The organism is Pseudomonas anuradhapurensis, assembly GCF_014269225.2.
Classification (GTDB): domain Bacteria; phylum Pseudomonadota; class Gammaproteobacteria; order Pseudomonadales; family Pseudomonadaceae; genus Aquipseudomonas; species Aquipseudomonas anuradhapurensis.
In genome coordinates, this window is the sequence record NZ_CP077097.1 from 130,001 (window position 1) to 360,686 (window position 230,686).

Consider the following 230,686-nt stretch of genomic DNA (forward strand, 5'->3'; position numbering starts at 1 on the left):
CTACGGGTGTCATCTTTGATGACGCGGTAGAGGAGCGTTCTGTAAGCCTGTGAAGGTGAGTTGAGAAGCTTGCTGGAGGTATCAGAAGTGCGAATGCTGACATGAGTAACGACAATGCGAGTGAAAAACTCGCACGCCGAAAGACCAAGGTTTCCTGCGCAACGTTAATCGACGCAGGGTTAGTCGGTCCCTAAGGCGAGGCTGAAAAGCGTAGTCGATGGAAAACAGGTTAATATTCCTGTACTTCCAGTTATTGCGATGGAGGGACGGAGAAGGTTAGGCCAGCCTGGCGTTGGTTGTCCAGGTTTAAGGTGGTAGGCTGAAATCTTAGGCAAATCCGGGATTTCAAGGCCGAGAGCTGATGACGAGTTGCCTTTAGGCGACGAAGTGGTTGATACCATGCTTCCAAGAAAAGCTCCTAAGCTTCAGATAACTGGGAACCGTACCCCAAACCGACACAGGTGGTTAGGTAGAGAATACCAAGGCGCTTGAGAGAACTCGGGTGAAGGAACTAGGCAAAATGGCACCGTAACTTCGGGAGAAGGTGCGCCGGCGAGGGTGAAGGACTTGCTCCGTAAGCCCATGCCGGTCGAAGATACCAGGCCGCTGCGACTGTTTATTAAAAACACAGCACTCTGCAAACACGAAAGTGGACGTATAGGGTGTGACGCCTGCCCGGTGCCGGAAGGTTAATTGATGGGGTTAGCGCAAGCGAAGCTCTTGATCGAAGCCCCGGTAAACGGCGGCCGTAACTATAACGGTCCTAAGGTAGCGAAATTCCTTGTCGGGTAAGTTCCGACCTGCACGAATGGCGTAACGATGGCGGCGCTGTCTCCACCCGAGACTCAGTGAAATTGAAATCGCTGTGAAGATGCAGTGTATCCGCGGCTAGACGGAAAGACCCCGTGAACCTTTACTATAGCTTTGCACTGGACTTTGAATTTGCTTGTGTAGGATAGGTGGGAGGCTTTGAAGTGGGGACGCCAGTTCTCATGGAGCCATCCTTGAAATACCACCCTGGCAACTTTGAGGTTCTAACTCAGGTCCGTTATCCGGATCGAGGACAGTGTATGGTGGGTAGTTTGACTGGGGCGGTCTCCTCCCAAAGAGTAACGGAGGAGTACGAAGGTGCGCTCAGACCGGTCGGAAATCGGTCGTAGAGTATAAAGGCAAAAGCGCGCTTGACTGCGAGACAAACACGTCGAGCAGGTACGAAAGTAGGTCTTAGTGATCCGGTGGTTCTGTATGGAAGGGCCATCGCTCAACGGATAAAAGGTACTCCGGGGATAACAGGCTGATACCGCCCAAGAGTTCATATCGACGGCGGTGTTTGGCACCTCGATGTCGGCTCATCACATCCTGGGGCTGAAGCCGGTCCCAAGGGTATGGCTGTTCGCCATTTAAAGTGGTACGCGAGCTGGGTTTAGAACGTCGTGAGACAGTTCGGTCCCTATCTGCCGTGGACGTTTGAGATTTGAGAGGGGCTGCTCCTAGTACGAGAGGACCGGAGTGGACGAACCTCTGGTGTTCCGGTTGTCACGCCAGTGGCATTGCCGGGTAGCTATGTTCGGAAGAGATAACCGCTGAAAGCATCTAAGCGGGAAACTTGCCTCAAGATGAGATCTCACTGGAACCTTGAGTTCCCTGAAGGGCCGTCGAAGACTACGACGTTGATAGGTTGGGTGTGTAAGCGCTGTGAGGCGTTGAGCTAACCAATACTAATTGCCCGTGAGGCTTGACCATATAACACCCAAGCAATTTGCTGACGCAGATTGCGGTGGTGAAGATGACACGAACCGAAAGTTCGCAACGAACCACGAACATCACATATCCGAATTCGCTGGAGTGTCTACCAAGACCTTCTGGCAACAGAATTTCTTGACGACCATAGAGCATTGGAACCACCTGATCCCATCCCGAACTCAGCAGTGAAACGATGCATCGCCGATGGTAGTGTGGGGCTTCCCCATGTGAGAGTAGGTCATCGTCAAGATTAATTTCGCAAAACCCCTATCTGCACATGCAGGTAGGGGTTTTGTCTTTAAGTAGAAGCTATCGCTTCTCCTGGTTGGCTGAACGGCCGGTCGGTGGCAAAAAAGGTGGTTGACAGCGTTTTTGAATGCTGTATTATTCACCTCCCGCGACGAGAGATCGAAGCGAGTTAAGTGTCTGAAGTTAAACGGGTTTTTCTCAAAAACTTCAAAATAAACGCTTGACAGACCTTGAGGAAAGCGTAGAATGCGCGCCTCGGTTGAGACGAAAAGCTCTTAGCCAAACGCTCTTTAACAAATCGAATCAAGCAATTCGTGTGGGTGCTTGTGAGTACGGACTGATAGTCACAAAGATTATCAGCATCACAAGTGGCCATGCGAGAAATCACATAGTCATTTGAGATTGCTGAGCCAAGTTTAGGGTTTCTTAAAAACCCAAGCAGTATTGAACTGAAGAGTTTGATCATGGCTCAGATTGAACGCTGGCGGCAGGCCTAACACATGCAAGTCGAGCGGATGACGGGAGCTTGCTCCTTGATTCAGCGGCGGACGGGTGAGTAATGCCTAGGAATCTGCCTGGTAGTGGGGGACAACGTTTCGAAAGGAACGCTAATACCGCATACGTCCTACGGGAGAAAGTGGGGGATCTTCGGACCTCACGCTATCAGATGAGCCTAGGTCGGATTAGCTAGTTGGTGAGGTAATGGCTCACCAAGGCGACGATCCGTAACTGGTCTGAGAGGATGATCAGTCACACTGGAACTGAGACACGGTCCAGACTCCTACGGGAGGCAGCAGTGGGGAATATTGGACAATGGGCGAAAGCCTGATCCAGCCATGCCGCGTGTGTGAAGAAGGTCTTCGGATTGTAAAGCACTTTAAGTTGGGAGGAAGGGCAGTAAGTTAATACCTTGCTGTTTTGACGTTACCGACAGAATAAGCACCGGCTAACTCTGTGCCAGCAGCCGCGGTAATACAGAGGGTGCAAGCGTTAATCGGAATTACTGGGCGTAAAGCGCGCGTAGGTGGTTCGTTAAGTTGGATGTGAAAGCCCCGGGCTCAACCTGGGAACTGCATCCAAAACTGGCGAGCTAGAGTACGGTAGAGGGTGGTGGAATTTCCTGTGTAGCGGTGAAATGCGTAGATATAGGAAGGAACACCAGTGGCGAAGGCGACCACCTGGACTGATACTGACACTGAGGTGCGAAAGCGTGGGGAGCAAACAGGATTAGATACCCTGGTAGTCCACGCCGTAAACGATGTCAACTAGCCGTTGGAATCCTTGAGATTTTAGTGGCGCAGCTAACGCATTAAGTTGACCGCCTGGGGAGTACGGCCGCAAGGTTAAAACTCAAATGAATTGACGGGGGCCCGCACAAGCGGTGGAGCATGTGGTTTAATTCGAAGCAACGCGAAGAACCTTACCAGGCCTTGACATGCAGAGAACTTTCCAGAGATGGATTGGTGCCTTCGGGAACTCTGACACAGGTGCTGCATGGCTGTCGTCAGCTCGTGTCGTGAGATGTTGGGTTAAGTCCCGTAACGAGCGCAACCCTTGTCCTTAGTTACCAGCACGTTATGGTGGGCACTCTAAGGAGACTGCCGGTGACAAACCGGAGGAAGGTGGGGATGACGTCAAGTCATCATGGCCCTTACGGCCTGGGCTACACACGTGCTACAATGGTCGGTACAGAGGGTTGCCAAGCCGCGAGGTGGAGCTAATCTCACAAAACCGATCGTAGTCCGGATCGCAGTCTGCAACTCGACTGCGTGAAGTCGGAATCGCTAGTAATCGCGAATCAGAATGTCGCGGTGAATACGTTCCCGGGCCTTGTACACACCGCCCGTCACACCATGGGAGTGGGTTGCACCAGAAGTAGCTAGTCTAACCTTCGGGAGGACGGTTACCACGGTGTGATTCATGACTGGGGTGAAGTCGTAACAAGGTAGCCGTAGGGGAACCTGCGGCTGGATCACCTCCTTAATCGACGACATCAGCCTGCTGATGAGCTCCCACACGAATTGCTTGATTCATTGTAAAAGACGATGCTGTAACGCGACCCTGTTATAGGTCTGTAGCTCAGTTGGTTAGAGCGCACCCCTGATAAGGGTGAGGTCGGCAGTTCAAATCTGCCCAGACCTACCATTACATGGTTCAGCCGTAGAATACGGGGCCATAGCTCAGCTGGGAGAGCGCCTGCCTTGCACGCAGGAGGTCAGCGGTTCGATCCCGCTTGGCTCCACCACTTTCTGCTGTTGTGAAGTGTTGCACTTGATCAAACTCAGAAATGAGCATTCGCCTCGAATGTTGATTTCTGGCTTTTGTCAGATCGTTCTTTAAAAATTCGGATATGTGATAGATATAGACTGATGACCAGTTTCACTGCTGGTTAATCAGGCTAAGGTAAAATTTGTGAGTTCTGCTCGAAAGAGCAACATGCGAATTTTCGGCGAATGTCGTCTTCACAGTATAACCAGATTGCTTGGGGTTATATGGTCAAGTGAAGAAGCGCATACGGTGGATGCCTTGGCAGTCAGAGGCGATGAAAGACGTGGTAGCCTGCGATAAGCTTTGGGGAGTCGGCAAACAGACTGTGATCCAGAGATCTCTGAATGGGGGAACCCACTCAGCACAAGCTGAGTATCTTGTACTGAATACATAGGTGCAAGAGGCGAACCAGGGGAACTGAAACATCTAAGTACCCTGAGGAAAAGAAATCAACCGAGATTCCCTTAGTAGTGGCGAGCGAACGGGGACCAGCCCTTAAGTTGATTTGAGATTAGTGGAACGCTCTGGAAAGTGCGGCCATAGTGGGTGATAGCCCCGTACACGAAAATCTCTTGTCAATGAAATCGAGTAGGACGGAGCACGAGAAACTTTGTCTGAACATGGGGGGACCATCCTCCAAGGCTAAATACTACTGACTGACCGATAGTGAACCAGTACCGTGAGGGAAAGGCGAAAAGAACCCCGGAGAGGGGAGTGAAATAGAACCTGAAACCGTATGCGTACAAGCAGTGGGAGCCTACTTTGTTAGGTGACTGCGTACCTTTTGTATAATGGGTCAGCGACTTATATTCAGTGGCGAGCTTAACCGAATAGGGGAGGCGTAGCGAAAGCGAGTCTTAATAGGGCGTTTAGTCGCTGGGTATAGACCCGAAACCGGGCGATCTATCCATGGGCAGGTTGAAGGTTAGGTAACACTGACTGGAGGACCGAACCGACTACCGTTGAAAAGTTAGCGGATGACCTGTGGATCGGAGTGAAAGGCTAATCAAGCTCGGAGATAGCTGGTTCTCCTCGAAAGCTATTTAGGTAGCGCCTCATGTATCACTCCAGGGGGTAGAGCACTGTTTCGGCTAGGGGGTCATCCCGACTTACCAAACCGATGCAAACTCCGAATACCTGGAAGTGCCGAGCATGGGAGACACACGGCGGGTGCTAACGTCCGTCGTGAAAAGGGAAACAACCCAGACCGTCAGCTAAGGTCCCAAAGTCATGGTTAAGTGGGAAACGATGTGGGAAGGCTTAGACAGCTAGGAGGTTGGCTTAGAAGCAGCCACCCTTTAAAGAAAGCGTAATAGCTCACTAGTCGAGTCGGCCTGCGCGGAAGATGTAACGGGGCTCAAACCATGCACCGAAGCTACGGGTGTCATCTTTGATGACGCGGTAGAGGAGCGTTCTGTAAGCCTGTGAAGGTGAGTTGAGAAGCTTGCTGGAGGTATCAGAAGTGCGAATGCTGACATGAGTAACGACAATGCGAGTGAAAAACTCGCACGCCGAAAGACCAAGGTTTCCTGCGCAACGTTAATCGACGCAGGGTTAGTCGGTCCCTAAGGCGAGGCTGAAAAGCGTAGTCGATGGAAAACAGGTTAATATTCCTGTACTTCCAGTTATTGCGATGGAGGGACGGAGAAGGTTAGGCCAGCCTGGCGTTGGTTGTCCAGGTTTAAGGTGGTAGGCTGAAATCTTAGGCAAATCCGGGATTTCAAGGCCGAGAGCTGATGACGAGTTGCCTTTAGGCGACGAAGTGGTTGATACCATGCTTCCAAGAAAAGCTCCTAAGCTTCAGATAACTGGGAACCGTACCCCAAACCGACACAGGTGGTTAGGTAGAGAATACCAAGGCGCTTGAGAGAACTCGGGTGAAGGAACTAGGCAAAATGGCACCGTAACTTCGGGAGAAGGTGCGCCGGCGAGGGTGAAGGACTTGCTCCGTAAGCCCATGCCGGTCGAAGATACCAGGCCGCTGCGACTGTTTATTAAAAACACAGCACTCTGCAAACACGAAAGTGGACGTATAGGGTGTGACGCCTGCCCGGTGCCGGAAGGTTAATTGATGGGGTTAGCGCAAGCGAAGCTCTTGATCGAAGCCCCGGTAAACGGCGGCCGTAACTATAACGGTCCTAAGGTAGCGAAATTCCTTGTCGGGTAAGTTCCGACCTGCACGAATGGCGTAACGATGGCGGCGCTGTCTCCACCCGAGACTCAGTGAAATTGAAATCGCTGTGAAGATGCAGTGTATCCGCGGCTAGACGGAAAGACCCCGTGAACCTTTACTATAGCTTTGCACTGGACTTTGAATTTGCTTGTGTAGGATAGGTGGGAGGCTTTGAAGTGGGGACGCCAGTTCTCATGGAGCCATCCTTGAAATACCACCCTGGCAACTTTGAGGTTCTAACTCAGGTCCGTTATCCGGATCGAGGACAGTGTATGGTGGGTAGTTTGACTGGGGCGGTCTCCTCCCAAAGAGTAACGGAGGAGTACGAAGGTGCGCTCAGACCGGTCGGAAATCGGTCGTAGAGTATAAAGGCAAAAGCGCGCTTGACTGCGAGACAAACACGTCGAGCAGGTACGAAAGTAGGTCTTAGTGATCCGGTGGTTCTGTATGGAAGGGCCATCGCTCAACGGATAAAAGGTACTCCGGGGATAACAGGCTGATACCGCCCAAGAGTTCATATCGACGGCGGTGTTTGGCACCTCGATGTCGGCTCATCACATCCTGGGGCTGAAGCCGGTCCCAAGGGTATGGCTGTTCGCCATTTAAAGTGGTACGCGAGCTGGGTTTAGAACGTCGTGAGACAGTTCGGTCCCTATCTGCCGTGGACGTTTGAGATTTGAGAGGGGCTGCTCCTAGTACGAGAGGACCGGAGTGGACGAACCTCTGGTGTTCCGGTTGTCACGCCAGTGGCATTGCCGGGTAGCTATGTTCGGAAGAGATAACCGCTGAAAGCATCTAAGCGGGAAACTTGCCTCAAGATGAGATCTCACTGGAACCTTGAGTTCCCTGAAGGGCCGTCGAAGACTACGACGTTGATAGGTTGGGTGTGTAAGCGCTGTGAGGCGTTGAGCTAACCAATACTAATTGCCCGTGAGGCTTGACCATATAACACCCAAGCAATTTGCTGACGCAGATTGCGGTGGTGAAGATGATACGAACCGAAAGTTCGCAACGAACCACACATATCACATATCCGAATTCGCTGGAGTGTCTACCAAGACCTTCTGGCAACAGAATTTCTTGACGACCATAGAGCATTGGAACCACCTGATCCCATCCCGAACTCAGCAGTGAAACGATGCATCGCCGATGGTAGTGTGGGGCTTCCCCATGTGAGAGTAGGTCATCGTCAAGATTCAAATCCAAAGCCCCTGTCTGCGCTGCAGACAGGGGCTTTGTCTTTTCCGGGCCATGACTCCCAAGCCAGGGCGATAGCGGTATAGGAATGTGCAGCTACGGCTACCGCGGGTTCAGAACTGATAGGTGACGGTAGCACTCACGTTGCGTTCCTCTCCCATGTAGCAGTAGTCCAAGCTGGCACACGAGCTGATGTAGCTTTCATTGGTCAGGTTGTTGGCGTTCAGGCGGACATCCACACCCCGAAGGCCGATCTTGCTCAGGTCATAGCCGATCGAGGCGTCGAACAAGGTGTAGGCGGGCACTTTCATGCTGTTTTCCGCATCGACCCAGCTGTACCCCACATATCGCACGCCACCGCCCAGCCGCAGGCCATCCAGCGCCCCTTGCCGGAAGTTGTAATCCGCCCACAGGGAGAACATCTGTTTTGGCGCCTGGGTTGGTGAATTGCCCTTGTTGTCCAAGGTGGCCGACACCAGGCTGGGCATGGACTTGGCGTACTCGATATCGGTGAAGGTATAGCCGCCCAGCACCTTCAAGCTGTCGGTCAGCTGCACATGGGCCTCCAACTCGAGCCCTTGCGAGCGCACTTGGCCTACAGGGCGATAGAAGTCTTCGTCAGGCTGCTTGGAGGCCAGGTTCTCCTGTTCTATTCGGAATAACGATGCAGTGAACAGGTTGTCGCTCCCGGGCGGTTGATACTTGATGCCGGCCTCCCATTGAGTGCCCTCGGTTGGTGCCAATGGGCGACCAGCCTGGTCGGAAACCGTATTGGGGTTGAATGACTCCGAGTAGCTGACATAAGGCGCAATGCCATTTTCGAACAGGTAGAGCACCCCAGCGCGGGTAGTAAACCTGGAGCGCTGATCATTGACCTTGGTGTTGCTATCGCGGTTCTCCTCGGACACCTTCACCCAATCCTGGCGCAGCCCCAAGGACAAACGCCACTGGTCCAGTTCCACAAGGTCCTGCAAGTACACACCCGTTTGTTGTAAACGCCGCTGGTAGCGGTTTTCGCCCAGCACCCGCAGGTTGCCATTGCCGTACTGCGGGTTGCCGGCATCCAGCGGGTCGACTGTGCCATAACGCCATGCCACATCGGCCTTGCGTCGTTGATAATCGGTACCCAGCAGCAAGGTATGTTTGGCGGCCCCCGTGAAGAATTCGGCCTGCAGCATGTTGTCGATGATGTACGAATGCAGGCGCTCGTCGCCGCCGGTGTAGGCGCGGTTGAGGATATTGCTGTCGGCATCCGCCCAACCGGCGGAATACACCTGGTCCATCGACACGTCCGAATCCTGGTAGCGGAAGTTCTGTCGCGCGGTGAGTACATCGTTGAAGCGATGCTCGAACTGGTAGCTGAAGGACTGCTGGGTACGCTCGTAGTTGTCGATACCCGGCTCACCCTCGAAGAAATGGTCCGACAGGCGCAAGCCGTTGCGCTTGTGCAGCATGCCGTTTGCGGGGTTGCCGCCGTGGTACCCGCCGTTGGGGTCGTGTTGCAGGTAGGCCTGCAGGGTAAGCGAGGTGTCCTCGCTGAAGTCGATGCTGATGGCCGGCGCGATGGCGTAGCGTTCTTCCTTGTTGTGGTCGAACTGCGTGTCGGAAGCATCCGCAAGGCCTGTCAGGCGGTACGCAATGCGCTTGTCGTCATCCACAGGGCCGCTGAAGTCGAAACCCATGCCTCGCTGGCCTTGGGTACCGACCGTGGCCTGAACTTGGCGGTAGCGGGTGAACAACGGCTTCTTGGTGGTCAGTGCTACCAGGCCTCCTGGGGAGCTACGGCCATAGAGTACCGAAGAAGGCCCCTTGAGGATGTCTATCCGTTCCAGGAAGTAAGGGTCCACCTGCATGGTGCTGTAGGTACCGTTGTCCCCCATCGACTTGAGCCCATCGACGTAGATGTTGTCCACCGAGCCGTCATTGAAACCACGCATGGCCACATAATCGTAGCGGTGGGTAGCACCGTAGGGGTTGGTCAGTACCCCGGGTGTGTAGCGCATGGCCTGGGCAACCGTCTGTGAGCCCTGGTCGTCCATCTGCTGCCGGGTGACCACCGAGACCGATTGGGATGTTTCGACCAACGCCATACTGGTCTTGGTCGCCACCTGGCTGTGCGTGGCGTTGTACCCGTCCATGCTACCCAGCGCATTGCCTAGGGTGAAACCATGGATATCGGTGTCTGGCAGCGACAACGCCGCACCTTGCGGTTGGGCTTGCAGCACGTAGCTACGCCCGTCCTGGCTGACTGCTTCCAGGCCGCTGCCGTTAAGCAGCTGCCGCAGTGCCTTGTCGGTAGGGTATTGCCCCTGCAACCCGTTGGACTGCAAGCCTTGGGTGAGCTGCGGTGTGGCTGACAGGGTGATGCCGGCCTGGCGGGCGAACTGGTTGAGCACATCATCCAACTGGCCGGCCGAAATTGTATAGTGTTGGCTAAGCTCGGCAGGTTCAGCTGCCATGGACATCGATGTGACAGCTGTCAGGCCCAATGCGGTACCGAACAAGGCGGCCCGGATCGCTTTGTGAAGTTTTGTTGAGTCTAAGACAGGTCGAAAATCATTCGCGTTGGCTGGGTGCGCGGAGGCGGTAGGCATGAAGGGTCCGTTAACGTGAGGGCAGGGGAAGGTTTACTGTCCTAGCCGAACTGGCATTCGAAACCCGCCAAAAAAGCTGTTGGAGCGCTTCGCAGCGCCCAAGGCAAGCGTCGTCACCCGTCAGGCCAGCCCCTCGACACGCACCCACCAGCGGGTGACTTGCCGGAGCTTTACCGGCAGCGTCCGTGGCAGCACCAGCAACAATTGCTCCGGGTCTTCGAGGCGGAATACACCAGACAGGCGCAAATCGGCGGTGTCATCGCTGCAGCCCAGATAACCATGACGATAACGGCTGACCTGCGTGAGAAAGTCGACCAGGCGAATGTCCCGGGTGACGAGCAACCCTTCAGTCCAGGCCATCGCATCCATGTCCACCTGCTCAAGCCGATAGGCCCCTTGTGCATCCAGGCGCCAGTTCTGGCCGCTTTCAATCCACTGCATCGCGCCTTTGCCGGGCCGGTGTATCGCTACCCTGCCATGGCTGACACTGACCCTGGTGCAGTCGCTGTCCTGCCGCGCCACGAAGCGTCCTTCGAGCCCTTCCAGCAGTGCGTCGCGTGTTTGTACAAGAATCGGCCGCTGCGGGCCGCAGGTAATCAGCATTTCCCCTTGCTTCAGGCGGATCAGGTTTTGCCCGTCTTTGAAAGCCAGGTCGACTGCGCTGCGCGTATTCAGTTGTATCGACGTTCCGTCGGGAAGCCGGAAGCTGCGTCGTTCTCCCGTGGCGGTGGCATAGTCCGATGTCCAGCTATTGATGCCATCAAGGCCTGTGCCTAGCCATGCCGCCGAGCCAACCATCGCAACCCCGCCAAGCAGTTTCAGGGCCTGCCGACGCTGCAAGCGGCGCTGGCTGCTTTCCAGGGTTTGCATGGCCAGCCCAGCTCCGGGGATTGCGCGCATGTCGAGTTCCTGGTGGAGGTGTACCAGCCGTTGCCAAGCCTGTTCGTGTTCGTGGCGGGCTTCCCGCCATTGCGCGCACTGTCGCTGCAGGGCAGGATCGTGCCCGCTTTCGCGTAGCCTCAGCATCCACTGGATGGCCTGCTTGACCGTCGTTGCATCAGGCTGTGCGGTGCTCATGGCATCAGTACTCGTCTGCGTAGCGCAGCAGGTAGCAGTGGTAGAGCGCATCGGCTATGTAGCGCTCCACGGTACGCACCGAGATTCCCATCTGGTCGGCAATGGCCTGATGCTTCAGCCCCTCGCATTGGGCCAGCAGGAAGGCGCGGCGTACCTTGGGTTTGAGGCCGTCGAGCATGCGCGCGATGCGCTCCAGCAACTCCAGCAGCAATTCCTGGGTTTCGGCCGAGGGGGTGTGTGCTTGCGGCAGGTGTGCCAGCGCCTCGAGATAGGCCCTGTGCAGTTCCTCGCGCCGCCAGTGATCAATTACCAGCCCACGCGCGACCGTCCGCAGGAAGGCACGTGGCGTATTCAGTTGCAGGTGTTCGCGACGCTGCAGCAAGCGCACGAAGGTATCCTGGGCCAGGTCTGCGGCATCGGCGGCATTGCCCAGCTTGCTGCGCAGCCAGGCATGCAACCAGCTGTGGTGGTCACTGTAGAGCGTTTGCAAGGAGTCGTTGCTGGACATGGATGAGGGCGCTGCCATCAATGGACATGAATGATAATTAGTCTCATTGTTGGCGGAGGCCGATCGATTTGCAACCCATGCCTGATCCGTGCCCGGGTGTCATTGCACGGCTAGCGCCCCAACTGGCTATCGAGGTACCTGCGGATCACCCCTGCTGCGGTATTCAGGTGTTTTTCCAGCACCGTTATCGCTTCGTCTACCTGCTTGGCGCTGGCCGCATCGACCAGTGCGTTGTGATCGTCCTGGGTAAGCTTGCCCAGGCCCATGGATGAGAGATGAAAGCGCAGGAAGCGTTCTTCCTGGTTCAGCTCATCTTCGATCAGGCGCAGCAATTTCTTGTTGGGTGCCTTGTTGTACAACGACATGTGCAACAGGCGATTGAGACGGCCGATTTCGGCATGCCGGGTTTCGTTCTCCAGTTGCTGGATATATCCGCGAGCGCTGGCGATGTCGCTGGCATCGAGCAGCGGAATGGACTGCCGCAGCGCCTCGGTTTCGAGCAGTACGCGCAGGGCATAGGTATCCACTGCGTCCTCGCCAATCAACGGTGCAACCACTGCACCCTTGTGCATTTCCACCTTCAGCAACGATTGAGCCTCGAGCTGGCGCAGCGCCTCGCGCACGGGCATGCGGCTGACACCGAACAAGGTAGCGAGTTCCTGTTGCCGCACAGCAGTACCCGGAGGCAGGCGGCCATCCAGAATGGCACTGCGCAGGCGTTCTTCGATAACGCCACGGGCCTGGTGCGGCAACAGCTGTTCACTGGCCAGCACATTGCTCAATTTGAATTTCTGGGCCACGCGACGTCTGCCTCAACGATGACTAAAGTTGGATCCAATGACACTAGTAAAGCTCATGGGAGCGTCCAGCTTGCCCCCGCAGTGGAACGGGCGCCCCAAAAGCGCGGCTATGGTGGATGAAGTCGCCTGTCAAAGGAAGCGGCCCAACGAAGGTTATAAGCCTAAAGTGTAGGTCGGCTGACAAGCGGATGCATGATTGCAGGGTGCCATTGTCTTTTGCCGCTGCAAGCCGCACCATCGCTGCTTTCGACAGGCCTGAACAGGGCTTCGCAGTGGCGCTAACCTGGATGCTCAAAACCGTTGTGCAACGTGTCAGCCTCGCTGCGCTGCTGGGCAGCATGCTGCTGGGCGGCCTGCACGCGGATTGGGACTTTTCCCAGATCAGCCGCAAGTCGCAGGCGCTGTATGGCTCGTTGGGGAGCGGGCAGGGTCGCATCGATGCCTGGCAGAACCTGATGGCTACCCAGAAGCAGGGTACGGAGCTTGAGCGACTGCAGGCGGTCAACCGCTTCTTCAACCAGCAGTTGCGCTATGTCGAGGATATCGACCTGTGGCACGAGGTCGATTACTGGGCCACGCCGATCCAGGCGCTGATCAAGGGCGCAGGGGACTGTGAGGACTATGCCATCGCCAAGTATTTCAGCCTGCGGCGCATGGGTATCCCTAGCGAGAAGCTGCGTATCACCTACGTCAAGGCGCTGCGGCAGAACCGGGCGCACATGGTCCTGACCTATTATTCAAGCCCACAGGCACAGCCATTGGTGCTGGACAGCCTGATGGACGCCATCAAGCCGGCCAGCCAGCGCACAGACCTGCTGCCGGTTTACGCTTTCAATGGTGAAGGGCTGTGGCTGACGGGCGCCGCAGGCAACAAGAAGGTCGGCGATACCAAGCGGCTTTCACGCTGGCAGGATCTGCTGAAGAAAATGCAGGCCGAAGGGTTCCCGGCCGAGCCGGTTTACTGAAGGAGCACAGATGTCACTGTTCAAACAATTGCTGTTGGCCATTTGCCTGTTCCTGGTGGTCGCCTTCAGTGGCAGTTTCATGGTCAGCCTGGAGAGTTCGCGCAGCCAATACGTCAACCAGTTGCGCTCGCACGCCCAGGATGCGGCGACTGCGCTGGCGCTGTCGCTGACACCGAATATCGACGACCCGGCGATGGTCGAACTGATGGTCAGTTCAATCTTCGACAGCGGTTACTATTCGAGCATCAAGGTCGTCGACCTGGGTTCCAATGCGGTGCTGGTGGAACGCCATGCCGAACCGGACCCTGGCGGTGTGCCGCGCTGGTTCGTACGCCTGATCGGCCTGGAAGCCGCCGGGGGCGATGCCATCGTCAGCCGCGGCTGGCAGCAGGCCGCGCGCGTTGAAGTGATCAGCCACCCAATGTTCGCCGTCGCCAAGCTCTGGCAAAGCGCCCTGGGCAGCCTGGGCTGGTTGCTGCTGTGTGGCGCGGCCAGCGCGGTGCTCGGCGCGTTGCTGCTGCGCCGCCAATTGCGCCCGCTGGATTATATGGTCGAGCAGTCCCACGCTATCGCCCGCCGGGAATTCCTCAGCCTGCCAGAGTTGCCGCGTACGCCGGAACTGCGCCGCGTGGTGCAGGCGATGAACCAGATGGTCGAGAAGCTCAAGGCCCTGTTCACCGAACAGGCCGAGCGCAGCGAACGGCTGCGGGCCGAGTCCTACCAGGACAGCCTGACCGGGTTGTCCAACCGGCGTTATTTCGAGATGCAACTGAACACCCGTGTGAGCAACCTGGAAGAAGCGCGCTCCGGCTACCTGCTGTTGCTGCGGGTCCAGGGGCTGGCGGGGTTGAACGCCCGCCTTGGTGGTCAGCGTACCGACCAGTTGCTGCAGGCTGTGGGCGAGCAGTTGCGCCGCACCTGTGCCAGCTACCCGGAAACCAACGACCTGATTTCCCGCAGCCGCGGTGGCGAGTTCGCGGTGCTTGCGCCAGGCATGGTGCATGAAGAGGCGGTGCAGCTTGCCCAGGCCCTGGAAGCGACCTTGCACAGCCTGCATGAGACTGGCGCCAGTGATATCGACCCAGTGGCGTGCATCGGCCTGGCGCCCTACAGCCCAGGCGACTCACCACAGGCGCTGCTGAAGCTCGCCGATGAGGCCCTGGCGCGTGCCGAGAACCAACCGACGCCGGGCTGGGTATGCCTCGAGCAGGGTGTGGCCGCCGTTGCCGCCGACAGCCAGCATGCCTGGCATGAGCGGCTGGACCAGGCGTTCAACAATGGGCATTTCGAGCTGTTCTTCCAACCGGTGGTGGATTGCGACACCGCGCAACGAGTACTGCACCACAAGGTGATTTCACGTTTGCAGGATGGCCAGGGCGAGGCACTGCCGGCGGGCCGCTTCCTGCCCTGGCTGGAGCGTTTTGGCTGGATGCCACGGCTGGATGTGCTGGTGCTGGAAAAGGTGCTCGCACACCTGCGCGGGCATGACCAGGTGCTGGCGCTGAACCTCTCTGCAGCCACCTTGGCCGATGCCAAGGCCCTGCAGCGTATCTTCGAATTGCTGAGCCAGCATGTGGCGCTGGGGCCGCGTCTGATTTTCGAGATTGGCGAAGAGCAACTGCCCGAACAAGCTGCCCTGGAGCAGCTGACCCGGCGCCTGCATGCGCTTGGCTTCGGCCTGGCGCTGCAACGCTTTGGCGGGCGCTTCAGCATGATCGGCAACCTGGCGCACCTGGGCCTGGCGTACCTGAAGATCGACGGTAGCTACATCCGCAACATCGATCATGAACAGCACAAACGGCTGTTCATCGAAGCGATCCAGCGCGCGGCACACAGCATCGACTTGCCGCTGATTGCCGAGCGGGTCGAGACCGAAGGGGAGCGGCTGGTGTTGCGCGAGATGGGCGTGGGCGGGATTCAGGGGCAGTTGGTTGGCGAGCCTGCGCCTTGGCGCTGACAGCCTACAGGTATCGCTGAGGAACAATGCGGTAACTTGTAGGAGCGGCCTTGTGTCGCGAAAGGGCTGCACAGCAGCCCCAGCGTTTCACGCATCGCTGCTGAATTCCGGGGCCGCTGTGCGGCCCTTTCGCGACACAAGGCCGCTCCTACAGCGATCAACGCTCGCGCAGCGCCTCCGAACGCGCCTTCATGATCGGCTTGAGCAGGTAGCTCATGATGGTTTTCTTGCCGGTCATGATGTCTACCGTTGCCACCATCCCCGGAATGATGAGCAACGGCTTCTCGTCAGTCCCCAGGTGGCTGCGATCGGTGCGCAGCTTGATCAGGTAGTAGGTGGTCTTCTTGTCTTCATCGGTGATGGTGTCAGCGCCGATCTGTTCCAGTTTGGCCTTGAGCCCGCCGTAGATGGTGTAGTCATACGCGGTGAACTTGACCGTCGCCTCCTGCCCCGGGTGCAGGAAGGCGATGTCCTTGGGCAGGATCTTCGCCTCGATGACCAGCGTATCGTCCAGGGGTACCACTTCGAGGATATCGCTGCCAGGCTGGATGACCCCACCAATGGTGTTGACCAGCAACTGTTTGACGATACCGCGTACCGGCGAGGTGACCATGGTGCGGTTGACCCGATCGTCCAGGGCCTTGCTGGTTGCGGTGGCCTTGTTCAACTCGGTGCGCGCTTCGTTCAGTTGGGTCAGCGCCTCGCTGCGGAATTTGCCGCGGGTCTCTTCGATCTTGCTTTGCACCTCACGGATCGCCGCTTCGGCCCGGGGGATGGCCAGCGCGGTGGAATCCAGCTGGCCGCGGTTTTCCACTTCGGCACGGCGCAGGCGCAGTACTTCGACCTGGGAGATCGCGCCGGTGGCCACCAACGGCTCGGACATGCTGATTTCTTTGCGCAGCAGTTCCAGGCTGTTGGCGTACTGGGCGCGTTTGGAGCTGTACTCGCGCAGCTCCTGCTGGCGCTGTACCAGCTGTTGTTGCAGGCCGCCAATCTCGTCCTGCAGTTGCTGGCGCCGGCTCTGGTACAGCGACTCTTCACTGGCGGCCTGGCTTGGTGCAGCCTTGCGCAGCGCCTCGTCGATCTTCAGCGGGCGATCTTCGACCTCGGCACTCAGGCGCTCGACCCGCAGGGCCATGGACAGGCGGTCTGCCTCGGTCTCACCAACGTTGGAGGCGAAGCGGGTTTCATCCAGGCGCAACAACGGCTGGCCCACTTCGACGATCTGCCCTTCCTTGGCGAAGATTTCGGCGACGATGCCGCCTTCCAGGTTCTGGATCTTCTGTACTTTGGACGATGGGATGGCCTTGCCTTCGCCCCGTGTGACTTCATCAATGGGGGCAACGCTGGCCCATACGATGAGGAACACGAAGAACAGGATCACGCCCCAGATGGTCAGCCGCACGACCCGCGGGGCATCCTCGATCAGGGCCTTGTTGACCTCGGGCAGCGGCTGGCCGCCCAGTGAGTCGGAACCTTTGAAATAGCGCCGCAGGCCATCCTTGAATTGCCCCATATCCAGCTTATGCAACACTGATCTGCCCCTTCTTCAACGCATCCATGACCGCGGCTTTCGGGCCGTCGGCGACAATCTGCCCGCGATCGATCACGATCAGCCGGTCTACCAGCGACAGCAGCGAGGCACGGTGCGTGACGAGCAGCACGGTCTTGCCTTCCACCACCGCTTGCAGGCGTTGCTTGAGGCGTTCTTCACCGGTGTTGTCCATGGCGCTGGTCGGCTCGTCCAGCAGAAGGATCTGCGGGTTGAGCAGCAGTGCACGGCCAAGCGCGACGTTCTGCCGCTGGCCGCCGGACAGGTTCTGGCCACGTTCACCTACTTGCAGCTCGTAGCCGTCCGGGTGCAGCCGAGCGAACTCATGGACGCCCGCCAGTTCGGCGGCTTGCAGGATCAACTCGTCTTCGATGTAGCGCGCGCCGCTGACCAGGTTGTCGCGCAGGGTGCCCGCCAACAACTGGATGTCCTGCGGTACGTAGCCAATGTTGTGGCGCAGTTCGCTGACGTCGATCTGGCGAATGTCCACGCCATCGACCAGCAGCGACCCGGCATCGGCCTCGTAGAGGCCGACGATAAGCTTGGCCAGCGAGCTTTTACCCGAGCCGCTGCGGCCGATGATGCCCACCTTTTCGCCGGGGCGGATGGTCAGGTTGATGTTCTTCAGGGCCTGGTTCTGCTGGTTCGGGTAAGTGAAATCGACCCCGCGGAATTCGACGCTGCCCTGCAGCACCTTGCGGCTCAGCGGGCGCTCTTCGAAATTGCGCTCTTGCGGCAGCTCCATCATGTGGTCGGTGGAGACCATGGTTACCTTGGCCTGCTGGTAGCGGGCGAGCAGGCCGTTGAGCTGGCCCAGCGGGCCGAGGGCACGGCCGCTGAGCATGTAGCAGGCAACCAGGCCGCCCATGCTGAGGTTGCCGTCGATGATCAGGTACACGCCGACGCAGATCATCGCCACGCCCGCCAGTTGCTGGATCAGCAGGGTGATGTTCATCGCCAGGCTCGACAGTAACTTCACTCGCAGTTCCAGGCGGCTGAGGGTGCCCAGGGTCTGCTCCCAGAGGTACTGGCGTTCACTTTCGGCATTGTTGACCTTGACCGCGTCCAGGCCAGCCAGTGTTTCGATCAGGCTGGACTGGCGCTCCGAGGCCAGGGCCATGGTTCGCTCCATGGTCGCCATCAATGGCCGCTGCAGGGCATAACCGATGCCCAGGGCCAATGGGAAGGCGATGATCGGAATCCATACCAGGTGCCCGCCAATGACCGCGATGACAATCAGGATGAGAATGGTGAACGGCAGGTCGATCAGGCTGGTGAGGGTCAGCGAGGCGAGAAAATCGCGCAGGCCCTGGAACTCGTGAATGTTCTGGGCAAAGCTGCCGACCCTGGCCGGGCGGTACTTCATCGACATGCCGACGATGCGTTCGAACAGGGTTGCCGAGATGATCAGGTCGGTCTTCTTGCCGGCCAGGTCCAGGCACAAGCCTCGCAGGCCCTTGAGGATAAGGTCGAAGATGTAGGCGCCGGCGATACCGATCGCCAATACCCAAAGGGTCGAAGTGGCCTGGTTGGGCACCACCCGGTCATACACGTTCATCACGAACAAGGGGGCGGCCAGGGCGATCAGGTTGATCACCAGGCTGGCGGCGATGGCATCGATGTATAGCCACTTGCTGCGCAGCAAGGTGTCACGGAACCACGACTTCGCCCGCGGGATGAGGTTGCCGTGGTTGACGTCGAACTTGTGCTGCGGCTGGGCGAAGAACACCCGGCCGCTGTAATCGCTCTGCAGGGCTTCGCGGCTGACATGCACCTCGCCACCATCGCTCTCGCTCAGTAGCAGACGCGCAGTGTCTTCGTTTTCCCAGCCCAACAGGACGGCGCTGCGGCCTTCCTTGAGCAGCAGCATGGCCGGCATGGCGATGCTCGGGATCTGCTCCAGCTTGCGCTGGAGCAGGCGCCCTTGCAGCCCGGCTCTGGCAGCTGCGCGCGGCAGCAGTTCGGGGCTCAGGCGCTGGGCAGGCAACGGCAGGCCGGTGGTCAGCATGACCCGGCTGGCTGGTTTCTGGTGCAGGACACACAGGCTCAACAGACTATCCAGCAGAGGATCGTCATGCTGACTGCGTGGATCGTGGCTGAGTTGGACTCGACTGACTTCGGATTCCACGCGGCGCTCTCTTCATCCTTGTGGTGGGTAGGGGGTGAGCCGCCGTTCGAGTTGGTTGGCTCACCTTGGCGTTCAAATGCTGCTGCCAGGCAGTGGGCCTGGGGGCTACGGCATCTGACGCTTGGGCAACCGGCCAATGGTCGCCTTGAATCGATATTGAGTAAACAATTCTTCGGTCTTCATTCTTACCAGGCGATGCCTGGTTGTGGTTGCTTCAGTTTTGTACCAGTCGGCTTGCACGCCGAAGCTCATTTGCAGCATAGCCTGCCATCTCATTGCCGACAGATTGCAATCAGTACCGACTTATCCAGGCGTCAGGAATCAGGCGCTGGCGCGTTGACGTTTTTTGGCGGGTTATTAGTCAAAATTCATATATTGAAAAATGGGCTTCCGTCAGGTTTGGTTGCGCAGGTTCGCAATGCTTTTTGATTGACGGGGTTACAAGTATTCGCGCAGTTCTTCGTTATCTCTTTGATCCAAGGCAAATCGTTCTCACGGGCTAGGCAGCGCTGCGAGCTGCTGCCAATCGGATTGGCTTGCAACCCCGCTCCGGCCGGCCTTTCGGGCGCTGCAGGCCGCATGTTGGGCAAGGTTTGTGCTTGTAGTCATTGTGAGCGCCTGGGTGACGGAAATTAACCCTGAATATTGATTCGGCCTCTATGCCAGCTGCCGATGGACGGTGGCGCTGACGCCAAATATGTGACTGTGACCGCATGGAAAATCGCACGTTATTCAAACCATGGACACGCTTTTGATGATGTGCGGCAGTTGTTCCCAGGAAACGTTTGGCTAGGGTTCAAATATCAATGTGACATTACATTGCCGATTGTTTAGGATGGCATGTATAAGGTCAATAGTTTGGCAGTTATACAATCCTCAATCGTTATAGACGGAATATTGACGCCAAAAAGCGTCAACAGATCATCGACATAGTTCCGCCTGAAGTGGCTTGTGAGTGCCGCTCTGGCAGGGAAGTACCCATCGGGTCACACGGAGAGTCCAATGAGCAGCGTTGTAGCCATCGTCAAAAGTATTGTCGGCCAGGTTATTGCGGTATCCCCAGAGGGCATCCGGCGTGTACTGATTGAAGGAGATCGTCTGCTGGCCGGTGAGGAAGTGCTCACCGGCCCGGGCGGCGCAGTTACTCTGGAGCTGGCCGATGGCCGTCTGCTCGACCTGGGCCGCGATAGCCAATGGAGCGCTGATGCACCTGACAGCGGCGCCGACCTGAGCCAGGCGACTGCCCAGGCCGCACCGTCGGTGGAGGAACTGCAACAGGCGATCGCTGCCGGTGTCGACCCGACTACCGAACTGGAAGCGACTGCGGCTGGCCCATCGGCGGCGGGCGGTGGTGGTGCGCTGGGCGGTGGCCACAGCTTTGTCATGCTCGAAGAAACGGCAGGCCGGGTTGATCCTACCGTCGGCTTCCAGACTGAAGGGCTGGGTTTTGCCGCGGCGCCTGGTGACGAAGAGGTTGGCGTGCTGGACACAACCAGCAACAACCTGGTGACCACGCCGCCGACTGAAACCAATGTCATTACCGACCTGGTTCTGGGTGCTACACCCTCAATCAGCGAAGCGGGCGGCGTAATTGTTTATACCGCCACGGTTGGTCAGGCTCCGACCAGCAATCTGATCGTCACCCTGTCCAATGGTGCCGTCATCGTCATTCCCGCCGGGCAGACCAGCGGTAGCATCAACGTGGTAGTCCCGGCGAACGATACCCCGTATATCGATGGTGGTCAGATTTCGACGACCGTGACGGGTACCAGCGGAGGCAATGGTTTGACGGTGACAGTGCCGCAAACGCCAGCGGTTACCCAGGTTACCGATACCATCGACACCACGACTGCCACCCTGACGGCTACCCCGTCCGTGAGCGAGGGTGGTGTTATCACTTACACCGTGACCCTGAGCAATCCGGCCCAGACTCCGGTGACCGTGACCCTGTCCAACGGCCAGACCATCACTGTTGAAGCGGGCAAGACCCAGGGCAGTGTTGACTTCGAGACTCCGGCGAACGACGTCTACAACAATGGCTCGACCGTCAGCACCACGATTACCGGCGCGACCGGTGGCAACTTCGAGCAACTGACCCCGAACCCGACTCCGGCCCAGACCACTATCAATGACACGGTCGACACCACTACCGCGACTCTGACAGCCACGCCTTCGGTAACCGAAGGTGGCGTCATCACTTACACCGTGACCCTGAGCAATCCAGCCCAGACTCCGGTGACCGTGACTCTGTCCAACGGTCAGACCATCACCGTTGAAGCCGGCAAGACCCAGGGCAGCGTCGACTTCGAGACCCCAGCGAACGACGTCTACAACAACGGCTCGACCGTCAGCACCACGATTACCGGCGCAACCGGTGGCAACTTCGAGCAGTTGACCCCGAACCCGGCTCCGGCTCAGACCACGATCAATGACTCGGTCGACATTACTACCGCGACTCTGACAGCCACTCCTTCGGTGACTGAAGGTGGCGTCATCACCTACACCGTGACCCTGAGCAACCCTGCTCAGACCCCGGTAACCGTGACCCTGTCCAACGGGCAGACCATCACCGTGGAAGCCGGCAAGACCCAGGGCAGCGTCGACTTCGAGACCCCGGCGAACGACGTCTACAACAATGGCTCGACCGTCAGCACCACGATTACCGGCGCAACCGGTGGCAACTTCGAGCAGCTGACCCCGAACCCGGCCCCGGCTCAGACCACGATCAACGACTCGGTCGACACCACCACTGCGACCCTGACGGCTACCCCGTCGGTAACCGAAGGCGGCGTCATCACCTACACCGTGACCCTGAGCAATCCGGCCCAGACTCCGGTGACCGTGACCCTGTCCAACGGTCAGACCATCACCGTTGAAGCGGGCAAGACCCAAGGCAGCGTTGACTTCGCGACTCCGGCGAACGACGTCTACAACAATGGTTCGACTGTCAGTACCACGATTACCGGTGCGACCGGTGGCAACTTCGAGCAGCTGACCCCGAACCCGACTCCGGCCCAGACCACGATCAATGACTCGGTCGACACCACTACCGCGACTCTGACAGCCACGCCTTCGGTAACCGAAGGTGGCGTCATCACCTACACCGTGACGCTGAGCAACCCTGCTCAGACTCCGGTGACTGTGACCCTGTCCAACGGGCAGACCATCACCGTTGAGGCCGGCAAGACTCAGGGCAGCGTTGATTTCGCGACTCCGGCGAACGACGTCTACAACAACGGTTCGACCGTCAGTACCACGATTACCGGTGCCACTGGCGGCAACTTCGAGCAGCTGACCCCGAACCCGACTCCGGCCCAGACCACGATCAACGATTCGGTCGACATTACTACCGCGACCCTGACAGCCACGCCTTCGGTAACCGAAGGTGGCGTCATCACCTACACCGTGACCCTGAGCAATCCGGCCCAGACTCCGGTGACCGTGACCTTGTCCAACGGCCAGACTATCACCGTGGAAGCGGGCAAGACCCAGGGTAGCGTTGACTTCGAGACTCCGGCGAACGACGTCTACAACAACGGTTCGACCGTCAGCACAACGATTACCGGTGCGACCGGTGGCAACTTCGAGCAACTGACCCCGAACCCGACTCCGGCCCAGACCACGATCAACGATTCGGTCGACATTACTACCGCGACCCTGACAGCCACTCCTTCGGTGACTGAGGGTGGTGTCATCACCTACACCGTGACCCTGAGCAATCCGGCCCAGACTCCGGTGACCGTGACCTTGTCCAACGGCCAGACTATCACCGTGGAAGCGGGCAAGACCCAGGGTAGCGTCGACTTCGAGACCCCAGCGAACGACGTCTACAACAACGGCTCGACCGTCAGCACCACGATTACCGGCGCAACTGGTGGCAACTTCGAGCAGTTGACCCCGAACCCGGCTCCGGCTCAGACCACGATCAATGACTCGGTCGACATTACCACTGCGACCCTGACAGCCACTCCTTCGGTAACCGAGGGTGGTGTCATCACTTACACCGTGACCCTGAGCAATCCAGCCCAGACTCCGGTGACCGTGACTCTGTCCAACGGTCAGACCATCACCGTTGAAGCTGGCAAGACCCAGGGCAGCGTCGACTTCGAGACTCCGGCGAACGATGTCTATAACAACGGCTCGACCGTCAGCACCACGATTACCGGCGCAACCGGTGGCAACTTCGAGCAGCTGACCCCGAACCCGGCTCCGGCTCAGACCACGATCAATGACTCGGTCGACATTACTACCGCGACTCTGACAGCCACTCCTTCGGTGACTGAAGGTGGCGTCATCACCTACACCGTGACCCTGAGCAACCCTGCTCAGACCCCGGTAACCGTGACCCTGTCCAACGGGCAGACCATCACCGTGGAAGCCGGCAAGACCCAGGGCAGCGTCGACTTCGAGACCCCGGCGAACGATGTCTATAACAACGGCTCGACCGTCAGCACCACGATTACCGGCGCAACCGGTGGCAACTTCGAGCAGCTGACCCCGAACCCGGCTCCGGCTCAGACCACGATCAATGACTCGGTCGACACCACCACTGCGACCCTGACGGCTACCCCATCGGTGACCGAAGGTGGTGTTATCACTTACACCGTGACCCTGAGCAATCCAGCCCAGACTCCGGTGAACGTGACCCTGTCCAACGGGCAGACCATCACGGTTGAAGCGGGCAAGACCCAGGGCAGTGTCGATTTCGAGACCCCGGCGAACGACGTCTACAACAACGGTTCGACCGTCAGCACCACGATTACCGGCGCGACCGGTGGCAACTTCGAGCAGCTGGTTCCGAACCCGGCTCCGGCCCAGACCACGATCAATGACTCGGTCGACATTACCACTGCGACCCTGACAGCCACTCCTTCGGTAACCGAGGGTGGTGTCATCACTTACACCGTGACCCTGAGCAATCCAGCCCAGACTCCGGTGAACGTGACCCTGTCCAACGGGCAGACCATCACTGTTGAAGCGGGCAAGACCCAGGGCAGCGTTGACTTCGAGACTCCGGCGAACGATGTCTATAACAACGGTTCGACCGTCAGCACCACGATTACCGGCGCAACCGGTGGTAACTTCGAGCAGCTGACCCCGAACCCGGCCCCGGCACAGACCACGATCAACGACTCGGTCGACACCACCACTGCGACCCTGACGGCTACCCCATCGGTAACCGAAGGCGGCGTCATCACCTACACCGTGACCCTGAGCAATCCAGCCCAGACTCCGGTGACGGTGACCCTGTCCAACGGCCAGACCATCACGGTCGAGGCCGGCAAGACCCAGGGCAGCGTCGATTTCGCGACTCCGGCGAACGATGTCTACAACAACGGCTCGACCGTCAGCACCACGATTACCGGTGCAACCGGTGGCAACTTCGAGCAGTTGGTCCCGAACCCGACTCCGGCTTCTACCGTCATCAATGACAGCATTGATACCGTCACGGTAAGTATCGTCAGCAATGGCAATGTGACTGAAGATCAGCAGCCGTCCTTTACCGTGAAGGTAAGCCAGGCGCTGGATCGACCATTGACCGTAACCCTGTCTAACGGCGAGACCGTGACCATCGAGGCAGGTAAAACCGAAGTCGAATACAAAACGCCAGCCCAGGGCGATGACGTCATCAAGGACGCCGGCTCTATTACCCTGAGCGTTACTGACGCCACTGTTCCGGGTGCCACTTTCGAGAAGCTGGCCTTGGGTGGCCCAGCTACCGTTGAGATCTCGGATACTATCAGTGAGGTCGTGGCCAAGCTGACCGCCACCCCTTCGGTTACCGAAGGTGGCCAAATCACCTATACCGTGACCTTGACCAACCAAGACGGCCTGCCAATCGACAAGCACGGCGCGCTGACCTTCACGCTGAACGATGGCACCACCATCACCGTGCCGGCGAACAGCACTACCGGCAGCACCACTGTCACTGCGCCGGACAACGTCTACGTCGGTGCCAACGACCCTGTGATCAAGTCGATCGCCTCGGTCAGCGGCAACGATGTCGGCAAGTTCGAGCAACTGACTTTGGACAAGACCCCAGTCAGCACCACTGTCACTGACGAACCGGGTACTCCGGGCAACGAAGGCGACCTGGTCAAGGTCACCATCACCGCCGACCAGCCTTCGGTGGCCGAGAACGTCAAGCCGACCTTCACCGTGCACATCAACCAGGCCCTGGCCCACGACCTGGTCGTGACCCTGAGCAATAATGCCCAGGTCACCATCAAGGCGGGTGAGACCAGCGCAGCGTACGAACACGCGGCCCAAGGCGATGATGTCTACAAGGACTCGGGTGAACTCAGCCTGGGCATCAAGTCCGCCGTGGACGTCGATGGTCGTACCTTCGAAAACCTGCAACTGGGCGATGCCGCCAAGGTTCAGGTCACCGACACCACTGACGAAGTGGTGGCCAAGCTGACTGCGACGCCGTCGGTTACCGAAGGTGGCGTAATCACCTACACCGTGACCCTGACCAACAAAGACGGCCTGCCGATCGACAAGCACGGTGCGCTGACCTTTACGCTGAACGATGGCACTACCATCACCGTTCCGGCGAACAGCACTACCGGCAGCATAAATGTCACTGCGCCGGACAATGTCTACGCAGGTGCCAATGATCCGGTTGTTAAGTCCATCGCCACCGTTGATGGCGTTGACGCCGGCAAGTTCGAGCAACTGACTCTGGACAAGACCCCGGTCAGCACCACGGTCACCGACGAGCCAGGTACGCCGGGCAACCCAGGCGGCAACAACGAAGGCGACCTGGTCATGGTCACTATCACTGCCGACCAGTCTTCGGTGGCCGAGAACGTCAAACCGACCTTCACCGTGCACATCAACCAAGCCCTGGCCCACGACCTGGTCGTGACCCTGAGCAACAATGCCCAGGTCACCATCAAGGCGGGTGAAACCAGCGCAGCGTACGAGCACGCGGCCCAAGGCGATGACGTGTACAAGGATGCGGGCGAAGTCAGCCTGGGTATCAAGTCCGCGGTGGACGCCGATGGCCGTACCTTCGAGAACCTGCAACTGGGCGATGCCGCCAAGGTTCAGGTCACCGACACCACTGACGAAGTGGTGGCCAAACTGACCGCAACGCCGTCGGTTACCGAAGGCGGCGAGATCACCTACACCATCACGCTGACCAATAAAGACGGCTTGCCGATCAACAACCACTCGGAGCTGTACTTCAAGCTGACCGATGGTACAACCGTCGTTGTGGCAGCCAACAGCACCACCGGTTCGGCTACTGCAGCCGCGCCTGACAACGTCTACGTCGGTGCCAACCAACCGGTGGTCAATGCCATCGAGGCGGTCAGTGGTGCGGATGTCTGGAAATTCGAAAATCTGAATCTGGACAAGACTCCGGTCAGCACTTCCGTCACCGACGAGCCGGGTACCCCGGGCAACGAAGGCGACCTGGTCAAAGTAACCATCACCGCCGACCAGCCTTCGGTGGCTGAAAACGTCAAACCGACCTTCACGGTGCACATCAACCAGGCCCTGGCCCATGACCTGGTCGTGACCCTGAGCAACAATGCCCAGGTCACCATCAAGGCGGGTGAGACCAGTGCAGCATACGAGCATGCTGCGCAGGGAGATGACGTCTACAAGGACTCGGGTGAACTCAGCCTGGGCATCAAGTCCGCTGTGGACGTCGATGGTCGTACCTTCGAGAACCTGCAACTGGGCGATGCGGCCAAGGTTCAGGTCACCGATACCACTGACGAAGTGGTGGCCAAGCTGACCGCAACGCCGTCGGTTACCGAAGGCGGCGAGATCACCTACACCATCACGCTGACCAATAAAGACGGTCTGCCGATCGACAACCACTCGGAGTTGTACTTCAAGCTGAGTGATGGCACCACAGTCGTCGTGGCAGCCAACAGCACTACCGGTTCGGCTACTGCAGCCGCGCCAGACAACGTCTACGTCGGTGCCAACCAACCGGTGGTCAATGCCATCGAGGCAGTCAGCGGTGCAGATGTCTGGAAGTTCGAAAATCTCAATCTGGACAAGACCCCCGTCAGCACCACTGTCACTGACGAACCGGGCACCCCAGGCAACGAAGGCGATCTGGTCAAGGTGACTATCACTGCCGACCAGCCTTCGGTGGCCGAGAACGTCAAGCCGACCTTCACCGTGCACATCAACCAGGCACTTGCCCACGATCTGGTCGTGACCCTGAGCAACAATGCCCAGGTCACCATCAAGGCGGGTGAAACCAGCGCAGCGTACGAGCACGCGGCACAAGGCGATGATGTGTACAAGGATGCGGGCGAAGTCAGCCTGGGCATCAAGTCCGCCGTGGACGTCGATGGTCGTACCTTCGAAAACCTGCAGCTGGGCGATGCGGCCAAGGTTCAGGTCACTGACACTACCGACGAAGTCGTGGCCAAGCTGACCGCCACCCCTTCGGTTACCGAAGGCGGTGACATCACCTACACCGTAACCCTGACCAACAAAGACGGCCTGCCGATCGACAAGCACGGTGCGCTGACCTTCACGCTGAACGATGGCACCACCATCACCGTGCCAGCTAATAGCACGACCGGTTCGGCCACTGTCACCGCTCCGGACAACGTCTATGTCGGCGCTAACGACCCTGTGGTCAAATCGATCGCCTCGGTCAGCGGCACCGACGTCGGCAAGTTCGAGCAACTGACTCTGGACAAGACGCCCGTCAGCACCACCGTCACCGACGAGCCGGGTACTCCAGGCAACGAAGGCGATCTGGTCAAGGTGACTATCACTGCCGACCAGCCTTCGGTGGCCGAGAACGTCAAACCGACCTTCACCGTGCACATCAACCAAGCCCTGGCCCACGACCTGGTCGTGACCCTGAGCAACAATGCCCAGGTCACCATCAAGGCGGGTGAAACCAGCGCAGCGTACGAGCACGCGGCACAAGGCGATGACGTGTACAAGGATGCGGGCGAAGTCAGCCTGGGCATCAAATCCGCCGTGGACGTCGATGGTCGTACCTTCGAAAACCTGCAACTGGGCGATGCGGCCAAGGTCCAGGTCACCGACACCACTGACGAAGTGGTGGCCAAGCTGACCGCTACCCCTTCGGTTACCGAAGGCGGCGTAATCACTTACACCGTGACCCTGACCAACAAAGACGGCCTGCCGATCGACAAGCATGGCGCGCTGACTTTCACGCTGAACGATGGCACCACCATCACCGTGCCGGCTAATGGCACGACCGGTTCGGTCACGGTCACCGCTCCGGACAACGTATACGTAGGCGCCAACGACCCCGTGATCAAGTCGATCGCGTCGGTCAGCGGCACCGACGCCGGCAAGTTCGAGCAACTGACCCTCGACAAGACGCCGGTCAGCACCACGGTCACCGACGAGCCGGGTACTCCAGGCAACGAAGGCGACCTGGTCAAGGTCACCATCACTGCCGACCAGCCTTCGGTGGCCGAGAACGTCAAACCGACCTTCACGGTAAACATCAACCAGGCACTGGCCCACGATCTCGTCGTGACCCTGAGCAACAACGCCCAGGTCACCATCAAAGCCGGCCAGACCAGCGCAGCGTACGAGCACGCAGCACAAGGCGATGACGTCTACAAGGACGCAGGCGAAGTAAGCCTGGGTATCAAGTCGGCTGTGGACGTCGATGGCCGTACCTTCGAGAACCTGCAACTGGGTGATGCGGCCAAGGTTCAGGTCACTGACACCACTGACGAAGTGGTGGCCAAGCTGACCGCTACCCCTTCGGTTACCGAAGGCGGCGTAATCACTTACACCGTGACCCTGACCAACAAAGACGGCCTGCCGATCGACAAGCATGGCGCGCTGACTTTCACGCTGAACGATGGCACCACCATCACCGTGCCGGCTAATGGCACGACCGGTTCGGTCACTGTCACCGCTCCGGACAACGTCTATGTCGGCGCTAACGACCCTGTGGTCAAATCGATCGCTTCGGTGAGCGGCACCGACGTCGGTAAGTTCGAACAGCTGACCCTGGACAAGACCCCCGTCAGCACCACTGTCACTGACGAGCCAGGTACGCCGGGCAATCCAGGTGGCAACAACGAAGGTGACTTGGTCAAAGTCACCATCACCGCCGACCAACCTTCGGTGGCCGAGAACGTCAAACCGACCTTCACCGTGCACATCAACCAGGCACTTGCCCACGATCTGGTCGTGACCCTGAGCAACAATGCCCAGGTCACCATCAAGGCGGGTGAGACCAGCGCAGCGTACGAGCACGCGGCCCAAGGCGATGACGTGTACAAGGATGCGGGCGAAGTCAGCCTGGGCATCAAATCCGCCGTGGACGTCGATGGTCGTACCTTCGAAAACCTGCAACTGGGCGATGCGGCCAAGGTTCAGGTCACTGACACCACTGACGAAGTGGTGGCCAAACTGACCGCCACCCCTTCGGTTACCGAAGGTGGTGACATCACCTACACCATCACCCTGACCAACAAAGATGGCCTGCCGATCGACAAGCATGGCGTGCTGACCTTTACGCTGAACGATGGCACCACCATCACTGTTCCGGCGAACAGCACTACCGGCAGCACTACTGTCGCTGCGCCGGACAACGTCTACACCGGTGCCAACGATCCGGTTGTGAAGTCCATCGCTACCGTTGATGGGGTTGATGCCGGCAAGTTCGAGCAACTGACCCTGGACAAGACGCCCGTCAGCACCACCGTCACCGACGAGCCGGGTACTCCAGGCAACGAAGGCGATCTGGTCAAGGTGACTATCACCGCCGACCAGCCTTCGGTGGCCGAAAACGTCAAACCGACCTTCACCGTGCACATTAACCAGGCACTCGCCCACGATCTGGTCGTGACCCTGAGCAACAATGCCCAGGTCACCATCAAGGCGGGTGAGACCAGCGCAGCCTACGAACACGCGGCCCAAGGCGATGACGTCTACAAGGACTCGGGTGAACTCAGCCTGGGCATCAAGTCCGCCGTGGACGTCGATGGCCGTACCTTCGAGAACCTGCAACTGGGTGATGCGGCCAAGGTTCAGGTCACTGACACCACTGACGAAGTGGTGGCCAAGCTGACCGCTACCCCTTCGGTTACCGAAGGCGGCGTAATCACTTACACCGTGACCCTGACCAACAAAGACGGCCTGCCGATCGACAAGCATGGCGCGCTGACTTTCACGCTGAACGATGGCACCACCATCACCGTGCCGGCTAATGGCACGACCGGTTCGGTCACTGTCACCGCTCCGGACAACGTCTATGTCGGCGCTAACGACCCTGTGGTCAAATCGATCGCTTCGGTGAGCGGCACCGACGTCGGTAAGTTCGAACAGCTGACCCTGGACAAGACCCCCGTCAGCACCACTGTCACTGACGAGCCAGGTACGCCGGGCAATCCAGGTGGCAACAACGAAGGTGACTTGGTCAAAGTCACCATCACCGCCGACCAACCTTCGGTGGCCGAGAACGTCAAACCGACCTTCACCGTGCACATCAACCAGGCACTTGCCCACGATCTGGTCGTGACCCTGAGCAACAATGTCCAGGTCACCATCAAGGCGGGTGAGACCAGCGCAGCGTACGAGCACGCGGCCCAAGGCGATGACGTGTACAAGGATGCGGGCGAAGTCAGCCTGGGCATCAAATCCGCCGTGGACGTTGATGGTCGTACCTTCGAAAACCTGCAACTGGGCGATGCGGCCAAGGTTCAGGTCACTGACACCACCGACGAAGTCGTGGCCAAGCTGACCGCCACCCCTTCGGTTACCGAAGGCGGTGACATCACCTACACCGTAACCCTGACCAACAAAGACGGCCTGCCGATCGACAAGCATGGCGCGCTGACTTTCACGCTGAACGATGGCACCACCATCACCGTGCCAGCTAATAGCACGACCGGTTCGGCCACTGTCACCGCTCCGGACAACGTCTATGTCGGCGCTAACGACCCTGTGGTCAAATCGATCGCCTCGGTCAGCGGCACCGACGTCGGCAAGTTCGAGCAACTGACTCTGGACAAGACGCCCGTCAGCACCACCGTCACCGACGAGCCGGGTACTCCAGGCAACGAAGGCGATCTGGTCAAGGTGACTATCACTGCCGACCAGCCTTCGGTGGCCGAGAACGTCAAACCGACCTTCACCGTGCACATCAACCAAGCCCTGGCCCACGACCTGGTCGTGACCCTGAGCAACAATGCCCAGGTCACCATCAAGGCGGGTGAAACCAGCGCAGCGTACGAGCACGCGGCACAAGGCGATGACGTGTACAAGGATGCGGGCGAAGTCAGCCTGGGCATCAAATCCGCCGTGGACGTCGATGGTCGTACCTTCGAAAACCTGCAACTGGGCGATGCGGCCAAGGTCCAGGTCACCGACACCACTGACGAAGTGGTGGCCAAGCTGACCGCTACCCCTTCGGTTACCGAAGGCGGCGTAATCACTTACACCGTGACCCTGACCAACAAAGACGGCCTGCCGATCGACAAGCATGGCGCGCTGACTTTCACGCTGAACGATGGCACCACCATCACCGTGCCGGCTAATGGCACGACCGGTTCGGTCACGGTCACCGCTCCGGACAACGTATACGTAGGCGCCAACGACCCCGTGATCAAGTCGATCGCGTCGGTCAGCGGCACCGACGCCGGCAAGTTCGAGCAACTGACCCTCGACAAGACGCCGGTCAGCACCACGGTCACCGACGAGCCGGGTACTCCAGGCAACGAAGGCGACCTGGTCAAGGTCACCATCACTGCCGACCAGCCTTCGGTGGCCGAGAACGTCAAACCGACCTTCACGGTAAACATCAACCAGGCACTGGCCCACGATCTCGTCGTGACCCTGAGCAACAACGCCCAGGTCACCATCAAAGCCGGCCAGACCAGCGCAGCGTACGAGCACGCAGCACAAGGCGATGACGTCTACAAGGACGCAGGCGAAGTAAGCCTGGGTATCAAGTCGGCTGTGGACGTCGATGGCCGTACCTTCGAAAACCTGCAACTTGGCGATGCGGCCAAGGTTCAGGTCACCGACACCACTGACGAAGTGGTGGCCAAACTGACCGCAACACCGTCGGTTACCGAAGGCGGGGTAATCACCTACACCGTGACCCTGACCAACAAAGACGGCTTGCCGATCGACAAGCACAACGCGCTGACCTTCACCCTGAACGACGGCACCACCATCACCGTGCCGGCGAACAGTACTACGGGCAGCACCACTGTCACTGCGCCAGACAACGTTTACGCAGGTGCCAACGACCCCGTGATCAAGTCGATCGCGTCGGTCAGCGGCAGCGACGTCGGCAAGTTCGAACAGCTGACCCTGGACAAGACCCCGGTAAGCACCACCGTGACCGATGAGCCAGGCAGCGGGCAGGGCGATGTCACCACGGTTGGCATCAGCGGTAGTACGTCGCTGACCGAAGGCGAAACCGGCCACTACACGCTGGCCCTGAGCAACCCATCGAAGTCTGAGGTAAACATTACCCTCAGCTACAGCGGCACTGCCAAGAATGGCGAGGACTTCACCGGTGTCACCACTGTGAAGATCCCGGCCAACAGCACTGGCACCACCTTCGACATCGCGACCATTGACGACAAGCTTGTCGAGGGTACCGAGAACTTCACCGTGAAGATCGAAAGTGCCACCGGTGGCAGCTTCGAGAACCTGAAGGTCGACAGCAGCAATGCCAGCGTGACCACGGCCATCCTCGACAATGACCACTTGCCGGTTTCTCCTGGCGGTGCAGTGTTTGGCGTGGAAGACACCGACTACGTGTTTGCCTGGGGCGATTTCAAAGTCACCGATGCCGATACCAACACCGGCTTGTCCGTGACCATTACCTCGCTACCGGCTGCGGGTAGCCTGCAGTTCTTCAACGGTACAACGTGGGTGAACGTGACCGTTGGCCAGGTGGTCAGCCAGGCTGATATTACGGCCAACAACCTCAAGTTCGTTCCGGCTCCCAACCAGTCAGGTACGGACAACTACGGAGGGAATGGCGTAGGTAACCAGCAGGCCGACTACGCGCAGTTCAAGTTCAAGCCGAACGATGGCACCAACCTGGGCAGTGAAGTGACCATGAAGGTCGACATCAGCCCGGTTGCCGACAAGCCGACCCTGAGCTTCGGCAGCGCCGAGATCGAGTCCAAAGGCCTGACCAAGGAAGTTTGGACCAGCCTCAAAGGCCTGGGTACCGACGGTAGTGGCATTACCGGCGACGCCCTGAAGACGGTCTTTGCCAACTCCGGCAATGCCAACGCCAGCAGCACCACCACCAATGTGCAGTCCGATGGCAGCGTCAGTGCTGGTACCGGCTCGAAAACCTCCGGCCTGATCTATCTGGAAGCCGGCAAGACCTACAACTTCAGCGGCACCGCCGACGACAGCTTCGTGGTCACCATCGGTGGCAAGACTGTGGTCACCGCCACCTGGGGCGCGGGTGGCCAGGTTTCGGGCAGCTTCACCCCGAACACCAGTGGCTACTACCCGATCGAGGTCTACCATGCCAACCAGACTGGGCCAGGCAGCTACGACCTTAACATCCAGGTCGGCTCGGGTGCTGTCACCGACCTGAGCAGCTCGAACATCAAGATGTACCAGAACGTGACCGAGATGGCCAACGCAGGCCTGGGCGTGTCCGACCTGCACACCGTCAATGGCCAGAGCTACTACGACGGCTACAAGCTCAATGAAGGGCCGGAAGGTGGTTCGGTGAAACTGGTCGGTATCTCGACCGCGCTGACCGATACCGACGGTTCCGAGAGCCTGAGCGTATCCCTCAGCGGTATTCCGAAAGGCACCGTGCTGAGCGATGGCGCAGGCCACACTGTCACGGTCGGTACGGGCCCCGTAGACGTGACCGGCTGGAAACTCAGCAGCCTGACGCTGACTCCGCCGGCCTACTTCAAAGGTTCGTTCGACATCACGGTCACTTCGGTCGCGACCGAAAGCGTGGGCGGTTCGGCTGTCACCACCGGCAATATTCCGGTGACCGTATACGCTGCCACCTATAAAGCCAACGTTGGTACTTCGGGCAACGATACGATGACCGGCGGCGAAGGCAACGACATCATGGTCGCCGACGTATCCGGGCTGAACGTGGTTCAGGGCAAGAACTACAACATTGCCTTTATCGTCGACAGCTCCGGCAGTATGAGCGACAAGTCGATTTCGGACGCGAAGACTCAGCTGGCCTCGGTGTTCAATACGCTCAAGGCCAGCCTGGGTTCGGATACTTCGGGCACGGTCAACATCTTCCTGGTCGACTTCGATACCCAGGTCAAGCAGAACGTGGCGGTGAACCTTGCCGACCCGAATGCCCTGAGCAAGCTGCAGTCCGTGTTGAACTCCATGGCGAGCGGTGGTGGTACCAACTATGAAGACGTGTTCAAGGCTACGGCCAACTTCTTCAAGAGCACCATGGCCAGCAGTAACACCAATGCCGAGAACCTGACCTACTTCATCACCGACGGCAAGCCGACCTACTACCAGAGCGGGGAGAGCACCAACCCGCGGCTGTGGACCAACGGCAAGTATCTGGATGACGTGGTCAACGTCAACAACTACAAACTCGGCGACACTTTCAGCGTTTGGGCCGACGCCACTCACAAAGTCGAGATCAGCAGCAGTGGCTCGGTCAAGGTTCTGACCTACGGCGAGAACAAGAAAGGGGAGTTGGTGCTGCAGTCCACCAACACCGTCGGCACCTTGCATGCCCAGGGCGATGGCACCTATGAGTTCTCCAGCCTGGACGGTTCGGGCTACGGTGAGTACTGGAACTACCAGGAGTCGGCAGCAGGCACTACCGCCAGCTTCAACCTGCTCGGTGGCACCAACGGCGTGAGTAAAGTGCAGGCGATTGGCTTGAACAGCGATGTCACGCTGAACGACCTGAAACCGTACGACTCTGCTGGCAAACCCCAGGCAGGCATTGACCCGTCCGATCTGGCCAAGGCGATTCTCGGCCATTCCGAGGCGACCTTGCCGGGCGCCGACAGCCTTGATGGCGGCAATGGCAACGACATCATCTTCGGCGACCTGATCACCCTCGACGGTGTCGTCAGCGAAGGCTACCAAGCGCTGCAGACCTATGTGGCACAGAAGAGCGGCGTCGAAGCCAGTGCCATTACCACCAGCAACGTCCACCAGTACATTACCGAGCACTACAACGAGTTCGATATTTCCGGTGCCAACGACGGCCACGACTTCCTGTCGGGCGGCAATGGCAATGACATCCTCTTTGGTCAGGGGGGTAACGACACGCTGGATGGTGGCAAAGGTAACGACATCCTGCTGGGCGGTACCGGCAACGACACCCTCATCGGCGGCCAGGGTAACGATATCCTGATCGGCGGAAGCGGTGCCGACACCTTCGTGTGGAAGGCTGGTGACATCGGCAACGATGTGATCAAGGACTTCAAGGTGGCCGAGGGCGACCGGATCGACCTGAAGGACCTGCTCCAGGGCGAGAAGGGCAGCACCATCGACAACTACCTGAAGCTCACCACGGTGGAAGGCACGACGACACTGCAGGTGAGCAGCGAAGGCAAGCTGAACGCCGAAGGTGGTATCGCCAATGCTGATGTGACCATCAAGCTGGAAGGGGTGAACTGGTCCAACACCACGATCAACTCGTTGATCAGCGGTGCTGACCCGACCATCATCATCCACAACAAGGACAGCTGATAGCTGGTGCGCTATTGGGCTGCCCTGCAGCCCAATAGCCAGCTGGCACGCTCCCTCAGATCTTTCCCGCAACCCTGCGACAGCGCATACTCTGGCGCCGTGCCTGCGCGCCCGGCAATCTTTGCCTATGCTGCTGCCTACCAACAAGGAACCAATGTGACGAGGGACGCCATGTTCTATGTGCAACGCGATGCTGCCGGCCAGTTGCGGCGGGTAGAGGCAGCCGCTTTCGACGAGTTCACAGAAATGCTCCCTGCCGACCATGCCGATATCCAGGCCTGGTTCGCCGACGACATTGTGGAAAACAGCCTCAACCAGCTCAAGCAAAGCGACCTCGACATGATCCGGGTGCTCGAGGACCTGATCGACGTGCTGACTGCCAAGGGGGTCTTCAAGATCACCGACCTGCCTCCCGGGGCGCAGGCCAAGCTGCTTAATCGCTCCACGGCGCGCAAGGCGCTCAGCAGCCTGAACAACCTTATCGAAGAAGAAGAGCAGGGCGGCCTGATCTGATCGGGGAATAGGCAAACGCCAGTGCTATGGTTATTCATTAAAGATATTTAAATTATAGGTTTTATGCCTTTATAGTCGCTTCCACTGCGTACCCGTCGACCAATCGGCGCGCCGCACGACTTGAATCCACACGGGAAATCCCCGTGCGTTTCTGATCGTTGCGCGCCATTGACGTCGCGCACTGCGTGGGAGTTAAAAATGTCAGCCGCCTCGAACGCCTTGTCGATCATCGACAGCGCCCAGCCGCAACGCTTCGAAATCCGCCCGTTCTCCGCTGCCACAGGCGCCGAAGTCATCGGCCTGGACCTGGCTCAACCGGTCAACACCGAAGATTTCGCCCGTATCCACCGCGCCCACCTCGACCATCATGTGCTGGTGTTTCGCGACCAGCGCATCAGCCCCGAGCAGCAGATCGCCTTCAGCCGCCGTTTCGGCGAGTTGCAGATCCACGTGCTCAAGCAGTTCCTGCTAGCCGGCCACCCCGAAATCCTGATCGTTTCCAACATCATCGAGGATGGTCGCAACATTGGCCTGGGGGATGCCGGCAAATTCTGGCATTCGGACCTGTCGTACAAGGAACTGCCAAGCCTCGGCTCCATGCTGCATGCCCAGGAGCTGCCCATCGAGGGCGGCGATACCCTGTTCGCCGACATGCACAAGGCCTGGGACGCCGTCCCCGAAGCCTTGCGCAAGGTGGTCGAGGGGCGCAGTGCCGCGCACTCCTACACGGCCCGTTACGCCGAGAACAAGTTCGAAGGCAACTGGCGCCCGACCCTGACCGCAGAGCAGTTGGCGCAAGTTCAGGAAGTCATCCATCCGATCGTCCGTACCCACCCGGAAAACGGCCGCAAGGCGCTGTTCGTCAGTGAAGGCTTCACCACCCGCATCGTCGGCATGCCAGACGACGAAAGCCGCGAGGTGCTGCTACAGCTGTATGCCCTCAGCGTGCTGGAACAGAACATCTACCGCCACCAGTGGCAGCCCCACGACCTGGTGTTCTGGGACAACCGCTCGTTGATCCACCTGGCCACCGGCTGCCCAGCAAACCTGCGCCGCAAGCTGTACCGCACCACTATCCAGGGCGATGCCCCGTTCTGACCACTGAGGAACCCAACATGCGCAAATCCATCAGCCGCCTGGCGGCAAGCATCGGCCTGGGTGCGAGCCTGGTTGTCGGCAGCCTGGCCGCTCCTGCTGCGGCGCAGGCAGAAGGCAAGATCCGCATTGCCGAACAGTTCGGTATCGTCTACCTGCTACTTAACGTGGTGCGGGACCAGCACCTGATTGAAAAGCACGGCAAGGCGCAGGGCATCGACATCGAAGTCGACTGGGCCCAGCTATCCGGTGGTTCGGCCATCAATGACGCTTTGCTGTCCGGCTCGGTGGATATCGCCGGCGCTGGCGTCGGCCCGTTGCTGACGGTTTGGGACCGTACCCAGGGCCGGCAGAACGTCAAGGCTGTGGCCTCGCTGGGCAACTTCCCGTATTACCTGGTCAGCAGCAACCCCAACGTCAAGACCATCGCCGACATCTCCGACAAGGACCGCATCGCCGTGCCGGCGGTAGGCGTTTCGGTGCAGTCGCGCTTCCTGCAGTACGCTGCCGCCCAGCAATGGGGTGACAAGCAATACGACCGCCTCGACAAGTACACCCTGGCCGTGCCGCACCCGGATGCCACTGCCGCGCTGCTGGCCGGCGGCACCGAGCTCAACGGGCATTTCTCCAACCCGCCGTTCCAGGACCAGGTGCTGGCCAACAAGGCCGTGCACGTGGTGCTCAACAGCTACGACCTGCTCGGCCCCAATTCGCCGACCTTGCTGTTTGCCACCGAGAAATTCCGCAAGGACAACCCCAAGACCTACAAGGCCTTCGTCGATGCGCTGGCCGAGGCTGCCGACTTCGCCCAGAACGACAAGGCAGCGGCTGCCGACACCTATATCCGCGTGACCAAAGCCAAGATCGACCGCGACACGCTGATCAAGCTGATCGACAACCCGCAGTACGAATTCACCATCACGCCAAAAAACACCTACAAGCTGGCCGACTTCCTCTATCGGGTGGGCGCCATCAAGCACAAGCCGGAATCGTGGAAGGACTATTTCTTCCAGGATGAACGCCCGCTGCAGGGGAGCTGACCGATCATGACCGCCCCTTTGCCAGGCCGCACGGCCAGCAACCTGAGCCATGTCGCTACGCCGCCTTTGCTCAAGGTGGACAACCTCAGCCTCGAATACCGTACCGCGCAACGCGTGGTGCGGGCCACCCACCAGGTCAGCTTCGAAGTCGACCGTGCCGACCGGTTCGTGCTGCTCGGCCCCTCTGGTTGTGGCAAGTCCACCTTGCTCAAGGCGGTGGCTGGCTTCATTTCGCCCCAGGAAGGGCAGGTGCTGTTGCAGGGCCGGGCGGTCAATGGCCCGGGCCCCGATCGCATCGTGGTGTTCCAGGAATTCGACCAGTTGCCGCCCTGGAAGACGGTGAAGCAGAACGTCACGTTCCCGCTGCTGGTATCGGGCCAACTCAAGCGCGCGGAGGCCGAGGAGCGGGCGCTGCATTATCTGGACAAGGTCGGCCTGGCCGCCTTCGTCGATGCCTACCCGCACACCCTGTCGGGCGGCATGAAGGCCCGCGTGGCCATCGCCCGGGCCTTGGCCACGCAGCCGAAGATCCTGCTGATGGATGAGCCGTTTGCCGCACTCGATGCGCTGACCCGACGCAAGATGCAGGAAGAACTGTTGCTGTTGTGGGAGGAGGTGCGCTTCACCTTGCTGTTCGTCACCCACTCCATCGAAGAAGCGCTGGTGGTCGGCAACCGCATCCTGCTGTTGTCGCCACACCCTGGGCGGGTACGGGCCGAAGTGCACAGCCACCAGTACGACCTGGACAGCCTGGGCGGCAACGACTTCCAGGCCAGTGCCCGGCGCATCCACCGTTTGCTGTTTGACGAAGCGGGCGCGCCGGAACCGGCTGGTGAGCTTGGCTTCAACGATATCCGCATCGCCTACTGACAGGAGCTTCAGCCATGACCACTACACCTGTACGCCAGGAATACGAGGTGCAACTACAGCCCCTACTCAGTGTGCCCGTGCAACGTCAACTGCCGTTGCTGCAGCGCCTGTGGCAGCAAGGCTGGTTGCGCAAGGCGGTCATCCTGCTGGTGATCGTCGTGCTCTGGGAGGCCGTGGCCCGCTACCAGGCCAACGACCTGTTGCTGCCAAGCTTCGTGCAAACCGCCGTCGCCTTGTGGGATGGCCTGTTCAGCGGTGAACTGCCAGCCAAGGTCGGCGTCTCGCTGGTGATTTTGCTCAAGGGTTATGTGCTGGGCATCGTCCTGGCCTTTGGCCTGACCAGCCTGGCAGTGTCGACCCAGTTGGGCCGTGACCTGCTGGGCACATTGACCTCGATGTTCAACCCGCTGCCGGCAATTGCCCTGCTGCCATTGGCCTTGCTCTGGTTCGGGCTGGGTGACAACAGCCTGATCTTCGTGCTGGTGCACTCGGTGCTATGGGCGTTGGCGCTCAATACCTATGCCGGCTTCCTCGGCGTGTCGGAGACGCTGCGCATGGCCGGTCGCAATTATGGCCTGAAGGGGCTGCGGCTGGTGCTGCACATCCTGGTGCCGGCGGCGCTGCCGTCGATCCTGTCGGGGTTGAAGATCGGCTGGGCATTTGCCTGGCGCACCTTGATCGCCGCCGAGCTGGTGTTCGGTGCCAGCAGCGGCAAAGGTGGGCTGGGCTGGTACATCTTCCAGAACCGCAACGAGCTTTACACCGACAAGGTATTCGCCGGGTTGGCGGTGGTGATCCTGATTGGTCTGCTGGTGGAAGGGCTGGTGTTCAATACCCTGGAGCGGCTGACCGTGCGGCGGTGGGGGTTGCAGCGCTAACGGTAAGCCGGTACCGGTGCCTCGCGGCTTCACCCGCGAGAGGCCGGTACCGGCTATGAATTCTGGTACTGCGCAGCCGCATTGTTGAGTATTCTGCCAATCTCTTCCCGCAGGCCGGTAGGCTGCTCGACCACCACCCCATCGCCATGGCTCAACAGCCACCAGCGCAGCGGCCAGCCATCACTCACCGTGGCCCGCATCCGATGCCCGTGTTCCAGCGCCGTCAGTTGCATGTCACTACTCAGCGGCGCATCGCGCAATTGCCGCGCCAGTGCATCGCTGATCCGTGCCACCAACTCGACCCCCTCACCCCGTGCCGGTTGCAGCGCGTCGCCGCGCAGGTGCGTCAGCAGATCGAAATTGCCGCGCAATTCGCCCACCGCGCTCGCCGACCAGTGCCAGCCAAACGGGATGCTCTTGTCATTGCGCTCCAGCGGGAATATCAGCGACAGCTCATTGAGGTCGCGTTCGACGGTACGTTTGCTGACAGTGAAGCCTACGTCACGCAGGCGCCAGACCAGCTCGGCGCTGGTAATGCCTGGAGAGCGGCTGGGCAGCTGGCGCAGCAGCGCCCACTGACGGCTGAGGGTGGCGCGGGTAGTGGCGAACGGCAAAAGGTAACGTCCTTGTCTAGGCTTGCCGCAATAGGATGGCGGCAGGCGTGGGGCATGGCAATTGGCCACAGCCTGCTCAGATCAAGGAAGTCGCATTTGGTTGCCAGGTGCCGATTCGTTCGCGACAGGTTTTGACGTGTCGTCACGCAGAATCACGCCTCATCACAGCCGAAGGTTGGGGTTGTGCGTCGTTCAATGAGGATGAACATGTCTGCTGCCAGCAATATCCATTCGCTGCTTGCCCGTCTCCTGCCCGAGCGGGTCATCGCCCCACCGATTGCTGTCGGGAGGCGACAGCGGTTGTTTGCCGGGGTAGGGCTGCCCAGCCAGCGCTCGCTACTGATCAGCCGCCTGGACGAGGCCAGCGACGTGCAGGCGGTATATGCCGACCTGCGCCGCCAGGCGCTGCAAGGCAACGTGGCGGCGCTCAATGACCTTGGCTGGATCTGGCTCAACGGCAAGTACTGGCGTGCCGATACCGTGCTGGCCGGCCACCTGTTGCGCATGGCCGCCCTGCAGGGCAGTGCCGCGGCCTGGTTCAACCTCGGCCAGCAGCATTACTTCGGCAAAGGTATCGAACCCTCCTATGTACAGGCGGCAGAGTGCTACCGCCAGGCGTTCGAGCGCGGCCTGTTGCATGCCGCCGCTGCGCTGGGCGACCTGTACGAGGAAGAAGTGTGCGACGGCGACCTGCAGTGGCAGGTCGACCTGGTGCAGGCCTACCAATGGTTCCTGCGCGGTGCCGAGCGGGGCGAGGCACGTTGCCGTTTCGAGGTGGGATACCGGTTGATGCACGGGCTGTACGTGGAAGCCGATATCAAGGCGGCGCTGTACTGGCTGGAGCTGGCGGCAGCGGCGGGCGTGGTGCAGGCCGCCGAAGAGCTGGCAGTGCACTTCAGCAACCGTGACGAGGTGCGGTACCAGGAGTGGCGCGACCGGGCAGTACAGATGGGCAGCACATTGGCCTTGACCATGAAGCTGGAAGACCAGATTCAGCCCTGAGTCGTTCTGCTCAGGCCGGTACTGACAACAGGCATGAACAACATTTCACCCAGGCTATCCGTCACCGCTGGTTGACGACAGGGGGAGGGCCAAGCGTATATTGATAGTTAGCAAACTATGAATATCCTTGGTTTCTTCAATGTCCCTTGATCTCCTGCGCCTGCAAGTCAGCAGCGGCATGGTGGTCGCCGCCCGGCATTGGCGGCGCATCTGCCACACCGCCCTGACCGGCTACGGCATCTCCGAAGCCTGCGCCACGCCCCTGCTGATGATCGTGCGTCTGGGCGACGGTGTGCACCAGGTTGCCGTGGCCCAGGCTGCGGGCCTGGAAAGCCCGTCGTTGGTGCGCCTGCTCGACCAGTTGTGCAAGGCTGGCCTGGTATGCCGCAGCGAAGACCCGCTGGACCGCCGTGCAAAGGGCCTGAGCCTGACCGCCGAAGGCCGCGCCCTGGCCGAGTCCATCGAAGCCGAACTGGTGCGCCTGCGCCGTGAGGTGCTGCAGCATATCGACCAAGCTGACCTGGAAGCCGCCTTGCGCGTGTTGCGTGCCTTCGAAGCTGCCGGCCTGGGCAGCACAGGCGAGGCCGCATGAACGGTTTCTTCAGCTCGGTGCCGCCGGCGCGCGACTGGTTCTATGGCGTGCGTACCTTCGCCGCCTCCATGATCGCCCTGTACATCGCCCTGCTCATGCAGCTGCCGCGCCCCTATTGGGCCATGGCCACGGTGTACATCGTCTCCAGCCCCTTCCTCGGGCCAACCAGCTCCAAGGCCCTGTACCGTGCCCTGGGCACCCTGCTTGGTGCCGGTGGCGCGATCTTCCTGGTGCCGCCGCTGGTACAGTCGCCATTGCTGCTGAGTATCGCCATCGCCTTGTGGACCGGCACCTTGCTGTTCCTTTCGCTGAATCTGCGCACCGCCAACAACTACGTGCTGATGCTGGCGGGCTACACCTTGCCGATGATCGCCCTGGCGGTGGTCGACAACCCATTGGCAGTGTTCGACGTGGCGTCTTCCCGTGCCCAGGAAATCTGCCTGGGTATCGTTTGCGCGGCAGTGGTCGGGGCCATCTTCTGGCCGCGTCGGCTGGCGCCAGTGGTGGTCGGTGCCACCACTACCTGGTTCAGCGAGGCGATCCGTTACAGCGATACCTACCTCGCCCGCCAAGCCAGCGCCGACCAGGTGGGTGGCCTGCGCGGCACGATGGTCACCACCTTCAACTCGCTGGAACTGATGATCGGCCAGCTCGGCCATGAAGGTGCCGGCCCGCACACCCTGAAGAATGCTCGCGAATTGCGCGGGCGCATGATCCACCTGCTGCCGTTGATCGACGCCCTCGACGACGCCCTGGTCGCCCTCGAAGGCCGTGCTCCGGAGAAATTCGCCCAGATGCGACCGCTGCTGGAGGCCGCCCGCGAATGGCTCAGGGGCACCGCCGACAGCGCTTCGCCCGCCCGCTGGGCCGCCCTGCACGAGCAGATCGAGCGCCTGCAGCCCGGCGCCGCAGCCCTCGACCAACGTGCCGAGCTGCTGCTGTCCAACGCCCTGTATCGCCTTACGGAATGGGCCGACCTCTGGCAGGACTGCTGCAGCCTGCAGCACGCCTTGCGCAGCGACGATGCCAAACCCTGGCGCGCGGTGTACCGCCACTGGCGGCTGGGCCGCCTGACAGCGTTCTTCGACCGCGGGTTGATGCTGTATTCGGTAGCCTCTACCGTGCTTGCGATCATTGTCGCCTGCGGCCTGTGGATCGGCCTGGGCTGGAACGACGGGGCCAGCGCGGTGATCCTTGCTGCCGTGTCGTGCAGCTTCTTCGCTGCGATGGACGACCCGGCGCCGCAGATCTACAGGTTCTTCTTCTGGACGCTGATGTCGGTGATCTTCTCCAGCCTGTACCTGTTCCTGGTGCTGCCCAACCTGCACGACTTCCCGATGCTGGTGCTGGCGTTTGCCGTGCCGTTCATCTGCGTCGGCACCCTGACCGTGCAACCGCGCTTTTACCTCGGCACCTTGCTGACCATCGTCAACACCTCGACCTTCATCAGCATCCAGGGTGCCTACGACGCGGATTTCTTCACCTTCCTCAACTCCAACCTGGCCGGCCCCGTCGGCTTGCTGTTCGCCTTCATCTGGACCCTGGTGATGCGCCCGTTCGGTGTGGAGCTGGCGGCCAAGCGCATGACCCGCTTCGCCTGGCGCGACATCGTCGAAATGACCGAACCGGCCACCCTTGCCGAACACCGCCACGTGGGTGTGCAGATGCTCGACCGCCTGATGCAGCACCTGCCGCGCCTGTCGCAGACCGGCCAGGACAGTGGCGTGGCACTGCGCGACCTGCGCGTAGGGCTCAACCTGCTGGACCTGCTGGCCTACATGCCGCGTGCCGGCCAGCAGGCCCGTGAGCGCCTGGGCACCGTGATCGAGGAAGTCGGCGCGCATTACGCCGCCTGCCTGCGCGCTGGTGAACGCCTGCATGCGCCTGCCGCGCTACTGCGCAACATGGAGCGCGCGCGCCTGGCGCTGAACCTCGATGAGCTGTACGAGCGCGGCGATGCCCGCACCCACCTGCTGCATGCCTTGAGCGGCCTGCGCCTGGCGCTGTTGCCGGGTGTCGAGGTGATGCTCGAACCCGCCGAACAGCCGCAATTGCCCCCCGGACTCGACGGAGCGCCCCTGTGATTGGTGAACTGGATATCAGCGGGGTATTCCTGCCCACGCTGCTGGTGATGATGTTTGGCACCTACCTGCTGTTCCTCGGGGTGCACGCGGTGCTGGTGCGCGTGCATTTCTACCGCCTGGTCTGGCACCGGGCGTTGTTCAACGTTGCCTTGTATGCCGTGCTGCTTGGCGCGGTGGACCACTTTTGCCGAAACCTGATGCTGCCATGAAAAAACCTTTGCTGACCCTGGGCCGTGTGGTCCTGACCTTGCTGGTAGTGAGCTTCGCCGCCGTGCTCGTGTGGCAGATGGTGGTGTACTACATGTTCGCCCCGTGGACCCGCGACGGCCACATCCGCGCCGACGTGATCCAGATCGCCCCGGACGTTTCCGGGCTGATCCAGAAGGTCGAGGTGCGCGACAACCAGACCGTCAAGCGCGGCGATGTGCTGTTCACCATCGATCAGGACCGCTTCACCCTGGCCCTGCGCCAGGCCAAGGCGACCCTGGCCGAGCGCCAGGAAACCCTGGCCCAGGCTACCCGCGAGGCGCAGCGCAACCGCAAGCTGGGCAACCTGGTGGCGGCCGAGCAGCTGGAAGAGAGCCAGTCTCGCGAAGCCCGTGCCCGCTCGGCGGTCAGCGAAGCGCAAGTGGCAGTCGACAGCGCCCAGCTCAACCTCGACCGTTCGGTGGTGCGCAGCCCGGTGGACGGCTATCTCAACGACCGTGCGCCGCGTAACCATGAATTTGTCACTGCTGGCCGGCCGGTGCTGTCGGTGGTCGATAGCGCCTCGTACCACGTCGACGGTTACTTCGAAGAAACCAAGCTGGGCGGCATTCACATTGGCGATGCCGTGGATATCCGGGTCATGGGCGACAACACCCGCCTGAGCGGCCATGTGCAAAGCTTTGCTGCCGGTATCGAAGACCGCGACCGCAGCAGCGGGGCCAACCTGCTGCCCAACGTCAACCCAGCGTTCAGCTGGGTGCGCCTGGCCCAGCGTATTCCGGTACGCATCGCCTTCGACGAGGTACCAGAGGACTTCCGCATGATCGCCGGGCGAACCGCCACGGTGTCGATCATCGAGGGCCAGCGGCCATGAAACAGCTGATGCTGGCTGGCCTGTGCCTGTCGCTGGGGGCCTGCATGATGGTTGGCCCCGACTACCAGGTACCGAAGGATGCCGCGGTGCAGCGCAGCGACCTCAATGGCCCGTTGCGCCAGGATGCTGACAGCGTGGTGTCGACGCCGGTGCCTGAGGACTGGTGGCAGTTGTATCAGGACCCGCGGTTGAACGAGCTGGTGCGCCAGGCCCTGAGTGCCAACAGCGAACTGCGTGTGGCCGCTGCCAACATTGCCAAGGCCCGCGCGCAGGTCGAAGTGGCTGAGTCGCAAGGCGGCTTCAACGGCGGCGTCAAACTGGGTGCCCAGCGCCTGCAGGAGTCTGGCGAAGCCTTCCTGCTGCCCGAGAAAGTACCGGTGGCGAATATTGGTGAGGCGATCATCAGCGCCTCGTACCAGTTCGACCTGTGGGGTACCTTCAAGCGCGGCACCGAGGCCGCCAAGGCCAATGCCGATGCTGTGCAGGCCGCAGCCGATACCGCCCGCATCACCTTGGTGGCAGACGTGGTCAAGGCCTATACCCAGGTTTGCTCGGCCAACGAGGAATACCATATCGCCCGCGAGTCGCTCGACCTGCAGGAACAAAGCGTCAAGCTCACCCAGCGCTTGCGTGATGCCGGCCGTGGCGATGAGACCCAGGTCACCCGCTCGCAGACCCAGTTCAAGTCCTTGCGCGCGGAGCTGCCACGCTTCAAGGCCGAGCGCGAGGCCGGCCTGTACACCCTGGCGGCGTTGTTGGCCAAGCCGGTGGAGCAACTGCCTGCCGGCACTGCCGATTGTGCCGAACTGCCGCACCTGAGCCAGCTGCTGCCCGTCGGCGATGGCGCAGCCCTGCTCAAGCGCCGCCCCGACGTACGCCAGGCCGAACGCCAGTTGGCTGCGGCCACTGCCAACATCGGTGTGGCCACCGGCGCGTTGTACCCGGATATCAGCATCGGCGCCCAGGTCGGCACCATCGGTATCCTCGAGAACCTTGGCGAGCCCTCGACCAACCGCTGGGGTTTTGGCCCGCAGGTCAGCTGGAGCATCCCCACCAATGGCACCCGTGCTCGCATCCGCATGGCCGAAGCCTCGACCCAGGCGGCCTTGGCTAACTTCGATGGGGTGGTGCTGAACGCCATCCGCGAAACCCAGACTCGCCTGGCGCAGTACAGTGCCTTGCTGGACCGGCGCGATGCGCTGGCCGAGGCGGAGCGGTCGGCCAAGGACGCGGCCGACCAGACCCACCGCTATTACCAGGCGGGGCGTGAATCGTTCCTGGCGGACTTGCAGGCAACGCGGACTTATACCGACATGCGCGCGCAGTTGGCGGCGGCCAATAGCCAGGTGGCGTTGGGGCAGATTGGTGTGTTCCTGGCGTTGGGTGGGGGGTGGAAGGAGGCTGGGAGGCGCTGAAGTTGCGGGGTGTTTGACGGGAGATCGGGGGAGGGCAGGCATCCGTCAGGCCCACCCAATCCCCCGCCAGGCACCTCAAGATCCACGGCATTGCCCAGCCGTCATGCCTTTCCCTCACTTCGTCTGATTTGTAGCAAGATTTTTCATGAAATCCGTCCGACACCCTTGAGAGAAGCAAAGTGGAAGTGAACAATGTTCTCTTTCGCATTTCCCTCGAGACTGGCCATGAATACCCGTTCCCGTCTGCTTGCCTGGCTGCCTGCTTTGGTGCTGGGCCCGGTGCTGGCGCTGTGCAGTACCCTGGCGCTGGCCGAAGCCCCCGCCGAGGCTACCAAGGCGCTGCACCTGCTCGACTATATAGGCGCCGACTACCCGCCGACCGTGGAAAACGGCAAGGTCATCGACGACGGCGAATATCGCGAACAGCAGGAATTCAGCACTGTGCTGGCCGACCTGATCAAAGGCCTGCCTGCGCACGCCGAGCAAGCGGCCCTGGAGCAGGGCGTGCAGGCGTTGCGCCAAGCCATCGACCAGCGCCAGGATGGTGCAGCGGTAGCCAAGCAGGCCCGTCAGCTGGGCGCACGTCTGGCAGTGGCCTACGAGGTCAGCCAAGCCCCGGTGATCACCCCGGACCCGGCCCGTGGCGCGGCGCTGTATGCGCAAAACTGCTCGATCTGTCACGGCGACACCGGTGCCGGCGACGGCCCGGCTGGCGTGGGCCTGGAGCCGGCACCCGCCAACCTGCGCGATGTCGCGCGCCTCGACCAGTTGAGCTTGTTCGACCTCTACAACACCTTGGCCCTGGGTATCGACGGCACCGAGATGCCGTCCTTCGCCGACCAGCTGGATGATCGCCAGCGCTGGGACGTGGCCGCCTATATCGCCGGCTTTACCGCCAAGCCGGAAGCCGGCAAAGGCGACAAGACCTGGAACATTGCCGACCTGGCCCGCCAGACCCCGGCCGAAGTCGCCGCCAAAGAGGGCGATGCCGTCGTCGAGGCGTTCCGCGCCCAGCGCGCGCAGCCACCCCAGGTCAAGCGTGGCCCGGCGCAATTGCTCGAATACACCGCCAGTACCCTGGACAAGAGCCTGGCTGCCTACCGTGCAGGCGACCATGACCAGGCCTACGACCTGTCGGTGGCGGCCTACCTGGAAGGCTTCGAACTGGTGGAAAGCTCACTGGACAACATCGATACCCTGGCGCGCAAGGACACTGAAAAATCCCTGATGGCCTACCGCCAGGCGCTGCAGGACGGTTTGCCCGTCGCCCAAGCCGAGCAACGCCTGGGCGAAGCCAAGGCCAAGCTCGAGCAGGCAGCCAAGCTGCTGGGCAGCAATGGCTTGAGCTGGTCGTTGAGCTTTGTGTCCGGTTTGCTGATCCTGCTGCGCGAAGGCCTCGAGGCGATCCTGGTACTGGCGGCGATCCTGGCCTTCCTGCGCAACACCGGCCAGCAGTCGGCGGTGCGCAGCGTCAACATGGGCTGGGGCCTGGCGCTGGTGGCCGGCTTCGCCACCTGGGCCTTGGCGGCCTATGTGATCGACGTGGGCGGCGCCCAGCGTGAGCTGCTGGAAGGCTGTACGGCGCTGTTCGCCGCGGTGATGGTGCTGTGGCTTGGTGTATGGATGCACGATCGCCGCCACGCCGCCGCCTGGCAGGATTACATCAAGAGCAGCCTGGTCAGTGGCGGTGGGCGTTTCGGCTTTGCCGTGCTGGCGTTCTTCTCGGTGTACCGCGAACTGTTCGAGGTGATCCTGTTCTACGAGACCCTGTGGCTGCAGGCAGGCCCAGGCGGGCACCAGGCGGTGCTGGCGGGTGGTGCTACGGCGCTGGTGCTGCTGGTGGGGTTGGCCTGGGTGATCCTGCGGGGCTCGGCCAAACTGCCGTTGTCGCTGTTTTTCAGTATCAACGCCGGGTTGCTGTGCGCCTTGTCGGTGGTATTCGCCGGGCATGGCGTGAAGGCACTGCAAGAGGCCGGGGTGCTCGGTACGCGGCCAGTGGCGTTCTTCGAGTTCGATTGGCTGGGGATCCACGCCGATGCCTACTCGCTGTCGGCGCAGGCTGTGGCCTTGCTGGCCATCGTATTCCTGTACGGGCGCTCGCGCCTGGCGGAAAAGCGCCGGGCAGTAGCACACTGAAGGCATATACGGACCGCCTGTAGGAGCGGCCTTGGATCGCGATCGGGCCGCCAGGCGGCCCCCGGATTTCAGCCACGCTGCACTCATTGCCGGGGCCGCCTTGCGGCCCGATCGCGACACAAAGCCGCTCCTACAGGCATTGCTGCAATCTGTCAGGCCGGCTGTGGCGCCTTGAGGATGTTCTGCAACAGCTGGACACTTTCGACGGCGTCATGACCCAGGCTGGTCAGGTAGCCGCCATCAGGTTGATCGGTCAGCCCCTTTTCATGCAGGCGCTGCGCGGCGGCAACCAGGGCAGGCGAGGCGTTCTTGTGAATCTTGATGCCTTCCTGGCTGCTGTCGTGTTTGAACAGCGCGAGCACTTCCAGTTCAGCGATCAGATCGGGGGTGAAGGACATGGCGACTCCTGACTTCCAGACAAGGATGGCGGCACCAGTGGCGGTGCCTGATCCTGGAGTGTAGACGGGTTATTCGTCGTCGCCTTGATCCATCTCAGGCGGCAACTCCGGCAGCGCTCGCAGCGCGCTTTCATACCACTCGCTGTCGAACGCGCGGTCTTCCACCAGCATGTTGTCGATCTCGAAGGCCAGCACATGGGCCATCAGGTTGAGAATGTCTTCGCGCGCATAGCCGACCAGGGTCAGCTTGTTGAAGGTGGCCTTGGCCGCAGGCGGCTCGCCGCTTTCGATCTGGTTTTCGATGGCCTGGGTCAGCGTCGCCTCGGCGAAGGCTTCGTCGTCGTCATTGTCGATGTCGGTGGGCTCGCTCATGGCGGTACTCCTGTGATGGGATGCACAGTGTGCCACGCCTGCGACGGCAATGCCCGGGCATTGACGGGGCGCATGACACTGGTCAAGGGGCTGGCGATCGGTCTATAAAAGCCAGGCCAACCCCTTACGGCCTGGAGGCTGTTACCTCATGCTCAAGCTTCACGGATTCGCGGTCAGCAACTACTACAACATGGTCAAGCTGGCCCTGCTGGAAAAAGGCCTGCCCTTCGAGGAGGTCACCTTCTATGGCGGCCAGGCGCCGCAGGCGCTGGATGTGAGCCCACGAGGCAAGGTGCCGGTGTTGCAGACCGAACATGGCTTCCTCAGCGAAACCAGCGTGATCCTCGACTATATCGAGCAAACCCAGGGCGGCAAGGCGCTGCTGCCGGCCGACCCGTTCGGGCAGGCCAAGGTGCGTGAGCTGCTCAAGGAAATCGAGCTGTACATCGAGCTGCCGGCGCGTACCTGCTACGCCGAATCGTTCTTTGGCATGGCGGTGGAGCCGCTGATCAAGGAAAGGGCGCGTGCCGACCTGCTGGCCGGGTTTGCCACGCTCAAGCGCAACGGCCGCTTCGCACCCTATGTGGCGGGTGAGCAACTGACGCTGGCAGACCTGATGTTCTGCTTCTCGGTCGACTTGGCCTGCGCCGTGGGCAAGAAAGTGCTGAACGTCGACTTCCTGGAAGATTTCCCCCAGGCCAAGACCTTGCTCGGGCTGATGGGCGACAACCCGCACATGGCGCGGATCGTGGCGGACAAGGCGGCGGCGATGCCAGCCTTCATGGAGATGATTCGCAGCGGCAAGCGCTAGAAGCCAGAAGCTGCTTCACAGCCCAAAGCGACACAAGGCCGCTCCAGCAGCGGGTACCCGAACCCCTGTAGAAGCGGCCTTGTGTCGCGATGGGCCGCACAGCGGCCCCAAGTCCAGGGCTTAACGCGAAGCCAGCAGCGCCTTGCCGCGAGCCACTGCCGCACGCACCTGCGCCGGTGCGGTGCCGCCAATGTGGTTGCGAGCATTCACCGAGCCTTCCAGGGTCAGCACGGCAAACACGTCCTGCTCGATCTGGTCGCTGAACTGGCGCAGTTCATCCAGGCTCATCTCGGCCAGGTCCTTGCCGGTGTCCACACCATATTTCACCGCATGCCCGACGATCTCGTGGCAGTCACGGAACGGCAGGCCACGGCGTACCAGGTAGTCGGCCAGGTCGGTGGCGGTGGAGAAGCCGCGTAGGGCCGCTTCACGCATGATGGAGTGCTTGGGCTTGATTGCCGGAATCATGTCGGCAAAAGCACGCAGCGAGTCGCGCAGGGTATCGGCGGCGTCGAACAGCGGCTCCTTGTCTTCCTGGTTGTCCTTGTTGTAGGCCAGCGGCTGGCCTTTCATCAGGGTCAGCAGGCCGGTCAGGGCGCCGAATACACGGCCGCTCTTGCCACGTACCAGTTCTGGCACGTCGGGGTTCTTTTTCTGCGGCATGATCGAGCTGCCAGTGCAGAAGCGGTCTGGCAGGTCGATGAACTGGAACTGCGCACTGGTCCACAGCACCAGCTCTTCGGAGAAGCGCGACAGGTGCATCATCGCCACGCTGGCTGCAGCGCAGAATTCGATGGCGAAGTCACGGTCCGACACGCCGTCCAGCGAGTTGCCGGCCACGGCTTCGAAGCCCAGCAGCTTGCAGGTCAGTTCACGGTCGATCGGGTAGGTGGTACCGGCCAGGGCGGCGCTGCCCAAAGGCATGCGGTTGGCACGCTTGCGGCAGTCGACCAGGCGCTCGTAGTCGCGGCTGAGCATTTCGAACCAGGCCAGCAGGTGGTGGCCGAAGGTAACCGGTTGCGCCGTCTGCAGGTGGGTGAACCCGGGCATGATGGTTTCGGCTTCACGCTCGGCCTGTTCCAGCAGGCCCTGCTGCAGGCGGGTGATCTCGGCCAGGATCAGGTCGATCTCGTCACGCAGCCACAGGCGGATGTCGGTGGCCACCTGGTCGTTGCGGCTACGGCCGGTGTGCAGCTTCTTGCCGGTGATGCCGATGCGGTCGGTCAGGCGTGCCTCGATGTTCATGTGCACGTCTTCGAGGTCGACGCGCCAGTCGAAGGTGCCGGCCTCGATCTCACCCTGGATGGTCTTCAGGCCATCGATGATGGTGTCACGCTCGGCGTCGCTGAGCACGCCGACCTGCGCCAGCATGGTGGCGTGGGCGATCGAACCCATGATGTCGTGGCGGTACAGGCGCTTGTCGAAATCGACCGAGGCGGTGAAACGGGCGACGAAGGCGTCGACGGGCTCACTGAAGCGGCCGCCCCAGGACTGATTGGTCTTGTCGGTGCTCATGGATTCACTCATTGCAGGCGTGAACGAAAGAAGTGGCGCGGATGATAGCAGGGTTGTGCGGGGCGCCGCAGGGCGCTGGTCGAGAGAAATGCAAGGGAAAACGCCGAACAACGATTTCATGGAATGAACGGCAGTGTTCCACGGACCGTCTACAGTTGGACAGAGGACTGGCAGTGAATCTGCCTGCCGAGTGAATCTTTGGCCATCGCACCGGTCTAGAGCCTGACCGCAGTGTCGCTCGAACCATACCTGTCTACGCTATACCTGTGCGAGACTCATTCAGGAATCCAGCGCAATTATGAATGTCCTGATCGTTGATGACGAACCCCAAGGCCGTGAGCGCCTCAGCCGCCTGCTCGGCGAGCTGGAGGGATACACCGTGCTGGAGCCTAGCGCCACCAACGGCGAGGAGGCCCTGGCGCTGATCGAAAGCCTGAAGCCCGATGTGGTCCTGCTGGACATCGGCATGCCAGGCCTGGACGGCTTGCAGGTCGCTGCTCGCCTGTGCGAGCGCGAGGCGCCGCCGGCGGTGGTGTTTTGCACCGGGGACGATGAATATGGTGCCGAGGCGTTCAAGGACAGTGCCCTCAGCCATGTGACCAAGCCTTTCCAGGCGCAGGCCTTGCGCGATGCCTTGCGCAAGGCCGAAAAACCCAATCGCGCGCAGTTGGCCGCGCTCACCCGGCCGGGCAGTGAAGGTGGCGGCCCGCGCAGCCACATCAGTGCCCGCACCCGCAAAGGCATCGAGCTGATCCCTTTGCCCCAGGTTATCTATTTCATTGCCGACCACAAGTACGTGACCTTGCGCCACGAGGCCGGCGAAGTGCTGCTCGACGAGCCGCTGAAGGCCCTGGAAGACGAGTTTGGTGAACGTTTCGTGCGTATCCACCGCAACGCACTGGTTGCCCGTGAACGTATCGAACGCCTGCAGCGCACCCCGCTGGGGCATTTCCAGCTGTACCTGAAGGGCCTGGACGGCGATGCCCTTACCGTCAGCCGACGCCATGTCGCCGGCGTGCGCAAGATGATGCAAACCCTCTGATACGGCACCCGCATGGCAAGGGCTGCGCCCTTGTTCGCGGCTGAAGCCGCTCCCACAGGTCCGGCATTGCCCCGTCGAGCGGCACTGTAGCTTGTGAGAGCGGCTTAAGCCGCGAAGAGGCCCTCAACTGATCCACATCTGCTAGCGATAGCGGCGATGCTGTTATCATCGGCAGCATTTCTCTGGATCGGGGCGTTTCATGTCCACTCGCGAAATCCGCATCGCCACCCGTAAAAGTGCCTTGGCCCTGTGGCAGGCCGAATACGTCAAAGCCCGCCTCGAGCAGGCCCACCCCGGTCTGCTGGTGACCCTGGTGCCCATGGTCAGCCGCGGTGACAAGCTGCTCGACGCGCCCCTGGCGAAAATCGGCGGCAAGGGCCTGTTCGTCAAGGAACTGGAAACCGCCCTGCTGGACAATGAAGCCGACATCGCCGTGCATTCGATGAAGGATGTGCCCATGGACTTCCCCGAAGGCCTGGGCCTGTACTGCATCTGCGAGCGCGAAGACCCGCGTGATGCCTTCGTCTCCAACCGCTTTGCCAGCCTCGAAGCACTGCCGGCCGGCAGCATCGTCGGCACCTCCAGCCTGCGCCGCCAGGCCCAGCTGCTGGCGCGCCGCCCCGACTTGCAGATCCGGTTCCTGCGCGGCAACGTCAACACCCGCCTGGCCAAGCTGGATGCCGGTGAGTACGACGCCATCATCCTCGCCGCTGCCGGCCTGATCCGCCTGGGCTTCGAAGACCGCATCACCTCCACCATCAGCGTCGAGGATAGCCTGCCGGCGGGTGGCCAGGGGGCGGTGGGCATCGAATGCCGCAGCGCCGACCGCGAGATCCACGCATTGCTGGCACCGCTGCACCACGTCGATACCGCCGACCGGGTGGTGGCCGAGCGCGCCCTGAACAAACGCCTGAACGGCGGCTGCCAGGTGCCGATCGCCTGCTACGCGGTGCTGGAAGGTGACCAATTGTGGCTGCGCGGCCTGGTCGGCCAGCCCAGCGGCGGCACCCTGCTGGTGGCGGAAGCCCGCGCACCCCGTGGCAACGCCGAGACGCTTGGCGTGCAGGTCGCCGAAGAGCTGCTGGGGCAGGGCGCCGAGGCCATCCTCAAGGAAGTCTACGGCGAGGCCGGCCACCCGTGAGCCCCTGGCGCCTGTTGCTGACCCGGCCTGTCGAAGACTGCGCAGCGCTGGCGCAAAGCCTGGCGGCGGCGGGGGTGGGCAGTAGCTGCCTGCCGTTGCTGGCGATCGAACCGGTTGCCGTGGATAACCGCCAACGCCAATTGCTGGAAGGCCTGTCGGGCTTCCAGGCGATCATCGTGGTCAGCAAGCCGGCCGCCAGGTTATTGCTCGAACAACTGGCCGAGGCCGGCCTGCAGCCGCCACGGCAAGGCTGGTTCACCGTGGGCGAGGCGACTGCGGCGGTGTTGCAGGCGGCGGGCCTGGAAGTGAACGTCCCATCGGCCGGCGATGACAGCGAAGCCTTGCTGGCGCTGCCAGCCCTGCGCCGGGCTGTGGCCGTGCCGACGCCGCGCATCTTGATCGTGCGCGGGGTCGGAGGTCGCGAACTGCTGGCAGAGCGTCTTGCAGAGCAAGGTGCTAGTGTCGATTATCTGGAACTGTATCGTCGTTGCCTGCCGGTTTACCCGCCGGGCACCTTGATGCGCCGCATCGAAGCGGAACGCCTCAATGGCCTGGTGGTCAGCAGTGGGCAGGGTTTTGAACACTTGCAGCAGATGGCCGGCGCCGATTGGCCGCAGCTGGCGCGCCTGCCGCTGTTCGTGCCCAGCCCGCGGGTCGCCGAACAGGCCAGGGCCGCCGGGGCCCAACAGGTTGTGGATTGCCGTGGCGCCAGTGCCACGGCCTTGCTGGCAGCCGTGCAGCGCAGCGCTGCACCTGCCTCCTAAGGCGCTAAGCTGAACGCGGTGCGCCCCCATGCAAAGGATGGATACGTGAGCGAGACTGTCTTGTCCAAAAACGATCAGCCGTCGGCACAGGCGCCGACGGAACCCGTCACCCCCCCACCTGCCAAGCGCTCCGGCAGTGGCCTGGCAGCCCTGGCCCTGCTGCTGGGGGCGGCCGGGGTCGCGGTAGGTGGCTGGGGTGTCTGGCAGGTGCGTCAACTGCAAGGCAGCGAATTCAACCAGGGCCAGCACATCGAGGCGCTGAACCAACGCGCCGAAGCCCTGCAGCAGCGTGAACAGCAGATCAGCGCGCAACTGGCCAGCCTGCCGCCTGCCAGCGAGCTGGAAGACCGCCGCCGCCTGGTGGCGCAACTGCAAGGCGACCAGCAACGCCTCAGCCAGCGCCTGGAAACCGTGCTGGGTGAAAGCCGCAAGGAATGGCGCCTGGCCGAAGCCGAGCACTTGCTGCGCCTGGCCACCCTGCGCCTGTCGGCGCTGCAGGACATCACCAGTGCCAAGGCGCTGGTCGAGGGTGCCGACGAGATCCTGCGTGAACAGAGCGACCCGGGCGTCTTCGCCGCTCGCGAGCAGCTGGCGCGTAGCCTGGCCACGCTCAACAGCACGCAGCAACCGGACCGTACCGGCCTGTTTCTGAAACTGGCCGCGCAGCGCGAGCTGGTGCAGCAACTCAGCGCTCAGTCGCCAGAGTTCGCCAGCAATGCCGATGCGCTCGGTGCCCTGACCTCCGACGGCGATGGCGCCAGCCGCCTGTCGCAGTGGTGGGCCGAGATCTCCAAGTATTTCCAGATCGACTTCAACGCCGATGACAACGTGCGCCCACTGCTGGCCGGGCAGCAGCTGAACCAGCTGCGCCTGGCCCTGAGCCTGACCATCGAGCAGGCCCAGTGGGCGGCGCTCAATGGCGATGCCAAGGTCTACACCCAGGCCCTGGACGATGCCCGTAGCGTGCTGCTGGCCAATTTCAATGCCGACAACCCGCAGAGCAAGGCCATGCTCGACAGCCTCAATGCCTTGGCCGAACAACCCGTCTCGGTGGTCACCCCCGACCTGAGCGAAAGCCTGGCCGCAGTACAGGCGTATATCCAGCGCCGTCACCTGCCGGCCGAGGCGGAAGGGGGCAAGCCATGAAGCGCGTCTACCTGCTGGCCGTGCTGGCGATCGTGATCGCCGCAGCGCTGGGTATCGCGGTCGCCAAGCACAGCGGCTATGTGCTGATTTCCTATGGCAGTTTCCGCTACCAGTCGGGGTTGTGGGCCGCCCTGGCCGGCTTGTTGGCCGTGATCGTGCTGCTGTGGCTGCTGCGCTACCTGGTCGGTTTGGTGCTGACTTCCAGCGGCGTGGTCAACCCATGGTCGCGACGCAACCGCAGCCGACGCATCCGCTTGTCCATCGAACAGGGCCAGCTGGACCTTGCCGAGGGCCGCTGGGCCAGCGCCCAACGCCACCTGCACCGGGCCGCCGAGGCCGAGCGCCAGCCGCTGCTGTTCTACCTCGGTGCGGCGCGCGCCGCCAACGAGCAAGGCCGCACCGAAGACAGCGACAACCTGCTGGAGCGTGCCCTGGAGCGTCAGCCGCAAGCGGAACTGGCCATCGCCCTGACCCATGCGCAGCTGCAGATGGACCGTGGCGAAAGCGACGGCGCCCTGGAAACCCTGCTGGCCATGCAGGACCGCCACCCGCATAACAGCCAGGTGCTGCGCCTGCTGCAGCGCCTGTACCAGGCGCGCGGCGACTGGTCGGCCCTGATCCGCCTGCTGCCCGAGCTGCGCAAAGGCAAGGTGCTGCCGGCTGCCGAGCTGGCCGCCCTGGAGCAGCGCGCCTGGGGGCAGAACCTGAGCCTGGCCTCGACCCGGGGCGAGGATGCGCAAAGTGCGCGTCAGGCATTGGAGCGTGCCTGGCAGCAACTGACCGCGGCGCAGCGCCAGGAACCACAGCTGGTGCTGGCCTACGCCGAACAGTTGCGCCAGGTCGGCGCCCAGAGCGAAGCCGAGCAAGTGCTGCGCGCCGCCCTCAAGCGTGACTACGAAAGCCACCTGGCCCGCCTGTACGGCCTGGTGCGCGGCGAAGACCCGGCGCGCCAGCTGCAAACCGCCGAAGGCTGGCTCAAGGCACACCCGGACGACGCCAGCCTGCTGCTGACCCTGGGCCGCCTGAGCTTGCAGAACCGCCTGTGGGGCAAGGCGCGCGACTACCTGGAAAGCAGCCTGCGCATGGAACGCAACCCCGAGGCCTGCGCCGAGTTGGCCCGGTTGCTCGCCAGCCTTGGCGAGACCGAGCGCAGCAACCAGTTGTTCCAGGAGGGCCTCGGCCTGCTGGACGAGCGCCTGCTGGCCCTGCCATTGCCAGAAGGCGTGCGCGCCTGACCTTACCCATGGCCCGCGCCAAGGTGCGGGCCATGGGGCCGGGTAACTTATCCGCTGATGCAAGCTGGATCTGCAGTCCCTGTCTTCAGACGTTTCCTACTCGTCTGCTAGAAATTTCCCTCGCGATTCAGCGACTTGTCGCTGCTGTCGCGCCTTGAAACAAAGCGTGTCTTTCCTCTACCGTTTCAAGCCACTTCATCATCTCGGGACCTTGACCGCCCATGCTGCCGGCCCGTTTACGCACCTTTTTCCTACCCGCCTGCTTGGCCGCACTGGCGGTGCTGGCGGCATCCTTTCAGCTGGAAAAGGTTCTGGGGTTGGTGCCGTGTCCATTGTGTTTCAGCCAGCGCGTGCTGCTTGGCCTATACGCGCTGCTGTGCCTCGCGGCGGTGCTGCAGGCACCGCGTTCGCAGGGTGTCCGCCGTTATGCGCGGGCGACGCTGGGTTGTGCGCTGGCGGGGGCGTTGCTGGCGGCACGGCACGTCTGGTTGCAGGGCGCGGACGATGCCCTGCCTCTCTGCCCGCTGCCGATCGCATGGGTATTGGAACAATCCTGGAGCGAAGCGGCGCGGCAATTGTTGCTCGGCGGCCCTGACTGCAACGCGCTGACCTGGAGTTTTCTCGACCTGACGCTGCCCGAGTGGAGCCTGCTGGCCTTCCTGCTGTTGGCGGTACCACCCGCGAGCTGCCTGCTGGCGTATCGTTTCCGCACCCTGGCCGGAAGTTGACCTGGCGCAAGGCTTGGCCAGTAGCGCGACCAATGGCGGTGTAACAGGGTATTAAACGCTTGTATGAACTTTGTCCGCTGCGTACCTTGATGGGCAGCACGCGCGGGAATAATCTCGCAACACGCATACCGAAAACACAACTGCTCGATGCCGTCCTGCTGATGTCACCTTTGTGCTGCACGGTCGTAGTGCGAGGTGCAGCGGCATCTACCCAGAAGGGAAGAGATCGCCATGCTCGATAGTTGTCAGAACGCTCAGGAACGCTGGGGTGGGGTTCACAAGCTGATCGATCGCTGGCTGGAGGAGCGCCAGGAACTGGTGCAGGCTTTCCGCGCATTGCGCGACGCCAAGCCGGCCTTTGCCGACAAGGAAAAAAACCGCGATTTCTGCGCGGTTCTGGTCGACTACGTTTCAGCGTGGCATTTCGAAGTCTGCGAGCAACTGGTCAGTGAGGCCAAGGCTTTCGACGACGAAAAGGCGCTGAAGCTGGCCGAAGAAATCAATCCCCGGATCAACGACATCACCCAGATCGCGCTGGCGTTCAATGACCATTGCGAAAAGGGTGAATGCAAGGACACCGAACGCTTCGCCGAGAAGCTGTCCAAGCTGGGAGCCCTGCTGCACGAACGCTTCGAGCTGGAAGACTGCCTGATCGAGGTACTGCACAACGCGCACAAGGAAGAGGGCGCGGTCGAGGCCTGACGGCCGAGATCAGTCAGCAACCGACAGCAGTTCGATCTCGAACACCAGCGGGGTGTAGGGTGCGATCAGGTCACCCGCACCGTCGGCGCCATAAGCTTGCGCCGACGGAATCACCAGGCGCCATTTGGCGCCGGTGCGCATCTGCGGCAACGCCACCTGCCACCCTTCGATTACCGAATCCAGGCTGAACCACTGGGGTGTCTGGTTCTGATCGAATATCGAGCCATCGGGCAGCCTGCCCACATAGCGCACCTGCACCTTGCCGCCGGCTTTGGGCTGCGCGCCAGAGCCTGCCTGCAGCTCGCTGTAGAGCAGGCCCCCTGGTAGTTCGTGTACACCATAACGACCGCGCTCGTTGGCCATGAAGCGTGTCTCGGCAGCCTGCTGTTTCTGCGCGGCGGCATCGTCTTCCTGCGCTTCATGTTGCTGCAGCACGGCCTGCATGCGTGCCTTGTCGAGCTTCAGCGGTTGCCCTTGGTAAGACGCACGCAGGCCTTCGACCAATGTGTCCAGTTGCAGGCCCGGCATCTCCTGGCGCAGCCGCTCGCCCAGGCTGGCGCCAAGGCTGTAGGCCAGGTCGTGTTCGTCGCTGTTGGCCAGGGCGAGAGGGGCCAGCAGGCATAAACCTAAAACTAGATATCGAGGCATGATCAGTTCCTGCGCCAATGAGCGGGGAATTATGCCAGTGTTCAGTTTTGTATTGTGCGTGCTTGCAGGCCCTTGTAGGAGCGGCCTTGTGTCGCGATGGGGTGCGAAGCAGCCCCAGGATTTGTGCATCGGGTTGATAATGCCGGGGCTGCTTCGCACCCCATCGCGACACAAGGCCGCTCCTACAAGGGCACCGCGCAGTTCAGATAGTTGCCGAATATCTGCAATCATTTATTCAGCAACTACACTTGCTCGGAGCTGCAAGATAACAACTTTGCCCAGGCATGCAACGCGGCGTAAACAATACTGTCAACATGCCCTAGCGGCGGTAGCAGCAGAAGCATAGTATGAGCCGCAATCTCATCAGCCAGGAGGTAAACCATGTCGGCCAAGAAGAAGCCAGTAAGTACGCCGTTACACCTGCTCCAGCAACTTTCGGGCAGCCTGCTCGAACACTTGGAGGATGCCTGCTCGCAAGCGCTGGCTGATGCGGAAAAACTGCTGGCCAAGTTGGAAAAGCAGCGTGTCAAGGCGCAGGAAAAACTGCACGGTGGACGTCAGAAACTGCAAGACGCAGCCAAGGCAGGTAAAGCCAAGGCGCAGGCCAAGGCACATAAAGCCATTGGTGAACTGGAAGAATTGCTCGATTCTCTCAAGGAACGTCAAAGCCAGACCCGTTCTTATATTCAACAACTCAAGCGCGATGCACAGGACAGCCTCAAGCTGGCTCAAGGTGTAGGCAAGGTTCGAGAAGCAGCAGCCAAAGCCCTTGACCAACGCGCAGCTGCCAAGCCAGCAACCAAAGCCACTGCAACTGCCAAACCGGCGGCCAAGCCAGCAGCCAAAACCACTGCAGCTGCCAAATCGGCGGCCAAGCCAGCAGCCAAAGCTACCGCAGCTGCCAAACCGGCAGCCAAGCCAGCAGCCAAAGCTACCGCAGCTGCCAAACCGGCAGCCAAGCCAGCAGCCAAAGCTACCGCAGCTGCCAAACCGGCAGCCAAGCCAGCAGCCAAAGCTACCGCAGCTGCCAAACCGACAGCCAAGCCAGCGGCCAAAGCCACCGCAGCGGCCAAAGCTACCGCAGCTGCCAAACCGGCGGCCAAGCCAGCAGCCAAGACTACTGCTGCCGCCAAACCGGCAGCCAAGCCTGCGGCCAAGACCACTGCAACTGCCAAACCGGCGGCCAAACCTGCAGCCAAGGCTACCGCTGCTGCCAAACCAGCGCCAGCCAAAACCACTGCTGCCAAGCCGGCCGCGAAACCCGCCGCAGCCAAAGCACCAACCCGTGCAGCGACCAAGCCTGCTGCCGCCAAGCCTGCTGCCAGCAAGCCAGCCGAAACCAAACCGGCAACACCTGCCGCCAGCAGTACGGCTGCTGGGACCAACTCGGCCACGCCTGCTGCTTCGGTAGCCCCTTCGGCACCTGCCAGTACCTCGGTTCAGGCGCCTTCGGCGTCCTGAAGCGCGGTCGCCGCGACGCGCAACTGGTCCAGCGCGTCGTGGTGGCGGGCCGGGTCCGGCGCCAGCCGGGCCAGCCAGTCGCCCGCGGGCACGTCAGCGTCCGTGGGCCACTGTTGTGCACACGCTTGCAAGCGTTCCAGCAAGGCTTTCTCGGCCTGCAGTTCCAACTGCTTGACCTGATCACGCAACGCTGCCAGCCGCGCATCGCCCTGCGCTGCCGCGCGCCACTGTTGGCGCAGGCTGCGTAACGGCGCAACCACTTCACGCTGCCAGGGCTCGGCAACCCCGTGCAATAACTGCACGCGCTCATCCAGCACGGCCACGCCACGTGCTTGCAGCCAGGTTGCGCACAGCAACAGGCAGACATCGCCACCCTGCGCCTGCAAGGCGAGGCAGGCCGCTTCCACGCCGGGCCTGGCGTACAAGGCCAGGGCGTGATTCCACAGGTCGGTGTGCATGGTTCCACTCGCGCTATGGGCCGAGGAAGCTGGTAGACTCCGCGACCATCATGATCAGACTATCCAACCTCACTTTACAGCGTGGTCCGCAGCGCTTGCTAGAAGGCGCCGAGATGACCCTGCACGCCGGTCACAAGGCCGGCCTGATCGGCGCCAACGGTGCCGGAAAATCCAGCCTGTTCGCCTTGCTGCGTGGTGAGCTGTCGCCCGATGCCGGCGATTGCCAACTGCCCGGCGACTGGCGCATCGCTCACATGCGCCAGGAAGTAGACACGCTCGACCGCCTGGCCGTGGATTATGTGCTCGACGGCGACGCGCGCCTGCGCAAGGTTCAGGCCGAGCTGGCTGCGGCAGAGCAGGCCCACGATGGCACCGCCCTGGCACGCCTGCACAGTGAGCTGGAAAGCGCCGACGGTTATACCGCCGATGCCCGCGCCCGCAAGTTGCTGGCCGGTCTGGGCTTCACCAACGAGCAGATGGATCGCCGCGTCGGCGACTTCTCCGGGGGCTGGCGGATGCGCCTGAACCTGGCCCAGGCGCTGATGTGCCCGTCCGACCTGCTGCTGCTCGACGAGCCCACCAACCACCTGGACCTGGACGCGATCCTGTGGCTCGAGGACTGGCTCAAGGGCTACCCAGGCACGCTGTTGCTGATCTCCCACGACCGCGACTTCCTCGACGCCGTGGTCGACCATGTGCTGCACGTCGAGCAACGCAAGCTGAACCTGTACAAGGGCGGCTACACCGCCTTCGAGCGCACCCGTGCCGAGCGCCTGGCGCAGCAGCAGCAGGCCTACGAGAAGCAGCAAGCGCAGCGCGCGCACATGGAAAAGTACATTGCCCGCTTCAAGGCCCAGGCCACCAAGGCCCGCCAGGCCCAGAGCCGAATCAAGGCCCTGGAGCGCATGGAAGAGCTGTCGGCGGCGCACGTCGATTCGCCGTTCGACTTTGTCTTCCGCGAGTCGCAAAAAATTTCCAGCCCGCTGCTGAGCCTGTCCGAAGGCCGCCTGGGCTACGGTGACAAGGCCATTCTCGACAAGGTCAAGCTGCAGCTCACCCCGGGCGCACGGATTGGCCTGCTCGGCCCCAACGGTGCCGGCAAATCGACCTTGATCAAGAACCTGGCCGGCGAGCTTGAGCCGCTGTCGGGTCGCCTGGTACGTGGCGAGAACCTGGCCGTGGGTTACTTCGCCCAGCATCAGCTGGACTCGCTGGACAACAAGGCCAGCCCGCTGCTGCACTTGCAGCGCATTGCGCCTGCCGAGCGTGAGCAGACCCTGCGCGATTTCCTCGGTGGCTTCGACTTCCATGGCGACCGTGTCGACGAGCCGGTAGTGAACTTCTCCGGTGGCGAAAAGGCCCGCCTGGCGCTGGCGCTGATTGCCTGGGAGCGGCCGAACCTGCTGCTGCTTGACGAACCGACCAACCACCTCGACCTGGAAATGCGCCTGGCTCTGACCATGGCCCTGCAGGAGTTCGCCGGTGCTGTAGTGGTGGTGTCCCACGACCGTCACCTGCTCAAGAGCACCACCGACGACTTCCTGTTGGTGGCCGACGGCAAGGTCGATACCTTCGATGGCGACCTGGACGACTACAGCCGCTGGCTGGTCGAGTATCGCCAGCGCAGTGCGCCGGCCAGTAGCACCCCGGCCAACCCGGACAAGACCGACAAGAAGGCCCAGCGCCAGGCTGCCGCAGCCTTGCGCCAGCAACTGGCTCCGCACAAGAAGGCCGCCGACAAGCTCGAGACCGAGCTCAACCAGGTGCACGCGCAGCTGGCTGAAATCGAAACCGCGCTAGGTGATGGTGGCCTCTACGACGCGGCGCGCAAGGATGAACTGCGTGAATTGCTGGCGCGGCAGACCAAGCTCAAGCAGCGCGAGGGCGAACTGGAAGAGGCCTGGATGGAAGCACTGGAAACCCTCGAAAGCATGCAGGCCGAACTCGAGGCGCTGTCCTGATGGAGGAACTGCGTTCGCTGCTGCCAGGGCAATGGATGGACACCTTCTGGGTGGGCTTGCAGATTCTGTTGATCCTGATCGTGGCGTTCGTCCTGCAACGCATTATTGCCCGTGGGCTGAGCCGCCTGGGCCAGCGTTATCCTCTGCCGCCGGAGTTGCTGGTGCCGGTGCGCGGAGGCCTGCGTTGGCTGATCATGGGCAGCGCGCTGTTGTTCGTGCTGGAGCGCCTGGGTGTATCGGCAACCGTGCTGTGGACAGCATTGTCCGGTTTCGTCGCGGTAGCGGCGGTGGCCTTCTTCGCCATCTGGAGCGTGCTGTCCAACCTGCTGTGTGCGGTGCTGATCTTCACGGTCGGGCCGTTTCGCATCGGTGACGTGGTCGAACTGGTCGACACCCTCGACAAGCCGGGCGTAAAGGGCCGGGTCATCGCCATCAACCTGCTGTTCACCACCCTGCTGGAAATGCCCGAGGCGGGAGGGGCGCTGGTGCAGGTGCCGAACAGCCAGTTTTTCCAGAAGTCGGTGCGGCGCTGGCGCGGCGCTGAAGTGCAGTCGCTGCAACAAGAGGCGCCGGCCGAGGCTGACTGAACCTGTACTGCCCTCTTCGCGGGTACAGCCAATGCAAACCCTGCAAAATCTGCTGGTTATTTTTTCATCAACGCCTTAGCTTAACGTTTTGCGACAAATGTTCGAGCGAGGTGTGTGATGTCGATGGAAGTATGGCTGGGCTTCTTTGCCGCCTGTTGGGTGATCAGCCTTTCACCCGGCGCCGGGGCAATTGCCTCGATGTCCAGCGGCCTGCAATACGGTTTCTGGCGTGGCTACTGGAACGCCCTGGGCCTGCAGCTGGGCCTGATTGTGCAAATCGCCATCATCGCCGCCGGCGTCGGTGCCATCCTGGCCGCTTCGGCCACGGCTTTCCACATCATCAAATGGTTCGGTGTCGGCTACCTCGTGTACCTGGCCTACAAGCAGTGGCGCGCCCTGCCGATGGACATGAGCGATGAGTCCGGCGTGCGCCCGATCGGCAAGCCACTGAGCCTGGTGTTCCGCGGTTTCCTGGTCAACGTCAGCAACCCCAAGGCGCTGGTGTTCATGCTGGCGGTGCTGCCACAGTTCATCAACCCGCATGCCCCCCTGCTGCCGCAGTACGTGGCCATCACCGTGACCATGGTCGCCGTCGACATGCTGGTGATGGCCGGCTACACCGGCCTGGCTGCACGGGTACTGCGGCTGCTGCGTACGCCCAGGCAGCAGAAACGCCTGAACCGGACCTTTGCCGGGTTGTTCATTGGTGCGGCTACCTTCCTTGCGACCCTGCGCCGCGCGCCCATCTGAGCGACCCAGGGCTCCTGCAGGCGTTAAACGACCCTTGTAGGAGCGGCCTTGCGTCGCGAAAGGGGCGCAAGGCGCCCCCCGCTATTCCTGCTTGCCCACCACCCCCTTGAGCAACTCCACCGGCAGTGGAAAGACGATGGTCGAGCTCTTGTCCCCGGCAATCGCCCCCAGTGTCTGCATATAGCGCAGTTGCATCGCGCCCGGCTCCTTGCTCAGCATCTGCGCCGCCTGCATCAGCTTCTCCGATGCCTGCAACTCACCTTCTGCATGGATTACCTTGGCGCGCCGTTCGCGCTCGGCCTCGGCCTGGCGGGCAATGGCGCGCACCATCGACTCGTTGAGGTCGACGTGCTTGATCTCGACGTTGGCCACCTTGATGCCCCAGGCATCGGTCTGCGCGTCCAGCACCTGGCGGATGTCCGCGTTCAGCTGTTCGCGTTCGGCCAGCAGTTCATCCAGTTCGTGCTTGCCCAGCACCGCGCGCAACGTGGTCTGCGCCAGTTGGCTGGTCGCCACCAGGAAATCCTCGACCTGGATGATCGCCTTCTGCGGGTCAAGCACGCGAAAGTAGACCACGGCATTGACCTTGACCGAGACGTTGTCACGGGTGATCACGTCCTGCGGCGGCACATCCAGCACCACCGTGCGCAGGTCGACCCGCACCATTTGCTGCACCACCGGAATCAACAGGATCAGCCCCGGCCCCTTCACCTGCCAGAAGCGCCCCAACTGGAACACCACTGCGCGCTCGTATTCGCGCAGGATGCGGAACGCCGACAGCAACAGCATCAGCAGCACGACCAGCACCGCGCCGAAACCCAGTTGCATGAACATGGTCACTCTCCTTGCGCCGCAGGAGCGGCGGCGCTCACTTGCAGCATGACGCCATGGCGGGCTGTCACCCGCACGCTCTGGCCTGGTTGCAGCGGCGTTGCACACTGCACCTGCCATTGTTCGCCCTGGGCCAGGACCACGCCGCAGAACGGGTTGCCGGCCATTACCGCGGTGACCGTGACCAGGCTGCCGAGCAGCCCGGCATCGCCGCTGACCAACGCCCGTCGGCGGGCCTTGAGGGCCATGCCCATCACCCCACCGATCAGCAACGCCGAGAGCAGCGCCAGGGTGCCGATCAGGGTCAGTGGAATGCCGAAGCCGGGGGCGTCGGTGTCGATCAGGATCAATGCACCGACCACGAAAGCGACGATGCCGCCAAAGCCGACCACGCCGAAACTGGGCAGGAACGCCTCACCGATCATGAAGGCGATGCCGAGCAGGATCAGCGCCACTCCGGCAAAGCTCACCGGCAACAGTTGCAGCGCATACAAGGCCAGCAGCAGGCAGATGCCGCCAACCACGCCACCGACCGTCGAGCCAGGGTTCATGAACTCGAACAGCAGGCCGTACACGCCGACCATGATCAGGATCAGCGCCACGCTGGGGTTGGTGATTACCGCCAGTACCCGTGTACGCCAGTCCGGCAGGTGCTCGACCAGGCTCGCGCCGGCGGTCTGCAACTGGCGGGTCTGGCCCGCGACGGTGAGGGTTTGGCCATCGAGCTTGCGCAGCAGCCCGGGCAGGTCATCGGCTACCTGGTCGATCACGTTCAGCCGCAAGGCCTCGCTGGCGGACAGGCTCACTGCCTCGCGCACGGCCTTCTCCGCCCAATCGGCGTTGCGCCCGCGCAGCTGCGCCAGGCCACGCATGTAGGCCGCCGCATCATTGACCTGCTTGCGCGCGAGGGTTTCGTCATCGCTGCCTTTGGCCTTGTCCTCCCTGGCAGGGCCGGGTGGGCCGCCGATCTGTACTGGCGTGGCGGCCCCCAGGTTGGTCCCTGGTGCCATGGCAGCGATGTGGCTGGCGTAGAGAATGTAGGTGCCGGCGCTGGCGGCGCGGGCCCCGCTTGGGGCAACGAAGGTGGCGACCGGCACCGGGCTGGCGAGAATCGCCTTGATCATCTGGCGCATGGCGCTGTCCAGCCCGCCCGGCGTATCCATGCGGATCACCACCAGTTGCGCCCCCTGTTGCTGGGCCTGGCCAAGGCTACGCACCAGGTAGTCGGCGCTGGCCGGGCCGATGGCATCATCGATGCCCAGCACCCACACTGCACCGGGCGCGGCCTGGCCGCCCGGCGTGATGCCAAGCAGCAACAGCAGCAACAGCCAGCGCCAGCAGCGGGCGATCACCTGTCGTCACCTCGTGTGTTCTATTGCACAAGTTTAGCCCTGCCAGTCGGTACCCGGCCTAGAATTGGACATGGGGGGCGAAACCGGAGGTGCATCATGCGTATGGCAAAGACCCTGCAGGACCGCCTGAACAAGGCCAACTGCGACTACGACATCATTTCCCATCCCCATTCGGCCACCAGCCTGGAATCGGCCCGCACGGCCGGCGTACCCGCCGAGCGGGTCGCCAAGTCGGTGGTGCTCGATGATCGTCATGGCAACTACATCATGGCCGTGTTGCCGGCCAACCGGCACCTGGACATGAGCAAGGTGCGCATGTCCGGGGCCTGGCAACTGACCCGTGAGAGCGGCCTGCCGAGCCTGTTCGGCGACTGCGAACGCGGTGCCGTACCGGCGCTTGGCGATGCCTACCAGATAAAGATGCTGCTTGATTCGAGTCTTACCCGCCAAGGCGATGTCTACCTGGAGGCGGGTGATCACGATCATCTGATCCACATGAGCATGGAGCAATATCTGAAGCTGGTGCCGCGCGCCGAAGTGTGCGAGCTCAGTTGATGCTCTCAACCCATGCCAGGCCGGCATCGTCGACGACCGGCCCGGCGCCGAGGAGGAACCATGGACAAGCCGATTCATCCGTTGTCGGAGATTTTCAAGCAGCTGGGGCTGTCTGACGATCCGGTCGAAATCGACCGGTTCATCAGCACCCATTCGCCGCTGGATGATGATGTAAAGCTGGTTGATGCGCCTTTCTGGAGTGATTCACAGCGCGATTTCCTGAAAGAGAAATACCTCGCGGATGACGACTGGATTCCGATGATCGACCAACTCAACGAGGCGCTGCACCCAAGCAAGAAATAAAGCGCCGAGTGGTGCCTGACGAGTGATTGGTCGTTGCTATGCTCAGGAAAACAACAAGGGGATAGCGCGATGAAAGATCCCTACGCACCGGGTTTCTGGTGCTCCGTGACGATCCTGGGCACCCTGACGGCCAGTTACTTCTATGGCATCAGGCAGACGCAACAGATGAACCAGGCCGTGCATTTTCTGTATGCCGCTGCCGCGGTCACCGTGGCGGTGGCCCTGGTGGCCCTGGCCTGGATCGCCTGGCAGCAATTGCACCTGAACAAACGCGAAGTGGTGCAGGGGCGAACGTTGCTGACCATCTGGAACACCAAGGTCGCGCTGCGCCGCGTCGAAACGGTGTTCGATCGCTATTTCTGGGGCAGCTACTGGCATTCCGGGCGCACTTTCGAAGAAGTCATGGGCGAGCTGAAGGGTACCCCGCTGGAGCAGAGCCTGGATGCCCTGAAACGTCAGTGCAGGGCGCTCGATCGCGAAATTCATGACCATCATCACCATTGGCTGGCCAATGCCCGCGACTTGTCCAGCGTTGCCCAGGCGATGGCCCGTGAGCGCTACCAGCTGGACCTGGGCGAGCCCACCCGCAGCGGCCACGGCAACACCGCCGTGCTCAATCGTGACCTGGAGGTGCTGGTGTATACCTGGTCGGCGCGCCTGCGCAGCTTCGACCATCAGCTGGACGAGCTGGAGCGCGCCTACCATTGAGGCGGATCATTCGCCGCGGATGTACTGTTCCAGTTGCAGGATCAGGTGGGCCTGTTCGGCAATGGTTTCCTTGACCAGGTCGCCGATCGACAGCAGGCCGAGCAACTCGCCATTGCTGACCACCGGCAGGTGGCGCAGGTGGCGGTTGGTCATCAGGTTCATGCAGTACTCGAGGTTCTGCTTCGGCTCCACGGTCACCACCGGCGCGCTCATGATCTCGCGCACCGGCGTGGCGGCGGAGGAGCGGCCCTTGAGCACCAGTTTGCGCGCATAGTCCCGTTCGCTGACGATGCCCACCACCTGGTTGCCCTCGACCACGGGCAGCGCACCGACGTTTTTCTCCGCCAGCAGTTTCAGGGCGTCGAGTACCGAGTCATCTGGGCCGATGGTGTAAACGGTGTGGTGCTGGGACTTGGTCTTGAGGATTTGTTCGACGGTCTTCATACGAGCCTCTGCGGGTGGAAAAGCCATGTCTCGGAGTAAATAAAGCATCCGGCACGGCGCTCTGCACGGCAATGCAGGAAACGGCATCGAGTCGATTGAAAAACGTCATGAGTGGTCGCCCGTGCTGGCCTCTTCGCGGGCATGCCCGCTCCCACTGGTATCGCACCGACTTCGCGCAATTCCTGTGGGAGCGGGCGTGCCCGCGAAGAGGCCGGTACAGTCAATCAGAGTTTCGGCATCTGCCCGATCCGCGCCACCATCTCGCTCACCACCTGCAGGTCCAGCATGAACTGTTCCACGGTCTTGAACTCGTTGTCGTTGTGCCCGGTGTATTTCACGTCCGGCATGGCCAGGCCAAACTGCACGCCGTTAGGCAGGTCATGTACCGAGGTCGCCCCTGCCGAGGTTCCGAACTCATGCTTCATGCCCAGGTTCTCGGTAGCCACGTCAAGCAGGGCCTTGACCCATTCGCCTTCGGGGTTGCGGTACATCGGCTCGTCCAGGCTGTAGTCGAAGGCCACCGAGGTGTGGCTTTGGCGGGTCCACTTGCCCAGTTTGTCGGCCAGTTCGTCCTTGATCGTGGCGATTGGCTTGCCTTTGGGAATGCGCAGGTTCACGGCCAGTTTCAGGCCTTTGTCATCAACCCCGACAAAGGTCAGCGATGCCGTCAGCGGGCCCATGAACGAGTCCTTGAAGGCCACGCCAAGCTTGTTGCCCAGGTAGTCCAGGCCCCAGTTGTCGGCGGCGTAGCGGGCGGCATCGGTGAAGTGGTTGTGCTTGATCGGCACCTGCTGGCCGAGGCCATTGATGAAATCAAGCATGCGCGCCACCGGGTTGACCCCGGATTCCGGTTCCGAAGAGTGGGCGGAAACGCCGGTTACCGTCAGCAGCACGTTGTTGCCTTGAGGCTTGGCGTCGATGCTGAAATCGCCGCCATGCTGCTTCACGTACTTGGCGCCGGCTTGCTGCAGGCGCTTGGCAAGCGCTGCCGGGTTATCGGAGACCAGTGTCGCCACGGACGTGGTCGGGATCTGGTTGGTGGCCAGGCCGCCGGTCAGGTTGACGATCTCCGCGCCCTTGCCAGTGGCCGGGCGCTTGCTGAAGCTGGCCATGATCGTGCCGTAGCCTTTCTCGGCGATGACCACCGGGTAGCCGCCATCGAGCGCCAGGTTATAGTCGGGGGTGGGGTTGCGTTCGAAGTAGTACGGGATGGCATCGCCGCTGGTTTCTTCGGTGGTATCGATCAGCAGCTTGAACTGCCGGGCCAGCGGCAGGTTCTCGTCCTTGGCCACTTTCAGTGCGTACATCGCCACGACAATACCGTTCTTGTCGTCTTCGGTGCCGCGCCCATACATGCGGTCGCCGACCAGGGTCACCTTGAACGGGTCCAGGCGCGTGCCATCGGCCAGTTTCCAGTTGTCCGGATTGACCGGCACCACGTCGGCGTGGGCGTGGATGCCTACCACTTCCTTGCCGCTGCCCAGCGAAATCTCGTAAACCCGGTTGTCGATGTTGCGGAATGCCAGGCCGAAGCTTTCGGCAAGGGCCTTGATCTTGTCCGCGATCTTGAGGAACTCGGGGTTTTCGTGCTGCGGCGTGCCTTCGACGTTGAAGGTCGGGATAGCCACCAGTTCACGCAGGGTTTCGCTGGCGGCCTTGCCGTACTTGATGCGGGTGTACAGGCCGAGCAGGCGGTTGATCTCATTCTGCTGCTCGGCTGCCAGTGGCTTGCCGGCCAGGTAGGCATCGAGCGTTGCCTCGAGGTTGTCGGCCTTGGCCAGGTCGCTGCCTTTGAGCTTGCCGATGAACTGCTTGAAGTCGCTTGGATCGCTGCCGTCGAAGGCCTTGACGATGGCAGCCGACTGCTGCTGGGTGAGGTTGGCCTGGGCCGGTTGGGTGAAAAGACCGATGCTGGCCAGCAGCAAGGCGGTGGCGGTAAGTTTTTTCAGGTGCATGGTTGTGCGCATTCCTTCGCCAATCATTGTGTGGGTTACCCGTCCGCAAACGGGAAGACGCCCACGCTAACACCAATGACCCTTGGCACGGGAGTGCCAGAAGCGCGACATGTCGCACAAACGAAAAAGCCCCGGGCGCGTTGCCGGGTCCCGTTCAGTGCTTCTGTCCCGTTCCGAACAGGGTTTACACCACCCGGGGCGTAGGGCAGCGCGCGGGATTCGCGTGTACCCTGTGCCTGCGCTTTTTCAGAAGTGACCCCGTGAGAATGGAAGCAGACAACAACACCAAGTCCCACTACACCTACCAGGCCGTATACCGGTACCTGCTCGACTGGATCGAGGCCTCACCGTCGGATGTTGAACAGCGCCTGCCGTCGTTGCGCCAGCTGGCCCAGCGCCTGAACGTGTCGGTGTCCTCTACCAAGTACGCCTATTCGCTGCTCGAAGACGAGGGCCGGGTGTACGCGAGGCCCAGGCACGGTTACTTCACCCGGGCCAGCAAGGCACCGCTGCACGGCGAATGTTCACCCAGCCTGCTCGACACGGTGTTCTCCAGCGCCCGCCAGCCCGGCATGCTGGCCCTGAGCAGCGACGCGCCGGCCATGCTGCTGTCGCTGGAAAAACCGCTGCTGATGATCGAGCGTGAACTGGCGCGCCAGTACCCACGTTCCCATGCACCGCTGTACCAGCCGTTCGGCGAGCCGGAGCTGCGCGGAGTGCTGGCCGACCGCTACACGCGCTCGCCACAGCGCTACTGGCATGCCGAGCATGTGTTCATCGGCTCGGACCTGCGCAGCATCCTCGAGCTGTCGCTGCGTGCCCTGAGCCTGGAAGGCCAGGTAGCGCTGGTCGAGTCGCCTTGTTCCTGGGCGGTGCTGCGCCAGTTGCTGGCGGCGCGCATGACCATCGTCGAGGTGCCGTTGCGCGCCGACGGCCGTTTCGACCTGGAGCAGTTCCGCCAGTTGCTGCATGCCCAGCCTGTGCGCCTGGCGGTGCTGTCGTCGGCCACCAACGTACCCCAGGGCGGGCTGATGCCGGCTGAGGACAAGCAGCAGATTTGCCGCTGGCTGGCCGAGCAGGATGTGTGGCTGTTCGAGAACGATGGCTATGGTGAGTTCTGCTTCGAGGCCTCGCCGGCCCGCTATCGCGACTTCGCCGACCCCAATCGTTTGCTGGTGTTTTCCACCCTCGACAAGGTCATCGGCTCCGAGGCGCCCTATGGTTACCTGCTGTGCCGGCGCCATATCGAGCAATTGCAGCAACTGTTTCTGGAGCGCGCCTTCCGCCTCTCGCCGATACGCCAGAAGGCCATCGCCAAGCTGTACGCCTCACGCCGGGTCGACCAGCACGTGCAGTTGCTACGCGCCATGCTGCGCGAGCGCATGCAGCACATGCATGGCCTGCTGGAGCTTCACGGCCAGGGTTACCTGCGCTGGGGCGTGCCCCAGGGTGGGGCGAGCCTGTGGCTGGAAGCGACCCGGCCGGTAGAAATGCGCCGGGTCTTCCAGTGCCTGTTGAACCAGCGCATCGTCATCGCACCCGGGGAAATCTTCAGCCAGCAAGGCTTGTGGCGCAGCCACCTGCGGCTGTGCTACACGCTGGACTGGAGCAAGGACATTCCCCAGGCGCTGCAGCGCCTGGTCAAGGCGATCCAGGACGAGGCTCAGACCCCATAGCAGTGGTCAAGCGTCGGGAAGGTGCCGTCACGCACCTCGTCGCCGAAGCGTGCGCAGGCCTCGCGGATCACCCCGGCTACATCGGCGTACTGCTTGACGAACCGTGGCACGTGCTCGCCCCCCAGGCCCAGCAGGTCCTCGGTGACCAGCACCTGGCCATCGCAAGCCGGGGAGGCGCCGATACCGATGGTCGGCTTGTCGCTGGCCTCGGTGATGGCCCTGGCCACCGGCTCGGCGACGCCTTCGAGCAGCAGGGCGAAGGCGCCGGCTTGCAGGTTGGCGCGGGCGTCGGCCAACAGTGCTGCACCGCCTTCCGGGCTCAGGCCCTGGGCCTTGTAGCCGCCCATGACGTTGACGAACTGCGGCATCAGGCCAATGTGCGCCATCACCGGTACGCCGCGCTCAACCAGAAATGCCACGGTGCTGGCCAGCACCTGGTTGACTTCCAGTTTCACTGCGGCGCAGCCGGTGCGGGCCAGCACCTCGGCACAGTTGCGAAATGCCTGCTCGGGGCTTTCCTGGTAGCTGCCGAACGGCATGTCGGCGATCACGCAGGCCAGGCGCGTGCTGTCGACTACCGCGCGGGTATGGGCGATGGTCTCGTCCAGGCGCATGCCCAGGGTGGAACTGCGGCCGTAGCCGACCATCGCGGTGGAGTCACCGACCAGGATGAAGTCGACCAGAGGGTCGATTACCTGGGCAATCGCGCTGGAGTATGCCGTCAGTGAGACGATCTTCTGGCGGCCCTTCATGGCCACCAGTTGCGGGACAGTCATGCGTCCGTTACGGATTTGCGTGCTCATCAGTGTCTCCTTAGTGGTGAAACGGCCCCGGTAGGTGGGGCTCCCGGTTACAGCCAGTCTTGCTCCCACGTCCGCCAGGCGAGTTGGTCCTGGCGGATGCGGTCAGGTTGCGGATGGACCATGAACACGGCCCCCGGCGAACTGTTGAGGTCGACGGTCGGCGCCAGGGCGCGGCCGTCGCTGAAACGCCAGCGGGCGCTGTGGTACGAGGCCAGCTGGTCGAGGTGCGAGGTTACCCGGCCCAGGTCGAAGCGACCCTGGCCACGGGCGATCAGGTTGAGGGTGCAGGCCGCCTGCAACTGGCGATAGCGCCGAGGGCGCTGCAGCAAGCGGGCTGGGGTCAGGCAGGCCTCGACGGTCAGGCTGACCTGGTCGGCGCCGGTGGCAGCCTGCAGGGCGGGCGGGTTGGCCAGGCCGGACAGGCGTGCGCCGGTTTCCAGCAGGCGTGGCCCGGCGGCGGTGAGGATGACCTCGGTGTGCGCCGGGCCCTCGGCGATGGCCAGGGCGTCGAGCACCCCCTCGACATAGCCGACCAAGGTCTCCAGGCACGGGTCGTCGGGAGCCAGCAGGTATTCGCTGTCGTAGATCTTGCGGCCATCCTCGCTCAGGGTCTTGGTGCAGCGCCAGGCATCGCTGAGCCAGTGCTGGCCCTGATGGCTGACGGTATTGATCACGTATTCGTCGCCTTCGAGGTACTCCTGCACCAACACTTCATGGTTGTCGCGCATCATCAGGTTGGTGCCGCCGAGGATGGCATTGGCGGCATCGCGGACCTGGCTGGCGTCGCGGCAGATGAACACCTGGTCGGAGCCGGCGCTGTCCAGCGGCTTGACCACCACCGGCCGTGCGCCCTGGGCCTGGAACCAGGCGCAGGCCTGTTCGGCGCTGCCGGTGCGCAACTGTGCTGCCACCGGCAAGCCAGCAGCGGCGACTTGCTCGGCCATCAGCGCCTTGTCGCGGCGCGCTACCGACAGCGCCGGGTCGTTGCCCGGCAGGCCAAGGGCGGCGGCCAGGCGGTCGGCCAGCTCAACGCCGAACTCGCTGCCAGTCAGCACGGCCTCGGGGTGCTGGGCTGCCAGTACCTGGCACAGCGGCTCGAAGCCGACCTCGTGCAGTTGGTAGTGCTGGGTGAACAGGGCCTGCGGGCAGCTGGCGGCGAAGGCCGCCGGCATGTCGCGTCGTGAGCTTACATGCAGCAGCGGGCGGTGCTCGGCCAGCGCGCGAGCGAGAAAGGCGCCGGTGGAATAGGCGTCTACCAGCACCAGCGGGCGCTGCCCGGGTTCAATGCAAGGGTTGGTCATAACGGTTCACCATGTAGTGCAGCATCTGGAACAGTTGGTCGGCGCGCACGCCGTGGTCGGCGTTGCCTGCGGCGTGGCTACGCGCCAGCGGCAGGCCGCCGAGGCTGGCCCAGCGCAGCGCACCGTGGTCATCGATCAGGGTGGTGGCGCGGCCGGGGTTGTCCGAATGCAGGCAGTAGGGGATATCCAGCAAGCCCCGGGCGAAGGCTTGCAGCAGCGCAGTGCCCAGGTCGGCGTGCAGCTCGAGCACGGCGTCGACCAGTTGCCGGGTTTCCAGCAGGATCTCTTCGTAATAGCCCTGGCTGGCTGGGTCGAGCGCCGCCGGCGCCTGCGCCGCGCTGCTGCTGGCCATGTCCAGCGCCTGGAGATTGTCGCGCACCGAAGGGATCTGCCGGGCCTCGGCTACGGTCTTGACGATCAGCCGTTCGCAACCGGTGGCCTGGGCCAGGCGGGCGCTGTCGACGATCAACCGGCGGGCGCCATGCTCGGTGCAGGGGAACACGCCCATGTAGGTGTACACCACCACGTGCCAGTGGATGTCGCTCAGGTAGTGCGCCGCCAGCTCGCGCAAGGCGCGCAGCGCGCCCTGGTCCTGGACCATGCTGGTACCCTGGGCGTAGCTCAGCGACACGCTGCGAATACCGTACTGGCGGAAGAACATGGCTTCGAGAAGGCCCACCGCCAGCAACATCGAGGGCGGACATAACTGACCCAGCAGGCAGCCGCCGAAGCTCTCGATGTGGCCGTGTGCGGTGCCCTCGGCCAGCGCCCGGCAGCTTTGCCCCCAAGCGTCCACCGCATGCAGCAGCGGCAAGCGGCTGTAGGGCATGCAATAGGACACTGGGCCGCCTTCGGTGGCGTCCAGGCCGACTGCGGCCATGCGCTTGAAGATGTTCTGTGGCTGGGCCGTGCCATGGCGTACCTGGATCGGGAAGTCCGCGCCGTAAAGGCCGTCGAGCATGCCGCGCAGGGCTTCCAGCGGATGGCTGACGATAGGGAAGCCGTTGAGCGGGCTGCCGTCATTGAGGCAGCGCAGGGCGCTCTGGTAATCGCCGACACGGGTGTAACTGTCGAGCGTGATGGTACCCAGGGCGCCCGGCTGGCGGGCCACTGCTTCCAGGCCAGCACGCATGCTGGGGATGTCGGCGAAGCCCATGCGCGGTTGCACCACGAGCTGCCCGCGCTCGCGGGCCCGTTCGATGAAACGCTGGAAGTGGCTGGTATCGGTGCTGGCCATGGTCAGCGTCCCGACACCAGTTCGACTACCTGTACACCGGTGGCCGGGTCGTGGCGCACGATACGGCCCTTGTGCGGGTCGCCGGCGCGCACTCGGGCGATCAGTGAGGCGTCGCTGTCGAAGTCGATGGGCGCGTGCCGGTAAAGGCTGCGCAATGCCGCCAGCGGCAGGCCGCTGACCTCGCCGAGCCAGTGGCCGAGCACCTCGTCCTCGGCCTGGCCGCCGAGCAGCGCGTGCAGGTCTTGCAGGCGCCCGACCAGCTGCGGGTGACGCAGGCTCAGGTACAGCGCCAGGTCGCGGCCCTGGCTGACGAAGGGCGAGAACTGCATGCAGATCAGCTGCTCTTCGTCGAGGTCGAAGGCCGAGCGGGCGAAGCCGTCGGCCAGCGCGCGCCGGTTGGCCTTGCCGGCGGCGTCGGCGTAGGGCGCCAGGGCCAGCTCGATGAGGCGGTCTGGCATTTCTTTCTTGCGCATCAGCGCCTGGGCCAGCTCCAGGTATTCGGCCAGTCCTTGGTCATAACTGCGCCCCTGCACCTGTTCGGCCTTGAGCCCGCGCAGGTGCGCCATCAGCATCGGGTTGGCGCAGTCCGACTCGGTGAAGCTGAACGCCAGCTCCTCGAAGCGGAAGCCGAGAAATTCGGTAATCAGCTCCCAGTGGTCGTCGACGCGGTAGCTCACCAGGTCGTAGATGCTGATGAACGCAGGCTCGCCGCTGGCGTTACCGGTGCTGACCCGACGCTCGTCGAGGGCAGCGTCGAAGCCGTCGCCGAGCAGTTCGATGAAGTAGGCCTGGGCAATACCGTCCAGCGCCTGCAACAGCCCGCGAAAGCCCTGGCGACGGCAGTCCTCGACGTCCAGCCCGAGGCGTTCGGCCAGGCGCATGATCCAGGTGAAGTAGTGCTTCTGTTCCTTGCGCGAGTCGCCGGTGACCACTGCGTCGACGCCACCCTGCCACCAGGCGGCGCGGCCGAAGAAGTCGGCAACTGCAAGGTTGCAGCTGTTGCAGAAGGTCGGGCGGCCGTCACCGGCGGTACGGTGGCCGTTCATCAGCACGTCGAAGCGGTTCATCGCCTTCACCTCGCTGGGGAAGGGCAGGTGGCGTTCGAACGGGCGGATCTGCCGGTGGTCGACCACCAGCATCTCGACCCGCGGGTCGCCGTACAACGCCAGGGCGTGGTAGGCCCGGTCGATGTTGGCCATCACTGCATCAGCCACCCCAGCATGGCGCATGTTGGCGATGCGCAGGTGAAAGGTGCAGCCATGGGTGATGGCCAGGTGCAGCTGTGTCGCGCGCAGCAGTGACACGGTGTAGGAGCTGTCCTTGCCACCGCCGTAGGCGACCATCAGGCGGTAGTTGGCCAGGCCTGCCAGGCCGCCGGCGGCTTCAATCAGACGTTCGCCGAACACGCGTACGGCATGCTGGTCGTTGTCGCTCAGGTAAGGGATGAGCCGGGCCAGCAGCGCGGCGTCGTCGTGTTCGGTACGGGCGGCGTGGTTCATGCCGGTTGCGCCTCCAGGCGGTAGTGTTCAATGACGTGGCGGATGTCTCGCTCGATGCCAGCCTGGTCGCTGCCGGTGAAGATGAAACGCCCACCCTGCAATGCGTCATAGCCGCCGCCGGCCTCCAGCACCTCGCCGGGCTGGGGCAGCAGTTCGCGCCACAGCGAGGCGACCTGGGTGCGCTGCGACGGCGCCTCAAGCACCCTGCACGGCAGTTGTTGCGGCTTGGGGATGATCAACCAGCCGCCGCTGGGATCGCCGTCCTGGTCGGGCAGGGCGGCGGGCTCGCCGAGCAGGTTCTTCAGCCAATGTTCGTAGAGGTTGACGCCGAACACCCGGTTGATCAGGTGCGGCACCTCGCTGCCGCCGACCCGCGCGCCCACCTCCAGAAACACCAGGCTGCCGTCCTCGCACACGAACAGTTCCAGGTGGAAGGCGGTGTCGCGCAGCCCCAACGCCTGCAGGCATTGGCGGCTGAAGTCGGCGATGCGCGTACGCAACGGCGAGGCTTGCAGCAGCACCGAGCCCAACGGCTGGCGCCGGGCGAAGTCCAGGCAGCTGTTGAGGTAGCGCGACACTGCCTGGAACGGCACCTGGCCGGTGGCGTCGGTGTAGCCATCGACGTGGTACACCTGGCCCTCGACAAAGGCTTCCACTTCGTGGCGCGCCAGGTCGACACCGTCGAGTGCGGCCAGCAGCTGGCGCTCGTCATCGACCCGCACCACGCCGATACTGGCGGCGCCGTCCACCGGCTTGACGATCAGCGGGTAGCCGGTTTTGGCGGCGAAAGTCAGGGTGTGGGCCAGGCTCTCGCAGCGGGTGAAGGCCGGTACGGCCAGGCCATGCTCTTGCAGCACCTGTTTCATCCGCGCCTTGTCGCGGTACACGGCCACTTCGTCCGGGCCATGGCCTGGGATGTTCAGCGCCTGGCGCACCTGGGCGGCGATCTCGAGGGTGAATTCGGACAAGGCGATCAGCAGGTCGACCGGGCCGACCCGTTCGCTTACCTCGGTCACCGCGGCCAGCAATTGCGAGTACTGGTTGACGTCCTCGACCTGCACCAGGTGGGCGATCTGCTCGCGCGGCGCCAGCACGCCGAGCGCGCCGGGGCCGTCGACCACATAACTGATGCGGTGGGCCTGGTGGTCGAAGAAGGCTTCGTAGCGGGTCAGTTCATTGTCCCAACGCTGGCCGTCGTGAAAGCGCGGCCAGCGGTTGACGATCACGATATGCATGGGTTCGTTCCTTGTTCGGGCAACAGACGGGGGCTCAGGTCCAGTGCGCGACGTCACCGGTGCCGAGCACCAGCGAATAACGGGCCTGGGCCAGGCGTTCGAGGTGGTGCTGGAAGGCGTCGAGGGCGTCGGCCTCGGTGAACACCGCGTTGTACCCGGCGCCCAGCAGTTCCTCGCGCACCGCTCGGGTCTGCTCCTCGGAGGTGGTCAGCTTGCCGCCGATCACCACGTGCAGGTGCGGGTACTGCTGGCGCAGCGCGTGGATCAGCGTCAGGCCTTGGGAGTAGCCGTGGCCGTTGACGCTGCTGATCACCAGCAAACGCGCGTGGCGGTGCTGCTCGACGGCGTCGAGCACGGCCTGCACTGGTGTGCAGCTGCCCAGGTTCTTTACCTCCAGGCCGCGTTCGCCCAGCCACATCTGCAAGTACACCAGGTTCCACATGTGCGAGTCGGATTCGACCGTGGCCAGCAGGCACAGGGGTTGGCTGTTCATCGGGATGCCTCCATGGCGGGGTTTTCAGTGCCTAGTGCGGCGTTCAGGCGCCGCGTGGTCAGGTGAAACAGCAGGGCGCCCGGCACGCACAGCAGCAGGCCCAGGGCGAGGATCAGGCCCTGGATGCCGTAGCGCTGGCCGATGCTGGCGCTGAGCAGGCCGCCCAGCGGGAAGGACGCCAGGTTGAGCAGGTAGAACGGGCCCATCACCTTGCCCAGGTGCTCACGCGGGATCACCTTGATTCGCTGGGTGCGGTTGAACACGTTGAACAGGGTGCAGCCAGCCATGGCCAGGACGAAGCTGGCACCGTAGGCGAGCACACCGTTGGCCAGCCCCATGGCCAGGATTCCGCCGCACAGCACGGCGAAACCCAACGCGCCCAGCTGGTGGATCGACAGCCGCGTCAGCAGCCACGGCACCAGCAAAAAGTTCAGCAGGCCCAGGGCGCCGGCGGCGCTGTTGATCAGGCCGAAGGCACCGTCGGCGGCCTGGAATACGCCGCTTACGACGAAGGCATTGGCGCTGAGTACGCAGGCAAAGGCCAGGTTGATGCTGAAGTTCAGCAGCGCCAGGCTGACGATTGGCGGGTTGCCCAGCAGCAGCTGCCAGCCTTGGCGTAGGGCGTCGAGCACCGGTTGCCGAGCACTGTTGGCGTGGGCGTCGGGCAGGCCGCGCCAGCACAGTGCTGCCAGCAGCAGTGCGGCGGCGGCCAGGCCCAGCAGGGACAGCTTGCCGCTGTACAGCACCAGCGCGGCGGCGCTGGCTGGGCCCAGCACCTGCGCCAGCAGCTCCATGTTCTGCACCAGCGACTGGGTATGCGCCAGGCGCTCGGCCGGCGCCACCTGCGGCACGGTGCGTTCCACGGCCATGCGTACCGGTGCCATCAGCAGCGACAGCAGCACCCCGTTGGCCGCCAGCACCCAGACCGTCAGGGCCGGCGCCAGGCTGCAGCAGAGCACGGTCAGCGCCAGGCTGGCGGCGCGCAGCACGTTGGCCCACTGCAGCAGGGTGCGCCCGCCGACACGGTCGGCCAGCACCCCGGCAAACGGGTAGGCGAGCAGCGCCGGTAGCCACTCCAGGGCGAACACCAGCCCCGAATAGCGCAGGCTACCGGTGGCCTGGTAGACCATCAGCGGCACGGCAAACAGCACCGTCTGTTCGGCCATCAGGCCCAGCAGCAGGCCGGCGCCGAAGCGGCGCAGGGGCGCGTGCTCAGCCATGCTGGCGGTCCAGGTCGGCTTCCAGTTCGCGCAGGCGCGGCAGTACGTGCTGGCAGAAGCGGCGCATCTCGTCGCGGGTTGGCCAGCCGGAAAAAATGAACTCGCTCACCCCGACCTTCTTGTACTCCAGCAGGTAGGCCGCCACCTCCTCGTAGCTGCCCACCACGCACAGCGCCGGGCCGCCTCGGTAGGCCACGGCGCCCGACCAGAGCATCGGCGACAACCAGTCGTGGCGCGCGCCCTCGGCCAGGCGGAACGAGGTCTTGACCGCCTCGGAGTCGCAGCGGGCGACAAACTGGCGTACCCATTCGCGGTGCTGCTGGTCGGGGTTTTCCATCATCGCCTCGACTTCGGCCAGGGCCTCTTCGCGAGTTTCCCGCGCCAGCACGTGCATGCGTATGCCTACCGAGCGGCCGGCTGCAAGTACCTCGCGCGCGGCTTCGGCGATGCCTTCGGGGGTGTCGCCGTAGCGCAGCCAGCAGTCACTGTGCGATACCGCCACCTGCTGGGCGATGCCCGAGGCGCCGCTCAGATACAGGCGTGGCCGCTCGTGGTCCTTGAACGGGAGGCCGAGCTGCGCCTTGTCCAACTGGTAGAAGTCGCCGTGGTGGCTGAGCGGGGTTTCCCCGGCCCAGAAGCGCCTGAGGATATCGATGAACTCGCAGGTGCGCGCGTAGCGGCCATCGTGGGCGACGTAGTCACCGTAGTACGCCTGCTCGTCCGGCGAAATGCCGGCCACCAGGTTCAGCGCGATGCGCTTGTCGGACATCCACGACAGGGTGTTGACCACCTGGGTGAACAGGGTCGGGTGCAACAGCCCGGGGCGGTAGGCGAGGATGAACTTTACGTTGCGGGTTTCGCGCACCAGCGCGCCGATCATCGGCAGCGGGTCGGGCATGTGATAGCTGATACCCATCAGCAGCGAGTCGATGCCCAGTTCGTCGGCTTCCTGGGCGAAATCGATGATACCGGCGAAGTCCAGGCGTCCGGTGTCGTACTTGTCGGTGGCTTTCTGCTGGCCGCTGTCGAGCGGCGAGCACCAGTGAATGCGCAAGGGGTTCATGCGGATATCTCCGGAAAGGGCCTGCCGTCAGGGCAGGCCGAACGAGGGCGGTGGGGCTCAGAACAGGAAGTCGCTACCGACGCTGCGGTCGAACAGGGCGACATCGCGGATATGGCGCTTGCCGCAGATGAAGCGCAGCAGTCGCTCGATGCCCAGCCCGCCGCCGGCGCTGGGGTGCAGCAGGCCTTGGCGGGCGACTTCGAGGAAGTTGCCGAACGGGGTCAGGTCCATGTCCAGCTCGTTCATGCGATAGAGGATCTGGCTATGCTCGTATTCGCGTTCGGCGCCCGACAGGGCCTCGCCATAACCCTCGGGCCAGATCAGGTCATAGTTGTTGTAGTGGCCGCGCTGGCCAGGCGTCTCGCGGTCGTAGAACTCGCGGCGGTGGTTGGTGATGAAGAACGGCGTATGGGCCTTTTCCGACATCAGGCGCTCGAAGTCGTCGCCCAGCTCGGCCTGCAGTTCGTTGGTGCTGTACACCGGGAAGGCGGTTTCGTAGCGCGGTAGCTCACGGCCCAGCTGGGCCAGCTGCGCAGCGCAGTGCTCACGCACCTCGTCCAGGGTGTGCTTGACCATCTGCTCGATCAGCTGCATGGCTTGCTGCATGGTGCCGCCGCGGATTTCGAAGTCGAACTGGGAAAACTCCAGCAGGTGGCGCTGGGAGTCCTTGATCTCCGGCTTTTCCAGGCGGATGTTCGGCGCGACGATGAAGATGCGCTCGTGGCCGCGGGCGGTCAGGGCCAGTTGCTTGTGGAAGATCATGCTGGCGGTGAGTTTCAGGCGGCGCTGCTGGTACTGGATCTCGGCCGGGTACACCGCGTGGTTCAGTGGGTCGGTGATCGGCGACATCAGGATGGGCAGCAGCTGGCGGAAGTCCCGGTCGAGCAAGAAGGTCTGCAAGGCGTGCAGCACACGGCCACGGATAATGGCCACAGCTTCGACGTCTGGGTGGTCAAATGCGGCGATCTGGCTTTGAACATCTTCCATGATGGGGTCATCTTGTGAGGAAAGGTGGCCCGATTATTGGCTTTCGCGATCAAAACTCAATGTACAGATTCAGGTGAAAAAGCGACCCAGATGCGCTTTTTGATTGTCCCGCCTGCCTGCCACGGTGACCATTCGCCCGACCGGTGCTGCCGGCGTCTCCGTTACCCGACTAAAGGACAGCCATGCCAATGACGGCCCATCCTCTACCCGTTCCCACGCGCTTCGGCCGCGCCGACTACAAGACCTTGGGCCTCGCCGCGCTGGGCGGTGCGTTGGAAATCTACGACTTCATCATCTTCGTGTTCTTTGCGCTGATCCTCAGCGAGCTGTTCTTCCCGCCGCAGATGCCCGAATGGCTGCGCCTGCTGCAGAGCTTCGGCATTTTTGTCACCGGTTACCTGGCGCGACCGCTGGGCGGCATCCTGCTGGCGCACTTCGCCGACCGCCTGGGGCGCAAGCGCGTGTTCAGCCTGAGCATCCTGATGATGGCCTTGCCGTGCCTGGTGATCGGCCTGATGCCGACCTACGCGCAGATCGGATACTGGGCGCCATTGTTGCTGCTGGCCCTGCGCATCCTGCAGGGCGCCGCAGTGGGCGGCGAAGTGCCCAGCGCCTGGGCGTTCGTCGCCGAGCACGCGCCGGCCGGGCACCGCGGCTTCGCCCTGGGCATGCTGCAGGCCGGGCTGACCTTCGGCTACCTGCTGGGCGCGGTTACCGCGGCGGTGCTGGCGCGGGTCTACACCCCACAGGAGATGCTCGATCACGGCTGGCGGCTACCGTTCATTCTCGGCGGCGTGTTCGGCCTGGTCGGTGTGTGGTTGCGCCGCTGGCTCAGCGAAACGCCGGTGTTCGTCGCCCTGCAGGCGCGCCGTGCCGCCGACCCGGAGCTGCCGCTGCGCACCGTGCTGCGCGAACACCGGGCAGCCATCGCCCCGGCGCTGCTGTTGACCTGCCTGCTGACCTCGGCGGTGGTGGTGCTGGTGGTGATAACCCCGACGGTGATGCAGAAGCGTTTCGGTCTGCCGGCGGACCAGACCTTCGCCCTGAGCAGCGTGGGCATTGTCTTCCTCAATATCGGCTGCGTGCTCGCCGGGCGCATGGCCGACCGCCTCGGCCCCTGGCGCGCCTTGGCGATTCACAGCGCACTGCTGCCGGCCGGCGTGGCGGCGTTGTATGCCAGCCTGATTTTCGAACTGCCGCTGATCGCCGCGGCCTACGCGCTGGCCGGCCTGTGCTGCGGTGTGGTCGGGGTGGTGCCGTCGCTCATGGTCGAGCTGTTCCCGGCGGCGATTCGTGTGTCGGGAATTTCCGTCACCTACAACATCGCCTACGCCTTGTGGGCCAGCGTCACGCCGTTGTTGCTGATTGCCCTGATGCCCTGGAACCCGTGGGTGGCGGTGGGCTTCAGCGTGCTGATGGGCGCAGTGGGGCTGTGCTGCGTGCGCCTGTTCGGCCAGCGCGTGCCGGCCGCAGAAAATGCCGGTGTGCCGGCAGGTGTCAAATGAGCGGCGGGTCTTTACAGTGGCTGTCGGCGGGCGAACTGACGGCGCTTTATGCTCGCCGCGAGCTGTCACCACTGGAGTACCACCAGTATCTGATCGACCATGTGCAGCGCCGCGAGCCAGCCCTGAACGCGCTGTGCCAGTTCGCCCCTGAGCGGGTACTGGAGCAGGCTGCTGCGTCCACTCAACGTTGGGCCAAGGGTGCGCCGCTCGGGCCGCTGGATGGCGTGCCGGTGACCTTGAAGTCGTTGATCGCTACCCGTGGCCAGATGCTCGACCAGGGCTGCGCAGGCCTGGAGCCGCGCCTGGCTGTAGCCGACGCGCCACCGGCGGCACGCTTGCGCGAGGCGGGCGCAGTATTGCTGGGCAAGACCAGCGTGCCAGACTTCGGCATGTTGTCCTCGGGCTTGTCGAGCCTGCACGGTATCACCCGTAACCCGTGGAACACGGCGCTCAACCCCGGCGGTTCCAGCGCCGGGGCGGCTGCGGCTGCGGCGGCAGGCTACGGCCCCCTTCACGTAGGCACCGACATCGGTGGTTCGGTGCGCTTGCCGGCCGGTTGGTGCGCGCTGGTGGGCTTCAAGCCGACCCTCGGGCGCATTCCTATCGACCCGTACTACACCGGCCGCTGCGCCGGGCCGATGACCCGCACGGTGGACGACTGCGCGGCGATGATGGCGGTGCTGGCGCGTCCGGATGTACGCGACGCCACCAGCCTGCCGCCAGCCGAGCTTGACTGGGGCCTGGCCCCGGTGAGTGTGCGTGGATTGCGGGTGGGGCTGCTACTTGAGCCCGGTTGCGGCCTGCAGCCCGACGCGCAGACCTGCGCCGCGGTGCGCGCCGCCGCCGGGTTGTTCGAGGCGCAGGGTGCCAGGCTGGTGGAAGTGGCGCCCTTGATGGAGCGTCGCCTGCTTGACGGCCTCGACCACTTCTGGCGTGCGCGCCAGTGGAGCGAACTCAGCCAGTTGGCGCCCGAGCGGCTGGCCCAGGTGCTTCCGTACATCCGCCAGTGGGCCGAGCCGGCCCGCCACATGACGGCGGTAGAAGCGGTGGAAGGCTTCAACCAGACCTTCGAGATGCGCCGGCGCGCCGCACGGTTGTTCGAGCAATGCGACCTGCTGCTGTCACCAACCAACCAGGTGCAGGCCTATCCCGCCGAACTGGCCTCGCCCGGCAACGACCCGCAACGGCCATTCGAACACATTGTGTTCACCGTGCCTTGGAACATGGGCGAGCAACCGGCGCTGTCGATCAACTGCGGCTTCAGCGACCAAGGCATGCCCATCGGCTTGCAGATGGTCGCCCCGCGTTTCGCCGACACCTGGCTGCTGCGCCTGGCCAAGGCCTTCGAGACCTGGCGCGGGCCGATCCGCCACTGGCCCGAGTGACTCCCACGCCGTGCCAGGCAGGCGCGGCCCGACCTTTGTTCACGGACAGGAACACCACTTGCACATGCTACGACGCACGCTTCTGTGCTGCGCCCTGGTCACGCCCTGCGTGGCTGCGGGCCAGCCCGGCTTCATCGACGGCAGCCGTCTGGACCTCAACCTGCGGCACTACTACTCAAACCAGCACACCCAGGGCGACACCTACCTGGCGATCCGCAAGGATGGCCGCCTGCCCCCCACGCGGGTGCGCGAGACCTGGGTGCAGGCGGCGATGCTCGACTATGCATCGGGCTACACCGAAGGCCTGCTCGGCATCGGTGTGGATGCCTCGCTATACAGCGCGGTCAACCTGCAGCGCGGCCATGGCCGGGTGGCCAATGGCGGTGACCGGGTACTGGTGGACAGCGACGGCGACGCTATCCCGACCTGGAGCCGCCTGGCGGTCGGTGCGCTGCGCCTGCGCCTGGCCGGCAGTACTTTGCGGGTCGGCCGGCAACGCCTGGACAACCCGATGTTGCGCTACAAGGACAACCGGGCGTTGCCGTCGAGCTTCCAGGGCGTGGCGTTGAGCGATCAGAGCATTGATGGCCTGCAGTTGGATGCCGGGCGCTTCGACCGGGCGATCCCGCGCACCGGCACCGGCAGCGAACGGCTGACCAGCACCTTCGGCGATCGGGCGGTGAAGGCCGATTCGATCAGCTATGTGGGTGCCCGCTACAGCGGTGCGCTGTCCGCCAGTTTGTACGGCTCGCACCTGGCAGATACCTGGCAGCAGCTGTACCTGGGGCTGGGTGGCACGCTGGGTGATCGGGCCGAGCTGGCTGTGCGCCCGGCCTTTCATTACTACCGCACCCGCGACAGCGGCCAGCAGCAACTGGGCTACATCGACAACCAGGCCTGGAGCCTGGCCACCACGCTGATGCACCAGGCCCACGGGCTGACGCTGGCCTGGCAGCAGATCGAGGGTGACGAGTACTTCGACTATGTGTGGGAGTCGACCGGCAACTACATGGCCAACTCGCTGTATTCGGACTACAACGGCCCGAACGAACGCTCCTGGCAGTTGCGCTACGACTTGGATGCCAGCGCCTACGGCGTGCCGGGCCTGAGCCTGGGGGTGTGGCACGCCAAGGGCTGGGGCATCGATGGCAGTCATTACCAGGGCGATCGCAATGGCCGCCATGCCGGCTACAACGTGCGTGGCCTACGTGGCGCACGGCATGAGGAGAATGGCCTGGTGCTCGGCTACGTGCTGCAGGGCGGCTCCTGGCGCGACACCAGTGTGCGCACCATCGTCTACAACCATCGGGCCCATGGCGGGCAGATCGATGGCAGCTACGACGAAGTGCGCCTGGTGGTCAACATGCCGCTGCGGTTGTTCTGAAATGCCTCAACCCAAGACCGGTCGATTTCGCTTGCGATCGTACGCGCCACAGGCTTGAGCGTCGGTTTTGGTCTAGAAGGTTTTTGCGCTGGGCTGGCTAGCCTTTACGGCGAATTGAATCAGGACGGGCTTCTGTCGGAAGCGCTGACCCTTGCGACGCAAGGGAAAGAAGATGGCGCACTCGGCGGGATTCGAACCCACGACCCCTGCCTTCGGAGGGCAGTACTCTATCCAGCTGAGCTACGAGTGCAACGCGCACGCATGATACCCATCTGTGCCGATGGCGTCCATCGCCTTGATCTGTAGGTTTTTTCTCTCTGTCGTCGAGGAGGTACTGGTCGAGCTGAAATTGCACTGCCGCCAGTCGGGCTCGGCCGGCTACCGGGTGCTGGTGATCGTTCTGCCCAAGGCATTCTGATCAATCCCTTCCGGGAGGCCGTCGGTCCTCCCATCACATTTCCTTCAGCCCGCTCGTCTAACCTGTACTGGCCTTGTCGCGGGTCAGCCCGCGAAAAGGCCGGGTCCATTGTGCAAAATCGTGAATTTTGCCCCGGGTGTTCAACCATTCGTTCTTTTTTTCGAACAGCCTATTGTCCAACACCCCAGCAGCCGCTTAGCATTCGTTTGAGATTTCAAACGCTCGATGCCCTGCCTTGGGCGCTTTTCAACAATCAACAATTCGGGAAGCCGACATGCAGCTCAAAGACGCTCAGTTGTTCCGCCAGCAAGCCTACATCAACGGTGAGTGGCTGGATGCGGACAACGGCCAGACCATCAAGGTGACCAACCCGGCCACCGGTGAAGTCATCGGTACCGTGCCGAAGATGGGCACTGCGGAAACCCGCCGCGCCATCGAGGCCGCCGACAAGGCCCTGCCGGCCTGGCGTGCCCTGACCGCCAAAGAGCGCTCGGCCAAGCTGCGTCGCTGGTTCGAACTGATGATCGAGAACCAGGACGACCTGGCCCGCCTGATGACCACCGAACAAGGCAAGCCGCTGGCCGAAGCCAAGGGCGAAATCGCCTACGCTGCCTCGTTCATCGAGTGGTTCGCCGAAGAAGCCAAGCGCGTCTACGGCGACACCATCCCTGGCCACCAGCCAGACAAGCGCCTGATCGTCATCAAGCAGCCAATCGGTGTTACTGCGGCCATCACCCCGTGGAACTTCCCGGCCGCCATGATCACCCGTAAAGCCGGCCCGGCCCTGGCCGCTGGCTGCACCATGGTGCTCAAGCCTGCCTCGCAGACCCCGTACTCCGCCCTGGCCCTGGTCGAACTGGCCCACCGTGCCGGCATCCCGGCTGGCGTGCTGAGCGTGGTTACCGGCAGCGCCGGCGAAGTTGGCGGCGAGCTGACCAGCAACTCCCTGGTACGCAAGCTGTCCTTCACCGGTTCGACCGAAATCGGTCGCCAGCTGATGGAAGAATGCGCCAAGGACATCAAGAAGGTTTCCCTGGAGCTGGGTGGCAACGCCCCGTTCATCGTGTTCGACGACGCCGACCTGGACAAGGCGGTCGAGGGCGCGATCATCTCCAAGTACCGCAACAACGGCCAGACCTGCGTTTGCGCCAACCGTATCTACGTGCAGGACGGCGTCTACGACGCGTTCGCCCAGAAGCTGGCCGCCGCTGTTGCCAAGCTGAAGATCGGTAACGGCCTGGAAGAAGGCACCACCACCGGCCCGCTGATCGACGGCAAGGCTGTGGCCAAGGTTCAGGAACACATCGAAGACGCCGTTGGCAAAGGCGCCAAGGTGCTGGCCGGTGGCAAGATCATCGAAGGCAACTTCTTCGAGCCGACCATCCTCGTCGACGTACCGAAGACTGCCGCCGTCGCCAAGGAAGAAACCTTCGGCCCGCTGGCGCCGCTGTTCCGCTTCAAGGACGAGGCCGAAGTCATCGCCATGTCCAACGACACCGAGTTCGGCCTGGCCTCGTACTTCTATGCGCGCGACATGAGCCGTGTGTTCCGTGTTGCCGAAGCGCTGGAATACGGCATGGTGGGTATCAACACCGGCCTGATCTCCAACGAAGTGGCACCGTTCGGTGGCATCAAGGCCTCCGGCCTGGGCCGCGAAGGTTCCAAATACGGTATCGAGGACTACCTCGAAATCAAATACCTGTGCATCAGCATCTGATCGCAAGGTAACGGTTTTACCTCTGCCAGCGGGGCGCGAGAGCGACGTCTCGCTGGCCTTTTTGACATCGCAGTACCTGGTGGCCCGGGTGTTCACGGCAGTCGATCAACGAATACTGTTCGCGAGCACATCCAGCCACCCCCGAATAAAAGCGCCATTCAGAACGGCGCAAATGAGGGCATTATGAGCAAGACCAACGAATCCTTGATGCAACGTCGTGTCGCCGCCGTCCCACGTGGTGTTGGCCAGATCCACCCGATCTTCGTCGATACTGCGAAGAACGCTACCGTAATCGACGTTGAAGGCCGCGAACTGATCGACTTCGCCGGCGGCATCGCAGTACTGAACACCGGCCACCTGCACCCGAAAGTGGTTGCGGCCGTGCAAGAGCAGCTGACCAAGGTCAGCCACACCTGCTTCCAGGTCCTGGCCTACGAACCTTACGTAGAGCTGTGCGAGAAGATCAACAAGCTGGTCCCGGGCGATTTCGCCAAGAAGACCCTGCTGGTCACCACTGGCTCCGAAGCCGTTGAAAACGCCGTCAAGATCGCCCGTGCCGCTACCGGCCGTGCTGGCGTCATCGCCTTCACCGGCGGCTACCACGGCCGTACCATGATGACCCTGGGCCTGACCGGCAAGGTCGTGCCGTACTCCGCCGGCATGGGCCTGATGCCAGGCGGCATCTTCCGCGCCCTGTTCCCGAGCGAACTGCACGGTATCAGCGTTGACGACGCCATCGCCTCGGTCGAGCGCATCTTCAAGAACGACGCCGAGCCGCGCGACATCGCCGCGATCATCCTCGAGCCGGTTCAAGGCGAAGGCGGCTTCCTGCCGGCGCCGAAAGAGCTGATGCAGCGCCTGCGCGCCCTGTGCGACCAGCACGGCATCCTGCTGATCGCCGACGAAGTACAGACCGGTGCTGGCCGTACTGGCACCTTCTTCGCCATGGAGCAGATGGGTGTTGCGCCTGACCTGACCACCTTCGCCAAATCCATCGCTGGTGGCTTCCCGCTGGCCGGTGTGTGCGGCAAGGCCGAGTACATGGACGCCATCGCCCCGGGTGGCCTGGGTGGTACCTATGCCGGTTCGCCGATCGCTTGTGCTGCGGCCCTGGCCGTCATCGAAGTGTTCGAAGAAGAGAAACTGCTGGACCGCAGCAAGGCTGTCGGTGAGCGCCTGACCGCTGGCCTGCGCGAAATCCAGAAGAAGTACCCGATCATCGGCGACGTGCGTGGTCTGGGCTCGATGATCGCTGTCGAAGTCTTCGAGAAAGGCACTCACACGCCGAACGCTGCTGCTGTTGGCCAGGTTGTGGCCAAGGCGCGCGAGAAGGGCCTGATCCTGCTGTCCTGCGGTACCTACGGCAACGTCCTGCGGATTCTGGTTCCGCTGACCGCCGAAGACGCACTGCTCGACAAGGGCCTGGCGATCATCGAAGAGTGCTTCGCTGAAATCGCCTGATGTGACCTGCTGCAGAAAAAACCCGCTTCGGCGGGTTTTTTTATGCCCATATACCGCTGCTGGCGCTATCGTTGTGGCAGGACTCGCTTGGCAAGCTGCGACGGATTGTGTGTCAGGGATTTTCAGGAGTTTTGGCGATGAACGCTGCGCACCCCTCCCCACCCAGTGTACTGATCGTCGAAGGTGACCCTTGGGTACGTGACATGCTCAGCGAAATGTTGCTCAGCGTGCGCTGCGATGCCCGCCTGCAGGTGTGCGCCGATGGCGAGCAGGCGCTGAGCGCGCTGTCCAGCCAGCCCGACCTGATCATCGCCGCGCGTGAACTGGCCGGTGTCGATGGCCTCGACCTGTTGCGCAAGGTCCGCGCCAGAGGGCCGGGGTTGCCGTTCATCCTCATGAGCAACCGCAGTGACAGTGCCAGTGTGCATGAGGTATTGCCCCTGCATCCCACCGCCTACCTGAGCAAACCCTTGAACCTGGACAACCTGCGCAAGCGCCTGGAAGAGCTGTTGCTGGCCGTTGGCGAAGCGATCGCCTGCCCGGCGCCCGCGTTGCAGGCGGGTGCCAGCCTGCCGGCTTATCTCGAGCAGCGCCGTGCGAGTGCCGATGGCGGGCCGCTGATGGCTGATGTACAGGCGGCGCTCAAGCGCGCGCTCAACCCCCAGGGCCTGAACCTGAAGGTGCTCGAAGAGGAGCTGCACGACGACCCGCAGATCACCGCCGTCCTGATCGCTGCGGCCAACAGCGCTGCGCTGCACCGGGAAGCACCGGTGCAGACGTTGCTGCAGGCCTTGAACAAGCTTGGCAGCACCCAGAGCATGAACTTGGTCCTTGGCATGACTCTGAAACGCAGTGCACGCCTCAGCGACCCGTTGCTGACCAAGCATGCTGCCCGTTATTGGGGCCTTTCGCTGCATGCTGCCGAATATGGCCGTACCTTGGCACGCATGCTCGAACTGGACGAAGGGCGTTGCTACTGCGCAGGTTTGCTGCATTGCTTGGGCGACCTGGCAGTGCTGCGTTGCCTGCAGGAGTGGCGGCTGGCCGGCGGCGAGCTGGATGAGGGCCAGGTGCAGCGGTCGCTCGACGAGTTCGGTGCTGCGTTCGGCTCGGCGCTACGCACCCGCTGGCGGTTGCCGTTGGCATTGCGCGAGCTGATTGCGGCCATCTACCAGCTGGGTGGCGGGGTGTATTCCCGAGAAATTCTGGCCATGAACCTGGCTGGGCAGTTGTCGCGGCTGCCGGCCGGGCTGGAGCTGGGGCTGGAGCGGGTGGCCAGCAGCAAGACGGCACGCTTGCTGAAAATTGGCCTGCCGGAGCTGAGCCGGCTGCGCAAGGTGCAGAGCCCGGAGGTAAAGCCGGAAGAAGAACCGCCTGTGGCTGGGGCTGAGGTTTCCGGCTGAGCTTCGGGGGCCGCTTTGCGGCCCATCGCGACGCAAGGCCGCTCCTACACCGGGTGCGGCGCCTTGGCGGCCTTGGGGCGCGATCGGGGTGCGAAGCAGCCCCAGGCCTCAGCCGCAGACGATCTGGTTCTTGCCTTGGCGCTTGGCCCGGTACATGGCCGCGTCGGCCCGCGCATACAGGCTGTCCAGCGTCATATCGTCGTCGGTCAACGCGGTCACCCCTTGGCTCACCGTCACCCCATAGCTCTGCTCGCCATGGCTGAAACTCAGGCGCTGGATGTGCCGCTGCAAGCGTTCGGCAATCTGCTCGGCTACCTGCGCATTGCAGCCGGGGAACACCGCCGCGAATTCCTCACCACCAATGCGCCCGAACAGGTCACCACGGCGTAGCACGGCCTTGCCGCTGTCGGCGATGCGCTGCAGCACCTGGTCGCCTTCCTGGTGGCCATAGCTGTCGTTGATGCGCTTGAAGTCGTCGATGTCCAGCAGCAGGAAGGCCAGTGGCGTGCCGTCTTCGCGGGCGCTATCGAAGGCCTGCTGGGCGCATTCGAAGAAATGCCGGCGGTTGCTGCTCTGGGTCAATACGTCGGTGGTGGCCAGCCGCTGCAGTTCGCCTTCGAGCTGTTTCTTTTCGGTAATGTCCTCGGCGATGCCGACGATGATCACCCGGTCGCTATCGCGTTGCTGGTTGATGTAGCACTTGTCACTGAGCCAGCGGACCTGGCCGTCGGCATTGAGAATGCGGTACTCGCGGTCTTCCACCGAACCCTTGAGCAACACCTGTGCCAGGCTGCGCTCGGCGAACTCCAGGTCGTCGGGGTAGATGCTGTCGCGCCACTCGTTGTAGTCGGCCAGCACCAGGCTGACGGGGCGGCCGAAGATGCGCTCGTAGGCCGGGCTGACGTACAGCACCTGACGGGTTTCCCAGTCGAAGGCCCAGAGCACGGCGTTGACGCTGTCGAGCAGGGAGCTGAACAGCTGCTCGCGCTCGCTCAGGCGGGCAACTTCGCCTTGCGCGTGAAGCAGGGCAAGCAAGGTCTGGGCGGCCTCGGGAGGTGGTGTGCCGGGCAATGTCGTTGGAATGTTCTTGGCCATGTGCACGAAGCAGGTCTCGACGTGAAAGCGTGCGGCCAGCATCCGGCCCGCCACGCGGGGCGATGTGCCAGATTCGAGTAGGAGCGATGGGGCGAAGTTCCGGGCGGCACGCCCTGCCAGAAGGGCGTGCCGATCAACGGTGGTCAGGCGCTGGTGGGGCGCAGGGAATAAGTCTTGAGTTGTGCCGCGAAGTCGCGCAGGGCGTGGATACCGCTGCTTTCGGCCTCGTGTACCCAGTCCTTCATGGCGGCCAGCATGTCGTGGCCGTTGGCGCTGGTGCGCGCCCAGATCTGTTGCAGGGCCAGGCGCTTTTCGTAGATGGTCTTCAGCGCCTGGCTGTGTGCCAGCATCGACTCGATGCGCACATGGTGGCGGTCCTGCAGCAGGCTGGTTTCACGCGACAGCAGGCGTTTGGCCCGGCGGAAGTGGTGGCGCACCGAGGCATCGACGCGGGCCAGTTCCTGCTTGACCAGCGGGCCGATCACCAGCTTGCGGTACTGGGCCATGATCTGGAAGCGGTTGTTGAGGATCGCCATGGCGGTATCCATGTCCAGGCTGGCCTTGCCGGCCACCCGGTGGGCGATGGGCGCCACGCGTTGTACCTTGGCCAGGCGCAGCAGGCAGAACAGGCGGATCCACGCCCAGCCCATGTCGAACTCCCAGCGCTTGACCGAAAGCTTGGCCGAGTTGGGGTAGGTGTGGTGGTTGTTGTGCAGCTCCTCGCCACCGATGACGATGCCCCACGGCACCAGGTTGGTGGCGGCGTCGCGGCATTCGAAGTTGCGGTAGCCAAGGGCATGGCCCAGGCCGTTGACCACACCCGCAGCCCAGAACGGGATCCACATCATCTGCACTGCCCAGATGGTGATGCCGATGGTGCCGAACAGCAGCAGGTCGATCACCGCCATCAGCGCGATGCCGCCCAGCTTGTAGCGCGAGTAGAGCTTGCGCTCGATCCAGTCGTCCGGGCAGTTCTTGCCATAGATGCGCAGGGTGTCGGGGTTGCGTGCTTCTTCCCGGTACAGCTCGGCGCCTTTGCGCAGCACCGTGCCCAGGCCCTTGTATACCGGACTGTGCGGGTCTTCGGGGGTTTCACACTTGGCGTGGTGCTTGCGGTGCACGGCGGTCCATTCGCGGGTGTTCTGGGCGGTGGTCAACCACAGCCAGAAACGGAAGAAGTGCTTGAGCGCGCCATTGAGCTCCAGCGCCCGGTGCGCGGAGTAGCGGTGCAGGTAGACCGTGACGCTGACAATGGTCACATGGGTCATCAACAAGGTGATGCCGACCAGTTGCCAGGCCGACAAGTCGAGCAGGCCGTTGTACCACATAGGTGCAGATACCCTCGAAATGCAGGGGGAAGGGGTGATTATCCCTTGGTGGGGAAATAAAACCAGTCAACCGTTCAGATAGGAAGTCACGACATGTTTCAGCCTTTATAATGCCCCTTCCTTTCTGATGGGCTATCGCACCCGACATGTCTGTTTCCGTTCGCGACGCCTTGCGCATGGCTGCGCTGTATGTGGTGCTATCCGTCCTGTGGCTGATACTGGCCGAGGTGGTACTGCAGAGCATGACCGATGATCCCCTGGCACAGACCGTGGGGCGGCAGATCAACGTGGTGGTCTGGGTACTGTTCAGTGCCTTGCTGATTTACGTGTCGCGGGTGCGCCTGCTCAACTTCATCGGCCGTGGCGCGCGCTTGCGCTGCGAAGACCGCGAGCGGCTGCGCATGGCGGCTGCCGTGTTCGACAGTACCCTCGAAGGCGTGCTGGTGACCGACCGCCAGGGCCTGATCGTGCACGTAAACCGGGCTTTCATGCGCATTACCGGCTACCAGCAGGACGAAGTCATTGGCCAGCGCCCGAACAAGTTCAAGTCGGGCCGCCATGGCCTGGCGTTCTACCAGCAGATTTTTACCACCCTGGCGGAGAAGGGCGAGTGGAGCGGCGAAATCTGGAACCGACGCAAGAGTGGCGAAATCTACCCGCAATGGCAGACCATTTGCGCCATTCACGATGACGAAGGTGAACTCAGCCACTATGTGGCGGTGTTCAGCGATATCAGCGCGATCAAGCATTCAGAGCAGGAACTGGCCTACCTGGCCCACCATGACCCGCTGACCGGCCTGCCCAACCGCCTGCTGTTCACCGACCGGGTCGGGCAGGCCCTGACCGCAGCCCAGGCCAACAAGCGCGGCTGTGCCCTGCTGTTGCTGGACCTCGACCACTTCCAGAGCATCAACGACGGCCTTGGCCACACCATTGGCGACCAGCTGCTCAAGCTGGTGGGCGAGCGCCTCGGCGAGGTGGTGGGCAGCGGCGTGACTTTAGCGCGCCTGGGTGGCGACGAGTTCGGTGTGCTGGCAGAGAACTGCCAGCAGGTCGGCCAGGCGGGCAAGCTGGCGCAGGGCATCATCGAGCGCATGCGCGAGCCGTTCCAGTTCGATGGTCATCGCCTGTTCATCAGTGTGAGTGCGGGCATCAGCCTGTTCCCCAGCGATGCCTTGAGCGCCGAGCAGTTGCTGCGCAATGCCGACTCGGCCCTGTACAAGGCCAAGAGCAACGGGCGGGCCTGCTATGCGCTTTATACCGAAGAGCTGACCGCTCACGCCCAGCATCGGGTCGAAACCGCCGGCGAGCTGCGCCGGGCGCTGGAGCAGGATGAGCTGCGAGTGTTCTACCAGCCGGTGCACGACCTGGCGACCGGTCGACCGGTCGGGGTCGAAGCGCTGGTGCGCTGGCAGCACCCGCAGCGCGGCCTGGTGCCGCCGGGCGAGTTCATCCCGATTGCCGAGCGCACCGGGCTGATTGCCGAGATCGACGCCTGGGTGCTGCACCAGGCATGTCGGCAGATGGTGCAATGGCAAGGTCAGGGCCAACAGCTGGAATTCGTCGCGGTGAATATCTCCAGCCGCTTGTTTGGCCAGCATGAGTTGTACCAGCAAGTGGCCGAAGTGCTGCACGAAACCGGCCTGGCCCCGGCCTTGCTGGAGCTGGAGGTTACCGAGAGCGCGGTGATGGAAGACCCGGAAGTGGCGTTGGAGCAATTGCATCGCCTGCGTGAGCTGGGCGTGACCTTGGCCATCGACGACTTCGGCACTGGGTATTCATCATTGCTGCGGCTGAAGCGCCTGCCGGTGCAGAAGCTGAAGATCGACCAGGGCTTTGTCGCCGGGTTGCCGCTGGACGAGGACGATATCGCGATCGTCCGGGTGATCATCGCCCTGGCCCGCAGCATGGGGATGCAGGTGCATGCCGAGGGTATCGAGCAGGCCGAGCAGGCCAGCTTCCTGCTGCAGGAGCTGTGTCAGCTGGGGCAGGGATACTGGTTCGGGCGGCCGGTACCACCTGCGGATTTGCACTGGGGTTGAGGGCCTTTTCGCGGGCACGCCCGCTCCCACAGGGACTGCACAGGGCCTGAGAGATGTGGGGACCTGTGGGAGCGGGCAAGCTCGCGAAGAACTCACCGCTTGTTCAAGCCTTTCGCCAACCGGTCGCCACCCAGCTGGATCAACCCCACCAGCGCCACCAGCATGGCGATCACGGTCAGCATGATCTGGCTGTCGAAGCGCTGGTAGCCATAACGGTAGGCAATATCCCCCAGGCCTCCGGCGCCAATCGCCCCGGCCATGGCCGAGGAGTTGATCAGCGTTACCAGGGTAATGGTGAATCCCCCCACGATCCCCGGCAGCGCCTCGGGCAGCAACACGTGCCAGACGATGTGCCAGCGCCGGCAACCCATGGCCTGTGCCGCTTCCACCAGGCCGTGGTCGACCTCGCGCAGGCTGACCTCGGCAATCCGCGCGAAGAACGGCGTGGCGGCAATGGTCAGCGGCACCACTGCCGCCCACACACCGTAGGTGGTGCCTACCACCAGGCGGGTGAAGGGGATCAGCGCGACCATCAGGATCAGGAACGGGATCGAGCGGAACAGGTTGACGAAGGCGCCCAGCGCCCGGTTCAGCACGGGGGCCTGGAAGATCCCGCCCTTGTCACTGGTGACCAGCAATACCGCCATCGGCACCCCGGCCAACAGGGCAATTAGCGACGACACGCCGACCATCAACAAGGTATCGAGCAAGCCTTCGAGCAGGCGATCAAACCACATGGCCTAGTACCTCCACGTCCTCGGCCCAGCGGCGGGCGCGCTCCAGCAAATGATGAGGGTCGTGCGGCGAGTGCTGCACCGACAGGATCAGCTGCCCCAGGGCATGCTCGCCAATGGTTTCCACGCCGCCCTGCAGCAGGCGCACGCGGCCACCCAGGTCGTTGAACAGGGCCGACAGCTCCGGCTCGCCGAGCACGGTCAGCTTCAGCACCACGGCACTGTCATGGCTCGCCGGGGTCGCCTGCAGGCTGGCTTGCAAGGCGGCAGGCAGCCTGGCCTGCAAGGGCGCGAGCAGGGTCCGGGTAACCGTGTGGCGCGGTGCGCCGAATACCCGCCAGACCTCGCCCTGCTCGACCACTTCACCGCGCTCGAGTACTACCACCCGGTGGCAGATGTCGCGGATCACTGCCATCTCGTGGGTGATCAGCACGATGGTAAGGCCCAGGCGCTGGTTGATATCGCGCAGCAATTCAAGGATCGACGTGGTGGTTTCCGGGTCCAGCGCCGAGGTGGCCTCGTCGCACAGCAGGATCTCGGGGTCATGCACCAGCGCCCGGGCAATGCCGACCCGCTGCTTCTGCCCGCCGGATAGCTGCGCCGGGTACACATGGTGCTTTTCCTGCAGGCCGACCAGCTCCAACAGTTCGCGCACCTTGCGCTGACGCTCGGCCCTGGCCACGCCGGCGACCTTCAGCGGCAGCTCGACGTTCTGCCACACGGTCTTGGCTGACATCAGGTTGAAATGCTGGAAGATCATGCCGATGCGCCGACGCAGAGTTACCAGCTGGTCCTCGTGAAAGGCTGCGATGTCCACCTGGTCGATCAACACCCGGCCCTGGCTGGGCTGCTCCAGGCGGTTGATGGTACGCAGTAGCGATGACTTGCCGGCGCCACTGCGACCGATGATGCCGAATATCTCGCCATGGCGGATGTTCAGGTCGATCCCTTGCAAGGCCGGTTGCGCCTGGCCCGGGTAGGTCTTGCCCAGGCCGATGAAGCGCACATGAGCCTGATTGACCTCGGGGCGCAGGGCCTGCTCCCTGGCCGTCGGTGCCAGTGATTTTGCGGTGGGCGCCCGGAGCGCGCTGGCCTGGCTCATGTCAGCCCTCCCAACCGACCTGGTAAAGCTTGCCGTGGGCCTTGTCGAGCGCCGCGCGCACTGCTGGCGAATGCTGGTAGATATCGACGAACCTGGCCAGGCGCGGGTCGTCCTTGCTTTGTGGGCGAATGACGAACTGGATCACGTACTCCTTGTTCTCCAGGCCGTCGAACAGCAGCGCCGAACCGGCGTCGAAGCTGTTGGCCAGGCGGATGTACGCCGGGTAGCCCTGCACCAGGTCGGCGTCGTCATAGGCACGTACCAGTTGTACCGCCTCGACCTGGAGGATCTTCAGCTTTTTCGGGTTGGCGACGATGTCGGCCTCGGTGGCCTTGTAGCCGACCCCCGGCTTGAGGCTGATCAAGCCTGCCTTGGCCAGCAGCTGCAGGCCGCGGCCGCTGTTGATCGGGTCGTTGGCGATGGCCACGCTGGCGCCTTTGGGCAGGTCGGCGAAGCTTTGGTATTTTTTCGAGTACAGGCCGACGTTGTTGATGATGCCGGGTGCGTAGGGCACCAGGTTGAAACCTGCGGCAGCCTTGGCGTTTTCCAGGAACGGGATGTGCTGGAAGTAGTTCACGTCGATGTCGCCACTGTTGAGGCTGACATTCGGCGCGATCCAGTCGCTGAACTCGATCAGCTTCACTTCCAGGCCTTGTTTGTGCGCTTCTTCCACAGCCGCTTCCAGCGGGATGGCAAAGGCGGCAGTGGTACCGATCTTCAGCGGTTCGGCAGCCAGGGTGCTGGCGCTGAGGCCGAGGGTGAGGGCAATGGCCGCGACGGGCCGGAACAGTTTCTCAAGCATGGTGCAGGGCTCCAGTCGGGGTAGGGGCAGAGGCAAAGCGGTAAGTCGAGCCAGGGTGGTCGGCGGGCAGGTACGGGTGGTCGGCCTGGAACAGCTTTTCGCGCAATGTGCCTTCGGCGTAGGCGGTCTTGTAGCGGCCACGTTGCTGCAGCTGCGGGATGACCAGGTCGATGAAGGCCTCGAAGCTTTCCGGGGTGACGGTGCGGGTCAGGTTGAAGCCGTCCAGGCCGGTTTCATCGATCCAGGCGATCAGCTGCTCGGCCACTTGCTCCGGCGCGCCGACCAGGGTCACGTAGCGGCCACCCAGGGCGTGCTGTTGCAACAGGCGCCGCCGCGTCCAGGCGTTGTCCTGCAACTGGCGCGTGGCGGACTGGATGGCATTGCCCTGGCGGAAGGCGATCGGTTCGTCCAGCTCGAAGGCGGCAAAGTCGATACCGGTGGAGGCCGCGAAATGCGCCACCCCCGCCTCGGCACTGGCATGCTGGAGGTACTCGGCGTGCCTGGCCTGGGCCTGTTGCTCGGTGGCCGCGACGATCACCGTGATGCCCATGAACACCTTGACCGCCTGCGCGTCGCGCCCAGCGGCCTGGGCAGCGGCCCGCACCTTGTCTACCTGGGCGCGGGTGGCGGCCTTGTCCTGGCCACTGATGAACACGCATTCGGCATGGTTGCCGGCGAAGGCCAGGCCACGCGCGGAACTGCCGGCCTGGAACAGCACCGGCGTGCGCTGCGGCGACGGCTCGCTCAGGTGATAGCCCTCGACCTGGTAGAACTCACCTTGGTGGCGGACCTTGCGTACCCTGTCGGGCCGCGCATAGACGCGCTGCTGGCGGTCGGCGACCACCGCATCGTCGGCCCAGCTGCCTTCCAGCAGCTTGTACAGCACCTGCAGGTATTCGTCGGCCTGGTCGTAGCGGCGGTCATGCTCAGGTTGCTGCGCCAGGCCCATGGCCCGGGCGGCACTGTCGAGGTAGCCGGTAACGATGTTCCAGCCCACCCGGCCATTGCTCAGGTGGTCCAGGGTGGAAAGACGCCGGGCGAACAGGTACGGCGCCTCGTAGGTGAGGTTGGCGGTAAGGCCGAAGCCCAGGTGGCGGGTGACGGCAGCCATGGCCGAGACCAGCAGCAGCGGGTCGTTGACCGGCAGCTGGATCGACTCCTTGAGGGTGACGTCAAGCGACTGGCCATAGATGTCGTAGGTACCGACGATATCGGCGAGGAACAGCCCGTCGAACAGGCCGCGTTCCAGCAGCCGCGCCAGGTTGGTCCAGTAGTCGAGAGTCTTGTACTGGGTCGAGGTATCCCGCGGGTGAGTCCACAGGCCGTGGTTGATGTGCCCGATGCAGTTCATGTTGAAGGCATTGAGCAGGATCTGCTTGGCCATCAGATGGTCCCCCGGCGTGGCGGGTTGGCATCGTTGAGGTAGTAATTGCCGATGGCGTGGTACTTCCAGCGCACCGGGTCATGCAGGGTGTGCACGCGGGCGTTGCGCCAGTGGCGATCGAGGTTGTGTTCGGCGAGAGTGGCCTGGCTGCCGCTCAGCTCGAACAGCGTCGTGCCGGCTGCCAGGGATATCTCGGTGCTGATCGCGCGGGCTTCGGCCACGGCAATGGAGGCAGCGGCAACCTTGTCGGCGCTGCTGTCGTCGCGGGCGCGGTCCAGGTATTCGCCGGCACGCTCCAGCAGGGCTTCGGCGGCGTGCAGACGGATCGCCAGCTGGCCGAAGCTCTTCAGCGTCAACGGGTCGTCGGTGGCCTTGTCCAGGCCGGAGTCGACCCACGGGCGGCTACGGCTGCGCACGAAGTGCAAGGCGTCTTCATAGGCGGCGCGGGCGATGCCGGTGTCGATCGCGGCATGAAGAATCTGCGCCAGCGGGCCGACCGGGGTAGGGCGCTCGAAGGCGCTCTGGAACGGCACCACGTCGGCGGCGCTGACATGGACATTGTCGAACACCACCGAGCCGCTGCCGGTGGTGCGCTGGCCGAAACCGCTCCAGTCGTCGATCACCTGCAGGCCCTGGCTGTCGGCCGGGACGAACGCCAGGTGTTGCACGCCGTGCTCGTCGACTACCGAGGTGGGAATGCGCTGGGCGTAGATGGCCCCGGTGGCGTAGAACTTGCGGCCATTGATGCGGAAACCGTCGCCATCGCGGCTCAGGCGGGTGGTGCGGTCGTTGGCAGTCCTGGTGCCCAGTTCGGCCAGGGCGTTGCCGAAGCGACGGCCAGCCAATACTTCGCCATACAGGCGCTTTTGCTGTTCGGGCGAACCATTCACCCGCAGCACTTCCAGGGCGTAGAAGTGGTTCTGCGGGATCTGCCCGAGCGAGCCGTCGGCCTGGGCGATGCGGGCGATGACCTTGGCCAGGGTGACATTGGACACCCCGGCACCGCCGAAGGCCTTGGGCACGCTGATGGCCCACAGGCCGGAGCGGGTGAACAGCTCCAGTTCGGCGTGCGGCAGGCGGCGTTCGCGGTCGCGCTGAGCGCTGTCGCGGCGCAGTTGCTGGGTGATGTCTTCGGCGACGGCCAGTGCTTGGGTGTCGTTGGTAATGATGGTTGTAGTCATGGTGTTCTCCGGGGGCCGCTGTGCGGCCCTTCGCGGGCTCGCCCGCTCCCACGGGTAAAGTGATACCCGTTCAGGCGGTGGGAAGCCTGTGGGAGCGGGCGAGCCCGCGAAGGGCTGCGCAGCAGCCCCAAAGGCAGCAAATCAGATCCAGGAATGCCGCGCAGGCAGCGTGCCGTTGAGGTGGTAAGCGCCCACCGCGTGGTACTTCCAGCGCACCGGGTCATGCAGGGTGTGCACCCGGGCGTTGCGCCAGTGGCGGTCGAGGTTGAATTCGGCAAGGGTGGCGCGGCTGCCGGCCAGCTCGAACAGCTTCTCGCTGGCCTGCAGGGCGATCTCGGTAGTCAGCACCTTGGCCTCGGCCACCGCGATCGAGGCGCGCGCCGCGCTTGCGGCGTCGATCGGCGCCGCATTGACTTCGTCGAGGACCCGCGCCGCCTTGCGCAGCATCGCTTCGGCGGCGTGCAGTTCGAGCTTCAGGCGGCCGACGTCGGCAATCACATACGGATCGTCACTGGCACGTTCGACATTGGCGTCGACCCATGGGCGCGACTTCTCGCGGACGAATGTGATCGCATCCTCGATCGCCGCTTCGGCAATGCCTGCATCGATGGCCGCCTGGATCAGTTGCGAAGCTGCACCCTGGGTATTGGCGATGTCGCGCTGGCGCCAGTTGTCGATCACCAGCTCGGCCTCCACTGGCACCTGGTCGAGCAGCACGGTGCCGCTGGCGGTAGTGCGCTGGCCGAACCCGGACCAGTCATCGACGATGCGCAGCCCCGGGCTGCCGCGGCGGACGAACGCCAGGCGCTGGCGGCCTTCGTCGTCCAGCGCCTTGACCGCCACCCAATGGGCGAACAGTGCACCCGTGGAATAGAACTTCTCACCGCTGATGCAATAGCCGTCGCCGGCCCGGGTAAGCCTGGCCTTGAGTGTGAGGGTATCTTTGGTGCCGCGCTCGGGCCCGGCATTGCCGATGCGCCAGCCGTCAAGCACGCTGCGGTAGATCGCTGCCTGCTGCGCTTCGGTACCGGTCAGGCGCAGCAGTTGCAGGATGCCGAACTGGTTCTGCGGGATCTGCCCCAGGGCCGGGTCGGCGGCGCTGATCAGGCGGAACACTTCGGCGATGGTCTCGAACGACACTTCGGGGCCGCCAAAGGCTTTGGGGACGCTGATGCTGCCCAGGCCGCTGCGGGTGAACAGCTCGATCTCGGCCCATGGCAGTTTGCGTTGCTGGTCGCGGCGGGCGGCCTGCTCGCGGGCGACCTCGGCCAGTTCGCGGGCCGCTTGCAAGGCTTCGGCGTCGTTGCGCAGCACCTTGGCTGGCAGCAGCACCGGCGAGCTGTCCAGGTCGCTGTGGAATCGGGTATTGGCTTGGCTGGACATCAGTGCCGCTCCTTGGCTGCACTCAATGCCCTGGCGTTGCGCACTGGGGTGATTGTGATCCTGACCATTCCTGACCTCACAAATTGGTTATGTCGCTGTAGCGGGTCGCGACGGATGTGTGCTGGTCCGGTGGTCCGGTGGATATACCCTAATGCTTTATAAAAACTTTATGAACTAACTCTTTGGAATATGTATAGAAGGAGGGATTTGTTGCGGATGCGCCGGCTCCTTCGCAGGCGCGCCCGCGAAGAGGCCGGCTAAGGTTCACTCGGAAGCGGCTGTCCCGAGGAACTTGCGCAGGAATTGCCGGGTACGTTCTTCCTTCGGTGCCGCGAACAGCGCCTTGGCCTCGCCTTGTTCCACGATCACCCCCTTGTCGAAGAAGATCACCCGGTTCGCCACGTCCCGGGCAAAGCTCATCTCGTGGGTCACGATGATCATGGTGCGTCGCTCCTCGGCCAGGCCGCGGATGGTCGCCAGCACTTCACCCACCAGCTCCGGGTCGAGCGCCGAAGTCGGTTCGTCGAACAGGATCACCTCCGGTTCCATGGCCAGGGCCCGGGCGATGGCTACCCGTTGCTGCTGGCCACCGGACAGGCGCCGCGGGTAGGCATCTTCCTTGCCCGCCAGGCCGACCTTGGCCAACAGGCGCCGGCCCAGCTCGATGGCCTGCTCGCGGGGCGTCTTCTTGACGATCACCGGGCCCTCGATGACGTTCTCCAGGGCGGTGCGGTGCGGGAACAGGTTGAAGTTCTGGAAGACGAACCCGGCCTGCTGGCGCAGGCGGCGGATCGCGCTTTGCTGGCCACCCAGCGGGCGGTTGGCGTCGATGCTGATGTCACCGATCTGGATCTGCCCGGCATCGGGGGTTTCCAGCAGGTTCAGGCAACGCAGGAAGGTGGTTTTGCCAGACCCGCTCGGGCCGATGATCGCCACCACCTCGCCCGGCTGCACGGTCAGGTCGATACCGTTGAGCACGGTCTGGCCCTTGAACCGCTTGGTCAGGCCTTTGACTTCAATCATGCTCAATGCTCCTGGTCATGCTGGTTGACGCGGGCTTCCATGCGGTTCTGGAAGTGCGCGAGGATGCTGCACAGCACCCAGTAGATGACTGCGACCGCCACGTACATGGTGAACACCTCGAAGGTGCGCGCGGTAATCAGCTGGGCCTGGCGGAACAGCTCGGGCACCTGGATGGTCGCCGCCAGGGCGGTGTCCTTGACCAGCGAGATGAAGCTGTTGCCCAACGGTGGCAGGGCGGTGCGCAAGGCTTGTGGCAGGATGGCCCGGCGCATGGCCTGGACACGGGTCATGCCGATGCTGGCAGCGGCTTCCCACTGGCCGCGGTCGATCGAGGAGATCGCCGCGCGGAGGATTTCGCAGATGTAGGCGGCCATGTTCAGCGACAGGCCGATCAGCGAGGCCGGGATCGGGTCCAGCTCGATGCCGATCTGCGGCATGCCGAAATAGATCACGAACAGCTGTACCAGCAGCGGTGTGCCGCGGAAAAACGACACGTAAACCCGGGCCAGCCAGTTCAGTGGCATGATCTTCGACAGCCGCATCAGCGCCAGGGCAAACCCCAGCAGCAGGCCGAAGAACATGCCGCCAACGCTGAGCAGCACGGTATAACCCGCGCCCTTCAGCAGGAAGGGCGCAGAATCGACAACGAGTTGCAGGCTTTCAGCGATCATTTGGTGACATCGGCACCGAAGTACTTCTCGGACAGCTTGGCCAGCGTGCCGTCAGCCTTGAGCTTGTCCAGTGCCTTGTTGATCGCGGCCAGCAGTTCCGGCTCGCCTTTGCGCAGGGCCACGCCGCTTTCCAGGCGCGAGAAGGCATCGCCGGCCAGCTGGGTGTCCTTGGCTTTCTGTGCATATTCCAGCGCGGCCAGGCGATCGATCAGGATGGCGTCGATACGGCCGTTGCGCAGGTCGGCAAACTTGCTCGGGTCGTCTTCATAGGTGCGCACATCGGCTTGCGGCACATCCTGTTTCACCCACTGCTCGTAGTTGGTACCCAGGCCCACGCCAACCTTCTTGCCGGCCAGGTCGGCGGCCTTGTGGATGTTCAGCTGCTCGGCCTTCTTCTTCAGGATCAGCGCCTGGATACCGGAGATGGTGTAGGGCTCGGAGAAGTCGTACTTCTTCTTGCGCTCCTCGGAAATGGTCACCTGGTTGATCACCACGTCCAGGCGCTTGGACTCCAGTGCGGCGAGGATGCCGTCCCACTTGGTCGGCTGCACCTTGGCCTTGACGCCGAGTTCCTTGGCCAGCAGTTCCGACAGCTCGACTTCGAAGCCGGTCAGCTTGCCGTTCTCGTCCTGGAAGCTGAACGGTGGGTAGGTGCCTTCCAGGCCGACGTTGATCACGCCTTTTTCCTGGATGGTCTTCAGCTGTTCGCCGGCAAAGGCCTGGCTGAGCAGGCCGGCACCCAGCAGGAGAGCCAGGCTGGCGTTGAGTAGCGGTTTGGCGAATTTCGACATGTGGAAGCCCCGCGCTTGTTGTCAGTGGTGGGTGGCGACTATAGGGTTGGCCGGTTAGGCCAGGAAATAATAAAAAATTATTTTATTATTCCCTTTCGTGTTTTTGTCAGTGCCGGCTGCATTCAGGGTAGGCGAGTATCTGTTCCCCGTCATCGCTGCTTATGCCTGACATAGTGCAGGATGGAATAAAGCGTTGTTTTTTCCAAGGTAAGGATTTGCCGTAGAGTGGATTGCATGTATGCAGGCCCGACCTTTGGCGGGTAAACCCGCTGCCACAGCTACTGTGCGTTCGCTGTGGAGCGGGTTTGCCGGCGAAGGGCCGGACCTGCCAATAAAAAATGAGTCTGGCCTACTCAGGCAGGAGAAAACCGTGAGCGAACAACCTTCATCCGGGCACTGGCAGTTGCAGAGCATCGTCGCCGGTCTGCGCGGCGCCCGTGAACAATGGCGTACGCGCAATGGCCGCAGCAGTGGCGAGCAAGGCGGGCGTGAGTTGCCTTCGCGCGAGGCGATGCGGCAGATTCTCGAGCAACTGTGCGGCGCGCTGTTCCCCATGCGCCTTGGCCCGGTCGACCTGCGTGAAGAAAGTGAAGACTTCTACGTAGGCCATACCCTGGATGCCGCGCTGACCGCCTTGCTGGCCCAGGCCCGCCTGGAGCTGCGCTACGCCGCGCGGCAAAACAAGGCCGAACTGGCCGACGTCGACGCCCATGCGCTGCGCCTGGTCCAGGGCTTTGCCGCCGCTCTGCCGGGCCTGCGCGTGCTGCTCGATACCGACGTGCTGGCCGCCTACCACGGTGACCCGGCGGCGCGCAGCGTCGATGAAGTGCTGCTGTGCTACCCCGGCATCCTGGCGATCATCCACCACCGCCTGGCGCACCACTTGTACCAGGCCGGCTTGCCGCTGCTGGCGCGGATCAGCTCGGAGCTGGCGCATTCGGCCACGGGCATCGACATCCACCCCGGGGCACAGATCGGCCCAAGCTTCTTCATCGACCATGGTACCGGTGTGGTGATCGGCGAAACCGCGATCATCGGTCAGCGCGTGCGCATCTACCAGGCCGTGACCCTGGGAGCCAAGCGCTTCCCCAGCGACGAGTCGGGGACCCTGCACAAAGGCCTGCCGCGTCACCCGATCGTCGAAGACGATGTGGTCATCTATGCCGGCGCCACGGTCCTGGGGCGGATCACCATCGGCAAAGGCTCGACCATCGGCGGCAATGTGTGGCTGACCCGTAGCGTGCCGGCCGACAGCAACATTACCCAGGCCAACCTGCAGCTGGATTGCCAGGACAAGAATTGATCGAGCATCTCTTTAGCCTGTACTGGCCTCTTCGCGGGCTTGCCCGCTCTCACAGGGACCGCACAAATATTGAATCTTGTGCATTACCTGTGGGAGCGGGCAAGCCCGCGAAGAGGTCAGTGCAGGAGGGCACCAACCAGCGCCCTGATTCGCATTGACATCCGATCCATGTTTAACTTGAACGCTTGTTCAATGAAAAACGCTGGTCCGCTGCCGGTGTTCAACAGGAGGATTCCTTTGCTGAACCCGTTCATTCCGAACCTTACGTCATTCGACGAGGTGCGCCGCCCATGAGTGCACCGATCCCATCCCTTGCCACTGGCAAGATCCGCATGAACCCCCCAGTGTTCTATTTCGCGGCGAGTTTCATCCTGCTCTTCGGCCTCGTGGTCATTGCCAACCCGCGCAGTGCCGGCGACTGGTTGCTGGCAGCGCAGAACTGGGCGGCCAACACGGTCGGCTGGTACTACATGCTGGCGATGACGCTGTACCTGGTCTTCGTGGTGGTCACCGCCTTGTCCGGCTACGGCAAGATCAAGCTCGGTGCCGACCACGACGAACCCGAGTTCAGCTACCTGTCGTGGGCTGGCATGCTGTTCGCCGCTGGTATCAGCATCACCCTGTTTTTCTTCTGCGTTTCCGAGCCGCTGACCCACATGCTGCAGCCGCCCCAGGGTGAGGCGGGCACGGCCGAGGCCGGGCGCCAGGCCATGCAGATCCTGTTCCTGCACTGGGGCCTGCATGGCTGGGGCGTGTTCGCCTTCGTCGGCATGGCCCTGGCCTACTTCGCCTACCGGCACAACCTGCCGCTGGCCTTGCGGTCGGCGCTGTACCCGCTGATCGGCAAGCGCATCAACGGGCCGATCGGCTACGCGGTGGACGGCTTTGGCATCATTGCCACGGTGTTCGGCCTGGGTGCCGACATGGGCTTTGGCGTGCTGCACCTGAATGCCGGCCTCGATTACCTGTTCGGCATCAGCCATAGCCAGTGGGTGCAAGTGCTGCTGATCGTCCTGATGATGGGCGCGGCGGTCGCCGTGGCCGTCGCCGGGGTGGAGAAGGGCGTGCGGGTGATGAGCGACATCAACCTGTTCCTGGCCTGCGCGCTGTTGCTGTTCGTGCTGTTCGCCGGGCCTACCCAGCACCTGTTCAACACCTTGATCCAGAACCTTGGCGATTATCTCGGGGCCCTGCCGCGCAAGAGCTTCGATGTGTATGCCTACGGCGAGAACAGCGGCTGGCTGGGCGGCTGGACGGTGTTCTACTGGGCCTGGTGGATTGCCTGGGCGCCGTTCGTGGGGCTGTTCATCGCCCGTATCTCCCGCGGCCGTACCATTCGCGAGTTTGTCTTCGGCGTACTGCTGATTCCGCTGGGCTTCACCCTGGCGTGGATGTCGATCTTCGGCAACAGCGCCCTGGACCAGGTCATCAACCACGGCATGACCGCGCTGGGCCAGTCGGCGCTGGATAACCCGGCGATGAGCCTGTACTTGTTGCTGGAAACCTACCCCTGGAGCAAGACGGTGATCGCCGTGACGGTGTTCATCAGCTTCGTGTTCTTCGTCACTTCTGCCGACTCGGGCACCGTGGTGCTGTCGACCTTGTCGGCAACCGGGGGTGATGCCGACGAGGACGGGCCGAACTGGCTGCGGATCTTCTGGGGCGCGATGACGGCGCTGATCACCAGCGCGCTGCTGTTCGCCGGCAGCATCGATTCGCTGAAGTCGGCAGTGGTGCTGACTTCGCTGCCGTTCTCGCTGATCTTGCTGTGCATGATGTGGGGGCTGCACAAGGCGTTCTACCTGGAGTCGCAACGGCAGATCGCGCAGATGCACTCGCTGGCCCCGTTCGCGCAGTCTCGTCGCGGGCGCGGCGGCTGGCGTCAGCGCCTGAGCCAGGCGGTGCATTTCCCGTCGCGCGACGAGGTGTACCGCTTCATGGACGACGTGGTGCGCCCGGCAATCGCCGATGTGCGCGATGTGTTCGAGCAGAAGGGCCTGGTGCTGATTACCCAGGACGACCCGAGCCATGACAACGTCAGCCTGAAGATTGGCCATGGCGAAGAACAGCCGTTCATCTACCAGGTGCAGATGCGTGGCTACTTCACGCCATCGTTCGCCCTCGGTGGGCTGGGCACCCAGGAGTTGAAGAACCGTCGTTACTACCGGGCAGAGGTGCACCTGAGCGAAGGCAGCCAGAACTATGACCTGGTGGGCTATAGCAGGGAGCAGATCATCAACGACATCCTCGACCAGTACGAACGGCACATGCAGTTCCTGCACCTGGTCAGGTAACCCGCTGGGGGCCGCGTTGCGGCCCATCGCGACACAAGGCCGCTCCTGCAGCAAATCGCGTTCCCCTGTAGGAGCGGCCTTGTGTCGCGAAAGGAGGCCGAAGGCCTCCCCAGGGCCCTGTCAGAGGGGCGCATCCCCCAGAATGGTCGCCCGATGCATGACCCGCCGGTTCGGCCGGTAATCATCCACGGCAAAATGCTGGGTCACGCGGTTGTCCCAGAACGCCACATCATGCTCCTGCCAGCGCCAGCGGATACTGAACTCCGGCCGCGTGGCATGGGCGAACAGCAGCTTCAGCAGCGCTTCGCTTTCCAGCTCGCTCAGTTCATTGATACGTGTGGTGAAGCCTTCATTGACGAACAACGCCTTGCGCCCGCTCACCGGATGCGTACGCACCACCGGGTGCGACAAAGGCGGGTTGTTGCGCCGCGTGGCTTCCCAGCGCGCCAGGTCCTCTGGCGTGGTACCAAAGCGCTCCAGTGGGAACGACTTGGTGAAGTCATGGGTGGCACTGAGCCCGTCGAGCAGCTCGCGCAGGGGCGCCGACAACGCTTCGAAGGCCGCGATCCCGCTGGCCCACAGGGTATCGCCACCGTAGGCCGGCAGCTGCTTGGCGCTGAGTACCGCACCCAGTGCCGGGGTCGGCAGGAAGGTCACATCGGTGTGCCACACGGCATTGTCGCGCACATCGGTGACCGCCGTATCGAGGATCAGCACCTGCGGGGTTTCCGGCACGTTGGGGTAGATCGGGTGGATATGCAGGTCGCCGAAGCGGGCAGCAAAGCGTGCCTGCTGTTGTGGGGTTATCGGTTGGTCGCGGAAGAACAGCACCTGGTGCTGCAGCAACGCCTGTTCGATGGCGTCGCGCTGCGCGGTGCTGATGTCGCGGCTGAGGTCCACGCCGCTGATCTGGGCGCCGAGCGCCGGGCTGAGTGGGGTGATGGTCAGGCTCATGTCGGTCTCTTCAGTCAGGCGCCAGGCTGCGGGCGTGGTCAACAGGGTTCAGTGGCTTTGCCCGTGCCACGGCACCAGTTTGCGTTGCAGGGCGCGCAGGCCCATCTCCAGGGCGAAGGCGATCAGGGCGATCAGCAGGATGCCCAGCACCACCACATCGGTTACCAGGAACTGCGCCGCCGACTGCACCATGAAGCCCAGGCCGCTGGTAGCCGCGATCAGCTCTGCGGCCACCAGGGTCGACCAGCCAACCCCCAGGCCGATACGCAGGCCGGTGAGGATGTCCGGCAAGGCGCTGGGCAGGATCACATGGCGGATCAGCTGGGCCCTGGTAGCGCCCAATGATTGCGCCGCGCGCAGCTTGGCCGGGTCGACCGTGCGCACGCCGGTGGCTGTGGCAATGGCGATAGGCGCGAAGATCGCCAGGTAGATCAGCAGCACCTTCGACAGCTCGCCGATGCCGCACCAGATGACGATCAGTGGCAGGTAGGCCAGCGGTGGGATCGGCCGGTAGAACTCGATCAACGGGTCGAGAATGCCACGCGCTACGCGGTTGTAGCCGATGGCGATGCCCACCGGAATGGCAGTAAGGGTGGCGGCCAGCAGGGCTACGCCGATGCGTCTCAGGCTGGCACCCAGGTGCTGCCACAGGCTGGCGTCCATGTAGCCCTGGGTCAGCAAGGTCCAGGCCCTGGCCCCGATATCGGCCGGCGAGGGCAGGAACAGCGGCTCGATCCAGCCGGCTGCGGTCACCAGCCACCAGGCCAGCAGCAGGCCGGCCAGGGTCAGCGTGCTGATCCAGCGGGTGGCCAGGGGGGCGCGCAGCCTCGCGACTGGCCGGGGTTGGGTGTTGTGTTTGCCGGTAACCGGCAGGTCCAGGCTGCTCATACGCGCTCCTGCAGGCTTTGCCGTTGCGAGAACACCCGCGCCAGCACATGCTCGCGGGTTTCGATGAAGGCCGGGTCGGACTTGATCGCCCGGGCCGGTTCGCCGGCCGCATGGCGCTGGCCGAAATCCAGTTGCAGGCGTTCCACCACGCGACCTGGGTTGGGTGCCAGCAGCACCAGCTCGCTGGCCAGAAACACCGCTTCTTCGATGTCATGGGTAATCAGGAACACCGGCTTGGCGGTGCGTTGCCACACCTGCAGCAACAGCTCCTGCATCTGCTCGCGGGTAAAGGCATCGAGCGCGCCGAACGGTTCGTCCATCAGCAGTACCCGAGGGTCGGCTGCCAGCGCCCGAGCCAGGCCCACGCGCTGCTTCTGGCCGCCAGACAATTGCCAGATACGTCGCTCGGCAAAACCGTCGAGGTCGACCAGGGCCAGCATTTCGCGGGCCTTGGCTTCGCGCTCGGCGTGGGGCATGCCGGCCAGTTCCAGGCCGAAGGCGACATTGGCCAGCACGTTCTGCCAGGGCAGCAGGGCATCGTCCTGGAACACCACGCCACGCTCGGCTCCGGGGCCCTGGACGGGCATGCCGTCCAGCGTGATGCGCCCGCCGCTGGGGGCGACGAAGCCGGCGATCAGGTTGAGCAGCGAGGTCTTGCCGCTGCCGGAAGGCCCCAGGGCCACCAGCAATTGGCGCGGCCCCAGGCTCAGGTTGATGTCGGCCAGCACCGGGGTAGCGGCGCCGGGGTACTGTGCGCTGATGCGCTCCAGCTCGAGCAAGGCCATGGCAGGCTCCGGTCGGTTTCTACAGGCTTAGTTGGGCAGGTATTGGGCACTGACGTATGGCGCGTAGTCCGGCAGTACCGCGTCGACCTTGCCTTGCTGCTTGAGGAATGTGGCCGTGTCGGTCAGCGCCTGGGTGGTCGGCGTGCCCAGCGCACTGGCCTGGTCGGCTGCCAGCGGGTAGACGTTGCCCTGCAGCAGTACCGGGATATCGGTAGGCTTGGCACCGGACAGCTTGGCCAGCTTGGCGACGTTGTCGGGGTTGGCCAGCCAGGCTTTCGGGTCCTTGCGGTAGTCGGCGTAGGCGTCGAGGGTCACCTTGGCGAAGGCCTTGACCACGTCCGGGTGCTTGGCGGCGAAGTCCTTGCGCACGATCCACGCGTCGAAGGTCGGCGCGCCTTTTGCGGCCAGCTCGCCCGAGGTAATCAGCACCTTGCCGTTCTCCTTGGCCACGCCCAGGGCCGGGTCCCATACATAGGTCGCGTCGATGTCGCCACGCTTCCAGGCAGCAATGATTGCTGGCGGTGCGAGGTTGAGGATCTGCACTTTGGACGGGTCGATGTTCCAGCTTTTCAGCGCTGCCAGCAGGCTGTAGTGGCCGGTGGAGACGAACGGCACGGCAACTTTCTTGCCGACCAGGTCTTGCGGTGTGTTGATGCCATCGCGCGCGACCAGTGCCTCACCGGCGCCAATCTGCGTGGCGATGAGGAAGGTTTCGACCGGCAGCTTGCGGGTGGCGGCGGCGGCCAGCGGGCTGGAGCCCAGGTAGCCGATTTGTACATCGCCGCTGGCCACGGCCGTGATCACGTCGGCGCCATTATCGAACTTGCGCCAGTCGATGCTGGCCTTGCTGGCCTTTTCGTAGGTGCCGTCGACCTGTGCGACTTTGGCGGGGTCGACGGTGGTCTGGTAGGCCACGGTCAGGTCGGCAGCCTGTGCCAGCCAGCTGGCGCTGGCGAGGGTCAGGGCGGCGAACAGGCGCAGCGGAGCGTGCGGGATCATGGTGAACCTCTCGTCAGCAATCGGTGTGATGGATGGCGAAAAGGCTAAATGATCTAAGAAAACTAAAATAAATAACTTTTTTGCATTAGCTTAGGAGCCGATCGTCTGAATTCGCCGTCTGTCTTTACCCGATTCGTGTAGGAGCGGCCTTGTGTCGCGATGGGCCGCAAGGCGGCCCCCGGCAATTTTTCGGTGCTAGCTGAAATTCTGGGGCTGCTTCGCACCCCATCGCGACGCAAGGCCGCTCCTACACAGGGTGCGTCAGCAAGGGTGATTTCACGCAATGGCGAAATGCGAGAGGGCTGCTAGGCTTTTCCGTCCTGATAGAACGATGTGGAATTAGGTTATGAGCAAACGTTTGCAAATAACCATAGGTTATGAGTGACCCGGTTGTTACTACGAATGGCTGTAACAGTTCCTAACATATTCCAGAAAAATCTTACCAATTCATAAAACGGTCATTTTGGATTTATAGGATTGTCATTATCCTGTAGCGCAGGGGGCGTCTTAGACCAAAGTCGCGAAACGTTTAGAAACGATTGACTTAATGGTCACGCTTTGGGACTAAATCGCCAATCCAGGTGAGCGGGGCAACAGATCCTGCCGCCAGAGATACACAAGAATTAGAACGTAGAGGAGCAAAATATGTACAAGTCCAGCCTGGCCCTGGCCGTGGCATTGGGGGTTCTCGCCCAGCAAGCAGGCGCTGCCGGTTTCGTTGAAGACAGCAAACTGTCGCTCAGCTCGCGCACCATGTACTTCAACAACGACAACCGTGAAGCCCACGCTACCGGCACTGCTGAGCGTCCGGACCAGCGTGAGTCGGGCCAAGGCTTCAAGCTCGACTACATCTCGGGCTTTACCCAAGGCACCGTAGGCTTCGGTGTTGATGCCCAGGCGCTGTGGGGTATTCACCTGGATGGCGGCGAGGGTTACCACAAGTCCGGCTTCTTCCCGGATGACGGCAAAGGTTCCGCTGCCCAGTGGGCCCGTTTCGGTGCCAATGCCAAGGCGCGCTTCTCCAAGACTGAAGCGCATTTCGGTAGCGCGCTCGCACCGAACCTGCCGATCCTGGTTTCCAACGATGGTCGTCTGCTGCCACAAACCTTCGAGGGTGGCACCATCCAGTCGAAGGAAATCGACAACCTGACCATCAACGCCGGTCAGCTGACCCACGCCATGGGCCGTGCTTCGAGCAACCGTACCGGTCTGTCTGTTGCCGGTTCCAATGCCGAGAGCAACAAGTTCCGCTACGGTGGCCTGGACTACAAGCTCACTCCAGACCTGACCCTGCAGTACTACTACTCGAACCTGGAAGACTTCTACAAGCAGCACTTCCTGGGCGCCACCCACGTGTTCAAGATCGCTGACGACCAGTCGTTCAAGACCGACCTGCGCTACTTCGACAGCAGCAGCGACGGCAAGAATGGCAACGACAGCGCTTACAACTTCAACAACAACGGTGGCTACGCCAAGAACACCGGCGAGATCGACAACAAGACCTGGTCGGCCATGTTCACCTATACCCTGGGTGGCCACGCGCTGATGGTCGGCCACCAGCAGGTGGGTGACGACGGTGGCTTCGTATGGTTGAACCAGGGCAGCCTGACCAACGACAGCGGTACCTCCGAAGGCGCTGCAGGTTCCAGCTTCTACCTGTTCACCGACAGCATGATCAACCAGTTCGCCCGTGCTGGCGAAAACACTACCTTCGGTCAGTACTCCTATGACTTCGCGGCCCTGGGTGTGCCAGGCCTGAAGGCATCGCTTGCTTACCTGCGTGGTGACGATATCCGCAACAAGTCGGGCAACGGCACCTACAACGAATGGGAACGCGATGCGCGCATCGACTACACCCTTCAGGAAGGCACCTTCAAAGGCCTGGGCTTCAGCCTGCGCCAAGGCGTCTACCGTGGGTCCGGCGAGAGCAGCGCCGACCAGGATCAGGCTCGCTTCATCGTGAACTACACTTACAGCTTCCTGTAAGCCGTAGTCACAAAGAAAGCCTCGCCTAGTGCGAGGCTTTTTTTATGCCTGTCGTCGATAATTCCTTGGGGTTATAAATAAATCGTTATTTATTCTTTTTATTTCTCTCCGAGTACAGGCACATTCACTCCATGCACTACAGAACACAGCACAGGAGCCGCAGCCCATGAGCCTCAAACTCGGTGATATCGCCCCCGATTTCGAACAGGATTCCAGCGCAGGCAAGATCCGTTTCCACGAATGGCTGGGCAATAGCTGGGGCGTGTTGTTCTCCCACCCGGCCGACTTCACCCCGGTGTGCACCACCGAGCTGGGCCTCACCGCCAAGCTCAAGGACGAATTCGCCAAGCGCGGGGTCAAGGCCATCGCCCTGTCGGTCGACCCGGTCGACTCGCACCAGCGCTGGATCGAGGACATCAACGAGACCCAGAACACCGTGGTCAACTTCCCGATCATCGCCGACGCCGACCGCAAGGTGTCCTACCTGTACGACCTGATCCATCCGAATGCCAGCGACACTCTCACCGTGCGCTCGCTGTTCGTTATCGACCCGAACAAGAAGGTGCGCCTGACCATCACCTATCCGGCCAGTACCGGGCGCAACTTCAACGAAATCCTGCGGGTGATCGACTCGCTGCAGCTGACTGACAACCACAAGGTGGCCACGCCTGGTAACTGGCAGGACGGTGACGAGGTGGTGATCGTGCCTTCGCTGAAGGACGAAGAGGAGATCAGGCAGCGCTTCCCCAAAGGTTACCGGGCAGTCAAACCCTACTTGCGTCTGACCCCGCAGCCTAATCGCTAAAGAATTCCTCGTTGCATTGCTCTTAGCCATAGCAGGGATATTCGGGCCGTTTCGACGGCCCTTTTTTATGCGTTTTGAGAATGTGAAGGCTGCCAGGTGCATGCCTTGGGTTCTGGGGCGGCGCTCGATCTGACAGGCGCTGAACATGTCACGCCGAACACCCGGTAGCCCTCACCCGGCTATCTAAAAAATGGAATAAACAAATGAAAAAATATGATTTCTAGGTATATGGCTGCGCTGGTAATGTCATTCCCAACCCAGACAAGGAAACGCTGCAATGTTGGTTGTCTCAATCGGTGGTAGCCCCAGTACCCGTTCACGCTCCGGCGTGCTGCTGCAGCGTTCGCGCCAGTGGCTGCAGGACCGTGGTGTCGAAGTGGTGACGTTCCAGGTACGCGACTTCCCCGCCGAAGACCTGCTGCATGCCCGTTTCGACAGCCCGCAGGTGCAGCATTTCCAGCAACTGGTAGCCCAGGCCGATGGCCTGATCGTTGCCACCCCGGTGTACAAGGCTTCTTTTGCCGGCGCCCTGAAAACCTTGCTTGACCTGCTGCCCGAGCGGGCCTTGGCCAACAAGATCGTGTTGCCGATCGCCACCGGCGGCAGTATCGCCCACATGCTGGCGGTGGATTACGCACTGAAACCCGTGCTGTCGGCACTCAAGGCGCAGGAGACCCTGCAAGGGATCTTCGCCGACGACAGCCAAATTGCCTACGCAGACGGCAGCAAGCCCGCGCAGCTGGTACCGGCGCTGGAACAACGCCTGCAGGATTCGCTGGAGACCTTCCACGTCGCCCTGGCCCGCCGGCCGCGCCCCGTGGCCCCCGGCGTGCTGGAAGAACGCCTGATCAGCGCTCGCTGGAGCATCTGACCGGCCTTATTTGCTTCACCACCTTACTCGCCCGACAACGAGGCAAGCAGGTACAACCCGAACCCCATCGCACAGGAGAGCGCCATGCGCACAGTCTTCTTGCGTCGCGGTCTGGTCGCCCTGTTTGCGGCGGCTGTGTCCTTCGGCGCCATTACCCAAGCCCAGGCCGAGAGCCTGCGTATCGGCTATCAGAAATACGGCACCCTGGTGCTGCTCAAGGCCAAAGGCACGCTGGAGAAGCGCCTGGCCGAGCAGGGCGTGCAGGTGCAGTGGACCGAATTCCCCGGCGGCCCGCAGCTGCTTGAAGGGTTGAATGTCGGCTCCATCGATTTCGGTGTCACCGGCGAAACGCCGCCAGTGTTCGCCCAGGCCGCCGGTGCCGACCTGCTGTACGTCGCCTATGAGCCGCCAGCGCCGCACAGCGAGGCGATCCTGTTGCCGAAGGGTTCGCCGGTACAGTCGGTCAAGGACCTCAAGGGCAAGAAAGTCGCCCTCAACAAGGGCTCCAACGTGCACTACCTGCTGGTCCGCGCGCTGCAAGATGCTGGCCTCAAGTACAGCGACATCCAGCCCGTCTACCTGCCACCGGCCGACGCCCGCGCCGCCTTCGAGCGCGGCAGCGTCGATGCCTGGGTGATCTGGGACCCCTACCAGGCGGCTGCCGAGCAACAGCTGCAGGCGCGTACCCTGCGCGACGGCAAAGGGCTGGTCGACAACCACCAGTTCTACCTCGCTACCCGCAACTATGCGACCCAGCACCCGGCGGTGATCAACACCCTGATCGAAGAAGTCCGTGCGGTGGGCCAGTGGTCCCAGGCCAACCCGCAGCAGGTGACCGAGCAAGTCGCACCGCTGCTCGGCCTGCCCGCCGACATCACCCTGACCTCGGTCAAGCGCCAGGGCTATGGCGCCGCAGCGCTCACCCCGGAAGTGGTGGCCGCGCAACAGAAGATTGCCGACACGTTCCAGGCACTGAAGCTGATTCCCAAGCCGCTGAGCATCAAGGACGTGATCTGGACACCCCCGGCCAAGGTCGCCAGTGCGCCTTGATTGACTTGCCGCGCCGGGGCCTTGCCCTGGCCGAGCCCCCTTGAGGAGACAACTCCAATGAGCCTGAACATTTTCTGGTTTCTGCCCACGCACGGTGACGGTAAGTACCTGGGCACCTCGGATGGCGCCCGCGCTGTCGATCACGGCTACCTGCAGCAGATCGCCCAGGCGGCCGACCGCCTCGGTTTTGGTGGGGTGCTGATCCCTACCGGGCGTTCCTGCGAGGACTCCTGGCTGGTCGCAGCGTCGCTGATCCCGGTGACCCAGCGGCTGAAATTCCTGGTTGCCCTGCGCCCCGGCATCATTTCGCCCACCGTGGCGGCACGCCAGGCGGCAACCCTCGACCGGCTGTCCAATGGCCGCGCGCTGTTCAACCTGGTGACCGGCGGTGATCCGGACGAACTGGCCGGCGACGGCCTGCACCTGAACCACCAGGAACGCTATGAAGCGTCTGTGGAGTTCACCCGTATCTGGCGCAAAGTGCTGGAAGGCGAGGTGGTCGACTATGACGGCAAGCATATCCAGGTGAAGGGCGCCAAGCTGTTGTACCCGCCGATCCAGCAACCACGCCCGCCCCTGTATTTCGGCGGCTCCTCCGAAGCCGCCCAGGACCTGGCTGCCGAGCAGGTAGAGCTGTACCTCACCTGGGGCGAGCCGCCGAGCGCGGTTGCGGAAAAAATCGCCCAGGTACGTGAGAAAGCCGCTGCCCAGGGCCGCGAGGTGCGCTTTGGCATCCGCCTGCACGTGATCGTGCGGGAAACCAACGAAGAAGCCTGGGCTGCCGCCGACAAGCTGATTTCGCACCTGGATGACGACACCATCGCCCGTGCCCAGGCCTCGCTGGCGCGCTTCGACTCGGTCGGCCAGCAGCGCATGGCGGCGCTGCACAACGGCAGCCGCGACAAGCTGGAAGTCAGCCCCAACCTGTGGGCTGGCGTCGGCCTGGTGCGTGGTGGTGCCGGTACCGCGCTGGTCGGGGATGGCCCGACCGTTGCGGCGCGGGTCAAGGAATACGCCGCGCTGGGCATCGACACCTTCATCTTCTCCGGTTACCCGCACCTGGAAGAGTCGTACCGGGTGGCTGAGCTGCTGTTCCCGCACCTGGACGTGCAGCGCCCGGAGCAAGCCAAGGCCGGCGGCTACGTCAGCCCGTTCGGCGAGATGGTGGCCAACGACATCCTGCCCAAGTCCGTTGCGCAAAGTTGAGGGCCTGGCCATGAGTCGTGCAACTTCCAATAGCCTTGGCCAGCGCCTGGCACCGTGGGCGCTGCCGGTCCTGCTGCTGGCCGCCTGGCAGCTGGCGGTCAGCGCCGGCTGGCTGTCGACCCGCATCCTGCCGGCGCCCAGCGCGGTGGTCAGCGCCGGCGTCGAGCTGGTGCGCAGTGGCGATATCTGGTCGCACCTGGCGATCAGTGGCTGGCGCGCCGGGCTGGGCTTCGTCATTGGTGGCAGCATCGGCCTGGTGCTGGGCTTCATTACCGGCTTGTCGAACTGGGGCGAACGCCTGCTCGACAGCTCGGTGCAGATGATCCGCAACGTGCCGCACCTGGCGCTGATTCCGCTGGTGATCCTGTGGTTCGGTATCGACGAGTCGGCGAAGGTTTTCCTGGTCGCGCTGGGCACGCTGTTCCCGATCTACCTGAACACCTATCACGGCATCCGCAATGTCGACCCGGCGCTGGTGGAGATGGCGCGCAGCTACGGCCTGTCCGGCTTCAGCCTGTTCCGCCAGGTGATCCTGCCGGGGGCCTTGCCATCGATCCTGGTCGGCGTGCGTTTTGCCCTGGGCTTCATGTGGCTGACCCTGATCGTTGCCGAAACCATCTCGGCCAACGCCGGCATCGGCTACCTGGCAATGAACGCCCGCGAATTCCTGCAGACCGACGTGGTGGTACTGGCCATCGTCCTGTACGCCGTGCTCGGCAAGCTTGCCGACCTTGCTGCGCGGGGCCTGGAGCGCGTGTGGCTGCGCTGGCACCCGGCCTATCAAGTGGCGAAGAAGGAGGGCGCATGACTGTGCTCAAGGAACAGCCGCCACGCCTGTTGCGTGGTATCCCGCTGGCTGCCAGCGGCCTGCGCAAGACCTTCGGCCAGCGTGAAGTGCTCAAGGGCATCGAGCTGCATATCCCGGCTGGCCAGTTCGTCGCCATCGTCGGCCGCAGTGGCTGCGGCAAGAGCACCTTGCTGCGCCTGCTGGCCGGCCTCGACCAGCCTACGGCAGGCCAGCTGCTGGCTGGCGCCGCAGCGCTGGAAGAGGCCCGCGAAGAAACCCGCCTGATGTTCCAGGATGCGCGCCTGCTGCCGTGGAAGAAGGTGATCGACAACGTCGGCCTGGGCCTGTCCGGCGACTGGCGCCCGCGTGCGCTGCAAGCCCTGGAGGCCGTTGGCCTGGCCGACCGTGGCAACGAATGGCCGGCAGCGCTCTCCGGTGGCCAGAAGCAGCGCGTGGCCCTGGCTCGGGCGCTGATCCACCAGCCGCGCCTGCTGCTGCTGGACGAGCCGCTCGGTGCACTGGATGCACTGACCCGTATCGAGATGCAGCAGCTGATCGAACGCCTGTGGCGCCAGCACGGCTTCACCGTGCTGCTGGTCACCCACGACGTCAGCGAGGCGGTTGCCGTGGCTGACCGGGTGATCCTGATCGAGGACGGTGAGGTCGGGCTCGATCTCACTGTCGACCTGGCACGGCCCCGGGCGCGTGGTTCGCACCGCCTGGCCGCGCTGGAGAGCGAAGTGCTCAACCGTGTTCTGTCGGCCCCGGGCGCTGCGCCCGAGCCGGATCCTGTCGCCCCTCTGCCCACGCAATTGCGTTGGGCGCACTAATACCCCGGAAGTCCCTAGAGAAGGAATGAAATCATGACCATCAAAGCCATCAACGTCCGCAATCAGTTCAAAGGCACCGTCAAGGAGATCCTCGAAGGCCCGGTCCTGTCGGAAATCGACGTGCAGACTGCCTCGGGCATCGTCACCTCGGTCATCACTACCCGCTCCGTGCGTGAGCTGGAGCTGCAGGTGGGCAGTGAAGTGATTGCCTTCGTGAAATCGACTGAGGTGTCTATCGCCAAGCTGTGATGGGGTTCAGGGGGCTGCTTGGCAGCCCTGCCCCCTCTAACAGGCAGCTGTAGGAGCGGATTTATCCGCGAAGCAGGCGACGCGGTGGCTGGCACCGGCTGTGCCGGTGATCGCGGCTGAAGCCGCTCCTACAGGTGCAGCGTCAATTTGAAGTCAACGCGGCTGGCTCGCCGGCGATGAGGCCCCTGAAACTTAGCGCTTGGCCAGAAACGGCGGCAGGTACAAGCCCAGATACGCCTCGCACACGCGCTTGCCTTCCTCGGCCATGCGCGGGGTGATTGCATCATGCAGTTGCACCGAGCGCGCATACACCCGGTCGCTCAGCTCCATGGCCAGGGCGAACACATCCACATCCAGCGGCATCACCGGCAGATGGAAGTGCTGGTCGAACAACTTGTGCATCAAGTCGCCCAGCTCCATGTCGTGCTGCCGATCGGCCTGCACCACTTCGCTCAACCCATGCTGAGCCAGAATCAGCTGCCGCGCTGCCGCATCCTCGTTGTAGATATCCAGCATGCGCTGTTCGATCAACCGTGACAGCTCATGCCAGGTGGTGAAGGCGTGGCTGTCGATCGGTGCGCTCAGGGCTTCGCGAAAGGCACGGTGCACATCGGCGGTCAACGCTTCCAGCAAGGCCGGCACGCTGGCGAAAAAGTGGTACACCGACGATGGCGGTATCTGCGCGCGCTCGGCCACGCTGTAGATCGACAGCGCGGCCACCCCCTGTTCGGCCAGCAGCTCGCGTGCCGCCGCCAGGATCGCCGCGATCCTGGCCTGGCTGCTGGCGCGCGGCTTGCGCGGGGTGGCGCTGCGGTTCATCAGTTGCTGATCGCCAGGATACTGGCCTGGTAGGCGCCGACGAACAGGTCGAAATCGCCCACCTCCTGCTGCTCCAGGCGCGACTGCTCGGCGAGCGATTCGCGGGCGAGGGTCTCGAAGGCCTGCTGGCGCTCGACCGGTAGCGGCTGCTCACGGAAGGTTTCGGCGTGGATCTGGCTTTGGCGCAGGGCGAACTTGACGAAGCTTTCGTCATGCTCGGTCATGCGCGCCAACACCTGGGCCGATGGCGTCAGTGAGGCGTCGTCAACCTTGGCCTGCTGCGCATCCAGGGCTTTGGCGTGTTCGTCACCGCCATGTGCCTGGTCGAGCAGGTCGGCCAATTGGCGGATGCGCCCGAGCAGCTCGCCAGCCCAGTCCTTGAGGCCGATCGGCTGGCCATTGCGGCGCAGTTCCAAGCCAGGGCGACGGCCTTCCTTGACCACGGTCAGGAAGTTGTTGGTGCATTGGCCGCATTCGCCATTATCCAGTTGCGGGCTGTCTTCCAGCGCGCAGAACAGCAGGAACGCATCGAGGAAGCGCGCCTCGGTCAGGTCGATGCCCACCGGCAGGAACGGGTTGATGTCCAGGCAGCGCACTTCCACATACTGCACGCCACGCGAGGTCAGGGCCTGGATTGGCCGCTCGCCGGTGTAGGTGACGCGCTTGGGGCGGATGTTCGAGTAGTACTCGTTTTCAATCTGCAGGATGTTGGTGTTCAGCTGCACCCACTCGCCGTCCACGTGTGTACCGATCTCGACGTAGGGCGGGTAGGGCGTGCCGACCGCCTTGCGCAGGCTGTCGGTGTAGCTGGCCAGGTTGTTGTAGCACGGCGTGAGGCCGGCCTGGGCGTTGCTCTGGTAGCCCAGGTCGCTCATGCGCAGGCTGGTGGCATAGGGCAGGTACAGGGTTTCGGCGTCGAGCTCTTCGAGCTGATGCGGACGGCCACGCAGGAAGCCTTTGTCCAGGGCCGGCGAGGCGCCGAACAGGTACATCAACAGCCAGCTGTAACGGCGGAAATTGCGAATCAGCGCGATGTAGGCCGACGACTGGTAGTCGCGGTCGCTCTCGCTGCTGCCTTCGGCGCTGCGCAGCAGTGGCCACAGTGCCTCCGGCAAGGAGAAATTGTAATGGATACCGGCGATGCACTGCATGGTGCGGCCGTAGCGCAGGGCCAGGCCCTTGCGGTAGACGTGCTTGAGCTTGCCGATGTTGGAGCTGCCGTATTCGGCGATCGGGATGTCTTCCTCGGCCGGCAGCGTGCACGGCATCGATGGGCTCCACAGGTATTCGTCGCCCAGCTTGCTGTAGACGAAACGGTGGGTCTCCTCGAGGCTTTCGAGCACCTTGGCCGGGTCGGGCAGGGCCGGGGTGATGAACTCCAGCAGCGACTCGGAATAATCGGTGGTGATCTGCTCGTTGGTCAGCGCCGACCCCAGGGCTTGCGGATGCGGCGTCTGGGCCAGGCGACCTTCGTCGGTCACACGCAGGCATTCGCGCTCAATACCGTGCAGGCACTGCTTGAGCAGGGGGAGATTGGCGCCGAGCAGGCTCAGGCGGCGGTTGAGGAGGTCGCTCAAGATGTATTCCTTCACGCGTCAGTCGCCCCAATATGGGGGTAGAAAAGACGGTCTACAAGGGTAGTGGGAAAAGGAACTGGCGTTGTCGCCTGGTTTATGCGGTTCCGGCATTGCACAGCGCCGACTTCGGAGGCCGCTTCGCAGCCCCCAGTTTGTTGCCGAAAATACCGCACATAGCGGTTGGTGAGCTAGAGAACCGCGAAGGTTCCTTGCGCTTTCGCCACCAGTTTGTCGCCTTGGACTACGTCGGCGTCGACTACCAGGGTGCGCCGCCCGGCGTGCAGCACGCGAGCCGTGCACAGCACTTCGCCGTCACTGACGGCGCGCATGTAGTTGATCTTGCACTCGATGGTCACGCTTTGCTGGTCAAAGCCATGGCTGGCCGAGCAAGCCAGGCCCATGGCGATATCCACCAGGCTGAAGATCGCCCCGCCGTGCAGTTTCTGGCCACGGTTGCGCAAGTGCGGCCCGAGGGCCAGGGCTACCTCGGCAACACCTGTCTCCAGGTGCTGCAGGCGGCAGCCGAGTAGCTGGCTGAAGGCGCTTTCGACGTATTCGCCGGGTACGTCCATCACTTCTTCTTCAACTGCTTGGCGTTGGCGAACAGTGCAGCCATGGCATTGTTGGCCGGCGCGGCGGTGGCAGTTTCACGCTGGCGCGGTACCTGCTGCTGGCGGTTGCCGCCGGTGCCACGGTTGCCGCCGCGGTTGCCTTCGACCTTTTCGCCCGGGGTGTCGCTCATGCGCATGGACAGGCCGACGCGCTTGCGCGGGATGTCCACTTCCATGACCTTGACCTTGACCACGTCGCCGGCCTTGACCGCCTCACGCGGGTCCTTGACGAACTTCTCCGATAGCGCCGAGATGTGCACCAGGCCGTCCTGGTGCACACCGATGTCGACGAAGGCGCCGAAGTTGGTGACGTTGGTCACCACGCCCTCGAGGATCATGCCCGGCTCCAGGTCCTTGAGGTCTTCGACGCCGTCCTGGAAGTTGGCGGTCTTGAACTCGGGGCGCGGGTCACGGCCAGGCTTGTCCAGTTCCTGCAGGATGTCGGTGACGGTCGGCAGGCCGAAGGTTTCATCGGTGAACTGCTTCGGGTCCAGGCGCTTGAGGAAGCTGCTGTCACCGATCAGCGAACGGATGTCGCGGCCGGTGTCGGCGGCTATGCGCTGCACCAGTGGGTAGGCTTCAGGGTGCACTGCCGAGGCGTCCAGCGGGTTGTCGCCGTTCATCACGCGGAGGAAGCCGGCGGCCTGTTCGAAGGTTTTCTCACCCAGGCGGCTGACTTTTTTCAGCGCCGCGCGGGTCGCGAACGGGCCGTTGGCATCGCGGTGGGCGACGATGTTCTGCGCCAGGGTGGCGTTGAGACCGGAAATACGGGTCAGCAGCGCCACCGAGGCGGTGTTGACGTCGACCCCCACGGCGTTCACGCAGTCCTCGACCACGGCGTCCAGGCCACGTGCCAGCTTCACCTGGGACACATCGTGCTGGTACTGCCCGACGCCGATGGATTTCGGGTCGATCTTCACCAGCTCGGCCAGCGGGTCCTGCAGGCGGCGGGCGATGGAAACAGCGCCACGGATCGACACGTCCAGGTCCGGGAATTCGCGGGCAGCCAGCTCCGAGGCGGAGTACACCGAAGCGCCGGCTTCGGAAACCATGACCTTGGTAATCTTCAGCGCTGGATACTTCTTGACCAGCTCGGCCACCAGCTTGTCGCTTTCGCGGCTGGCGGTACCGTTGCCGATGGCGATCAGCTCCACCGAGTGCTTGGCGCACAGCGCGGCCATGATGGAAATGGTACGGTCCCAGTCGTTCTTCGGCGCGTGCGGGTAGACCGTGGTGTGGTCCAGCAGCTTGCCGGTGGCATCGACCACGGCGATCTTGCAGCCGGTGCGCAGGCCCGGGTCGAAGCCCAGGGTCGCGCGCGGGCCGGCCGGGGCGGCCAGCAGCAGGTCGTGCAGGTTGTGGGCGAAGACATTGATCGCCTCGCCTTCGGCGTTGTCGCGCAGTTCGCCGAACAGGTCGGTTTCCAGGTGGGTATACAGCTTGACCTTCCAGGTCCAGCGCACCACCTCGCCGAGCCACTTGTCGGCCGGGCGGTTACGGTTCTCGATACCGACGTGGTTACCGATCATCAGCTCGCAGGGGTGCAGGGTACCGGGCAGTTCTTCACCAACCTTGAGCGAGGCGCTCAGCACGCCCTCGTTGCGCCCGCGGAAAATCGCCAGGGCACGGTGCGACGGCGCGTTGCGCAGCAGTTCGTCATGGGCGAAGTAATCGCGGAACTTGGCGCCTTCCTCTTCCTTGCCGGGCACCACGCGGGCGCTGAGCACGGCTTCCTGCTTGAGGAAGCTGCGCAGCTTATCGAGCAGGGCGGCGTCTTCGGCGAAGCGTTCCATGAGGATGTACTTGGCGCCTTCCAGCGCCGCCTTGACGTCGGCCACGCCTTTGTCGGCGTTGACGAAACGTGCGGCTTCGCTTTCCGGGGCCAGGTCAGGGTTGTCGAACAGGCCATCGGCCAGCTCGCCGAGGCCGGCTTCGAGGGCGATCTGGCCCTTGGTGCGGCGCTTCTGCTTGTACGGCAGGTAGAGGTCTTCGAGGCGGGTCTTGGTATCGGCCAGCTTGATCTCGCGGGCCAGTTCCGGGGTCAGCTTGCCCTGCTCCTCGATGCTGGCCAGGATGCTGGCGCGGCGCTCGTCGAGTTCGCGCAGGTAGCGCAGGCGTTCTTCCAGATGGCGCAGCTGGGTATCGTCCAGGCTACCGGTCACTTCCTTGCGGTAACGGGCGATGAAGGGCACGGTCGAGCCTTCGTCCAACAGGCCCACGGCCGCCTCGACCTGCTGGGGGCGTACGCCCAGTTCCTCGGCGATACGGCTGTTGATGCTGTCCATGTAAACCACCTGACATTGATGAATACGGAGGGCGCCTGTGGGCCTTTCGCCCGGCGGCGCTGGATGAAAGCCGCGCATTATACCCATCGCAACCGCCTTGCGGTGATGGCGCCCGGCCAGCCGGAACTGGCGCCCGGGGAAAAATCTGCTAACAATGCTCACGCAACGTGCAGCAATGGCTACGCCATAATGCGCGGCGATACCAGAGGAGTAATTCATGACCGGCACGCCAAACACCGCTGAAGGTGAAAAGATTCTCATCGTCGATGACGACCCGGGGCTGAGCAGCCTGCTGGAGCGTTTCTTCGCCAGCAAGGGCTACCGTGCCCGCGCGGTGCCCAACACCGAGCAGATGGACCGCCTGCTGCAGCGCGAGGTGTTCAACCTGGTGGTGCTCGACCTGATGTTGCCCGGTGAAGACGGCCTGTCGGCATGCAAGCGCCTGCGCCAGCAGAACAACCAGATCCCGATCATCATGCTTACCGCCAAGGGCGACGAGCTCAGCCGCATCAAGGGCCTGGAACTGGGCGCCGACGACTACCTCGGCAAGCCGTTCAACCCGGACGAGCTGATGGCCCGGGTCAAGGCCGTGCTGCGCCGCCAGGCCCCGAGCGTGCCGGGTGCGCCGGGCAGTGAAGACGAGTCGGTCACCTTCGGCGACTACGAGCTGTCGCTGGCTACCCGCGAACTCAAGCGTGGCGACGAAGTGCACATGCTTACCACCGGTGAGTTCGCCGTGCTCAAGGCACTGGTCATGCATGCACGCGAGCCGCTGACCCGCGACAAGCTGATGAACCTGGCCCGTGGCCGCGAATGGGATGCGCTGGAGCGCTCCATCGACGTGCAGATCTCGCGCCTGCGCCGCATGATCGAGCCGGACCCGTCCAAGCCGCGCTATATCCAGACTGTCTGGGGCGTGGGCTACGTGTTCGTACCGGACGGAAACGCCGGCAAATGATGCCTCGCCGTCGATGAAGACACCGCTGTGGTTTCCGCAAAGCTTCTTCGCCCGCACGCTGTGGCTGGTGTTGATCGTCGTCCTGTTCTCCAAGGCCTTGACCCTGGTCTACCTGTTGATGAACGAGGACGTGCTGGTCGACCGCCAGTACAGCCACGGCGTCGCGCTGACCTTGCGCGCCTACTGGGCTGCCGACGAAGAAAACCGCGACAAGATCGCCGAAGCGGCAGGCCTTATCCGGGTTACCGGCTCGGGTGTACCCGAGGGCGAACAGCACTGGCCCTACAGTGAAATCTATCAACGGCAGATGCAGGCCGAGCTGGGCGATGATACCGAGGTGCGCCTGCGTATTCACGCCCCACCGGCGTTGTGGGTCAACGCGCCCAGCCTGGGCCCCGGTTGGCTGAAAGTGCCGCTGTATCCGCACCCGCTGCGGGGGCAGAAGATCTGGAACGTGCTGGGCTGGTTCCTCGCCATTGGCCTGCTTTCCACCGCCTCGGCGTGGATCTTCGTGCGCCAGTTGAACCAGCCGCTCAAACGCCTGGTATTCGCTGCTCGCCTGCTCGGCCAGGGGCGCAGCGTGCGCCTGCCGATCAGCGATACGCCCAGTGAGATGACCGAGGTGTACAAGGCCTTCAACCAGATGGCCGAGGATGTCGAGCAGGCCGGGCGCGAGCGCGAGCTGATGCTCGCCGGGGTGTCCCACGACCTGCGCACCCCGCTGACGCGCTTGCGCCTGTCGCTGTCATTGTTGAACAGCGACAGCGAGCTGAGTGAAGACATGGTCCGTGATATCGAGGACATGGATGCGATCCTCGATCAGTTCCTGGCCTTCATTCGCGATGGCCGTGACGAACCGCTCGAAGAAGTCGACCTGGCCGACCTGGTGCGCGAAGTGGTGGCGCCTTACAACCAGCCGGAAGAACGCGTGCGCCTGTGCCTGGAGCCGATTCCGCCGTTCCCGCTGCGCCGGGTTTCGCTCAAGCGCATGCTCGGCAACCTGATCGGCAACGCCTTGCACCATGCCGGCAAGGGGGTTGAGGTGGCCGCCTACGTGTCGGGCGACGAGAGTGCGCCGTACGTGGTGCTGAGTGTGCTGGACCGTGGCACAGGGATCGACGAGTCGGAGCTGGAAACCATCTTCAACCCGTTCATTCGCGGCGACCGGGCGCGCGGTGGCAAGGGCACCGGGCTGGGGCTGGCGATCGTCAAGCGGATCGCGGCGCAGCATGGCGGCAATGTGGAGCTGCGCAACCGCTCCGGGGGCGGGATCGAGGCGCGGGTAAGGCTGCCTTTGGGGCTGTTGCTGCCACGTAATGCCGTTTGATTACCGGGGCCGCTTGGCGGCCCTTTCGCGACGCAAGGCCGCTCCTACAAAGAGTGCGCGACCTGCTGTAGGAGCGGCCTTGTGTCGCGATGGGCTGCAAGGCAGCCCCAGGCTCTCAACCCTTGCCCTTGGTCCGGGTCTGATTAGGCCCGCCATTCTTCTCCAGATGCTCGATGATCATCGCCGCCACGTTCTTGCCGGTGGTCACCTCGATGCCCTCCAGCCCCGGTGACGAGTTCACCTCCATCACCAGCGGCCCATGGTTGGAACGAAGGATATCCACACCCGCCACGCTCAAGCCCATCACCTTGGCCGCGCGGATGGCGGTCATGCGTTCTTCCGGCGTGATCTTGATCAGGCTGGCCACGCCGCCACGGTGCAGGTTGGAACGGAATTCGCCGGGTTTGGCCTGGCGTTTCATCGAGGCGATGACCTTGTCGCCGACCACGAAGCAGCGGATGTCCGCGCCGCCAGCTTCCTTGATGTACTCCTGCACCATGATGTTCTGCTTCAGGCCCATGAACGCCTCGATCACCGACTCGGCCGCCTTGGTGGTTTCGCACAGCACCACGCCGATGCCCTGGGTGCCTTCCAGCACCTTGATCACCAGCGGGGCGCCGTTGACCATCTGGATCAGGTCGGGGATATCGTCCGGCGAGTGGGCGAAGCCGGTAATCGGCAGGCCGATGCCACGCCGCGACAACAATTGCAGTGAGCGCAGCTTGTCCCGCGAGCGGGCAATCGCCACCGACTCGTTGAGCGGATATACACCCATCATCTCGAACTGGCGCAGCACTGCGCAGCCATAGAAGGTCACCGAGGCGCCGATGCGCGGGATCACCGCATCGAAACCTTCCAGCGGTTTGCCGCGGTAGTGGATCTGCGGCTTGTGGCTGGCAATGTTCATGTAGGCCCGCAGGGTATCGATCACCACCATTTCGTGGCCCCGCTGGGTTCCGGCTTCGACCAGGCGGCGGGTGGAATACAGACGCGGATTGCGCGACAGCACAGCGATCTTCATGCAGCACCTGTGACAGGGGAAAGGGTGGCCGGGAAGGCCGGTTTGTCTTGTACGTATTTCAGCCCGGGGTTGACCACCAACTGGCCGTGGATCAGCGCCTTGGAACCCAGCAACAGGCGGTAGCGCATGTTCTTGCGGCAGGCCAGGGTGAACTCCACCTCCCACACACCATCGCCCAATGCCAGTGACGTGCGGATGACATAGCGGGTCTGGGCCTGGCCATTGGAGCTCTTGATGGTCTTCATGGTCACCAGCGGTGCCTCGCAGCGACGGTGGCGCAGTTGCACCACCGAACCCAGGTGGGCAGTGAAGCGGACCCAGGGCTGGCCGTCGCGTTCGAACGGTTCGATTTCGGTGGCATGCAGGCTGGAGGTGCTGGCGCCGGTGTCGATCTTGGCGCGCAACCCGGCCACGCCAAGGTCGGGCAGGGCTACCCACTCGCGCAGGCCGATCACTGTCAAATGGTCAAATGTCTTCACGAAACGCACCCTGCTGATGAGGTGTTGAACTGTAAGCACGGCGGGGATTTTTTGCATCCGCTCGTTACGGTAGTACAGTTCGATGAAACACAGCGTTCGAGGTAACGGGATGGCACAAAAAGCCGAAGAAGACGACAAGGTCCGCCTGGACAAATGGCTGTGGGCGGCTCGCTTCTACAAGACCCGCGCACTGGCCAAGGCGGCGATCGAGAGCGGTAAGGTGCATTGCCGGGGCGAGCGCTGCAAGCCGGGCAAGGAGCCGCGGGTAGGCGACGAGTTCGTGCTGCGCACCGGGTTCGATGAACGCACGGTGGTGGTAAAAGCACTGTCGGTGGTGCGGCGTGGGGCGCCGGAGGCGCAGACGTTGTACGAGGAAACCGAAGAGAGCGTGCGCCGCCGTGAGCAGGCGGCAGAAATGCGCAAGGCGGGCGCCCTGGGGGTGACGACCGATGGCCGGCCGACCAAGAAGCAGCGGCGGCAGATTCACCAGTTGCATGGCAGTTTCGATTGAAAGGGGCCGCGTTGCGGCCCATCGCGGGCTTGCCGGCGATGGGCTGCGCAGCAGCCCCATGGCCTCACCGGGTGACGGCCATCCGTCCGACCAACGGTAATTTGCCCAGCAGGTTGAACAACGGCGCTGTCCAGCGCATCAGCGCCGCACTGCCCTTGGCCGCCAGCGGGGTGTAGTAGCTCCAGCCCAACGCCAGCACGGCCATCAGCAACCCGCCGATGTAGTCATCTTGCCCCCAGTGGGCACCAGCTACCAGGCGCGGCAGCATGAACAGCAGCGCCAGCCCCCAGATCACCAGGTACTGCACCAGGCGGCGGCTGAACACGCTCATGAACAGCGCCCAGATCAGCAGAACCGAGGCGTGGTCGCCGGGAAAACTGTTGCTTGAGCGGTCCTTCAATTCCCAGGCCTTTTCCAGGTTCGGATAGTAATCGCTCAGGTGCACGACGTTGTCGAACACCATCGATGGGCTGTCGTGTTGCCAGCCCATTGCAGCCACCCACTTGGAAAACAGTGCGCGAATCACCACTAAGAGGACAAGCGTGACCAGAAAGCCGAAAAAGGCCTGGCGAACCTGTGCCGCCTTGAACACCCAGTCGCCGCGGATAAGCACTGCCAGCAGGATCAGGCCAACGACGATGTCGAATGGGCGCAGGCTGCCGAGCGTCCAGATGTAGCGCCAGACGGTGCTTTCCGCCAGCGGGGCATTCAGGCTGTGGAACAGCCATTCGTCGAAAGTCAGGCACAGGATCTGGCCAACGGGCCATAACCAGAAACACAGTAGAACGATGGGAAGCAGCGTACAGGCTGCCAAGGGCCCGAAGGACCACCTTGCTTGGAACAGTGGTGGATTGTCCATAAAATACCTCTATTGCAAACAGGACGCGGAGCGCATCGTAAGCGCTCTATAACGGGGTTCTCGCTCGATTTCCGACAACCCTTGTAACCATTTTGTCATTATTCTCAGATAGCCAAAACCTATGAGCGACTTGCCTGATACCGATTTCACCCAACGTTTCATCTTCGACGAGCGCGATGTGCGCGGCGAGTGGGTGTCTCTCGATGACAGCTACGCCGCGGTGCTGGCGCGTCATGAGTACCCGCAACCGGTGCAGACGCTGCTCGGCGAACTGATGGCCGCCACTGCCCTGTTGGTCGGGGCGCTGAAGTTCGACGGCCTGCTGATTCTGCAGGCGCGTTCGGCCGGGCCGATCCCGCTGCTGATGGTCGAGTGTTCCGGTGACCGCGACATCCGCGGCATGGCCCGCTACGAAGCGGAGCAGATCCCGCCCCACGCGACCCTGTCGGAGTTGATGCCCGACGGCCACCTGACCCTCACCATCGACCCGGTCAAGGGCCAGCGCTACCAGGGTACTGTCGACCTCAATGGCGACAACCTGGCAGAGTGCTTCACCAACTATTTCGTGCAGTCGCAACAGCTCAATACCCGTTTCTGGCTGCATGCCGAAGGCGGCAAGGCCCGTGGCCTGCTGCTGCAGCAATTGCCGCGCGATCGCCAGCCCGACGACGAAGAGCGCGAAGCAAGCTGGCAGCACGTGGTCGCCCTGGCCACCACGCTCAAGGCCGAGGAGTGGGCCTTGGGCAACGAAACCTTGCTGCACCGCCTGTACCACGAAGATGCCGTGCGCCTGTTCGACATCCAGCCGTTGCGCTTCAATTGCAGTTGCTCTCGTGAACGTTCCGGCAATGCGCTGGTCAGTCTGGGCGAGCAGGACGCCAAGGCGTTGGTGGAAGAGTGCGGCGGGCAGGTCGAGATCGATTGCCAGTTCTGCAACGAGCGCTATTTCTTCGACGCCAGTGACGTGGCGCAACTGTTTGCCGGTGGCGGCACGGACGTAGCCTCAGAAACTCGTCACTGAAACGTTTAACTACAGGATAATTTCCTGTCGAATTGCGCAAAAGCGCAGTTCTGACAGGAGGGGCCTACTTTTTTTGGGCGTTTCTGGCATAATCCGGCCACTTTTTTCGCTGTAGTAGTTTTTTCGAGACAACTACAAAACGTTTGGAGCACTCGGCCTCGGGCCGGATGGGGTATCTCATGACGCAAGCCAACAACACCGTGTACACCGACCTGAGCGTCGATGAGCTGGTAAAAGAAGCGCTGCAACGCGGTGAAGGCGTACTAGCCGATACTGGCGCACTGGTCGTGGAGACTGGTCACCGTACTGGCCGTTCGCCGGCTGACCGTTTCATCGTCGAAGAACCTTCCACCCAGGACGCCATTGCCTGGGGCCCGATCAACCGCAAGTTCCCGGCCGACAAGTTCGATGCCCTGTGGGACCGCGTCGAGGCGTTCAACAACGCCCAGGATCACTTCGTTTCCTACGTTCACGTAGGGGCGGCTGCCGAGCACTACCTGCCGGTGAAGATGACCACACAGACTGCCTGGCAGAACCTGTTCGGTCGTTGCCTGTTCATCAACCCGGAGCAGTACAACCCGGCTGGCCGTGGCGAGTGGCAGATCCTCAACGTGGCCAACTTCGTCTGCGAGCCGGAGCGTGACGGTACCAACTCCGATGGCTGCGTGATCATCAACTTCGCCCAGAAGAAGGTGCTGATCGCTGGCATGCGCTACGCCGGCGAAATGAAGAAGGCCATGTTCTCGGTGCAGAACTTCCTGCTGCCGGCTGCCGACGTGCTGCCGATGCACTGCGCCGCCAACATCGGCGAAGCAGGCGACGTGACCCTGTTCTTCGGCCTGTCCGGCACCGGCAAGACCACCCTGTCGGCCGACGAAAGCCGTTACCTGATCGGTGACGACGAGCACGGCTGGGGCGAGGGCGTGGTGTTCAACATGGAAGGTGGTTGCTACGCCAAGTGCATCGACCTGTCCGAGAAGAACGAGCCGGTCATCTGGAAAGCCATCAAGCACGGTGCAGTGCTGGAGAACGTCGTTCTCGACGCCAACAAGCACGCCGACTACACCGACGTCAGCCTGACCCAGAACAGCCGTGCGGCCTACCCGCTGGAGCACGTGGCCAAGCGTTCCGAAGCGAACCTGGGCGGCGAGCCCAACGCAGTCATCTTCCTGACCTGCGACCTGACCGGTGTTCTGCCTCCGGTGTCGATCCTGAACAACGAGCAGGCGGCCTATCACTTCCTGTCCGGCTACACCGCGCTGGTCGGTTCCACCGAAATGGGCTCGGGCGGCGGCATCAAGTCGACCTTCTCTACCTGCTTCGGCGCTCCGTTCTTCCCACGCCCGGCTGGCGAGTACGCCGAGCTGCTGATCAAGCGTATCAACGGCTTCAACTCCAAGGTCTACCTGGTCAACACCGGCTGGACCGGCGGTGGCTACGGCGTTGGCAAGCGCTTCAGCATCCCGACCACCCGTGCCGTGATCGCTGCGATCCAGAGCGGCGCGCTGGTCGGTGCCGAAACCGAGCACCTGGACATCATCAACCTGGACGTGCCGAAAGCTGTTCCGGGTGTTGAAACCGAGCTGCTCAACCCGCGCACCAACTGGGCTGACAAGGCTGCCTACGACGAGGCTGCCAAGGGCCTGGCCAAGCTGTTCATCGAGAACTTCAAGAAGTTCGACGTGTCCGACGCCATCAAGGCCGCTGGCCCGCAGCTGTAAGCTGAAGCCGGTTGCAACGAAAGCCGCCCCTCGGGGCGGCTTTTTTGTTTCTTCCGGCCGACACGCGCCCCTTGTAGCAGCGGCCTTGTGTCGCGATGGGCTGCAGGCAGCCCCGCCAGTTCTGCATCCACGCTGAAATCCAGGGGCCGCTTGGCGGCCCATCGCGACACAAGGCCGCTGCTACGCAGAGCCGGTGCAAGCAGCGGAAATCAGGTTTTTCTGTTTCACTGTCAGCATCCGTTGCGAAGACAAGAGCCAGCCAGATGACCGAATCCCCTCAACGCACTGCCTTCTGCCACTTCCACCCCATCCTTACCCGCCCGCAGGACAACGACCTCAATGGCCATATCGCCGGGGCTACCGTGCATGGCTTCTTCGAAACTGCAATCCAGGCATTTCTTGTCGAACAGGCCGAACTGGACCTGCGCGACGGCGAGCTGGCAGCGTTCGTGGTCAGCTCCGCAGCGGATTTCTACGCGTTGCCGGGCTTTCCGGACGTGCTGGAAGTCGGGTTGGGGGTGACGCGCCTGGCGGGCAGTACGGTGGAGTACCGCCTGGCGCTGTTCCGTCCGGGCGAGCCGGAGGCCTGTGCGGCAGGGACGGTGGTGCAGGTGTTCATCGAGCGCGCCAGCGGCCGGCCGGTAATGCTGGCGGAGACGCTGCAGATGATCCTGTCCGGCGTCATGCTGGAACAGCCGGCATAAAAAAGCCCCGCTGGCAGGGGCGGGGCTTTTGTTGCCGGGGCAGGGCCCTCAGGCGTTAGTCGCGCCAGTGGCGTCTGTGCTTGCGATGGCCGTAGTGGTTGCCATTGTCCCAGTGACGACGGTCGTCGTCATAGCCACGACGGTAGCGGCGGCCATCGTGGTAATCATCTTCGTCGGCCTCCTTGCCCAGGTAGTTACCCAGTGCGCCACCGGCACCACCGCCGGCTGCCGCGCCAATGTAGCTACCGGTAGTGCCGCCGACCGAGCGACCGACCACGTTACCGCCAGCAGCGCCCAGCGCGCCGCCGATTGCAGCCTCGCCACGCTGGCGTTTGTCGGCACCCAGGGCGCCACCGGCTGCACCGCCCAGGCCCGCACCAATGGCGCCGCCTGTGCTACCACCGATGGAGTTGCCCACGACAGAGCCCAGTACCCCACCCAATGCGCCGCCAATGCCGGCCTCGGTGGTGCCGCCTGCCATGGCAACGCCGCTGAGCAAGCTGAAAGACAACAACAGTATCGAGGAGTACTTCTTCATCAAGAGAGCCTCATAGGGATGACGAGGCGAATTTGAGGCTAACAAGCGCGCCTGGCAATGGAAATCCGACGAGTAACACGAGTTGTACACAATTCTCTAAGTTACTGTATTTGCTGTGAAACTTTATCTATTTTTCGCTGTCTGAGACTTTTATGACGAAGCCCTGAACCGCACTGGAACAGGGCTTTTTTCGTTTTTGGCGTTGGGGCTGTTGGCCTCTTTGCGGCTAACTGCTTCTACAGAAACACCACGACTCAGGCCTTGTGATTTTCCCTGTAGGGGCTGCAGCCGCGATTACCGGTACAGCCGGTGCCGTCCACCGCGTCGCCTGCATCGCGGATAAATCCGCTCCTACACACGGCTTCGACTTGACGCTGCACCTGTACATGCGGCTTTGGCCGCGAACAGGCCGGCGCAACCTAGAGGATTCGCCCGTCGCCCTGCGCCCGCTCCAGCTTGATGGCGATGAACTTCGATGTCGGCGTGTAGCTGCCGTCGCCAACACTCTCCAGCGGTACCAGGGGGTTCACCTCAGGGTAATACGCCGCTGCCTGTCCGGCCGGGATGTCGAAGGCCAGCAGGGTGAAGCCCCGCACCCGGCGCACATGCCCGTCCCCCCACAACGACACGATGTCGACCTTCTGCCCCGGCTGGAAACCCAGGCGAAGGATGTCGGCTTCGTTGACGAACAACACTTCGCGCTGGCCGCGCACACCGCGGTAGCGGTCGTCCAGCCCGTAGACGGTGGTGTTGTACTGATCGTGCGAGCGCATCGACTGCATGATCAGGTCCGGCAGTTGGCCGCTGGCGCGTACACGCTCGTCGAGCAGCGTGTCCGGTAGCCGGTTGGCCTTGAAATTGGCCCGGCCGGTGTTGGTCTTCCACTCGCGGGTGGCGGCGCTGTTGCCCAGGTAGAAGCCGCCCGGCTGGCGCAGGCGCTGGTTGAAGCCGGCAAAGCCGGCGATGGTGTCGCCGATCAGGTCACGAATACGGTCGTAGTCAGCCACCAGCCAACGCCAATCAACCGGGTTGTTGCCCAAGGTAGCGGCGGCAATACCGGCGATGACCGCGGGCTCCGAGCGCATCTGTGGCGATAGCGGTTGCAGCTGGCCATTGGACGCGTGGACCATGCTGAACGAGTCTTCCACCGTTACCGCCTGCGGCCCTTCGGCCTGCAGGTCGATATCGGTACGCCCCAGGCACGGCAGGATCAGCGCCTGCTTGCCGTGCACCAGGTGGCTACGGTTGAGCTTGGTGCTGATGTGCACGGTCAGTTCGCAGTTGCGCAGCGCCTGGGCGGTACGTTCGGTATCCGGCGTCGCCTGGGCGAAGTTGCCACCGAGGCCGATGAACACCTTGGCGCGGCCCTCGAGCATGGCGTGAATCGCCTCGACGGTGTTGTGGCCCTGCTGCCGTGGTACGGGGAAGCCAAAGCGCTTTTCCAGGGCATCGAGCAGCGCCTCTGGGGGGCGTTCGTTGATGCCCATGGTGCGATCACCCTGCACGTTGCTGTGGCCACGCACCGGGCACAGGCCTGCGCCAGGTACGCCGATATTGCCGCGCAACAGCTGCAGGTTGACGATTTCCTGGATGGTCGGCACCGAATGGCGGTGCTGGGTGATGCCCATGGCCCAGCACATGATTACCCGTTTGCCCCGGCAATACATGCGTGCAGCCAGTTCGATGTCGGCCAGGGGCAGGCCGGACTGCGCCTGGATGTGTTCCCATGGGGTGGCATCCACCACCGCCAGGTAGTCGTCGACGCCATGGCCGTGCTCGGCGATGAAGGCGTGGTCGAACACCGCCGGCTCGCCCTTGGCCTGGGCTTCGCGCTCCCACTGCAGGACGAACTTGGCCATGCCGCGCAGCATCGCCAGGTCGCCGCCCAGCGCCGGGCGGAAGAACGCCGTATTGGTCGGACGGTCGCTGTTGGTCAGCATTTCCAGTGGGTGCTGAGGGTGCTGGAAGCGCTCCAGGCCACGCTCCTTGAGCGGGTTGACGCACACCACCTGGGCGCCACGCTTCACTGCATCGCGCAGCGGGTCGAGCATGCGCGGGTGGTTGGTGCCCGGGTTCTGGCCCCAGACGAAAATCGCATCGGCGTGTTCGAAGTCGTCGAAGGTGACGGTGCCCTTGCCCACCCCGACGCTTTGCGCCAGGGCCACACCACTGGCCTCATGGCACATGTTCGAGCAGTCGGGGAAATTGTTGGTGCCGTAGGCGCGCACGAACAGCTGGTACAGGTATGCCGCTTCGTTGCTGGCGCGGCCTGAAGTATAGAACTCGGCCTGGTCGGGGCTGGCCAACTTGTTGAGTTCGCGCCCGATCATGGCGAAGGCGGCATCCCAGCTGATCGGCAGGTAGCGGTCGCTGGGGGCGTCATAGACCATCGGTTCGGTCAGGCGCCCCTGGTATTCAAGCCAGTAGTCGCTCTGACCTAGCAGCGAAGTGACGCTGTAGCGGGCGAAGAAGGCCGCGTCGACGCGGCGCTTGGTCGCCTCCCAGTTCACCGCCTTGGCACCGTTCTCGCAAAACTTGACCATGCCGCTCTCGGGTGAGTCGCCCCAGGCGCAGCCTGGGCAGTCGAAACCGCCGTTCTGGTTGGTCTTGAGCAGCGCGCGAATGTTCTTCAGCGCGTTATCGCTGCCGACCCAGGCCTTGGCCACGCTGCGCAGTGCACCCCAGCCACCGGCGGGGCCGTGGTAGGGCTTGTAGCGAGGAGGGGAGGCTGGGGCGTTTTCCGGGAAGTGCTGGTACGAGGTCACGACTGTTACGCCTCCGCCGCGGGGCTATAGACCCGCGGTGCGCTGTGCTTGGGCAGATGGATGAGATTGAGGTTGTGTTTGCGCGCCCATTGCAGGGCAAGGCCGGTGGGCGCCGACAGGCTGACCAGGGTCTGGATACCGGCACGCAGCACCTTCTGGATCAGCTCCAGGCTGCAGCGGCTGGTGACGATGGCCAGGCCGCCCTGGCTGTCGATGCCCTGGCGCAGCAGTGCACCGATCAGCTTGTCGAGGGCGTTGTGCCGGCCGATGTCTTCGCGGCCGAGCAACAATTCGCCGTTGCGGTCCATGAACAACGCCGCGTGCACCGCGCCGCAATGCTGGCCAAGGGGTTGGAAAGCATCGATGCGTTCGCGCAGCCCGACCAGCCATTGCGCAGGCGGCAAAGGGGCGTCAGGCAGCTTGGCCAGGTCCGGCAATGCCTGCTCCAGCGCTTCGACTCCGCACAGGCCGCAACCACTGGTGCCGGCCAACTGGCGGCGCTGGTTCTTCAGGTTCCAGAATGCACGGCTGGAAATCTCCAGGTCGGCATACATCGCCGAGCCACTGCCGGAGAGTTTCAGGTCGTAGATTTCGGCAGTGCCTTCGACAATGCCGCTGCCGACGCTGAAGCCGACCGCGAAGTCCTCCAGGTCGGTGGGGCTGACCAGCATCACTGCCTGGTTCAGGCCGTTGTAGGCGATGGCCAGGGCCACTTCCTCGGCCAGCGGGGTGCTGTCGCGTCGGGCGTCGTTGAGCTGGACGTAATCGTAGGTGTTGCTGGCTGCGGGCATGGACAGGGGCGAGGCCGCGCAGAGCGGAGGCTTGCTTTTCATCGGGGCTGGCTGTTCACCGGAGCTATCGGCAGCTTTTTGATAGCACAAGCCTAGGCGTGCGGGCCGGCGGCGTCTAATCGCTAGGGTCTATGCCTTGATAGAGCGCGTCGATGGAAGATGCGGGTGGGTCGGCGGAGTCTTCGCCTAGACTTCACTGTCCAACGGTTTCACGTCAACAAGGAGAGTGTCATGAGTCTGTTCAGTTTTGTGAAAGAAGCGGGCGAAAAGTTGATCGATCTGCTGACCCCCGGTAATGCCAACGCCGAAGAGCAGCTGAAAAAGCACGTGGAAAGTGTCGGCCTGGGTAACCCGAACATCAAGGTCTCGGTAGAGGGGGACAAGATCATCCTCCAGGGCGAGGTGGCCAGCCAGGAGGAAAAGGAGAAGATCATCCTGGCGGCGGGCAACATCAGCGGTGTCGCCAGTGTGGATGACCAGATCACCGTAACCGGGCCGGTGGCGCAGGCGGCGCGGTTCGTGACCGTGGAGAAGGGCGACACGCTGAGTGCCATCTCGAAGAAGGTGTACGGCGACCCCAACAAGTACCAGAAGATCTTCGAGGCCAACAAACCGATGCTCAAGCACCCGGACAAGATCTACCCAGGGCAGGTGCTGCGTATTCCTGACTGATCTCCACAGCCGCTAGCGGCCTCTTCGCGGGCATACCCGCGAAGAGGCCCTCACAGGCCTGCCAATAGCTCCCGGTAGTCCTCGACCGCAGCAAATTCTTCGGTATCCCGCGGCCCCGCCTGGCTATCGGGCTGGCGCACCGCCAGCAAGTGCCCCACGCCGAACCGCCGCGCACTGCGCAGGATCGCCAGGGTGTCATCGATGAACAGGCTGCGCTCCGGCGCAAAGCCGATGTCCGCCTGCAAGGCATCCCAGAATTGCGGGCTTTCCTTCGGGTAGCCATAGTCGTGCGAGCTGATCAGCCGCTCGAAATACGGCGTCAGCTCCACCCGCTCCAGCTTCAGCGACAGGGAATCCCGGTGCGCATTGGTGATCATCACCACGCGCTTGCCGGCCTGGCGAATGGCCGCCAGGAAGGTGTCGGCATCTGGGCGCAGGGCGATCAGGTCGGCGATTTCCCGTTTCAGCTCGCGAATCGGCAGGCGCAGCTCGCGGCTCCAGAAGTCCAGGCAATACCAGTTCAGCGTACCGGCGTTACGCTCGAACAGTGGCTGCAGTTCCATTTCCGCCATGGCCCGGCTCACCCCGTGCAGCTCGGCATAGCGCTGGGGCAGGTGGTCCAGCCAGAAGCGGTTGTCGTAATGCAGGTCGAGCAAGGTGCCGTCCATGTCCAGCAGGACAGTATCGATGGCAGACCAGGGAAGAACAGGCATGGGAAATTCTCGATCAGTCGGCAAGCCACGGTATAGTAACCCGTTCACGCCAAGGAGCCGCCCCATGCGCCAGAAACCCACCGTCCTCAGCCGCGAAATCGTCGCCAGCAGCCGCCTGTTTCGCGTCGAAGCCGTGCAATTGCGTTTCAGCAATGGCAATGAGCGCACCTACGAGCGCCTGGTGGGGCGCGGCAATGGTTACGGCGCGGTAATGATCGTGGCCATGCTCGACGCCGAGCACGCCGTGCTGGTGGAAGAATACTGCGGCGGCACCGATGAATATGAGCTGTCGCTGCCCAAGGGCCTGATCGAGCCGGGCGAGGACGTGCTGGCGGCAGCCGACCGGGAGCTCAAGGAAGAGGCCGGTTTTGGCGCGCACCAGCTGGAGCACCTGACCGAGCTGTCGCTGTCGCCCGGCTACATGAGCCAGAAGATCCAGGTGGTGCTGGCCAGCGACCTTTACGAAGCGCGCCTGGAGGGCGACGAGCCGGAGCCGATGCGGGTCGACAAGGTCAACCTGCGCGAGCTGTCGGCCTTGGCCATGCACCCGCAGTTCACCGAAGGTCGTGCCCTGGCGGCGCTGTACCTGGCGCGTGACCTGCTGATTCAGCGGGGGCTGCTGGAAGCATGAACGACCTGCAACTGATGCACGAAGTGGTCAAGCTGGCGCTGAAGGCCGGCGAGGCGATCCTGCCGTTCTGGCGTGCCGATGTCGCCGTGACCAGCAAGGCTGACGATTCGCCGGTGACCGCCGCCGACCTGGCGGCGCACCGGGTGCTTGCCGATGGCCTGCTGGCCCTGGCGCCGCAGATTCCGCTGCTGTCGGAAGAAGACTGCAATATCCCGTTGGCCGAGCGCCAGCGCTGGCAGCGCTGGTGGCTGGTCGACCCGCTGGACGGCACCAAGGAGTTCATTGCCGGCAGCGAGGAATTCACCGTCAACATCGCCCTGGTGGAAAACGGCGAGGTGGTGTTTGGCGTAGTCTCGATGCCAACCAACGGGCGCTGTTACTTCGGTGGCCGTGGGCTGGGCGCCTGGCGTGCGCAAGCCGGTGAAGCCGCTGAGCCAATCCAGGTACGCAATGCACCGCCGCTGGGAGAGCGCTTTACCGTGGTGGCCAGCCGTCGGCATTCCAGCCCGGAGCAGGAAGCGTTGTTGGCCGGGCTGGGCGCTGCGTTGGGTGAGCTGGAGCTGGCCAACATTGGCAGTTCGTTGAAGTTCTGCCTGTTGGCGGAAGGTAGCGCCGATTGCTATCCGCGCCTGGCGCCGACTTCGCAGTGGGATACGGCGGCGGCCCAGGGAGTGGTGGAAGGCGCCGGGGGCGAAGTGATCGGGCTGGACGGCCTGCCGTTCCGCTACCCGCCACGGAAGTCGTTGCTCAACCCGCACTTCCTGGCGTTGCCGGCCAATGCACAATGGCGCCAGGCCTTCCTGAGCCTGATCTGACCGCCGCACATGATCGTGTAGGAGCGGCCTTGTGTCGCGAAAGGGCCGCAAAGCGGCCCCGGCAATTCGGGCGGCGAAGCTGAAACCTTGGGGCCGCGTTGCGGCCCGATCGCGACACAAGGCCGCTCAGGGTTTCAGCGGTGCAGGACGTACTGCCCGCTGAACCTTACCGCCGGCTCGTCACTACCGGCATTGCTCACCGTGGTTTCCAGCGTCAGCCGCGCCCGCCCGCGACGCTGGTACATCGTCACGAAGCGTTCCCAGGTCTTTTCGTCCGGCGCCGCGCAACGTGCCACCGCCGCCCCGGTCACCGGCAGCGGATAATTGATCTGCCCCTCCTGGATGACGATATGCCCGTCATCGATCCCCAGCTCGCGCAGGCGCAGGTGCAGCCAGCCCCAACCCACCAATACGGCCGCGCAGTACAGGCTGCCACCGAACATGGTGCTCTTGTGGTTGACGTTGGCCGCCAACGGCAGTTGCAGGCGCAGGGTGTGCTGCTGCCAGTCGAGCACCTCCAGGCCCATTTCGCGGGTCAGCGGGATGTCGCCGTGCAGCACGGCCTGGAGATACTGGCTATCGCTATTCATCAACGGTGGTCCTCATGATCGTCTTGCCCGCCGCTGCCACCGTCAAAGCTCAAGCCATGCTTGCGCAACTTGTCGTGCAGGGTCTTGCGGGGAATGCCCAGCGCTTCGGCCAGGCTGCGCATGGAGCTGTGGGGCTGGGCCAGTTCGGCGGCGATCAGCGAGCGCTCGAACTGCTCGACCTGCTCGCTGAGGTTGCCGCTCAGCAGGGGTGCCGCCGGCATCGCGGCAGGCGCTGCCTGGCCATCCAGGGCCAGCTCCAGGCCCAGGGCGAAACGTTCGGCGGCGTTCTGCAATTCGCGCACGTTACCGGGCCAGGCGTGGCGCAGCAGCATGGCGCGCTGGGCCGGCTGCAGGGTGTGCGGGGGCAGGCCATGGCGCTGGCTGGCGGCGTCGGCGAAGTGCTGGAACAGTACCAGGATGTCATCACCGCGTTCGCGCAGCGGCGGAATACGCAGCGGCGCCACGTTCAGGCGGTAATACAGGTCGGCGCGAAAGCGCCCCTGGTCGGCGGACTGGCGCAGGTCTTCCTTGGTCGCGGCGATGATGCGGATGTCCAGCGGGATCAGCTGGTTGCCACCCAGGCGTTCGACTACCCGTTCCTGCAGCAGGCGCAGCAGTTTCACTTGCACATCCAGGCTCATGCTCTCGATCTCGTCGAGGAACAGCGTGCCGCCATTGGCAAACTCGAACTTGCCGATGCGGCGCTTCTGCGCACCGGTGAAGGCACCGGGCTCATGGCCGAACAGCTCGCTTTCGACCACCGATTCGGCCAGGGCGCCGGCGTTGATCGCCACGAACGGGCCGTCGCGGCGGCTGGACAGGTCGTGCAGGGCGCGGGCCACTACCTCCTTGCCCGCGCCGGTCTCGCCCAGGATCAGCACGTCGGCACGGGTGCCAGCCAGGGCGCCGATCTGCTCGCGCAGGCGCTGCATGGCCGGCGACTGGCCGACCAGGCGGGTGGCCAGTTGCTGGCGGTCGCTCAGGGCCAGGCGCAGGCTGCGGTTGTCCAGCACCAGGCGGCGCAAGGCCAGGGCGCGGCGTACGCTGTCGAGCAGCGCGTCACTGGCGAAGGGCTTTTCCAGAAAGTCATAGGCGCCGGCGCGCATCGCCTGCACCGCTAGCGGCACATCGCCGTGGCCGGTAATCAGCAGCACCGGCAGCTCGGCGTCGCGGCCATGCAGCTGTTCCAGCAACTGCAAGCCATCGATACCGGGCATGCGGATATCGCTGACCACTACCCCAGGCCAGTCGGCTTCGATGCGCTCGGCCAGGCCGTGGGCATCGGCCAGCGCGACCACCTTGAGCCCGGCCAGGTCCAGGGTCTGGCTCAGCGCCTGGCGCAGGTGCGGGTCGTCGTCGACCAGGATCACCTGGGCTTGGCTGTCGATGAGTGTCTCGGTGGTCATGCCGAGGGGTCCTCCGAATTGGGCAAAGTAGCGCCAGGCGCGGCCACACGCAGCTGCAAGGTCAGCAGTGCGCCACCTTCCGGGTGGTTGGCCAGCAGCAGTTCACCGCCCAGGGCGCGCATCAGGCTTTCGCAGATGGCCAGGCCCAGGCCCAGGCCCTGGGTGCGGGTCTTGGTGGTGAAGAATGGCTCCTTGGCGTGCTCCAGGGCCTGGCGGCTGAAGCCGGGGCCGTTGTCGCGAATGTACAGGTAGACGCAGTCGTCGCGCTGCTCGGCACTCAGCCACAGGCGGCGGGGGTTGGCCTTTTCGGTCAGGGCATCGAGGGCATTGGCCAACAGGTTGCCGAGCACCTGGCGCAGGCGGGTCTCGCCAGCCTGGACCCACAAGGTGGCTTCCGGCAGGTCGCGAATCAGCTCCACGGCCATGGCGCGCCGACGCTTGGCCAGCAGCGCGAGGGCATCGTCCAGGGCCGGCTGCAGCGCCACGCTCTCCGGTGCATGGCGGTCACGGCGGGCGAAGGCGCGCAAGTGGGCGATGATCGAGGCCATGCGCCCGGTCAGCTCGCCGATCAGCTTGAGGTTGCCGCGGGCATCCTCGATGCGCTGGTGGTCGAGCAGGATTTCGGCGTTTTCCGCGTAGCTGCGGATGGCCGCCAGCGGTTGGTTGAGTTCGTGGCTGATGCTGGCCGACATGGTGCCGAGCACCGAGAGCTTGCCGGCCTGTACCAGCTCGTCCTGGGCGCGCACCGCCTCCTGCTGGGCGTTCTCGCGCTCCAGCACGGCACGCTTGAGGCGGGTGTTCAGGCCTTCCAGGTCGGCGGTGCGCTCGGCCACGCGTTGTTCCAGTTCCTGCCGGCCACGGGCCTCGAAATCGATACGGTCGATGTAGTGGCGGCGCCGTTGCATCACCAGGCCGGCCAGCAGCATCAGCACCAGCAAGGTGCCGGCACCGATGGCCATCACCGTTTGCACCGAGCGGTCGACCAGCATGCGCGGGGCAAGGATGCTGACCTGCCAGCCGGTTTCCGGGATGTCGCGGGTCTGGGCGATCCACGCTTGCGGGTTGAGCACCAGCGGTTGCGGGGCCTGGGTCGGGTAGGGCTGGATGGCGATGATGGCCTGGCGCTCGGCCTCGCTCAGCGGGCGGGTGGCACGGAAGCGCCAGTCCGGCCGTGAGGTGAGGATGACCACGCCATTGTGGTCGGTCAGCAGCAGTTGCTCGGGGGTACGGCCCCACAGGGTTTCGGTGTGGTCGAGGTCGACCTTGACCACCAGCACGCCAACGATGCGTTCACGGTCGCGTACCGCAGCGGCAAAGAAGTAGCCACGCTTGGCCGATGTGGTGCCCTGGCCGAAGAAGCGCCCCAGGCGGCCGGCCATGGCTTCGTTGAAGTAGGGGCGGAAGGCGAAGTTGCGGCCGACGAAGCTGTCGCGCTTGTCCCAGTTGGAGGCGGCCAGGGTGTTGCCGTTGATGTCCATCAGGTACATCACCTCGGCGCCGGTCTGCTCGACGATGCCTTTGAGCAGGCGGTTGGCGTTGGTCACCGCCTCCAGGCGCAACGGGTCGGCCAGCACGCTGCGCAGCGCCGGCAGGTCGCCGAGGATCTGCGGCAAGGTCTCGTAGCGGTGCAGGGTACCGAGCAGGTTGGCCACGTACAGGTCGAGGGTCTGGCGGTTCTGCGAGGCCAGCTCTTGCTGGTAATAACGTTCGGCCAGGTGATGCAGAGGCCACAGTAACGGGGCCAGGCACAGGGCCAGCAGGGCCAGGCTGCGCCAGCGCGGACGGCGAGGGGGCGTGGGTTTTGCAATCATCACGTAGAGGCGCCAGGAAAGTCTGACGCAATTATGCGCTAGTTAAGGCAGCAGTTCCGCCTTTGCCCATGAACTGCCGACCTTGTCCTTGTCCGACAGCAACGGTGGCTGTTCCAGCCCCCAGTCGATGGCCAGGTCTGGGTCATCCCAGCGGATACAGCGCTCGGCGACTGGGTTGTAGTAGTCGGTGGTCTTGTACAGGAACTCGGCGGCGTCGCTCAGCACTGCGAAGCCATGGGCAAAACCGGGTGGAATCCATAGCTGGCGATGGTTGTCGGCGGACAGCTGCACCGCCACCCACTGGCCGAATGTGGGCGAACTCTTGCGCACATCCACAGCAACGTCACGGATCTCGCCCTGCACCACGCGCACCAGCTTGCCCTGGGTGTTTTCCACCTGGTAGTGCAGGCCGCGCAGTACCCCCTTGATGGAGCGCGATTGGTTGTCCTGGACGAACGTCGTCGCCACGCCGGTCTGCCGGGCGAACTCACGGGCGTTGAATACCTCGAAGAAGAACCCACGGCTGTCACCGAAGACCTTCGGCTCGATGATCAGGACGTCGGGGATTGCGGTGGGGATGATATTCATGACGGATCGCTGGCCGGTTTGCCTACGTAATGACCCTAGCTGTACTCGACGGTTTTGTCCGCCCTGCGCTGCAACGGCTTCACAAGGCCCGGCTATGGTATGTGCCTTGGGATAGCCGGATGCCTATCGATTGATATCGGCTTAAAGGCGCTGATCGGTCACTTCGACTTCCTATATGATGCTTTAAATGTCGATATATATCGGTTATAAATGGACAAACGCCCCAGCACAGTCCGGCTCAGGGCCATCACAGAGGTCAACCATGAAAACCCTCAACTCCACCCCCCGTGCCGATGGTTTCCACATGCCCGCCGAGTGGGCCCCGCAAACCCAGGTATGGATGGTCTGGCCAGAGCGCCCGGACAACTGGCGCCTGGGCGGCAAGCCGGCACAAGCTGCCCATGTGACCCTGGCCAAGGCGATTGCCCGCTTCGAGCCGGTCACCGTCGCGGTTTCTGCTGCGCAGTACGAAAATGCCCGTCGCCAACTCGACCAGCCGAACATCCGCGTGGTCGAGATCAGCAACGATGACGCCTGGGTGCGTGACACCGGCCCGACCTTCGTCATCAACGACCAGGGCGAAGTACGCGGCGTGGACTGGGGCTTCAACGCCTGGGGCGGCTTCGATGGCGGCCTGTATGCACCGTGGAACCGCGACGAGGAACTGGCGGCCAAGGTGCTGGAAATGGAGCGCTGCCAGCGCTACCACACCGAAGGCTTCGTGCTCGAAGGCGGTTCGATCCATGTGGACGGTGAAGGCACCGTGATCACTACCGAAGAATGCCTGCTCAACCGCAACCGCAACCCGCACCTGAGCCGCGAGCAGATCGAAGCGGTATTGCGTGACCACCTGGCGGTGGACACCGTGGTCTGGCTGCCGGATGGCCTGTACAACGACGAAACCGATGGCCACGTCGACAACTTCTGCTGTTACGTGCGCCCGGGCGAAGTGTTACTGGCCTGGACCGATGATTCCAACGACCCCAACTATGCACGCTGCCACGCTGCCATGGAGGTGCTCAAGCGCACCCGTGATGCCAAGGGCCGTGAATTCATCGTGCATAAAATGCCGATCCCGGGCCCGCTGTTCGCCACCGCTGAAGAATGTGCCGGTGTCGACCAGGTGGCCGGCAGCCAGGAGCGTGACCCATCGGTGCGCCTGGCCGGCTCGTACGTCAACTTCCTGATCGTCAACGGCGGCATCATCGCGCCAAGCTTTGACGACCCAGCAGATACTGAGGCCAGAGCAATCCTGGAAAAGGTTTTCCCCGATCATGAAGTGGTGATGATCCCTGGCCGCGAGCTGTTGTTGGGCGGTGGCAATATCCACTGCCTGACCCAGCAGCAGCCAGCGCCGATCAAACGTTGAGCGCAGCGTGAATGAAGAGGCCCGTCACCTGACGGGCCTTTTTCATTTCCGGGCGATGTCCGGTGGCGGTGCTGGCATATCTTTTGTATTGTTTTCAAGTGGATAGCCAGATCGGTGGCCCGGCAAGGCCGTGCTATCGATCTGTAACAATACATAAGTAGATTTGCCGTCCACGGGCCTAGGAGTACGTGTAGAGATGAATGCAGCAAGTGAGTCGGCTTTGCGCCCATCGGCAGTGAATCACCAATCGCTCAAGCTTGTGGCGAAGTGGTTGAAACACCATGGAAGCATCAGGGTCAGGACGACCGACCCACGACATCTGCTTGCCGGGCGATATCCCCAAGGCCTGATCAGCGAAGCAGAAATGCAGGCGCTGATGGCGGTGTGGCACTGATCGGTTGTTTGAACCTGCCGGCCCCTGTGGGAGCGGGCTTGCCCGCGAAGGGGCCGGCACAGGCAACAGGCATCTATGAAGGTACAACCCTCGGCCAGCCCCCACCCTGGCCACTTCTCGCTTCACCCTGCCGTCCCACAGCACACGCCCCTGCGTCTTGCCCTGCACCTAGGCCCTCGCCCCACAATCAGTCCGACTTTTCCTACTCAAGATAAATTGCCTGCTGATAGCGCAACGCTAGGCAGAAATGCACTCGGCTTGCCCACATTTTGGTTATATCAACCTTCATTTCACGATTTTTTGACATTTGTAAACGCGCACGGCTAGGATTCGGCCAACGCCTGCTGGCCATCATCGTGGCCACGCAGCTGCCAGAGCCGCCGTGTAACTACCGGCAGGCCTTCCAGTCTGGATCCGCATAGCGTCGAACCTACGAAGGGGCGTTGGTTCCTGGCGTCATATTGCAGAGCGTTTTTGATTAGGAACAAGGAAAACAACATGTTGAAAACCAGGATCAGCCTGGTCGCCCTGGCGATGATCGCCGCGACCCAGGCACAGGCCAATGACCAGGCCGACAGCAAGGGCTTCATCGAGGACAGCCACGCCAACGTCCTGCTGCGCAACGCCTACATCAATCGTGACAAGAAGCACGGCACCGACGACCAGATCGAATGGGGCCAGGGCGTCATCGCCAACTTCTCCTCCGGCTTCACCCAGGGCACCGTCGGTGTCGGCGTCGATGCATTCGGCCTGTACGCCGTGCGTCTGGACGGCGGCAAGGGCCACAACGGTGGTGCCGGTGTCGACTTCTTCAAGCCTTCGGACTTCAAGGACGAGAACGACAACGCCAACTCGCCGCACAACCTGGCCCGTGCTGGCGCTGCAGTGAAGTTCCGCATCTCCAACACCGTGCTCAAGTACGGTGACCAGATGCCGGCACTGCCAGTGCTGCAGTACGACGATGCCCGCCTGCTGCCAGAAAGCTTCACCGGTACCCTGATCACCTCCAAGGAAATCCAGGGCCTGGAACTGAACGCCGGCCGCTTCACCCAGGAAGCGCGCAAAAGCGCCGAGCGCCGTGATGGTGGTGGCCTGAAGTCGATCAACGTGCTCGGTGGCAGCTACAAGTTCACCGACAACTTCACCGCTTCGCTGTACACCGCCGACAACGAAGACGTGATGAAGAAGCACTACCTGGGCCTGAACTACGTCTTCCCGATCGCCAGCGACCAGTCGCTGACCCTGGACTTCAACGGCTACAAGTCGGACATCGACGACAAGTTCGTCAAGAGCGCAGAGCTGAACGGCGACTCCAACACCATCTGGAGCCTGGCCGCCACCTACGCCTATGGTGCGCACTCGTTCACCATCGCCCACCAGCGCAGCACCGGCAGCACCGGCTACAACTACGGCTGGTACCAGAACGCCGGTGGCGTGGGTGACGGTGGTTCGACCATCTACCTGGCCAACTCGTACTGGTCCGACTTCAACGCCGAAGACGAGCGTTCCTGGCAGCTGGGCTACGGCCTGGACTTCGGTGCCTACGGCATTCCGGGCCTGACCTACAAGCTGGCCTACGTGGTGGGTGACAACATCAATACCCGCAACCTCGACAACCCGCAGGGCTTCGGCGAAGGTAAAGAGCGCGAGATCTTCAACCAGATCCGTTACGTGGTGCAGGACGGCCCGGCCAAGGACCTGTCGATCAAGCTGCGTAGCTCGTTCGTGCGTACCAACAACGCCGTGCAGCAGAACGGTTACTTCGACGACGGCAACGAAGTCCGGGTATTCGTTGAGTATCCGATCAGCATCTTCTGATCCTGATCTGCAGCCTGTCGCCACACAAGTGCACGCTCCCCTTGTAGGAGCGGCCTTGTGTCGCGATGGGCCGCACAGCGGCCCCCGGCCTCACGCCAGCTCCACCTCCCTGCGCCGCCCCCCTGCAACCCTCACCTCTCCCTCACCCGTCTCCGGCGCAAAACTGTCGCTACGCGCCATCCGCCACATTCGCGCATAGAACTCGCTTTCGATCGAGCCCCCCAGCAACTCGCCCGGCTTGAGGAACGTGTGCAGGTCCGAGAACAAGCCGATTTCGCTTGAGCTGATCCGCCGCGCCAGGTGCTTGGGTTTTAGCTGCGAAGGATGCTCCAACCCCGCAGCGGCCAGCATTTCTGCCAGCGCATGCAAGGTATTGCGGTGGAAGCTGGCAACCCGTTCAGCCTTGTCCGGCACCACTAGGGCGCGCTGGCGCAGCGGGTCTTGCGTCGCCACCCCGGTCGGGCACTTGTTGGTGTGGCAGCTCTGCGACTGGATGCAGCCGATGGCGAACATGAAGCCGCGCGCGGAGTTGACCCAGTCAGCGCCGATAGCCAGCACACTGGCGATGTCGAAGGCGCTGACGATCTTGCCCGCTGCGCCAATGCGAATGCTGGAGCGCAGGTTCAGGCCGACCAGGGTGTTGTGCACGAACATCAGGCCCTCGCGCATCGGTACGCCCATGTTGTCGCTGAACTCGCGTGGCGCCGCGCCGGTACCGCCTTCCTTGCCGTCGACGACGATGAAGTCCGGGGTAATGCCGGTGGCCAGCATTGCCTTGGCGATGCCCATGAATTCCCACGGGTGGCCCAGGCAGAACTTGAAGCCCACCGGCTTGCCGCCCGACAGCTCGCGCAGGCTGGCAATGAACTGCAGCAACTCGACCGGCGTGCGGAAGGCACTGTGCGCCGCTGGCGATATGCAGTCTTCACCCTCGCGTACGCCCCGCGTCTGGGCGATTTCGCGGCTGACCTTGTGCCCCGGCAGGATGCCGCCGTGGCCCGGCTTGGCGCCCTGGCTGAGCTTGACCTCGATCATCTTCACCTGCGGCGAGCGGGCCTGCTCGGCGAAGCGCTGCGGGTCGAAGCGACCGTCCTCGGTGCGGCAGCCGAAGTAGCCACTGCCGATTTCCCAGATCAGGTCACCGCCATGTTCGCGGTGGTACGGGCTGATACTGCCTTCGCCCGTGTCATGGGCAAAACGGCCCATGCGTGCACCACGGTTGAGCGCCGCGATGGCGTTGGCGCTGAGCGCGCCGAAGCTCATCGCGGAAATGTTGAAGATCGACGCCGAGTAGGGCAGGCGACACTGCGGCCCGCCGATGGCGATGCGAAACGAGGCAGGGTCCGGCGTGTTTACCGGCAACATGGAATGGCTGATGAACTCGAAGCCGGGCTTGTAGGCGTCGTTGAGCGTGCCAAAGGCTTTTTCGGCGCTTTCGTTCTTGGCCCGGGCGTAGACCAGCGAGCGCTGAGCGCGGGAAAACGGCAGCTTGTCGTCGTCGCCCTCAATCAGGTACTGGCGGATTTCCGGGCGGATGGTTTCGATCAGGTAGCGGATGTTGCCCAGGATCGGGTAGTTGCGGCGCACGGCATGGTGGCTTTGGCGCAGGTCGTTGAGGCCGACCAGGCTGAGCAACGCGGTGATCAGCGTGATGGGCCACAGCCAGGCATGCGTGTGTAGCAACGGCAGGCTGGCGAGGGTGAATAGTAGGCAGAATGCGAGGCAGGCGTAGCGGCTGGGTAGGGAATGTTTCATGGGTCCATCACAGGCGGGATGACCCGGCCTAGGATAGGCAAAGCAGGGTTAGGGAAAACCTGGGGAATCGGTAAAAGACTGTTGCATGGTTGTCATGGCTCTGGCCTGGACGGGCGCCGATTTAATGCATGGTTTGTCAGGGCTTGGGGGCTGTTCCATGCTCGCGGTCGATCGGTTTTTCCAGTTGGTTATCGAAACTGTCCCAGTCTTCGCCGAACAGTTCTGCTGGATGCATGGTCCGGCTCGCGCCGTTGCCGCATGCGAGTGCCTTGGCTGGGCAGTAGAGGTCGCAGCCCCAGCAGATGCGTTCGGGGTGGCTGGGGTTGGTGGGGAATTTCTTGGCCATGGTGAGCTGCCTCGATGGGGGCTGATCTCAGGCTAAGTCATCTGTCTGGAGCGGGCTTGATTGGGGTCAAGTCTGGGGAGGGAGCGAGCGGAGTGTACTTAAAACAAAAAAGGCTCACCTTTCGGTGAGCCTTCTTTGATACTGCGTATGGTGCCGGCACCAGGAATCGAACCCGGGACCTACTGATTACAAGTCAGTTGCTCTACCATCTGAGCTATACCGGCAGTGGGGCGTCATTATAACGATCGGTTGGCGCCTGTAAACCACTTCCTTGCGATTGTTCGCAAATGACCTAAGTTACCGGTCTGAAAGAAGAATTTTCCTACCAGCCGCGGTGGATGGTAGTGACGCTTGGCTCGGTTTTGCCCGGGTTGAAGAACAGCTTGTCGTTGTCGCAGCCACGCTTGCGGCAAGGGCTTTCGGTGCGCAGGGGCAGGCCGTTGTCGCCGCCAAGCTGCATGCCGGGGTGGTTCCAGCCCAGGCTGCTGCGGGGTTGGGGCGGGGTGCTGCTGGCGCAGGCGGTCAGAGCCAGGGTGAGGCACAGCAGGGCGAGGGGCTTGGTCTGGGTCACGATGGTCGGGTCCGTTAGTCCATTGTCGGTTCTGGCGCAACGCCAGAAGGTCGCGGGGCTGGCGGGCAGCGCGCGACGTCACTTTTTAATGATTTGGGGGCGGATGATACACCGTTGCGGTGGTTGAGCATTAGCCTTGTGTTGTCTGGTAGGGCCTCATCGCGGGTGAACCCGCTCCTACAGGTACCGCGTCGCTGTGAAGATAGAGGTCAGACAATTCTGAACTTGGGGGCAAATGCTTCAAGGTTTGGGGGCCTCGGACCTATCCTACGCGCGCCGCTGAAGTATCGCTGTTGTCGGGGAAATGGCTCACGGATACCGTTTTCGGGTCGCTCTGGCGACCGGGTGTGAGAACCCGATTACGAATTTAGCGGCTGCGTTATGGCGACCGTGCGCGGGCAGACTTCGGTCTGGCCGAGGCTTCCTATATTCACTCGGTTTCTCACCCCGTGCACGGTTGCCGCCCTTCGTTCCGTGAGAAGAACGAAGGTGGTAACTCCTTGAGGAATATAGGAGTTTGAAAATTGAAAGATTCTGATCTCAGCAGTCCCAAGCCAATCACCACCGCAGGCGTGGAAACCTTCCTCGCAGCCGGCAACCCGTCCCTCAACCTGCTACGCGTCGAGCCCGGCGTCCCGGCCGATGCTGTCTACGAGCACGTCTCGATCCTGATGGGCTACATCAAGCACCTGGTGCGCGAAGGGGATATGGAGGATGACCATAAATTCCTCGGTGCGGCCGACTATTTGTGCGACATGGCCAAGGCGCTGATGAACGATGTCGAGATTGCCAGGAACAAGGCGCACTGAATCCTGACGCGGACGGGTGTGTGTAGGAGCGGCCTTGTGTCGCGATGGGCTGCGAAGCAGCCCCCAGTACTCTCTGTAATTACGCTAAAAGCGGGGCCGCTTTGCGGCCCATCGCGACACAAGGCCGCTCCTACAGGGATTGCGTTGGCAGCTGTGGTCGCTAACCACAACGAATGTTTATGCACAAGTGGCATTGACGGCCTGCGCGAAACGCATGCCGGATCGGCATTCCGCCGGTCTTTGCGCAAACGCCTGTTTTTACTGGGCTTGAAGTACTGGGCGGAATAAGCCAAACGCTTGAAATAGCGCTTGGATCCAACAGCTAATCAAAAGCTTGTACACAGAGTTATCCACAGGTTGTACTGCGGCTAACGGTCGCGTTCGGCGAGAATCAGCAGGTTGCGTGGAGTCAGTGGATAGTCACAGAACAGGCCCAGTTGCACGTTATAGCCGCGTTCTTCCAGAAACAGGGCGCGATCCAGTACCAGCCACAGCTCCAGCGGCCGACGGAACAGGTTGCGCACGCGCTCCAGGTTACGGACCTCGGCCAGGCGTTGCCAGCCGGCTGCTTCCAAGGCCGCCCAGTCCGGGTTGCCGGTCAGTTGCAGTTGCTTGAGCGCGGCCAGGTCGCGGCAGTATTGCTCGAAGGGCTTTTCCAGCCAGGCCACAGGCAACGAAGGCGTCGGTAGGTATTCGGCGCTCTGGCGCTGCTGGCGTTGCAGCAGGTCGAAGCCCAGGCGCCGGGCCATCGAGGTGTCGCGCTGGCGCCGCACGCGGGCGCCGGCGGTGACGGTTTCGCTCAGCGGCAGGCCCAGGTCGTCCAGCGACAGCTGCAGGATGGACGCTTGCGCGGCTGTGGATAACGGCTGGTACTGCTGCGCCGCAATTCGGTTGTAGCAGCAAGGGGCCACGGCCAGCTGCCGGCAGCCTTGCTGGCTGGCCAGCTGCATCAGGCGTACATGCAAGTCGCCACAGGCGTGCAGGGCGACCACGGTTTTGTCGTCTGCCAGGTGGCGGGCGCTGTCGTCGGCCATCACATCCTGGTGCAGGTGCAGCGCCGGCAGGTGATGGTGCGCGCTCAGGGCCTGGCCGGCGGCGACCAGGTCGGCGTCGTATTCCAGGCAGGTCAGCTGCTGGCCGGGCTGCAGCAGGCGGCGGCCGAGGTGGCCTTTGCCGGCGCACCAGTCCAGCCAGTGGCGGGGCTGCGCGCGGAAGCTCAGGTGGCTGGCGAAGGCTTCGATCTGCTGCCATTTGCGACCGGGGACGGCAACGTCGAGGCGGTGGGCGGCAGGGGGCAGGTCGGTGGCCGGGAGATTGCCAAGGGTAGCGAGCTGTTGGGCTTGCCGGGCCAGTTGTGGGAATGGGGCGGGCAAGTCCTCGGTGACGCTTTCGGTCTCTGCGTCTGCTAGGGAGCATTGACGCAGGTGTGCGGCAAGTTCTGGATGCGCGGTTTCCCACTCCAGTTGCAGGGTAGTGAAGGGGCGGGGTTTCCACAGCTGCTGGTGCTCGATCAGGAACTGGTCGAGGGCCTGGAAGCGGGTGCTTAGGTGGTGGCTGTGGAGGTGGCTGGGCATGGCAAGGATGTGTGGTGGTTTTGAGGGCCTCTTCGCGGGCACGCCCGCTCCCACAGGTATAGCGCCACATTCAAGGTTGGCGCTACACCTGTGGGAGCGGGCATGCCCGCGAAGCAGTCAGTGAGGTTTCAGCGGCCTTGGCAGGCATCCACACGCAGCCAGCGCTCCAGCAGCTTGAAGCCCTGCACCAGCACGAACGAGATCACCAGGTAGAACACCCCGGCGGCAAAGAAGATCTCTACCGGCAGGTAGGTGCGGGCAATGATGGTACGGGCCATGCCGGTCAGTTCCAGCAGGGTCACGGTACTGGCCAGGGCGCTGGCCTTGAGCATCAGGATCACTTCGTTGCTGTACGCCGGCAGGCCGATGCGCGCGGCGCGCGGCAGCATGATGTAGAACAGCGTCTTGCCACGCGACATGCCCAGCGCCCGTGCCGCCTCGATCTCACCCTTGGGGATCGACTGCAGCGCGCCGCGCAGGATCTCGGCGATGTAGGCGGCGGTGTGCAGGGTCATGGTCAGCACCGTGCACCAGAACGGATCGCGCAGGTAAGGCCACAGCGAACTCGAACGCACCATGTCGAACTGCGCCAGGCCGTAGTAGACCAGGAACAGCTGCACCAGCAGCGGCGTACCGCGGAAGAAGAAGATGTAGCTGAACGGCACGGCGCGCACATACCAGTGGCGCGAAGAGCGGGCGATGCCCAGCGGGATGGCCAGGATCAGCCCGGCCACCACGGCGATGGCTACCAGCTCCAGGGTCAGGGTGGCACCCTGGGCCAGGCGCGGCAGCCATTTGATGATCACTTCCCAATTCATTACACGGCCCTCGCAAAGCCGCGAGCGGCGCGTTTTTCCATGAAGTGCATGCCGGTCATGGCGATGATGGTCAGGCTCAGGTAGATGCAGGCGGCGACCATGTAGAAGGTGAACGGCTCCTTGGTCACGGTCACGCCGATTTGCGCGTGGCGCATGATTTCTTCCAGGCCGATCACCGACACCAGGGCGGTGTCCTTCATCAGGATCATGAACAGGTTGCCCAGGCCGGGCAGGGCGATACGCCACATCTGTGGCAGGATGATCCGCGACAGGATGCGGCCCTTGGACAGGCCCAGCGCCAGGCCGGCTTCGCGGTGGCCCTTGGGGATCGCCAGGATCGCGCCACGGAACACTTCGGTGGCGTAGGCGCCAAAGCACAGGCCCAGGGCAATCACGCCTGCCGCGAAGGCGCTGAGCTCCAGGCCCGGCATGTTCAAGGCTTCACCGAGGGCATTCATCAAGCCGACGGTGCCAAAGTAGATAAGCAGGACCCACAGCAGTTCGGGCACGCCGCGCACCAGGGTCGAATAGAAGCCGCCAAGCCATTGCAAAGGCTTGACCGAGGAAGTCTTGGCCAGGGCGCCGAGCAGGCCCAAAACCAGGCCCAGCAGCAAGGCGCAAAGCGCCAGTTTTACGGTCATCAGGGTGCCGGCCATCATGGCCGGACCGAATCCGTGCAGGTCGATATTCATGGGCAGGTCATTCTAGGGACTGGCGCGCCGCAAGGGCGCGCCAGTCTGGGCGGGTCATTCGATGCTGAACGGGAAGTACTTGTCGTTGATCTTCTTGTACGTACCGTCGGCCTTGATTTCTGCCAGGGCTTTGTTCAGGTCGTTGCGCAGCTTGTCGTCGCCCTTGCGCACGGCAATGCCGATCTTGTCGCTGTCCATCACCGGCTCGCCCTTGAACTCGAAGTTCGAGCCGTCCTTGCTCTTGAGCCATTCGTACTGCACGTACTTGTCGGCCAGGATGCCGTCGATGCGGCCGGAGACCAGGTCGAGGTAGGCGTTTTCCTGGGTGTCGTACAGCTTGATCTCTACGTCATCGCCGTAGTTGTCTTCCAGCCAGGTGCCGGCCAGGGTGGCGCGCTGGGTGCCGATCACCTTGCCCTTGAGCGAGGCCTTGTCGGTCTTGAAGTCGACGTTCTTCGGCGCGATGAACTGCAGCTTGTTGGAGTAGTACGGGTCGGTGAAGTCCACTGCCTGCTTGCGCTCGTCAGTGATCGACAGCGACGACACCAGGAAGTCGAACTTCTTGGCATTCAGCGCCGGGATGATGCCGTCCCAGTCCGAGGTGACGACCGAGCATTCGACTTTCATCTTGGCGCACAGGGCGTCGCCGATGTCCTTGTCGAAGCCGACCACGTTACCGCTGGCATCCTTGTTGTTGAACGGTGGGTAGGCGGCTTCGATACCCATGCGCAGTTTTTCTGCGGCCATGGCGTTGGCCGACATCACCAGCGTGGCAGCAGCTGCCAGGAGAAACTTCTTGTAAGTGTGCATGTATTGCTCCGTTAACGGTGGCTGGACATGAATTGCTTGCAACGCGCCGAGGTCGGGTTCTCGAACACCTGCTGCGGCGATCCCTGCTCTTCGACCAGGCCCTGGTGCAGGAAGACGACTTCACTGGACACATGCCGGGCAAAGCTCATCTCGTGCGTGACCAGCAGCATGGTACGGCCTTCTTCGGCCAATGCGCGGATAACGTTTAGCACTTCCTGGACCATTTCCGGGTCGAGCGCCGAAGTTGGCTCGTCGAACAGGATGACCTTGGGCTTCATGGCCAGGGTACGGGCAATGGCGGCACGCTGTTGCTGGCCACCGGAAAGCTGGGCGGGGTAACTGTGGCGCTTGTCGTAGATGCCGACCTTGTTCAGCAGCGCTTCGGCGGCTTCGATGGCCTCGGCCTTGCTCTGGCCAAGTACGCGGCGTGGCGCCTCGATGATGTTGTCGAGGATCGACATGTGCGGCCACAGGTTGAAGTTCTGGAAGACGAAGCCGATCTCGCTGCGCAGGCGGTTGATCTGGCGATTGTCGGCGGCGACCAGGTCGCCGTTCTTGGCGGCCTTGAGCTTGAGCGCTTCACCGGCGACGAGGATTTCGCCCTGGTGCGGGTTCTCGAGCAGGTTGATGCAGCGCAGCAGGGTGGACTTGCCGGAGCCGGACGACCCCAGGATGGAGATCACGTCACCGTCGCGTGCGGTCAGCGAAATGCCCTTGAGAATTTCCTGCTCGCCGTAGCGTTTGTGCAGGTTGCGGATTTCCAGCGCGGGCGTGGCCTGAGCCATGTGCGGTCCTCATTGTGTTCGGGTGCGTTCCCAGCTGTTGGCGGCCTTCCTGGCGAGCGCCAAGCTAGCATAGCGGTATCGCGGCGGCCAACAGGGGCGCCAGGTGCTCGGGGCGCTGGTGGGGCAGTTTGTCGCATCGCTGCAGCGCAACGTCGCGCGGATGTCCGCGAAGGTCTCGCCCAGCACCAGAGCCTTGATGAAAAAAGGCGCGATGGTGCCAGCTTTGGCCGGCTCAGGGAAGCGCTTTTAGACCATTCGCGGGTAGATCCGCGCCGCCAAGGCTGCCGCGCCGGTGAAAACAGGTGCACCTGCACGGGCCTTTATAAGGTGTTCGGTTGTACCTGTGGGTTGCACTTTTTTGCCTTGCAGCGGTGCAAAGGTGTTACCGAGGAGCACCTTTGGTGCGTTTGTAAGTGGGTATTTCAGTAATCCGAAGATTTGATGCCCTTTCGGTCAGCTCTTGGCCGAAAGCCCTCCGAACCGCGTGCTGAAAGGCCTGCCGGGCTTTCTGACGAACGCATTCAGCACATGGCGCGCTTATTGCCAGCAGGAAACCGCCGATTGCAGCGACGCCCAGGTCAACCCTTGGCGCGCTTTGTAACCGCAGTCGGGTGGTCCACTCCTTACAAAGGTAGTTTTATGAGCGGTAACAATTCCAATGACCTCGCTCAGGGGCTCAAACAACGGCATGTGACCATGCTGTCCATCGCTGGCGTGATCGGTGCCGGCCTTTTCGTTGGCTCCGGCCACGCCATTGCCGCTGCCGGCCCTGCCGTGCTGCTGGCTTACGCTGCTGCCGGTACGCTGGTCGTACTGGTCATGCGCATGTTGGGTGAAATGGCGGTCGCCTCGCCTGACACCGGTTCGTTCTCTACTTATGCCGACCGCGCCATCGGGCGCTGGGCCGGTTTTACCATCGGCTGGCTGTACTGGTGGTTCTGGGTGCTGGTGATTCCGCTGGAAGCCAACGCCGCCGCGGCCATCCTGCATGCCTGGTTCCCTGCGGTCGACCTGTGGGCGTTCTCCCTGGTGATCACCCTGGCGCTGACCCTGACCAACCTGTGCAGCGTGAAGAACTACGGTGAGTTCGAGTTCTGGTTCGCCCTGCTCAAGGTGCTGGCGATCATCGGCTTCATCGCCGTGGGTTGTGCTGCCTTGTTCGGCTTCGTGCCAAGCAGCCAGGTCAGCGGTGCCAGCCACCTGTTCGACACTCAGGGCTTCATGCCCAACGGACTGGGAGCGGTGCTGGCAGCCATGCTGACCACCATGTTCTCGTTCATGGGTACCGAAATCGTCACTATCGCCGCGGCCGAGTCGAAGGACCCGGGCAAGCAGATCAGCCGTGCTACCAACTCGGTCATCTGGCGTATCTGCCTGTTCTACCTGGTGTCGATCTTCCTCGTTGTGGCCCTGGTGCCGTGGAACGACCCGGCGCTGGCCGAAACCGGTTCCTACCAGACCGTGCTGAGCCGCATCGGCGTGCCGAATGCCAAGCTGATCGTCGACATCGTCGTGCTGATCGCGGTAACCAGCTGCCTGAACTCGGCGCTGTACACCTCCTCGCGCATGCTGTTCTCGCTGAGCAAGCGCGGTGACGCCCCGGCCATCGCCCAGCGCACCACCAAGTCGGCTACCCCGCATGTGGCTGTGCTGCTGTCTACCGCAGCGGCGTTCCTTTGCGTGTTCGCCAACTTCGTGGCCCCGGCCCAGGTGTTCGAGTTCCTGCTGGCCAGCTCCGGTGCCATTGCGCTGCTGGTGTACCTGGTGATTGCCGTGTCGCAGCTGCGCATGCGTGCCCAGCGTGAGGCCCGCGGCGAGAAGATTACCTTCAAGATGTGGCTGTTCCCGGGCCTGACCTGGGCGACCATCGCCTTCATCATTGCCATTCTGGTGGTGATGGCGCTGCGTGAAGACCACCGCGCCGAAATCATCGCGACCGCGCTGCTGAGCATTGGTGTGGTGGCGGCGGGCTTGCTGGTGCACCGCAAGCGTGAAGCTGCCGGGCGGGTAGCGCTGGATAACTGACCCGCGCTGGCTGCAAATGAAAAGGCCGCGTCCTGTGCAGGGCGCGGCCTTTTTTGTTGCCTGTTCCGGCCCTTTCGCGGGCTTGCCCGCTCCCACATGGGTGGCGTTGCCTTCAGGCTGGCGGTGAACCTGTGGGAGCGGGCAAGCCCGCGAAGAGGCCGGAACAGGCTACCTGGCCCTGTCAGCCAAACTGCTTCTGTTGTTGCTGCTGCTTGGCAACCAGCTCCGATGCCGCGACATAAGCTGCCTGGAATTCGTCGCTTTCCAGCCAGGCCATGGTGGCCTCTTCGTCTGCACCGTCCAGCCATTTGCGGTAGGCGTTGAACACCAGCACGATGTAGTCGGTGGCGTGTTCTTCCTTGTGCCCCTTGAGCACCAGGCCCAGCAGCGGGTCTACCAGGAACACCGAGATCATCGGTACCAGGCCGCCCTCCTGGGCTTCCTTCATCTTCTTGAACAGCGCATCGTAGCTGCCCGACTCCATGGCCTTGTTGTACACCTGCTCGATGCTGGCACTGTCGCCGGCACTGGCTTTGACCGCCTGGCCGCTGCGTACCATGCGGTTCTGCTTGGCCTTGCTGGCGGCGCGCTTGGCGCGTTTCTGTTGCTTGGTAGGGGTGGCCATGGGGCAAATCCTGAGGCTGCTGGAAATTGCGCGTATTGAAGCGCAATTGCCGGATAAACCCAAGCCGTGTGCCGCCGCGGGGCGATGCTCTCTGCGATGGACATGCCTCCAGCTTATGCCCGCTACCTGAACTGCATAACGTCTCTGCACCGTCATCCCTGTCTGGGTGGCGGCTCACTGCTATGTCAATCGGCGTTTGCAAAACGCGCGCAGCTGCGCGGAAGGAGAGAGCCATGAAGCATTTCTATCTTGTAACCCTGTATGGCTAGGACGAGGAGGGTAAACTTTTTTATGCGACCGGTTTCGCCAAGTGCGACCGACAGTCGATCACAAAGGCTGACGTTGCGGCAATTAGCGAAAAAGCCCAGGAAGACAGTGAGTTTCCGCTTGATCTGCACGGAATCTCCTATATGGGCTGCATGACCCAAGATGCTTTCGAGCATCTTCGTTGCATGACAGGCGACTAAGATGCGCCCGCAGCCCGTCTCGGGCTGCGGCGTCTGTCGATGGCAGGTCGGGCGTCAGCCTGCTGGCCGTGGTGTCTCGTCTTCTTCGAAACCACGTGAAGCCCGGCCTACCAGCTGCGGGTCGGGGGCGTGTGCCACCTGCGGGTCCTTGCCCGGGTAGTCCAGCGAATGCAGGAAGTGGCGGATACAGTTGATCCGCGCCCGTTTCTTGTCATCGGACTTGATCACCGTCCAGGGCGCGTCGGCGGTATCGGTATGGAAGAACATCGCCTCCTTGGCGGCGGTATAGTCCTCCCACTTGTCCAGCGACTTGATGTCGATGGGTGACAGCTTCCAGTGCTTGAGCGGGTCGTCCCGGCGCGAGATGAAACGGCGCAGTTGCTCTTCGCGGTTCACCGAGAACCAGTACTTGAACAGCAGGATGCCGCTGTTGCACAGCATGCGTTCCAGCTCCGGCGCCTGGCGCATGAACTCCAGGTACTGCAGTGGCGTGCAGAAATCCATCACCTTCTCGACCCCGGCGCGGTTGTACCAGGAGCGGTCAAAGAACACCATTTCACCCGCCGTGGGCAGGTGCTGGATGTAGCGCTGGAAGTACCACTGGCCTTTTTCCTGATCGGAAGGCTTCTCCAGGGCCACGATGCGCGCACCGCGCGGGTTGAGGTGCTCCATGAAACGCTTGATGGTACCGCCCTTGCCGGCTGCATCGCGCCCTTCGAACAGGATTACCACGCGCTGGCCGGTTTCCTTCACCCAGCTTTGCACCTTCAGCAATTCGATCTGCAGCGCGTGCTTGGCCTTTTCATAGTCCTGGCGGCGCAGCCGGGTGCGGTAGGGGTAGCTTTCTGGCAGGCGGGCTGAAGTGCTGTCTTCGTTGCTGCCTTTGGGTGCCGTGGCCACTTCCAGGGCTGCGGGTTGCTGGCTGACACGGGTGATGCTCGGCTCCGGCTTGCGCTGGCGTGGGCGGCGGGTGCGGGCTGGGGCGGCAGCAGGTTCGCTGGGGGCGGGGAGCAGGAGGGGGGATTCTTCGCTCATGACGGTCCTTGCGGGTCGATTCGGATGGCCATCTGGCATTCTAGGATGAGCGATTAATGGCATTTTGATGCTGGTCAACAGCGTATGGATAAACAGTTTGAAACAGCTGCAAATTGAATGTAGTGTGAACTACGGTTTACATTTTTCTCATGCACACATTAATTCAAACCGAGACCTACCGAAGGTGGTTCGCTGCTCTGCGTGATCCACGGGCAAAGGCTCGTATCAACGTCAGGTTGCGTCGAGTGGAGCTCGGGGTGATGGGGGACTGTAAGCCCGTTGCTGTGGGAGTATCCGAACTCAGGATCGATTATGTTCCGGGCTATCGGGTGTATTTCGTTCAACGAGGCTATGAGGTGATCATCCTCTTGGCGGGTGGCGATAAGGCCAGCCAGGCCAGAGATATCAAATCTGCCCTCAAGCTCGCACGCGACCTTTAGGAGGCTGCCATGACAGATATCAAGCTGAGCAAATGGGACGCTGTGGACCATTTTAAAACAGAGGAAGACATGGCCTTGTACCTTGAGGCGTGTCTGGAGGAAAACGACCCGGCACTGCTTGCTGCTGCTTTGGGCGATATCGCCCGTGCCCGAGGCATGGCTCAGTTGGCGCGTGACACCGGCCTGACACGGGAAGGGCTGTACAAGGCGCTGTCTGCGGAAGGTAACCCGAGCCTGGCAACCATCATGAAAGTGATGGCGGCGCTGGGGGTAAGGCTTCATGCTGAGCTGCTGCCGCGCGCTGCAGGATAAGGTTCATGGGATGGTAGCAAGGCCGGTAGGCTGCCATGCCTTGCGCAAAAATCGCAGACAACAAAAAACCCGCACTAGGCGGGTTTCTTGTTGTCGCTTCGGGTAACTTTGCAACCACCAGAAGCTGAAGGTGGTGCCCAGAGACGGAGTCGAACCGCCGACACGAGGATTTTCAATCCTCTGCTCTACCGACTGAGCTATCTGGGCGACGAGGTGAATTAAATAGACTTTCAGACCGCTCGTCAACGACTTTTTGAAAAAATTTTAAATTAATTCCGTCGCTTACGTTCCGTGGGGTCATTCCGAGGGCGGCACGTAGCCTTCCGCCTGGGCGTATTCTTCGCCGGCGAAAAACTTGTCCATCTCGCCCTGGAGGAATTTGCGGTCCTCGGCGTTCATCATGTTCAGGCGCTTTTCGTTGATCAGCATGGTCTGGTGTTTCTGCCAGTCGGCCCAGGCCTTCTGCGAGATGTGTTCGAAGATGTCCTGGCCCTTGGCGCCGGGGTAGGGCGGGCGCTCCAGGCCTGGCAGTTCTTCTTTGTACTTGCGGCACATCACGGTGCGGGTCATCGGGCGTCTCCTGCAATCAGTTCGTCGGCCGCGCGTTTGAGCAGCTTTTTCACCGGGGCGGCAAGGCCCAGGCGCGGCGGGGTGGCGAGGTTATACCAGAGCCAGTCGGCCTCGGCCACGTGCTGGCCGAGCGGGTCGACGCGCACCAGCCAGGGCTCGATCGCCAGCTGGAAGTGGCTGAAGGTATGGGTCAGGCCGTCCATGGCGCGGCTTTCGGCCAGGCGCAGGCCGTGCTGGTAGGCCAGGTCGTCGAGCTGGGCGATGTCGTCCAGTTCCGGCAGGCTCCACAAGCCACCCCACAACCCGCTGGACGGGCGGCGGTAAAGCAGGATGGCGCCTTCGTGGTTGGCCAGCAGCGGCATCAGCGTGCGCCGTTGTGGCAGCGCCTTGCGCGGCTTGGGTTCCGGGTAGCGGGTTTCTTCGCCATGCAGGTGCGCTTGGCAGCCGCGCCGCAGTGGGCAGATCAGGCAGCTGGGCTTGCTGCGGGTGCACAGCGTGGCGCCCATGTCCATCATCGCCTGGGTGTAGTGGTTGGCGCGCTGCTGCGGGGTAAAGCGCTCGGCCGTGGCCCACAGCTGGTTGGCCACCTTGGGCTCGCCAGGGTAGCCGGCCTGGGCGGTGTAGCGGGCCAGCACGCGTTTCACGTTGCCGTCGAGGATCGGTGCGCGGATGCCCATGCTGATGCTGGCGATGGCGCCTGCGGTGGAACGGCCGATGCCGGGCAGCTCGGTGAGCTGCTCGACACTGCGCGGGAATTCGCCAGCATGCTGCTCGACCACGATCTTCGCGGCCTTCTGCAGGTTGCGCGCCCGGGTGTAGTAGCCCAGGCCGGTCCACAGGTGCAGCACCTCGTCCTCGGGCGCTTCGGCCAGGGCCTGCACGGTCGGCAGGGCCTGCATGAAGCGGTCGAAGTAGTTGAGCACGGTGCTGACCTGGGTCTGCTGCAGCATGATTTCCGACACCCACACCCGGTACGGGGTGATGCCCTGCTGCCAGGGCAGGTCGTGCCGGCCGTGCTCGTCATACCAATCCAGCACAGCGCTGGAGAACTGCTCTGGGGTCATCGCTTGAACAGCCCCTTGAGCGCGTCTTTCACTTCCGGGCTCACTTTGTCTCCGAGTTTTTCATCGAGCTTTTCCTGCAGGCGGTTGCCGGCCAGCTTGGCGGCAACCTTGCCCAGGCCGTCCTGGTCCAGGCGGCAGGCCTTGGCGCCCAGCTCCAGCGGGCCGCGGCAACGCAGTGGCACTTCCACGCCAACATAGCGTTCGTTGACCTGGCAGGCCGGGTCGGGCATGGCGCGCTGGTCGCCTTCGACAATCACGCCGACCTTGTAGTCCATGCCTAGCACGCGCAGGTCGAGGTCCCCCTGGCCGTTGACGGTAAGGCCTGGGATGCGCGCCTTGAGGTCCGGGTTGCTGGCGACCCCATTGCGTACCACCAGGCTGCCGCGCAGCTCCTGGAAGGGGGTGTCCTTGCCGCGAGGCTCGCCGTTCAGCGATTTGCGGTTGAGCGTGGCGATGGCCTGGCACAGTTGCTGTTCCAGGTTGGCATTGACCAGCACGCCGTCGTTGATGACGAAACTGGCGTTGCCGTTGAGGGTATCCACCAGGGCCTTCTGGCTGTTGCCGGTGGCGGTCAGGTCGCTGGTCAGGGTCAGCAGGCCTTTGACCGGCGGCTGCTGTTCCTTGCCCTCGGTCTTGATGAAGTGCTCCACCGGTACCCGCTGGATGTTGGTGTTGACGCCCAGTTGCGGCACGGCAGGGCGAACATCGACGGTGCCCTTGGCCTCGAACGTGCCGTTGTACAGCCCGCCACGCAGGGTTTGCAGGGTCAGCAGGCCGCCCTGGCCGATGGCCTTGAGCTGGGCATCGGTGATCGGCAGTTTATCCAGGGTCAGCGCGCCGAAGGCCAGGTCGGCCTGCAGGTCGAGGGCGCGCAGGCGGTCGACCGGCAACAGCTTGTCGTCGCTCCAGGCTACCTGGGTGGGGGCGTTGGGCAGCGGCGTGGTGCCGGCACCGGCGACCGCGCTGGCTTCCTGCTGCTTGACCTCGGCCTGGCGCGCGGCAGTGGCACCCTTGGCCTGCTCGCTCTTGGCCGGCAGGTAGCGGTCGGCGTCGAAGCTGTCGCCCTTGAGCTGCAGGCGCAGGGCTTGCTTGGCGAAATCCTCGACGGCCACGCGGCCGGTGAAGGTGCTGTCGTCCAGCTTCACGGCCAGGTCTTCCAGGGCCAGGCTGTTCGGCGTGCCTTGCAGGCGGGTGACCATTTCCAGCCTGGAGAAGGCTGCCGGGTCGTTGCTGGCCGGTAGTGGGCGGCCAATGCTGTCGAGGAACGTGCGCAGGTCGAACTGGGCGATGGACAGGCCGCCGCTGAGCTGGGGTGCCTTGTCCAGGTCACGCAGGTTCAGCTCGCCCAGGGCGCGCAGCTGGTTGGCCGATACTTTCAGGCCGCTCCACGAGGCGACATTGGCGCCCAGGTCGACCAGCAGTTGGCCCTGCGCGGCGAAGGTTACAGTCTTGCCGCCGGTTGGCTCGCCCGAGGTTTCGCCCGACAGGCGCATGTCTTCGAAGTTGTAGCGCTTGAGCTTGCGGTCGAAGCGCAACTCGCCGGCCAGCTCGGTGCGGGCCTTGATGTTCGGCTGGCTGGCGCTGAGGAAGGCGCTGGCCTTGAGCGGAATGTTCGCGCCTTCGTGGACCGGGCCGGTGCTCAGCTGGATGCTCTCGGCGCTGTAGCTGTGGCCGGTCTTGGCATCGGTGTACTGCACGCGGGCGTTGTTCACGGTCAGGCTGTCGATATCCAGCTTGACCGCGCGGTCGTTGCTGGGGGCCGGTGCAGGCTGTTGTTCGGCGGGTGCCTGGGCCGGGGCATTGGCCTGCGCGCCGGCGTCCTGGGCGGGCAACGGCTTGCCGATGTCTTCCCAGTTGCCATGGCCCTGTTCGTCACGCGCCAGGGTCAGGTTCAGGCCCTCGACGCGCACGTCGCTCATCTGTACTTCGCGGCGCAGCAGTGGCAGCACACGCACCGACAAGCCCAGCATCTGCAGGTCGGCGAACGGCTCCTTGGGTTTGTTCAAGGTGGCGATGCTTGCTTCGTGCAGCTCCAGGCCCAGCCATGGGAACAGGCTCCAGCCAATGTCACCGTTGAGGGTGAGCTCGACGTGTGCCTTGTCGCGCGCCAGCTGGCGAATCTCGTCTTTGTAGTCGTTGGGATCGAACAGGTGGGTCAGGGCGAAGCCCAGCGCCACGATGATCAGCAGCAACCCGAGAAGCCCAAGTCCCAGGATTTTGCCGAACGCTTTCATGGGCGAGTCCTTGTAGTCGTTTGAAATTCAAGCGCCAGAGTATAGCGCCGCAGTGGTTGTCCCTGCGTATTCGACTAGAGATACAGGGCATTTCCTACGTGTGCATCAGAGAGTAAGGCTTTCGACAACCACGATTTTGCCAGTTCCGCATGTTTCGCCGGCACTGGCCTAATCACCTTCCAGCCAGCGCCCCACAGGCTGCACAAACCTCGCTGGCTGTTGCGTCCCGGTGGGCGCCGGCTTGCCGACGGTAGGGTCGGAACAGGCAGCATGACCGTTTCAGCCGAGCGAAAATTTGCAATATCAGATTGCCTTCACGCTACTTGATGCTGCTACCCTTGCGCCGCTTTGCCTGCATTCCCCCTATAAGAAGGATCCTATCCCATGAGCAGTACCGTCGCGGCGGGGGCCCTGGTCAGTGCGCCAGGCTTCCTGTCGAAGGAGCGCATTATCGCCCGCCCGGGCTTCAACCGCTGGCTGGTTCCGCCGGCCGCCCTGGCCATTCACCTGTGCATCGGCATGGCCTATGGCTTCTCGGTGTTCTGGCTACCGCTGTCGCAAGCCCTCGGCATTACTGCCCCGGTCGCCTGCGCGGCGGACATGGGCTTCATCGCCCGCATGTTCAGCGCCGAATGTGACTGGCCGATCTCGATGCTGAGCTGGATCTACACCTTGTTCTTCGTCTTCCTCGGTTGCTCGGCGGCGGTGCTGGGCGGCTGGCTGGAACACGCTGGCCCGCGCAAGGCCGGGCTGGTGTCGGCGCTGTGCTGGTGTGGCGGCATGCTGATCTCGGCCATGGGGGTGAAAACCCACCAGCTGTGGCTGATGTGGCTGGGCTCCGGTGTAATCGGCGGTATCGGCCTGGGCCTGGGCTACATTTCGCCAGTTTCGACCCTGATCAAATGGTTCCCGGACAAACGCGGCATGGCCACCGGCATGGCGATCATGGGCTTCGGTGGCGGCGCCATGGTCGGTGCACCGCTGGCCACGGCGCTGATGGGGCACTTCGGCAACGCGCAGGAAGTGGGGGTGTGGCAGAGCTTCGTGGCCATGGCGGCGATCTACTTCGTGTTCATGACTGCCGGCGCCCTGGCCTATCGCGTACCGCCAACCGGCTGGAAGCCCGAAGGCTGGACTGCGCCGGCGAAAAAGGCCGGCAACACCATGGTCACCGACCGCCACGTGCACGTCAGCGTGGCGTGGAAAACCCCGCAGTTCGCGCTGATCTGGCTGGTGCTGTGCCTGAACGTGTCGGCGGGTATCGGCATTCTCGGCATGGCCTCGCCGCTGCTGCAGGAAGTGTTCGCCGGCAAGCTGCTGGGCAACGGGCTGAGCTTCAGCGAGCTGAACAGCGCCCAGCTGGCGCAGATTGCCGCGATCGCCGCCGGCTTCACCGGCCTGCTGAGCCTGTTCAATATCGGTGGGCGGTTCTTCTGGGCTTCGTTCTCCGACTATATTGGCCGCAAGAACACCTACTTCGCCTTCTTCGCACTTGGGGTTGGCCTGTACAGCCTGGTGCCGAACATGGGCCACCTGGGTAACGTGGCGCTGTTCGTGGCGGCGTTCTGCATCATCCTGTCGATGTACGGCGGTGGCTTCTCCACCGTACCTGCCTACCTGGCCGACCTGTTCGGCACGCAGATGGTCGGTGCCATTCACGGTCGCCTGCTGACTGCCTGGGCGGCGGCGGGCGTGCTGGGGCCGGTGCTGATCACCTACCTGCGCGAGTATCAGCTGGCCGCCGGGGTGGAACGTGCCGCGGCTTACGACATGACGCTGTACATCCTGGCCGGCCTGCTGGTGCTGGGCTTTGTCTGCAACATGCTGGTGCGCCCGGTAGCCGACAAGTACTTCATGAGCGATGCCGAGCTGGCCGCCGAGCGGGCGCTGAGCCACGACAAGGGCGCCGATGGCGTGCAGTCGCTGGAGTGGAAAGCAGCGCCGGGTAGCCTGCCGCTGGTGCTGCTGGCCTGGGCGGTGGTGGTTGTGCCGTTGGCCTGGGGGGTGTGGATTACCCTGCAGAAGACGGCGGTGCTGTTCCATTGATGGAATCATCCGGTACCCACGGGTAACGTGATGATGTAGGAGCGGCCTGGCGTCGCGATGGGGCGCGAAGCGGCCCCAGGGTCTCGGCGCTGATGCAGAAATCGCCGGGGCCGCTTTGCGGCCCATCGCGACGCAAGGCCGCTCCTACAAACAGTCCCGTGTTAGTCGGTTGTATAGACCTGTAGCACTAATCAGCCCCGTAATTCCTCGCCATGCCATATGTCATCCGCGTTTCAAGCGGGCGCGTTCTGGGCCTATAATGAAGCCCTTTTCGCCCAATGATTTTGCGGAGCTGGTGATGGTTGAACGTAAGGCGTCCGTCGAGCGCAACACCCTGGAAACCCAGGTCAAGTGCTCGATCAACCTCGATGGCAGTGGCAAGGCCCGATTCGATATCGGTGTGCCTTTCCTTGAACACATGCTGGACCAGATCGCCCGCCATGGGCTGATCGATCTGGATATCGAGTGCAAGGGTGACACGCATATCGACGATCACCATACCGTCGAAGACGTCGGCATCACCCTGGGCATGGCATTCGCCCAGGCCATCGGTGACAAGAAGGGCATCTTCCGCTACGGCCATGCCTACGTGCCGCTGGACGAAGCGCTGTCGCGCGTGGTCATCGACTTTTCCGGTCGCCCGGGCCTGCAGATGCATGTGCCCTACACCCGCGCTAGTGTTGGTGGCTTCGATGTCGACCTGTTCCAGGAATTCTTCCAGGGCTTCGTCAACCACGCCCTGGTGACCCTGCACATCGACAACCTGCGTGGCCACAACACCCACCACCAGATCGAAACCGTGTTCAAGGCATTCGGCCGCGCCCTGCGCATGGCCATCACCCTCGACGAGCGCATGGCCGGGCAGATGCCTTCCACCAAAGGGTGCCTGTAAATGCAGACGGTAGCCGTAATCGACTATGGCATGGGCAACCTGCACTCGGTGGCCAAGGCGCTCGAGCATGTAGGTGCCGGCAAGGTACTGGTCACCAGCGACGCCGCGGTCATCCGCGAAGCCGACCGCGTGGTGTTCCCGGGGGTGGGCGCGATTCGCGACTGCATGGCTGAAATTCGCCGCCTGGGCTTCGACAGCCTGGTGCGCGAAGTCAGCCAGGACCGCCCGTTCCTGGGTATCTGCGTAGGCATGCAGGCGCTGCTGGAGCACAGCGAAGAAAACGACGGTGTCGATTGCATTGGCCTGTTCCCCGGCCAGGTGCGCTTCTTCGGCAAGGACCTGAAGGAAGACGGCGAACACCTGAAGGTGCCGCACATGGGTTGGAACGAGGTCGGCCAGACCAACCACCACCCGCTGTGGCATGACATCCCCGACCGTGCGCGCTTCTATTTCGTGCACAGCTACTACATCGATGCCGGCAAGCCGGCGCAGGTGGTCGGTCGTGGCCATTACGGCGTCGACTTCGCTGCAGCGCTGGCCGATGGTTCGCGCTTTGCCGTGCAGTTCCACCCGGAGAAGAGCCATACCCATGGCCTGCAGCTGCTGCAGAACTTCGTCGCCTGGGACGGGCGCTGGTAAATGAGCAGATCGAAGACCAAGGCCCCAGTCATCACCCTGGCCCCCGAGCAGGAGCGCGCCGCGCTCGACACGCTCAAGCGCTTCCTCGAAGACCGTTTCGAGTTGACGCTGGGTTCGTTCGAGGTGGCCGAGGTCCTCGATGTGTTCAGCAAGGAAATTGCACCCCATTACTACAACAGGGCGATTGCCGATGTTCAGCTGCACCTCAAGGAGCGGTTCGACAGCATCGAAAGCGATCTGTGGGCGCTCGAGAAGCCCTGAAACCCCAAGAACAGACAGGTTCCCAAGATGCTGATTATCCCCGCTATCGATCTGAAGGACGGTGCCTGCGTGCGCCTGCGCCAGGGCCGCATGGAAGACTCCACGGTATTTTCCGATGACCCGGTGAGCATGGCCGCCAAGTGGGTCGAGGGTGGCTGCCGCCGCCTGCACCTGGTCGACCTCAACGGCGCCTTCGAAGGCCAGCCGGTCAACGGTGAAGTGGTTACCGCCATCGCCAAGCGCTACCCGACCCTGCCGATCCAGATCGGTGGTGGCATCCGCTCGCTGGAAACCATCGAGCACTACGTCAAGGCCGGTGTCAGCTACGTGATTATCGGCACCAAGGCGGTCAAGCAGCCAGAGTTCGTTGCCGAAGCGTGCAAGGCCTTCCCGGGCAAGGTCATCGTTGGCCTGGATGCCAAGGACGGCTTCGTCGCCACCGACGGCTGGGCCGAAGTCAGCTCGGTGCAGGTCATCGACCTGGCCAAGCGTTTCGAGGCCGATGGCGTCTCGGCGATCGTCTACACCGACATCGCCAAGGACGGCATGATGCAGGGCTGCAACGTGCCGTTCACCAAGGCGCTGGCAGAAGCTACTTCGATCCCGGTGATCGCCTCGGGCGGCATCCACAACCTGGGCGACATCAAGGCCCTGCTGGACGCCAAGGCCCCAGGCATCATCGGCGCCATCACCGGCCGTGCCATCTATGAAGGCACCCTCGATGTTGCCGAGGCCCAGGCCTTCTGCGACAACTACCAAGGCTGAGGACTGAACCATGGCACTGGCCAAGCGCATCATCCCTTGCCTGGACGTGGACAACGGCCGGGTGGTCAAGGGCGTCAAGTTCGAGAACATCCGTGATGCCGGCGACCCGGTGGAAATCGCCCGTCGCTACGACGAGCAAGGTGCCGACGAAATCACCTTCCTCGACATCACCGCCAGCGTCGATGGCCGCGACACCACCCTGCATACCGTCGAACGCATGGCCAGCCAGGTATTCATCCCGCTGACCGTGGGCGGTGGCGTGCGTACCGTGCAGGACATCCGCAACCTGCTCAATGCCGGTGCCGACAAGGTCTCGATCAACACGGCCGCGGTGTTCAACCCGGAGTTCGTCGGCGAGGCGGCGGACCGTTTCGGTTCGCAGTGCATCGTCGTGGCCATCGATGCCAAGAAGGTGTCCGCGCCGGGGGAAGCACCGCGCTGGGAAATCTTCACCCACGGCGGGCGCAAGCCGACCGGGCTGGATGCGGTGGAGTGGGCGAAGAAGATGGAAGGCCTGGGGGCTGGCGAAATCCTGCTGACCAGCATGGACCAGGACGGCATGAAGAGCGGCTTCGACCTGGGCGTCACCCGCGCGATCAGCGATGCGCTGGGTATTCCGGTCATTGCCTCGGGGGGTGTGGGTAACCTGCAGCACCTGGCTGACGGCATTCTGGAAGGGCATGCCAGTGCGGTACTGGCGGCCAGCATCTTCCACTTTGGTGAGTACACGGTGCCGGAAGCCAAGGCCTACATGGCTTCGCGCGGGATCGTCGTGCGCTGAAACAGTGATTGGGGCTGCTTTGCAGCCCATCGCGGCTGAAGCCGCTCCTACAGGGACCGCGCAAATTTCCAGGCTTGCGCGGTCCCTGTAGGAGCGGCTTCAGCCGCGATGGGCCGCAAGGCGGCCCCAATTGCATCACCCGTGGTTCTTGCCGAGCAAGGCGTGGTAAAGCTCGGTATCCCCAAGAATCCCAACCACCTTGTCGTTGTCCTGCAACACCAGCTTGTTGCCGGTCTGATAACGAATCTGTAGCGCCTCGCGCATTCCGATATCGGCATTGACCAATGTTGGGCGGCGGCCCAGCAGCTCCACATCCTGCCCGGGTGCCCAGTTCTGCAGGTCAAGCCCGTTCTGCCCTTGGCGTGCGCGCTTGATCGAGCCACCTTCGCCAAGGTCCAGCCACGAGTCGATGCCAGGATCGATGCACACCGAGCCGTTGACCCGCTTGCACTGGTCCAGGCTGCGCATCAGGCTGCGACCGCAGAGTACGTTCAGCGGGTTGGTATGGGCAACGAAGGTGCGTACATACTCGTCGGCCGGGTTCAGCACGATCTCTTCCGGCTTGCTGTACTGGATGATCCGCCCGTCCTTCATGATCGCGATGCGGCTGCCCAGCTTCAGCGCCTCGTCCAGGTCGTGGCTGACGAACACGATGGTCTTGCTCAGCTTCGCCTGCAGGCCCAGCAACTCATCTTGCAGGCCCTGGCGAATCAGCGGGTCGAGTGCCGAGAACGGTTCGTCCATCAGCAGGATGTCGGCATCCATCGCCAGCGCCCGGGCCAGGCCCACGCGCTGCTGCATGCCGCCAGACAGTTCATCCGGCTTCTTGTTGCGCCACTGGGTCAGGCCCACCAGCTCGAGTTTCTCGTCAACCAGCTTGCGCCGTTCCTTTTCAGGGCGGCCCTGCATTTCCAGGCCAAAGCTGATGTTCTCGCGCACCGTCAGCCAGGGCATCAGGGCAAACTTCTGGAACACCATGGCAATGCGCTTGGTGCGCATCATCTTCAGCTCGGCCGGGGTGCAGTGGGCAATGTCGATGTGCTTGCCTTCGTGCTCGACGAACAGCTTGCCGCGGCTGACGGTGTTGAGGCCGTTGATGCAGCGCAGCAGGCTCGACTTGCCGGAGCCGGACAAGCCCATCAGTACGCAGATCTCGCCCTTCTGGATGTCCAGGTTGGCCTTCTCGACACCCACCACCAGGCCGGTTTCCTTGAGGATCTGCTCGCGGGTCTTGCCCTGGTCGAGCAGTGCCAGCGCCTCGCGCGGCTTGCTGGAGAAGATGACGTCGACGTCTTCGAATCGAATGATGCTCATGCTTCACCCCTTACCGGCAGGTCCGGTTGCTTGCAGATACGGTCGAGCATGATCGCCAGCAGCACGATCGCCAGGCCCGCTTCGAAGCCCAGGGAGATATCAGCGGTGTTCAGTGCGTTGACCACAGGTTTGCCCAGGCCGTCAGCGCCGACCAGGGCGGCAATCACCACCATCGACAGCGACAGCATGATGCACTGGGTTACGCCGGCGGCGATGCTTGGCATCGCGTGCGGCAGTTCGATACGGGTAAGCAGCTGGCGGCGCGAGCAGCCGAACGCCTTGCCGGCGTCCATCAGCTCCTGCGGCACGTCGCAGATGCCCAGGTAGGTGAGGCGGATCGGCGCGGCGATGGCGAACACCACGGTCGAGATCAGCCCCGGTACCACACCCAGGCCGAACAGGGTCAGGGTGGGAATCAGGTAGACGAAGGTGGGGACCGTCTGCATCAGGTCGAGTACCGGGCGCATGGCGGTGTAGAACATCGGCTTGTGCGCGGCGACGATACCCAGCGGCACGCCTATGGCCACGCACACTACTGTGGCGAAGGTGACCTGCGCCAGGGTTTCCATGGTTTCCTGCCAGTAACCCAGGTTGAGGATCAGCAGGAACGACAGGGCAACGAATGCAGTCAGCGCCCATTTGCGCTGGATCAGGTGCGCCAGGGCGGCGAACAGGGCGATTAGGACGAACGGGTTGAACCAGGTCAGGGCACTGGTGACGCCATGGATCATGAATTCCAGGCCTTGCGCGATGGCGTCGAAGTAACTCGCGCCGTTCTGGGTAAGCCATTCGACGAACGACGCGATGTACTGCCCCAGGGGTATTTTCTGATCGATAAGCATGATAGCGAGCTTCCACCTGCATAGATTGAACTCAACCCAGGGCAGACACGATCTGCCCTGGGGTAGCGCTATTGCATATTGCGTTATTGCGTCAGTTTGGCCTTGGCCGCCTCGAGGCCGGGCTTGCCGTCCACGGTAGTCACGCCGGCCAGCCAGGCTTCCAGCTTGCCAGGGTTCTCCTTGAGCCACTTCCTGGCGGCCGCCTCGGGTTTCATCTTGTCGTCCAGGACATAGCCCATCATGGTGCTTTCATCCTTGAGCTCGAACGACAGGTTCTTCAACAGCTGGCCAACGTTGCTGCATTCCTGCACATAGCCCTTGCGGGTGTTGGTCAACACGGTCGCCTTGCCGAAGTCGGGGCCGAAGAACTCGTCCCCGCCGGTCAGGTACTGCATCTTGAAGCGCGTGTTCATCGGGTGCGGTTCCCAACCGAGGAACACGATGGCCTCGCCGCGCTTCTGTGCGCGGTCGACCTGCGACAGCATGCCGGCCTCGCTGGACTGCACGATCTTGAAACCAGCGTCCTTCAGGCCGAAGGCGTTCTTGTCGATCATGCTCTGGATGGTGCGGTTGCCATCGTTGCCGGGCTCGATGCCGTAGATCTTGCTGTCCAGTTCCTTCTTGAACTTGGGAATGTCGCTGAAATCCTTCAGCCCCTTGTCATACAGGGCCTGGGGCACAGCCAGGGTGTACTTGGCGTTTTCCAGGTTGGCGCGCACGGTTTCTACAGTGCCGGCGTCGCGGTATTGCTTGATGTCGTTCTCCATGGTCGGCATCCAGTTGCCGAGAAACACATCCAGGTCCTTGCCGGTGGCCAGCGACTTGTAGGTCACCGGTACCGAGATCATGGTGGTGTGTGCCTTGTAGCCCAAGGCCTCGAGCACAACGCTGGTGGTCGCGGTGGTGACCGTGATATCGGTCCAGCCGACGTCCGAGAAGCGTACCGTCTGACACTGCTCGGGCTCGGCGGCCTGGGCCAGCAAGGGTGCGGACAGCAACGCAGCCAGCAACAGCGATGGTGAACCTTTCATGGATGGACTCCTGTGGATTTGTCTTCGGGTTCGCGTGGGTCGCCGGGCTTTCTCAGGGTCCGGTCGACCAGGCCTGCAGAGGGCAGGATGCGTGGCCGTGCTTTACGAGTCGCTTTCGATAATCCTCCAGCGCCGGGCAATCGCCTACTGGTAGGGTCGTAACCAGTACGGAACGGGTCGTATCCAGTACAGGCGATGTCGCTTATGGATTTTTCCATCCCCCTAGGCGCATTTTTGCGTCACCAGGGCGCCCTGAAACGGCATGGAAAGGTTGGCTCCCCATGCAAAAACAGCGCGGCGCTGCTGGACAAAAGTACGTCGGTTGCAGACGGCGAGGGGGACGACAAAAGCCCGATGATGCGTGCATTCAAGGCGGCCCGCTGCTTCAGCCTAGCAGCTGCCGCGCCCTGCGCATGGCGCGCAGAGACAAGCCCATCAAGAGGTGATTCGACAATGGCCATCAGCGTGTTCGACCTGTTCAAGATCGGTGTCGGGCCTTCCAGCTCCCACACCGTCGGCCCCATGCGTGCCGGCGCCCTGTTCGTCCAGGGCCTGCGCGACCGCGGCGAGCTGGAGCGTGTGAAGCGGATCGAAGTGCGCCTGTATGGCTCGCTGTCGGCCACCGGGGTCGGCCACGGCACCGACAACGCCACCATCATGGGCCTGATGGGCGAATGGCCTGACGCCATTGACCCGACCCAGATCGCGCCGCGTATCGCCGACCTGCGGGAAACCCGCACGCTGCTGCTGGACAGCCGCCTGCCCATCGAATTCGTCTGGGCCCGCGACATGCTGCTGCTGGACGAGAACCTGCCGTACCACCCCAATGCCATGACCCTGATTGCCGAAGGCGAGCAGGGCGAGCTGCACCGCGACACCTACTACTCGGTGGGTGGTGGCTTCGTGGTCGATGCCGCCCAGGCCGCCAGCGGCGTGCTGGACGCCGACCAGACGGAGCTGCCGTACGACTTCAACAGTGCCGCTGAACTGCTGCGTCTGTGCAAGCAAAACGACCTCAGCGTGTCGCAATTGATGATGGCCAACGAGAAGGTCTGGCGTAGCGAGGAAGAGATTCGCGCTGGCCTGCACAAGCTGTGGGAGGCCATGCAGGAATGCGTAAACAATGGCCTGAAGTACGAAGGCACGTTGCCTGGCGGCCTTAATGTGCGCCGCCGCGCCGCCAAGCTGCATCGCAACCTGCAGGAGATCGGCAAGCCCAACGTGATTGGCTCGACCATGAGCGCCATGGAATGGGTCAACCTGTTCGCCCTGGCGGTCAACGAAGAGAACGCCGCCGGCGGGCGCATGGTCACGGCACCGACCAACGGCGCTGCCGGCATCATTCCGGCGGTGCTGCACTACTACATGCGCTTCAGTGACGCGGTGAACGAGTCCAGCGTGGTCGACTTCTTCCTCGCTGCCGCTGCGGTGGGCATCCTGTGCAAGAAGAACGCGTCGATTTCCGGTGCCGAAGTTGGTTGCCAGGGTGAAGTCGGCTCGGCCTGTGCCATGGCAGCTGCCGGGCTGGCCGAAGTGCTGGGTGCGACCCCGCCCCAGGTGGAAAACGCCGCTGAAATCGCCCTGGAGCACAACCTGGGCCTGACCTGTGACCCGGTTGGCGGGTTGGTTCAGGTGCCGTGCATCGAGCGCAACGCAATTGCTGCGGTAAAAGCCATCAATGCGGTGCAGATGGCTTTGCGTGGTGATGGCGAGCACTTCATTTCCCTCGACCAAGTGATCCGCACCATGCGTGATACCGGGGCCGACATGCACGACAAATATAAAGAGACCTCGCGCGGTGGCCTGGCGGTCAGCGCCATTGAATGCTGAGTTGTCGAGCCCTCTCAAGGGCCTCATCGCGGCTGAATCCGCTCCTGCAGGGTCATGCATTCCTGGTAGGAGCGGATTCATCCGCGATGAGGCCCTTGAACGTTTCAAGTGCGCCGCGCCCTGTTTCAGTGCGTGGTCTACGCTGTCCGATCGTCGGGTGTCGCTATCAGTACGAGCATTGTCGGTGACACTCAATAGTGTCGTTTCTGGGCAACCAACCCTGCGCGTGTCACCAAATTGCTCAGCAGTTACACGCAAGGCGCTAGCACGGCGGTTTGCAAAGACTTGCCAACTTGATCGAAGCACCTGATTTGCCGAATAAAGGCGTCGTTTTCAGGTTTTTTTGGATGGCCGTTCAATTTCAGGCACGGCCTTTGCGTTGAGATTGGCACAAGCCCCTTGCACATGAGGCGGGGGTAATAACAAGAAATGAATGCCCGCCTGAGGCATACCCTGCATTTGTGTGAGGAGAAATCGCGATGACGTCCTACACCTCCGGGAATCCAACCCAGAACCGCACAGCACCCCAGTCCATCGGGTTTCTTCTATTGGACAATTTCACCCTGATTTCGCTGGCCTCGGCGGTCGAGCCGCTGCGCATGGCCAACCAGTTGTCCGGTCGCGAGCTGTACCGCTGGCACACCCTGACCGTCGACGGCGGCCAGGTGTGGGCCAGCGACGGCCTGCAGATCACCCCGGACGCGGCCATGCACAGCGCCCCACCGATGGACACCGTCATCGTCTGTGGCGGCGTCGGCATCCAGCGCACCGTTACCCGTGAGCATGTCACCTGGCTGCAGGCCCAGGCCCGCCAGTCGCGCCGCCTGGGTGCGGTGTGCACCGGCAGCTGGGCGCTGGCCTGCGCCGGCCTGCTCGACGGTTTCGATTGCAGCGTGCATTGGGAATGTCTGGCGGCCATGCAGGAAGCCTACCCGCGGGTGAACATGAGTACCCGCCTGTTCACCCTGGACCGTAACCGCTTCACCAGCTCTGGCGGCACTGCGCCGCTGGACATGATGCTGCACCTGATCAGTCGCGACCATGGGCGCGAGCTGTCGGCGGCGATCTCGGAGATGTTCGTCTACGAGCGTATTCGCAACGAGCAGGACCACCAGCGCGTGCCGCTCAAGCACATGCTCGGCACCAACCAGCCGAAGCTGCAGGAGATCGTCGCGTTGATGGAGGCCAACCTCGAAGAGCCGATCGACCTCGACGAACTGGCGGTGTATGTGTCGGTGTCGCGTCGCCAGCTCGAGCGGCTGTTCCAGAAGTACCTGCACTGTTCGCCGTCGCGCTATTACCTGAAGCTGCGCCTGATCCGCGCCCGTCAGCTGCTGAAGCAGACGCCGATGTCGATCATCGAGGTGGCCTCGGTATGCGGCTTCGTGTCGACCCCGCACTTCTCCAAGTGCTACCGCGAGTATTTCGGCATTCCGCCGCGTGACGAGCGTGTGGGTTCCAACACCGCGCAGCAGGTGGCCATGATGCCGATCCCGCAGGCCATGACCCTGTCGCCGCACAGCGGGCCGATGGCGGCCCTGAGCCAGGCGCGCAACGAGTCGACCTTTGCCAGTGTGAGGCTCTGAAACGGCACTGGCCCCTTCGCGGATAAACCCGCTCCCACAGATACTGCACTGCTTTCAAGTTCAGTGCAGTACCTGTGGGAGCGGGTTTATCCGCGAAGAGGCCAGTGCAGGAAAGTTCGGTCAGGCGCGCTGGTTGAACTGCGCCAATGCCGGCAACAGCTGTTTGTCGATGGCCTGGCGCACCGCCGGCAGGATCGTCGCGCTACCGGTATACATCTGCTCCACCATGCCCTTCAGCGCTCGTGCATTAGGCTCGGTCAGCCCGCGCACCACCGCCTCGCAGGCCTGCTCGGCGCTGGCACCGGCCGGAATGTCGAACCCGCGCGCGCGCAGGTGGCCTGCCAGGTCGTCCTGGTCAATCAAATCCGCATGCATCATGGCTGTTGTCCCTTTTATCGCTAAGAGAGTGCTGCTGTGATTTACGACCGATTCTGTGACGCTGGCGACATACCCGCAACCACAGAATGGCGCCATGGCTGCTTTGGCTAAGAACAGGTCGTTTCCGGCTAAATCGAGCTGCCATGAACTGCGCAAACTCAAGCCATCTACCGCAACGGAGGGTTTGGTCACCCTCGTTCGTGCAACGTGGATGCTGCTCGCTCTTGGCCCCGGTTGCTCACGGCTTCCCGGGGCTATTTTTTTGCCTTGAATGTGTTGCGCACCCGTGTAGGAGCGGCCTTGTGTCGCGATGGGCTGCAAAGCAGCCCCGGCAGTTTCTGCATCGATGCTGGAATTCTGGGGCCGCTGCGCGCCCCATCGCGACACAAGGCCGCTCCTACAGCGGCTTGGGGTTCAAGCCCATCACCCGGCCCAGGTACTCGGCTGCTGGCAGATCCTGTTGCTGGTCCACCAACCCCTGCAGCAACCCCACACTGCGCTCACTGAACGGCGCCGACTTCGGCCCGGCCAGGTCCACATGCAGCAGCATCTGCTCGCTGGCCGCCAACGCCTCGTCGACGCCTGCCCGGTGCAGGCTGTGGTAGACGTGCAAGCGCTTGCGATCGAAGCCGATGATCTGGGTCTGCACCCACACCTCGCTGCCCAGCTTCACTTCGTGCAGGTAGTTGATGTGCGCTTCCAGGGTGAACAGCGAATTGCCGCTTTGCCCCCGGCTGTCGGCATCCAGGCCGATGCGCTCCATCAGTGCATCGGTGGCATAGCTGAAGATCAGCAGGTAGAAGGCATCGCGCAGATGCCCGTTGTAGTCGACCCAGTCCTCCTGGACCGGGGTGCGGTAGGTGATCAGTGCGGGCATTACAGGGTCCTCAATCGCCGAAAGCCATGCCGTGCTTGGCCTTGCTGGTTTTCACGGCGTCCAGCACGGCCAGCAGGGTGTCATCACGATAGCGCTCCAGCGCGGCGATGCTACGTTCGCCCAGCTGTTCCGACGTGCCTTCGACCACGTCGTCGATCAGTTTGTCGGTCAGCTCCGGTGCTGGCAGGTAGGTCCACGGCAGCTTCAGCGCCGGACCGAACTGGGCCATGAAGTGGCGCATGCCGGCGTCGCCTCCGGCCAGGGTGTAGGTCAGGAACGTGCCCATGAACGACCAGCGCAGCCCGGCGCCGAAGCGGATCGCATCGTCGATTTCGCCGGTGCTGGCCACGCCGTCGTTGACCAGGTGCAGGGCTTCGCGCCACAGCGCTTCCAGCAGGCGATCGGCGATGAAACCGGGGACTTCCTTGCGCACATGCAGCGGGCGCATGCCCAGCGCGGTGTAGATGGCCTTGGCCGCTTCGATGGCCTCGGGCGCGGTGCGTTTGCCGCCGACGATCTCTACCAGTGGCAGCAGGTACACCGGGTTGAACGGGTGGCCGACCACGCAGCGCTCGGGGTGGGTGGCCGATTCGTAGAACTCGCTGGGCAACAGGCCCGAGGTGCTGCTGCCGATAATGGCGTCGGGTTTGGCCGCGGCGCTGATTTTCGCGTGCAGGTCGAGCTTCAGGTCCAGCCGCTCCGGCGCGCTTTCCTGGATGAAGTCGGCATCACGCACGCATTCCTCGATGGTGGCGACGAACTTCAGCCTGTCCGGGGAAGCACCCGGCGCCAGGCCTTGCTTGTGCAAGGCCGGCCAGGCATTGGCAACACGCTTGCGCAGCGCCTGTTCGGCGCCGGGCGCCGGGTCCCAGGCGACCACGTCCAGGCCGTGGGCCAGGGCGCGGGCGACCCAGCCGCTGCCGATCACGCCGCTACCCAGGGCAGCGAAGGTGTTGATCTGGGTGATGAAGGTCATGGTGTTCTCCTGAATGGATCAGCGGCGTTTGAGGTTCATCTTTTCCCGGCCTTCGGCCGGGGTAAGCACACGGGCACCAAGGCGCGAAATGATTTCCACCGCGCGCTCGACCAGCTGGCCGTTGCTGGCCAGCACGCCACGGTCCAGGTACAGGTTGTCTTCCAGGCCCACCCGCACATTGCCACCCAGCAGCACCGCCTGGGCGGCCATCGGCATCTGCATGCGGCCGATGCCGAAGCCGGCCCAGGTGACATTGGCCGGCAGGTTGTCGACCATCGCCTTCATGGTGGTGGTATCGGCCGGCGCACCCCAAGGAATGCCCAGGCACAACTGGAACAGCGGGTCGTCGAGCAGGCCTTCCTTGATCATCTGCTTGGCGAACCACAGGTGGCCGGTGTCGAAGATTTCCAGCTCGGCCTTGACCCCCAGTTCGGTGATGCGCCGGGCGCCGGCCCGCAGTTGCGCCGGGGTGGAAACGTAGATCGAATTGCCGTCGCCAAAGTTGAGGGTGCCGCAATCCAGCGTGCAGATCTCCGGCAGCAGCGCTTCGACGTGCGCCAGGCGTTCGAGCGGGCCGATCAGGTCGGTACCCGGGCCGAATTCCAGCGGCGTTTCGCCTGGGCCGATTTCCAGGTCGCCGCCCATGCCGGCGGTGAGGTTGACGATGATGTCCACGTCAGCTTCGCGGATGCGTTCCATGACTTCGCGGTACAGCGCCACGTCGCGGCTGAAGCGGCCGGTTTGCGGGTCGCGAACGTGGCAATGGACCACGGTGGCGCCGGCTTTGGCGGCTTCCACGGCGGCTTCGGCGATCTGCTTGGGGGTGACCGGGACCAGGTGGCTTTTCGAGGCGGTGTCGCCGGCGCCGGTGAGGGCGCAGGTGATGATGACGTCGTGGTTCATGGTGGGTTCCTTGTGATAGCTGTGTTGGGCTTTTCGCGGGCGCGCCCGCTCCCACAGGATCTACGTGACCCTGAGTGTGTCGCTGTACCTGTGGGAGCGGGCATGCCCGCGAAGAGGCCGGATCAGTTGGCGGTGAGCTTGAGGTTGTCCGCCGCCGGCTGGCCGTCGAAGGTGGTCACCCCCTCAAGCCAGCGGGCCTTGTCCTGTGGGTGATCCTTGAGCCATTGGCGAGCCGATTCCAACGGGTCCTTGTGGTCGAGCAGCGGCTGCATCATGCGGCTCTCGTCTTCGGCGCTGAAGTTCAGGTTGGCCAGCAGGCGGTGGGCGTTGGGGCAGCGTTCGGCGTAGTCCGGCGCGGTCACGGTCCAGACCGTCGCGCGGCCTTCGTCAGGGCCCAGGGCGTCCTGGCTGTCGCCCAGGTAGACCATGTCGATATTCACGTTCATCGGGTGCGGCGCCCAGCCGAAGAACACCACGGCCTCCTTGCGCCGTACCGCGCGGTCGACGGCGGCGAGCATGCCGGCCTCGCTGGACTCGACCAGCTGGAACTTGCCCAGGCCGAACTGGTTCTTGGCGATCATCGCCTTGATCTGGGTGTTGGCGCCGGAGCCTGGCTCGATGCCGTAGATTTTCCCGCCCAGCTCCTTTTCGAACTTGTGGATATCGGCGAAAGTCTTCAGGCCCTTGTCGGCCAGGTACTTCGGCACCGCCAGGGTGGCGCGGGCATCTTCCAGGCTGGGCTTGTCGAGCACCTTGACCTGCTTGGCGTCGACGAACGGGGTGATGGTTTGGGTCATGATCGGGTTCCAGTACCCGAGGAACATGTCCAGGCGTTTGTCGCGGATGCCGGCGAAGATGATCTGCTGCGACGCACTGGTCTGCTTGGTCTGGTAGCCCAGGCCGTCGAGCAGCACCTGGGCCATGGCACTGGTGGCGATGACGTCGGTCCAGTTGACCACGCCCAGGCGGACGTTCTTGCAGGCCGCGGGTTCGGCGGCATAAAGCGGGGAAGCGACGATAGTGCTCAGGGCTACGGACAACAGGCTGCGGCGGATCAAGCGTTGCATGGTGGCTCTCCATCGGCAGGGCGTTTTTTATGGGGGCCGGCCTCTCTGGGCCGTGTGAACACGCTACGCTGCTGCCAGGGTGGAAAATCGCACCCTGGCGACCAACAATTGCACGGAGGCGACCACCTTTGCCGTGGAGCATGCAATGCCGCAAATCATCCATTTCCTGCTGTTGCCCGGTTTCTCGGCGATGGGCTTCATCAGTGCCTTGGAGCCACTGCGGGTGGCAAACCGTTTCCAAGGCCCGTCGTACAGCTGGCAGGTGCTGAGCCTGGATGGCGGCGCGGTGCAGGCCAGCAATGGCATGTCGGTGAATGCCGATGCGGCGCTGACGGCGGCCGGGCCTGGCGGCGTCCTGTTGATCGTGGCCGGTTTCGACCCCCTGGCCTGCTACGGGCCGGCCTTGCAACACGCGCTGCGCCGCCTCGACCGCGACGGGGTGATACTGGGCGGCATCGACACCGGTGCGGTGGTGCTGGCCGAGGCCGGCCTGCTGGATGGCCACCGCGCCACCGTGCATTGGGAGGCGCTCGAAGCGTTCAAGGAGAACTACCCGAACCTGCAGGCGACCCAGGAACTGTTCGAGATCGACCGGCGGCGTATCACTTGCGCCGGCGGTACCGCGTCGATCGACCTGATGCTCGACCTGATTGCGCAAGCGCACGGCAGTGAACTGGCGGTGCAGGTCTCGGAGCAGTTCGTGCTGGGGCGTATCCGCCAGCGCCAGGACCACCAGCGTATGCAGATCGCCAGCCGCTACGGCATCAGCAACAAGAAGCTGGTAAAGGTGATTGGCGAAATGGAGCGCAACACCGAGCAGCCGCTGAACACCCAGGTGCTGGCCGATGCGGTGCAGGTGACCCGGCGGCAACTGGAGCGGCTGTTTCGCCTGCATCTGGGCGACACGCCCAGCGGTTTCTATTTGCGACTGCGGCTGGACAAGGCCCGCCAGCTGTTGCGCCAGACCGACATGAGCGTCCTGGAGGTAGGGGTGGCGTGCGGGTTCGAATCGGCTTCGTACTTTACCCGCTGCTATCGGGCGCGGTACCAGCGCTGCCCGCGGGAGGACCGTCTGGCCCGGGCGGTTTGATTTGCGCCTGTACCTGCCTCTTCGCGGGCACGCCCGCTCCCACAGGAACCCCGCCGCCCGTGAGCGTTGCGCAGTACCTGTGGGAGCGGGCGTGCCCGCGAAGAGGCCGGTACAGGCTTACTGCTGGCCGATGGACTGCAGGTACTCCGAGCGGTCATCGCTGCGCTGCGCCACACAGGTATCCCAGGCCGCCTGGAATGCCTTGCTGCCAGGCTTCTCGGCAAAGGTCTCGACCTTGCAGTCGGCGTCACGCAACTGCGTCCACAGCTTTTCGGCAGCGTCCATGCGGGTGACCAGTGCGTTCGCCTGGTCGCCTTCGTCGGCATATTGGTCATGGATGCGTTGGATCAGGTCGTCGTACGCCGCTTTCAGCTCGCGCTCGGCAGTCTGCTTGTTGAATGCAGCGCAGGCGTAGGTCTGCTGGTCGGTCTCGACGTTGTCGCAGGGGGTAGTTTCTTCCTCGCCGGCCTGGGCGCCCGACACGACAGCCAGCAATACCAGCCATGCCATTGATTTCATCCGTATTCTCCTCAACAGGCTGACGAATCGCTGGGATTCTCGCTCAGACGACGGCGCTGCGGTAGCTGCCTGAACAAATGTTCATAAAGCGCAGGAAAACGTCGTTATCGAGACTGTCTCTCATCCCCAAACGGCGTAGCCAAGGCGCTGGAACTGGCGCGTTGTCGCGCATTGACGCTTTCGGCAAACCCCCTGTCGTTTTTGCATCGGGGCGCCGTTGGGCACAGGCATATGCTGGCCCCAAAGCGCCGGCACAAGGTTTGGCGCCAACCTATTCAATAAAAGGGGACAGCCTGATGAGCCCAGCCGAACTTCACGCCGACAGCATCGTCATCGACGGCCTGATCATTGCCAAATGGAACCGCGAGCTGTTCGAAGACATGCGCAAAGGCGGGCTGACTGCGGCCAACTGCACGGTTTCGGTCTGGGAAGGCTTCAAGGCAACCGTCGACAACATCGCTGCCAGCCAGAAGCTGATTCGCGACAACAGCGACCTGGTCATGCCGGTGCGCACCACCGCCGACATCCGCAAGGCCAAGGAGCTGGGCAAGACCGGCATCCTCTTCGGCTTCCAGAACGCCCACGCGTTCGAAGACCAGATCGCCTACGTCGACGTGTTCAAGCAGCTGGGCGTGGGCATCGTGCAGATGTGCTACAACACCCAGAACCTGGTGGGCACCGGTTGCTACGAGCGCGACGGTGGCCTGTCGGGCTTCGGCCGCGAGATCGTCGCCGAAATGAACCGCGTCGGCATCATGTGCGACCTGTCCCACGTTGGCTCCAAGACTTCCGAAGAAGTCATCCTCGAATCGAAAAAGCCGGTGTGCTACTCGCACTGCCTGCCGTCGGGTCTGAAAGAACACCCGCGCAACAAATCCGATGCAGAGCTGAAGTTCATCGCCGACCACGGTGGTTTCGTTGGCGTGACCATGTTCGCGCCGTTCCTGGCCAAGGGCATCGACTCGACCATCGACGACTACGCCGAAGCCATCGAGTACACCATGAACATCGTCGGTGAAGACGCTATCGGTATCGGTACCGACTTCACCCAGGGCCACGGCCAGGACTTCTTCGAGTACCTGACCCACGACAAGGGTTATGCCCGTCGCCTGACCAACTTCGGCAAGATCATCAACCCGCTGGGTATCCGTACCGTGGGCGAATTCCCCAACCTCACCGAAACCCTGCTCAAGCGCGGCCACTCCGAGCGCGTGGTGCGCAAGATCATGGGCGAGAACTGGGTCAACGTCCTCAAGGACGTGTGGGGCGAATAAGCCGCTCTCCAAGCCTGTAAGCCCTTGCCAGCAACGCCGGGGCATCCCAAACAAAATTTTTATGGAGTTGAGTTTCCATGGCCAAGATCGCCCCGCAATTGCCAATCGAAGTCGACAGCGAGACCGGTGTCTGGACCAGCGACGCCTTGCCGATGCTGTATGTGCCGCGCCATTTCTTCGTCAACAACCACATGGGTATCGAAGAAGTCCTCGGTGCCGACAAGTACGCCGAGATCCTCTACAAGGCCGGCTACAAGTCCGCCTGGCACTGGTGTGAAAAAGAAGCCGAATGCCATGGCCTGGAAGGCGTGGCGGTGTTCGAGCACTACATGAAGCGCCTGAGCCAGCGCGGCTGGGGCCTGTTCGAGATCCAGGACATCGACCTGGACAAGGGTACCTGCAGCGTCAAGCTCAAGCACTCGGCGTTCGTGTACGTCTATGGCAAGTGTGGCCGCAAGGTCGACTACATGTTCACCGGCTGGTTCGCCGGCGCCATGGACCAGATTCTCGCTGCCCGCGGCAGCTCGATCCGCACCGTGGCCGAACAGGTCTACGGCGGTTCGGAAGAAGGCCACGAAGATGGCCTGTTCGTCGTCAAGCCGTTGTAAGCCGGAGATAGCGTCATGGCATTCGAAGCAATGTTCCAGCCGATTCAGATCGGCAAACTGACCATCCGTAACCGCGTGCTCAGCACTGCGCACGCCGAGGTCTACGCCACTGACGGCGGCATGACGACCGACCGCTACGTGAAGTACTACGAAGAAAAGGCCAAGGGCGGTATCGGCCTGGCGATCTGCGGCGGCTCGTCCGTCGTCGCCATCGACAGCCCGCAGGAATGGTGGTCGTCGGTCAACCTGTCGACCGACCGCATCATCCCGCACTTCCAGAACCTGGCCGACGCCATGCACAAGCATGGCGCCAAGATCATGATCCAGATTACCCACATGGGCCGTCGCTCGCGCTGGGACGGCTTCAACTGGCCGACCCTGATGTCGCCGTCGGGTATCCGTGAACCCGTGCACCGTGCCACCTGCAAGACCATCGAGGTGGAAGAGATCTGGCGCGTGATCGGCAACTATGCGCAAGCGGCACGCCGCGCCAAAGAGGGCGGCCTGGACGGCGTCGAGCTGTCGGCCGTACACCAGCACATGATCGACCAGTTCTGGAGCCCACGGGTCAACAAGCGTACCGACGAATGGGGCGGCACTTTCGAAGGCCGCATGAAGTTCGGCCTGGAAGTGCTCAAGGCCGTACGCGCCGAGGTCGGTGACGACTTCTGCGTGGGCATGCGCATTTGCGGTGACGAGTTCCATCCGGACGGCCTCAGCCATGAGGACATGAAGCAGATCGCCGCGTACTACGACGCCACTGGCATGATCGACTTCATTGGCGTGGTCGGCTCGGGTTGCGACACCCACAACACCCTGGCCAACGTCATCCCCAACATGAGCTACCCGCCGGAGCCGTTCCTGCACCTGGCGGCCGGCATCAAGGAAGTGGTCAAGGTCCCGGTACTGCACGCGCAGAACATCAAGGACCCGAACCAGGCCACGCGTATCCTCGAAGGCGGCTACGTGGACATGGTCGGCATGACCCGTGCGCACATCGCCGACCCGCACCTGATCGCCAAGATCAAGATGGGCCAGATCGACCAGATCAAGCAGTGCGTTGGTGCCAACTACTGCATCGACCGCCAGTACCAGGGCCTGGACGTGCTGTGCATCCAGAACGCCGCGACCTCCCGTGAATACATGGGCGTGCCACACATCATCGAGAAGACCACCGGCGCCAAGCGCAAGGTGGTGGTAGTGGGCGCCGGCCCTGCCGGCATGGAAGCGGCCCGCGTGGCTGCCGAGCGTGGCCACGATGTGACCCTGTTCGAGAAGAAGGACCAGATCGGCGGGCAGATCACCATCGCCGCCAAGGCGCCGCAACGCGACCAGATTGCCGGTATCACCCGCTGGTACCAGCTGGAGCTGGCGCGCCTGAAGGTCGACCTGCGCCTGGGCACCGCTGCCGACGTGGCGACCATCCAGGACCTGCGCCCGGACATCATCGTGCTGGCGGTGGGTGGGCATTCGTTCCTTGAGCAGAACGAGCACTGGGGCGCCGCCGAAGGGTTGGTGGTCAGCAGCTGGGACGTGCTCGATGGCAAGGTGGCACCGGGCAAGAACGTGCTGGTGTACGACACCATCTGTGAATTCACCGGTATGTCGGTGGCGGACTTCATCGCCGACAAGGGCAGCCAGGTGGAAATCGTCACCGACGACATCAAGCCGGGCGTGGCCATGGGCGGTACCAGCTTCCCGACCTACTACCGCAGCATCTACCCGAAAGAAGTGATCATGACCGGCGACATGATGCTGGAAAAGGTCTACCGCGAGGGTGACAAGCTGGTGGCGGTGCTGGAGAACGAATACACCGGCGCCAAGGAAGAGCGCGTGGTCGACCAGGTAGTGGTGGAGAACGGCGTGCGTCCTGACGAGCAGCTGTACTACGCGCTGAAGGAAGGTTCGCGCAACAAGGGCCAGATCGACGTGGAGGCGCTGTTCGCCATCAAGCCACAGCCGATCCTCAGCCAGCCGGGCGAAGGCTACCTGCTGTACCGCATCGGCGACTGCGTGGCCCAGCGCAACGTGCATGCGGCGATCTACGACGCCTTGCGCCTGTGCAAGGACTTCTGATCGCTCCGGCATGAACACCGCCCCCGAGGGCGGGATTGGCCCCCTGTGGGAGCGGGTTTACCCGCGAATGCGTCAGCACTGACAACCTCGTTGCCTGATCGGACGCATTCGCGGGTGAACCCGCTCCCACAGGGTCCGCGCCGCCCTTGAGAGTGGCGCAAGTATCCAGCTGTTGTGGGAGCCTCCCATGTTGAACACCCTTCTACCCATCCTGCTGTTCGCTGCCCTTGGCCTGGCAGTGCTCGGCGCCCTGCGCCGGGTGCGCATGTGGCGGCGCGGCCGGCCATCCAAGGTCAACCTGATCGGCGGCCTGCTGGCCATGCCGCGCCGTTACCTGGTGGACCTGCACCACGTGGTCGAGCGCGACAAGTACATGTCCAAGACCCACGTGGCCACCGCAGGCGGCTTCGTGCTGTCTGCCGCATTGGCAATCCTGGTGCACGGTTTCGGCCTGCAGAGCAAGATCCTCGGCTACGCACTGCTGGTGGCCACGGTGATCATGTTCAGCGGCGCCATCTTCGTCTTCAAGCGCCGCCTCAACCCGCCAGCACGGCTGTCCAAGGGGCCGTGGATGCGCCTGCCGAAGAGCCTGCTGGCGTTCGCCGCGAGCTTCTTCATCGCCACCCTGCCGGTCGCCGGCATCCTGCCTGCCAATACCGGCGGCTGGGTGATGGTCGCCATTCTCGGCCTGGGCGTGCTGTGGGGCGTGTCCGAGCTGTTCTTCGGCATGACCTGGGGCGGGCCGATGAAGCACGCCTTCGCCGGTGCCCTGCACCTGGCCTGGCACCGCCGTGCCGAGCGCTTCGGCGGCGGCCGCTCCACCGGCCTCAAGCCGCTGGACCTGGAAGACCCGAACGCGCCGCTGGGCGTGGAAAAACCGGTGGACTTCACCTGGAACCAGCTGCTGGGCTTCGATGCCTGCGTACAGTGCGGCAAATGTGAAGCCATGTGCCCGGCGTTTGCCGCCGGCCAGCCGCTGAACCCGAAAAAACTCATCCAGGACATGGTCATCGGCCTGGCCGGTGGTACCGACGCCCAGTTCGCCGGCAGCCCGTACCCTGGCAAGCCGATCGGCGAGCATGGCGGTCACCCGCACCAGCCGATCGTCAATGGCCTGGTCGATGCCGAAACGCTGTGGTCGTGCACCACCTGCCGTGCCTGCGTCGAGGAATGCCCGATGATGATCGAGCACGTCGATGCCATCGTCGACATGCGTCGCCACCTGACCCTGGAAAAAGGCGCGACCCCGAACAAGGGCGCCGAGGTACTGGACAACCTGATCGCCACCGACAACCCGGGCGGTTTCGCCCCCGGTGGGCGCATGAACTGGGCCGCCGACCTCAACCTGCAACTGCTGTCGGAGGTGAAAACCACCGAAGTGCTGTTCTGGGTCGGTGATGGTGCCTTCGACATGCGCAACCAGCGGACCCTGCGTTCGTTCGTCAAGGTGCTCAAGGCCTCCGGCGTGGACTTTGCCGTGCTCGGCCTGGAAGAGCGCGACAGTGGCGACGTGGCGCGCCGCCTGGGCGACGAAGCGACCTTCCAGCAGCTGGCCAAGCGCAATATCCAGACCCTGGCCAAGTACAAGTTCCAGCGCATCGTCACCTGCGACCCGCACAGCTTCCATGTGCTGAAGAACGAGTACGGTGCCCTGGGCGGTGAGTACCAGGTGCAGCACCACAGCACCTACATCGCCGAACTGATCGCGGCCAACAAGCTCAACCTCGGCCAGCACAAAGGTGGCAGCGTCACCTACCACGACCCGTGCTACCTGGGCCGCTACAACGGCGAGTACGAAGCCCCGCGGGCAGTGCTCAAGGCGCTGGGTATCGAGGTGCGCGAAATGGAACGCTCCGGCTTCCGCTCGCGCTGCTGTGGCGGTGGCGGCGGTGCGCCGATTACCGACATCCCTGGCAAGCAGCGGATCCCCGACATGCGCATGGACGATATCCGCCAGACCGAGGCCGAGCTGGTGGCCGTGGGTTGCCCGCAGTGCACCGCGATGCTCGAAGGCGTGGTCGAACCGCGCCCACAGATCAAGGACCTGGCCGAGCTGGTCGCCGACGTGCTGATCGAAGAGGACGCGCCTGCTGCCGCCAAGGCGCAAACGGCCAAACGTGAACCTGCGGAGGTGCACTGATGAGCGACATTATCCGCCGCGACCCGCGCGCCGAGTGGATCGCCCGTAACCGTCTGCACCCGCTGCACGCAGCGATGCAGACGCAGCAAACCCGCTGGATGGGGCCGAACGGCCTGATCCGCAAGAACCCTCATGCGATTGCCGCAGGCTTCATCGGCCCGGCCGGCCTCAAGCGCATCGACCGCAGCGGCGCCCAGCAGGGCACCGGTGTGGGCGGGCGGCGCACGGCGGCGGCCGAGGTGCAGCTGCCGCTGCACCAGGTAACGGCGCCGGCGTTCTACATTGCCGTAGTGCCGGACATGGTCGGTGGCCGCCTGAGCAGCCACGACCGCGACCTGCTCGGCCTGGCCCACAGCCTGGCCGGCAGCGACGGTGCGGTATTGGCGGTGGTATTCGGTGAGCACAAGGAAAGCAACTTTTCCACAGCTGGCGTCGACCGCCTGCTGGTCATCGAAGGCGAGGCCTTCGAAGGTTATGCACCGGAGCAACTGGTGCAGGGCCTGCGCGCTGTGGATAACCAGTTCACCCCGCGCCACTGGCTGCTGCCCGACAGCCGCACCGGTGGCGGCGAACTTGGCCGACGCCTGGGCGCGGCGCTGGGCGAGCGCCCGGCGACGCGGGTATGGCAGGTCAAGGATGGCCAGTGCATTGGCCGTGCCGGTGCCGGCCAGCAAGACCTGCAACGCGCCGTGCCGCGCCTGATCCTGGCGGCGGCCGAATGCGCCGAGCCGGTCAGCGAAACCCGCCATGAAGCGCTGCCGGTAGAGTTGTCCACAAGTGTTCCGCGCAGCCTGTCGCGTATCGAGGACCTCGGCTCGGTGGCCGTCGACCCGGCCACCATTGCCATGGCCGAGGCCGAGTTCATCGTCTCCGGTGGCAACGGCGTCAAGGACTGGGACCTGTACCACCAGGCTACCGCAGCGCTGGGCGCCACCGAAGGTGCCTCGCGGGTGGCGGTGGACGACGGCTTCATGCCGCGCAACCGCCAGGTGGGCGCTACCGGTACCTGGGTTACCGCACGGGTCTACGTGGCTGTGGGTATCTCGGGTGCGATCCAGCACCTGCAGGGCATTGGCGCCTGCGACAAGGTGGTGGCCATCAACATGGACCCAGGCTGCGACATGATCAAACGGGCCGACCTGTCGGTGATTGGCGACAGCTCGGCAATTCTCAAGGCACTGATCGAGGCTGTGGATAACTACCGCAGCGGCGGCCAGCGCGACGCGGCATAAGGGCACGAGCATGAGTACGAAAGTGATCAGCCTGGTTTCCATCGGTGCCCACCCCAGCTCTGGCCGCGCGCGCCGCGCCGAGCAGGATGCCCGCGCGGTGGAACTGGGCTTGCAGCTGGCTGGGGATAACTTGCAGGTGGTGCATGCCGGCGACCCTCGCGAAGAGGCGCTGCGCGCCTACCTGGGCATGGGCCTCGACCACCTGGATGTGCTGGAGCAGCCTGCCGGTGCCGATGTGCTGAGCGTGCTGGGCGACTACCTGCGTGACGCCGGGGCACAGTTGGTGCTGACCGGCAGCCAGGCAGAGACCGGCGAAGGGTCGGGCATGCTGCCGTTCCTGTTGGCGGAGAAACTCGGCTGGCCATTGATCGTGGGCCTGGCCGAAGTGGAATCGATCGACAACGGCACCGCCCAGGTATTGCAGGCCCTGCCACGTGGCCAGCGGCGCCGGCTGAAGGTGCGCCTGCCGCTGCTGGCGACTGTGGATAACGCCGCGCCGAAGCCGCGCCAGAGTGCCTTCGGGCCGGCGCGCCGTGGTGTCCTGGCGGCGCGCAACGTGGCCATCGTCGAAGACCAGCTGCTGGTCGAGGCCGAGCTGCAGCCGGCACGCCCACGGCCCAAGCGGCTGAAGGTGATCAAGGCCAAGAGCGGCGCCGACCGCATGAAGGCGGCGACTGCCAAGGCCAGTGGTGGCGGTGGCAAGGTGTTGAAAGACGTTACTCCGCAGGAAGGCGCCGAAGCCATCCTCAAGCTGCTGGTGGAAGAAGGCGTGCTGCGATAAAGCCTCCCGCGGTCCCATGTAGGAGCGGCCTTGCGTCGCGATGGGCTGCGCAGCAGCCCCCAGATCTTGAGCCAGACTCAGGATTGTCGGGGCTGCTGCGCAGCCCATCGCGACGCAAGGCCGCTCCTACATTTGGGGCAAGGCATCGGCCGCGTACTTTGCCCACCAAATCTGTTCGCCAACATGTGGATAAAGTGTTGGCGCATGGCCGCAGGCCTCGTATCACGCTGCCTCCAATGATTTGATCAAAAAACAGTCAGGCTCTGTCGGGGCGCTTGCTTGCCTAGCGCATCAGCCTCTTCCGGTTTTTGCCCACAATCGCTGTTAGCCCCTCTGTGGATAATATGTTCGGCATCGGCTGCGAGCCGCGTATTCAAAGGCGTTGACGGATTTGTTCGAAAAATGATCAAAGCCCTGTTTTTAACCTTCCGAACTTGATAATCAGGGTCTTGCAGCGCTTATCCACAGTTCGCTTGCGAACGCTCGTGCGGTTGCTCACAAACTCTGTTGGTGGCTCTGTGGATAAGGTGTATGAACACCGCTGCACCCGAGCGCGCATGCGGGTTTGACCGAGTTGGTCAAATACTGATCAGTGATTCGCTGGGGCAAGTGTTGCAGGGGGGAAGGGTTACACAGCGGGTTTCAGGCGGGGAGTGTAGAAAGGGGAGTCCCCGCCACCAAACAACGTCCAGTGGCGGGGTTGGGCTTACTGTGCCTGTACTTCCTTCAGGTAAGGTGCTGGCTCCGCCCCCAGGTTGTTCAGCAAGCGCTGGCTGTACCAGTCAATGAAGTTGACCACGCCAAACTCGTAGGTCTTCGAGTAAGGGCCCGGCTGGTATGCGGTGGAGTTGATCCCGCGCTGGTTTTCTTCGGCCAGGCGGCGGTCCTGGTCGTTGGTGGCGTCCCACACCTTGCGCATGCGCTCCGGATCGTAATCCACGCCTTCCACGGCGTCCTTGTGTACCAGCCATTTGGTGGTGACCATGGTTTCCTGGGCGCTGATCGGCCACACGGTGAACACGATCATGTGGTCGCCCATGCAGTGGTTCCACGAGTGCGGCAGGTGCAGGATGCGCATCGAGCCCAGGTCCGGGTTCTTGATGCGGCCCATCAGCTTCTGGCAGGCCTGCTTGCCGTCCATGGTCATCGACACGGTGCCCTTGAGCAGCGGCATGCGCACGATGCGGTTACGCAGGCCATGGCTCTTGTGCAGGTACGGGATCTTCTCGGCTTCCCAGGCGGCGGCCGAGGCAGCCACGTGGTCCTTGAATTCCTGGCTGGCGCGCGGGTCGTTGGTGTCGTCCCATTCCAGCAGGGTTTGCAGCAGTTCCGGGTGCGAACCGTTGCAGTGGTAGCACTCGCGGTTGTTTTCCAGCACCAGCTTCCAGTTGGCCTTTTCCATCAAGGTGGTTTGCACCGCCACCTTGGTGTTCTCCATGTCGTACGGCTCCATGTAGTGGTCCAGGGTGGCCAGGAACTCGTCGATGGCAGGCGGGTTTTCCGCCAGGCTGATGAAGATGTAGCCGCCAGCGACCTTCACGTTCACCGGCTTCAGGCCGTACTGGTTCATGTCGAAGTCGGCACCCATTTCGGTGCCGGCGAACAGCAGGCGGCCGTCCAGCTCGTAGGTCCACTGGTGGTACGGGCAGACCAGCTTGGCCACCTTGCCCTTGTCGCTGACGCACAGGCGCGAGCCGCGATGGCGGCAGACGTTGTGGAAGGCATGCACCTTGCCTTCGGCGCCACGCACCACGATGATCGGGTTCTTGCCGATCTGCAGGGTGATGTAGTTGCCCTTGGCCGGGATCTCGCAGGTCATGCCGGCGATCAGCCACTCCTTGTGGAAGATCTCCTGCATGTCGATCTGGAACAGACGCTCGTCGTTGTAGAAAGGCTGGGGCAGCGAGAAGGTGCGCTCGCGGGTCTGCAGCATTTCGGCTGTCGCCTTGCGTGCAGGTTCCAGTGGATCGCCCAGGCTCAGGGTTGCGGTGACGTCCATCGTGTATTCCTCGGGGCCGTGTGCGGCCGGCAAAAGGTGGCTAATCGTTGTTGTGGTGCCGCAAGGCTGCTTATCAAGAAACAGCGGTTGTTTTGCCGTGGAGTGTGCGTCCGAAGACGTCGTGAACCGTATCCATGGGCGACATGGCCGAATTGAATTACGACTCCGCAGCCCTTGTGGTGCGGGGCTGGTCGCGATAAGCACGCCGATGTCGCTGGCAGGAATGTACGTCGCCTTCAGCTTGCGCATTATCCAAGCCATAAAAGGCCAATAGTCGGCTGCTGGAGATGAACATGTCCGATACCTTCCTCAATCCGGTCACCACCCAGACCTGGGCCAACGGCCGCCACATCGTGCGCTGCGTCAAGGTCATCCAGGAGACCTGGGACGTGCGCACCTTCTGCTTCATGGCCGACCAGCCGATCATGTTCTTCTTCAAGCCCGGGCAGTTCGTCACCCTGGAGCTGGAGATCGAAGGCAAGCCGGTGATGCGCTCCTACACCATCTCCAGCTCGCCCTCGGTGCCCTACAGCTTCTCGATCACGGTCAAGCGCGTACCGGGCGGCCTGGTGTCCAACTTCCTCCACGACACCATGCACGAAGGCGCCGAACTGCCGGTGCACGGCCCGGTGGGGCTGTTCAACGCCATCGATTTCCCGGCGCAGAAGGTGCTGTACCTTTCCGGCGGTGTCGGTATCACCCCGGTGATGTCGATGGCCCGCTGGTTCTACGACACCAACGGCAATGTCGACATGGTGTTCGTGCACAGTGCCCGTTCGCCGAAGGACATCATCTACCATCGCGAGCTGGAACAGATGGCCTCGCGCATCCCCAACTTCAGCCTGCACATCATTTGCGAAAAGCATGGCCTGGGTGAGCCGTGGGCGGGTTACCGCGGCTACCTAAACCAGCGCCTGATGGAGCTGATTGCGCCGGACTACATGGAGCGCGTGGTGTTCTGCTGTGGCCCGACGCCGTACATGAGCGCGGTCAAGCGCATGCTCGAAGCGGTGGGCTTCGACATGAAGAACTACCACGAGGAGTCGTTCGGTGCCACGCCGCCGGAAGCCAAGGCGGACGCGGTGGAGCATGCCGAACAGGCTGCCGATGCGCCGGAACTGGATGCCGCCGACCTCAACCTGGTGGAGTTCATCGGCAGCGACAAGAGTATCCGCATCGCTCCGGGCGAGACCGTGCATGCAGCGGCCGCCAAGGTTGGCCTGATGATCCCGAAAGCCTGCGGCATGGGCATCTGCGGCACCTGCAAGGTGCTCAAGCTGGGCGGCGAGGTGGAGATGGAGCACAACGGCGGCATCACCGAAGAGGACGAAGCCGAGGGCTACATCCTGTCGTGCTGCAGTGTGCCGAAAGGGGATGTGCGGATCGATTACTGATCCGCGATTGCAGGGGCTGCTTTGCAGCCCATCGCGACATAAGGCCGCTCCTGCAGGAGACCGCGATCACCTGTGTAGGAGCGGCCTTGCGTCGCGAAAGGGCCGCAAAGCGGCCCCAGGTCTCTCAAGTACGGAACCGTGCTACCAACCCATTCAGATCCACCGCCAGGCGCGACAACTCGGCACTCGCTGCACTGGTCTGATTCGCCCCAGTAGCGCTCTGCACCGACAGGTCGTTGATGTTCACCAGGTTGCGGTCCACTTCCCGCGCTACCTGCGCCTGCTCTTCCGCAGCGCTGGCAATCACCAGGTTACGCTCGTTGATCTGCGCCACCGCCCCGGCAATGGTATCCAGCGCCAAGCCTGCGCCACGGGCGATATTCAAGGTCGATTCGGCACGCTCGGTGCTGGTGCGCATCGAGTTCACGGCCTCTTCGGTACCGCCCTGAATGCTGCCGATCATCCGCTCGATCTCGCTGGTCGACTGCTGGGTACGGTGGGCCAGCGCCCGCACTTCATCGGCGACCACGGCAAAACCACGGCCGGCCTCGCCGGCACGAGCCGCCTCGATCGCCGCGTTGAGTGCCAGCAGGTTGGTCTGGTCTGCCAGGCCGCGGATCACATCCAGCACCTTGCCGATATCACGCGACTGTTCGGCCAGGTGGGTAACCAGCTTGGCGGTGGCTTGTACGTCACCGCTCATGCGCTCGATGGCACCCACGGTTTCCATGACCAGGTCACGGCCATCGCCTGCCGAACGGCTGGCTTCGCTGGAGGCTTCCGAGGTGCTGACGGCATTGCGTGCCACCTCTTCGACGGCGCTGGTCATCTCGGTCACCGCCGTGGCGGCCTGTTCGATTTCGTTGTTCTGCTGCTGCAGGCCACGGGCGCTTTCGTCGGTGACGGCGTTCAGCTCCTCGGCAGCCGAGGCCAGCTGCGTGGCCGAGCCGGCGATCAGCTGCAAGGTGTCGCGCAGCTTGTCCTGCATGCGGGCCATGGCGCGCAGCAGGCGGGCAGCTTCGTCGGTACCCTCGGCATGGATGACGTGGGTCAGGTCGCCGTCGGCGATCTGTTCGGCGCATCTGAGCGCCTCGTCGATCGGCTTGACGATGCTGCGGGTCAGCAGCAGGGCGCAGGCAAAAGTCAGCACGGTGGCGGCGACCAGCAGGGCGATCACCAAGGAGAAAGCCACGTCATACTGGTTGGCAGCTTTCGCGTTGGTGTCACGGGTCTGCTCGGTGTTGATCTGTACCAGGGTCTCCATGATCTTGTTGATCTGCTCGGAGTTGGCCTGCAAGTCACGGTTGAGCACATCTCTCAGTTCGTCGAGGCGGCCGGCCTGGTTCAGGCTGCGCATGCGCGCCTCGAGCTGGCGGTACTGGTTGAGCGCCTGGACGTACTGGTCGTACGCGGCCTTTTCGTCAGCGGCAGTGATCAGCGGCACGTAGGTTTCGCGCGCGCGGTCGATCTGCTGGTTGCGCTGCTCCATCAGGTTGAGGATTTCCTGCTGGCTTTGCGGGTCGCGGTTCACCAGCAGGCGGTAGGAGAGGCTGCGCAGGCGCAGGTTCAGCGCGCTGATCTCATCCAGCGTCTTGATGGCCGGGACGCTGATTTGCTCGATGACCAGGCCGGCCTGGCGGATGTTGCCCATCTGCATCAGGGAGAAAGTACCGAGGCCGAGCATCAGCAGGCCGATAAGCGAAAAGCCCAGCAGTGCGCGCGGGGCAATGTTCATGTTGCGTAATGACATGGTGGGCAGATCCAGGAAAGTGAAGGAGAGGCACCCAGTGCGACAGAATGTGTCTCTTTGAGTATCGGTCGTGACCGGCCAGTCTTGAGTGTGCGCCTGACAAAATCCCGAGTTGGCCCAGGTGTTCCTGACCGGCGGTTGACCCAGGTCGGAACAAGGGGCCGGTTACCCTGTCAATCTGCGGGTTCGACACGTTGTGAATCCGATATTTAATGGCGACGGGCGGCACTTTTCTTTATCGTGTGCGCCCCCCGCAACAACCTGAGATAGACCCATGCTGGAAGCTTCCCTGAATCAAATCGAGCAACTGGTCAACGACCTGCTGCAGAAGAACGCCCAACTGACCGAGCAGAACGCCGCCCTCGGCCAGGAACTGGCCCAGGCCAAGGAAGAGAACGAGACCCTGCAGCTGTCGCTGATGGAGCAGGAAGAGAAGCACGGCAGCACCGCCGCGCGCCTGCAGGCGCTGATCGAGCGCGCCAACGCTGGCGTCGTCGGCGCATGACACTACGTGCTCAGCCGATCAATGTCGTGTCGATCCTCGGCAACGACTATTCGATCAAGGCGCCTGAAGGCCAGGAAGCAACCCTGGCCCAGGCCGTGCAAATGCTCAACACCGCCCTGGCCCAGACCAAGCGCCAGTACCCGACCCTGATCGGTGACAAGTTGCTGGTGCTGGCCGCGTTGAACCTGTGTTCGCGACAGATCGAACTGCAGGATGAGCACCGCAAGACGCTGGAGCGTACCCAGGCGCAGATAGATGCCACCGTGGACACCATCGTCCGGACTATCGCCGAACAATGACGGCCTGATACCGAGGTGCCTGTGAGAGCGAGCGTGTCGAGGCTTCGAACCACCGCAAACACCGGCGCAGCCGGTGCCAGACACAGTGATGAAGCAATCCTGGGCATCCCCGCTGGCACGGGCGAGAAGCTGTTGTTCTAGATCACTGGATTAACTGGATACGCAAGTGTATACACTCACCGCAAAACAATAATTATGCGGGGAGCAGGGGCATGCGTATCTGGCGTAAAAGCATCCAGTGGCAGTTGATCACCAGCATGGGCGCCGCCCTGCTGGTGAGCATTCTGGTCGTAGTCATCATTTTCACCGTGGCGCTCAATCGCCTCACCGAACGCTACCTGGTGGGCAGTGCCTTGCCGGCCAGCATCGAGGCCATCCGCAACGACATCGAACGCATGCTCGGCCAGCCGCTGGTAGCGGCGGCAGACATCGCTGGCAACACGCTGCTGCGCGACTGGCTCGCCGCAGGTGAGAACCCCGCGCAGGCCCCGCAGTTCATCGAATACCTCACCGCCGCCAAGCAGCGCAACCAGGCGTTCACCACCTTGTTCGTCTCCACCGAGAGCGGCCACTACTACAACGAGAACGGGCTGGACCGTACCCTCAGCCGCAGCAACCCCAAGGACCAGTGGTTCTACGGCTACATCGACAGCGGTGCCGAGCGGTTCATCAATATCGACATCGATGGCGCCACGGGCGAGCTGGCCCTGTTCATCGACTACCGCGTGGAAAAGCATGGCCAACTGGTCGGCGTGGCCGGTATGGGCCTGCGCATGACCGAGCTGTCGCAGCTGATCCACGACTTCAGCTTTGGTGAACACGGCAAAGTGTTTCTGGTGCGTAACGATGGCCTGATCCAGGTGCACCCGGATAACGCCTTCAGCGGCAAGCGCCAGCTGGCCGAGCAGCTCGGTGGAGACGCCGCCAAGGCAGTGATGAGCGGGGCACAGGGCCTGCGCAGCAGCCGCTTCAGCCGAGACGGCGAAAGCTACCTGGCGCTCGGCCTGCCCTTGCGCGACCTGAACTGGACCTTGGTCGCCGAGGTGCCGGAGCAGGAGATCTACGCGCAAATGCACCAGGCAGTGTGGCTGACCAGCCTGATCGGTGGCGCCGTGGCGCTGGTCTCGCTGCTGCTGGTGGTGCTGTTGGCCCGCGGCCTGGTGCGGCCGATCCGTCGCGTCACGGCTGCGCTGGTGCAAATTGGCAGTGGCGCGGGTGACCTCAGCCAGCGCCTGGACGATTCACGCCTGGACGAACTGGGTGACCTGGCTCGCGGTTTCAACCGCTTCCTCGACAGCCAGCGGCGGCTCATCGGTGAAGTGCTGCAGACCTCCGAGCGGCTGCACCAGGCGGTTGAACAGGTGACCGTGGTGGTGGACAACACGGCCGAACGTTCCGGGCGCCAGCAGGAAATGACCGAAATGGTGGCTACCGCCGTACACGAAATGGGCCTGACCGTGCAGGACATCGCCCGCAATGCCGGCGATGCGGCCCAGGCCTCGCAGGCGGCGCGCGATGAGGCCGTGCAGGCGCGCGAAGTGGTTCGGCGCTCGGTCCAGGGCATCGAAGGTATGTCGGGCGATATTGGCAAGGCGGCCGCCGCCGTCAGCCAGTTGGCCGGTGAAGTCGCCTCGATCGATGAAGTATTGGCGGTGATCCGCAGCATTTCCGAACAGACCAACCTGCTGGCGCTGAATGCTGCCATCGAGGCCGCACGGGCAGGGGATATGGGGCGCGGGTTCGCCGTGGTGGCCGACGAAGTGCGCACCTTGGCGCGGCGCACGCAGTTGTCCACCGACGAGGTGCAGCAGATGATCCAGCGCCTGAAGCAGGGCGCGGGCGTGGCGGTGAGTTCGATGCAGGCGGGGCAGCAGGCGACTGGCAGCGGTGTCGAGGCGAGCCAGCGCACAGGCGCATCGCTGGGGGCCATTACCGACCGGGTCGAGCACATCAGCGACATGAACCATCAGGTCGCGACGGCGACCGAAGAGCAGTCGGCGGTGACCGAGGAAATCAACCGCACGGTGCAGGGGATTTCCGACCTGGCGCGGGAGACCGCGGCAGAGGTGCAGGGCTGTCGCGAGGAGTGCCGGGCATTGCGTGGGCTGGCCGATGACCTGGCGCGGCAGATGGGCGGGTTCAGGCTTTAGATCGCCGGGGCCGCTATGCGGCCCATCGCGACACAAGGCCGCTCCTACAAGGGAACGCAATCCCGTGTAGGAGCGGCCTTGTGTCGCGATAGGAGGGCGAAGCCCTCCCGGCAATCCCTCAGCCAGCGATGATCGCGCGGATATCCGCCGCCAGCTCGCGCACTCGCTCTTCCTCGGTATCCCACGAGCACATGAAGCGCGCCCCACCACTGCCAATGAAGGTGTAGAACCGCCAGCCTCTGCTACGCAGCGCTTCGATCGCAGGCTCCGGCATCTGCAGGAACACCCCGTTGGCCTCCACCGGGAACATCAGCTCCACCCCAGGCAGGTCGCTGACCAGCGAGGCCAGCAGCTGCGCGCAGCGGTTGGCATGCGCGCCGTGACGCAACCAGGCGCCGTCTTCCAGCAGGCCCACCCATGGTGCCGACAGGAAGCGCATCTTCGATGCCAGCTGGCCGGCCTGCTTGCAACGGTAATCGAAGTCCTCGGCCAGCTGGCGGTTGAAGAACAGGATCGCTTCGCCCACCGCCATGCCGTTCTTGGTGCCGCCAAAGCACAGCACGTCGATGCCGGCCTTCCAGGTCAGCTCGGCCGGGCTGCAGCCCAGGAACGAGCAGGCGTTGGAAAAGCGCGCGCCGTCCATGTGCAGGTTCAGGCCCAGCTCCTTGCAGGTGGCGCTGATCGCCTTCAGTTCTTCGGGGCGATACACCGTGCCCACTTCGGTGGCCTGGGTAATGGTCACCACGCGTGGCTTGGGGTAGTGGATGTCCTGTCGTTTCAAGGCCACATCACGGATCGACTGTGGGGTCAGTTTGCCGTGGACGCTGGCCGCAGTCAGCAGCTTGGAGCCGTTGGAGAAGAATTCCGGTGCACCGCATTCGTCGGTTTCGACGTGGGCGGTCTCGGAGCAGATCACGCTGTGGTAGCTCTGGCACAGCGAGGCCAGGGCCAGGGAGTTGGCAGCGGTACCATTGAAGGCGAAGAACACTTCGCAATCGGTTTCGAACAGGTTGCGGAAGTATTCGGCGGCGCGCTCGGTCCATTGATCGTCGCCGTAGGCGCGGTCGTGGCCGTGGTTGGCCTTTTCCATCGCGGCCCAGGCTTCGGGGCAGATGCCGGAATAGTTGTCGCTGGCGAATTGTTGGCTCTTGTCTGTCATGGCACTTCTGTCCTGTGAACGACGCAGAGCAGCACTCTAAACCATCGATTCAGCAGTTGCCTATACAACCCGTGCACCTGCGGATTGTTGGGTTGTCTGTGCCGGCCCTTTCGCGGGTAAACCCGCTCCCACAGGGATCTCACAGGCCTCGAATGCACCGCAGTAGCTGTGGGAGCGGGTTCACCCGCGAAAGGGCCGGCACAGACAACACAAAGCCAATGTCGTAAACGCGCCATTGCAAGGCGTGCGCAGGCATCTGACCCGCCCCGGCCAGTCATAACATCGCCACAAAGGGCCACAGTGCCCCACGACAAAAAATGATCGCCGCCGGGAGATACACGATGTTCAGCAAGCAAGACCAGATCCAGGGTTACGATGATGCACTTCTGGCGGCGATGAATGCCGAAGAACAGCGCCAGGAAGATCACATCGAGCTGATCGCCTCGGAAAACTACACTTCCAAGCGCGTGATGCAGGCCCAAGGCAGCGGCCTGACCAACAAGTACGCCGAAGGCTACCCGGGCAAGCGCTACTACGGTGGCTGCGAGCACGTGGACAAAGTCGAGGCCCTGGCCATCGAGCGCGCCAAGCAGCTGTTCGGTGCCGACTACGCCAACGTCCAGCCGCACTCCGGCTCGTCGGCCAACGGCGCGGTCTACCTGGCCCTGCTGCAGCCGGGTGACACCATCCTCGGCATGAGCCTGGCCCACGGCGGCCACCTGACCCACGGCGCCAAGGTGTCGTCCTCGGGCAAGCTGTACAACGCCGTGCAGTACGGCATCGACACCAATACCGGCCTGATCGACTACGACGAAGTCGAGCGCCTGGCGGTCGAGCACAAGCCGAAAATGATCGTGGCCGGCTTCTCGGCCTACTCCAAGACCCTCGACTTCCCGCGCTTCCGCGCCATTGCCGACAAGGTCGGGGCGCTGCTGTTCGTCGACATGGCCCATGTTGCCGGCCTGGTGGCCGCCGGCCTGTACCCGAACCCGATTCCGTTCGCCGACGTGGTTACCACCACCACCCACAAGACCCTGCGCGGGCCACGTGGCGGCCTGATCCTGGCCAAGGCCAACGAAGAGATCGAGAAGAAGCTCAACGCCGCAGTATTCCCGGGTGCCCAGGGCGGCCCGCTGATGCACGTGATCGCCGCCAAGGCGGTGTGCTTCAAGGAAGCGCTGGAACCTGAGTTCAAGGCCTACCAGAAACAAGTGATCGAAAACGCCCAGGCCATGGCCCAGGTGTTCATCGAGCGTGGCTACGACGTGGTTTCCGGTGGCACCGACAACCACCTGTTCCTGGTCAGCCTGATTCGCCAGGGCCTCACCGGCAAAGACGCCGACGCCGCCCTGGGCCGTGCGCACATCACCGTCAACAAGAATGCCGTGCCGAACGACCCGCAGTCGCCGTTCGTCACCTCGGGCCTGCGCATCGGCACCCCGGCCGTCACCACCCGCGGCTTCAAGGTCGCGCAATGTGTCGCCCTGGCCGGCTGGATCTGCGACATCCTCGACAACCTCGGTGACGCAGACGTCGAAGCCGATGTGGCGAAGAACGTCGCGGCGCTGTGCGCAGATTTCCCTGTTTACCGCTGAGTGGAGCCACACACCATGCAACGTTACTCGGGCTTCGGCCTTTTCAAGCACTCCCTCAGCCACCACGAGAACTGGCAGCGCATGTGGCGCACGCCAACCCCTAAAAAGGTCTACGACGTGGTTATCGTCGGCGGTGGCGGCCATGGCCTGGCCACGGCCTACTACCTGGCCAAGGAACACGGCATCACCAACGTTGCCGTGATCGAGAAGGGCTACCTGGGCGGCGGCAATACCGCCCGTAACACCACCATCGTGCGTTCCAACTACCTGTGGGACGAGTCGGCGCACCTGTACGAGCACGCCATGAAGCTGTGGGAGGGCCTGTCCCAGGACCTCAACTACAACGTGATGTTCTCCCAGCGCGGCGTCTACAACCTGTGCCACACCCTGCAGGACATGCGTGACTCCGAGCGCCGCGTCTCCGCCAACCGCCTGAATGGCGTGGACGGCGAGCTGCTGAACACTGCCCAGGTCGCGGCCGAGATCCCGTACCTGGACTGCTCGAAGAACACCCGTTACCCGATCCTTGGCGCCACCGTACAGCGCCGTGGTGGCGTGGCCCGTCACGACGCCGTGGCCTGGGGCTTCGCCCGTGCTGCCGACGCCCTGGGCGTGGACCTGATCCAGCAGACCGAAGTGACCGGTTTCCGCAAGGAAAACGGCGCGGTCATCGGTGTGGAAACCAACAAAGGCTTCATCGGCGCCAAGCGCGTCGGTGTGGTCACCGCCGGTAACTCCGGGCACATGGCCAAGCTCGCCGGCTTCCGCCTACCGCTGGAATCGCACCCGCTGCAGGCGCTGGTATCCGAGCCGATCAAGCCAATCATCGACAGCGTGATCATGTCCAACGCCGTACACGGCTACATCAGCCAGTCGGACAAGGGCGACCTGGTGATCGGTGCCGGCATCGACGGCTGGGTCGGCTACGGCCAGCGCGGTTCGTACCCGGTGATCGAGCACACCCTGCAGGCCATCGTCGAGATGTTCCCCAACCTCTCGCGCGTTCGCATGAACCGCCAGTGGGGCGGCATCGTCGATACCTCGCCGGACGCCTGCCCGATCATCACCAAGACCCCGGTCAAGAACCTGTTCTTCAACTGCGGTTGGGGTACCGGCGGCTTCAAGGCGACCCCGGGTTCGGGCAACGTCTTCGCCGCGAGCCTGGCCAAGGGCGAAATGCACCCACTGGCCGCGCCGTTCTCCATGGACCGTTTCTACAACGGCGCACTGATCGACGAACACGGCGCCGCCGCCGTCGCCCACTAACCGGAGACACCGTCATGTTGCATATTTTCTGTCCCCACTGCGGCGAGCTGCGCTCCGAAGAAGAGTTCCACGCCTCTGGCCAGGCGCACATCGCCCGCCCGCTGGACCCCAACGCCTGCTCCGACGAGGAGTGGGGTACCTACATGTTCTACCGTGACAACCCGCGCGGTATTCACCACGAACTGTGGGACCACGTTGCCGGCTGCCGCCAGTACTTCAACGTCACCCGCGACACCGTGACCTACGAAATTCTGGAAACCTACAAGATTGGCGAGAAGCCGCAAGTGACCGCCAACGGCAAGCAAAGCAGCGCACCGTCGACCGTCAAAGGCCAAGGGGAAAAAGTATGAGCCAGACCTATCGCCTCGCCAGCGGCGGCCGTATCGACCGCAGCAAGGTCCTTAACTTCAGCTTCAACGGCAAGACCTACCAGGGTTATGCCGGCGACACCCTGGCCGCCGCGTTGCTGGCCAACGGCGTCGACATCGTTGGCCGCAGCTTCAAGTACTCGCGCCCTCGCGGCATCATCGCCGCCGGTACCGAAGAGCCGAACGCCATCCTGCAGATCGGCTCCAGCGAAGCCACCCAGATCCCTAACGTGCGTGCCACCCAACAGGCACTGTACGCCGGCCTGGTCGCCACCAGCACCAACGGCTGGCCGAACGTCAACAATGACGTCATGGGCATTCTCGGCAAGGTCGGCGGCAGCATGATGCCGCCGGGCTTCTACTACAAAACCTTCATGTACCCGAAATCGTTCTGGATGACTTACGAGAAGTACATCCGCAAAGCCGCCGGCCTTGGCCGCGCGCCGCTGCAGAACGACCCGGACAGCTACGACTACATGAACCAGCACTGCGACGTGCTGATCGTCGGTGCCGGCCCTGCCGGCCTGGCCGCGGCCCTGGCCGCTGCGCGCAGCGGTGCCCGAGTGATCCTGGCTGACGAGCAGGAAGAGTTCGGCGGCAGCCTGCTCGACACCCGCGAAACCCTCGACGGCAAGCCTGCCACCGACTGGGTCAACGCCGTGGTCAAAGAGCTGGAAAGCCTGCCGGAAGTGACCCTGCTGCCACGCGCCACGGTCAACGGCTACCACGACCATAACTTCCTGACCATCCACGAGCGCCTCACCGACCACCTCGGTGACCGTGCCCCTATCGGCCAGGTGCGCCACCGCGTGCACCGCGTCCGCGCCAAGCGCGTGGTGCTGGCCACCGGCGCCCACGAGCGCCCGCTGGTGTACGGCAACAACGACGTGCCGGGCAACATGCTGGCCGGTGCCGTTTCCACCTACGTGCGCCGTTACGGCGTGGCCCCGGGTCGCAAGCTGGTGCTGTCGACCAACAACGACCACGCCTACCGCGCCGCGCTGGACTGGCACGATGCCGGCCTGCAGGTGGTCGCCATCGCCGACGCCCGCCACAACCCGCGTGGTTCGCTGGTTGAAGAAGCACGTGCCAAGGGCATCCGCATTCTCACCTCCAGCGCGGTGATCGAGGCCAAGGGCAGCAAGCATGTCACTGGCGCCCGCGTGGCCGCCATCGACGTACAGGCGCACAAGGTCACCAGCCCTGGCGAAACCCTGGACTGCGACCTGATCGCCACCTCCGGCGGTTACAGCCCGGTCGTGCACCTGGCTTCGCACCTGGGCGGCCGGCCGATCTGGCGCGAAGACATCCTCGGCTTCGTACCGGGTGATGCGCCGCAGAAGCGCGAATGTGTCGGCGGTATCAATGGTGTGTACCCCCTGGGCGACGCGATTGCCGATGGTTTCGAAGGCGGCGTGCGCGCAGCCACCGAAGCCGGCTTCAAGGCCACTGTCGGCAGCCTGCCGAAAACCGTGGCGCGCAAGGAAGAGGCCACCGTGGCGCTGTTCCAGGTGCCGCACGACAAGGGCACTGCCCGTGCGCCCAAGCAGTTCGTCGACCAGCAGAACGACGTTACCGCGGCCGCCATCGAACTGGCCACCCGCGAAGGCTTCGAGTCGGTCGAGCACGTCAAACGCTACACCGCGCTGGGCTTCGGTACCGACCAGGGCAAGCTGGGCAACATCAACGGCCTGGCTATCGCCGCCCGTTCGATGGGCATCACCATCCCGGAAATGGGCACCACCATGTTCCGCCCCAACTACACGCCGGTAACCTTCGGCGCGGTAGCAGGCCGGCACTGTGGCCATCTGTTCGAGCCCGTGCGCTTCACTGCCCTGCATGCCTGGCACGTGAAGAACGGCGCCGAGTTCGAAGATGTCGGCCAGTGGAAACGCCCTTGGTACTTCCCCAAGGCCGGTGAAGACATCCATGCGGCCGTGGCCCGTGAATGCAAGGCCGTGCGCGACAGCGTGGGCCTGCTGGACGCCTCGACCCTGGGCAAGATCGACATCCAGGGCCCGGATGCGCGTGAGTTCCTCAACCGCATCTACACCAACGCCTGGACCAAGCTCGACGTGGGCAAGGCCCGTTACGGCCTGATGTGCAAGGAAGACGGCATGGTCTTCGACGACGGCGTGACCGCCTGCGTCGGCGACAACCACTTCATCATGACCACCACCACCGGCGGCGCTGCGCGCGTGCTGCAGTGGATGGAGCTGTACCACCAGACCGAATGGCCGGAGCTGAAGGTGTACTTCACCTCGGTCACCGACCACTGGGCGACCATGACCCTGTCCGGCCCCAACAGCCGCAAGCTGCTGAGCGAGCTGACCGACATCGACATGGACAAGGAAGCCTTCCCGTTCATGACCTGGAAGGAAGGCAACGTCGGCGGCGTGCCAGCCCGGGTGTTCCGTATCTCGTTCACCGGTGAGCTGTCGTACGAAGTCAACGTGCAGGCCAACTACGCCATGGGCGTGCTGGAGCAGATCATCGAGGCGGGCAAGAAGTACAACCTGACCCCGTATGGCACCGAGACCATGCACGTGCTGCGTGCCGAGAAGGGCTTCATCATCGTTGGCCAGGACACCGACGGCTCGATGACCCCGGACGACCTGAACATGAGCTGGTGCGTAGGCCGCAACAAGCCGTACTCGTGGATCGGCCTGCGTGGCATGAACCGCGAAGACTGCGTGCGCGAGAACCGCAAGCAGCTGGTGGGCCTGAAGCCGGTCGACCCGACCAAGTGGCTGCCGGAAGGTGCCCAGCTGGTGTTCGATCCGAAGCAACCGATCCCGATGGACATGGTCGGCCACGTCACCTCCAGCTACGCAGCCAACTCCCTGGGCTATTCGTTCGCCATGGGTGTGGTCAAGGGCGGCCTCAAGCGCATGGGCGAGCGTGTGTACTCGCCGCAGGCGGATGGCAGCGTGATCGAGGCGGAGATCGTGTCTTCGGTGTTCTTCGATCCGAAGGGTGAGCGGCAGAACGTCTAAGGCCCCGGTACCAACTGATGCCCAGCTTGGAATGAGGTCTCTGTGGGAGCGGGCGTGCCCGCGAAGAAGGCGGTGAATCCACCATCGCATTCGCGGGCATGCCCGCTCCCACAGGATGATCGTCTCCCGCAGGCATCGTGGTCGACTCCAGAATTCAAGGCAGGTAAGAAATGAGCGCTATCAACGTCTTCCAGCAAAACCCCGGCGCCGAGGCCAAGGCCCAGTCGCCACTGCACCACGCCGACCTGGCCAGCCTGGTTGGCAAAGGCCGCAAGAACGCAGGCGTGACCCTGCGTGAACGCAAGTTCCTCGGCCACCTGACCATTCGTGGCGATGGCCACGACCCGGAGTTCGCCGCCGGCGTGCACAAGGCCCTGGGCCTGGAGCTGCCAGTGGCGCTGACCGTGGTCGCCAACAATGAAATGTCGCTGCAATGGATGGGCCCTGACGAGTGGTTGCTGATCGTCCCCGGCGGCCAGGAGTTTGCCGTCGAGCAAAAGCTGCGCGCTGCCCTCGAAGGCCAGCACATCCAGGTGGTCAACGTCAGCGGTGGGCAGAGCCTGCTGGAACTGCGCGGCCCGAACGTGCGCGAAGTGCTGATGAAGTCCACCAGCTATGATGTTCATCCGAACAACTTCCCGGTGGGCAAGGCTGTCGGTACCGTGTTCGCCAAGTCGCAACTGGTGATCCGCCGCACCGCCGAAGACACCTGGGAGCTGGTGATTCGCCGCAGCTTCGCCGACTACTGGTGGCTGTGGCTGCAGGACGCTTCGGCCGAGTACGGCCTGAGCATCGAAGCTTAAGGAGAGCGAACATGAGTCGGGCACCGGATACCTGGATTCTCACCGCCGACTGCCCGAGCATGCTCGGTACCGTCGACGTGGTGACGCGTTACCTCTTCGAGCAGCGCTGCTACGTGACGGAGCACCACTCCTTCGATGACCGGCTGTCGGGGCGTTTCTTCATTCGCGTGGAGTTTCGCCAGCCGGACGATTTCGACGAGGCAGGCTTTCGCGCCGGCCTTGCCGAGCGCAGCGAAGCGTTCGGCATGGCCTTCGAGCTGACCGCACCCAACCACCGCCCGAAGGTGGTGATCATGGTGTCGAAGGCCGACCACTGCCTCAATGATCTGCTGTACCGCCAGCGCATCGGCCAGCTGGCCATGGACGTGGTCGCAGTGGTGTCCAACCACCCCGACCTCGAGCCCCTGGCACAGTGGCACAAGATTCCTTACTACCACTTTGCCCTCGACCCCAAGGACAAGCCTGCGCAAGAGCGCAAGGTGGTCCAGGTGATCGAGGAAACCGGCGCGGAGCTGGTGGTGCTTGCCCGTTACATGCAGGTGTTGTCGCCGGAGCTGTGCCGCCGCCTGGATGGCTGGGCGATCAACATCCACCACTCGCTGTTGCCCGGCTTCAAAGGCGCCAAGCCTTACCACCAGGCCTACAACAAGGGGGTGAAGATGGTTGGCGCCACGGCGCACTACATCAACAATGACCTGGACGAAGGGCCGATCATCGCCCAGGGCGTGGAGGTGGTGGACCACAGCCATTATCCGGAGGACCTGATTGCCAAGGGGCGCGACATCGAATGCCTGACCCTGGCGCGGGCGGTGGGCTACCACATCGAGCGGCGAGTGTTCCTCAACGCCAACCGGACGGTCGTGCTCTAACAACCTGCACCGGCCATTCGCGGGCAAGCCCGCTCCCACAGGTTATATGCGGCCTTCACAGCTGGCATTCTTCCTGTGGGAGCGGGCTTGCCCGCGAATGGACCAACACAATTTCCCCTGCCGTTAAAAGGCATCTCCCTGTCGCTTCCAGTCAGTGCAATCTGCCGTATCAGGCCCACAATCCCCTGCATTCCAGAAACACATGCCGCCCACGGATGGCGGCGCGTTCAACCACCGCTGCATAAATACAAATCAAGCGAGGTAAGAGCATGTCTGGCAATCGTGGAGTGGTATATCTCGGCGCCGGCAAGGTCGAGGTGCAGAAGATCGACTACCCGAAAATGCAGGACCCACGCGGCAACAAGATCGAGCACGGCGTGATCCTGAAGGTGGTCTCCACCAACATCTGCGGCTCCGACCAGCACATGGTCCGCGGTCGCACCACTGCCCAGGTCGGCCTGGTCCTGGGCCACGAAATCACCGGTGAAATCGTCGAGATGGGGCGTGATGTCGAACGCCTGAAAATCGGTGATCTGGTATCGGTACCGTTCAACGTTGCCTGCGGCCGCTGCCGCTCCTGCAAGGAAATGCACACCGGTGTCTGCCTCACCGTCAACCCGGCCCGCGCCGGTGGTGCCTACGGCTACGTCGACATGGGCGACTGGACCGGTGGCCAGGCCGAATACGTGCTGGTGCCGTATGCCGACTTCAACCTGCTGAAACTGCCGGATCGCGACAAGGCCATGGAGAAGATCCGTGACCTGACCTGCCTGTCCGACATCCTGCCGACCGGCTACCACGGCGCCGTCACCGCTGGCGTAGGCCCAGGCAGCACCGTTTATGTCGCCGGTGCCGGCCCGGTCGGCCTGGCCGCCGCCGCCTCGGCACGCCTGCTCGGCGCGGCCTGCGTCATCGTCGGCGACCTCAACCCGGCTCGCCTGGCCCACGCCAAGTCGCAGGGCTTCGAAGTGGTCGACCTGTCCAAGGACACCCCGCTGCACGAGCAGATCGTCGACATTCTCGGCGAACCGGAAGTGGACTGCGCCGTCGACGCCGTTGGCTTCGAGGCTCGTGGCCACGGCCATGAAGGCGCCAAGCATGAAGCGCCGGCTACCGTGCTGAACTCGCTGATGCAGGTGACCCGTGTTGCCGGCAAGATCGGTATCCCGGGCCTGTACGTGACCGAAGACCCGGGTGCAGTGGATGCCGCTGCCAAGATCGGTGCACTGAGCATCCGCTTCGGCCTCGGCTGGGCGAAATCGCACAGCTTCCACACCGGCCAGACCCCGACCATGAAGTACAACCGCCAGCTGATGCAGGCGATCATGTGGGACCGTATCAACATTGCCGAAGTGGTAGGCGTGCAGGTCATCAATCTCGACCAGGCACCGGAAGGCTATGGCGAGTTCGATGCTGGCGTGCCGAAGAAATTCGTCATCGACCCGCACAAGATGTGGGGCGCAGCTTAACCTGATGGAGCAACGCCCCCGCCCGGGGGCGTTGTGTTTCGAGTGAGCCCAAGCGGGCCGATCACCGGCCTGGAACAAACTTGTCTGGCTCCAGTCCAATGCCTCGTTTCCCCGGCCATCCCGGCCGACGAGGTCCCTCCCGATGAAAGCATTCACGCTGGCTACCCTGATGACCCTGGCCGCAAGCCCGGTGTTCGCCTACAACCTCAGCGATGCGGCCAATGCCGTGGCCGCCATGCAGCAACAGGGCCAGCAAGGCCAGGTACAGGCACCGGCGGCGCAGGCCAACCTGCTCAACATCCTGGGCAGCCAGCTGAACATCACCCCGGAACAGGCGGTGGGTGGCGCAGGGGCCATGCTGGGGCTGGCGCGCAACAACCTCAGCAGCGACGACTATGGCCAGCTGACCAAGGCCGTGCCTGGCCTCGACCTGCTGTCGGGTGCCAATCTCCTGGGTGGGCTGAGTGGGTTGGGGCAGTTGCTGGGCAATGACAAGGATAGCCAGTCGGCCTTGGACAAGGCGCTGGGCAACGATGTGCAGAACCGCACCGACCTGGACGCTGCATTCAAGGCGTTGGGCATGGATACCGGCATGATCGGCCAGTTCGCTCCGCTGCTGCTCCAGTACCTTGGGCAACAGGGTATTGCCGGATCGTTGCTGCAGAATCTGGGCAGCTTGTGGACCAGCCCGGCGCCATTGACCCGACCTTCGGTCTGACGATCCTGTCGTACCCATGCTGGCGCCAAGGCCGGGTCCCACAGGGCTTTTACAGCATTCAAGCCTGACGCTGTACTTGGGAGCTGGCCTGCCGGTGATGAGGCCAGTACAGGTCAGCCCAGTTCGGCCCGAAGCTGCTCGATCCGCTGGTCCTTTTCTATCCACAACTGGTTTACCCAGGCCTGCACGGTGTGGCGGAATTCAGCATCGTTCTCGTAGTCGCCAGCCCACAGCGCCGGGTCCAGTTCACGCACACGAATGTCGATAATCACCCGGCTGATGCTGCCATTGAGTAAATCCCAGAACCCTGGCGCCGAGTTGCCGGGGTAGACGATGGTCACGTCCAGCAACGCATCCAGTTGCTCGCCCAGCGCTGCCAGCACAAAGGCCACGCCGCCGGCCTTGGGCTTGAGCAGGTGGCGATACGGCGACTGCTGCTCCAGGCGCTTGGCCTCGCTGAAGCGGGTGCCTTCGAGGTAGTTGACCACGGTCACCGGTTGGCGCTTGAACAGCTCGCAGGCCGCCTTGGTGATTTCCAGGTCCTTGCCCTTGAGTTCCGGGTGCTTTTGCAGAAACGCCTTGCTGTAGCGCTTCATGAACGGATAGTCCAGGCCCCACCAGGCCAGGCCGAGCAGCGGCACCCAGATCAGTTCCTTCTTGAGGAAGAACTTGAAGAAGGGTGTGCGGCGATTGAGGCTTTCGATCAGCGCCGGGATGTCGACCCAGGTCTGGTGGTTGCTGACCGCCAGGTAGGAAGTGTCCCTGCGCAGGTTCTCGACACCGCGTATATCCCATTGGGTAGGAATGCACAGGGCGAAAATGGCCTTGTCGATCTCCGACCAGGTTTCAGCCACCCACATTACCGCCCACGACGCATAGTCACGCCCGCGGCCTGGCAGCACCAGCTTGAGCAGGGCGAAGACCAGCAGTGGGCCGATCAGCACCAGGGTGTTGAGCAGCAGCAGGGTGGTGGTGAGGATGCCGGTCAGCAGGCGACGCATAAGGAGACTCTTGTTGTGGGATGAAAACGGTTGGCAATCATAAGCAGGGCCGTGGCCTACGCCAAATTTCCACTGCCCGGCGGTGGGGACAAATGTTTCACATTATGTTGGTTAGGCTTGTGACAGCGAACCTATCCTGCCAGTGCAGTCTAAGCACTGACACTTCTCAAGGAAGCCTGCCTGTGAAATATCTCTTTGCCATGTTGTCGCTGTTGGCCCTGCCAGTAATGGCTGCCGAGCCTACCCTTTACGGTCGTTACGAAAACATTGCCCTGCCCGAACTGGGCGAAACCCTGAAAGCCAAGATGGACACCGGTGCCTTCACCGCGTCGCTGTCGGCCAAGGACATCGAACTGTTCACCCGTGATGGCGACGAGTGGGTGCGCTTCCGCCTGGCGACCAAGGACTCGGACGGCAAGGTGTACGAGCACAAGGTCTCGCGCATCAGCAAGATCAAGGGGCGTGCCGACGAGGAAGAGGAAGGCGACGGGCCGGAAATCTCCAAGCGCCCGGTGGTCGACCTGGAGCTGTGCCTGGGTGACGTGAAACGCACCGTGGAAGTGAACCTGGTGGACCGCAGCAGCTTCAACTACCCGCTGCTGGTGGGTTCCAAGGCGCTGCGCGAATTCAAGGCTGCGGTCAACCCGGCGAAGAAGTTCACCGCTGGCAAGCCTGACTGTTGATGCTGTGCCGGCCTCATCGCGGATGAATCCGCTCCTACAAATTCGTGTAGGAGCGGATTCATCCGCGATTGGTCTGTCAGGCTATCGGGGCTGTAGCGACCATCGACGGCCGCTTGGCCACTTCGGCATACCACGCCGCCAGGCCAGGCTGGCGCTCGCGCCAACCGAACTCGGGTTGACGCAGGTCCAGGTACCCCAGTGCACAAGCCACGCCGATCGCTGCCAGATCGAAGCCGCTGGCCAACTCGGCCAGGTGCTCCTGCTCCAGGTTGGCCAGGCTGCGGCGAATCTTCTCGCCTTGTGCCTGCAGCCAGCCATCCCAGCGTTTGTCTTCCGGCCGCAGGAAGCTCTCGTAGCGGCTCGAAACCGCCGCATCCATGATCGCATCCGCCTGCGAGGCCAGCGTCATGCGCCGCCAGCGTGCCGAACCCTCGCGCGGCAGCAGCGGCAGGCCGACATGCTGCAGATCGAGGTATTCGCAGATCACCCGGCTGTCATGCAGAACCGTGCCGTCGTCCAGGCGCAGGGCGGGGATCTTGCCGATCGGGTTGTCCAGGTTCAGCTGGGGGTCGCCGCTTACCGGGCTGATGTTCACCGGCTGCAACTTGACCCGATCCAGCTGGCCGGTTTCGTGCAACACCACCATCACCTTGCGCACGAAAGGTGACAGCGGCGCGTGGAACAGCGTCATCGTGCTCACGCTCAGTTACCCTGCAGGCTGGGTGGCAGGCACACGCCGGTACCGCCAATACCGCAATAGCCGTCCGGGTTCTTGGCCAGGTATTGCTGGTGGTAGGCCTCGGCGAAGTAGACGGTCGGCGCCTGGGCGATCTCGGTGGTGATTTCGCCGAAACCGGCTTTGCTCAGCTCGGCCTGGTAGGCGTCGCGGCTGGCCTCGGCCTGTTCCAGCTGTTCCGGGCTGGTGCAGTAGATGGCCGAGCGGTACTGGGTGCCGATGTCGTTGCCCTGGCGCATGCCCTGGGTCGGGTTGTGCAGCTCCCAGAACATCGCCAGCAGCTCGCGGTAGCTGACCTTGTCCTTGTCGAACACTACCAGCACCACTTCGGTGTGCCCGGTCAGGCCCGAGCAGACTTCTTCGTAGGTCGGGTGCGGGGTGAAACCGCCGGCGTAGCCGACCACCGTGCTGACCACGCCTTCACGCTGCCAGAAGCGGCGTTCGGCGCCCCAGAAGCAGCCCAGGCCGAAGATGGCGAAGTCGACATTCTGGAAGAACGGGCCGAGCAGCGGTGTGTCTTTGAACACGTAATGGAACTCGGGCAGGCTCATTGGCGTTTCACGGCCAGGCAGGGCCTGTTCCGCAGTAGGCATGACGTTTTTGTTCACCAGGATTTCCGAACGCAGGACCATGGCCGTTCCTCTGTATGTCAGTTGAATAGGTGTTGGGGCTTTCGCGGGCATGCCCGCTCCCACAGGATCACCACAGGGTCTGAATGTTGTGGGGTACCTGTGGGAGCGGGCGTGCCCGCGAAAGGGCCCGAATGGTTTCTATAGTGCCCGAGGTTTACGCCGCTGTCAGGCCAGCGGACCACGCGGATAGCGCTTCAGCCGTTCGGCCAGCTCGCGCCCCGGGATTGGCCGGTCGAACAGGTAACCCTGGCCGACGTCGCAGCGATGCCGGCGCAGGAACGCCAGCTGCTCCGGCGTCTCGATACCTTCGGCCACCACCTTCAGCTTGAGGTTATGGGCCATGGCCACCACCGCCGAGGTAATCTCCATGTCGTCCTGGTTGTCCGGGATTTCGTTGATGAAGCTGCGGTCGATCTTGAGGATGTCGATGGGAAACTTCTTCAGGTAGCTCAGCGACGAATAACCGGTACCAAAGTCGTCCATGGCCAGGGTCAGGCCCAAGGCCTTCAATTCCTCCAGCTGGCGGTGGGTGTCATCGGTGGCTTCCAGCAGCAGGCCTTCGGTCAGTTCCAGCTCGAGCAGATGCGGAGGCAGGGCTTCTTCCTTGAGGATGCTGCTGATCGAGGCCACCAGGTCCGGGTCGGAGAACTGCTTGGGCGACAGGTTGATGGCCACATGCAGGTTACCCATGCCGGCCTCGCGCAGCTGCTGGCTCATGCGGCACGACTGGCGTACCACCCATTTGCCGATGGGGATGATCAGGCCGGTTTCCTCGGCCACGCTGATGAACTGGTCCGGGCGGATCATGCCGCGCTCGGGGTGGTTCCAGCGCAACAGCGCTTCCAGCCCCAGCAGGCGACCACTGCGCAGGCACAGCTTGGGCTGGTAGAACACCTCCAGCTCGTTCTGGGTCAGGGCGCGGCGCAGGTTGTTCTCGACGAACAGCTTGTAGCTGGCTTCGGCATTGAGCACTTCGGTAAATACCTGCACCTGGTGCTTGCCGTTGGCCTTGGCCTTATGCAGGGCCAGGCCGGCGTTCTTCATCAGGCTGGCCGGGTCTGCGCCGTGCAGTGGCGCGTAGGCGAGGCCTACCGAAGCGGTGACGTTGATCAGCTGGTTGTCGACGAACATCGGTTTGTCGAGGGTTCGCAGCAATTGCATGGCGACGGCCTGGCCATCTTCCAGACGCGTGTCGTCGAGCAGCACGGCGAACTCGTTACTGGCGAAGCGCGCCAGGATGCCACCGGCGTGCAGGCTGTTGCGCAGGCGCCGGGCCAGGCTGATCAACAACTTGTCGCCGGTTTGATGGCCCAGGCTGTCGTTGATGCGCTTGAAGTTATCGATGTCCACCAGCAGCAGGCACATGGCGTTTTCGCCATCACGGGCGAAGCACTCGTCCAGGCTGCGGATGAACGCCGGGCGGTTGCCCAGGTTGGTCAGGTTGTCGGTGTAGGCCAGCCGTTCGATGCGCTGCTGGGCCAGCTTGGTCTGGGTGACGTCTTCGTAGATGCCGATGTAGTGGGTCAGCTCACGGTTGTCGCCATACACCTTGGAGATCGACAACTGGCCCCAGTAGGGCTCGAGGTTCTTGCGCCGGCTCCTGAACTCGCCCTGCCAGCTGTTGCCCATGGCCAGGCTCGACGGCGAGTCGAACAACAGTTCGCTCAGGTTCTCCAGGGCGGGCAGCTCACCCAGGTGGCGGCCCTGGACTTCCTCGGTGCTGTACTGGGTGATGGCGGTGAAGCTGGGGTTGACGTACTCCACCACGCCGTCGCGGTTGACCAGCAGGAAGGCACTGGCGCTCTGCTCCACCGCACGCTGGAACAGGTGCAGGGCACTGGCTGCAGTGCGCCGGTTGTGGTTGGTGATGACCTGGGCGAACTGGTCGGCCAACTCGCCGGCAAAGGCGATTTCGTCCGACTGCCAGGCCCGTGGCTGGCCGGTCTGCTCCAGGCACAGCACGCCGACTACCTGGCCATCGACGCGGATGCTGGCATCGAGCATGGCCTTGTTGGCCGGGCGCAGGCTTTGCGCGAGCGCGCGCGTGCGCGGGTCATGGCCGGCGTTGTGGGCGTCGATGGCGCGGCTGGCATGCAGCGCGTCAAGGTAGTCGGGGAAGTGGCTGGCATCGATGGCTTCGGGCTGGCGGTGTTCTTGTGTGTCCCGGTACCAGGCAGTGATCGGCTCCAGCTTGTGGCCGTCCAGGTGCCAGATGCTGGCGCAGTCGACCTTGTAGATTTCACAGGCGCTCTGGGTGATCAGTTGGGCAGCTTCCAGCAGCGAATTGCCGCCGCTGTAGCGCTGGCGCGCCAGGCGCAGGATCAAGTCCTGCTGGCCACGTACCCGTTCCAAGTGTTCGAGTTGTTCCTGCTGCGCACGCTGGTTCAGCTGCAGGGCCAGTTGCAGGCGGTTGTTGCGCGATTCCAGGTCGCTGGAGCCGGCGTCGCCGCTTTCTTCGGGCTGGTCGTCGAGCACACTGAGGTAGCCGTGCAACAGTTGGCGATTGTGCTGCTTGTAGGTTTCCCCTACTTCCAGCAGGCGTAGCGATGCGGTGGGCGTGTGCAAGGTGTAGCGCACGCGATAGTAGCCACGCTGGGCCAGTTGCAACTGGATCTCGTCGTGTAGCCGGTAGCGGACCTCGGGTTCCATCAGGCTGGCGTAAGGGGCGTCGACCAGCGCGCACAGGTCGCTGGCGTGCAGGCCGAACTGGCGTTCGCAAGCCGGGTCGAGGTAGAGCATGGCCCAAGTGGCTTCGTTGAGCCTTTCGAAACGCAGCATGCCGAGCCGCGAGGGCACGGGTAACTGCGTGACGACCTCGGCCGCCACACGGCTGGCGGCATCGGGTTGGCTTTTCATCGAAGACTCGCTTGAAGAGGGAACGCGGCCTTTGGGCGGCGGCAGATCTGGCAAGGTTGCATCATGTCCAGGGGGCTGGCAAGCCGCCATGTGTGATGCTGTGTTCGGGTTATCGGCTTGTGGGCTGGATTCTGTAGTTCGCCTTGATTGTTTCGGCGCCTGTGCGATCGAGCGCCGCCCGCGCGGCGCATCGCGAGCTGCGCTCGCTCCTACGTTTGTTTCGGGCCAATTATTGCTGTGGGATTTGCGCGCGAACGCCTTGGCGCATGACGGGATATCGCGTGGTATGAACCAGGCGGTCGCGCACGCCTGTTACAGGCGTTACTGGCCTGAAACAAACGTAGGAGCGAGCGCAGCTCGCGATGCGCCGCGCGGGCGGCGCTCGATCGCACAGGCGCCAAACGTTTATCGCCAGGCAAAAAAAAGCCCCGCCAATCGACGGGGTTGAGGTACGAGCGTGGCAGCTCGAAAAGTGTACTGCCCCTCGCTGGGAGGGGCAGTGTGCAGCCTTACAGCAGCATGGTGCGGATATCGCCCAGCACGTCGCCCAGGCGCTTGGTGAAGCGCGCGGCGGCGGCGCCGTTGATCACTCGGTGATCGTAGGACAGCGACAGCGGCAGCATCAGCTTCGGCTGGAAGGCCTTGCCGTCCCAGACTGGCTGCATGGTCGCCTTGGAGACGCCCAGGATAGCCACTTCCGGTGCGTTGACGATCGGCGTGAAGCCGGTGCCGCCAATGTGGCCGAGGCTGGAGATGGTGAAGCAGGCGCCCTGCATCTCGTCAGCCGACAGCTTCTTGGTGCGGGCTTTTTCAGCCAGCGCAGCCGCTTCGGCAGCCAGTTGCAGCAGGCTCTTCTGGTCGACGTTCTTGATCACCGGGACCAGCAGGCCGTCCGGCGTGTCCACGGCGAAGCCGATGTGCACGTACTTCTTGCGGATGATGGCCTTGCCGCTTGGCGCCAGCGAGCTGTTGAAGTCCGGCAGTTCCTTGAGCAGGAAGGCGCAGGCCTTGAGCAGCAGTGGCAGCACGGTCAGCTTCACGCCAGCCTTCTCGGCCACGGCCTTCTGCGCCACGCGGAAGGCTTCCAGCTCGGTGATGTCGGCGGAGTCGAACTGGGTGACGTGCGGCACGTTCAGCCAGCTGCGGTGCAGGTTGGCGGCACCGACCTGCATCAGGCGGGTCAGGGCCACTTCTTCCACTTCACCGAACTTGCTGAAGTCCACGGCCGGGATTGGCGGGATGCCGGCGCCGCCGGTCGCGCCGGCGGCTGCCGGGGCTTCCTTGGCCTTCTGCATCATCGCCTTGACGTAGACCTGCACGTCTTCCTTCAGGATGCGGCCGTGCGGACCGGTGGCCGCAACGGCACCCAGGTCGACACCGAATTCACGGGCCAGCTGGCGAACCGCCGGGCCGGCGTGAACCTTGGCGTTGCTGCCGGCAGCCGGTGCGGTAGCGACCGGTGCAGGAGCAGCAGCCGGAGCGGCAGCGGCAGGTGCGGCGCCCGAAGCCGCCTCAGCCTTGGCCGGGGCAGCAGCGGCGGCCGGAGCCGGAGCGGCAGCAGGCGCCGCGCCAGCAACCTTGAGCTTGAAGATCAGGTCGCCAGTGCCGACTTCGTCTTCCAGTTTGCACAGTACTTCTTCGACCACGCCGGCAGCCGGCGACGGGATTTCCATGGAGGCCTTGTCGGACTCCAGGGTGATCAGCGACTGGTCAGCTTCGACGGTGTCGCCGACCTTGACCAGCACTTCGATGATCTTGGCCTTGCCCGACGAACCGATGTCCGGCACGTGGATGTCCTGCACGCTGGCGGCAGCCGGGGCTGCGGCCGGAGCAGGAGCCGGGGCGGCTTCAGCGGCCGGAGCCGGTGCAGCAGCCTGCGCCGGAGCGGCGGCAGGCGCCTCGGGGGCCGCCGCAGCGGCGCCCTCGGCTTCCAGAACCAGCAGCTCGTCGCCTTCTTTCAGGCGGTCGCCCAGCTTGACCTTCAGTTCCTTGATGACGCCGGCTTTCGGCGCCGGGATTTCCATGGAGGCCTTGTCGGACTCCAGGGTCAGCAGGCTCTGGTCAGCCTCGATACGGTCACCGACCTTGACGAACAGCTCGATGATTTCACCTTCACCGCTGCCGATGTCAGGTACGCGAATGAGTTCGCTCACTTAAAAATACTCCTCAGCAGTCCAGTGGGTTGCGCTTGTCCGGGTCGATGCCGAACTTGACGATGGCGTCAGCCACAACCTTGGGTTCGATCTCGCCACGGTCAGCCAGGGCTTCCAGCGCAGCCAGTACCACGAAGTGGCGGTCGACTTCGAAGAAATGACGCAGCTTCTTGCGGCTGTCGCTGCGACCGTAACCGTCGGTACCCAGGACCTTGAACTCTTTGCTCGGCACCCACTGGCGGATCTGCTCGGCGAACAGCTTCATGTAGTCGGTAGAGGCGATGACCGGGCCTTTGCGGCCGCTCAGGCACTGCTCGACGTAGGTCTGCTGTGGCTTCTGGCCAGGCTTCAGGCGGTTGGCGCGTTCCACTGCCAGGCCGTCGCGACGCAGTTCGTTGAAGCTGGTCACGCTCCACACGTCGGCACCGATGTTGAACTCGTCACGCAGGATCTTCGCTGCTTCGCGGACTTCGCGCAGGATGGTGCCGGAGCCCATCAGCTGTACGTGGTGCGCGGCTTCGCGGGTGTCTTCCTCGAGCAGGTACATGCCCTTGATGATGCCTTCCTCGACACCGGCCGGCATGGCTGGCTGCTGGTACGACTCGTTCATCACGGTGATGTAGTAGAAGATGTCCTGTTGCTCTTCGGTCATCTTCTTCATGCCGTCCTGGATGATCACCGCCAGCTCGTAGCCGTAGGTTGGATCGTAGGTGCGGCAGTTCGGGATGGTGCCCGCCATCATGTGGCTGTGACCGTCTTCGTGCTGCAGGCCTTCACCGTTGAGGGTGGTACGGCCGGCGGTACCGCCGATCAGGAAGCCACGGGTACGGCTGTCGCCAGCGGCCCAGGCCAGGTCGCCAATGCGCTGGAAGCCGAACATCGAATAGAAGATGTAGAACGGCAGCATCGGCTGGTTGTGGCAGCTGTACGAGGTACCGGCAGCGATGAACGACGACATGGCGCCGGCTTCGTTGATGCCTTCCTCGAGGATCTGGCCCTTCTTGTCTTCGCGGTAGAACATCACCTGGTCTTTGTCGACCGGCTCGTAGAGCTGGCCAACCGACGAGTAGATGCCCAGCTGGCGGAACATGCCTTCCATACCGAAGGTACGGGCTTCGTCCGGGATGATCGGGACGATGCGCTGGCCGATTTCCTTGTCCTTGACCAGCTGCGCCAGAATACGCACGAAGGCCATGGTGGTGGAGATTTCGCGGTCGCCCGAGCCGTCCAGGATCGCTTTCAGCGTTTCCAGTGGCGGGGTCGGCACGCTGAAGCTCTTGGCGCGGCGCTGTGGCACGAAACCGCCCAGGGCAGCACGGCGCTCGGCCAGGTACTTGGCTTCGGCAGAACCTTCTTCCGGCTTGAAGAACGGCAGGTTCTCCAGGTCGGCATCCTTGACCGGGATGTCGAAGCGGTCACGGAAGTGGCGCAGGCTGTCGACGTCGACCTTCTTGGTGTTGTGCGCGGTGTTCTTGGCTTCGCCGGCACCGGTACCGTAACCCTTGATGGTCTTGGCCAGGATGACGGTAGGCTGGTCCTTGTGGTTGACCGCCTGGTGGTACGCTGCGTAGACCTTGTACGGGTCGTGGCCGCCACGGTTGAGCTTCCAGATTTCGTCGTCGGACAGGTCTTCGACCATGGCCTTGAGCTCTGGGGTGTTGAAGAAGTGCTCACGGACGTACGCACCGTCCTTGGCCTTGTAGTTCTGGTATTCGCCGTCGATGACTTCGTCCATGCGGCGCTGCAGGGCACCGTTGGTGTCCTTGGCGAACAGTGGGTCCCAGAAGCGGCCCCAGACGACCTTGTTGACGTTCCAGCCACCGCCACGGAACACGCCTTCGAGTTCCTGGATGATCTTGCCGTTGCCGCGAACCGGGCCGTCGAGGCGCTGCAGGTTGCAGTTGATGACAAAGATCAGGTTGTCCAGCTTCTCGCGGCCGGCCAGGGCGATCGCGCCCAGGGATTCCGGTTCGTCGCACTCGCCGTCGCCCATGAAGCACCAGACCTTCTGCTTGCCGGCCGGGATGAAGCCGCGCGCTTCCAGGTACTTCATGAAACGTGCCTGGTAGATGGCCTGGATCGGGCCCAGACCCATCGATACGGTCGGGAACTGCCAGAAGTCAGGCATCAGCCAAGGGTGCGGGTACGAAGACAGGCCGTTGCCGTCCACTTCCTGACGGAAGTTGTTCATCTGCTCTTCGCTGATGCGGCCTTCCATGAAGGCGCGGGCGTAGACGCCTGGCGAAGCGTGGCCCTGGAAGAAGATCAGGTCGCCGCCGTGTTCTTCGGTCGGGGCCTGGAAGAAGTAGTTGAAGCCGATGTCGTACAGGGTGGCGCTGGAGGCGAAGCTGGAGATGTGTCCGCCCAGGTCCGAGTCTTTCAGGTTGGTACGCATGACCATGGCCAGGGCGTTCCAACGCACCATCGAGCGAATGCGGCGTTCCATGAACAGGTCGCCAGGCATGCGTGCTTCGTGGGTGACAGGGATGGTGTTGCGGTATGGCGTGGTGATCGCGTATGGCAGCTGGGAGCCACTACGGGTGGCCAGCTCGCCCATACGGGTCATCAGGTAATGAGCGCGGTCTTCGCCTTCTTTGTCGAGGACCGACTCCAGGGCATCCAGCCATTCCTGGGTTTCGATTGGATCGAGGTCTTGCATGGCTTGCTCCAGGGCGGAAAGGCAACCAGAATCGATTGCCTGAGTTTGCGACTGGCCTTATGGGCAGACGTCGTGAATTCTTGGATTACCGGGGTGTCCTCCGGCGCCGTGTAGTTTTACTACATTTGCTTTCGCATTTCATGCTTTTACACGACAGGGGTAGTAGTAAAACTACATTTGTGCGACGTTTCGTCGCATGCTGGCTTGTGAGGAAAAACGTTCATGTTGGTTGGCATTGTGTCGCGAACGGGTAATTCTTGATGGATGTTGCCAATTTTAAAGCTGTTTCAGCTATTTCCAACTTTTGTACGACAGTCCAACCGTGGTCCGGCTTCCCCTTGGCCGCTTTTTCCCCTTCATTTCACGCCGCTCAAGGATAGACCATGCGCCTGCCTTTGCCGTCCGATCTGCCCGCCACCCTGCAACCGCTGGTCGCGCGCAACCAGCAATTCCTTCGCGATGCCGTGGCATATCACCCGGAACTCGACCTGCAGGGCTGGAGCCCGGCGCACCGGCAACAGTTCGACCAGGTAGCCGCTGCCAGCGACTTCGTGCTTGGCCTGGCCCGGCGCGAGCCGGCCATGTTGTTCGGCTTGCTGGCCAGTGGCGAGCTGGACCGGCCGTACGCCATGGGCGAGCTGCGTGGGCACATTGCCGCTGCCGCCCAGGCGGCGCAGAGCGAGGACGAGCTGGCGCGCAACCTGCGCCGCGAGCGCAACCGCCAGCAGTTGCGCATCATCTGGCGCGACATCACCCGCCAGGCCGCGCTGGGTGAAACCTGTCGCGACTTGTCCGACCTGGCCGATGCCGCCATCGATGAGGCCTATCAATGGCTGTACCCGCGCCATTGCCAGCAGTTCGGCACGCCGATCGGCAACCGCAGTGGCCAACCGCAGCAGATGGTGGTGCTGGGCATGGGCAAGCTGGGTGCGGTGGAGCTGAACCTGTCATCGGACATCGACCTGATCTTCGCCTTCCCCGAAGGCGGCGAAACCGAAGGGGTGAAGCGCTCGCTGGATAACCAGGAGTTCTTCACCCGCCTGGGCCAGCGCCTGATCAAGGCCCTGGACCCGGTCACCGTGGACGGCTTCGTATTCCGCGTCGACATGCGCCTGCGCCCGTACGGCTCGGCCGGCGCGCTGGTGCTCAGCTTCAATGCGCTGGAGCAGTATTACCAGGACCAGGGCCGCGACTGGGAACGCTACGCAATGATCAAGGCGCGTGTGGTGGCCGGTGACCAGGCCGCCGGCGCGCAGCTGCAGGAGATGCTGCGGCCGTTCGTGTATCGCCGCTACCTGGACTTCTCCGCGATCGAAGCACTGCGCACCATGAAGCAGCTGATCCAGCAGGAAGTGCGGCGCAAGGGCATGGCCGAGAACATCAAGCTGGGTGCTGGCGGCATTCGCGAGGTGGAATTCATCGCCCAGGCCTTCCAGCTGATCCATGGTGGGCGCGACCTCAGCCTGCAGCAGCGGCCATTGCTGAAAGTGCTGGCCACCCTCGAAGGCCAGGGCTACCTGCCACCGGCGGTGGTCACCGAGCTGCGCGAGGGCTACGAGTTCCTGCGTTATACCGAGCACGCCATCCAGGCCATCGCCGACCGCCAGACGCAGATGCTGCCGGACAGCGAGCTTGACCAGGCACGGGTGGCCTACATGCTCGGTTTTGCCGACTGGCAGAGCTTCCAGGACCAACTGGTGTACTGGCGCGGCCGTATCGACTGGCATTTCCGCCAGGTGATTGCCGACCCGGATGACGAAGACGGCGAAGGCGAGCTGGTGGTAGGCGGTGAGTGGTCGCCGCTGTGGGAGCAGGCGCAGGATGAAGAGGCTGCCGGCCGCCAGCTGGAAGAGGCCGGTTTCAAGCAGCCCGCCGACGCCCTGCGGCGCCTGGCTGCGCTGCGTTCGAGCCCGCAACTGCGTTCGATGCAGCGCATTGGCCGTGAGCGCCTGGATGCCTTTATCCCACGGTTGCTGGCCCAGACGGTCGAACATGCCGACCCCGACCTGGTGCTGGAGCGCGTGCTGCCACTGGTCGAAGCCGTGGCGCGGCGTTCGGCCTACCTGGTGCTGCTGACCGAAAACCCCGGCGCCCTGGGCCGCCTTTTGACCCTTTGCGCCGCCAGCCCGTGGATCGCCGAGCAGATTGCCCGTTACCCGCTGCTGCTCGACGAACTGCTCAACGAAGGCCGCCTGTACAGCCCACCGCTGGCGCCGGAACTTGCCAGCGAGCTGCGCGAGCGCCTGACGCGCATCCCCGAGGACGACCTGGAGCAGCAAATGGAGGCGCTGCGCCATTTCAAGCTGGCCCACAGCCTGCGCGTGGCGGCCTCGGAAATCAGCGGCAACCTGCCCTTGATGAAAGTCAGCGACTACCTGACCTGGCTGGCCGAAGCCATCCTCGACCAGGTGCTGGCCCTGGCCTGGCACCAGACCGTGGCCCGTCATGGCCAGCCCAGGCGCAGTGACGGCAGCCTGTGCGACCCGGGCTTCATCATCATTGGCTACGGCAAGGTCGGCGGCCTGGAACTCGGCCACGGCTCGGACCTGGACCTGGTGTTCATCCACGATGGCGACCCGCAGGCAGAAACTGACGGCGCCAAGCCGATCGACGGTGCGCAGTTCTTCACCCGGCTGGGCCAGCGCATCATTCACCTGCTGGCCACCCAGACCAACTCCGGCCAGCTGTATGACGTCGACATGCGCCTGCGCCCGTCCGGGGCCGCCGGGCTGCTGGTCAGCTCGCTGGGCGCGTTCGAGCGCTACCAGCAGAACGAAGCCTGGACCTGGGAGCACCAGGCCCTGGTGCGGGCCCGTGTACTGGTGGGCTGCAAGCAGGTCGGGGCAGCGTTCGAAGGCGTGCGCGCCAAGGTGCTGGGCAAGGCCCGCGACCTGCAGAAACTGCGCAGCGAAGTGAGCGAAATGCGCGCCAAGATGCGCGACAACCTCGGCACCAAGGCCACCGCTGCCGGCACCGCGGCCAACGCCTTCGAGCCTGGTGTGCCGTTCGATATCAAGCAGGATGCCGGCGGTATCGTCGATATCGAATTTATGGTGCAATACGCCGCCTTGGCCTGGTCGCATGACCATCCGGCCTTGCTGCGATGGACCGATAACATCCGCATTCTGGAAGAGCTGGAGCAGGCAGGGTTGATGCCGGCCAGTGACGCGGTGCTGTTGCGTGAAGTGTACAAGGCGTTCCGCTCTGCCTCACACCGCCAGGCCCTGCAGAAGCAGGCCGGGGTGATCGATGCGGCGCAATTTGCCGATGAGCGCCGCGAAGTGCGGCGGATCTGGGGTGAACTGGGTTTGACTTGAGCGTTTTGCGGCCGCTTTGCGGCCCATCGCGACGCAAGGCCGCTCCTACAGGAGATCGCATTCCTGTGTAGGAGCGGCCTTGCGTCGCGATGGGCTGCAAAGCAGCCCCAAAGGCCCATGCCTCACCACCAGTGGTACACTGTCGGCCACATAGCCTGAATATAAAGAGGGGAGGCCAGGCTGTACTGCAGCCTGTTGCCTCCCCGAGTGTTTCTGGACCAAGCATGAGAATACTGATCATTGGCCCCAGCTGGGTCGGCGACATGGTGATGGCGCAGACCCTGTTCCAGTGCCTGAAACAGCAGCACCCCGACTGCGTGATCGATGTGCTCGCTCCCGAGTGGAGCCGGCCGATCCTCGAACGCATGCCCGAGGTCCGTCAGGCCTTGAGCTTCCCGCTCGGCCACGGTGCCCTGGAGCTGGCAACGCGGCGGCGCATCGGCAAGTCGCTGGCCGGCCAGTACGACCAGGCCATCCTGCTGCCCAATTCGCTGAAGTCGGCATTGGTGCCGTTTTTCGCCGGTATTCCCAAACGTACCGGCTGGCGTGGCGAAATGCGCTTCGGCCTGCTCAACGACGTGCGCAAGCTGGACAAGGCCCGCTACCCGCTGATGATCGAGCGCTTCATGGCCCTGGCCTACGCGCCTGGCGCCGAGTTGCCGCAACCGTATCCGCGCCCCAGCCTGCAGATCGAAGCGCAAAGCCGCGACGCCGCCCTGGCCAAGTTCGGCCTGGAGCTGGACCGCCCGGTGTTGGCGCTGTGCCCCGGTGCCGAGTTCGGCGAGGCCAAGCGCTGGCCGGCCGAGCACTATGCCAGCGTGGCTGATGCAATGATCCGCCAAGGCTGGCAGGTGTGGCTGTTCGGCTCGAAGAACGATCATCCGGTCGGTGAGCAGATCCGCGACCGGCTGATCCCGGGACTGCGTGAGGAGTCGTCCAACCTGGCCGGGGAAACTTCGCTGGCCGAGGCCATCGACCTGATGTCCTGCGCCGACGCCGTGGTCTCCAACGACTCTGGCCTGATGCACGTGGCTGCGGCGCTGAACCGCCCGCTGGTGGCGGTGTACGGCTCGACCTCGCCGGGCTTTACCCCGCCGCTGGCCGAGCACGTGGAAGTGGTGCGCACCGGTATCGAATGCAGCCCGTGTTTCGACCGTACCTGCCGCTTCGGCCACTACAACTGCCTGCGCCTGCTGGAACCGGGCAAAGTCATCGCCGCCCTGCACAGCCTGAGCGGGCCGGAGCTGATCGATACCGTGGCCGAGGTCGACTAAGTGCGGGTACTGATCATCAAGACCTCGTCGCTGGGTGATGTGATTCACACCCTGCCGGCGCTTACCGATGCCGCCCAAGCCATTTCGGGGATCCGCTTCGACTGGGTGGTGGAAGAAGGCTTCGCCGAAATCCCCAGCTGGCACCCGGCGGTCGACCAGGTCATCCCGGTGGCCATCCGCCGCTGGCGCAAGAACCTTTGGCAAACCATCAAGAGTGGCGAGTGGAAAGCGTTCAAGCAGCGCGTGCGCGAGCGCCAGTACGACCTGGTGATCGACGCCCAGGGCCTGGTCAAGTCGGCCTGGCTGACCCGCTACGTGAAGGCGCCGGTCGCCGGCCTGGATCGCTATTCGGCCCGCGAGGGCTGGGCCAGCCGCTTTTATGATCGACGCCTGTCGGTTGCCGTCGGCCAGCATGCGGTGGAGCGGGTACGCCAGCTGTTCGCCATGGCCCTGGCGTATGACCTGCCGGAGGGCATTGGCAACTACGGCCTCGACCTCGACCGCTTGCAGCTACCGCCGGCGGCCCCGTACGTGGTGTTCCTGCATGGCACCACCTGGGCGACCAAGCACTGGCCCGAAGCCTACTGGCGCGAACTGGCCGAACGCATGGGCCGGCGCAAGCTGGAAGTGCGCCTGCCGTGGGGCAACCCGGCCGAGAAGGCGCGGGCGGAGCGCATTGCCCAGGGCTTGAACAATTGCCAGGTGCTCCCCAAATTGAACTTGGCTGGCGTCGCCCGCGTACTGGCGGCGGCGAAGGCCTGTGTGGCCGTCGATACTGGCCTTGGCCACCTGGCGGCGGCACTCGATGTACCCACCATTTCGCTGTTCGGCCCAACCAACCCGGGGCTGACCGGCGCCTACGGACGGACCCAGATTCACCAGGCCAGTGACTGGCCATGCGCTCCCTGCCTGCAGAAGAAGTGCACTTACAAACCGAGCGCCGATGATCTGCGCCGGTACGATCTGAAACGCGAGTGGCCACTGTGCTTCACTCGCCTGAATCCCGAGCATGTGGCGAGCCGCTTGAGCGCGCTGCTGCTGGCTGAGGATGTCCGTTGATGCAACTGGCTTTCGTGCTGTACAAATATTTCCCCTTCGGCGGGCTGCAGCGCGACTTCATGCGCATTGCCCTAGAGTGCCAGAAGCGGGGCCACCAGATCCGTGTGTACACGCTGATCTGGGAGGGTGACATTCCGCCGGGCTTCGAAGTGCTGGTGGCGCCGGTCAAGGCAATCTTCAACCACCGCCGCAACGAGAAGCTCAGCGCCTGGATGGCTGCCGACCTGGCCAAGCGCCCGGTCGATCGCCTGATCGGCTTCAACAAGATGCCGGGGCTGGACGTGTACTACGCCGCCGACGGCTGCTTCGAGGACAAGGCGCAGACCCTGCGTGGCGGCCTGTACCGTCGCTGGGGCCGCTACCGGCACTTTGCCGAGTACGAGCGCGCGGTGTTCGCCAAGGACGCGCATACCGAAGTACTGATGATTTCCGAAGTGCAGCAGCCGCTGTTCATCAAGCACTATGGCACCCCGGTGAAACGCTTCCACCTGCTGCCGCCAGGCATTTCCCAGGACCGCCGCGCACCGGCCAACGCTGCCGAGATCCGCGCCGAATTCCGCAAGGAGTTCAACCTCGGCGATGACGACCTGTTGCTGGTGCAGATCGGCTCTGGCTTCAAGACCAAGGGCGTGGACCGTAGCCTCAAGGCCCTGGCGGCACTGCCCTCGGCCCTGCGCAAGCGGACCAGGCTGATGGTGATCGGCCAGGACGACCCCAAGGTGTTCCAGCTGCAAAGCGCTACCCTGGGCCTGGGCGAGCAGGTGCAGTTCCTCAAGGGGCGCAGCGATATTCCGCGCTTCCTGCTGGGTGCCGACCTGCTGATCCACCCGGCGTACAACGAGAACACCGGCACGGTGCTGCTCGAAGCGCTGGTGGCCGGCCTGCCGGTGCTGGTGTCCAAGGTGTGTGGCTACGCCCACTACATCGCCGAGGCCGACAGCGGCCTGGTGCTGGACGAGCCGTTCGAGCAGGAGCAGCTCAATACCTACCTGCAGCGCATGCTTGAAGACCAGCCGGCCCGTGCCAGCTGGGCACGCAACGGCCTGGCGTTTGCTGAAACCGCCGACCTGTACAGCATGCCGCAGCATGCCGCCGACGTGATCCTGGGGCAGGAGTCCGCATGAAGCTGATACTGGCCGAGCCGTTCAAGCGCCTGTGGGCCGGGCGCGATGCCTTCGATGCGGTGGAAGCGCTGCAAGGCGAGGTCTACCGCGAGCTGGAAGGGCGCCGCACGCTGCGCACCGAGGTCGCTGGCGCTGGCTTTTTCGTCAAGATCCACCGCGGCATCGGCTGGGGCGAGATCTTCAAGAACCTGTTTACCGCCAAGCTGCCGGTGCTCGGTGCCGGCCAGGAATGGCAGGCGATCCAGCGCTTGCACCAGGCTGGCGTGCCGACCATGACCGCGGTGGCCTATGGCGAGCGTGGCAGCAACCCGGCCGCGCAGCACTCGTTCATCATTACCGAAGAGCTGGCGCCGACCATCAGCCTGGAAGACTTCAGCATCGACTGGCTCAGGCAACCGCCCGAGCCACGCCTGAAGCGCGCACTCATCGCCGAGGTGGCCAGGATGACCGGCGGCATGCACCGCGCCGGGGTCAACCACCGCGACTGCTACATCTGCCACTTCCTGCTGCACACCGACCGCCCGGTGACGGCGGATGACTTCAAATTGTCGGTTATCGACCTGCACCGCGCGCAGACCCGGGCGAAAATCAGCCGCCGCTGGCGCGACAAGGACCTGGCCGCGCTGTATTTCTCGGCGCTGGACATCGGCCTCACCCAGCGCGACAAGCTGCGCTTCCTGCGTGGGTATTTCCAACGCCCGCTGCGGCAGGTCCTCAAGGACGAGGCCGCATTGCTTGGCTGGCTGGAGCGCAAGGCGCAGAAACTCTACGACCGCAAGCAACGCTATGGGGATGCACTCTGATGTCGGGTTGGACACTGGCGCCGGGCTACGAACACCTGGCGGCGGACTTCGGCAGCCTCGAAGCGGTATTCGCCCTGCAAGGCGAACGCCTGACCCGCGACCCGCTCAGCGAAGTGGTGCGCATCACGCGTGACGGGGTCAATTACTACGTCAAGCGCTATACCGGAGCCGGCAAGCATATGCGCCGTTACCTGGGCCGGCCGCGGATCAAGGCTGAATGGCAAAACCTGAAGCTGTTCGCCAAGTGGGGCATCCCCACCGCCGAAGTGGTGGCCTGGGGCCTGGAGCGTAATGGCCTGGCCTTTGCCCGGGGCGCGATGATCACCCGCGAACTGCCGCGTACCGAAGACCTGTCGGCGTTGGCCGAGCGCAACGATGCGCGCCTGGCCGACCGTGCCTGGGTCGGGCATGTGAGCAGCCAGCTGGCGCGCCACACCCGGGTCATGCACAAGCATCACTTCGCCCATAACGACCTGAAATGGCGCAACCTGCTGGTCGATGACCAGGGCACGCTATTCTTCATCGATTGCCCCACCGGCGACTTCTGGCGCGGCTTCATGTGGCGGCACCGGATGATCAAGGACCTGGCGTGCCTGGACAAAGTGGCCAAGTACCAGCTGTCGGCAACCCAGCGCCTGCGGTTCTACCTGCAATACCGTGGCCGCGACCGGCTGAATGAGCGCGACAAGAAGCGCATTCGCCAGGTAGTGGGCTTTTTCGAGGGAAGGGAATGACCGATTACCTGGCCAGCGCGGACCTCGCGCTGCTCAAACGCCATGGCCTGGATGACTTCGAGGCGCTGTGGGCACTGCAGCTGGATGCCGTCGACGAGCCGAATACCGGCCGTGGCGGCTGGAGCAGCGTGTTTCGCCTGGAGCTCGAAGGCAAGGGCTACTACCTCAAGCGCCAGAGCGACTACCTGACCCGTACCCTGCACCGGCCGTTCGGCGAGCCAACCTTCGCCCGTGAATTTCGCAATATCAGCCGCTACCAGAAGCTGCGCATTCCGGCCTTGCAGGCGG

General features: G+C 63.1%; 185 protein-coding genes, 5 tRNA genes, 5 rRNA genes and 3 pseudogenes (2 of these 198 cut by a window edge). 108 read left to right on the forward strand and 90 right to left on the reverse strand.

Annotated elements, in window-relative coordinates; genetic code table 11:
- The 7 genes from HU763_RS00620 to rrf (HU763_RS00650) all read left to right on the forward strand — a co-directional run.
- A 23S ribosomal RNA gene (locus tag HU763_RS00620) occupies positions 1 to 1,743 on the forward strand (it extends 1,149 nt beyond the left edge of the window).
- A gap of 134 nt (positions 1,744 to 1,877) precedes the next feature.
- A 5S ribosomal RNA gene (gene rrf / locus HU763_RS00625) occupies positions 1,878 to 1,993 on the forward strand.
- 445 nt (positions 1,994 to 2,438) lie between these two features.
- Positions 2,439 to 3,975: ribosomal RNA gene (locus HU763_RS00630) — 16S ribosomal RNA — on the forward strand.
- A gap of 85 nt (positions 3,976 to 4,060) precedes the next feature.
- Positions 4,061 to 4,137 (forward strand) — tRNA-Ile (locus tag HU763_RS00635).
- Positions 4,138 to 4,161: 24 nt separating this feature from the next.
- Positions 4,162 to 4,237: transfer RNA gene (locus HU763_RS00640), tRNA-Ala, on the forward strand.
- Between the two features lie 249 nt (positions 4,238 to 4,486).
- Positions 4,487 to 7,378, forward strand: a 23S ribosomal RNA gene (locus tag HU763_RS00645).
- 134 nt (positions 7,379 to 7,512) lie between these two features.
- Positions 7,513 to 7,628, forward strand: a 5S ribosomal RNA gene (gene rrf, locus HU763_RS00650).
- Together the 16S, 23S and 5S rRNA genes with 2 tRNA genes alongside form the textbook arrangement of a ribosomal RNA operon.
- 115 nt (positions 7,629 to 7,743) lie before the next feature.
- Here rrf (HU763_RS00650) and HU763_RS00655 read toward each other — a convergent pair.
- The 4 genes from HU763_RS00655 to HU763_RS00670 all read right to left on the reverse strand — a co-directional run bounded on the left by HU763_RS00655 (position 7,744) and on the right by HU763_RS00670 (position 12,609).
- Entirely contained in the window at positions 7,744 to 10,224 is a 2,481-nt protein-coding gene (locus HU763_RS00655) for a TonB-dependent siderophore receptor (protein WP_202883433.1), read from the reverse strand.
- A 120-nt stretch (positions 10,225 to 10,344) separates the two neighbouring features.
- A complete protein-coding gene (locus HU763_RS00660; RefSeq protein ID WP_186690701.1) occupies positions 10,345 to 11,301 on the reverse strand; it encodes a FecR domain-containing protein in 957 nt (318 codons plus the stop codon).
- Between the two features lie 4 nt (positions 11,302 to 11,305).
- On the reverse strand, positions 11,306 to 11,809 hold the full coding sequence (locus HU763_RS00665) for a sigma-70 family RNA polymerase sigma factor (RefSeq protein ID WP_186690703.1): 504 nt from the start codon (positions 11,807 to 11,809) through the stop codon (positions 11,306 to 11,308).
- A gap of 110 nt (positions 11,810 to 11,919) precedes the next feature.
- Positions 11,920 to 12,609 (reverse strand): GntR family transcriptional regulator, encoded by a 690-nt coding sequence (locus HU763_RS00670; protein WP_186690705.1) that lies wholly within the window; start codon positions 12,607 to 12,609, stop codon positions 11,920 to 11,922.
- Positions 12,610 to 12,812: 203 nt separating this feature from the next.
- Between HU763_RS00670 and lapG the strand changes: the two genes are divergently transcribed.
- Entirely contained in the window at positions 12,813 to 13,574 is a 762-nt protein-coding gene (gene lapG / locus HU763_RS00675) for a cysteine protease LapG (protein WP_186690719.1), read from the forward strand.
- A 10-nt stretch (positions 13,575 to 13,584) separates the two neighbouring features.
- Positions 13,585 to 15,531, forward strand: a complete 1,947-nt coding sequence (gene lapD / locus HU763_RS00680; RefSeq protein ID WP_186690707.1) for a cyclic di-GMP receptor LapD — start codon at positions 13,585 to 13,587, stop codon at positions 15,529 to 15,531.
- Between the two features lie 157 nt (positions 15,532 to 15,688).
- On the opposite strand, the gene HU763_RS00685 is transcribed toward lapD, so the two are convergent.
- Positions 15,689 to 17,047, reverse strand: a complete 1,359-nt coding sequence (locus tag HU763_RS00685; protein WP_170027725.1) for an HlyD family type I secretion periplasmic adaptor subunit — start codon at positions 17,045 to 17,047, stop codon at positions 15,689 to 15,691.
- Positions 17,048 to 17,054: 7 nt separating this feature from the next.
- Positions 17,055 to 19,211, reverse strand: a complete 2,157-nt coding sequence (locus tag HU763_RS00690; RefSeq protein ID WP_170027726.1) for a type I secretion system permease/ATPase — start codon at positions 19,209 to 19,211, stop codon at positions 17,055 to 17,057.
- Between HU763_RS00690 and HU763_RS00695 the strand changes: the two genes are divergently transcribed.
- From HU763_RS00695 to HU763_RS00725, 7 genes are all read left to right on the forward strand, one after another.
- The gene (locus HU763_RS00695) at positions 19,158 to 19,640 is read left to right on the forward strand and encodes a hypothetical protein (protein ID WP_186690721.1); all 483 of its coding nucleotides are present in this window, start codon (positions 19,158 to 19,160) and stop codon (positions 19,638 to 19,640) included. The genes HU763_RS00690 and HU763_RS00695 overlap by 54 nt on opposite strands.
- A gap of 573 nt (positions 19,641 to 20,213) precedes the next feature.
- Entirely contained in the window at positions 20,214 to 35,876 is a 15,663-nt protein-coding gene (locus HU763_RS00700; protein WP_217884022.1) for a retention module-containing protein, read from the forward strand.
- A 171-nt stretch (positions 35,877 to 36,047) separates the two neighbouring features.
- Positions 36,048 to 36,389, forward strand: a complete 342-nt coding sequence (locus tag HU763_RS00705; protein ID WP_170027728.1) for a tryptophan synthase subunit beta — start codon at positions 36,048 to 36,050, stop codon at positions 36,387 to 36,389.
- Between the two features lie 198 nt (positions 36,390 to 36,587).
- The gene (locus HU763_RS00710; protein WP_186687798.1) at positions 36,588 to 37,487 is read left to right on the forward strand and encodes a TauD/TfdA dioxygenase family protein; all 900 of its coding nucleotides are present in this window, start codon (positions 36,588 to 36,590) and stop codon (positions 37,485 to 37,487) included.
- Positions 37,488 to 37,504: 17 nt separating this feature from the next.
- Positions 37,505 to 38,524 (forward strand): ABC transporter substrate-binding protein, encoded by a 1,020-nt coding sequence (locus HU763_RS00715; RefSeq protein WP_186687795.1) that lies wholly within the window; start codon positions 37,505 to 37,507, stop codon positions 38,522 to 38,524.
- A 6-nt stretch (positions 38,525 to 38,530) separates the two neighbouring features.
- The gene (locus HU763_RS00720; RefSeq protein WP_186687792.1) at positions 38,531 to 39,394 is read left to right on the forward strand and encodes an ABC transporter ATP-binding protein; all 864 of its coding nucleotides are present in this window, start codon (positions 38,531 to 38,533) and stop codon (positions 39,392 to 39,394) included.
- 14 nt (positions 39,395 to 39,408) lie between these two features.
- Positions 39,409 to 40,272: an ABC transporter permease gene (locus HU763_RS00725; protein WP_186687789.1), complete on the forward strand. Its 864-nt coding sequence runs from the start codon at positions 39,409 to 39,411 to the stop codon at positions 40,270 to 40,272.
- A gap of 53 nt (positions 40,273 to 40,325) precedes the next feature.
- On the opposite strand, the gene HU763_RS00730 is transcribed toward HU763_RS00725, so the two are convergent.
- On the reverse strand, positions 40,326 to 40,886 hold the full coding sequence (locus HU763_RS00730) for a WCX domain-containing protein (RefSeq protein ID WP_186687779.1): 561 nt from the start codon (positions 40,884 to 40,886) through the stop codon (positions 40,326 to 40,328).
- Between the two features lie 207 nt (positions 40,887 to 41,093).
- On the opposite strand from HU763_RS00730, the gene HU763_RS00735 reads away from it, so the two are divergent.
- From HU763_RS00735 to HU763_RS00765, 7 genes are all read left to right on the forward strand, one after another.
- Entirely contained in the window at positions 41,094 to 41,888 is a 795-nt protein-coding gene (locus HU763_RS00735) for a tetratricopeptide repeat protein (RefSeq protein WP_186687777.1), read from the forward strand.
- Positions 41,889 to 42,027: 139 nt separating this feature from the next.
- Complete coding sequence (locus tag HU763_RS00740) at positions 42,028 to 42,480, forward strand: MarR family winged helix-turn-helix transcriptional regulator (RefSeq protein WP_186687775.1); 453 nt, start codon at positions 42,028 to 42,030, stop codon at positions 42,478 to 42,480.
- Positions 42,477 to 44,564 (forward strand): FUSC family protein, encoded by a 2,088-nt coding sequence (locus tag HU763_RS00745; RefSeq protein ID WP_186687773.1) that lies wholly within the window; start codon positions 42,477 to 42,479, stop codon positions 44,562 to 44,564. Before HU763_RS00740 ends, HU763_RS00745 begins: the two co-directional genes overlap by 4 nt.
- A complete protein-coding gene (locus HU763_RS00750) occupies positions 44,561 to 44,773 on the forward strand; it encodes a DUF1656 domain-containing protein (protein WP_114169105.1) in 213 nt (70 codons plus the stop codon). Before HU763_RS00745 ends, HU763_RS00750 begins: the two co-directional genes overlap by 4 nt.
- On the forward strand, positions 44,770 to 45,645 hold the full coding sequence (locus HU763_RS00755; RefSeq protein ID WP_186687770.1) for an efflux RND transporter periplasmic adaptor subunit: 876 nt from the start codon (positions 44,770 to 44,772) through the stop codon (positions 45,643 to 45,645). The genes HU763_RS00750 and HU763_RS00755 overlap by 4 nt, the downstream gene beginning before the upstream one ends.
- Entirely contained in the window at positions 45,642 to 47,060 is a 1,419-nt protein-coding gene (locus HU763_RS00760) for an efflux transporter outer membrane subunit (RefSeq protein ID WP_186687767.1), read from the forward strand. The genes HU763_RS00755 and HU763_RS00760 overlap by 4 nt, the downstream gene beginning before the upstream one ends.
- A 192-nt stretch (positions 47,061 to 47,252) precedes the next feature.
- Positions 47,253 to 49,196, forward strand: coding sequence for an FTR1 family protein (locus HU763_RS00765; protein ID WP_186687764.1), 1,944 nt, complete (start codon positions 47,253 to 47,255; stop codon positions 49,194 to 49,196).
- A gap of 152 nt (positions 49,197 to 49,348) precedes the next feature.
- Here the strand turns inward: HU763_RS00765 and HU763_RS00770 are convergent, their stop codons facing one another.
- Both HU763_RS00770 and HU763_RS00775 read right to left on the reverse strand, forming a co-directional pair.
- The gene (locus tag HU763_RS00770; protein ID WP_170027740.1) at positions 49,349 to 49,594 is read right to left on the reverse strand and encodes a TIGR02647 family protein; all 246 of its coding nucleotides are present in this window, start codon (positions 49,592 to 49,594) and stop codon (positions 49,349 to 49,351) included.
- A 69-nt stretch (positions 49,595 to 49,663) separates the two neighbouring features.
- Positions 49,664 to 49,966: a hypothetical protein gene (locus HU763_RS00775; protein WP_186687761.1), complete on the reverse strand. Its 303-nt coding sequence runs from the start codon at positions 49,964 to 49,966 to the stop codon at positions 49,664 to 49,666.
- Positions 49,967 to 50,114: 148 nt separating this feature from the next.
- Here HU763_RS00775 and HU763_RS00780 point away from each other — a divergent pair, with 148 nt between their 5' ends.
- Positions 50,115 to 50,777 carry a glutathione S-transferase gene (locus HU763_RS00780; RefSeq protein WP_186687759.1) on the forward strand — a complete coding sequence of 221 codons (663 nt, stop codon included), beginning with the start codon at positions 50,115 to 50,117 and terminating at the stop codon, positions 50,775 to 50,777.
- Positions 50,778 to 50,897: 120 nt separating this feature from the next.
- Here HU763_RS00780 and argH read toward each other — a convergent pair whose 3' ends face one another.
- Positions 50,898 to 52,292: an argininosuccinate lyase gene (gene argH / locus HU763_RS00785; RefSeq protein ID WP_186687757.1), complete on the reverse strand. Its 1,395-nt coding sequence runs from the start codon at positions 52,290 to 52,292 to the stop codon at positions 50,898 to 50,900.
- Between the two features lie 298 nt (positions 52,293 to 52,590).
- Here argH and HU763_RS00790 point away from each other — a divergent pair, with 298 nt between their 5' ends.
- The 7 genes from HU763_RS00790 to rsd all read left to right on the forward strand — a co-directional run bounded on the left by HU763_RS00790 (position 52,591) and on the right by rsd (position 59,050).
- A complete protein-coding gene (locus HU763_RS00790) occupies positions 52,591 to 53,334 on the forward strand; it encodes a LytR/AlgR family response regulator transcription factor (RefSeq protein WP_186687755.1) in 744 nt (247 codons plus the stop codon).
- Positions 53,335 to 53,533: 199 nt separating this feature from the next.
- A complete protein-coding gene (gene hemC, locus HU763_RS00795) occupies positions 53,534 to 54,475 on the forward strand; it encodes a hydroxymethylbilane synthase (RefSeq protein WP_186687753.1) in 942 nt (313 codons plus the stop codon).
- Positions 54,472 to 55,239, forward strand: a complete 768-nt coding sequence (locus tag HU763_RS00800; protein ID WP_200627151.1) for a uroporphyrinogen-III synthase — start codon at positions 54,472 to 54,474, stop codon at positions 55,237 to 55,239. Before hemC ends, HU763_RS00800 begins: the two co-directional genes overlap by 4 nt.
- A gap of 45 nt (positions 55,240 to 55,284) precedes the next feature.
- Complete coding sequence (locus tag HU763_RS00805) at positions 55,285 to 56,385, forward strand: uroporphyrinogen-III C-methyltransferase (protein WP_200627152.1); 1,101 nt, start codon at positions 55,285 to 55,287, stop codon at positions 56,383 to 56,385.
- Positions 56,382 to 57,620 carry a heme biosynthesis protein HemY gene (locus tag HU763_RS00810; RefSeq protein ID WP_170027747.1) on the forward strand — a complete coding sequence of 413 codons (1,239 nt, stop codon included), beginning with the start codon at positions 56,382 to 56,384 and terminating at the stop codon, positions 57,618 to 57,620. Before HU763_RS00805 ends, HU763_RS00810 begins: the two co-directional genes overlap by 4 nt.
- 221 nt (positions 57,621 to 57,841) lie before the next feature.
- Positions 57,842 to 58,348, forward strand: coding sequence for a disulfide bond formation protein B (locus HU763_RS00815; protein ID WP_186687751.1), 507 nt, complete (start codon positions 57,842 to 57,844; stop codon positions 58,346 to 58,348).
- Positions 58,349 to 58,579: 231 nt separating this feature from the next.
- Positions 58,580 to 59,050, forward strand: coding sequence for a sigma D regulator (gene rsd / locus HU763_RS00820; protein ID WP_170027749.1), 471 nt, complete (start codon positions 58,580 to 58,582; stop codon positions 59,048 to 59,050).
- Between the two features lie 9 nt (positions 59,051 to 59,059).
- Here rsd and HU763_RS00825 read toward each other — a convergent pair whose 3' ends face one another.
- Positions 59,060 to 59,698 (reverse strand): FKBP-type peptidyl-prolyl cis-trans isomerase, encoded by a 639-nt coding sequence (locus HU763_RS00825; RefSeq protein WP_186687750.1) that lies wholly within the window; start codon positions 59,696 to 59,698, stop codon positions 59,060 to 59,062.
- A gap of 381 nt (positions 59,699 to 60,079) precedes the next feature.
- Between HU763_RS00825 and HU763_RS00830 the strand changes: the two genes are divergently transcribed.
- Entirely contained in the window at positions 60,080 to 61,159 is a 1,080-nt protein-coding gene (locus HU763_RS00830; RefSeq protein ID WP_217884023.1) for an AlgP family protein, read from the forward strand.
- Here the strand turns inward: HU763_RS00830 and HU763_RS00835 are convergent.
- Positions 61,138 to 61,617 (reverse strand): TIGR02444 family protein, encoded by a 480-nt coding sequence (locus HU763_RS00835; protein ID WP_186687749.1) that lies wholly within the window; start codon positions 61,615 to 61,617, stop codon positions 61,138 to 61,140. The two genes, HU763_RS00830 and HU763_RS00835, sit on opposite strands and share 22 nt — an antisense overlap.
- A 50-nt stretch (positions 61,618 to 61,667) precedes the next feature.
- Between HU763_RS00835 and HU763_RS00840 the strand changes: the two genes are divergently transcribed.
- From HU763_RS00840 to HU763_RS00850, 3 genes are all read left to right on the forward strand, one after another.
- Complete coding sequence (locus HU763_RS00840; protein ID WP_186687747.1) at positions 61,668 to 63,578, forward strand: ATP-binding cassette domain-containing protein; 1,911 nt, start codon at positions 61,668 to 61,670, stop codon at positions 63,576 to 63,578.
- Positions 63,578 to 64,165 carry a mechanosensitive ion channel family protein gene (locus HU763_RS00845; protein WP_170027754.1) on the forward strand — a complete coding sequence of 196 codons (588 nt, stop codon included), beginning with the start codon at positions 63,578 to 63,580 and terminating at the stop codon, positions 64,163 to 64,165. Before HU763_RS00840 ends, HU763_RS00845 begins: the two co-directional genes overlap by 1 nt.
- A 117-nt stretch (positions 64,166 to 64,282) precedes the next feature.
- The gene (locus HU763_RS00850; protein WP_170027755.1) at positions 64,283 to 64,915 is read left to right on the forward strand and encodes a LysE family transporter; all 633 of its coding nucleotides are present in this window, start codon (positions 64,283 to 64,285) and stop codon (positions 64,913 to 64,915) included.
- An 81-nt stretch (positions 64,916 to 64,996) separates the two neighbouring features.
- On the opposite strand, the gene HU763_RS00855 is transcribed toward HU763_RS00850, so the two are convergent.
- Positions 64,997 to 65,749: a slipin family protein gene (locus HU763_RS00855; protein ID WP_186687741.1), complete on the reverse strand. Its 753-nt coding sequence runs from the start codon at positions 65,747 to 65,749 to the stop codon at positions 64,997 to 64,999.
- Between the two features lie 2 nt (positions 65,750 to 65,751).
- The gene (locus tag HU763_RS00860; RefSeq protein WP_186687739.1) at positions 65,752 to 67,098 is read right to left on the reverse strand and encodes an NfeD family protein; all 1,347 of its coding nucleotides are present in this window, start codon (positions 67,096 to 67,098) and stop codon (positions 65,752 to 65,754) included.
- Positions 67,099 to 67,194: 96 nt separating this feature from the next.
- On the opposite strand from HU763_RS00860, the gene HU763_RS00865 reads away from it, so the two are divergent.
- The 3 genes from HU763_RS00865 to HU763_RS00875 all read left to right on the forward strand — a co-directional run bounded on the left by HU763_RS00865 (position 67,195) and on the right by HU763_RS00875 (position 68,664).
- Entirely contained in the window at positions 67,195 to 67,653 is a 459-nt protein-coding gene (locus tag HU763_RS00865; protein WP_186687737.1) for an aminoacyl-tRNA deacylase, read from the forward strand.
- Between the two features lie 60 nt (positions 67,654 to 67,713).
- Positions 67,714 to 67,956 (forward strand): DUF2789 domain-containing protein, encoded by a 243-nt coding sequence (locus HU763_RS00870; RefSeq protein ID WP_170027759.1) that lies wholly within the window; start codon positions 67,714 to 67,716, stop codon positions 67,954 to 67,956.
- 69 nt (positions 67,957 to 68,025) lie between these two features.
- Positions 68,026 to 68,664, forward strand: a complete 639-nt coding sequence (locus HU763_RS00875; protein WP_170027760.1) for an NADH:ubiquinone oxidoreductase subunit N — start codon at positions 68,026 to 68,028, stop codon at positions 68,662 to 68,664.
- Between the two features lie 6 nt (positions 68,665 to 68,670).
- On the opposite strand, the gene HU763_RS00880 is transcribed toward HU763_RS00875, so the two are convergent.
- Together HU763_RS00880 and HU763_RS00885 are read right to left on the reverse strand one after the other, a co-directional pair.
- Positions 68,671 to 69,108, reverse strand: coding sequence for a CBS domain-containing protein (locus HU763_RS00880; protein ID WP_056806073.1), 438 nt, complete (start codon positions 69,106 to 69,108; stop codon positions 68,671 to 68,673).
- A gap of 224 nt (positions 69,109 to 69,332) precedes the next feature.
- Complete coding sequence (locus tag HU763_RS00885; protein ID WP_186687735.1) at positions 69,333 to 71,063, reverse strand: dipeptidase; 1,731 nt, start codon at positions 71,061 to 71,063, stop codon at positions 69,333 to 69,335.
- Positions 71,064 to 71,329: 266 nt separating this feature from the next.
- Between HU763_RS00885 and HU763_RS00890 the strand changes: the two genes are divergently transcribed.
- Entirely contained in the window at positions 71,330 to 72,739 is a 1,410-nt protein-coding gene (locus tag HU763_RS00890) for an aminotransferase-like domain-containing protein (RefSeq protein ID WP_186687804.1), read from the forward strand.
- On the opposite strand, the gene panB is transcribed toward HU763_RS00890, so the two are convergent.
- From panB to HU763_RS00935, 9 genes are read right to left on the reverse strand one after another with little or no spacing between them, the layout of a single operon-like run.
- A complete protein-coding gene (panB, locus tag HU763_RS00895; protein ID WP_186687732.1) occupies positions 72,727 to 73,542 on the reverse strand; it encodes a 3-methyl-2-oxobutanoate hydroxymethyltransferase in 816 nt (271 codons plus the stop codon). The genes HU763_RS00890 and panB overlap by 13 nt on opposite strands.
- 47 nt (positions 73,543 to 73,589) lie before the next feature.
- Positions 73,590 to 74,843, reverse strand: coding sequence for an ATP-grasp domain-containing protein (locus tag HU763_RS00900; protein WP_186687730.1), 1,254 nt, complete (start codon positions 74,841 to 74,843; stop codon positions 73,590 to 73,592).
- The gene (locus tag HU763_RS00905) at positions 74,824 to 76,080 is read right to left on the reverse strand and encodes a methylaspartate mutase (RefSeq protein WP_186687727.1); all 1,257 of its coding nucleotides are present in this window, start codon (positions 76,078 to 76,080) and stop codon (positions 74,824 to 74,826) included. Before HU763_RS00905 ends, HU763_RS00900 begins: the two co-directional genes overlap by 20 nt.
- A gap of 2 nt (positions 76,081 to 76,082) precedes the next feature.
- On the reverse strand, positions 76,083 to 77,579 hold the full coding sequence (locus HU763_RS00910; protein WP_186687725.1) for a hypothetical protein: 1,497 nt from the start codon (positions 77,577 to 77,579) through the stop codon (positions 76,083 to 76,085).
- Positions 77,576 to 78,814 carry an ATP-grasp domain-containing protein gene (locus HU763_RS00915; protein ID WP_186687722.1) on the reverse strand — a complete coding sequence of 413 codons (1,239 nt, stop codon included), beginning with the start codon at positions 78,812 to 78,814 and terminating at the stop codon, positions 77,576 to 77,578. The genes HU763_RS00910 and HU763_RS00915 overlap by 4 nt, the downstream gene beginning before the upstream one ends.
- A gap of 34 nt (positions 78,815 to 78,848) precedes the next feature.
- Positions 78,849 to 79,307, reverse strand: a complete 459-nt coding sequence (locus tag HU763_RS00920; RefSeq protein WP_186687718.1) for a cobalamin B12-binding domain-containing protein — start codon at positions 79,305 to 79,307, stop codon at positions 78,849 to 78,851.
- A complete protein-coding gene (locus HU763_RS00925) occupies positions 79,304 to 80,527 on the reverse strand; it encodes an MFS transporter (protein WP_186687716.1) in 1,224 nt (407 codons plus the stop codon). Before HU763_RS00925 ends, HU763_RS00920 begins: the two co-directional genes overlap by 4 nt.
- On the reverse strand, positions 80,520 to 81,590 hold the full coding sequence (locus HU763_RS00930; RefSeq protein ID WP_186687713.1) for an LLM class flavin-dependent oxidoreductase: 1,071 nt from the start codon (positions 81,588 to 81,590) through the stop codon (positions 80,520 to 80,522). The genes HU763_RS00925 and HU763_RS00930 overlap by 8 nt, the downstream gene beginning before the upstream one ends.
- Positions 81,591 to 81,647: 57 nt before the next feature.
- Positions 81,648 to 82,577, reverse strand: a complete 930-nt coding sequence (locus HU763_RS00935; RefSeq protein ID WP_186687710.1) for an asparagine synthetase A — start codon at positions 82,575 to 82,577, stop codon at positions 81,648 to 81,650.
- Between the two features lie 188 nt (positions 82,578 to 82,765).
- Between HU763_RS00935 and HU763_RS00940 the strand changes: the two genes are divergently transcribed.
- The 3 genes from HU763_RS00940 to HU763_RS00950 all read left to right on the forward strand — a co-directional run bounded on the left by HU763_RS00940 (position 82,766) and on the right by HU763_RS00950 (position 86,851).
- On the forward strand, positions 82,766 to 84,082 hold the full coding sequence (locus tag HU763_RS00940; protein WP_186687707.1) for an MFS transporter: 1,317 nt from the start codon (positions 82,766 to 82,768) through the stop codon (positions 84,080 to 84,082).
- Positions 84,079 to 85,467, forward strand: coding sequence for an amidase (locus HU763_RS00945; RefSeq protein ID WP_186687704.1), 1,389 nt, complete (start codon positions 84,079 to 84,081; stop codon positions 85,465 to 85,467). Before HU763_RS00940 ends, HU763_RS00945 begins: the two co-directional genes overlap by 4 nt.
- A 64-nt stretch (positions 85,468 to 85,531) precedes the next feature.
- Positions 85,532 to 86,851: an OprD family outer membrane porin gene (locus HU763_RS00950; RefSeq protein WP_186687701.1), complete on the forward strand. Its 1,320-nt coding sequence runs from the start codon at positions 85,532 to 85,534 to the stop codon at positions 86,849 to 86,851.
- Between the two features lie 173 nt (positions 86,852 to 87,024).
- Here the strand turns inward: HU763_RS00950 and HU763_RS00955 are convergent.
- Positions 87,025 to 87,101 (reverse strand) — tRNA-Arg (locus HU763_RS00955).
- 24 nt (positions 87,102 to 87,125) lie between these two features.
- On the opposite strand from HU763_RS00955, the gene HU763_RS00960 reads away from it, so the two are divergent.
- The 4 genes from HU763_RS00960 (at position 87,126) to HU763_RS00975 (ending at position 91,850) form a co-directional block, all read left to right on the forward strand.
- Positions 87,126 to 87,269: a hypothetical protein gene (locus HU763_RS00960; RefSeq protein WP_200627333.1), complete on the forward strand. Its 144-nt coding sequence runs from the start codon at positions 87,126 to 87,128 to the stop codon at positions 87,267 to 87,269.
- Between the two features lie 274 nt (positions 87,270 to 87,543).
- Positions 87,544 to 88,986: an NADP-dependent succinate-semialdehyde dehydrogenase gene (gene gabD, locus HU763_RS00965; protein ID WP_170027787.1), complete on the forward strand. Its 1,443-nt coding sequence runs from the start codon at positions 87,544 to 87,546 to the stop codon at positions 88,984 to 88,986.
- Between the two features lie 183 nt (positions 88,987 to 89,169).
- The gene (gabT, locus tag HU763_RS00970; RefSeq protein ID WP_170027788.1) at positions 89,170 to 90,447 is read left to right on the forward strand and encodes a 4-aminobutyrate--2-oxoglutarate transaminase; all 1,278 of its coding nucleotides are present in this window, start codon (positions 89,170 to 89,172) and stop codon (positions 90,445 to 90,447) included.
- Positions 90,448 to 90,584: 137 nt separating this feature from the next.
- Positions 90,585 to 91,850: an HDOD domain-containing protein gene (locus HU763_RS00975; protein ID WP_186687698.1), complete on the forward strand. Its 1,266-nt coding sequence runs from the start codon at positions 90,585 to 90,587 to the stop codon at positions 91,848 to 91,850.
- Between the two features lie 108 nt (positions 91,851 to 91,958).
- Here the strand turns inward: HU763_RS00975 and HU763_RS00980 are convergent, their stop codons facing one another.
- Entirely contained in the window at positions 91,959 to 92,987 is a 1,029-nt protein-coding gene (locus HU763_RS00980; protein ID WP_170027790.1) for a GGDEF domain-containing protein, read from the reverse strand.
- A gap of 101 nt (positions 92,988 to 93,088) precedes the next feature.
- Positions 93,089 to 94,273, reverse strand: coding sequence for a delta-9 fatty acid desaturase DesA (gene desA, locus HU763_RS00985; RefSeq protein ID WP_186687695.1), 1,185 nt, complete (start codon positions 94,271 to 94,273; stop codon positions 93,089 to 93,091).
- A gap of 146 nt (positions 94,274 to 94,419) precedes the next feature.
- Here desA and dibA point away from each other — a divergent pair, with 146 nt between their 5' ends.
- On the forward strand, positions 94,420 to 96,315 hold the full coding sequence (gene dibA, locus HU763_RS00990; protein WP_170027792.1) for a phosphodiesterase DibA: 1,896 nt from the start codon (positions 94,420 to 94,422) through the stop codon (positions 96,313 to 96,315).
- A gap of 92 nt (positions 96,316 to 96,407) precedes the next feature.
- On the opposite strand, the gene HU763_RS00995 is transcribed toward dibA, so the two are convergent.
- From HU763_RS00995 to tcyJ, 9 genes are all read right to left on the reverse strand, one after another.
- Positions 96,408 to 97,052, reverse strand: a complete 645-nt coding sequence (locus tag HU763_RS00995; RefSeq protein ID WP_186687692.1) for a methionine ABC transporter permease — start codon at positions 97,050 to 97,052, stop codon at positions 96,408 to 96,410.
- Entirely contained in the window at positions 97,042 to 98,151 is a 1,110-nt protein-coding gene (locus HU763_RS01000; protein WP_186687689.1) for a methionine ABC transporter ATP-binding protein, read from the reverse strand. The genes HU763_RS00995 and HU763_RS01000 overlap by 11 nt, the downstream gene beginning before the upstream one ends.
- A gap of 1 nt (position 98,152) precedes the next feature.
- Positions 98,153 to 98,953: a MetQ/NlpA family ABC transporter substrate-binding protein gene (locus HU763_RS01005; RefSeq protein WP_186687678.1), complete on the reverse strand. Its 801-nt coding sequence runs from the start codon at positions 98,951 to 98,953 to the stop codon at positions 98,153 to 98,155.
- Positions 98,946 to 100,337: an LLM class flavin-dependent oxidoreductase gene (locus HU763_RS01010; protein ID WP_186687676.1), complete on the reverse strand. Its 1,392-nt coding sequence runs from the start codon at positions 100,335 to 100,337 to the stop codon at positions 98,946 to 98,948. The genes HU763_RS01005 and HU763_RS01010 overlap by 8 nt, the downstream gene beginning before the upstream one ends.
- Positions 100,337 to 101,518 carry an SfnB family sulfur acquisition oxidoreductase gene (locus tag HU763_RS01015; RefSeq protein WP_186687673.1) on the reverse strand — a complete coding sequence of 394 codons (1,182 nt, stop codon included), beginning with the start codon at positions 101,516 to 101,518 and terminating at the stop codon, positions 100,337 to 100,339. Before HU763_RS01015 ends, HU763_RS01010 begins: the two co-directional genes overlap by 1 nt.
- Positions 101,519 to 101,659: 141 nt before the next feature.
- Positions 101,660 to 102,901 (reverse strand): SfnB family sulfur acquisition oxidoreductase, encoded by a 1,242-nt coding sequence (locus tag HU763_RS01020; protein ID WP_186687670.1) that lies wholly within the window; start codon positions 102,899 to 102,901, stop codon positions 101,660 to 101,662.
- A gap of 264 nt (positions 102,902 to 103,165) precedes the next feature.
- Positions 103,166 to 103,924, reverse strand: a complete 759-nt coding sequence (gene tcyN, locus HU763_RS01025; RefSeq protein ID WP_186674905.1) for an L-cystine ABC transporter ATP-binding protein TcyN — start codon at positions 103,922 to 103,924, stop codon at positions 103,166 to 103,168.
- Between the two features lie 2 nt (positions 103,925 to 103,926).
- Positions 103,927 to 104,595 (reverse strand): cystine ABC transporter permease, encoded by a 669-nt coding sequence (gene tcyL, locus HU763_RS01030; RefSeq protein ID WP_186687667.1) that lies wholly within the window; start codon positions 104,593 to 104,595, stop codon positions 103,927 to 103,929.
- A complete protein-coding gene (gene tcyJ / locus HU763_RS01035; RefSeq protein WP_186687664.1) occupies positions 104,592 to 105,386 on the reverse strand; it encodes a cystine ABC transporter substrate-binding protein in 795 nt (264 codons plus the stop codon). The genes tcyL and tcyJ overlap by 4 nt, the downstream gene beginning before the upstream one ends.
- A gap of 370 nt (positions 105,387 to 105,756) precedes the next feature.
- On the opposite strand from tcyJ, the gene epsC reads away from it, so the two are divergent.
- Complete coding sequence (epsC, locus tag HU763_RS01040) at positions 105,757 to 106,689, forward strand: serine O-acetyltransferase EpsC (protein WP_186687661.1); 933 nt, start codon at positions 105,757 to 105,759, stop codon at positions 106,687 to 106,689.
- 332 nt (positions 106,690 to 107,021) lie between these two features.
- Entirely contained in the window at positions 107,022 to 108,983 is a 1,962-nt protein-coding gene (gene betT, locus HU763_RS01045) for a choline transporter BetT (RefSeq protein ID WP_186687803.1), read from the forward strand.
- A gap of 120 nt (positions 108,984 to 109,103) precedes the next feature.
- Here the strand turns inward: betT and tauD are convergent, their stop codons facing one another.
- Genes tauD through tauA form a run of 4 tightly spaced genes read right to left on the reverse strand, consistent with a single transcriptional unit; the run spans position 109,104 to position 112,609 of the window.
- Positions 109,104 to 109,937 (reverse strand): taurine dioxygenase, encoded by an 834-nt coding sequence (gene tauD / locus HU763_RS01050; RefSeq protein WP_186687658.1) that lies wholly within the window; start codon positions 109,935 to 109,937, stop codon positions 109,104 to 109,106.
- 48 nt (positions 109,938 to 109,985) lie between these two features.
- Positions 109,986 to 110,825, reverse strand: coding sequence for a taurine ABC transporter permease TauC (gene tauC / locus HU763_RS01055; protein WP_186687640.1), 840 nt, complete (start codon positions 110,823 to 110,825; stop codon positions 109,986 to 109,988).
- Positions 110,822 to 111,610, reverse strand: a complete 789-nt coding sequence (tauB, locus tag HU763_RS01060; RefSeq protein WP_186687637.1) for a taurine ABC transporter ATP-binding subunit — start codon at positions 111,608 to 111,610, stop codon at positions 110,822 to 110,824. The genes tauC and tauB overlap by 4 nt, the downstream gene beginning before the upstream one ends.
- 27 nt (positions 111,611 to 111,637) lie before the next feature.
- Entirely contained in the window at positions 111,638 to 112,609 is a 972-nt protein-coding gene (gene tauA / locus HU763_RS01065; protein ID WP_186687630.1) for a taurine ABC transporter substrate-binding protein, read from the reverse strand.
- A gap of 645 nt (positions 112,610 to 113,254) precedes the next feature.
- Between tauA and HU763_RS01070 the strand changes: the two genes are divergently transcribed.
- From HU763_RS01070 to HU763_RS01105, 8 genes and pseudogenes are all read left to right on the forward strand, one after another.
- Entirely contained in the window at positions 113,255 to 114,595 is a 1,341-nt protein-coding gene (locus HU763_RS01070; protein ID WP_170027806.1) for an OprD family porin, read from the forward strand.
- Positions 114,596 to 114,761: 166 nt separating this feature from the next.
- On the forward strand, positions 114,762 to 115,400 hold the full coding sequence (locus tag HU763_RS01075) for a peroxiredoxin (RefSeq protein ID WP_186687627.1): 639 nt from the start codon (positions 114,762 to 114,764) through the stop codon (positions 115,398 to 115,400).
- Between the two features lie 277 nt (positions 115,401 to 115,677).
- Positions 115,678 to 116,271 (forward strand): NADPH-dependent FMN reductase, encoded by a 594-nt coding sequence (gene ssuE / locus HU763_RS01080; protein ID WP_170027808.1) that lies wholly within the window; start codon positions 115,678 to 115,680, stop codon positions 116,269 to 116,271.
- Positions 116,272 to 116,355: 84 nt separating this feature from the next.
- Entirely contained in the window at positions 116,356 to 117,321 is a 966-nt protein-coding gene (locus HU763_RS01085; protein ID WP_186687625.1) for a sulfonate ABC transporter substrate-binding protein, read from the forward strand.
- A gap of 57 nt (positions 117,322 to 117,378) precedes the next feature.
- The gene (ssuD, locus tag HU763_RS01090; RefSeq protein WP_170027810.1) at positions 117,379 to 118,527 is read left to right on the forward strand and encodes an FMNH2-dependent alkanesulfonate monooxygenase; all 1,149 of its coding nucleotides are present in this window, start codon (positions 117,379 to 117,381) and stop codon (positions 118,525 to 118,527) included.
- Positions 118,528 to 118,537: 10 nt separating this feature from the next.
- Positions 118,538 to 119,335, forward strand: coding sequence for an aliphatic sulfonate ABC transporter permease SsuC (gene ssuC, locus HU763_RS01095; RefSeq protein WP_186687622.1), 798 nt, complete (start codon positions 118,538 to 118,540; stop codon positions 119,333 to 119,335).
- Positions 119,307 to 120,144: pseudogene (ssuB, locus tag HU763_RS01100) on the forward strand (aliphatic sulfonates ABC transporter ATP-binding protein). The gene ssuC and the pseudogene ssuB overlap by 29 nt, the downstream one beginning before the upstream one ends.
- A 33-nt stretch (positions 120,145 to 120,177) precedes the next feature.
- Entirely contained in the window at positions 120,178 to 120,393 is a 216-nt protein-coding gene (locus HU763_RS01105; protein ID WP_003255829.1) for a TOBE domain-containing protein, read from the forward strand.
- 192 nt (positions 120,394 to 120,585) lie between these two features.
- Here HU763_RS01105 and HU763_RS01110 read toward each other — a convergent pair whose 3' ends face one another.
- The 4 genes from HU763_RS01110 to HU763_RS01125 all read right to left on the reverse strand — a co-directional run bounded on the left by HU763_RS01110 (position 120,586) and on the right by HU763_RS01125 (position 125,685).
- Entirely contained in the window at positions 120,586 to 121,212 is a 627-nt protein-coding gene (locus tag HU763_RS01110) for a TetR/AcrR family transcriptional regulator (RefSeq protein ID WP_186687619.1), read from the reverse strand.
- On the reverse strand, positions 121,212 to 122,789 hold the full coding sequence (gene gshA / locus HU763_RS01115) for a glutamate--cysteine ligase (RefSeq protein WP_186687616.1): 1,578 nt from the start codon (positions 122,787 to 122,789) through the stop codon (positions 121,212 to 121,214). The genes HU763_RS01110 and gshA overlap by 1 nt, the downstream gene beginning before the upstream one ends.
- 188 nt (positions 122,790 to 122,977) lie before the next feature.
- Positions 122,978 to 123,361 carry a PaaI family thioesterase gene (locus HU763_RS01120; RefSeq protein WP_170027816.1) on the reverse strand — a complete coding sequence of 128 codons (384 nt, stop codon included), beginning with the start codon at positions 123,359 to 123,361 and terminating at the stop codon, positions 122,978 to 122,980.
- Positions 123,361 to 125,685 (reverse strand): Tex family protein, encoded by a 2,325-nt coding sequence (locus HU763_RS01125; protein WP_186687613.1) that lies wholly within the window; start codon positions 125,683 to 125,685, stop codon positions 123,361 to 123,363. Before HU763_RS01125 ends, HU763_RS01120 begins: the two co-directional genes overlap by 1 nt.
- Before the next feature lie 217 nt (positions 125,686 to 125,902).
- On the opposite strand from HU763_RS01125, the gene ompR reads away from it, so the two are divergent.
- Both ompR and HU763_RS01135 read left to right on the forward strand, forming a co-directional pair.
- Entirely contained in the window at positions 125,903 to 126,643 is a 741-nt protein-coding gene (gene ompR, locus HU763_RS01130; RefSeq protein WP_170027818.1) for an osmolarity response regulator transcription factor OmpR, read from the forward strand.
- A 13-nt stretch (positions 126,644 to 126,656) separates the two neighbouring features.
- The gene (locus tag HU763_RS01135) at positions 126,657 to 127,970 is read left to right on the forward strand and encodes an ATP-binding protein (protein ID WP_170027819.1); all 1,314 of its coding nucleotides are present in this window, start codon (positions 126,657 to 126,659) and stop codon (positions 127,968 to 127,970) included.
- 115 nt (positions 127,971 to 128,085) lie between these two features.
- On the opposite strand, the gene rimK is transcribed toward HU763_RS01135, so the two are convergent.
- Together rimK and rimB are read right to left on the reverse strand one after the other, a co-directional pair.
- On the reverse strand, positions 128,086 to 128,991 hold the full coding sequence (rimK, locus tag HU763_RS01140; protein ID WP_013970455.1) for a 30S ribosomal protein S6--L-glutamate ligase: 906 nt from the start codon (positions 128,989 to 128,991) through the stop codon (positions 128,086 to 128,088).
- Complete coding sequence (gene rimB / locus HU763_RS01145) at positions 128,988 to 129,470, reverse strand: retropepsin-like aspartic endopeptidase RimB (RefSeq protein WP_420831029.1); 483 nt, start codon at positions 129,468 to 129,470, stop codon at positions 128,988 to 128,990. The genes rimK and rimB overlap by 4 nt, the downstream gene beginning before the upstream one ends.
- A gap of 109 nt (positions 129,471 to 129,579) precedes the next feature.
- On the opposite strand from rimB, the gene HU763_RS01150 reads away from it, so the two are divergent.
- The gene (locus tag HU763_RS01150) at positions 129,580 to 129,981 is read left to right on the forward strand and encodes an RNA-binding S4 domain-containing protein (protein WP_186687611.1); all 402 of its coding nucleotides are present in this window, start codon (positions 129,580 to 129,582) and stop codon (positions 129,979 to 129,981) included.
- A 64-nt stretch (positions 129,982 to 130,045) separates the two neighbouring features.
- Here the strand turns inward: HU763_RS01150 and HU763_RS01155 are convergent, their stop codons facing one another.
- Positions 130,046 to 130,840, reverse strand: a complete 795-nt coding sequence (locus HU763_RS01155) for a phosphatase PAP2 family protein (RefSeq protein WP_186687608.1) — start codon at positions 130,838 to 130,840, stop codon at positions 130,046 to 130,048.
- Between the two features lie 121 nt (positions 130,841 to 130,961).
- Here HU763_RS01155 and hslO point away from each other — a divergent pair, with 121 nt between their 5' ends.
- The 3 genes from hslO (at position 130,962) to HU763_RS01170 (ending at position 134,286) form a co-directional block, all read left to right on the forward strand.
- Positions 130,962 to 131,861, forward strand: coding sequence for an Hsp33 family molecular chaperone HslO (gene hslO, locus HU763_RS01160; RefSeq protein WP_170027822.1), 900 nt, complete (start codon positions 130,962 to 130,964; stop codon positions 131,859 to 131,861).
- A gap of 179 nt (positions 131,862 to 132,040) precedes the next feature.
- Complete coding sequence (locus HU763_RS01165; RefSeq protein WP_170027823.1) at positions 132,041 to 133,582, forward strand: phosphoenolpyruvate carboxykinase; 1,542 nt, start codon at positions 132,041 to 132,043, stop codon at positions 133,580 to 133,582.
- A gap of 263 nt (positions 133,583 to 133,845) precedes the next feature.
- Positions 133,846 to 134,286, forward strand: a complete 441-nt coding sequence (locus HU763_RS01170; protein ID WP_186687594.1) for an acyl-CoA thioesterase — start codon at positions 133,846 to 133,848, stop codon at positions 134,284 to 134,286.
- 55 nt (positions 134,287 to 134,341) lie between these two features.
- Here the strand turns inward: HU763_RS01170 and HU763_RS01175 are convergent, their stop codons facing one another.
- The 3 genes from HU763_RS01175 to fdhD form a co-directional block, all read right to left on the reverse strand.
- Entirely contained in the window at positions 134,342 to 134,824 is a 483-nt protein-coding gene (locus HU763_RS01175) for a glycine zipper domain-containing protein (RefSeq protein WP_170027825.1), read from the reverse strand.
- Between the two features lie 419 nt (positions 134,825 to 135,243).
- Entirely contained in the window at positions 135,244 to 137,589 is a 2,346-nt protein-coding gene (locus tag HU763_RS01180) for an FdhF/YdeP family oxidoreductase (protein ID WP_186687592.1), read from the reverse strand.
- A gap of 5 nt (positions 137,590 to 137,594) precedes the next feature.
- Positions 137,595 to 138,422 carry a formate dehydrogenase accessory sulfurtransferase FdhD gene (gene fdhD, locus HU763_RS01185; RefSeq protein ID WP_186687586.1) on the reverse strand — a complete coding sequence of 276 codons (828 nt, stop codon included), beginning with the start codon at positions 138,420 to 138,422 and terminating at the stop codon, positions 137,595 to 137,597.
- Positions 138,423 to 138,611: 189 nt separating this feature from the next.
- Between fdhD and lysM the strand changes: the two genes are divergently transcribed.
- Entirely contained in the window at positions 138,612 to 139,052 is a 441-nt protein-coding gene (lysM, locus tag HU763_RS01190) for a peptidoglycan-binding protein LysM (protein WP_186687585.1), read from the forward strand.
- A gap of 50 nt (positions 139,053 to 139,102) precedes the next feature.
- Here lysM and yrfG read toward each other — a convergent pair whose 3' ends face one another.
- Positions 139,103 to 139,765 (reverse strand): GMP/IMP nucleotidase, encoded by a 663-nt coding sequence (gene yrfG, locus HU763_RS01195; RefSeq protein ID WP_186687584.1) that lies wholly within the window; start codon positions 139,763 to 139,765, stop codon positions 139,103 to 139,105.
- A gap of 64 nt (positions 139,766 to 139,829) precedes the next feature.
- Between yrfG and nudE the strand changes: the two genes are divergently transcribed.
- Positions 139,830 to 140,396, forward strand: a complete 567-nt coding sequence (gene nudE / locus HU763_RS01200) for an ADP compounds hydrolase NudE (RefSeq protein ID WP_186687582.1) — start codon at positions 139,830 to 139,832, stop codon at positions 140,394 to 140,396.
- Positions 140,393 to 141,211 (forward strand): 3'(2'),5'-bisphosphate nucleotidase CysQ, encoded by an 819-nt coding sequence (gene cysQ / locus HU763_RS01205; protein WP_186687579.1) that lies wholly within the window; start codon positions 140,393 to 140,395, stop codon positions 141,209 to 141,211. Before nudE ends, cysQ begins: the two co-directional genes overlap by 4 nt.
- Positions 141,212 to 141,345: 134 nt before the next feature.
- Here the strand turns inward: cysQ and HU763_RS01210 are convergent, their stop codons facing one another.
- Genes HU763_RS01210 through rfbC form a run of 4 tightly spaced genes read right to left on the reverse strand, consistent with a single transcriptional unit; the run spans position 141,346 to position 145,606 of the window.
- Entirely contained in the window at positions 141,346 to 141,801 is a 456-nt protein-coding gene (locus tag HU763_RS01210; protein WP_170027831.1) for a thioesterase domain-containing protein, read from the reverse strand.
- Positions 141,801 to 143,207, reverse strand: a complete 1,407-nt coding sequence (locus HU763_RS01215) for a sigma-54-dependent transcriptional regulator (protein ID WP_186687576.1) — start codon at positions 143,205 to 143,207, stop codon at positions 141,801 to 141,803. Before HU763_RS01215 ends, HU763_RS01210 begins: the two co-directional genes overlap by 1 nt.
- A complete protein-coding gene (locus tag HU763_RS01220) occupies positions 143,204 to 145,018 on the reverse strand; it encodes a sensor histidine kinase (RefSeq protein WP_170027833.1) in 1,815 nt (604 codons plus the stop codon). Before HU763_RS01220 ends, HU763_RS01215 begins: the two co-directional genes overlap by 4 nt.
- Positions 145,019 to 145,060: 42 nt before the next feature.
- Complete coding sequence (gene rfbC, locus HU763_RS01225; RefSeq protein ID WP_186687573.1) at positions 145,061 to 145,606, reverse strand: dTDP-4-dehydrorhamnose 3,5-epimerase; 546 nt, start codon at positions 145,604 to 145,606, stop codon at positions 145,061 to 145,063.
- Between the two features lie 262 nt (positions 145,607 to 145,868).
- Here rfbC and aguA point away from each other — a divergent pair, with 262 nt between their 5' ends.
- The gene (aguA, locus tag HU763_RS01230; protein WP_186687570.1) at positions 145,869 to 146,975 is read left to right on the forward strand and encodes an agmatine deiminase; all 1,107 of its coding nucleotides are present in this window, start codon (positions 145,869 to 145,871) and stop codon (positions 146,973 to 146,975) included.
- Between the two features lie 892 nt (positions 146,976 to 147,867).
- Positions 147,868 to 149,187, forward strand: coding sequence for an OprD family porin (locus tag HU763_RS01235; RefSeq protein ID WP_186687567.1), 1,320 nt, complete (start codon positions 147,868 to 147,870; stop codon positions 149,185 to 149,187).
- A 90-nt stretch (positions 149,188 to 149,277) separates the two neighbouring features.
- On the opposite strand, the gene HU763_RS01240 is transcribed toward HU763_RS01235, so the two are convergent.
- The 4 genes from HU763_RS01240 to HU763_RS01255 form a co-directional block, all read right to left on the reverse strand.
- Positions 149,278 to 150,942 (reverse strand): FMN-binding glutamate synthase family protein, encoded by a 1,665-nt coding sequence (locus HU763_RS01240; RefSeq protein WP_186687564.1) that lies wholly within the window; start codon positions 150,940 to 150,942, stop codon positions 149,278 to 149,280.
- A gap of 136 nt (positions 150,943 to 151,078) precedes the next feature.
- Positions 151,079 to 151,288, reverse strand: a complete 210-nt coding sequence (locus tag HU763_RS01245; protein ID WP_186674940.1) for a DUF3079 domain-containing protein — start codon at positions 151,286 to 151,288, stop codon at positions 151,079 to 151,081.
- 148 nt (positions 151,289 to 151,436) lie between these two features.
- Positions 151,437 to 151,512: transfer RNA gene (locus tag HU763_RS01250), tRNA-Thr, on the reverse strand.
- Positions 151,513 to 151,610: 98 nt separating this feature from the next.
- Positions 151,611 to 151,859 (reverse strand): hypothetical protein, encoded by a 249-nt coding sequence (locus HU763_RS01255; RefSeq protein ID WP_186687562.1) that lies wholly within the window; start codon positions 151,857 to 151,859, stop codon positions 151,611 to 151,613.
- Between the two features lie 524 nt (positions 151,860 to 152,383).
- Here HU763_RS01255 and HU763_RS01260 point away from each other — a divergent pair.
- A complete protein-coding gene (locus HU763_RS01260) occupies positions 152,384 to 152,668 on the forward strand; it encodes a DUF3077 domain-containing protein (RefSeq protein WP_186687560.1) in 285 nt (94 codons plus the stop codon).
- A 368-nt stretch (positions 152,669 to 153,036) separates the two neighbouring features.
- Here HU763_RS01260 and HU763_RS01265 read toward each other — a convergent pair whose 3' ends face one another.
- The 5 genes from HU763_RS01265 to HU763_RS01285 all read right to left on the reverse strand — a co-directional run bounded on the left by HU763_RS01265 (position 153,037) and on the right by HU763_RS01285 (position 157,347).
- On the reverse strand, positions 153,037 to 154,242 hold the full coding sequence (locus HU763_RS01265) for a methyltransferase (RefSeq protein WP_186687558.1): 1,206 nt from the start codon (positions 154,240 to 154,242) through the stop codon (positions 153,037 to 153,039).
- A 128-nt stretch (positions 154,243 to 154,370) separates the two neighbouring features.
- Positions 154,371 to 155,060, reverse strand: coding sequence for an ABC transporter permease (locus HU763_RS01270; protein ID WP_039613181.1), 690 nt, complete (start codon positions 155,058 to 155,060; stop codon positions 154,371 to 154,373).
- Complete coding sequence (locus HU763_RS01275; RefSeq protein WP_170027846.1) at positions 155,060 to 155,752, reverse strand: ABC transporter permease; 693 nt, start codon at positions 155,750 to 155,752, stop codon at positions 155,060 to 155,062. The genes HU763_RS01270 and HU763_RS01275 overlap by 1 nt, the downstream gene beginning before the upstream one ends.
- Positions 155,753 to 155,806: 54 nt before the next feature.
- Complete coding sequence (locus tag HU763_RS01280; protein ID WP_186687556.1) at positions 155,807 to 156,562, reverse strand: ABC transporter substrate-binding protein; 756 nt, start codon at positions 156,560 to 156,562, stop codon at positions 155,807 to 155,809.
- A gap of 11 nt (positions 156,563 to 156,573) precedes the next feature.
- The gene (locus HU763_RS01285) at positions 156,574 to 157,347 is read right to left on the reverse strand and encodes an ABC transporter ATP-binding protein (protein ID WP_003257472.1); all 774 of its coding nucleotides are present in this window, start codon (positions 157,345 to 157,347) and stop codon (positions 156,574 to 156,576) included.
- A gap of 639 nt (positions 157,348 to 157,986) precedes the next feature.
- Here HU763_RS01285 and gabP point away from each other — a divergent pair.
- The gene (gene gabP / locus HU763_RS01290; protein ID WP_013970487.1) at positions 157,987 to 159,372 is read left to right on the forward strand and encodes a GABA permease; all 1,386 of its coding nucleotides are present in this window, start codon (positions 157,987 to 157,989) and stop codon (positions 159,370 to 159,372) included.
- 181 nt (positions 159,373 to 159,553) lie between these two features.
- Here the strand turns inward: gabP and HU763_RS01295 are convergent, their stop codons facing one another.
- Both HU763_RS01295 and ppk2 read right to left on the reverse strand, forming a co-directional pair.
- Positions 159,554 to 159,997, reverse strand: coding sequence for a hypothetical protein (locus tag HU763_RS01295; protein ID WP_170027848.1), 444 nt, complete (start codon positions 159,995 to 159,997; stop codon positions 159,554 to 159,556).
- A gap of 521 nt (positions 159,998 to 160,518) precedes the next feature.
- Positions 160,519 to 161,499: a polyphosphate kinase 2 gene (gene ppk2, locus HU763_RS01300; RefSeq protein WP_225931913.1), complete on the reverse strand. Its 981-nt coding sequence runs from the start codon at positions 161,497 to 161,499 to the stop codon at positions 160,519 to 160,521.
- A gap of 149 nt (positions 161,500 to 161,648) precedes the next feature.
- On the opposite strand from ppk2, the gene HU763_RS01305 reads away from it, so the two are divergent.
- Both HU763_RS01305 and HU763_RS01310 read left to right on the forward strand, forming a co-directional pair.
- Positions 161,649 to 161,939 (forward strand): type II toxin-antitoxin system RelE/ParE family toxin, encoded by a 291-nt coding sequence (locus HU763_RS01305; RefSeq protein WP_186687554.1) that lies wholly within the window; start codon positions 161,649 to 161,651, stop codon positions 161,937 to 161,939.
- A 9-nt stretch (positions 161,940 to 161,948) separates the two neighbouring features.
- Positions 161,949 to 162,251, forward strand: a complete 303-nt coding sequence (locus HU763_RS01310; RefSeq protein WP_186687553.1) for an addiction module antidote protein — start codon at positions 161,949 to 161,951, stop codon at positions 162,249 to 162,251.
- Between the two features lie 131 nt (positions 162,252 to 162,382).
- Here HU763_RS01310 and HU763_RS01315 read toward each other — a convergent pair.
- The 4 genes from HU763_RS01315 to HU763_RS01330 form a co-directional block, all read right to left on the reverse strand.
- A tRNA-Phe gene (locus HU763_RS01315) sits at positions 162,383 to 162,458 on the reverse strand.
- 90 nt (positions 162,459 to 162,548) lie between these two features.
- Positions 162,549 to 162,821, reverse strand: a complete 273-nt coding sequence (locus tag HU763_RS01320; RefSeq protein WP_003257478.1) for an oxidative damage protection protein — start codon at positions 162,819 to 162,821, stop codon at positions 162,549 to 162,551.
- Positions 162,818 to 163,885, reverse strand: coding sequence for an A/G-specific adenine glycosylase (gene mutY, locus HU763_RS01325; RefSeq protein ID WP_186687552.1), 1,068 nt, complete (start codon positions 163,883 to 163,885; stop codon positions 162,818 to 162,820). The genes HU763_RS01320 and mutY overlap by 4 nt, the downstream gene beginning before the upstream one ends.
- On the reverse strand, positions 163,882 to 166,119 hold the full coding sequence (locus tag HU763_RS01330) for an AsmA family protein (RefSeq protein WP_186687551.1): 2,238 nt from the start codon (positions 166,117 to 166,119) through the stop codon (positions 163,882 to 163,884). The genes mutY and HU763_RS01330 overlap by 4 nt, the downstream gene beginning before the upstream one ends.
- Positions 166,120 to 166,503: 384 nt before the next feature.
- Between HU763_RS01330 and HU763_RS01335 the strand changes: the two genes are divergently transcribed.
- The 6 genes from HU763_RS01335 to hisF all read left to right on the forward strand — a co-directional run bounded on the left by HU763_RS01335 (position 166,504) and on the right by hisF (position 171,503).
- On the forward strand, positions 166,504 to 168,165 hold the full coding sequence (locus HU763_RS01335) for an OFA family MFS transporter (protein WP_170027852.1): 1,662 nt from the start codon (positions 166,504 to 166,506) through the stop codon (positions 168,163 to 168,165).
- Positions 168,166 to 168,463: 298 nt separating this feature from the next.
- Positions 168,464 to 169,057: an imidazoleglycerol-phosphate dehydratase HisB gene (gene hisB / locus HU763_RS01340; RefSeq protein ID WP_003255736.1), complete on the forward strand. Its 594-nt coding sequence runs from the start codon at positions 168,464 to 168,466 to the stop codon at positions 169,055 to 169,057.
- Positions 169,058 to 169,696: an imidazole glycerol phosphate synthase subunit HisH gene (gene hisH, locus HU763_RS01345; protein ID WP_170027853.1), complete on the forward strand. Its 639-nt coding sequence runs from the start codon at positions 169,058 to 169,060 to the stop codon at positions 169,694 to 169,696.
- Positions 169,697 to 169,957 carry a DUF2164 domain-containing protein gene (locus HU763_RS01350; protein ID WP_186674953.1) on the forward strand — a complete coding sequence of 87 codons (261 nt, stop codon included), beginning with the start codon at positions 169,697 to 169,699 and terminating at the stop codon, positions 169,955 to 169,957.
- A gap of 27 nt (positions 169,958 to 169,984) precedes the next feature.
- Positions 169,985 to 170,722: a 1-(5-phosphoribosyl)-5-[(5-phosphoribosylamino)methylideneamino]imidazole-4-carboxamide isomerase gene (hisA, locus tag HU763_RS01355; RefSeq protein WP_003257484.1), complete on the forward strand. Its 738-nt coding sequence runs from the start codon at positions 169,985 to 169,987 to the stop codon at positions 170,720 to 170,722.
- Between the two features lie 10 nt (positions 170,723 to 170,732).
- Positions 170,733 to 171,503: an imidazole glycerol phosphate synthase subunit HisF gene (hisF, locus tag HU763_RS01360; protein WP_170027856.1), complete on the forward strand. Its 771-nt coding sequence runs from the start codon at positions 170,733 to 170,735 to the stop codon at positions 171,501 to 171,503.
- A gap of 135 nt (positions 171,504 to 171,638) precedes the next feature.
- Here the strand turns inward: hisF and choV are convergent, their stop codons facing one another.
- The 3 genes from choV to HU763_RS01375 form a co-directional block, all read right to left on the reverse strand.
- Positions 171,639 to 172,817, reverse strand: coding sequence for a choline ABC transporter ATP-binding protein (gene choV, locus HU763_RS01365; RefSeq protein ID WP_186687549.1), 1,179 nt, complete (start codon positions 172,815 to 172,817; stop codon positions 171,639 to 171,641).
- Positions 172,814 to 173,662, reverse strand: coding sequence for a choline ABC transporter permease subunit (gene choW, locus HU763_RS01370; RefSeq protein WP_170034006.1), 849 nt, complete (start codon positions 173,660 to 173,662; stop codon positions 172,814 to 172,816). The genes choV and choW overlap by 4 nt, the downstream gene beginning before the upstream one ends.
- 80 nt (positions 173,663 to 173,742) lie before the next feature.
- Positions 173,743 to 174,690, reverse strand: a complete 948-nt coding sequence (locus HU763_RS01375) for a choline ABC transporter substrate-binding protein (protein ID WP_170027858.1) — start codon at positions 174,688 to 174,690, stop codon at positions 173,743 to 173,745.
- A 453-nt stretch (positions 174,691 to 175,143) separates the two neighbouring features.
- On the opposite strand from HU763_RS01375, the gene HU763_RS01380 reads away from it, so the two are divergent.
- Positions 175,144 to 176,520 (forward strand): L-serine ammonia-lyase, encoded by a 1,377-nt coding sequence (locus HU763_RS01380; RefSeq protein WP_186687547.1) that lies wholly within the window; start codon positions 175,144 to 175,146, stop codon positions 176,518 to 176,520.
- A gap of 479 nt (positions 176,521 to 176,999) precedes the next feature.
- Positions 177,000 to 178,106, forward strand: coding sequence for a choline metabolism transcriptional regulator GbdR (gene gbdR / locus HU763_RS01385; protein ID WP_186674957.1), 1,107 nt, complete (start codon positions 177,000 to 177,002; stop codon positions 178,104 to 178,106).
- 120 nt (positions 178,107 to 178,226) lie between these two features.
- On the opposite strand, the gene HU763_RS01390 is transcribed toward gbdR, so the two are convergent.
- The 5 genes from HU763_RS01390 to choX all read right to left on the reverse strand — a co-directional run bounded on the left by HU763_RS01390 (position 178,227) and on the right by choX (position 182,307).
- Entirely contained in the window at positions 178,227 to 178,484 is a 258-nt protein-coding gene (locus HU763_RS01390) for a hypothetical protein (RefSeq protein WP_170027860.1), read from the reverse strand.
- A 397-nt stretch (positions 178,485 to 178,881) separates the two neighbouring features.
- Positions 178,882 to 179,361 carry a thioesterase family protein gene (locus HU763_RS01395; protein ID WP_186687545.1) on the reverse strand — a complete coding sequence of 160 codons (480 nt, stop codon included), beginning with the start codon at positions 179,359 to 179,361 and terminating at the stop codon, positions 178,882 to 178,884.
- 10 nt (positions 179,362 to 179,371) lie between these two features.
- Complete coding sequence (locus HU763_RS01400; protein ID WP_186687542.1) at positions 179,372 to 180,337, reverse strand: L-carnitine dehydrogenase; 966 nt, start codon at positions 180,335 to 180,337, stop codon at positions 179,372 to 179,374.
- A gap of 18 nt (positions 180,338 to 180,355) precedes the next feature.
- Entirely contained in the window at positions 180,356 to 181,240 is an 885-nt protein-coding gene (cdhC, locus tag HU763_RS01405; protein ID WP_170027863.1) for a 3-dehydrocarnitine:acetyl-CoA trimethylamine transferase CdhC, read from the reverse strand.
- A gap of 122 nt (positions 181,241 to 181,362) precedes the next feature.
- Entirely contained in the window at positions 181,363 to 182,307 is a 945-nt protein-coding gene (gene choX, locus HU763_RS01410; protein WP_186674961.1) for a choline ABC transporter substrate-binding protein, read from the reverse strand.
- Between the two features lie 145 nt (positions 182,308 to 182,452).
- Between choX and HU763_RS01415 the strand changes: the two genes are divergently transcribed.
- Positions 182,453 to 183,397, forward strand: a complete 945-nt coding sequence (locus HU763_RS01415) for a GlxA family transcriptional regulator (RefSeq protein WP_186687539.1) — start codon at positions 182,453 to 182,455, stop codon at positions 183,395 to 183,397.
- A gap of 117 nt (positions 183,398 to 183,514) precedes the next feature.
- Here the strand turns inward: HU763_RS01415 and HU763_RS01420 are convergent, their stop codons facing one another.
- Complete coding sequence (locus tag HU763_RS01420) at positions 183,515 to 183,916, reverse strand: lysozyme inhibitor LprI family protein (protein WP_186687528.1); 402 nt, start codon at positions 183,914 to 183,916, stop codon at positions 183,515 to 183,517.
- Positions 183,917 to 184,212: 296 nt separating this feature from the next.
- Between HU763_RS01420 and HU763_RS01425 the strand changes: the two genes are divergently transcribed.
- The 6 genes from HU763_RS01425 to etfB all read left to right on the forward strand — a co-directional run bounded on the left by HU763_RS01425 (position 184,213) and on the right by etfB (position 192,027).
- Complete coding sequence (locus HU763_RS01425; protein ID WP_016392223.1) at positions 184,213 to 185,190, forward strand: dipeptidase; 978 nt, start codon at positions 184,213 to 184,215, stop codon at positions 185,188 to 185,190.
- 77 nt (positions 185,191 to 185,267) lie between these two features.
- A complete protein-coding gene (locus HU763_RS01430; RefSeq protein WP_046614486.1) occupies positions 185,268 to 185,798 on the forward strand; it encodes a DUF5943 domain-containing protein in 531 nt (176 codons plus the stop codon).
- Positions 185,799 to 185,813: 15 nt separating this feature from the next.
- Positions 185,814 to 187,874 carry a dimethylglycine demethylation protein DgcA gene (gene dgcA, locus HU763_RS01435; protein WP_170027867.1) on the forward strand — a complete coding sequence of 687 codons (2,061 nt, stop codon included), beginning with the start codon at positions 185,814 to 185,816 and terminating at the stop codon, positions 187,872 to 187,874.
- Positions 187,875 to 188,061: 187 nt separating this feature from the next.
- The gene (gene dgcB, locus HU763_RS01440) at positions 188,062 to 190,014 is read left to right on the forward strand and encodes a dimethylglycine demethylation protein DgcB (protein WP_186687525.1); all 1,953 of its coding nucleotides are present in this window, start codon (positions 188,062 to 188,064) and stop codon (positions 190,012 to 190,014) included.
- The gene (etfA, locus tag HU763_RS01445) at positions 190,014 to 191,246 is read left to right on the forward strand and encodes an electron transfer flavoprotein subunit alpha (protein WP_170027869.1); all 1,233 of its coding nucleotides are present in this window, start codon (positions 190,014 to 190,016) and stop codon (positions 191,244 to 191,246) included. The genes dgcB and etfA overlap by 1 nt, the downstream gene beginning before the upstream one ends.
- A 10-nt stretch (positions 191,247 to 191,256) precedes the next feature.
- The gene (gene etfB / locus HU763_RS01450; protein WP_186687523.1) at positions 191,257 to 192,027 is read left to right on the forward strand and encodes an electron transfer flavoprotein subunit beta; all 771 of its coding nucleotides are present in this window, start codon (positions 191,257 to 191,259) and stop codon (positions 192,025 to 192,027) included.
- 706 nt (positions 192,028 to 192,733) lie between these two features.
- Here the strand turns inward: etfB and gbcA are convergent.
- Positions 192,734 to 194,026, reverse strand: coding sequence for a glycine-betaine demethylase subunit GbcA (gbcA, locus tag HU763_RS01455; protein WP_170027871.1), 1,293 nt, complete (start codon positions 194,024 to 194,026; stop codon positions 192,734 to 192,736).
- A 293-nt stretch (positions 194,027 to 194,319) separates the two neighbouring features.
- Between gbcA and gbcB the strand changes: the two genes are divergently transcribed.
- Positions 194,320 to 195,420: a glycine-betaine demethylase subunit GbcB gene (gene gbcB / locus HU763_RS01460; protein ID WP_170027872.1), complete on the forward strand. Its 1,101-nt coding sequence runs from the start codon at positions 194,320 to 194,322 to the stop codon at positions 195,418 to 195,420.
- Positions 195,421 to 195,544: 124 nt separating this feature from the next.
- Here gbcB and HU763_RS24920 read toward each other — a convergent pair whose 3' ends face one another.
- Together HU763_RS24920 and HU763_RS24925 are read right to left on the reverse strand one after the other, a co-directional pair.
- The gene (locus HU763_RS24920) at positions 195,545 to 196,417 is read right to left on the reverse strand and encodes a methyl-accepting chemotaxis protein (RefSeq protein WP_406822187.1); all 873 of its coding nucleotides are present in this window, start codon (positions 196,415 to 196,417) and stop codon (positions 195,545 to 195,547) included.
- Positions 196,400 to 197,170 (reverse strand): annotated as a pseudogene (locus HU763_RS24925) (MCP four helix bundle domain-containing protein); the annotation flags it as partial. The gene HU763_RS24920 and the pseudogene HU763_RS24925, both read right to left, overlap by 18 nt.
- 274 nt (positions 197,171 to 197,444) lie before the next feature.
- On the opposite strand from HU763_RS24925, the gene HU763_RS01470 reads away from it, so the two are divergent.
- The 4 genes and pseudogenes from HU763_RS01470 to HU763_RS24935 all read left to right on the forward strand — a co-directional run bounded on the left by HU763_RS01470 (position 197,445) and on the right by HU763_RS24935 (position 200,124).
- Positions 197,445 to 197,675, forward strand: coding sequence for a hypothetical protein (locus HU763_RS01470; RefSeq protein ID WP_186687519.1), 231 nt, complete (start codon positions 197,445 to 197,447; stop codon positions 197,673 to 197,675).
- Positions 197,672 to 197,974: a cell division protein ZapA gene (locus HU763_RS01475; protein ID WP_170027875.1), complete on the forward strand. Its 303-nt coding sequence runs from the start codon at positions 197,672 to 197,674 to the stop codon at positions 197,972 to 197,974. Before HU763_RS01470 ends, HU763_RS01475 begins: the two co-directional genes overlap by 4 nt.
- A gap of 257 nt (positions 197,975 to 198,231) precedes the next feature.
- Positions 198,232 to 199,260, forward strand: a pseudogene (locus HU763_RS24930) (HAMP domain-containing protein); the annotation flags it as partial.
- 135 nt (positions 199,261 to 199,395) lie between these two features.
- Positions 199,396 to 200,124 (forward strand): methyl-accepting chemotaxis protein, encoded by a 729-nt coding sequence (locus tag HU763_RS24935; protein ID WP_420831046.1) that lies wholly within the window; start codon positions 199,396 to 199,398, stop codon positions 200,122 to 200,124.
- Between the two features lie 118 nt (positions 200,125 to 200,242).
- Here HU763_RS24935 and HU763_RS01485 read toward each other — a convergent pair whose 3' ends face one another.
- Entirely contained in the window at positions 200,243 to 201,283 is a 1,041-nt protein-coding gene (locus tag HU763_RS01485) for a threonine aldolase family protein (protein WP_186687515.1), read from the reverse strand.
- A gap of 341 nt (positions 201,284 to 201,624) precedes the next feature.
- Here HU763_RS01485 and HU763_RS01490 point away from each other — a divergent pair, with 341 nt between their 5' ends.
- The 8 genes from HU763_RS01490 to HU763_RS01525 all read left to right on the forward strand — a co-directional run bounded on the left by HU763_RS01490 (position 201,625) and on the right by HU763_RS01525 (position 211,367).
- Complete coding sequence (locus HU763_RS01490; RefSeq protein ID WP_170027880.1) at positions 201,625 to 202,878, forward strand: serine hydroxymethyltransferase; 1,254 nt, start codon at positions 201,625 to 201,627, stop codon at positions 202,876 to 202,878.
- A 15-nt stretch (positions 202,879 to 202,893) separates the two neighbouring features.
- Positions 202,894 to 204,144 (forward strand): sarcosine oxidase subunit beta family protein, encoded by a 1,251-nt coding sequence (locus HU763_RS01495; protein WP_138219304.1) that lies wholly within the window; start codon positions 202,894 to 202,896, stop codon positions 204,142 to 204,144.
- A gap of 14 nt (positions 204,145 to 204,158) precedes the next feature.
- Positions 204,159 to 204,494: a sarcosine oxidase subunit delta gene (locus tag HU763_RS01500; protein ID WP_170027881.1), complete on the forward strand. Its 336-nt coding sequence runs from the start codon at positions 204,159 to 204,161 to the stop codon at positions 204,492 to 204,494.
- The gene (locus HU763_RS01505) at positions 204,491 to 207,508 is read left to right on the forward strand and encodes a sarcosine oxidase subunit alpha (RefSeq protein WP_170027882.1); all 3,018 of its coding nucleotides are present in this window, start codon (positions 204,491 to 204,493) and stop codon (positions 207,506 to 207,508) included. Before HU763_RS01500 ends, HU763_RS01505 begins: the two co-directional genes overlap by 4 nt.
- Positions 207,509 to 207,678: 170 nt before the next feature.
- Complete coding sequence (locus HU763_RS01510; RefSeq protein WP_013970521.1) at positions 207,679 to 208,311, forward strand: sarcosine oxidase subunit gamma; 633 nt, start codon at positions 207,679 to 207,681, stop codon at positions 208,309 to 208,311.
- Between the two features lie 11 nt (positions 208,312 to 208,322).
- A complete protein-coding gene (gene purU, locus HU763_RS01515; RefSeq protein ID WP_170027883.1) occupies positions 208,323 to 209,180 on the forward strand; it encodes a formyltetrahydrofolate deformylase in 858 nt (285 codons plus the stop codon).
- Between the two features lie 269 nt (positions 209,181 to 209,449).
- The gene (gene fdhA, locus HU763_RS01520) at positions 209,450 to 210,649 is read left to right on the forward strand and encodes a formaldehyde dehydrogenase, glutathione-independent (protein WP_186687513.1); all 1,200 of its coding nucleotides are present in this window, start codon (positions 209,450 to 209,452) and stop codon (positions 210,647 to 210,649) included.
- Between the two features lie 142 nt (positions 210,650 to 210,791).
- Positions 210,792 to 211,367: a DUF2780 domain-containing protein gene (locus HU763_RS01525; RefSeq protein ID WP_170027884.1), complete on the forward strand. Its 576-nt coding sequence runs from the start codon at positions 210,792 to 210,794 to the stop codon at positions 211,365 to 211,367.
- Positions 211,368 to 211,480: 113 nt separating this feature from the next.
- Here the strand turns inward: HU763_RS01525 and HU763_RS01530 are convergent, their stop codons facing one another.
- Positions 211,481 to 212,368: an acyltransferase gene (locus tag HU763_RS01530; protein WP_186687510.1), complete on the reverse strand. Its 888-nt coding sequence runs from the start codon at positions 212,366 to 212,368 to the stop codon at positions 211,481 to 211,483.
- Positions 212,369 to 212,550: 182 nt separating this feature from the next.
- Here HU763_RS01530 and rloA2 point away from each other — a divergent pair, with 182 nt between their 5' ends.
- On the forward strand, positions 212,551 to 213,051 hold the full coding sequence (gene rloA2 / locus HU763_RS01535; RefSeq protein ID WP_186674980.1) for a retropepsin-like aspartic peptidase RloA2: 501 nt from the start codon (positions 212,551 to 212,553) through the stop codon (positions 213,049 to 213,051).
- Between the two features lie 76 nt (positions 213,052 to 213,127).
- On the opposite strand, the gene HU763_RS01540 is transcribed toward rloA2, so the two are convergent.
- The 5 genes from HU763_RS01540 to aceE form a co-directional block, all read right to left on the reverse strand.
- Positions 213,128 to 213,751, reverse strand: coding sequence for a glutathione S-transferase (locus HU763_RS01540; RefSeq protein WP_186687508.1), 624 nt, complete (start codon positions 213,749 to 213,751; stop codon positions 213,128 to 213,130).
- A 2-nt stretch (positions 213,752 to 213,753) separates the two neighbouring features.
- The gene (msrA, locus tag HU763_RS01545) at positions 213,754 to 214,419 is read right to left on the reverse strand and encodes a peptide-methionine (S)-S-oxide reductase MsrA (protein WP_170027888.1); all 666 of its coding nucleotides are present in this window, start codon (positions 214,417 to 214,419) and stop codon (positions 213,754 to 213,756) included.
- Between the two features lie 165 nt (positions 214,420 to 214,584).
- The gene (locus HU763_RS01550) at positions 214,585 to 217,275 is read right to left on the reverse strand and encodes a putative bifunctional diguanylate cyclase/phosphodiesterase (protein ID WP_186687506.1); all 2,691 of its coding nucleotides are present in this window, start codon (positions 217,273 to 217,275) and stop codon (positions 214,585 to 214,587) included.
- 509 nt (positions 217,276 to 217,784) lie between these two features.
- On the reverse strand, positions 217,785 to 219,428 hold the full coding sequence (gene aceF, locus HU763_RS01555) for a dihydrolipoyllysine-residue acetyltransferase (protein ID WP_186687504.1): 1,644 nt from the start codon (positions 219,426 to 219,428) through the stop codon (positions 217,785 to 217,787).
- 13 nt (positions 219,429 to 219,441) lie between these two features.
- A complete protein-coding gene (aceE, locus tag HU763_RS01560) occupies positions 219,442 to 222,087 on the reverse strand; it encodes a pyruvate dehydrogenase (acetyl-transferring), homodimeric type (protein WP_170027891.1) in 2,646 nt (881 codons plus the stop codon).
- A 383-nt stretch (positions 222,088 to 222,470) separates the two neighbouring features.
- Here aceE and glnE point away from each other — a divergent pair, with 383 nt between their 5' ends.
- The 7 genes from glnE to HU763_RS01595 all read left to right on the forward strand — a co-directional run.
- Complete coding sequence (gene glnE / locus HU763_RS01565) at positions 222,471 to 225,404, forward strand: bifunctional [glutamate--ammonia ligase]-adenylyl-L-tyrosine phosphorylase/[glutamate--ammonia-ligase] adenylyltransferase (protein ID WP_186687502.1); 2,934 nt, start codon at positions 222,471 to 222,473, stop codon at positions 225,402 to 225,404.
- A gap of 224 nt (positions 225,405 to 225,628) precedes the next feature.
- Entirely contained in the window at positions 225,629 to 226,678 is a 1,050-nt protein-coding gene (gene waaF / locus HU763_RS01570) for a lipopolysaccharide heptosyltransferase II (RefSeq protein ID WP_186687500.1), read from the forward strand.
- On the forward strand, positions 226,679 to 227,737 hold the full coding sequence (gene waaC, locus HU763_RS01575; protein ID WP_186687498.1) for a lipopolysaccharide heptosyltransferase I: 1,059 nt from the start codon (positions 226,679 to 226,681) through the stop codon (positions 227,735 to 227,737).
- On the forward strand, positions 227,737 to 228,861 hold the full coding sequence (locus HU763_RS01580) for a glycosyltransferase family 4 protein (RefSeq protein WP_186687496.1): 1,125 nt from the start codon (positions 227,737 to 227,739) through the stop codon (positions 228,859 to 228,861). Before waaC ends, HU763_RS01580 begins: the two co-directional genes overlap by 1 nt.
- Positions 228,858 to 229,664 carry a lipopolysaccharide core heptose(I) kinase RfaP gene (gene rfaP, locus HU763_RS01585; protein ID WP_186687493.1) on the forward strand — a complete coding sequence of 269 codons (807 nt, stop codon included), beginning with the start codon at positions 228,858 to 228,860 and terminating at the stop codon, positions 229,662 to 229,664. The genes HU763_RS01580 and rfaP overlap by 4 nt, the downstream gene beginning before the upstream one ends.
- The gene (locus HU763_RS01590; RefSeq protein WP_186687490.1) at positions 229,664 to 230,398 is read left to right on the forward strand and encodes a lipopolysaccharide kinase InaA family protein; all 735 of its coding nucleotides are present in this window, start codon (positions 229,664 to 229,666) and stop codon (positions 230,396 to 230,398) included. Before rfaP ends, HU763_RS01590 begins: the two co-directional genes overlap by 1 nt.
- A protein-coding gene (locus tag HU763_RS01595; protein ID WP_186687487.1) for a lipopolysaccharide kinase InaA family protein crosses the window boundary here: on the forward strand, positions 230,395 to 230,686 show its 5' end (the start). Its footprint extends 461 nt past the window's final position; the window shows 292 of its 753 coding nt (coding positions 1-292); its start codon is at positions 230,395 to 230,397; its stop codon lies beyond the right edge, outside the window. The genes HU763_RS01590 and HU763_RS01595 overlap by 4 nt, the downstream gene beginning before the upstream one ends.

Bases quoted from the DNA above. Each gene is read 5' to 3' on its own strand.
- HU763_RS00655 (WP_202883433.1), bottom strand. From the start codon at position 10,224: ATGCCTACCGCCTCCGCGCACCCAGCCAACGCGAATGATTTTCGACCT.
- HU763_RS00660 (WP_186690701.1), bottom strand. From the start codon at position 11,301: ATGAGCACCGCACAGCCTGATGCAACGACGGTCAAGCAGGCCATCCAG.
- HU763_RS00665 (WP_186690703.1), bottom strand. From the start codon at position 11,809: ATGTCCAGCAACGACTCCTTGCAAACGCTCTACAGTGACCACCACAGC.
- lapD (WP_186690707.1), top strand. From the start codon at position 13,585: ATGTCACTGTTCAAACAATTGCTGTTGGCCATTTGCCTGTTCCTGGTG.
- HU763_RS00685 (WP_170027725.1), bottom strand. From the start codon at position 17,047: ATGGGGCAATTCAAGGATGGCCTGCGGCGCTATTTCAAAGGTTCCGAC.
- HU763_RS00695 (WP_186690721.1), top strand. From the start codon at position 19,158: ATGCTGACTGCGTGGATCGTGGCTGAGTTGGACTCGACTGACTTCGGA.
- HU763_RS00700 (WP_217884022.1), top strand. From the start codon at position 20,214: ATGAGCAGCGTTGTAGCCATCGTCAAAAGTATTGTCGGCCAGGTTATT.
- HU763_RS00705 (WP_170027728.1), top strand. From the start codon at position 36,048: ATGTTCTATGTGCAACGCGATGCTGCCGGCCAGTTGCGGCGGGTAGAG.
- HU763_RS00710 (WP_186687798.1), top strand. From the start codon at position 36,588: ATGTCAGCCGCCTCGAACGCCTTGTCGATCATCGACAGCGCCCAGCCG.
- HU763_RS00715 (WP_186687795.1), top strand. From the start codon at position 37,505: ATGCGCAAATCCATCAGCCGCCTGGCGGCAAGCATCGGCCTGGGTGCG.
- HU763_RS00720 (WP_186687792.1), top strand. From the start codon at position 38,531: ATGACCGCCCCTTTGCCAGGCCGCACGGCCAGCAACCTGAGCCATGTC.
- HU763_RS00725 (WP_186687789.1), top strand. From the start codon at position 39,409: ATGACCACTACACCTGTACGCCAGGAATACGAGGTGCAACTACAGCCC.
- HU763_RS00735 (WP_186687777.1), top strand. From the start codon at position 41,094: ATGTCTGCTGCCAGCAATATCCATTCGCTGCTTGCCCGTCTCCTGCCC.
- HU763_RS00740 (WP_186687775.1), top strand. From the start codon at position 42,028: ATGTCCCTTGATCTCCTGCGCCTGCAAGTCAGCAGCGGCATGGTGGTC.
- HU763_RS00745 (WP_186687773.1), top strand. From the start codon at position 42,477: ATGAACGGTTTCTTCAGCTCGGTGCCGCCGGCGCGCGACTGGTTCTAT.
- HU763_RS00755 (WP_186687770.1), top strand. From the start codon at position 44,770: ATGAAAAAACCTTTGCTGACCCTGGGCCGTGTGGTCCTGACCTTGCTG.
- HU763_RS00760 (WP_186687767.1), top strand. From the start codon at position 45,642: ATGAAACAGCTGATGCTGGCTGGCCTGTGCCTGTCGCTGGGGGCCTGC.
- HU763_RS00765 (WP_186687764.1), top strand. From the start codon at position 47,253: ATGTTCTCTTTCGCATTTCCCTCGAGACTGGCCATGAATACCCGTTCC.
- HU763_RS00770 (WP_170027740.1), bottom strand. From the start codon at position 49,594: ATGTCCTTCACCCCCGATCTGATCGCTGAACTGGAAGTGCTCGCGCTG.
- HU763_RS00775 (WP_186687761.1), bottom strand. From the start codon at position 49,966: ATGAGCGAGCCCACCGACATCGACAATGACGACGACGAAGCCTTCGCC.
- HU763_RS00780 (WP_186687759.1), top strand. From the start codon at position 50,115: ATGCTCAAGCTTCACGGATTCGCGGTCAGCAACTACTACAACATGGTC.
- argH (WP_186687757.1), bottom strand. From the start codon at position 52,292: ATGAGCACCGACAAGACCAATCAGTCCTGGGGCGGCCGCTTCAGTGAG.
- HU763_RS00790 (WP_186687755.1), top strand. From the start codon at position 52,591: ATGAATGTCCTGATCGTTGATGACGAACCCCAAGGCCGTGAGCGCCTC.
- hemC (WP_186687753.1), top strand. From the start codon at position 53,534: ATGTCCACTCGCGAAATCCGCATCGCCACCCGTAAAAGTGCCTTGGCC.
- HU763_RS00810 (WP_170027747.1), top strand. From the start codon at position 56,382: ATGAAGCGCGTCTACCTGCTGGCCGTGCTGGCGATCGTGATCGCCGCA.
- HU763_RS00815 (WP_186687751.1), top strand. From the start codon at position 57,842: ATGCTGCCGGCCCGTTTACGCACCTTTTTCCTACCCGCCTGCTTGGCC.
- rsd (WP_170027749.1), top strand. From the start codon at position 58,580: ATGCTCGATAGTTGTCAGAACGCTCAGGAACGCTGGGGTGGGGTTCAC.
- HU763_RS00825 (WP_186687750.1), bottom strand. From the start codon at position 59,698: ATGCCTCGATATCTAGTTTTAGGTTTATGCCTGCTGGCCCCTCTCGCC.
- HU763_RS00830 (WP_217884023.1), top strand. From the start codon at position 60,080: ATGTCGGCCAAGAAGAAGCCAGTAAGTACGCCGTTACACCTGCTCCAG.
- HU763_RS00835 (WP_186687749.1), bottom strand. From the start codon at position 61,617: ATGCACACCGACCTGTGGAATCACGCCCTGGCCTTGTACGCCAGGCCC.
- HU763_RS00840 (WP_186687747.1), top strand. From the start codon at position 61,668: ATGATCAGACTATCCAACCTCACTTTACAGCGTGGTCCGCAGCGCTTG.
- HU763_RS00845 (WP_170027754.1), top strand. From the start codon at position 63,578: ATGGAGGAACTGCGTTCGCTGCTGCCAGGGCAATGGATGGACACCTTC.
- HU763_RS00850 (WP_170027755.1), top strand. From the start codon at position 64,283: ATGTCGATGGAAGTATGGCTGGGCTTCTTTGCCGCCTGTTGGGTGATC.
- HU763_RS00855 (WP_186687741.1), bottom strand. From the start codon at position 65,749: ATGTTCATGCAACTGGGTTTCGGCGCGGTGCTGGTCGTGCTGCTGATG.
- HU763_RS00865 (WP_186687737.1), top strand. From the start codon at position 67,195: ATGCGTATGGCAAAGACCCTGCAGGACCGCCTGAACAAGGCCAACTGC.
- HU763_RS00870 (WP_170027759.1), top strand. From the start codon at position 67,714: ATGGACAAGCCGATTCATCCGTTGTCGGAGATTTTCAAGCAGCTGGGG.
- HU763_RS00875 (WP_170027760.1), top strand. From the start codon at position 68,026: ATGAAAGATCCCTACGCACCGGGTTTCTGGTGCTCCGTGACGATCCTG.
- HU763_RS00880 (WP_056806073.1), bottom strand. From the start codon at position 69,108: ATGAAGACCGTCGAACAAATCCTCAAGACCAAGTCCCAGCACCACACC.
- HU763_RS00885 (WP_186687735.1), bottom strand. From the start codon at position 71,063: ATGCACCTGAAAAAACTTACCGCCACCGCCTTGCTGCTGGCCAGCATC.
- HU763_RS00890 (WP_186687804.1), top strand. From the start codon at position 71,330: ATGGAAGCAGACAACAACACCAAGTCCCACTACACCTACCAGGCCGTA.
- panB (WP_186687732.1), bottom strand. From the start codon at position 73,542: ATGAGCACGCAAATCCGTAACGGACGCATGACTGTCCCGCAACTGGTG.
- HU763_RS00900 (WP_186687730.1), bottom strand. From the start codon at position 74,843: ATGACCAACCCTTGCATTGAACCCGGGCAGCGCCCGCTGGTGCTGGTA.
- HU763_RS00905 (WP_186687727.1), bottom strand. From the start codon at position 76,080: ATGGCCAGCACCGATACCAGCCACTTCCAGCGTTTCATCGAACGGGCC.
- HU763_RS00910 (WP_186687725.1), bottom strand. From the start codon at position 77,579: ATGAACCACGCCGCCCGTACCGAACACGACGACGCCGCGCTGCTGGCC.
- HU763_RS00915 (WP_186687722.1), bottom strand. From the start codon at position 78,814: ATGCATATCGTGATCGTCAACCGCTGGCCGCGCTTTCACGACGGCCAG.
- HU763_RS00920 (WP_186687718.1), bottom strand. From the start codon at position 79,307: ATGAACAGCCAACCCCTGTGCCTGCTGGCCACGGTCGAATCCGACTCG.
- HU763_RS00925 (WP_186687716.1), bottom strand. From the start codon at position 80,527: ATGGCTGAGCACGCGCCCCTGCGCCGCTTCGGCGCCGGCCTGCTGCTG.
- HU763_RS00930 (WP_186687713.1), bottom strand. From the start codon at position 81,590: ATGAACCCCTTGCGCATTCACTGGTGCTCGCCGCTCGACAGCGGCCAG.
- HU763_RS00935 (WP_186687710.1), bottom strand. From the start codon at position 82,577: ATGGAAGATGTTCAAAGCCAGATCGCCGCATTTGACCACCCAGACGTC.
- HU763_RS00940 (WP_186687707.1), top strand. From the start codon at position 82,766: ATGACGGCCCATCCTCTACCCGTTCCCACGCGCTTCGGCCGCGCCGAC.
- HU763_RS00945 (WP_186687704.1), top strand. From the start codon at position 84,079: ATGAGCGGCGGGTCTTTACAGTGGCTGTCGGCGGGCGAACTGACGGCG.
- HU763_RS00950 (WP_186687701.1), top strand. From the start codon at position 85,532: ATGCTACGACGCACGCTTCTGTGCTGCGCCCTGGTCACGCCCTGCGTG.
- gabD (WP_170027787.1), top strand. From the start codon at position 87,544: ATGCAGCTCAAAGACGCTCAGTTGTTCCGCCAGCAAGCCTACATCAAC.
- gabT (WP_170027788.1), top strand. From the start codon at position 89,170: ATGAGCAAGACCAACGAATCCTTGATGCAACGTCGTGTCGCCGCCGTC.
- HU763_RS00975 (WP_186687698.1), top strand. From the start codon at position 90,585: ATGAACGCTGCGCACCCCTCCCCACCCAGTGTACTGATCGTCGAAGGT.
- HU763_RS00980 (WP_170027790.1), bottom strand. From the start codon at position 92,987: ATGCTGGCCGCACGCTTTCACGTCGAGACCTGCTTCGTGCACATGGCC.
- desA (WP_186687695.1), bottom strand. From the start codon at position 94,273: ATGTGGTACAACGGCCTGCTCGACTTGTCGGCCTGGCAACTGGTCGGC.
- dibA (WP_170027792.1), top strand. From the start codon at position 94,420: ATGTCTGTTTCCGTTCGCGACGCCTTGCGCATGGCTGCGCTGTATGTG.
- HU763_RS00995 (WP_186687692.1), bottom strand. From the start codon at position 97,052: ATGTGGTTTGATCGCCTGCTCGAAGGCTTGCTCGATACCTTGTTGATG.
- HU763_RS01000 (WP_186687689.1), bottom strand. From the start codon at position 98,151: ATGAGCCAGGCCAGCGCGCTCCGGGCGCCCACCGCAAAATCACTGGCA.
- HU763_RS01005 (WP_186687678.1), bottom strand. From the start codon at position 98,953: ATGCTTGAGAAACTGTTCCGGCCCGTCGCGGCCATTGCCCTCACCCTC.
- HU763_RS01010 (WP_186687676.1), bottom strand. From the start codon at position 100,337: ATGGCCAAGCAGATCCTGCTCAATGCCTTCAACATGAACTGCATCGGG.
- HU763_RS01015 (WP_186687673.1), bottom strand. From the start codon at position 101,518: ATGACTACAACCATCATTACCAACGACACCCAAGCACTGGCCGTCGCC.
- HU763_RS01020 (WP_186687670.1), bottom strand. From the start codon at position 102,901: ATGTCCAGCCAAGCCAATACCCGATTCCACAGCGACCTGGACAGCTCG.
- tcyN (WP_186674905.1), bottom strand. From the start codon at position 103,924: ATGATTGAAGTCAAAGGCCTGACCAAGCGGTTCAAGGGCCAGACCGTG.
- tcyL (WP_186687667.1), bottom strand. From the start codon at position 104,595: ATGATCGCTGAAAGCCTGCAACTCGTTGTCGATTCTGCGCCCTTCCTG.
- tcyJ (WP_186687664.1), bottom strand. From the start codon at position 105,386: ATGTCGAAATTCGCCAAACCGCTACTCAACGCCAGCCTGGCTCTCCTG.
- betT (WP_186687803.1), top strand. From the start codon at position 107,022: ATGAACCCCCCAGTGTTCTATTTCGCGGCGAGTTTCATCCTGCTCTTC.
- tauD (WP_186687658.1), bottom strand. From the start codon at position 109,937: ATGAGCCTGACCATCACCCCACTCAGCCCGGCGCTCGGCGCCCAGATC.
- tauC (WP_186687640.1), bottom strand. From the start codon at position 110,825: ATGAGCAGCCTGGACCTGCCGGTTACCGGCAAACACAACACCCAACCC.
- tauB (WP_186687637.1), bottom strand. From the start codon at position 111,610: ATGGCCTTGCTCGAGCTGGAGCGCATCAGCGCACAGTACCCCGGCGCC.
- tauA (WP_186687630.1), bottom strand. From the start codon at position 112,609: ATGATCCCGCACGCTCCGCTGCGCCTGTTCGCCGCCCTGACCCTCGCC.
- HU763_RS01070 (WP_170027806.1), top strand. From the start codon at position 113,255: ATGTACAAGTCCAGCCTGGCCCTGGCCGTGGCATTGGGGGTTCTCGCC.
- HU763_RS01075 (WP_186687627.1), top strand. From the start codon at position 114,762: ATGAGCCTCAAACTCGGTGATATCGCCCCCGATTTCGAACAGGATTCC.
- ssuE (WP_170027808.1), top strand. From the start codon at position 115,678: ATGTTGGTTGTCTCAATCGGTGGTAGCCCCAGTACCCGTTCACGCTCC.
- HU763_RS01085 (WP_186687625.1), top strand. From the start codon at position 116,356: ATGCGCACAGTCTTCTTGCGTCGCGGTCTGGTCGCCCTGTTTGCGGCG.
- ssuD (WP_170027810.1), top strand. From the start codon at position 117,379: ATGAGCCTGAACATTTTCTGGTTTCTGCCCACGCACGGTGACGGTAAG.
- ssuC (WP_186687622.1), top strand. From the start codon at position 118,538: ATGAGTCGTGCAACTTCCAATAGCCTTGGCCAGCGCCTGGCACCGTGG.
- HU763_RS01105 (WP_003255829.1), top strand. From the start codon at position 120,178: ATGACCATCAAAGCCATCAACGTCCGCAATCAGTTCAAAGGCACCGTC.
- HU763_RS01110 (WP_186687619.1), bottom strand. From the start codon at position 121,212: ATGAACCGCAGCGCCACCCCGCGCAAGCCGCGCGCCAGCAGCCAGGCC.
- HU763_RS01120 (WP_170027816.1), bottom strand. From the start codon at position 123,361: ATGGACGTACCCGGCGAATACGTCGAAAGCGCCTTCAGCCAGCTACTC.
- HU763_RS01125 (WP_186687613.1), bottom strand. From the start codon at position 125,685: ATGGACAGCATCAACAGCCGTATCGCCGAGGAACTGGGCGTACGCCCC.
- ompR (WP_170027818.1), top strand. From the start codon at position 125,903: ATGACCGGCACGCCAAACACCGCTGAAGGTGAAAAGATTCTCATCGTC.
- HU763_RS01135 (WP_170027819.1), top strand. From the start codon at position 126,657: ATGAAGACACCGCTGTGGTTTCCGCAAAGCTTCTTCGCCCGCACGCTG.
- rimK (WP_013970455.1), bottom strand. From the start codon at position 128,991: ATGAAGATCGCTGTGCTGTCGCGCAATCCGCGTCTGTATTCCACCCGC.
- HU763_RS01150 (WP_186687611.1), top strand. From the start codon at position 129,580: ATGGCACAAAAAGCCGAAGAAGACGACAAGGTCCGCCTGGACAAATGG.
- HU763_RS01155 (WP_186687608.1), bottom strand. From the start codon at position 130,840: ATGGACAATCCACCACTGTTCCAAGCAAGGTGGTCCTTCGGGCCCTTG.
- hslO (WP_170027822.1), top strand. From the start codon at position 130,962: ATGAGCGACTTGCCTGATACCGATTTCACCCAACGTTTCATCTTCGAC.
- HU763_RS01165 (WP_170027823.1), top strand. From the start codon at position 132,041: ATGACGCAAGCCAACAACACCGTGTACACCGACCTGAGCGTCGATGAG.
- HU763_RS01170 (WP_186687594.1), top strand. From the start codon at position 133,846: ATGACCGAATCCCCTCAACGCACTGCCTTCTGCCACTTCCACCCCATC.
- HU763_RS01175 (WP_170027825.1), bottom strand. From the start codon at position 134,824: ATGAAGAAGTACTCCTCGATACTGTTGTTGTCTTTCAGCTTGCTCAGC.
- fdhD (WP_186687586.1), bottom strand. From the start codon at position 138,422: ATGAAAAGCAAGCCTCCGCTCTGCGCGGCCTCGCCCCTGTCCATGCCC.
- lysM (WP_186687585.1), top strand. From the start codon at position 138,612: ATGAGTCTGTTCAGTTTTGTGAAAGAAGCGGGCGAAAAGTTGATCGAT.
- yrfG (WP_186687584.1), bottom strand. From the start codon at position 139,765: ATGCCTGTTCTTCCCTGGTCTGCCATCGATACTGTCCTGCTGGACATG.
- nudE (WP_186687582.1), top strand. From the start codon at position 139,830: ATGCGCCAGAAACCCACCGTCCTCAGCCGCGAAATCGTCGCCAGCAGC.
- cysQ (WP_186687579.1), top strand. From the start codon at position 140,393: ATGAACGACCTGCAACTGATGCACGAAGTGGTCAAGCTGGCGCTGAAG.
- HU763_RS01210 (WP_170027831.1), bottom strand. From the start codon at position 141,801: ATGAATAGCGATAGCCAGTATCTCCAGGCCGTGCTGCACGGCGACATC.
- HU763_RS01215 (WP_186687576.1), bottom strand. From the start codon at position 143,207: ATGACCACCGAGACACTCATCGACAGCCAAGCCCAGGTGATCCTGGTC.
- HU763_RS01220 (WP_170027833.1), bottom strand. From the start codon at position 145,018: ATGATTGCAAAACCCACGCCCCCTCGCCGTCCGCGCTGGCGCAGCCTG.
- rfbC (WP_186687573.1), bottom strand. From the start codon at position 145,606: ATGAATATCATCCCCACCGCAATCCCCGACGTCCTGATCATCGAGCCG.
- aguA (WP_186687570.1), top strand. From the start codon at position 145,869: ATGAAAACCCTCAACTCCACCCCCCGTGCCGATGGTTTCCACATGCCC.
- HU763_RS01235 (WP_186687567.1), top strand. From the start codon at position 147,868: ATGTTGAAAACCAGGATCAGCCTGGTCGCCCTGGCGATGATCGCCGCG.
- HU763_RS01240 (WP_186687564.1), bottom strand. From the start codon at position 150,942: ATGAAACATTCCCTACCCAGCCGCTACGCCTGCCTCGCATTCTGCCTA.
- HU763_RS01245 (WP_186674940.1), bottom strand. From the start codon at position 151,288: ATGGCCAAGAAATTCCCCACCAACCCCAGCCACCCCGAACGCATCTGC.
- HU763_RS01265 (WP_186687558.1), bottom strand. From the start codon at position 154,242: ATGCCCAGCCACCTCCACAGCCACCACCTAAGCACCCGCTTCCAGGCC.
- HU763_RS01270 (WP_039613181.1), bottom strand. From the start codon at position 155,060: ATGAATTGGGAAGTGATCATCAAATGGCTGCCGCGCCTGGCCCAGGGT.
- HU763_RS01275 (WP_170027846.1), bottom strand. From the start codon at position 155,752: ATGAATATCGACCTGCACGGATTCGGTCCGGCCATGATGGCCGGCACC.
- HU763_RS01280 (WP_186687556.1), bottom strand. From the start codon at position 156,562: ATGCACACTTACAAGAAGTTTCTCCTGGCAGCTGCTGCCACGCTGGTG.
- HU763_RS01285 (WP_003257472.1), bottom strand. From the start codon at position 157,347: ATGGCTCAGGCCACGCCCGCGCTGGAAATCCGCAACCTGCACAAACGC.
- gabP (WP_013970487.1), top strand. From the start codon at position 157,987: ATGAGCGGTAACAATTCCAATGACCTCGCTCAGGGGCTCAAACAACGG.
- HU763_RS01295 (WP_170027848.1), bottom strand. From the start codon at position 159,997: ATGGCCACCCCTACCAAGCAACAGAAACGCGCCAAGCGCGCCGCCAGC.
- ppk2 (WP_225931913.1), bottom strand. From the start codon at position 161,499: ATGAGCGAAGAATCCCCCCTCCTGCTCCCCGCCCCCAGCGAACCTGCT.
- HU763_RS01305 (WP_186687554.1), top strand. From the start codon at position 161,649: ATGCACACATTAATTCAAACCGAGACCTACCGAAGGTGGTTCGCTGCT.
- HU763_RS01310 (WP_186687553.1), top strand. From the start codon at position 161,949: ATGACAGATATCAAGCTGAGCAAATGGGACGCTGTGGACCATTTTAAA.
- HU763_RS01320 (WP_003257478.1), bottom strand. From the start codon at position 162,821: ATGACCCGCACCGTGATGTGCCGCAAGTACAAAGAAGAACTGCCAGGC.
- mutY (WP_186687552.1), bottom strand. From the start codon at position 163,885: ATGACCCCAGAGCAGTTCTCCAGCGCTGTGCTGGATTGGTATGACGAG.
- HU763_RS01330 (WP_186687551.1), bottom strand. From the start codon at position 166,119: ATGAAAGCGTTCGGCAAAATCCTGGGACTTGGGCTTCTCGGGTTGCTG.
- HU763_RS01335 (WP_170027852.1), top strand. From the start codon at position 166,504: ATGAGCAGTACCGTCGCGGCGGGGGCCCTGGTCAGTGCGCCAGGCTTC.
- hisB (WP_003255736.1), top strand. From the start codon at position 168,464: ATGGTTGAACGTAAGGCGTCCGTCGAGCGCAACACCCTGGAAACCCAG.
- hisH (WP_170027853.1), top strand. From the start codon at position 169,058: ATGCAGACGGTAGCCGTAATCGACTATGGCATGGGCAACCTGCACTCG.
- HU763_RS01350 (WP_186674953.1), top strand. From the start codon at position 169,697: ATGAGCAGATCGAAGACCAAGGCCCCAGTCATCACCCTGGCCCCCGAG.
- hisA (WP_003257484.1), top strand. From the start codon at position 169,985: ATGCTGATTATCCCCGCTATCGATCTGAAGGACGGTGCCTGCGTGCGC.
- hisF (WP_170027856.1), top strand. From the start codon at position 170,733: ATGGCACTGGCCAAGCGCATCATCCCTTGCCTGGACGTGGACAACGGC.
- choV (WP_186687549.1), bottom strand. From the start codon at position 172,817: ATGAGCATCATTCGATTCGAAGACGTCGACGTCATCTTCTCCAGCAAG.
- HU763_RS01375 (WP_170027858.1), bottom strand. From the start codon at position 174,690: ATGAAAGGTTCACCATCGCTGTTGCTGGCTGCGTTGCTGTCCGCACCC.
- HU763_RS01380 (WP_186687547.1), top strand. From the start codon at position 175,144: ATGGCCATCAGCGTGTTCGACCTGTTCAAGATCGGTGTCGGGCCTTCC.
- gbdR (WP_186674957.1), top strand. From the start codon at position 177,000: ATGACGTCCTACACCTCCGGGAATCCAACCCAGAACCGCACAGCACCC.
- HU763_RS01390 (WP_170027860.1), bottom strand. From the start codon at position 178,484: ATGATGCATGCGGATTTGATTGACCAGGACGACCTGGCAGGCCACCTG.
- HU763_RS01395 (WP_186687545.1), bottom strand. From the start codon at position 179,361: ATGCCCGCACTGATCACCTACCGCACCCCGGTCCAGGAGGACTGGGTC.
- HU763_RS01400 (WP_186687542.1), bottom strand. From the start codon at position 180,337: ATGACCTTCATCACCCAGATCAACACCTTCGCTGCCCTGGGTAGCGGC.
- cdhC (WP_170027863.1), bottom strand. From the start codon at position 181,240: ATGAACCACGACGTCATCATCACCTGCGCCCTCACCGGCGCCGGCGAC.
- choX (WP_186674961.1), bottom strand. From the start codon at position 182,307: ATGCAACGCTTGATCCGCCGCAGCCTGTTGTCCGTAGCCCTGAGCACT.
- HU763_RS01415 (WP_186687539.1), top strand. From the start codon at position 182,453: ATGCCGCAAATCATCCATTTCCTGCTGTTGCCCGGTTTCTCGGCGATG.
- HU763_RS01420 (WP_186687528.1), bottom strand. From the start codon at position 183,916: ATGAAATCAATGGCATGGCTGGTATTGCTGGCTGTCGTGTCGGGCGCC.
- HU763_RS01425 (WP_016392223.1), top strand. From the start codon at position 184,213: ATGAGCCCAGCCGAACTTCACGCCGACAGCATCGTCATCGACGGCCTG.
- HU763_RS01430 (WP_046614486.1), top strand. From the start codon at position 185,268: ATGGCCAAGATCGCCCCGCAATTGCCAATCGAAGTCGACAGCGAGACC.
- dgcA (WP_170027867.1), top strand. From the start codon at position 185,814: ATGGCATTCGAAGCAATGTTCCAGCCGATTCAGATCGGCAAACTGACC.
- dgcB (WP_186687525.1), top strand. From the start codon at position 188,062: ATGTTGAACACCCTTCTACCCATCCTGCTGTTCGCTGCCCTTGGCCTG.
- etfA (WP_170027869.1), top strand. From the start codon at position 190,014: ATGAGCGACATTATCCGCCGCGACCCGCGCGCCGAGTGGATCGCCCGT.
- etfB (WP_186687523.1), top strand. From the start codon at position 191,257: ATGAGTACGAAAGTGATCAGCCTGGTTTCCATCGGTGCCCACCCCAGC.
- gbcA (WP_170027871.1), bottom strand. From the start codon at position 194,026: ATGGACGTCACCGCAACCCTGAGCCTGGGCGATCCACTGGAACCTGCA.
- gbcB (WP_170027872.1), top strand. From the start codon at position 194,320: ATGTCCGATACCTTCCTCAATCCGGTCACCACCCAGACCTGGGCCAAC.
- HU763_RS24920 (WP_406822187.1), bottom strand. From the start codon at position 196,417: ATGGCCCGCATGCAGGACAAGCTGCGCGACACCTTGCAGCTGATCGCC.
- HU763_RS01470 (WP_186687519.1), top strand. From the start codon at position 197,445: ATGCTGGAAGCTTCCCTGAATCAAATCGAGCAACTGGTCAACGACCTG.
- HU763_RS01475 (WP_170027875.1), top strand. From the start codon at position 197,672: ATGACACTACGTGCTCAGCCGATCAATGTCGTGTCGATCCTCGGCAAC.
- HU763_RS24935 (WP_420831046.1), top strand. From the start codon at position 199,396: ATGGTGGCTACCGCCGTACACGAAATGGGCCTGACCGTGCAGGACATC.
- HU763_RS01485 (WP_186687515.1), bottom strand. From the start codon at position 201,283: ATGACAGACAAGAGCCAACAATTCGCCAGCGACAACTATTCCGGCATC.
- HU763_RS01490 (WP_170027880.1), top strand. From the start codon at position 201,625: ATGTTCAGCAAGCAAGACCAGATCCAGGGTTACGATGATGCACTTCTG.
- HU763_RS01495 (WP_138219304.1), top strand. From the start codon at position 202,894: ATGCAACGTTACTCGGGCTTCGGCCTTTTCAAGCACTCCCTCAGCCAC.
- HU763_RS01500 (WP_170027881.1), top strand. From the start codon at position 204,159: ATGTTGCATATTTTCTGTCCCCACTGCGGCGAGCTGCGCTCCGAAGAA.
- HU763_RS01505 (WP_170027882.1), top strand. From the start codon at position 204,491: ATGAGCCAGACCTATCGCCTCGCCAGCGGCGGCCGTATCGACCGCAGC.
- HU763_RS01510 (WP_013970521.1), top strand. From the start codon at position 207,679: ATGAGCGCTATCAACGTCTTCCAGCAAAACCCCGGCGCCGAGGCCAAG.
- purU (WP_170027883.1), top strand. From the start codon at position 208,323: ATGAGTCGGGCACCGGATACCTGGATTCTCACCGCCGACTGCCCGAGC.
- fdhA (WP_186687513.1), top strand. From the start codon at position 209,450: ATGTCTGGCAATCGTGGAGTGGTATATCTCGGCGCCGGCAAGGTCGAG.
- HU763_RS01525 (WP_170027884.1), top strand. From the start codon at position 210,792: ATGAAAGCATTCACGCTGGCTACCCTGATGACCCTGGCCGCAAGCCCG.
- HU763_RS01530 (WP_186687510.1), bottom strand. From the start codon at position 212,368: ATGCGTCGCCTGCTGACCGGCATCCTCACCACCACCCTGCTGCTGCTC.
- msrA (WP_170027888.1), bottom strand. From the start codon at position 214,419: ATGGTCCTGCGTTCGGAAATCCTGGTGAACAAAAACGTCATGCCTACT.
- HU763_RS01550 (WP_186687506.1), bottom strand. From the start codon at position 217,275: ATGAAAAGCCAACCCGATGCCGCCAGCCGTGTGGCGGCCGAGGTCGTC.
- aceE (WP_170027891.1), bottom strand. From the start codon at position 222,087: ATGCAAGACCTCGATCCAATCGAAACCCAGGAATGGCTGGATGCCCTG.
- glnE (WP_186687502.1), top strand. From the start codon at position 222,471: ATGCGCCTGCCTTTGCCGTCCGATCTGCCCGCCACCCTGCAACCGCTG.
- waaF (WP_186687500.1), top strand. From the start codon at position 225,629: ATGAGAATACTGATCATTGGCCCCAGCTGGGTCGGCGACATGGTGATG.
- HU763_RS01580 (WP_186687496.1), top strand. From the start codon at position 227,737: ATGCAACTGGCTTTCGTGCTGTACAAATATTTCCCCTTCGGCGGGCTG.
- rfaP (WP_186687493.1), top strand. From the start codon at position 228,858: ATGAAGCTGATACTGGCCGAGCCGTTCAAGCGCCTGTGGGCCGGGCGC.
- HU763_RS01590 (WP_186687490.1), top strand. From the start codon at position 229,664: ATGTCGGGTTGGACACTGGCGCCGGGCTACGAACACCTGGCGGCGGAC.